Source organism: Roseateles saccharophilus, from assembly GCF_031458095.1.
GTDB lineage: Bacteria > Pseudomonadota > Gammaproteobacteria > Burkholderiales > Burkholderiaceae_C > Pelomonas > Pelomonas saccharophila_A.
Map to the genome: position 1 here is coordinate 391,198 of NZ_JAVDXU010000003.1, position 228,483 is coordinate 619,680.

General features: G+C 68.2%; 195 protein-coding genes, 3 tRNA genes and 1 pseudogene (2 of these 199 cut by a window edge). 109 read left to right on the forward strand and 90 right to left on the reverse strand.

All coding sequences use genetic code 11. The annotated features are described in order from the left end of the window. Window positions 1–294, forward strand: the 3' portion of a protein-coding gene (locus J2X20_RS20810; RefSeq protein ID WP_310268857.1) for a GH36-type glycosyl hydrolase domain-containing protein. Its footprint begins 2,037 nt before the window's first position; 294 of the gene's 2,331 nt are visible here — the last part of the coding sequence; its start codon lies off the left edge, out of view; its stop codon occupies window positions 292–294. On the opposite strand, the gene gntR is transcribed toward J2X20_RS20810, so the two are convergent. After that, window positions 286–1,332, reverse strand: coding sequence for an HTH-type transcriptional regulator GntR (gene gntR / locus J2X20_RS20815; RefSeq protein WP_310268861.1), 1,047 nt, complete (start codon window positions 1,330–1,332; stop codon window positions 286–288). The genes J2X20_RS20810 and gntR overlap by 9 nt on opposite strands. 254 nt (window positions 1,333–1,586) lie before the next feature. On the opposite strand from gntR, the gene J2X20_RS20820 reads away from it, so the two are divergent. Genes J2X20_RS20820 through J2X20_RS20830 form a run of 3 tightly spaced genes read left to right on the forward strand, consistent with a single transcriptional unit; the run spans window position 1,587 to window position 6,297 of the window. Beyond that, complete coding sequence (locus tag J2X20_RS20820) at window positions 1,587–4,517, forward strand: TonB-dependent receptor plug domain-containing protein (protein ID WP_310268864.1); 2,931 nt, start codon at window positions 1,587–1,589, stop codon at window positions 4,515–4,517. 41 nt (window positions 4,518–4,558) lie between these two features. Beyond that, complete coding sequence (locus J2X20_RS20825; RefSeq protein WP_310268867.1) at window positions 4,559–5,470, forward strand: YihY/virulence factor BrkB family protein; 912 nt, start codon at window positions 4,559–4,561, stop codon at window positions 5,468–5,470. Beyond that, a complete protein-coding gene (locus J2X20_RS20830) occupies window positions 5,467–6,297 on the forward strand; it encodes an alpha/beta hydrolase (RefSeq protein ID WP_310268869.1) in 831 nt (276 codons plus the stop codon). Before J2X20_RS20825 ends, J2X20_RS20830 begins: the two co-directional genes overlap by 4 nt. Here J2X20_RS20830 and J2X20_RS20835 read toward each other — a convergent pair. From J2X20_RS20835 to J2X20_RS20845, 3 genes are read right to left on the reverse strand one after another with little or no spacing between them, the layout of a single operon-like run. Continuing rightward, window positions 6,275–6,910 carry an LON peptidase substrate-binding domain-containing protein gene (locus J2X20_RS20835; protein WP_310268873.1) on the reverse strand — a complete coding sequence of 212 codons (636 nt, stop codon included), beginning with the start codon at window positions 6,908–6,910 and terminating at the stop codon, window positions 6,275–6,277. The two genes, J2X20_RS20830 and J2X20_RS20835, sit on opposite strands and share 23 nt — an antisense overlap. Window positions 6,911–6,912: 2 nt before the next feature. Further along, a complete protein-coding gene (locus J2X20_RS20840; protein ID WP_409034180.1) occupies window positions 6,913–7,845 on the reverse strand; it encodes a patatin-like phospholipase family protein in 933 nt (310 codons plus the stop codon). 41 nt (window positions 7,846–7,886) lie between these two features. Further along, window positions 7,887–8,312, reverse strand: coding sequence for an Lrp/AsnC family transcriptional regulator (locus J2X20_RS20845; protein WP_310268874.1), 426 nt, complete (start codon window positions 8,310–8,312; stop codon window positions 7,887–7,889). 123 nt (window positions 8,313–8,435) lie between these two features. Here J2X20_RS20845 and J2X20_RS20850 point away from each other — a divergent pair, with 123 nt between their 5' ends. After that, window positions 8,436–9,473 (forward strand): ornithine cyclodeaminase, encoded by a 1,038-nt coding sequence (locus J2X20_RS20850; protein WP_310268877.1) that lies wholly within the window; start codon window positions 8,436–8,438, stop codon window positions 9,471–9,473. A gap of 15 nt (window positions 9,474–9,488) precedes the next feature. On the opposite strand, the gene J2X20_RS20855 is transcribed toward J2X20_RS20850, so the two are convergent. The 6 genes from J2X20_RS20855 to J2X20_RS20880 form a co-directional block, all read right to left on the reverse strand. Further along, a complete protein-coding gene (locus J2X20_RS20855; protein ID WP_310268880.1) occupies window positions 9,489–10,949 on the reverse strand; it encodes a hypothetical protein in 1,461 nt (486 codons plus the stop codon). Next, window positions 10,946–11,368 (reverse strand): ExbD/TolR family protein, encoded by a 423-nt coding sequence (locus tag J2X20_RS20860; RefSeq protein WP_310268882.1) that lies wholly within the window; start codon window positions 11,366–11,368, stop codon window positions 10,946–10,948. The genes J2X20_RS20855 and J2X20_RS20860 overlap by 4 nt, the downstream gene beginning before the upstream one ends. Further along, window positions 11,358–12,083, reverse strand: a complete 726-nt coding sequence (locus J2X20_RS20865; protein WP_310268885.1) for a MotA/TolQ/ExbB proton channel family protein — start codon at window positions 12,081–12,083, stop codon at window positions 11,358–11,360. The genes J2X20_RS20860 and J2X20_RS20865 overlap by 11 nt, the downstream gene beginning before the upstream one ends. Further along, window positions 12,080–12,787 carry a hypothetical protein gene (locus tag J2X20_RS20870; protein ID WP_310268888.1) on the reverse strand — a complete coding sequence of 236 codons (708 nt, stop codon included), beginning with the start codon at window positions 12,785–12,787 and terminating at the stop codon, window positions 12,080–12,082. Before J2X20_RS20870 ends, J2X20_RS20865 begins: the two co-directional genes overlap by 4 nt. Before the next feature lie 354 nt (window positions 12,788–13,141). Further along, window positions 13,142–16,066, reverse strand: a complete 2,925-nt coding sequence (locus tag J2X20_RS20875; protein ID WP_310268891.1) for a M16 family metallopeptidase — start codon at window positions 16,064–16,066, stop codon at window positions 13,142–13,144. 137 nt (window positions 16,067–16,203) lie between these two features. Next, window positions 16,204–19,152 carry an HD domain-containing phosphohydrolase gene (locus J2X20_RS20880; protein WP_310268894.1) on the reverse strand — a complete coding sequence of 983 codons (2,949 nt, stop codon included), beginning with the start codon at window positions 19,150–19,152 and terminating at the stop codon, window positions 16,204–16,206. 240 nt (window positions 19,153–19,392) lie between these two features. On the opposite strand from J2X20_RS20880, the gene J2X20_RS20885 reads away from it, so the two are divergent. The 11 genes from J2X20_RS20885 (at window position 19,393) to J2X20_RS20935 (ending at window position 29,335) form a co-directional block, all read left to right on the forward strand. Next, on the forward strand, window positions 19,393–19,968 hold the full coding sequence (locus J2X20_RS20885) for an outer membrane beta-barrel protein (RefSeq protein ID WP_310268898.1): 576 nt from the start codon (window positions 19,393–19,395) through the stop codon (window positions 19,966–19,968). A gap of 57 nt (window positions 19,969–20,025) precedes the next feature. After that, window positions 20,026–20,949 carry a DNA-binding protein YbiB gene (gene ybiB, locus J2X20_RS20890; protein ID WP_310268900.1) on the forward strand — a complete coding sequence of 308 codons (924 nt, stop codon included), beginning with the start codon at window positions 20,026–20,028 and terminating at the stop codon, window positions 20,947–20,949. Between the two features lie 115 nt (window positions 20,950–21,064). Next, window positions 21,065–21,832: a sulfite exporter TauE/SafE family protein gene (locus J2X20_RS20895; protein ID WP_310269989.1), complete on the forward strand. Its 768-nt coding sequence runs from the start codon at window positions 21,065–21,067 to the stop codon at window positions 21,830–21,832. 2 nt (window positions 21,833–21,834) lie between these two features. Continuing rightward, window positions 21,835–23,550, forward strand: coding sequence for a nitrite/sulfite reductase (locus J2X20_RS20900; RefSeq protein WP_310268903.1), 1,716 nt, complete (start codon window positions 21,835–21,837; stop codon window positions 23,548–23,550). A 6-nt stretch (window positions 23,551–23,556) separates the two neighbouring features. Then, entirely contained in the window at window positions 23,557–24,051 is a 495-nt protein-coding gene (locus J2X20_RS20905; protein WP_310268906.1) for a DUF934 domain-containing protein, read from the forward strand. Next, on the forward strand, window positions 24,048–24,806 hold the full coding sequence (locus tag J2X20_RS20910; RefSeq protein WP_409034181.1) for a phosphoadenylyl-sulfate reductase: 759 nt from the start codon (window positions 24,048–24,050) through the stop codon (window positions 24,804–24,806). The genes J2X20_RS20905 and J2X20_RS20910 overlap by 4 nt, the downstream gene beginning before the upstream one ends. Continuing rightward, window positions 24,803–25,768 carry a sulfate adenylyltransferase subunit CysD gene (gene cysD, locus J2X20_RS20915; RefSeq protein WP_310268909.1) on the forward strand — a complete coding sequence of 322 codons (966 nt, stop codon included), beginning with the start codon at window positions 24,803–24,805 and terminating at the stop codon, window positions 25,766–25,768. Before J2X20_RS20910 ends, cysD begins: the two co-directional genes overlap by 4 nt. Beyond that, window positions 25,768–27,057, forward strand: a complete 1,290-nt coding sequence (locus J2X20_RS20920; RefSeq protein WP_310268912.1) for a sulfate adenylyltransferase subunit 1 — start codon at window positions 25,768–25,770, stop codon at window positions 27,055–27,057. The genes cysD and J2X20_RS20920 overlap by 1 nt, the downstream gene beginning before the upstream one ends. A gap of 76 nt (window positions 27,058–27,133) precedes the next feature. Further along, a complete protein-coding gene (cobA, locus tag J2X20_RS20925; RefSeq protein WP_310268915.1) occupies window positions 27,134–27,910 on the forward strand; it encodes a uroporphyrinogen-III C-methyltransferase in 777 nt (258 codons plus the stop codon). Then, window positions 27,907–28,230: a ferredoxin FdxA gene (gene fdxA, locus J2X20_RS20930; protein ID WP_310268918.1), complete on the forward strand. Its 324-nt coding sequence runs from the start codon at window positions 27,907–27,909 to the stop codon at window positions 28,228–28,230. The genes cobA and fdxA overlap by 4 nt, the downstream gene beginning before the upstream one ends. A gap of 16 nt (window positions 28,231–28,246) precedes the next feature. After that, entirely contained in the window at window positions 28,247–29,335 is a 1,089-nt protein-coding gene (locus J2X20_RS20935; protein ID WP_310268920.1) for an NAD(P)/FAD-dependent oxidoreductase, read from the forward strand. Between the two features lie 10 nt (window positions 29,336–29,345). On the opposite strand, the gene J2X20_RS20940 is transcribed toward J2X20_RS20935, so the two are convergent. Further along, on the reverse strand, window positions 29,346–29,711 hold the full coding sequence (locus J2X20_RS20940) for a DUF2845 domain-containing protein (RefSeq protein WP_310268922.1): 366 nt from the start codon (window positions 29,709–29,711) through the stop codon (window positions 29,346–29,348). A 345-nt stretch (window positions 29,712–30,056) separates the two neighbouring features. On the opposite strand from J2X20_RS20940, the gene J2X20_RS20945 reads away from it, so the two are divergent. The 5 genes and pseudogenes from J2X20_RS20945 to J2X20_RS20965 form a co-directional block, all read left to right on the forward strand. Further along, the gene (locus tag J2X20_RS20945) at window positions 30,057–32,180 is read left to right on the forward strand and encodes a TonB-dependent siderophore receptor (RefSeq protein WP_310268925.1); all 2,124 of its coding nucleotides are present in this window, start codon (window positions 30,057–30,059) and stop codon (window positions 32,178–32,180) included. Between the two features lie 36 nt (window positions 32,181–32,216). After that, window positions 32,217–32,292 (forward strand) — tRNA-Asn (locus J2X20_RS20950). Window positions 32,293–32,358: 66 nt separating this feature from the next. Then, a tRNA-Asn gene (locus J2X20_RS20955) sits at window positions 32,359–32,434 on the forward strand. Between the two features lie 59 nt (window positions 32,435–32,493). Then, entirely contained in the window at window positions 32,494–32,838 is a 345-nt protein-coding gene (locus tag J2X20_RS20960; RefSeq protein ID WP_310268929.1) for a zinc ribbon domain-containing protein YjdM, read from the forward strand. A gap of 150 nt (window positions 32,839–32,988) precedes the next feature. Continuing rightward, window positions 32,989–33,221 (forward strand): annotated as a pseudogene (locus J2X20_RS20965) (transposase); the annotation flags it as partial. A 123-nt stretch (window positions 33,222–33,344) separates the two neighbouring features. Here J2X20_RS20965 and J2X20_RS20970 read toward each other — a convergent pair. Then, complete coding sequence (locus tag J2X20_RS20970; protein ID WP_310268932.1) at window positions 33,345–33,794, reverse strand: universal stress protein; 450 nt, start codon at window positions 33,792–33,794, stop codon at window positions 33,345–33,347. 130 nt (window positions 33,795–33,924) lie between these two features. Here J2X20_RS20970 and J2X20_RS20975 point away from each other — a divergent pair, with 130 nt between their 5' ends. From J2X20_RS20975 to J2X20_RS20985, 3 genes are all read left to right on the forward strand, one after another. After that, on the forward strand, window positions 33,925–34,413 hold the full coding sequence (locus tag J2X20_RS20975) for a hypothetical protein (protein WP_310268935.1): 489 nt from the start codon (window positions 33,925–33,927) through the stop codon (window positions 34,411–34,413). A 347-nt stretch (window positions 34,414–34,760) separates the two neighbouring features. Then, window positions 34,761–35,297 (forward strand): PEP-CTERM sorting domain-containing protein, encoded by a 537-nt coding sequence (locus J2X20_RS20980; protein ID WP_310268938.1) that lies wholly within the window; start codon window positions 34,761–34,763, stop codon window positions 35,295–35,297. A 2-nt stretch (window positions 35,298–35,299) separates the two neighbouring features. After that, entirely contained in the window at window positions 35,300–36,019 is a 720-nt protein-coding gene (locus J2X20_RS20985; protein WP_310268941.1) for a hypothetical protein, read from the forward strand. A gap of 7 nt (window positions 36,020–36,026) precedes the next feature. Here the strand turns inward: J2X20_RS20985 and J2X20_RS20990 are convergent, their stop codons facing one another. Next, on the reverse strand, window positions 36,027–39,251 hold the full coding sequence (locus tag J2X20_RS20990) for a di-heme oxidoredictase family protein (RefSeq protein ID WP_310268944.1): 3,225 nt from the start codon (window positions 39,249–39,251) through the stop codon (window positions 36,027–36,029). Between the two features lie 157 nt (window positions 39,252–39,408). On the opposite strand from J2X20_RS20990, the gene pdxR reads away from it, so the two are divergent. Then, window positions 39,409–40,866 carry a MocR-like pyridoxine biosynthesis transcription factor PdxR gene (gene pdxR, locus J2X20_RS20995; protein ID WP_310268947.1) on the forward strand — a complete coding sequence of 486 codons (1,458 nt, stop codon included), beginning with the start codon at window positions 39,409–39,411 and terminating at the stop codon, window positions 40,864–40,866. A gap of 64 nt (window positions 40,867–40,930) precedes the next feature. After that, entirely contained in the window at window positions 40,931–42,328 is a 1,398-nt protein-coding gene (locus J2X20_RS21000; RefSeq protein ID WP_310268950.1) for a B12-binding domain-containing radical SAM protein, read from the forward strand. On the opposite strand, the gene J2X20_RS21005 is transcribed toward J2X20_RS21000, so the two are convergent. Continuing rightward, window positions 42,318–43,331: a phosphoenolpyruvate carboxykinase (ATP) gene (locus J2X20_RS21005; RefSeq protein WP_310268952.1), complete on the reverse strand. Its 1,014-nt coding sequence runs from the start codon at window positions 43,329–43,331 to the stop codon at window positions 42,318–42,320. The two genes, J2X20_RS21000 and J2X20_RS21005, sit on opposite strands and share 11 nt — an antisense overlap. A gap of 5 nt (window positions 43,332–43,336) precedes the next feature. Here J2X20_RS21005 and J2X20_RS21010 point away from each other — a divergent pair, with 5 nt between their 5' ends. Beyond that, a complete protein-coding gene (locus tag J2X20_RS21010; protein WP_310268957.1) occupies window positions 43,337–44,590 on the forward strand; it encodes a nucleotidyltransferase family protein in 1,254 nt (417 codons plus the stop codon). Here J2X20_RS21010 and J2X20_RS21015 read toward each other — a convergent pair. Further along, window positions 44,566–45,657: a glycosyltransferase family 4 protein gene (locus J2X20_RS21015; RefSeq protein WP_310268961.1), complete on the reverse strand. Its 1,092-nt coding sequence runs from the start codon at window positions 45,655–45,657 to the stop codon at window positions 44,566–44,568. The genes J2X20_RS21010 and J2X20_RS21015 overlap by 25 nt on opposite strands. A gap of 14 nt (window positions 45,658–45,671) precedes the next feature. On the opposite strand from J2X20_RS21015, the gene J2X20_RS21020 reads away from it, so the two are divergent. Beyond that, window positions 45,672–46,484 (forward strand): class I SAM-dependent methyltransferase, encoded by an 813-nt coding sequence (locus J2X20_RS21020; RefSeq protein WP_310268964.1) that lies wholly within the window; start codon window positions 45,672–45,674, stop codon window positions 46,482–46,484. Here the strand turns inward: J2X20_RS21020 and J2X20_RS21025 are convergent. The 13 genes from J2X20_RS21025 to J2X20_RS21085 all read right to left on the reverse strand — a co-directional run bounded on the left by J2X20_RS21025 (window position 46,448) and on the right by J2X20_RS21085 (window position 60,487). Next, window positions 46,448–47,857, reverse strand: a complete 1,410-nt coding sequence (locus tag J2X20_RS21025; protein WP_310268967.1) for an oligosaccharide flippase family protein — start codon at window positions 47,855–47,857, stop codon at window positions 46,448–46,450. The genes J2X20_RS21020 and J2X20_RS21025 overlap by 37 nt on opposite strands. Beyond that, complete coding sequence (locus tag J2X20_RS21030) at window positions 47,854–48,972, reverse strand: glycosyltransferase family 4 protein (RefSeq protein ID WP_310268969.1); 1,119 nt, start codon at window positions 48,970–48,972, stop codon at window positions 47,854–47,856. Before J2X20_RS21030 ends, J2X20_RS21025 begins: the two co-directional genes overlap by 4 nt. Before the next feature lie 3 nt (window positions 48,973–48,975). After that, entirely contained in the window at window positions 48,976–50,457 is a 1,482-nt protein-coding gene (locus tag J2X20_RS21035) for a B12-binding domain-containing radical SAM protein (protein ID WP_310268972.1), read from the reverse strand. Continuing rightward, window positions 50,454–51,563, reverse strand: a complete 1,110-nt coding sequence (locus J2X20_RS21040) for an amidohydrolase family protein (RefSeq protein WP_310268975.1) — start codon at window positions 51,561–51,563, stop codon at window positions 50,454–50,456. The genes J2X20_RS21035 and J2X20_RS21040 overlap by 4 nt, the downstream gene beginning before the upstream one ends. Next, entirely contained in the window at window positions 51,560–52,225 is a 666-nt protein-coding gene (locus J2X20_RS21045) for a class I SAM-dependent methyltransferase (RefSeq protein ID WP_310268978.1), read from the reverse strand. Before J2X20_RS21045 ends, J2X20_RS21040 begins: the two co-directional genes overlap by 4 nt. Next, entirely contained in the window at window positions 52,222–53,217 is a 996-nt protein-coding gene (locus J2X20_RS21050) for a radical SAM protein (protein WP_310268981.1), read from the reverse strand. Before J2X20_RS21050 ends, J2X20_RS21045 begins: the two co-directional genes overlap by 4 nt. Further along, window positions 53,204–54,250, reverse strand: a complete 1,047-nt coding sequence (locus J2X20_RS21055; protein WP_310268983.1) for a hypothetical protein — start codon at window positions 54,248–54,250, stop codon at window positions 53,204–53,206. The genes J2X20_RS21050 and J2X20_RS21055 overlap by 14 nt, the downstream gene beginning before the upstream one ends. 182 nt (window positions 54,251–54,432) lie before the next feature. Further along, on the reverse strand, window positions 54,433–54,882 hold the full coding sequence (locus J2X20_RS21060; RefSeq protein ID WP_310268986.1) for a hypothetical protein: 450 nt from the start codon (window positions 54,880–54,882) through the stop codon (window positions 54,433–54,435). A gap of 145 nt (window positions 54,883–55,027) precedes the next feature. After that, a complete protein-coding gene (locus tag J2X20_RS21065; RefSeq protein WP_310268989.1) occupies window positions 55,028–55,735 on the reverse strand; it encodes a TorF family putative porin in 708 nt (235 codons plus the stop codon). Then, the gene (locus J2X20_RS21070; protein WP_310268991.1) at window positions 55,735–56,937 is read right to left on the reverse strand and encodes a S8 family peptidase; all 1,203 of its coding nucleotides are present in this window, start codon (window positions 56,935–56,937) and stop codon (window positions 55,735–55,737) included. The genes J2X20_RS21065 and J2X20_RS21070 overlap by 1 nt, the downstream gene beginning before the upstream one ends. Next, window positions 56,934–57,545: a zf-HC2 domain-containing protein gene (locus tag J2X20_RS21075; RefSeq protein WP_310268994.1), complete on the reverse strand. Its 612-nt coding sequence runs from the start codon at window positions 57,543–57,545 to the stop codon at window positions 56,934–56,936. Before J2X20_RS21075 ends, J2X20_RS21070 begins: the two co-directional genes overlap by 4 nt. Next, the gene (locus J2X20_RS21080) at window positions 57,545–58,183 is read right to left on the reverse strand and encodes an RNA polymerase sigma factor (RefSeq protein WP_310268998.1); all 639 of its coding nucleotides are present in this window, start codon (window positions 58,181–58,183) and stop codon (window positions 57,545–57,547) included. Before J2X20_RS21080 ends, J2X20_RS21075 begins: the two co-directional genes overlap by 1 nt. Window positions 58,184–58,279: 96 nt before the next feature. Then, a complete protein-coding gene (locus J2X20_RS21085; protein ID WP_310269000.1) occupies window positions 58,280–60,487 on the reverse strand; it encodes a phospholipase C/P1 nuclease family protein in 2,208 nt (735 codons plus the stop codon). A gap of 85 nt (window positions 60,488–60,572) precedes the next feature. On the opposite strand from J2X20_RS21085, the gene J2X20_RS21090 reads away from it, so the two are divergent. The 5 genes from J2X20_RS21090 (at window position 60,573) to J2X20_RS21110 (ending at window position 65,547) form a co-directional block, all read left to right on the forward strand. Next, window positions 60,573–61,751, forward strand: a complete 1,179-nt coding sequence (locus tag J2X20_RS21090) for an MlaE family ABC transporter permease (RefSeq protein ID WP_310269003.1) — start codon at window positions 60,573–60,575, stop codon at window positions 61,749–61,751. A 162-nt stretch (window positions 61,752–61,913) separates the two neighbouring features. Further along, complete coding sequence (locus J2X20_RS21095; protein WP_310269006.1) at window positions 61,914–62,759, forward strand: ABC transporter ATP-binding protein; 846 nt, start codon at window positions 61,914–61,916, stop codon at window positions 62,757–62,759. Window positions 62,760–62,924: 165 nt separating this feature from the next. Then, complete coding sequence (locus J2X20_RS21100; protein ID WP_310269008.1) at window positions 62,925–63,881, forward strand: MlaD family protein; 957 nt, start codon at window positions 62,925–62,927, stop codon at window positions 63,879–63,881. A gap of 188 nt (window positions 63,882–64,069) precedes the next feature. Then, the gene (locus tag J2X20_RS21105) at window positions 64,070–64,651 is read left to right on the forward strand and encodes an ABC-type transport auxiliary lipoprotein family protein (RefSeq protein ID WP_310269011.1); all 582 of its coding nucleotides are present in this window, start codon (window positions 64,070–64,072) and stop codon (window positions 64,649–64,651) included. 125 nt (window positions 64,652–64,776) lie between these two features. After that, window positions 64,777–65,547, forward strand: a complete 771-nt coding sequence (locus J2X20_RS21110; RefSeq protein WP_310269013.1) for a response regulator transcription factor — start codon at window positions 64,777–64,779, stop codon at window positions 65,545–65,547. 20 nt (window positions 65,548–65,567) lie between these two features. On the opposite strand, the gene J2X20_RS21115 is transcribed toward J2X20_RS21110, so the two are convergent. The 5 genes from J2X20_RS21115 to J2X20_RS21135 all read right to left on the reverse strand — a co-directional run bounded on the left by J2X20_RS21115 (window position 65,568) and on the right by J2X20_RS21135 (window position 71,441). Then, window positions 65,568–66,659: a zinc metalloprotease gene (locus J2X20_RS21115; RefSeq protein ID WP_310269014.1), complete on the reverse strand. Its 1,092-nt coding sequence runs from the start codon at window positions 66,657–66,659 to the stop codon at window positions 65,568–65,570. Between the two features lie 99 nt (window positions 66,660–66,758). Next, window positions 66,759–67,151: a RidA family protein gene (locus J2X20_RS21120; RefSeq protein ID WP_310269017.1), complete on the reverse strand. Its 393-nt coding sequence runs from the start codon at window positions 67,149–67,151 to the stop codon at window positions 66,759–66,761. Further along, window positions 67,148–69,109 (reverse strand): amidohydrolase family protein, encoded by a 1,962-nt coding sequence (locus tag J2X20_RS21125; protein ID WP_310269019.1) that lies wholly within the window; start codon window positions 69,107–69,109, stop codon window positions 67,148–67,150. The genes J2X20_RS21120 and J2X20_RS21125 overlap by 4 nt, the downstream gene beginning before the upstream one ends. Beyond that, window positions 69,106–70,167 (reverse strand): dipeptidase, encoded by a 1,062-nt coding sequence (locus J2X20_RS21130; RefSeq protein ID WP_310269021.1) that lies wholly within the window; start codon window positions 70,165–70,167, stop codon window positions 69,106–69,108. The genes J2X20_RS21125 and J2X20_RS21130 overlap by 4 nt, the downstream gene beginning before the upstream one ends. Beyond that, complete coding sequence (locus tag J2X20_RS21135; protein WP_310269025.1) at window positions 70,164–71,441, reverse strand: MFS transporter; 1,278 nt, start codon at window positions 71,439–71,441, stop codon at window positions 70,164–70,166. Before J2X20_RS21135 ends, J2X20_RS21130 begins: the two co-directional genes overlap by 4 nt. A 51-nt stretch (window positions 71,442–71,492) precedes the next feature. Between J2X20_RS21135 and J2X20_RS21140 the strand changes: the two genes are divergently transcribed. After that, window positions 71,493–72,131, forward strand: coding sequence for a TetR/AcrR family transcriptional regulator (locus tag J2X20_RS21140; protein WP_310269028.1), 639 nt, complete (start codon window positions 71,493–71,495; stop codon window positions 72,129–72,131). A gap of 4 nt (window positions 72,132–72,135) precedes the next feature. On the opposite strand, the gene J2X20_RS21145 is transcribed toward J2X20_RS21140, so the two are convergent. Next, window positions 72,136–73,926: an aspartyl protease family protein gene (locus J2X20_RS21145; protein WP_310269031.1), complete on the reverse strand. Its 1,791-nt coding sequence runs from the start codon at window positions 73,924–73,926 to the stop codon at window positions 72,136–72,138. Window positions 73,927–74,145: 219 nt separating this feature from the next. Between J2X20_RS21145 and J2X20_RS21150 the strand changes: the two genes are divergently transcribed. From J2X20_RS21150 to J2X20_RS21175, 6 genes are read left to right on the forward strand one after another with little or no spacing between them, the layout of a single operon-like run. Further along, window positions 74,146–75,102 (forward strand): sugar kinase, encoded by a 957-nt coding sequence (locus J2X20_RS21150; protein ID WP_310269034.1) that lies wholly within the window; start codon window positions 74,146–74,148, stop codon window positions 75,100–75,102. Then, on the forward strand, window positions 75,102–76,418 hold the full coding sequence (locus J2X20_RS21155) for a pectate lyase family protein (RefSeq protein ID WP_310269037.1): 1,317 nt from the start codon (window positions 75,102–75,104) through the stop codon (window positions 76,416–76,418). The genes J2X20_RS21150 and J2X20_RS21155 overlap by 1 nt, the downstream gene beginning before the upstream one ends. After that, window positions 76,415–78,016: a family 43 glycosylhydrolase gene (locus J2X20_RS21160; protein WP_310269041.1), complete on the forward strand. Its 1,602-nt coding sequence runs from the start codon at window positions 76,415–76,417 to the stop codon at window positions 78,014–78,016. Before J2X20_RS21155 ends, J2X20_RS21160 begins: the two co-directional genes overlap by 4 nt. A 9-nt stretch (window positions 78,017–78,025) precedes the next feature. Further along, on the forward strand, window positions 78,026–78,982 hold the full coding sequence (locus tag J2X20_RS21165) for a TRAP transporter substrate-binding protein (RefSeq protein ID WP_310269043.1): 957 nt from the start codon (window positions 78,026–78,028) through the stop codon (window positions 78,980–78,982). After that, window positions 78,979–79,473 (forward strand): TRAP transporter small permease, encoded by a 495-nt coding sequence (locus J2X20_RS21170; RefSeq protein ID WP_310269046.1) that lies wholly within the window; start codon window positions 78,979–78,981, stop codon window positions 79,471–79,473. Before J2X20_RS21165 ends, J2X20_RS21170 begins: the two co-directional genes overlap by 4 nt. Window positions 79,474–79,498: 25 nt before the next feature. After that, a complete protein-coding gene (locus J2X20_RS21175; protein WP_310269996.1) occupies window positions 79,499–80,779 on the forward strand; it encodes a TRAP transporter large permease in 1,281 nt (426 codons plus the stop codon). Here J2X20_RS21175 and J2X20_RS21180 read toward each other — a convergent pair. Next, window positions 80,776–81,540: a substrate-binding periplasmic protein gene (locus tag J2X20_RS21180; RefSeq protein ID WP_310269049.1), complete on the reverse strand. Its 765-nt coding sequence runs from the start codon at window positions 81,538–81,540 to the stop codon at window positions 80,776–80,778. The two genes, J2X20_RS21175 and J2X20_RS21180, sit on opposite strands and share 4 nt — an antisense overlap. 74 nt (window positions 81,541–81,614) lie before the next feature. Here J2X20_RS21180 and J2X20_RS21185 point away from each other — a divergent pair, with 74 nt between their 5' ends. The 8 genes from J2X20_RS21185 to J2X20_RS21220 all read left to right on the forward strand — a co-directional run bounded on the left by J2X20_RS21185 (window position 81,615) and on the right by J2X20_RS21220 (window position 85,826). Then, complete coding sequence (locus J2X20_RS21185) at window positions 81,615–82,709, forward strand: dienelactone hydrolase family protein (protein ID WP_310269052.1); 1,095 nt, start codon at window positions 81,615–81,617, stop codon at window positions 82,707–82,709. A gap of 82 nt (window positions 82,710–82,791) precedes the next feature. Further along, window positions 82,792–83,151 (forward strand): hypothetical protein, encoded by a 360-nt coding sequence (locus tag J2X20_RS21190; protein ID WP_310269055.1) that lies wholly within the window; start codon window positions 82,792–82,794, stop codon window positions 83,149–83,151. A gap of 17 nt (window positions 83,152–83,168) precedes the next feature. Beyond that, window positions 83,169–83,627, forward strand: a complete 459-nt coding sequence (locus J2X20_RS21195) for an AAC(3)-I family aminoglycoside N-acetyltransferase (protein WP_310269058.1) — start codon at window positions 83,169–83,171, stop codon at window positions 83,625–83,627. A gap of 13 nt (window positions 83,628–83,640) precedes the next feature. Further along, on the forward strand, window positions 83,641–83,958 hold the full coding sequence (locus J2X20_RS21200) for a hypothetical protein (RefSeq protein WP_310269061.1): 318 nt from the start codon (window positions 83,641–83,643) through the stop codon (window positions 83,956–83,958). A gap of 132 nt (window positions 83,959–84,090) precedes the next feature. Then, on the forward strand, window positions 84,091–84,405 hold the full coding sequence (locus J2X20_RS21205) for a hypothetical protein (protein ID WP_310269063.1): 315 nt from the start codon (window positions 84,091–84,093) through the stop codon (window positions 84,403–84,405). 19 nt (window positions 84,406–84,424) lie between these two features. Further along, a complete protein-coding gene (locus J2X20_RS21210) occupies window positions 84,425–84,826 on the forward strand; it encodes a DUF3592 domain-containing protein (RefSeq protein ID WP_310269067.1) in 402 nt (133 codons plus the stop codon). 5 nt (window positions 84,827–84,831) lie between these two features. Next, window positions 84,832–85,152, forward strand: coding sequence for a divalent-cation tolerance protein CutA (gene cutA, locus J2X20_RS21215; protein WP_310269069.1), 321 nt, complete (start codon window positions 84,832–84,834; stop codon window positions 85,150–85,152). Then, window positions 85,149–85,826 (forward strand): penicillin-insensitive murein endopeptidase, encoded by a 678-nt coding sequence (locus tag J2X20_RS21220; protein WP_310269072.1) that lies wholly within the window; start codon window positions 85,149–85,151, stop codon window positions 85,824–85,826. The genes cutA and J2X20_RS21220 overlap by 4 nt, the downstream gene beginning before the upstream one ends. Before the next feature lies 1 nt (window position 85,827). Here the strand turns inward: J2X20_RS21220 and J2X20_RS21225 are convergent, their stop codons facing one another. The 8 genes from J2X20_RS21225 to J2X20_RS21260 form a co-directional block, all read right to left on the reverse strand. Further along, window positions 85,828–86,289, reverse strand: coding sequence for a hypothetical protein (locus J2X20_RS21225; RefSeq protein WP_310269074.1), 462 nt, complete (start codon window positions 86,287–86,289; stop codon window positions 85,828–85,830). A gap of 34 nt (window positions 86,290–86,323) precedes the next feature. After that, window positions 86,324–87,073, reverse strand: a complete 750-nt coding sequence (locus J2X20_RS21230; protein WP_310269077.1) for a rhamnogalacturonan acetylesterase — start codon at window positions 87,071–87,073, stop codon at window positions 86,324–86,326. Next, complete coding sequence (locus tag J2X20_RS21235; RefSeq protein ID WP_310269079.1) at window positions 87,070–88,362, reverse strand: pectate lyase family protein; 1,293 nt, start codon at window positions 88,360–88,362, stop codon at window positions 87,070–87,072. Before J2X20_RS21235 ends, J2X20_RS21230 begins: the two co-directional genes overlap by 4 nt. A 2-nt stretch (window positions 88,363–88,364) precedes the next feature. Further along, entirely contained in the window at window positions 88,365–91,247 is a 2,883-nt protein-coding gene (locus tag J2X20_RS21240) for a TonB-dependent receptor domain-containing protein (protein WP_310269082.1), read from the reverse strand. A gap of 33 nt (window positions 91,248–91,280) precedes the next feature. Next, the gene (locus tag J2X20_RS21245; protein WP_310269085.1) at window positions 91,281–94,091 is read right to left on the reverse strand and encodes a pectate lyase family protein; all 2,811 of its coding nucleotides are present in this window, start codon (window positions 94,089–94,091) and stop codon (window positions 91,281–91,283) included. After that, complete coding sequence (locus J2X20_RS21250) at window positions 94,088–94,654, reverse strand: PEP-CTERM sorting domain-containing protein (RefSeq protein ID WP_310269088.1); 567 nt, start codon at window positions 94,652–94,654, stop codon at window positions 94,088–94,090. Before J2X20_RS21250 ends, J2X20_RS21245 begins: the two co-directional genes overlap by 4 nt. 141 nt (window positions 94,655–94,795) lie before the next feature. Then, entirely contained in the window at window positions 94,796–97,732 is a 2,937-nt protein-coding gene (locus tag J2X20_RS21255; protein WP_310269090.1) for a TonB-dependent receptor, read from the reverse strand. Between the two features lie 153 nt (window positions 97,733–97,885). After that, a complete protein-coding gene (locus J2X20_RS21260) occupies window positions 97,886–98,218 on the reverse strand; it encodes a cupin domain-containing protein (protein WP_310269093.1) in 333 nt (110 codons plus the stop codon). 202 nt (window positions 98,219–98,420) lie between these two features. Here J2X20_RS21260 and kduD point away from each other — a divergent pair, with 202 nt between their 5' ends. The 10 genes from kduD (at window position 98,421) to J2X20_RS21310 (ending at window position 109,106) form a co-directional block, all read left to right on the forward strand. Beyond that, on the forward strand, window positions 98,421–99,182 hold the full coding sequence (kduD, locus tag J2X20_RS21265; RefSeq protein ID WP_310269097.1) for a 2-dehydro-3-deoxy-D-gluconate 5-dehydrogenase KduD: 762 nt from the start codon (window positions 98,421–98,423) through the stop codon (window positions 99,180–99,182). Window positions 99,183–99,242: 60 nt separating this feature from the next. Next, a complete protein-coding gene (locus J2X20_RS21270) occupies window positions 99,243–100,403 on the forward strand; it encodes an oligogalacturonate lyase family protein (protein WP_310269100.1) in 1,161 nt (386 codons plus the stop codon). Continuing rightward, window positions 100,400–101,482, forward strand: coding sequence for a pectinesterase family protein (locus tag J2X20_RS21275; RefSeq protein ID WP_310269102.1), 1,083 nt, complete (start codon window positions 100,400–100,402; stop codon window positions 101,480–101,482). The genes J2X20_RS21270 and J2X20_RS21275 overlap by 4 nt, the downstream gene beginning before the upstream one ends. After that, on the forward strand, window positions 101,479–102,750 hold the full coding sequence (locus tag J2X20_RS21280) for a pectate lyase family protein (RefSeq protein WP_310269105.1): 1,272 nt from the start codon (window positions 101,479–101,481) through the stop codon (window positions 102,748–102,750). The genes J2X20_RS21275 and J2X20_RS21280 overlap by 4 nt, the downstream gene beginning before the upstream one ends. A 44-nt stretch (window positions 102,751–102,794) precedes the next feature. After that, entirely contained in the window at window positions 102,795–103,595 is an 801-nt protein-coding gene (gene kdgR, locus J2X20_RS21285) for a DNA-binding transcriptional regulator KdgR (protein ID WP_310269107.1), read from the forward strand. Window positions 103,596–103,696: 101 nt separating this feature from the next. Beyond that, entirely contained in the window at window positions 103,697–104,716 is a 1,020-nt protein-coding gene (locus J2X20_RS21290) for an NADP-dependent oxidoreductase (RefSeq protein ID WP_310269110.1), read from the forward strand. Next, window positions 104,716–105,165, forward strand: a complete 450-nt coding sequence (locus J2X20_RS21295; RefSeq protein ID WP_310269113.1) for a GNAT family N-acetyltransferase — start codon at window positions 104,716–104,718, stop codon at window positions 105,163–105,165. The genes J2X20_RS21290 and J2X20_RS21295 overlap by 1 nt, the downstream gene beginning before the upstream one ends. Continuing rightward, window positions 105,165–106,052, forward strand: coding sequence for an SDR family oxidoreductase (locus J2X20_RS21300; RefSeq protein ID WP_310269116.1), 888 nt, complete (start codon window positions 105,165–105,167; stop codon window positions 106,050–106,052). The genes J2X20_RS21295 and J2X20_RS21300 overlap by 1 nt, the downstream gene beginning before the upstream one ends. A gap of 245 nt (window positions 106,053–106,297) precedes the next feature. Next, window positions 106,298–107,806, forward strand: a complete 1,509-nt coding sequence (locus tag J2X20_RS21305) for an MFS transporter (RefSeq protein WP_310269119.1) — start codon at window positions 106,298–106,300, stop codon at window positions 107,804–107,806. A gap of 40 nt (window positions 107,807–107,846) precedes the next feature. Beyond that, entirely contained in the window at window positions 107,847–109,106 is a 1,260-nt protein-coding gene (locus tag J2X20_RS21310; protein ID WP_310269122.1) for a TIGR03862 family flavoprotein, read from the forward strand. On the opposite strand, the gene J2X20_RS21315 is transcribed toward J2X20_RS21310, so the two are convergent. Continuing rightward, the gene (locus J2X20_RS21315; protein WP_310269125.1) at window positions 109,086–109,841 is read right to left on the reverse strand and encodes an SDR family NAD(P)-dependent oxidoreductase; all 756 of its coding nucleotides are present in this window, start codon (window positions 109,839–109,841) and stop codon (window positions 109,086–109,088) included. The two genes, J2X20_RS21310 and J2X20_RS21315, sit on opposite strands and share 21 nt — an antisense overlap. A gap of 133 nt (window positions 109,842–109,974) precedes the next feature. Between J2X20_RS21315 and J2X20_RS21320 the strand changes: the two genes are divergently transcribed. Beyond that, on the forward strand, window positions 109,975–110,862 hold the full coding sequence (locus J2X20_RS21320; protein ID WP_310269128.1) for an AraC family transcriptional regulator: 888 nt from the start codon (window positions 109,975–109,977) through the stop codon (window positions 110,860–110,862). Here J2X20_RS21320 and J2X20_RS21325 read toward each other — a convergent pair. Next, window positions 110,843–112,021, reverse strand: a complete 1,179-nt coding sequence (locus J2X20_RS21325) for a hypothetical protein (RefSeq protein ID WP_310269131.1) — start codon at window positions 112,019–112,021, stop codon at window positions 110,843–110,845. The genes J2X20_RS21320 and J2X20_RS21325 overlap by 20 nt on opposite strands. After that, window positions 112,018–112,872, reverse strand: a complete 855-nt coding sequence (locus J2X20_RS21330; protein ID WP_310269134.1) for a hypothetical protein — start codon at window positions 112,870–112,872, stop codon at window positions 112,018–112,020. The genes J2X20_RS21325 and J2X20_RS21330 overlap by 4 nt, the downstream gene beginning before the upstream one ends. Window positions 112,873–113,010: 138 nt before the next feature. Between J2X20_RS21330 and J2X20_RS21335 the strand changes: the two genes are divergently transcribed. The 3 genes from J2X20_RS21335 (at window position 113,011) to J2X20_RS21345 (ending at window position 119,015) form a co-directional block, all read left to right on the forward strand. Then, window positions 113,011–115,407, forward strand: coding sequence for a Tex family protein (locus tag J2X20_RS21335; protein WP_409034182.1), 2,397 nt, complete (start codon window positions 113,011–113,013; stop codon window positions 115,405–115,407). A 184-nt stretch (window positions 115,408–115,591) separates the two neighbouring features. Beyond that, window positions 115,592–117,862, forward strand: coding sequence for a TonB-dependent receptor plug domain-containing protein (locus J2X20_RS21340; protein WP_310269140.1), 2,271 nt, complete (start codon window positions 115,592–115,594; stop codon window positions 117,860–117,862). Window positions 117,863–117,926: 64 nt separating this feature from the next. Beyond that, window positions 117,927–119,015 (forward strand): patatin-like phospholipase family protein, encoded by a 1,089-nt coding sequence (locus J2X20_RS21345; RefSeq protein ID WP_310269143.1) that lies wholly within the window; start codon window positions 117,927–117,929, stop codon window positions 119,013–119,015. On the opposite strand, the gene J2X20_RS21350 is transcribed toward J2X20_RS21345, so the two are convergent. Continuing rightward, on the reverse strand, window positions 119,012–119,929 hold the full coding sequence (locus J2X20_RS21350) for a PEP-CTERM sorting domain-containing protein (RefSeq protein WP_310269148.1): 918 nt from the start codon (window positions 119,927–119,929) through the stop codon (window positions 119,012–119,014). The genes J2X20_RS21345 and J2X20_RS21350 overlap by 4 nt on opposite strands. 264 nt (window positions 119,930–120,193) lie before the next feature. Here J2X20_RS21350 and thrS point away from each other — a divergent pair, with 264 nt between their 5' ends. From thrS to J2X20_RS21405, 11 genes are all read left to right on the forward strand, one after another. Continuing rightward, window positions 120,194–122,101, forward strand: coding sequence for a threonine--tRNA ligase (gene thrS / locus J2X20_RS21355; protein WP_310269151.1), 1,908 nt, complete (start codon window positions 120,194–120,196; stop codon window positions 122,099–122,101). 68 nt (window positions 122,102–122,169) lie between these two features. Continuing rightward, window positions 122,170–122,715, forward strand: coding sequence for a translation initiation factor IF-3 (gene infC / locus J2X20_RS21360; protein ID WP_310269999.1), 546 nt, complete (start codon window positions 122,170–122,172; stop codon window positions 122,713–122,715). A gap of 119 nt (window positions 122,716–122,834) precedes the next feature. Beyond that, a complete protein-coding gene (rpmI, locus tag J2X20_RS21365; protein ID WP_025564002.1) occupies window positions 122,835–123,038 on the forward strand; it encodes a 50S ribosomal protein L35 in 204 nt (67 codons plus the stop codon). A 26-nt stretch (window positions 123,039–123,064) separates the two neighbouring features. Further along, a complete protein-coding gene (gene rplT, locus J2X20_RS21370; protein ID WP_025564000.1) occupies window positions 123,065–123,421 on the forward strand; it encodes a 50S ribosomal protein L20 in 357 nt (118 codons plus the stop codon). A gap of 87 nt (window positions 123,422–123,508) precedes the next feature. Beyond that, window positions 123,509–124,552 carry a phenylalanine--tRNA ligase subunit alpha gene (pheS, locus tag J2X20_RS21375; RefSeq protein WP_310269165.1) on the forward strand — a complete coding sequence of 348 codons (1,044 nt, stop codon included), beginning with the start codon at window positions 123,509–123,511 and terminating at the stop codon, window positions 124,550–124,552. Between the two features lie 13 nt (window positions 124,553–124,565). Continuing rightward, a complete protein-coding gene (pheT, locus tag J2X20_RS21380; RefSeq protein ID WP_310269168.1) occupies window positions 124,566–126,992 on the forward strand; it encodes a phenylalanine--tRNA ligase subunit beta in 2,427 nt (808 codons plus the stop codon). Between the two features lie 23 nt (window positions 126,993–127,015). After that, complete coding sequence (locus J2X20_RS21385) at window positions 127,016–127,387, forward strand: integration host factor subunit alpha (RefSeq protein ID WP_310269171.1); 372 nt, start codon at window positions 127,016–127,018, stop codon at window positions 127,385–127,387. Window positions 127,388–127,422: 35 nt separating this feature from the next. After that, the gene (locus J2X20_RS21390; protein ID WP_310269174.1) at window positions 127,423–127,947 is read left to right on the forward strand and encodes a MerR family transcriptional regulator; all 525 of its coding nucleotides are present in this window, start codon (window positions 127,423–127,425) and stop codon (window positions 127,945–127,947) included. Between the two features lie 68 nt (window positions 127,948–128,015). Continuing rightward, window positions 128,016–128,092 (forward strand) — tRNA-Pro (locus J2X20_RS21395). Window positions 128,093–128,755: 663 nt separating this feature from the next. Next, entirely contained in the window at window positions 128,756–129,091 is a 336-nt protein-coding gene (locus J2X20_RS21400; protein WP_310269176.1) for a helix-turn-helix domain-containing protein, read from the forward strand. Continuing rightward, the gene (locus tag J2X20_RS21405; RefSeq protein WP_310269178.1) at window positions 129,088–130,428 is read left to right on the forward strand and encodes a HipA domain-containing protein; all 1,341 of its coding nucleotides are present in this window, start codon (window positions 129,088–129,090) and stop codon (window positions 130,426–130,428) included. The genes J2X20_RS21400 and J2X20_RS21405 overlap by 4 nt, the downstream gene beginning before the upstream one ends. A gap of 375 nt (window positions 130,429–130,803) precedes the next feature. On the opposite strand, the gene J2X20_RS21410 is transcribed toward J2X20_RS21405, so the two are convergent. Continuing rightward, window positions 130,804–132,273, reverse strand: coding sequence for a sensor histidine kinase (locus tag J2X20_RS21410; RefSeq protein WP_310269180.1), 1,470 nt, complete (start codon window positions 132,271–132,273; stop codon window positions 130,804–130,806). Further along, window positions 132,266–132,946 (reverse strand): response regulator transcription factor, encoded by a 681-nt coding sequence (locus tag J2X20_RS21415; protein ID WP_310269183.1) that lies wholly within the window; start codon window positions 132,944–132,946, stop codon window positions 132,266–132,268. The genes J2X20_RS21410 and J2X20_RS21415 overlap by 8 nt, the downstream gene beginning before the upstream one ends. Before the next feature lie 126 nt (window positions 132,947–133,072). Between J2X20_RS21415 and J2X20_RS21420 the strand changes: the two genes are divergently transcribed. The 4 genes from J2X20_RS21420 (at window position 133,073) to J2X20_RS21435 (ending at window position 137,264) form a co-directional block, all read left to right on the forward strand. Continuing rightward, complete coding sequence (locus J2X20_RS21420) at window positions 133,073–134,092, forward strand: porin (RefSeq protein ID WP_310269187.1); 1,020 nt, start codon at window positions 133,073–133,075, stop codon at window positions 134,090–134,092. Between the two features lie 28 nt (window positions 134,093–134,120). Next, complete coding sequence (locus J2X20_RS21425) at window positions 134,121–135,083, forward strand: Bug family tripartite tricarboxylate transporter substrate binding protein (RefSeq protein ID WP_310269190.1); 963 nt, start codon at window positions 134,121–134,123, stop codon at window positions 135,081–135,083. A gap of 167 nt (window positions 135,084–135,250) precedes the next feature. Continuing rightward, on the forward strand, window positions 135,251–135,760 hold the full coding sequence (locus J2X20_RS21430) for a tripartite tricarboxylate transporter TctB family protein (protein ID WP_310269193.1): 510 nt from the start codon (window positions 135,251–135,253) through the stop codon (window positions 135,758–135,760). Between the two features lie 16 nt (window positions 135,761–135,776). After that, window positions 135,777–137,264 carry a tripartite tricarboxylate transporter permease gene (locus tag J2X20_RS21435; protein WP_310270001.1) on the forward strand — a complete coding sequence of 496 codons (1,488 nt, stop codon included), beginning with the start codon at window positions 135,777–135,779 and terminating at the stop codon, window positions 137,262–137,264. 5 nt (window positions 137,265–137,269) lie between these two features. Here the strand turns inward: J2X20_RS21435 and J2X20_RS21440 are convergent, their stop codons facing one another. The 14 genes from J2X20_RS21440 to J2X20_RS21505 all read right to left on the reverse strand — a co-directional run bounded on the left by J2X20_RS21440 (window position 137,270) and on the right by J2X20_RS21505 (window position 152,685). Next, window positions 137,270–139,372: a hypothetical protein gene (locus J2X20_RS21440; protein WP_310269196.1), complete on the reverse strand. Its 2,103-nt coding sequence runs from the start codon at window positions 139,370–139,372 to the stop codon at window positions 137,270–137,272. Beyond that, window positions 139,369–139,740, reverse strand: a complete 372-nt coding sequence (locus tag J2X20_RS21445; RefSeq protein WP_310269199.1) for a hypothetical protein — start codon at window positions 139,738–139,740, stop codon at window positions 139,369–139,371. Before J2X20_RS21445 ends, J2X20_RS21440 begins: the two co-directional genes overlap by 4 nt. 57 nt (window positions 139,741–139,797) lie before the next feature. Next, window positions 139,798–142,122 (reverse strand): DEAD/DEAH box helicase, encoded by a 2,325-nt coding sequence (locus J2X20_RS21450; RefSeq protein WP_310269202.1) that lies wholly within the window; start codon window positions 142,120–142,122, stop codon window positions 139,798–139,800. A 101-nt stretch (window positions 142,123–142,223) separates the two neighbouring features. Beyond that, the gene (locus J2X20_RS21455) at window positions 142,224–142,859 is read right to left on the reverse strand and encodes a PEP-CTERM sorting domain-containing protein (RefSeq protein ID WP_310269205.1); all 636 of its coding nucleotides are present in this window, start codon (window positions 142,857–142,859) and stop codon (window positions 142,224–142,226) included. A 221-nt stretch (window positions 142,860–143,080) separates the two neighbouring features. Beyond that, on the reverse strand, window positions 143,081–143,722 hold the full coding sequence (locus J2X20_RS21460) for an RpiB/LacA/LacB family sugar-phosphate isomerase (protein ID WP_310269207.1): 642 nt from the start codon (window positions 143,720–143,722) through the stop codon (window positions 143,081–143,083). Between the two features lie 250 nt (window positions 143,723–143,972). Further along, window positions 143,973–144,410: a PaaI family thioesterase gene (locus tag J2X20_RS21465; protein ID WP_310269209.1), complete on the reverse strand. Its 438-nt coding sequence runs from the start codon at window positions 144,408–144,410 to the stop codon at window positions 143,973–143,975. A gap of 7 nt (window positions 144,411–144,417) precedes the next feature. Further along, complete coding sequence (locus J2X20_RS21470; RefSeq protein WP_310269217.1) at window positions 144,418–145,209, reverse strand: SDR family oxidoreductase; 792 nt, start codon at window positions 145,207–145,209, stop codon at window positions 144,418–144,420. Window positions 145,210–145,273: 64 nt separating this feature from the next. Then, on the reverse strand, window positions 145,274–147,070 hold the full coding sequence (locus J2X20_RS21475) for an acyl-CoA dehydrogenase (RefSeq protein ID WP_310269220.1): 1,797 nt from the start codon (window positions 147,068–147,070) through the stop codon (window positions 145,274–145,276). A 3-nt stretch (window positions 147,071–147,073) separates the two neighbouring features. Next, on the reverse strand, window positions 147,074–147,913 hold the full coding sequence (locus J2X20_RS21480; RefSeq protein WP_310269223.1) for a hypothetical protein: 840 nt from the start codon (window positions 147,911–147,913) through the stop codon (window positions 147,074–147,076). Between the two features lie 61 nt (window positions 147,914–147,974). Beyond that, complete coding sequence (locus J2X20_RS21485; protein ID WP_310269226.1) at window positions 147,975–148,400, reverse strand: PaaI family thioesterase; 426 nt, start codon at window positions 148,398–148,400, stop codon at window positions 147,975–147,977. A 2-nt stretch (window positions 148,401–148,402) separates the two neighbouring features. Continuing rightward, complete coding sequence (locus J2X20_RS21490; protein WP_310269229.1) at window positions 148,403–148,825, reverse strand: PaaI family thioesterase; 423 nt, start codon at window positions 148,823–148,825, stop codon at window positions 148,403–148,405. Further along, window positions 148,822–149,997: an acetyl-CoA C-acyltransferase gene (locus tag J2X20_RS21495; RefSeq protein WP_310269232.1), complete on the reverse strand. Its 1,176-nt coding sequence runs from the start codon at window positions 149,995–149,997 to the stop codon at window positions 148,822–148,824. Before J2X20_RS21495 ends, J2X20_RS21490 begins: the two co-directional genes overlap by 4 nt. Before the next feature lie 89 nt (window positions 149,998–150,086). Continuing rightward, complete coding sequence (locus tag J2X20_RS21500; RefSeq protein WP_310269234.1) at window positions 150,087–152,180, reverse strand: 3-hydroxyacyl-CoA dehydrogenase NAD-binding domain-containing protein; 2,094 nt, start codon at window positions 152,178–152,180, stop codon at window positions 150,087–150,089. 127 nt (window positions 152,181–152,307) lie between these two features. After that, on the reverse strand, window positions 152,308–152,685 hold the full coding sequence (locus J2X20_RS21505; RefSeq protein ID WP_310269237.1) for a hypothetical protein: 378 nt from the start codon (window positions 152,683–152,685) through the stop codon (window positions 152,308–152,310). A 145-nt stretch (window positions 152,686–152,830) separates the two neighbouring features. Here J2X20_RS21505 and J2X20_RS21510 point away from each other — a divergent pair, with 145 nt between their 5' ends. Then, window positions 152,831–155,161, forward strand: a complete 2,331-nt coding sequence (locus J2X20_RS21510) for a hypothetical protein (RefSeq protein ID WP_310269239.1) — start codon at window positions 152,831–152,833, stop codon at window positions 155,159–155,161. A gap of 34 nt (window positions 155,162–155,195) precedes the next feature. Further along, entirely contained in the window at window positions 155,196–155,585 is a 390-nt protein-coding gene (locus J2X20_RS21515; protein WP_310269242.1) for a VanZ family protein, read from the forward strand. Here the strand turns inward: J2X20_RS21515 and J2X20_RS21520 are convergent. From J2X20_RS21520 to J2X20_RS21530, 3 genes are all read right to left on the reverse strand, one after another. After that, on the reverse strand, window positions 155,557–156,867 hold the full coding sequence (locus J2X20_RS21520) for a TRAP transporter large permease (RefSeq protein WP_310269244.1): 1,311 nt from the start codon (window positions 156,865–156,867) through the stop codon (window positions 155,557–155,559). The two genes, J2X20_RS21515 and J2X20_RS21520, sit on opposite strands and share 29 nt — an antisense overlap. A 379-nt stretch (window positions 156,868–157,246) precedes the next feature. Further along, entirely contained in the window at window positions 157,247–157,711 is a 465-nt protein-coding gene (locus tag J2X20_RS21525; RefSeq protein ID WP_310269247.1) for a TRAP transporter small permease, read from the reverse strand. Next, the gene (locus tag J2X20_RS21530) at window positions 157,708–158,727 is read right to left on the reverse strand and encodes a TRAP transporter substrate-binding protein (protein WP_310269250.1); all 1,020 of its coding nucleotides are present in this window, start codon (window positions 158,725–158,727) and stop codon (window positions 157,708–157,710) included. The genes J2X20_RS21525 and J2X20_RS21530 overlap by 4 nt, the downstream gene beginning before the upstream one ends. A gap of 142 nt (window positions 158,728–158,869) precedes the next feature. On the opposite strand from J2X20_RS21530, the gene egtB reads away from it, so the two are divergent. The 3 genes from egtB to J2X20_RS21545 all read left to right on the forward strand — a co-directional run bounded on the left by egtB (window position 158,870) and on the right by J2X20_RS21545 (window position 161,822). Beyond that, window positions 158,870–160,012 carry an ergothioneine biosynthesis protein EgtB gene (gene egtB / locus J2X20_RS21535; RefSeq protein ID WP_310269253.1) on the forward strand — a complete coding sequence of 381 codons (1,143 nt, stop codon included), beginning with the start codon at window positions 158,870–158,872 and terminating at the stop codon, window positions 160,010–160,012. Continuing rightward, entirely contained in the window at window positions 160,009–160,980 is a 972-nt protein-coding gene (egtD, locus tag J2X20_RS21540) for an L-histidine N(alpha)-methyltransferase (RefSeq protein ID WP_310269256.1), read from the forward strand. Before egtB ends, egtD begins: the two co-directional genes overlap by 4 nt. Before the next feature lie 251 nt (window positions 160,981–161,231). Further along, window positions 161,232–161,822, forward strand: coding sequence for a PEP-CTERM sorting domain-containing protein (locus J2X20_RS21545; RefSeq protein ID WP_310269258.1), 591 nt, complete (start codon window positions 161,232–161,234; stop codon window positions 161,820–161,822). Between the two features lie 146 nt (window positions 161,823–161,968). Here the strand turns inward: J2X20_RS21545 and urtE are convergent, their stop codons facing one another. The 8 genes from urtE to J2X20_RS21585 form a co-directional block, all read right to left on the reverse strand. Next, complete coding sequence (gene urtE, locus J2X20_RS21550) at window positions 161,969–162,673, reverse strand: urea ABC transporter ATP-binding subunit UrtE (protein ID WP_310269260.1); 705 nt, start codon at window positions 162,671–162,673, stop codon at window positions 161,969–161,971. Next, a complete protein-coding gene (gene urtD, locus J2X20_RS21555; protein WP_310269264.1) occupies window positions 162,663–163,496 on the reverse strand; it encodes an urea ABC transporter ATP-binding protein UrtD in 834 nt (277 codons plus the stop codon). The genes urtE and urtD overlap by 11 nt, the downstream gene beginning before the upstream one ends. Then, a complete protein-coding gene (urtC, locus tag J2X20_RS21560; RefSeq protein ID WP_310269266.1) occupies window positions 163,493–164,539 on the reverse strand; it encodes an urea ABC transporter permease subunit UrtC in 1,047 nt (348 codons plus the stop codon). The genes urtD and urtC overlap by 4 nt, the downstream gene beginning before the upstream one ends. After that, entirely contained in the window at window positions 164,536–166,077 is a 1,542-nt protein-coding gene (gene urtB, locus J2X20_RS21565; protein WP_310269269.1) for an urea ABC transporter permease subunit UrtB, read from the reverse strand. Before urtB ends, urtC begins: the two co-directional genes overlap by 4 nt. A gap of 121 nt (window positions 166,078–166,198) precedes the next feature. After that, window positions 166,199–167,452 (reverse strand): urea ABC transporter substrate-binding protein, encoded by a 1,254-nt coding sequence (gene urtA / locus J2X20_RS21570; RefSeq protein ID WP_310269272.1) that lies wholly within the window; start codon window positions 167,450–167,452, stop codon window positions 166,199–166,201. 221 nt (window positions 167,453–167,673) lie between these two features. Next, window positions 167,674–168,423, reverse strand: a complete 750-nt coding sequence (locus tag J2X20_RS21575; RefSeq protein WP_310269275.1) for a LytR/AlgR family response regulator transcription factor — start codon at window positions 168,421–168,423, stop codon at window positions 167,674–167,676. 76 nt (window positions 168,424–168,499) lie between these two features. Then, on the reverse strand, window positions 168,500–169,522 hold the full coding sequence (locus J2X20_RS21580) for a sensor histidine kinase (protein ID WP_310269278.1): 1,023 nt from the start codon (window positions 169,520–169,522) through the stop codon (window positions 168,500–168,502). Window positions 169,523–169,774: 252 nt separating this feature from the next. Continuing rightward, on the reverse strand, window positions 169,775–170,362 hold the full coding sequence (locus J2X20_RS21585) for a hypothetical protein (RefSeq protein ID WP_310269281.1): 588 nt from the start codon (window positions 170,360–170,362) through the stop codon (window positions 169,775–169,777). A gap of 135 nt (window positions 170,363–170,497) precedes the next feature. On the opposite strand from J2X20_RS21585, the gene J2X20_RS21590 reads away from it, so the two are divergent. From J2X20_RS21590 to J2X20_RS21625, 8 genes are all read left to right on the forward strand, one after another. Further along, window positions 170,498–171,199, forward strand: coding sequence for an ABC transporter ATP-binding protein (locus J2X20_RS21590; RefSeq protein WP_310269283.1), 702 nt, complete (start codon window positions 170,498–170,500; stop codon window positions 171,197–171,199). Then, complete coding sequence (locus J2X20_RS21595) at window positions 171,192–173,528, forward strand: ABC transporter permease (RefSeq protein WP_310269286.1); 2,337 nt, start codon at window positions 171,192–171,194, stop codon at window positions 173,526–173,528. Before J2X20_RS21590 ends, J2X20_RS21595 begins: the two co-directional genes overlap by 8 nt. A 143-nt stretch (window positions 173,529–173,671) precedes the next feature. Further along, window positions 173,672–174,973 (forward strand): ABC transporter substrate-binding protein, encoded by a 1,302-nt coding sequence (locus J2X20_RS21600; RefSeq protein ID WP_310269289.1) that lies wholly within the window; start codon window positions 173,672–173,674, stop codon window positions 174,971–174,973. Next, complete coding sequence (locus tag J2X20_RS21605; protein ID WP_310269292.1) at window positions 174,970–175,689, forward strand: response regulator; 720 nt, start codon at window positions 174,970–174,972, stop codon at window positions 175,687–175,689. The genes J2X20_RS21600 and J2X20_RS21605 overlap by 4 nt, the downstream gene beginning before the upstream one ends. Further along, entirely contained in the window at window positions 175,679–177,193 is a 1,515-nt protein-coding gene (locus tag J2X20_RS21610; RefSeq protein ID WP_310269295.1) for an ATP-binding protein, read from the forward strand. The genes J2X20_RS21605 and J2X20_RS21610 overlap by 11 nt, the downstream gene beginning before the upstream one ends. Before the next feature lie 2 nt (window positions 177,194–177,195). Further along, window positions 177,196–178,668: a tryptophan halogenase family protein gene (locus J2X20_RS21615; RefSeq protein WP_310269298.1), complete on the forward strand. Its 1,473-nt coding sequence runs from the start codon at window positions 177,196–177,198 to the stop codon at window positions 178,666–178,668. A gap of 79 nt (window positions 178,669–178,747) precedes the next feature. After that, a complete protein-coding gene (locus J2X20_RS21620; RefSeq protein ID WP_310269301.1) occupies window positions 178,748–180,340 on the forward strand; it encodes a tetratricopeptide repeat-containing sulfotransferase family protein in 1,593 nt (530 codons plus the stop codon). A 97-nt stretch (window positions 180,341–180,437) separates the two neighbouring features. Next, window positions 180,438–182,624, forward strand: a complete 2,187-nt coding sequence (locus tag J2X20_RS21625) for a carboxy terminal-processing peptidase (protein WP_409034183.1) — start codon at window positions 180,438–180,440, stop codon at window positions 182,622–182,624. Window positions 182,625–182,641: 17 nt separating this feature from the next. Here J2X20_RS21625 and J2X20_RS21630 read toward each other — a convergent pair whose 3' ends face one another. The 7 genes from J2X20_RS21630 to J2X20_RS21660 all read right to left on the reverse strand — a co-directional run bounded on the left by J2X20_RS21630 (window position 182,642) and on the right by J2X20_RS21660 (window position 192,106). Continuing rightward, window positions 182,642–183,961, reverse strand: a complete 1,320-nt coding sequence (locus tag J2X20_RS21630) for a sugar MFS transporter (protein WP_310269308.1) — start codon at window positions 183,959–183,961, stop codon at window positions 182,642–182,644. Between the two features lie 74 nt (window positions 183,962–184,035). Then, a complete protein-coding gene (locus J2X20_RS21635; protein ID WP_310269310.1) occupies window positions 184,036–186,621 on the reverse strand; it encodes a TonB-dependent receptor in 2,586 nt (861 codons plus the stop codon). Between the two features lie 223 nt (window positions 186,622–186,844). Further along, window positions 186,845–188,074, reverse strand: a complete 1,230-nt coding sequence (fahA, locus tag J2X20_RS21640) for a fumarylacetoacetase (protein ID WP_310269312.1) — start codon at window positions 188,072–188,074, stop codon at window positions 186,845–186,847. Further along, window positions 188,071–189,363 (reverse strand): homogentisate 1,2-dioxygenase, encoded by a 1,293-nt coding sequence (hmgA, locus tag J2X20_RS21645; protein ID WP_310269315.1) that lies wholly within the window; start codon window positions 189,361–189,363, stop codon window positions 188,071–188,073. The genes fahA and hmgA overlap by 4 nt, the downstream gene beginning before the upstream one ends. Then, window positions 189,356–189,556, reverse strand: a complete 201-nt coding sequence (locus J2X20_RS21650) for a DUF2783 domain-containing protein (RefSeq protein ID WP_310269317.1) — start codon at window positions 189,554–189,556, stop codon at window positions 189,356–189,358. The genes hmgA and J2X20_RS21650 overlap by 8 nt, the downstream gene beginning before the upstream one ends. Continuing rightward, on the reverse strand, window positions 189,553–191,133 hold the full coding sequence (locus J2X20_RS21655) for an FAD-dependent oxidoreductase (protein ID WP_310269319.1): 1,581 nt from the start codon (window positions 191,131–191,133) through the stop codon (window positions 189,553–189,555). The genes J2X20_RS21650 and J2X20_RS21655 overlap by 4 nt, the downstream gene beginning before the upstream one ends. A 4-nt stretch (window positions 191,134–191,137) precedes the next feature. Further along, entirely contained in the window at window positions 191,138–192,106 is a 969-nt protein-coding gene (locus J2X20_RS21660; RefSeq protein ID WP_310269322.1) for an MBL fold metallo-hydrolase, read from the reverse strand. Between the two features lie 71 nt (window positions 192,107–192,177). On the opposite strand from J2X20_RS21660, the gene J2X20_RS21665 reads away from it, so the two are divergent. From J2X20_RS21665 to J2X20_RS21675, 3 genes are all read left to right on the forward strand, one after another. Continuing rightward, window positions 192,178–192,894, forward strand: coding sequence for an IclR family transcriptional regulator (locus J2X20_RS21665; RefSeq protein ID WP_310269325.1), 717 nt, complete (start codon window positions 192,178–192,180; stop codon window positions 192,892–192,894). Window positions 192,895–193,373: 479 nt separating this feature from the next. Next, complete coding sequence (locus tag J2X20_RS21670; protein WP_310269328.1) at window positions 193,374–196,070, forward strand: TonB-dependent receptor; 2,697 nt, start codon at window positions 193,374–193,376, stop codon at window positions 196,068–196,070. A 226-nt stretch (window positions 196,071–196,296) separates the two neighbouring features. Further along, the gene (locus tag J2X20_RS21675; protein ID WP_310269331.1) at window positions 196,297–197,001 is read left to right on the forward strand and encodes an aspartyl/asparaginyl beta-hydroxylase domain-containing protein; all 705 of its coding nucleotides are present in this window, start codon (window positions 196,297–196,299) and stop codon (window positions 196,999–197,001) included. On the opposite strand, the gene J2X20_RS21680 is transcribed toward J2X20_RS21675, so the two are convergent. Next, complete coding sequence (locus J2X20_RS21680) at window positions 196,998–197,867, reverse strand: DMT family transporter (protein WP_310270004.1); 870 nt, start codon at window positions 197,865–197,867, stop codon at window positions 196,998–197,000. The two genes, J2X20_RS21675 and J2X20_RS21680, sit on opposite strands and share 4 nt — an antisense overlap. Window positions 197,868–198,002: 135 nt before the next feature. Between J2X20_RS21680 and J2X20_RS21685 the strand changes: the two genes are divergently transcribed. Then, entirely contained in the window at window positions 198,003–198,869 is an 867-nt protein-coding gene (locus J2X20_RS21685; protein ID WP_409034190.1) for a LysR family transcriptional regulator, read from the forward strand. Here the strand turns inward: J2X20_RS21685 and J2X20_RS21690 are convergent. From J2X20_RS21690 to J2X20_RS21700, 3 genes are all read right to left on the reverse strand, one after another. Then, window positions 198,853–200,061, reverse strand: coding sequence for a glycoside hydrolase family 27 protein (locus J2X20_RS21690; RefSeq protein ID WP_310269337.1), 1,209 nt, complete (start codon window positions 200,059–200,061; stop codon window positions 198,853–198,855). The two genes, J2X20_RS21685 and J2X20_RS21690, sit on opposite strands and share 17 nt — an antisense overlap. A gap of 172 nt (window positions 200,062–200,233) precedes the next feature. Then, window positions 200,234–201,709, reverse strand: a complete 1,476-nt coding sequence (locus J2X20_RS21695) for an MFS transporter (protein ID WP_310269340.1) — start codon at window positions 201,707–201,709, stop codon at window positions 200,234–200,236. 92 nt (window positions 201,710–201,801) lie between these two features. Then, window positions 201,802–202,845, reverse strand: a complete 1,044-nt coding sequence (locus J2X20_RS21700) for a LacI family DNA-binding transcriptional regulator (protein WP_310269343.1) — start codon at window positions 202,843–202,845, stop codon at window positions 201,802–201,804. Between the two features lie 161 nt (window positions 202,846–203,006). Here J2X20_RS21700 and J2X20_RS21705 point away from each other — a divergent pair, with 161 nt between their 5' ends. The 5 genes from J2X20_RS21705 (at window position 203,007) to J2X20_RS21725 (ending at window position 209,516) form a co-directional block, all read left to right on the forward strand. After that, complete coding sequence (locus J2X20_RS21705; RefSeq protein WP_310269346.1) at window positions 203,007–203,930, forward strand: PfkB family carbohydrate kinase; 924 nt, start codon at window positions 203,007–203,009, stop codon at window positions 203,928–203,930. Window positions 203,931–203,939: 9 nt separating this feature from the next. Continuing rightward, complete coding sequence (locus J2X20_RS21710; RefSeq protein ID WP_310269349.1) at window positions 203,940–205,331, forward strand: GH1 family beta-glucosidase; 1,392 nt, start codon at window positions 203,940–203,942, stop codon at window positions 205,329–205,331. 4 nt (window positions 205,332–205,335) lie between these two features. Continuing rightward, entirely contained in the window at window positions 205,336–206,823 is a 1,488-nt protein-coding gene (locus J2X20_RS21715; RefSeq protein WP_310269353.1) for a tryptophan halogenase family protein, read from the forward strand. Between the two features lie 30 nt (window positions 206,824–206,853). Beyond that, on the forward strand, window positions 206,854–208,389 hold the full coding sequence (locus J2X20_RS21720; protein WP_310269355.1) for a tryptophan halogenase family protein: 1,536 nt from the start codon (window positions 206,854–206,856) through the stop codon (window positions 208,387–208,389). Between the two features lie 233 nt (window positions 208,390–208,622). Continuing rightward, the gene (locus J2X20_RS21725) at window positions 208,623–209,516 is read left to right on the forward strand and encodes a zinc metalloprotease (RefSeq protein ID WP_310269358.1); all 894 of its coding nucleotides are present in this window, start codon (window positions 208,623–208,625) and stop codon (window positions 209,514–209,516) included. A gap of 20 nt (window positions 209,517–209,536) precedes the next feature. Here J2X20_RS21725 and J2X20_RS21730 read toward each other — a convergent pair whose 3' ends face one another. Further along, window positions 209,537–210,052, reverse strand: coding sequence for a hypothetical protein (locus J2X20_RS21730; RefSeq protein ID WP_310269361.1), 516 nt, complete (start codon window positions 210,050–210,052; stop codon window positions 209,537–209,539). A 205-nt stretch (window positions 210,053–210,257) separates the two neighbouring features. On the opposite strand from J2X20_RS21730, the gene J2X20_RS21735 reads away from it, so the two are divergent. Then, window positions 210,258–210,638 (forward strand): YXWGXW repeat-containing protein, encoded by a 381-nt coding sequence (locus J2X20_RS21735; RefSeq protein WP_310269364.1) that lies wholly within the window; start codon window positions 210,258–210,260, stop codon window positions 210,636–210,638. A gap of 75 nt (window positions 210,639–210,713) precedes the next feature. Here the strand turns inward: J2X20_RS21735 and J2X20_RS21740 are convergent, their stop codons facing one another. Beyond that, window positions 210,714–213,794, reverse strand: a complete 3,081-nt coding sequence (locus tag J2X20_RS21740; RefSeq protein ID WP_310269367.1) for a TonB-dependent receptor — start codon at window positions 213,792–213,794, stop codon at window positions 210,714–210,716. Window positions 213,795–213,954: 160 nt separating this feature from the next. Beyond that, a complete protein-coding gene (locus tag J2X20_RS21745) occupies window positions 213,955–216,435 on the reverse strand; it encodes a glycoside hydrolase family 2 protein (RefSeq protein ID WP_310269370.1) in 2,481 nt (826 codons plus the stop codon). Between the two features lie 201 nt (window positions 216,436–216,636). Between J2X20_RS21745 and J2X20_RS21750 the strand changes: the two genes are divergently transcribed. The 7 genes from J2X20_RS21750 to J2X20_RS21780 are packed head-to-tail and all read left to right on the forward strand — an operon-like array spanning window position 216,637 to window position 225,141. Then, window positions 216,637–217,851: an extracellular solute-binding protein gene (locus tag J2X20_RS21750; RefSeq protein WP_310269372.1), complete on the forward strand. Its 1,215-nt coding sequence runs from the start codon at window positions 216,637–216,639 to the stop codon at window positions 217,849–217,851. Then, window positions 217,848–218,732, forward strand: coding sequence for a carbohydrate ABC transporter permease (locus J2X20_RS21755; RefSeq protein WP_310269375.1), 885 nt, complete (start codon window positions 217,848–217,850; stop codon window positions 218,730–218,732). The genes J2X20_RS21750 and J2X20_RS21755 overlap by 4 nt, the downstream gene beginning before the upstream one ends. Beyond that, window positions 218,729–219,610, forward strand: coding sequence for a carbohydrate ABC transporter permease (locus J2X20_RS21760; RefSeq protein WP_310269377.1), 882 nt, complete (start codon window positions 218,729–218,731; stop codon window positions 219,608–219,610). Before J2X20_RS21755 ends, J2X20_RS21760 begins: the two co-directional genes overlap by 4 nt. A 43-nt stretch (window positions 219,611–219,653) precedes the next feature. Beyond that, on the forward strand, window positions 219,654–221,759 hold the full coding sequence (locus tag J2X20_RS21765) for a GDSL-type esterase/lipase family protein (protein WP_310269380.1): 2,106 nt from the start codon (window positions 219,654–219,656) through the stop codon (window positions 221,757–221,759). After that, window positions 221,756–222,973, forward strand: a complete 1,218-nt coding sequence (locus J2X20_RS21770; protein ID WP_310269384.1) for an AGE family epimerase/isomerase — start codon at window positions 221,756–221,758, stop codon at window positions 222,971–222,973. The genes J2X20_RS21765 and J2X20_RS21770 overlap by 4 nt, the downstream gene beginning before the upstream one ends. Window positions 222,974–222,977: 4 nt before the next feature. Next, a complete protein-coding gene (locus J2X20_RS21775; protein ID WP_310269386.1) occupies window positions 222,978–224,099 on the forward strand; it encodes a glycoside hydrolase family 5 protein in 1,122 nt (373 codons plus the stop codon). A gap of 13 nt (window positions 224,100–224,112) precedes the next feature. Beyond that, complete coding sequence (locus tag J2X20_RS21780) at window positions 224,113–225,141, forward strand: glycoside hydrolase family 5 protein (RefSeq protein ID WP_310269389.1); 1,029 nt, start codon at window positions 224,113–224,115, stop codon at window positions 225,139–225,141. On the opposite strand, the gene J2X20_RS21785 is transcribed toward J2X20_RS21780, so the two are convergent. Then, window positions 225,110–226,111, reverse strand: a complete 1,002-nt coding sequence (locus J2X20_RS21785; RefSeq protein ID WP_310269392.1) for a saccharopine dehydrogenase NADP-binding domain-containing protein — start codon at window positions 226,109–226,111, stop codon at window positions 225,110–225,112. The genes J2X20_RS21780 and J2X20_RS21785 overlap by 32 nt on opposite strands. Before the next feature lie 95 nt (window positions 226,112–226,206). Here J2X20_RS21785 and J2X20_RS21790 point away from each other — a divergent pair, with 95 nt between their 5' ends. Both J2X20_RS21790 and J2X20_RS21795 read left to right on the forward strand, forming a co-directional pair. Continuing rightward, window positions 226,207–226,797, forward strand: a complete 591-nt coding sequence (locus J2X20_RS21790; protein WP_310269394.1) for a TetR/AcrR family transcriptional regulator — start codon at window positions 226,207–226,209, stop codon at window positions 226,795–226,797. A 109-nt stretch (window positions 226,798–226,906) separates the two neighbouring features. Then, window positions 226,907–227,707 (forward strand): class II glutamine amidotransferase, encoded by an 801-nt coding sequence (locus tag J2X20_RS21795; RefSeq protein ID WP_310269397.1) that lies wholly within the window; start codon window positions 226,907–226,909, stop codon window positions 227,705–227,707. Here J2X20_RS21795 and pgm read toward each other — a convergent pair. Beyond that, window positions 227,693–228,483, reverse strand: the final stretch of a protein-coding gene (gene pgm / locus J2X20_RS21800) for a phosphoglucomutase (alpha-D-glucose-1,6-bisphosphate-dependent) (RefSeq protein ID WP_310269400.1). Its footprint extends 865 nt past the window's final position; the window shows 791 of its 1,656 coding nt (coding positions 866–1,656); its start codon lies beyond the right edge, outside the window — the gene reads right to left on this strand; its stop codon occupies window positions 227,693–227,695. The two genes, J2X20_RS21795 and pgm, sit on opposite strands and share 15 nt — an antisense overlap.

Genomic DNA, 228,483 nt, shown 5'->3' on the forward strand with positions numbered 1-228,483 from the left:
GGCCGTTCCAGCCAGCTCTTCAACACCGGCACGGCGGCCTGGGCCTATCGCTGCGTCATCGAAGGACTGTGCGGCCTGCGTGGCGATGCCCTGGGACTGCGGGTCAAGCCGCAGCTGCCTTCGGGCTGGAACGAGTTGAACGCCGAGCGCGAGTTCCGCGGCGCGCGCTTTCTGCTGCAGGTGCGCCGCACCGGCCAGCACCGCGTGCTGCTGGACGACCAGCCCTTGCGCGATGGCCTGGTGCGCGACATCCAACCCGGCCGCGACTATCGCCTGGATGTCGAGCTAGCTTGAGGCCCGCTTCAGGATCTGGAAGCCCAGGTCCAGATGCGGCTGCTCCACCGCCTGGCCGCGCATCAGCGCCATCAGCATCTGCGCCGCCTGCGCGCCGATCTCGACGCGCGGCGTGGCCACGGTGGTCAGCGGCGGCAGCATCTGGTCGCTGCCCGGCAGGTTGTTGAAGCCCACCACGGCCACACGTTCGGGCACGGCCACACCCAGGCGCAGCGCGGCCAGCAGCGCGCCCTGGGCCAGGTCGTCGTTGCAGAAGAAGATGGCGTCGGTGTCGGGCGCCTCGCTCAGCGTCTGCTCCAGCAGCACGCCGCCCAGGGCCATGGACGAAGGCTCGGGGCTCAGCAGCTTGCGCACGCTGCCGGCGAGGCCTGCCTGCTGCATGGCTGCCTCGTAGCCCTCGCCGCGCTGCAGCGTGCGTGGGTCGAGCTGGGCGGCCACATAGGCCACGCGCCGCCGGCCACTGTCCAGCAGATGCTGGGTGATGGCCCGGCCAGCCTCGCGCTGCGAGAAGCCGACGCTGTAGCTGCCCGGCTCCGAGGCCAGCTCCATCACATGCACGCAGGGCACGCCACTGCCGTGGATGAGGGCCGCCGCCGCCGGGCTGCGATCCAGGCCCGTGACGATGAGGCCGGCCGGCCGATGCGCCAGGAAGCTGCGCAGCACGGCCTCTTCTTCGGCCGGGTCGTAGTGGGTGACACCGATCAGCGTCTGGTAGCCGGCCAGCATCAGCTGGCGCTGCAGTGCGTCCAGCAACTCGACGAACAGCGTGTTGCTGAGCTTGGGGATGAGCACGGCCACATGCGAGCTGCGCGCCGAAGCCAGGGCGCGTGCGGCCGGGTCGGGCACATAGCCCAAGGCCGTCGCCGCCGCCTGCACGCGTTCGCACAACTCCGCCGCCACGGCGCGCTCACCGCGGAGCGCGCGCGACACGGTGATGGGGCTGACGCCGGCCTCGCGGGCCACGTCCGCCAGCGTCACACGGCCGGTGGCGCGCGAGCGCCGGGAGGGTTCGTCGGAGTTCGGCTTGGACGCGGGCATGGCTACATGTTATCCCCCATATCAGGCCCGCCCTTCGGCATCTAGGATAGCGCAATCCACCCATGAAACACCGGCCAGATCGGCAGGTGCTTGCGGCGGTGGATGACCGTTGTCTCACGGACCTGGGGGGAGCCCAACTCCCCCCTTTTTTGGTCGAATGGGACAGCGCTATCCGAATTTCCGCATCGCCACCGGCCATGACCAGAGCCGACTCAAGACAAGCAGCGGATCACGCTGCAACACAGGAGACCTTCATGCACAGCCCGACCCTGATCCATCGCGCCGCCCTCGCCGCCTGCGCCAGCCTGGCCCTGTCGGCCCAGGCACAGACGGCGCCCGACACACCCCCGGCCAGCGAAGGCCAGGAGGCCTCCAACGTTCTCAGCCCCGTCGTCGTGACCGGCTCGCGCATCAACGCCAAGGGCTTCACCCAGCCGACACCGACGACGCGCATCGACGCCGTCGACATGGAGAAGGCCGCCAAGCCCAATCTGTTCAACGCCCTGGCCGAGCTGCCGGCCCTGCAGGGCAGCACCGGCCGCACCACCAGCACCAACAGCACCAGCAGCGGCATCCAGGGCCTGAGCTCGCTGAGCCTGCGCGGCCTCACACCCATCCGCACGCTGACGCTGATCGACGGCCAGCGCGTCATCGGCGCCAACGTGACCGGCGTGACCGATGTCAGCCAGTTCCCGCAGTTGCTGATCAAGCAGGTCGACGTCGTCACCGGCGGTGCCTCGGCTTCCTATGGCTCGGACGCCGTCGGCGGCGTGGTGAACTTCGTCACCGACAAGCGCTTCACGGGCTTCAAGGCCAATGTCGAGGCCGGCCAGACCAACTACAAGGACGATAAGAACGCCACGCTGCAGGCCGCCTGGGGCCGCGGCTTCCTGGATGACCGCGCGCACTTGAGCGCCAGCGTCGAATACAGCCGCGAGGACGGCGTGCCCTCGCCGCGCTTCGGCGGCGCCGGCGCCAATGGCCGGACCTGGTTCAAGAACCCGGCCTTCCAGGTGCGCCCCATTGGCCAGACCGGCGACGGCAAGCCGCAGTACAGCTTCATCGAGAACGCCCAGCAGTTCCAGTACGCCAAGTACGGCCTCATCACCAACGGCCCGCTGCAGGGCACGGCCTTCGGCAAGGACGGCGTGCCCTTCAAGTTCAACTACGGCTCCAACGGCGTGCCCACGGGCACCGGTGCCGTGACCGGCTGCGTGACGCCCTTCTGCGTCGGCGGCGACCTCAGTGGCACCGTCGGTGGCGGCACGACGCTGGGCATGAACATGACGCGCCAGGTGGCCTATACGCGCGGCAGCTTCGAGCTCAATCCCGACCACGAAATCTTCTTCACCTTCAACTACGGCAAGGTGGATTCGCGCTTCACGCCCAACCCCGGCGCGGCCAAGAACGACAACCTGACCATCCAGTGCGACAACCCCTTCGTGCCGGCCTCCATCCAGGCGCTGTGCGCGGCCAACAACATCACCAGCTTCAAGTTCGGCACGGCCAACGCCGAGTTTCCCAAGGACATCGAGGTGAATCCGGTGCGCACGCAGGCGCGCCTGGTCGTGGGCGCCAACGGCAAGTTCGACGCCTTCGGCACGCCCTGGACCTATGACGCCTATGCCCAGCATGGCCAGAACACCATCGACATCCGCGTCGCCAACATGTCGTTGAACCCACGCTACAACGCCGCCATCGATGCCATCCGCGGGCCGGGCGGAACCATCATCTGCCGCAACCCGGCCGCCGTCGCCGCGGGCTGCGTGCCGCTGAACGTCCTTGGCGATGTGCCGGCCGATCCGGCCGCCATGGCCTATATCGAGCCCGCCAACGGTCCCCACCAGCATTCGCGCCAGCGCCAGACGGTGGCCAGCTTCGCCGTCAACGGTGAACCCTTCTCGCTGTGGGCCGGCCCGGTGGCCGTCGCCTTCGGCGCCGAGGCGCGCAAGGAGCAGTACTACGTCACCGGCGACCCCTATGGCAACGGCGTCTCCGCCACCAGCCCCAACACGCCCGAGTACCCGGCCGACCCGCTGCTGAACACCGCCATCGGCAACAACTGGTATGCCGGCAACTATCACAACGCCGAGGGCAGCTATACCGTCAAGGAAGGCTTCCTCGAGCTCAATGTGCCGCTGTTCAAGTCGCGGGACATGGGCGAAGCCAACTTCAACATCGCCGGCCGCCACACGCGCTACAGCACCTCGGGTGGCGTCAACGCCTGGAAGGTCGGCTCGACCTGGAAGACCGGCATCGACGGCCTGCGCCTGCGCGCGGTCACCTCGCAGGACGTGCGCGCGCCCAACCTCAGCGAACTCTTCGCCGCCCCACTGGTCGTCAACAACACCGTCAACTACCAGGGCACGACGCTGACCGTCCAGCAGCGCACCATAGGCAACACCAGGCTGCGCCCAGAGATCGCGCGCAACACCACCTTCGGCATCGTGCTGGCCCAGCCCAAATGGGCACCGGGCTTCAGCGCCTCCGTCGACTACTTCGACATCAAGGTCAACGACGTCATCTCCTCGCTGAACGCGCAGCAGGAGGTGGACCTCTGCGTGGCCGGCAACCAGGAGATCTGCGCTGCGATGGACCTCGCCAGCGCCACCAAGTTCGTCACGCTGCAGGCCTTCAACCTCGCCTCCATGCGCAACAAGGGTTTCGACATGGAGGGCGTCTACCGCTTCGATCTCGGCATGGGCCTGCCGGGCAAGATCACGCTGCGGGCCCTGGCCACGCACACGCGCAGCTTCGTGACCAACTCCGGCGTCGTCGGCACCATCCCGAGCGAGGCCGCCGGCGTCAACCTCGGGAACACGCCGAAGTGGAAGGGCCAGTTCTCGCAGGCCTGGGACAGCGACACCGCCAACTTCACCCTCTCGCAGCGCTGGATCAGCAAGGGCGTCTACAGCAACGAATACATCGAGTGCCAGACCAACTGCCCAGTCTCGACCGTCGTGCACCCGACCATCCTGAACAACCAGATGAAAGGCGCCTTCTACTGGGACATCGGCGGCTCCTACAAGGTGTCCAAGAACCTGTCGCTCTACTTCAAGATCGACAACCTGACCGACGTCGACCCGGTCGCCGCGCCGCAGACCGGCACGGGCTACGGCATCAACCCCTTCCTGTACGACGTGCTGGGGCGACAGTACCGGGTGGGTGCCCGCATGGCGTTCTAGTCCTACACCTCGGCTCAGCGCCTGCCGCGAGACTTCGCGACATGCGCTGGCTTGATCAGATCCGACCGCTGGGCCGCGTGCTGCAGCTGACCTTCGACGGCTTCCTCGCCGACCGGGGCCCGCGCATGGGTGCGGCCCTGGCCTACTACACGCTGTTCTCGCTGGCACCGCTACTGCTGATCGTCGTGTCGGTGGCCGGCCTGGTCTGGGGCGGCGAGGCGGTTCGCGGCGAGCTTTTCGACCAGCTCGCCGAGCTGCTGGGCAGCTCAGCGGCGTCCACCGTCGAGAGCATGCTGAAGACCGTCTCCTGGCCGGTCGGCGGCTGGCTCAGCACCGTTGTCGGCCTCGCGCTGATGCTGATCGGCGCGACGACGATGTTTGCCGAATTGCAGGACGCGCTCGACACCATCTGGCGCGTGCCGGCCCGACCCATGCAGGGCTGGCTGAACTGGCTGCGGGCGCGCCTGTTGAGCTTCGGCCTCATCTTCGGCCTGAGCTTTCTTTTGCTGGTATCGCTGCTGCTGGACGCCATGATGTCGGCCGCCCAGACCTGGTGGCAGCCCTGGTTCGGTGACTGGCTGCGCGTCGCGGCGGTGGCCAACACGGTGTTCAGCCAGGGCCTGGTGGTGGCCGTGTTCGCGCTGATCTTCAAGTGGATGCCACGCGTGCATGTGGCCTGGCGCGACGTGCTGCTCGGCGCCTTCGTCACGGCCGGCCTGTTCGCGCTGGGCCGTTATGGCATAGGCGCCTATCTGCAGCGCAGCGGCGTCGTGTCGGGCTTTGGCGCAGCGGCCTCGGTGGTGGCCCTGCTGGTGTGGGTGTATTTCTCGGCCCAGATCCTGCTGATCGGAGCCGAGTTCACTTGGGCCTACGCAAGAGTGTTGGGCTCGCGACGGGAATCGGCAGCCGCTGGGGCAAACTTGCGCACCGAATCCCAGCCCGCGACGCGATGACCACGACCACCACCGACGACGGCCTCAAGCTCCACCTCCGCCACTGGCCCACCACCGCCGCTCCCGCGCGCGGCCAGCTGCTCATCTGCCACGGCCTGGGCGAGCACATCGAGCGCTATGCCCATGTCGCCGCGGCGCTGAACGCCGCCGGCTGGGACGTGCACGGCTGGGACCATCGCGGCCACGGCCACAGCGAAGGCCCCAAGGGCGACATCCCCGAGCATGACGCGCTGCTGCGCGACACGGCCCGCGTCATCGACGCTGTGCGCCTGCCGAACACCCGCTTCGTGCTGCTGGGCCACAGCATGGGCGGCCTGATCGCAGCCCGCTTTGCCGCCGAGGCTTTGACGGGCAAGCCCGCCGCCTGGAGCCGGCCGTTGGACGGCCTGGTGCTGTCCTCGCCCGCGCTCGACCCGGGCCTGTCCGGCTTGCAGAAACTGCTGCTGGCCGTTGCCGGTTCTCTCTTCCCGGGCCTGGCCGTCAGCAACGGCCTCAAGCCCGAATGGATCTGCCGCGACACGGCCGTCGTGAAGGCGTATGCGACGGACCCGCTGGTGCACGACCGCATCACCGCACGGCTGACGCGCTTCATCGTCGATGGCGGCGCCCGCGCCATCGGTGACGCGCCGCGCTGGAAGCTGCGCACGCTGCTGATGTGGGCCGGCGCCGACCGCTGCGTCTCACCACGCGGCAGCGAGGCCTTTGCGGCCGCCGCCCCCGCCCATGTCGTCGCGACCCAGCCCTGGCCGGGCTTCTTCCATGAGATCTTCAACGAGCCCGAGAAGGCCGAGGTGTTGAAGACGCTTACCGATTGGCTGAACGCGTGAGCGCATCAAGCCGGTCCACAACCAGCTCCAGCCTCAGCAGCGGGTTGTCCATCGCCATCAGCCGCTGGCGCTCAGGCAGCGGCATGGGCAGCAATTCGGCCCAGCGGTTGGCCAGCCAGCCAGCGTCTTCCCATCGGTAGGGCGGCTGGATGGGCAGGTCCTGGGCCTGGCCTTTGGCCGTCCAACCGGCCAATAGCTCCTGCAGCTGACACGCGCACAGGCTCAGGTCCTCGGGCACGGCTACCGTCGCATCGTCGCCGAGCAATTCCAGCTGTCCGACCCACAGGCCATGGCTCAGGCAGCGCCGCTCCCGCACGCGGAAGCGCTGTGCACCCAGCGTGCGGATCTGGATCAGCCCCGGCTGATCGCGCTCGAAATGCGTGATGCGCGCCAGCGCGCCGACGTCGTGGAAGGCTTCGGCCTTGAAGCCCTCGCCTTCGCGCCGCCTGACCTCGTCACCCTGGCTCAGCGTGACGACGCCGAAGGGCAGGCCCTGGGCGTGGCAGCGCTGCACCATGTCGAGATAGCGCGGCTCGAAAATGCGCAGCGGCAGATGCCCGTCGGGGAACAGCACCGAGCGCAGCGGGAACAGCGGCGTTTCGGTGGCGTCCATGGCTAGCGGGTCTTTTCGGCGATGCGTTGGCGCAGGATGGGCAGGATGGCCTGCGCCGCCTCGCGGCCGGCCTGTACCGCACGGCGCCGTGCCGTGAAGTCGGCGCTGCCGACGCCATCGAGTTTGGGCCGGATGACGACGTCCGCCTCCCTCAGCTCGAACATATTGATGCTGCGCCCCATGATGGAGAAGGTCTGCATCAGCATGCGGAAGGCGTCGCCGGGCGGGTCCTTCTCGGGCGGCGACGTGATGTCCACGGCGACGACGAGGGTGGCGCCCATCTCCTTGGCAAAGCGCACCGGCACCGGCGACACCAGGCCGCCGTCGACGAACTCGCGCTGGCCGATGCGCACCGGCTGGAACACGGCCGGCACGGCGCTGGAAGCGCGCACCGCCGTGCCGGTGTCGCCGCTGCGGAACAGGATGGAGGAGCCGTCGGACAGGTCGGTGGCGACGATGCCCAGCGGCAGGCTCATCTGCTCGATGTTCTTGCCGCCGGTCTTGTCGCGGATGAAGCGGGCCAGGGCCTCGCCGCGGATCAGGCCGCGCAGCGGGAAGGACCAGTCGGTGATGGCGCCTTCGTCCATGGTGTCGGACAGGGCTTGCATCTCCTTGCCGTTCTTGCCCGAGGCATAGAGGGCCGCGACCAGGCTGCCGGCCGAGGTGCCGGCGACGAGGTCGACCTTGATGCCGTTCTCCTCGAACACCTGGATGACGCCGATATGGGCAAAGCCGCGCGCGGCACCGCCGCCCAGGGCCAGGCCGATGCGTGGCGGCCTGGGGGCCGGCTTGATGATGGGCGGCTGGGGATCGGGTGGCGGCGGCGTGGTGATGACGACCGGGGGCTGGGGCGGCTGGGTGGGCAGCACGGAACAGCCGGCCAGGATCGTGACCAGAGCAGCGAGCCCGGCGCGGCGAAGAAGCACAGGAGTCATGTCGATAGCGGAGAAGCGCGGCGCACGATAACCGAGGCCGATCAAGCCAGCTTGTAGCTTTGCAGATGGATGGAGGTCTCGGTGCCGGCGATACCCTTGATGAGGCGCACCCGCTCCAGCACGTCGGCCAGCTCCTGCAGGCTGGAACTGCGGATCTCGGCCAGCAGGTCCCAGCGGCCATTGGTGTCGAACAGGCCGGTGATGCCGGGCTCGCCCAACAGCATGGACACCACCTCCCGCGTGCGGTTGCCATCCACGGTGATGCTCATCCAGGCCGTGATCTCGTCGGGCACCGAGTCAGGCCGTAGCCTCACGGTGTAGCCCGTGATGACGCCGCTGTCCTCCAACCGCGCGATGCGGTTGGCGACGGTGCCGCGCGAGACCTTAAGCTTGGCCGCCAGGGTGGCGACGCTGGCACGGGCATCGGTGCGCAGCAGGGCGAGGAGTTGTTGGTCGAGAGCGTCCATTTGATCAAAATGTCAATTTCCAGTGCCATTTTGCCAAATTGGCATGCATTACTGAGCAGGAGTTGCGCTTCTGTTTGGCAGGCCGCCTCGGAAGAATCGCTTCAACGACTTTCGGAGACCTTCATGACCACCGTCCTCACCACCCAAGACGTCGCTCGAATCGTGCAGCGCGTCGGACTTCCCGATTTACTTCGCCGCCTCGTCGCCAACCTCGAATCCGACTATCTGCGCTGGGCCGAATTCGACAAGACCCCCCGCGTCGCCGCCCACTCGCCCGACGGCGTCATCGAGCTGATGCCCATCGCCGACGCCAGCCTCTACAGCTTCAAATACGTCAACGGCCACCCCAAAAACCATCGCTTCGGTCTGCCGACCGTGATGGCTTTCGGCGTGCTCGCCGACGTCGCCACAGGCGCCCCCGCCCTGCTCTCCGAGCTGACGCTGACCACCGCGATGCGCACCGCCGCCACCTCCGTCATGGTGGCCAAGCGCCTGGCCCGCCCCGACAGCCGCGTCATGGCCCTGATCGGCAACGGCGCCCAGAGCGAGTTCCAGGCCCTGGCCTTCCACCATCTGCTCGGCATCCGCGAGCTGCGCCTGTACGACATCGATCCCGCTGCGACGGCCAAGCTGGTGCGCCATCTGAGCCGCACGCCGGGCCTGACGCTGACCGTCTGCGCCTCCACCGCCGAGGCCGTCAAGGGCGCCGACATCGTCACCACCGTCACCGCCGACAAGACCAACGCCACCATCCTGACGCCGGACATGATCGAGCCGGGGATGCACATCAACGGCGTCGGCGGCGACTGCCCCGGCAAGACCGAACTGCACCGCGGTGTGCTGGAGATGGCCCGCGTCATCTGCGAGTTCGAGCCGCAGTCGCGCATAGAAGGCGACATGCAGCAGATGCCGGCCGACTTCCCCGTCACCGAGTTCTGGCGTGTGCTGGCGGGCGAAGCCGCAGGCCGGGAGTCGCGCGAACAGGTCACGGTGTTCGATTCCGTGGGCTTTGCGCTGGAGGACTTCTCCGCCCTGCGCCTGCTGCACGACATGGCACGGCAACTGGGCCTGGGCGCACCGCTGGACCTGATCCCGCAGATGGCTGATCCCAAGGACCTGTTCGGCGAGTTGCACCTCAGCGGTCAGTTGCAGGCCGCGTGAGGTCGAGCGTCGGGTCTAGCGTGTCAGCACCATCGACAGGAACGCCCCGTTGGGGCCGTTGGACAATTTGAAGAACAGCTTGTTGCGGCCCTTGTTGAAGTGCAGGACGCGCCTGCCTTCGGTGCGGTTGTAGTCGCGCAGATAGCCCTGGTCCCGGTTGAAGATGGCGTCGAAGTAGGACTGCTTGTTGACGTTGCCGCCCTTCCACACCAGACGGTCATTCAGGTAGACCTGCACATCATCGTCGGCGCCTATCCACGCGGTCAGGTCGCAGTCCTGGTCGACGGATACCTCGGTGTAGCCGTAGTAGACCGAATCGGGGACCGAATCCGGGGGCACCAGCGGATAGCTCTGCGCGGTCACATAGCGCCACCGGAGCACGCGCTGGTCCTTGCCGTAGTACACCGCGTCCAGCAGCACGGCCTTCTCGGGTGGGTACGCGGGGTTGTCGAAGAGTCCCGCCTCATGCCGGCCGGCGAAGGGGCCGATGAGGTACCAGCTGTTCAAGTAGACGCGATTGGCGTACTCGCCGCCCGCGCCGAACATGCGGCCGTGGCCGCGCACCAGGCTCGATGCATCGAGCGCCGGGATCTGCGCATTGCCGTGGTCGAAGAAATCGGAACCGGTGTACCTTCTCGACTTCGTCGTCTGTTCGACGGTCCTGCCGACGAATTCGGCGATCTCGGCGCGCGCCGTCTCCGACTTGCGGCTTCCGGCAGGCGTTGCCGCCGGGCCGTTGCCAGTGCCGTCCTCGCCGGAACCCTTCTTGCCCGCTTCGACCTGCACGCCGTTTTGCTTGGCCTCCAGGCGCTTCAGCCGCTTGGCCAGCGTGGCGCGGGCCTTGGCCTCGAGTTCGGCGACTTCGCCTGCAGCTGTCTCGGCGGTGACCGGCGCCGACGCGCCTGACGCTTCGGCGCCGGGCGGCGCCGGTCGCTTCTGCACCTCAGCGACTTCGCCGGGCCGCGACGCCGCGTTGCCGCCGGCCTCTGGCTCTGTGGGCTGCCGTGGCACGGATGACGCCGCCTCGTCGGCCGGCAGCGCCTTGGGCGGGCCCGTCAGCTTCGCAAGCTCCTCGGCCTGGATTTCCTTGTCGAGCGTCTCGATCTTCCGAGCCAATTCACGGGCTCGCGCCAGCGCTTCCTCCGGCGTCTGCGGGGGCGGCTCAGCGGCAGGGCCCGGCCCGGGCGGACTCTCGTCGCGGCCTGCCGATTTCTCGAGCAGCTCCTTGATGGTCTGCAGGTCCTGCAGGCGCTTGGCCGTGCCGGCCTCGTGGGTGGCACGCAGGCTGGACGCCACCTCGACCGCGTCGGACGCCCCCTGGCTCAGCGCCAACTGGTAGCTGCCGAAGCCATACAGCAGCGCCAACAACGCCGCATGCAGGGCCACCGACAGCGACAGGTAGGGCCGGCGCGCGAGTTGCCTGCCCGCGGCCGCGATCAGCCACAGCAGCGGAGAGCGGTGCAATTCCGCCGTCATTGCCGGGTGTGCATCGAGATCTTGGTGAAGCCCTCGAACTGGCACAGGTCGAGCACGTGCACGATGTCCTGGTAGCGCGCCATCTCGTCGCCGTCGATGCGGATGGGGCGGCCGGGGTTGCCCGCCGACTCCTGCTTGAGGCGGTCGTGCAGGCCCTGCACCGACACGGCGCTGCCGTCCACGTAGAGCTTGCCGCGCTTGTCGACGCTGATCGTCAGCGGTGGCGCGCCCGCGCCCACGCGGTCCAGGCTCATCTGCGCCTGCGGCAGCGTGACCGGCAGCTCCTTCTGCGGCTTCTCGCCCTCGGGCTGCTTGAACGAGGTCGCCACCATGAAGAACATCAGCAGGAAGAAGATGCAGTCGATCAGCGCGATCAGGCCGATCTCGGGCGCTTCATCTTCGCCCAGGTCAATGCGCATGCTGCACCACCCTCAGCACCGGCGCCTCCGGCTGAGGCAGGAAGCGCTGGTTGATCAGCGCATTGACCTGCTGTTCCAGCGCCAGGCCCAAAGTCGCCAGGCGGTGCTTGAAATAGTGGTGCATGCCCAGGGCTGGCAGGGCCACCGTCAAGCCGGCCGCGGTATTCACCAGCGCCTTGGAGATGCCACCCGCCAGCAGGGCCGGATTGCCCATGCCCTCGGCGTAGGCGATCACATGGAATGAGTCGATCATGCCCAGCACCGTGCCCAGCAGGCCGACGATGGGCGCCACGGTGGCCACGATGGCCAGCGCATAGGCCTTCTGCTGGTGCTTGCGCAGCTCCATCGACGCGATGTCGCCAGCGGCGCCGCTGACGACGGCATAGGGCTGCTGACGATGGGCGACGAGGAAGGCGATCACACGCGCCAGCGCGCTGCGGTCATCGGCCAGCATCTGCTCGATCTCGTCGAAACGATGGGCCGCCCACAGCGGCTGGATGCGCTCGGCCAGGTCGCCCGGCACCACGGCGCGGGCGCGCAGGTGGATCAGGCGCTCGATGGTCACGGCCAGGAAGAGGATGGACAGCCCGAGCGTGACCAGCAGTGCCGCGCCGCCCTCGGCCAGTTGCTCGGCCAGGTTGATTTCGACGGCGAAGGCCAGGCCGGGAAGGCTGATGGCGCCGAGTGAGAAAGCGATTCGTTTCATGAGGTTCATGGCTTGCCGTCCTTGCGCTTGCGCCGCCAGGTCTCGACGATCTGCCGCGCCAGGGCGTTCGCCTCGGCTTGTTCGGCGGTGCTCAGCGCGGGCGCGGAGGCGGGCTGGGCGAAGGGCTGCATGGCCTTTTCGATGATGTCCGCGACGCCCGGGTAGCGCTCGTCCATGATGGTCTTCCAGGCGGTGTGGTAGGCGTCGCGCTGCATCGGCGTGACGCCCAGGCCGCTCGCACTTTCCCCACTCGCCAGGCGCAGATGCTGCAGCGCGAGGGTGTCGCCGGCCAGCGCCGCATTGCGGACATCGGCCTGCAGTTTGGCGACGAGGGCCGGGTCGGGCTTCTGCTTTTCGAGGGGACTCTGCAGCGCGGACAGGTACTCGGTGGCCGCGCCTTCGGCGCCTCCCGCATGAGCGCGCTGGAACAGCTCCAGGCGCCGGCTCATGGTGGCTGGGTCGAAGACCTGGCAACGCCGGGCCTGGCCCTCGGCAAACTTGATCGCCTGGTTGACGCCGCCCTGGTTGTCCATCGCCTTCCTGACCGCTTCGGGCACCTGGTCCGGCCGGTCGCGCAGGGCATACATGGCCTCGGCGGAACCCGCCGTCATCCAGCACTCCTGCAGTGTGCGGGCTGCCTCCAGAGCCTCCTCGGGCGTACCGCCGTTGAGCCCGACCTGCACCTTGCGCAGCGCCTCGGCGGGGGATCGCAATTTTTCCAGCGCCGCCGCAGCCGCTTCCGAAGCCCGCTGCTGTATCCAAGTCGGCACAGCGGGCGCCGACGACGCCGACGACGCCGATGACACCGTGTAGGCCGCGGCCACCGAGGCGGGGCTCCCGGTCTCGCTGGCCGCGCCCGCGGGTCCGCTGGCCGGCGCCTGCACGGCCGCCGGGGCCGGTGCCTCGGCAGAGGGTGGGCGCCTGGAAAGCCAAACCCCTGCGCCAACCACCGCGACCGCCGCGGCGGCCAGCAGGATGCGCCCCGCGCTGCCCGGCTGCGATTGCCGTTGTTCCGCCATGCCTTCGTCTCCCTGTTGAACCCGTCGTGCGGGCTTTTTTTTGCCGCCTTATTTCGCGTTCGTCGGCGCAGCCGCCGGTCCGCCCGCTTCGGCAGCCCGCGCCCCCACCTCGATGGGTGCGCGTGCCGCGATGCGGTCGCGGAAGAAGGCCTGCACCTGCTCGGCCGTCACGGCCTCCAGGTTGGCCGTCTCGCGCTGCATCATGGTCTTCATGCGCGGCTCGACGAGGATGCGCTGCAGCCAGTAGGCCCAGTGGCCGTTGTATTCGGGCGCCTTGCGGCTTTGCTCGACCATGGGCTGCTTGGCGCGCAGCAGTTCATCGGCACTGACCGGCTCGGCAGCCAATGCCTTGAGCTGGGCGCGCAGCACCTCGCGGAAGGCCTCGAACTTCTCGGGCGGCGTCTCGATCTGGGCGAAGAAACTGCCCTGACCCGCCACATCGAGGCTGCCGCCACCGCCGGCGCTGGGCGCGTAGGTGATGCCCAGCTTCTCCCGCACGACGTCGACCAGCCGCGTCTGCAGCAGCGTGGCGGCCACGCGGCCGGTGTTGGACAGCGCCACGTCGGTCCACTGGTCCGGCATGGGCCAGTGCCAGCCCAGCATGCCCTGGTCGGCGCGGCCCTTGTGCAGCGCCACGTGGGCCGCGCCGCCATCGGCCGGCGGCGTGGCCTTCAGCGGCACCGCCGGCAGGCGCGGGCGTGCCGGCCCGGCGCCGAAGGTGGCTTGCACGGCGGCGATGGCCGCCTCCTCGCTCACATCGCCGATGACGACCACGTCGGGCGCGCCGGCGAAGGCCGGGCGCAGGATGGCCGCCGCATCGTCGGCCTTGGCCGCCAGCAGCTCGGCCGCCGTGGGCACGCCGCCCAGCCGAGACTCGCCGTTGTTCATCACCTTGGACAGCTCTCGGGCATAGACGATGCCAGGCAAGGTTTCGAACTGGTTGGCCATCATCGGCGCCACGCCGGCCAGCTTCTCGCCCATCTCCGGACGGAAGCCCGGGTCGCGCACGAAGGCGGCCAGCAGTTGCAGCTGGGGCTTGAGGTCGGCCGGGCGGGTTTCGCCCACCAGCAGGATGCGCCGGCTGTCCAGTTGCAGGGTCAAGCCTGCCAGCACGCCGCTGCTCTGCTGCCACTGCGCCACTTCCGCCAGCGAGAGCCGGCCGGTGCCGCCCAGCGGGAACATGTTCAGGGTCCAACTGGCGGGCACCAGCTCGGGCTTGAGCCCGGCCATGCCCTGGCCCACCAGCACCTGCACGATGACCTTGTCCTTCTCCTGCGCGGTAGGCTTGATGACGAGGCGGCTGCCGTTGGCAAAGGCCAGCGTGGTGCTGCCCAGTTCGGCGTCGGTCGTCTTGCTGACGATGGCGCTGGCGGCGCCGAAGTCGGCGTAGGGCCAGGTCACCGCCACCGCTGCGGCCTGCGCCTCCAGCGGCCGGCTCAGGGCCTGGGCCAGCTTCGCCGAAAGCATCGGCGCACCGGCCGCGCCGGCCTTGGCGCTGCGGAAGATGAGGGGCTGGCCGCTGAAGTCACGGCGCAGCACGGCGGTCAGTTCCTCGGGCTTGACGGACGCCAGCATCGGCTCTGCCTCTGCCATCGCCTGCTCGGCGCTCTGGTAAATACCCTCGTAGTGGACGGCATTGATCAGCCCGTCCGCAATGGCTGCGCTCTGGCGCGTGGGCGCCTGGGCCACCATGGCCTGCAACGAGCTGCGAATCAGCGGCAGCAGGCGCTGCAGATCGGCCGGCTGCACGCCCTGGGCCTGCAACTGGCGCAGCTCGGTGGTGGCCGCGTCCAGGGCGTCGGCCCATTTCTCCGGCGGCGCCATCACGTTCAGCTGGGCCTGGCCCGTCACCTTGTAGAGGCGCGGCAGCTTCATGCCGAAGGCACCGAGGAAGGGGCTGCCCGGCTTGAGCGCCCGGTCGGCCAGGCGCACGTTGAGCACGCCGGCGGCCAGTTGCTGCACCAGCACGTCGCGGCTGAGAGCCAGCGTCGGCGGACGCATGTCGGGCGGCGTCGGCCAGGTCAGCGAGAGCTTGTCGGGCGCGCCGTCCGCGATGAACTCGGCGGCAGGCTGCGTCGGCTTGACGGCGCCGAGGTCCAGCGCATCCGGCTTGCCGGCAGCCTTCCAGTCGGCAAAACGCTCGCGGATCTGCTTCTCCACCGCATCGACGTCGATGTTGCCGACGACGATCAGCGTGGCGTTGTCGGGCCGGTAGTTGGCCTGGTAGTAGCGGCGCAGCTTGTCGACCGTGGTGGCCTGGACGGTGTCGATACGGCCGATGGGCAGGCGCTGGGCCACGCGGGTGCCCGCCAGCGTCAGCGACTGCTCGGCGACGAAGGCACGCATCCCAGGCACGTCACGCGTGCGCTCCTCGGACAGCACGACGCCCTTTTCCTGCTCGATGAGCTGGGCGTCGAGCTTGAGATGCTCACCGATCTCGCGGAACAGCATCAGGCCGGTGTCGAGCGCGGCGGCGTCGGCCTTGGGGAAGTTGAAGTGGTAGACCGTCTGATCGAAATCGGTGAAGGCGTTGGTGTCCGCGCCGAAGCTCAGACCCTGGCGCTGCAGCATGTGCACCACCTCGCCGTCCGCCACCTTGGCGCTGCCACGGAAAGCCATGTGCTCCAGGAAATGGGCCAGGCCCTGCTCGCCGTCGCGCTCCTGCAGCGAGCCGGCACCAATGCGCATGCGCATGGCGACGCCGTCCTTGGGCGTCTCGTTGTGCTGGAGGGCATAGCGCAGGCCATTGGGCAGGCGGCCGAAGCGCGCCGCCGGGTCGGGCGCGCGCTGAACCTGCTCGTGCCCCCAGAGCGGGCCCGCGACGGCCGGGACCGATGCCTGCGCCTGCTGCGCCCGGGCCGCAGGCGCCAGAAACAGGCCACTGGCGCTGAGCGAAAGGGCAGCGGCCAGGGCGGTGGCGCGCCAGGCTGGCAGGCGCGCGCGGCGGCCCGACGAGGCAGGAGAGAGGGGCATGGAGATGGCCTGGGCGAGCAGGCTGAGGTGCGCTGAGAGCAGCGCGGGAGCCGGATTGGTAATACCAATTTACCAAAACAAACACCCCCTCTCGCCAGGGCACTATAGGCGACCTCGGTGAAGATTCACAAAAGAGGTCAGACCAACTTCGGTGATCGGTAGACGCCGACGTCGCTGACGTCAATCAGTGCCGGCTTCATGAAACGCTGGGCATAGGCCGTGCAGACGCCTGAGCGCAGGAAGAGGTCGAACAGTTCGGGGTCGAGATGCCCCTCGCCCGCCATGCGCCGCATCAGCCCCAAGGCCTCCGACAGGCGCTTGCCGGGCTTGTAGGGCCGGTCGTCGGCCGTCAGCGCCTCGAAGACATCGGCAACGGCCATCATGCGGGCCTGCGGGCTCATCTGCTCGCCGGTGAGGCCGCGCGGATAGCCCTTGCCGTCCATGCGCTCGTGGTGGCCGCCGGCGATCTCCGGCACGTCCTGCAGATGCTTGGGGAAGGGCAGCTCGTGCAGCATCTTCAGCGTCTGCACGATGTGGTCGTTGATCTTGTAGCGTTCCTCCTCCGTCAGCGTGCCGCGTGAGATCGCGAGGTTGTGCAGTTCGCCGCGGTGGTAGAGGTGTTCGGGCTGCTTGAGCTTGAAGCCCCAGCGGTTGTCGCCGCTCAGCTGCTCGTCGGTGGGCCGCGCCAGGATGTGCTCGGGCCGGTCCTGCAGCAGGCGCTCAGGCGCGGGCAGCGGCGGGCGCGGCTTGGGCTGGCGGCGCAACTCCTCGATGGACAGGCCCAGACTGTCGTCCAGCGTGCGTGACCAGCGCTTCTCGCCGATGCGCCGCAGCCGCGCGACGGCTTCGGGGTCCAGCGTCTCGCCGCCCACGTTGCTCGTCGCGACAAAAGCGTAATCGGCGTCCAGTTCGGCCTGGGTCGCGGCGGCCGCGGCACGCGCGCGCTGCGCACCCGCCGCGCCCAGCTCCGCCTCCAGCTTCTCGATCAACACGTCGCGCTTGAGCACCTCGAAGCGGGTGCGGATCTCGTGGATGCGGTTGTAGATGGTCTCCAGCTTGGTGGCCTTGTCGACGACATATTCCGGCGTCGTCACCTTGCCGCAGTCGTGCAGCCAGGCGGCGATGTGCAGGGCCTCCCACTCGTCGGCATCCATACTGAAGCTGGCGTAAGGCCCGTCCTTCGCGTCGCAGGCAGCCTGGGCCAGCATCTTGGTCAGCTCGGGCACGCGCTGGCAGTGGCCGCCGGTGTAGGGGCTCTTGGCATCGATGGCGCCGGCCACGAGCTGGATGAAGCTCTCCAGCAGTTCCTTGCGCGCGCGCAGCAGCAGCTGGTTGTCGATGGCGACGGCCGCCGTGCCCGACAGCGCGCTGACAAAGGCCACGCGGGCCGCGCCCAGGGGCTCGGCCGGCCCGTCAGCCGCGCGCGGGAAGGTCAGCGTCAGCGTGCCTATGGTCTCGTGCGCGCTGTTTTTCAGCGGCATGGACAGCAGACGCATGCGTGAGGCGCCCAGGGCCGCGAACAAACGCTCGTAGGCCGCCAGGTGGGCCGGGTCGCTCCAGCTCAGGTCCAGCTCGACCGGCGCGTTCGAGCGCAGCGCATGCACCGGTGCGGCGACGCTGTCGGGCGCATTCACCTGCCAGGTCAGCCCGCGGCGCGAGGTCGTCTCGCCGCGCACACGCGAGGCCGCCGGCTCCAGCGTCTGGCCGTCGGCCGACAGCAGATGCACCGAACCGCCGCTGGCGCCCGCCACGGCGATGGTCTCGCGCAGGATGAGATCCAGCAGGGTGTCGAAATCGCGCTCGGCGCTCAGCGCATCGCTGATGTCGAGGAAGCGGCGCAGCGAATGCTTCATCGATGTCATCGCGATAGCCAGGCGGTCGACCTCGCGGATCAGGCTGCGCTTGGGATCGGGGCCGTCGAACTCGAAACGCTCGATGGCCTCGGCCTGACGGGCCAGATTGCGCAAGGGGCGCGACACCCGGTCGGCCAACAGGTGAACCAGAGGCAGCAGCAGCAACATCAGCGCCAGCGAGATGTAGAAGCTGTGGCGGCGGCTCTCGAGCTGGAAGGCCTGCAGCTCCTCGCGCGGCGCAGCCATCAGCAGCACCAACGGTGCGCCGGCTTCCACGGCGCCCTGCAGCGGCAAGGCATGGCTGACCCATTCGCGGCCGTCAATGGACTGCACCGGCGTGAGATGACCTTCGCCATCGCGCCGCTGCCAGAGCTCGCGCATCAGCGGCGACGCCGCGTCGCCGACGCGCGGCAGGCCTTGGCCCTCCTTCAGCGTTGCCGGCCCCTTCTCGCGACGCGCCTCGGCCAGCATCTCGCCCTGCTGGGTAGCGATGAGCAGCTCGGCCGAGCGGCTGATCTGCGGCTTGGTCAGCATGTCGCCCAGGGCCTTGAGGCTGACGTCGGCGCCGACGATGGCGCCGCCATGGGCCTGGGCCAGGGTCACGCCGGGCTCGCCCGTCGTGAAGAAGCGATAGGGCGCCGACTGCACCAGCTTGCCCTCGCCGGCCTGGCTGGCCAGCGCGAACCAGGGCCGGGTGCGGGGGTCGAAGTCGTACTCGGGGCGGTCGCGCTGCTGCACTTCGCGCAGGGCTGCGTCGTAGAAGCGGTAGCTGCCACGCGGCGCCGAACCGCCGTCGCGGTTCACGCTCTGCAAGCCGAAGACGGCCTCCACCGGCGCGTCCATGCGCTTGCGCGTGCCGGCGTCATCCAGGCGACGCAGCAGCACGAAGGAGCCAGCGGCCGAGCCGGCATAGACGGCCGACACCGAGGCATTGACGCGCAGGGCCGCCGCCATCTCCGGCAAGGCGGCCAGGCGCTCGGCCTCCGTACTCGCGCGGCCCAGGCCGCCGGTCGCCAGCAGGGCCACGCTGACACGCGCGGGCCTCAGCTCGGTCTCGACGGCCGCCGCCGCCTCGCGGCCGATGCGCTTGGCCGCGGCGCCCGCCTGCTGAAGCATCAGCGCGTCGCTGCGCGAACGCTCGTGCAGCAGCAGCACGCCATACACCAGGGCCACCAGGCCCACCATCAGGAAGCTCAGCGTGATGTAAAGCGTCTTGGGCTTGATGTGCGGCATGAGACCCGGCTGGCAGCTGCGTTGCACCAGTATCACCGTCCGGCGAGGAACTTGCCCGGTGTTACGGCACGGCGCGGGCGGTGCGTGGCAGTCCGTCGCCCATGGGTGTCCCAGTCCTACATGTGGGGTTTTTCAAGGCGCTGAGGATGCCTGCAGCGACGACCGCGTCGCGTATCGCCGCAGCCGCCCCACCCGGCGCCTGCGCTCCGATGAATGAAGTTAGGAAGAAAGCAGTACCCCATGAAAAAGATCGCACTCAGTCTTGCCGTTCTCGCCCTGGCCGCTGGCGCCCAGGCCCAAACCACCCGCTCCGGCAGCAATGCCGAGCACAACTACGGCCTGCTGTCCCTAGGCCAAGGCCATCTGAATGCCGACTGCAGCGGCATCCAGACCTGCGACAGGAATGCCGCTGGCGGCAAGGCCATGTTCGGCCACGCCTTCGGCAATGGCTTCGCCGTCGAAGGCGGCTACACCAATTTCGGCAAGTTCCGCGCGTCGCAGGGTGCCGTGGGTCTGAGCGGCCGGCCCGAGGCCCTGTCGCTGAGCGGTGCCTACACCGCCCATCTGAGCCCCGACTGGGGCCTGGTCGGCCGCCTGGGTGTGGCGCGCGTGCGCACCAAGGTCAATGCCGAGGTCGGCACACTGACGGGCTCCAGCAGCGAGAGCCGGACCCAGCCCATCGCCGGCCTGGGCGTCAACTACGCGCTGACGCCATCGACCCGCGTCGAGCTCGGCGTTGACGCGACGCGGGCCCAGATCCAGGGCGAACGCCAGAATGTGCGCCTGGTGTCGCTGGGCGCCCGCATGGCGTTCTGACCCCGCCTTGCCACATCGAGGAGGGCCACCGCGGGTGGCCCTTCCTACACTGGCGGCATGAACTACGCCCCGCTGATCAAGGAACTGGGCCGTGGCGCCCGCGGCGCCCGCGACCTGAGCCGCGAGCAGGCCGAAGCGCTCTTCGGCGAGATGCTCGACGGCCAGGTGCCCGACATGGAACTGGGCGCGATGCTGATCGCGCTGCGCGTGAAGGGCGAGAGCGCCGCCGAGGTGGCCGGTTTCCTGGCCGCCATGCAGGCCCGCACGGCCTCGCTGGCCGCACCTGCAGGCCCGCGCACCGTGCTGCTGCCCAGCTTCAACGGCGCCCGCAAGCAGGCCAATCTGATGCCCCTGGTGGCCCTGCTGCTGGCCCGCGAGGGGGTGCCGGTGCTGATCTTCGGTCGGCATGATTTCGACAGCCGCCACAGCCCCTTCGAGCTGCTGGACGCCCTCAGCCTGCCGGCCAGCCCCACGCTGGCCGACGCCCAGGCGCGGCTGGCGCGCGACAGACTGGCCGTCCTGCCTTTGCAGATGCTCAACCCTGGCTTGAACAGTCTGATGGCCTTGCGCCCCCGCCTGGGCGTGCGCAACAGCTCCCACAGCCTGGCCAAGTTGCTCGACCCCTTCCCCGCAGGCCGCGGGGTGCGGGTCGTGGCCGTCACGCACCCTGAGTATCTGGACAGCATGGGCGCCGCCCTGCCCGGCCTGACGGCAGGCGGCGGCCGGGCCATGCTGATGCGCGCCAGCGAGGGCGAGGCCTATGCCCATCTGCGCCGCAAGGCCCATCTGATCGGCTTCCAGGACGGCCAGACCGCTCCCCTGCACCCGGCGGACACGGCCGACCTGGACTGGCCGCTGTCCCCGGCCTGCGCGCCGGCCGAAAACGCGGCCCTCATCCGCGCCATGCTGGCTGGCACCGAAATGGTGCCACCTCGCATCGCCGAGCAGGTCGCCGCACTGCGGCTTCTGGCCACAAACTGAGGTTGCTTATTCAACTTGGGCATATAGCCCCAAGAAGAATGTAGTTCTGCGGCACTGCAACATTCCCTAGAGTCGCGCCCTCGGGTGGCATGGGGCCGCCCCTGGAGAGCGTGTGCTGGACGGAATTGCGATTGCGAGCGGATTGGGCGTCGGCCTCATCGTCGGGATTACCGGCGTGGGCGGCGGCTCGCTGATGACGCCACTGCTGCTGTCCGTCTTCAAGCTGAACCCGGCCGTGGCCATCGGTACCGACCTGTGGTTTGCGTCGCTGACCAAGATGAGCGGCTCGGTGGCCCACGCCCGCCACGGCCATGTGAACTGGGCCATCGTGCGCCGCATGCTGATGGGCTCCATCCCGGCCTCCATCGCCACCATCGCGCTGATGCACCTGACCGGCGTCACCAAAGGCTGGGCCTCGGCGCTGACCTTCTCACTGGGCATCGCCCTGCTGCTGACGGCCGTCGTCGTCGCCTTCAAGCAGAGCTGGCAGCCGCTGGGCCTCAAGCTGGAGCGCTGGATTCCCGAAGCCCGCAAGCCGACGCTGATGGTGGCCTTGGGCCTGCTGCTGGGCGTGCTGGTGTCGCTGTCCTCCATTGGCGCCGGCGCCATTGGCGCGACGCTGATCCTGCTGATCTACCCCCGCATGAAGGCCCGCGACATCGTGGGCACCGACATTGCCCATGCCGTTCCGTTGACGCTCGTGGCCGGCATCGGCCACGCCAGCCTCGGCAATGTGAACTGGGAATTGCTCGTGTCCCTGCTCATTGGCTCTTTACCCGGCATCTGGCTGGGCGCCCAATTGACCCGCCGCCTGCCCGACGGCGTTGTCCGCAGCCTGCTCTGCGTCTCTCTTCTGATGGCCGGCTGGAAGGTCATCCACTAACCATGTATCGCTACACCGACTTCGACCGCCGCTTCGTCCACGCCCGCGCTGCCCAGTACCGCGACCAGCTCGAACGCCACCTCGCAGGCCAACTCAGCACCGACGACTTCCGCGCCCTGCGCCTGCAAAACGGCTGGTACATCCAGCGCCACGCGCCCATGCTGCGTGTGGCCGTGCCCTACGGCGAGCTGTCGTCACGCCAGCTGCGCCAACTGGCCAGGATCGCCCGCGACTACGACCGCCAGCCCGACGGCCCCTTTGCCGGCCAGGGCGGCTACGGCCACTTCACGACGCGCCAGAACCTGCAATACAACTGGATCCCGCTGGTCGACAGCGCCACGGTCATGGAGCTGCTGGCCGAGGTCGACATGCACGGCATCCAGACCAGCGGCAACTGCATCCGCAACATCACCAGCGATGCCTTTGTCGGCATCGCGCCGGACGACATCGTCGATGCCCGCCCCTACTGCGAGATCCTGCGCCAGTGGAGCACCCTGCATCCCGAGTTCGCCCACCTGCCGCGCAAGTTCAAGATCGCCGTCAGCGGCGCCAAGGAAGACCGCGCGGCCATCGGCTGGCATGACATCGGCCTGCAGCTGAAGAAGAACGCGGCCGGCGAGGTCGGCTTCCAGGTCTTCGTCGGTGGCGGCATGGGCCGCACGCCCATCCCCGGTGTCGAGATCAACGCCTTCGTGCCCTGGCAGCAGATCCTCGTCTACATCGAGGCCATCGTGCGCTGCTACAACCTCGCCGGCCGCCGCGACAACCTCTACAAGGCGCGCATCAAGATCCTCGTCAAGGCCGAGGGCCAGAAGTTCTTCGACGCCGTCAACGAGGAGTTCGCCCGCATCCTGGCCGACGACCCGGCCGGCCACGAGCAGATCATTCCCCAGGCCGAGCTGGACCGCGTGGCGGCCTGCTTCGTCGACCCCGAGGGCGTGACGCCCGTCGCCGAGCCCGTGCTGGACACCAGCGACCCCGCCTTCGCGCGCTGGCTGCAACGCAATGTCGACGGCCACCGCGTCGCCGGCTACCGCGCCGTGACGCTGAGCCTCAAGCGCGTCGGCATTGCCCCCGGCGACACCAGCGCCGACGTGATGGACACCGCCGCCGCCCTGGCCGACCGCTTCAGCCATGGCGAGCTGCGCGTGAGCCACCGCCAGAACCTGGTGCTGCCCTGGGTCAAGGCCGCCGACCTGCCCGAGCTCTTCCAGGCCGCCCGTGCCGCCGGCTTCGCCACGCCCAATGCCCGCCTGCTGACCGACCAGATCGCCTGCCCCGGCGGCGACTTCTGCGCCCTGGCCAATGCCCGCTCCCTGCCACTGGCCGCCGAGATCGCCGAGCGCTACCAGGACCAGGACGAGCTCGAGGACCTCGGCGAGATCGACCTGCACATCAGCGGCTGCATCAACTCCTGCGGCCACCACCACAGTGGCCACATCGGCATCCTCGGCGTCGACAAGGACGGTGCCGAGTGGTACCAGCTGACCCTGGGTGGCAGCGACGGCACGGTGCTGTCGGGCAAGACGGTCGCCGGCAAGGTCATAGGCCCGAGCTTTGCGGCCGACGAGATCGCCGACGCCATCGACGCTGTCATCGACACCTTCAAGCGCGAACGACAGGCAGGCGAGCATTTCGTCGACGCCGTCAAGCGCCTGGGCCTCGATCCCTTCAAGACTGCCGCGAATGCCGTTCGCACCTCCACCGCGAAGGCCTGATCCGACATGAAGTTCATCAACGCCGCCACCTGCACCTGGCATCACGCCGTCGGCGAAGACGGCCCCAAGCCCGATCCCGATCCGGCGCCCAACCGCCTGCTGACGCTGGAGCAATGGCACGCCGTCAAGGATCACTGGCCGCAAGACCTCAAGGTCGCCATCGAGTTCCCCAACGATGTCGACATCCGCGAGCTGGCGCCCGACCTGCACCGCATCGCCCTGGTCGTGCTGGAGTTCCCCAAGTGGACCGACGGCCGTGCCTACAGCCAGGCCCACCTGCTGCGCATCCGCCTGAAGTTCAAGGGCGCCATCCGCGCCCGTGGCGAGGTGCTGGTGGACATGATGCAGCTGCTGGCCCGCACCGGCTTTGATGAGGTCATCCTGCGCGGCGACCAGTCCCCCGCCTTCGCCCAGAAGGCCCTGGACTTGTTCGAACCGGTGGGCTTCTACCAAGGGGACGTGGCCGAGACGCGGCCGTGGTTCCTCAGGAGCGCAGCGTGAGCGATGAAGTCAGCGCCCTGCCCTGGGCCGCCGCGCCCGCGGTCGGCAATGCCGTCGGCCTGTACGCCAAGTGGACGCCGGCTCTGGACGCCAAGATCGAGGCTGCGCTGCAACGCCTGCGCGAGGCCAGCATCGAGCATGGCGACGGCCTGGTGCAGAGCAGCAGTCTCGGGGTGGAAGACATGGTCATCACCGACCTCATCGCCCGCACCGGCCTGCCCATCGCCATCTCGACGCTGGACACCGGCAAGTTGCATCCCGAGACGCTGGGCCTGCTGCCCAGGATCAAGGAGCGCTATGGCTTCGAGGTCGAGGTCTTCAAGCCCGTGGCCGACGCCGTCATCCAGTTCGTCCGCAAAGAGGGCGAGGAGGCGATGTACAAGAGCATCGAGCTGCGCAAGGCCTGCTGCGGCCTGCGCAAGATGGAGCCCCTGGGCCGCATGCTGAAGGGCCGTTCGGCCTGGATCACCGGCCTGCGCCGTGAGCAGAGCGGCGCCCGCGGCGACGTGGCCTTCGAGGAAGACGACGGCAATGGCCGTCGCAAGATCAGCCCCCTCGCCGACTGGACCTGGGCCGAGGTCTGGGCCTATGTAGAAAAATACGCGGTTCCGTACAACCCGCTGCATGACCAGTTCATGCCCTCGATCGGCTGCGCGCCCTGCACGCGCGCCATCGCGGTCGGTGAAGACTTCAGAGCCGGCCGCTGGTGGTGGGAAGACTCCACCAAGGAATGCGGCCTGCACGCCAAATCATGAATGCTGCTGTGAAACCCGAACAACTCATCGCCGACGTCGACCACGCCCATCTGGATGCGCTGGAAGAGGAAGCCATCTTCATCCTGCGCGAGGTCGCGGCCAGCTTCGAGCGCCCTGCCCTGCTGTTCTCCGGCGGCAAGGACAGCTGCGTCGTGCTGCGCCTGGCCGAGAAGGCCTTCAAGATGAAGAACGCGGCCCACCCGAGTGGCTACTCGGGCCAGCTGCCCTTCCCGCTGGTGCACATCGACACCGGCCACAACTTCCCCGAGGTCATCACCTTCCGTGACCAGCGCGTCGCCGACATGGGTGAGCGCCTCGTCGTCGGCCACCTCGAAGACTCCATGGCCAAGGGCACCATCCGCCTCGCCCACCCGCTGGAAAGCCGCAACGGCCACCAGACGGTGACGCTGCTGGAGACCATCGAGGAGCACAAGTTCGACGCCCTCATCGGCGGCGCCCGCCGCGACGAGGAGAAGGCGCGCGCCAAGGAGCGCATCTTCAGCCACCGCGATTCCTTCGGCCAATGGCAGCCCAAGGAGCAGCGCCCCGAGCTGTGGACGCTGTTCAACACCCGCATCCGCCCGGGCGAGCATTTCCGCTGCTTCCCCATCAGCAATTGGACCGAGCTGGACGTCTGGCTCTACATCGCCCGCGAGAACATCCCGCTGCCGCAGATGTACTACGCCCATGAGCGCCAGGTCATCCGCCGCAAGGGCCTGCTGGTGCCGCTGACCGAGGTGACGCCGCCGGAAGCAGGCGAAACCGTCGAGACCGCCACCGTGCGCTTCCGCACCGTGGGCGACATGACCTGCACCTGCCCGGTCGAGAGCCCCGCCGCCAATGCGAGCGAGGTCGTGGCCGAGACGCTGACCGTCACCGTCAGCGAGCGCGGCGCCACCCGCATGGACGACCGCACCAGTGAAGCTTCCATGGAGAAGCGCAAGAAGGAAGGGTATTTCTGATGAAGGCGCTGCGATTCCTCACGGCGGGCTCCGTGGACGACGGCAAGTCCACGCTGATCGGCCGCCTGCTGTTCGACGGCCAGGCCATCCTCGCCGACCAGCTCGACACGCTGGAGCGACGCGCTGCCGGCCGCCCCATCGACCTGAGCCTGCTGACCGACGGCCTCGAAGCCGAGCGAGAGCAAGGCATCACCATCGACGTGGCCTACCGCTACTTCGCCACCAAGACGCGCAAGTTCATCATTGCCGACGCCCCTGGCCATGAGCAGTACACGCGCAACATGGTCACGGCCGCCGCGGGCAGCGATGCCGCCGTCGTGCTGGTGGACATCACCAAGCTGGACCTGACCCAGGACGAAGTGGTGCTGCTGCCGCAGACGCGCCGCCACTCCCTGCTGGCCCAGCTGCTGCGCGTGCCCAGCATCGTCTTCGCCATCAACAAGATCGACGCGCTGGAAGATGCCGGCGCGGGCTTTGCCAAGGTCAAGGCGGCTCTGGACAAGTTCGCTGCCGCCGCCGGCCTCAACGTGGCCGCCACCGTGCCGGTGAGCGCCCTGCGCGGCGACAACGTCACCCAGCCGCTGGACGCGCCCTGGTGGAACGGCGAGAGCCTGCTGCAGGTGCTGGAGCGCCTGCCCACGCTGAGCGAGCGCGCCGACGCGCCGCTGAGCCTGCCCGTGCAATACGTGCAGAAGGACGCCTACCAATCCAAGGGCACCGGCGTGCAGCCGCGCGTGCTGTGGGGCCGCATCGCCCATGGCGCCGTGAAGGCCGGCGACACCATCGAGGTGCTGCCGTCGAAGCAAAGCGCCGTTGTCGTGGAAGTGCGGCTGGCCGGCGAGACCGTGCCCAGCGCCGAAGCCGGCGACTCGGCTGGCCTGGTGCTGGACCGCCAACTGGACGTCAGCCGCGGCGACTGGATCGTCACGCCCGGCTCGGCAGCGTCGACCAAGACCTTCCCGGCCACGCTGGCCTGGCTGGACACCGAAGCCGCCAAGCCCGGCCGCAAATACTGGGTGCGCCACGGCAACCGCTGGGTGCAGGCGCGCATCTCGGCCATCGACTCGGTGCTGGACATCAACACCCTGCAGCCGCAGGACGCCCACGAGCTGCCGGTCAACACGATTGGCCGCGTGCAGATGGAAGTGCAGCACGAGCTGCCCGTCGAGCCCTTCGTGGACAACCGCGTCGGCGGTGCGCTGATCGTCGTCGACCCCGCCAGCCACCGCACCAGCGGCGCCCTGCTGGTGGACGTGCAAGCCGCCGCGCCGGCGGAAGAGGCCTGGTGATGAGCGCCGCGCCGGGCCGCCCCAAGCAAGCTCGCTCCCGCTTGGCGGGACAGCACGAAGTGCGAAGGGTGCAGTCATGACTGGCCGTGTGATCTTCGTCAGCGCCGGCCCCGGCGCCGCCGACCTGATCACGCTGCGCGGCGCGCGGGCGCTGTCGCATGCCGACGTCGTTCTGGCCGATGCGCTGGCCGACCCGGCCCTGCGCGAGCTGGCGCCGCATGCCCGCTGGATCTCGGTCGGCAAGCGCGGCTTCGAGCATTCGGCCAAGCAGACCGAGATCAATGCGCTGCTCGTCAAGGCGGCGCAGGAACATGCCCTCGTCGTGCGCCTCAAGGGCGGTGACGCCAGCGTCTTCGGTCGCCTGGAGGAAGAGCTGATCGCGCTGGCCGAGGCCGGCATCGCCAGCGAAGTCGTCCCCGGCGTCACCGCGGCCCTGGCCGCTGCCGCACAGGCCCAACGTCCGCTGACCCGCCGTGGCCGTGGCCGCAGTGTGTCGCTGACCACGGCCATGACCGAGGCTGGCGAACTGCACGCCGCCCGCTCGGCCGACACCGAAGTCTTCTACATGGCCGGCCGACAGCTGGCCGCGCTGTCTCGCCAACTGCTGGCTGCCGGCTGGGCTGCCGACACGCCCACTTTGGTCGTCAGCCGCGCCGGTTGCGCCGATGCCATCACCAGCGAGCACGCGCTCGCAGATCTTCCCCGTGCCGCCCTGCTGCACCGCGGCCGTCCCACCGTCGTCACCGTGGGGACAGGCGCTTCGCCCGTCCGGGCTCAGGATCAAAACCCGGGCGCCACTAAAATCATCGTTTCGCCCGAAGAGGCGCCCCTTACCTTTCAGAGCTGCCCATGACCCACGTCGTCACCGAAGCCTGCATCCGCTGCAAATACACCGACTGCGTCGACGTCTGCCCGGTGGACTGCTTCCGCGAAGGCCCGAACTTCCTGACCATCGACCCCGATGAGTGCATCGATTGTGCCGTGTGCATCCCCGAATGCCCGGTCAACGCCATCATGCCGGAGGAAGATGTGCCGGGCGATCAGATCCACATGATCAAGATCAACGCCGACCTCGCCAAGGGCTGGCCCAGCATCACCAAGCGCAAGCCCGCGCTGCCGGACGCCGATGAGTGGAAAGACAAGACGGGCAAGCTGCCCGAACTGATCCGCTGAGCTTTCTTCTCTCCACATGCAGGCAGCCGTACAGATCAGGCCCGACGCCATCCACACCGACGCCGTCATCGTCGGTGCCGGGCCGGTCGGCCTCTTCCAGGTCTTCGAGCTCGGCCTGCTGGAGATCAAGGTCCACATCATCGACAGCCTGGCCTACCCCGGTGGCCAGTGCATCGAGCTCTATCCCGACAAGCCCATCTACGACATCCCGGCCGTGCCCGTATGCACCGGCAAGGAGCTGACCGACAACCTGCTCAAGCAGATCGAGCCCTTCGGCGCGACCTTCCACCTGGGCCAGGAAGTCACCGTCGTGCAGAAGCTCGATGAAGGCGGCTTCATCGTCGAGACCAGCAAGGACACGCAATTCGTCACCAAGACGGTCTTCATCGCCGGCGGTGTGGGCTCATTCCAGCCACGCACGCTGAAGGTTGAAGGCGTCGAGCCCTACGAGGGCACCCAGGTCCACTACCGTGTTAAGGCACCCAACCAGTTCGCCGGCAAGAACCTGCTCATCATCGGCGGCGGCGACTCGGCCCTGGACTGGGCGCTGAACTTCTGCGCCGGCCACAAGGACGGCAACCCGCACAAGGCCGAGAGCGTCATCCTCGTGCACCGCAGGGATGGGTTCAGGGCGGCTCCCGCGAGCGTGGCCAAGATGCACGAGCTCTGCGACGCCCACGAGATGCAGTTCATCGTCGGGCAGACCGTGGGCATCACCGAAGCCGACGGCCAGCTCACCGGGTTGAAGATCGCCGGCAACGACGGCATCACCCGCGTCGTGCCCTGCGACCAGGTGCTGGCCTTCTTCGGCCTCAGCCCCAAGCTCGGCCCCATTGCCGAATGGGGCCTGGCGCTGGAGCGCAAGCAGGTCGTCGTCGACACCGAGAAGTTCGAGACCAGCGTGCCGGGCATCTTCGCCGTCGGCGACGTCAACACCTATCCGGGCAAGAAGAAGCTCATCCTCTCCGGCTTCCACGAGACCGCGCTGGCGGCCTTCGGCGCGGCGCCGTATGTGTTCCCGGACAAGCGCGTGCATCTGCAGTACACGACAACCAGCCCGAAGCTGCACAAGGTGCTGGGCGTGGAGTCGCCGGTGTTCGACTGAGCGCCCGGACCTAGCGGCTCGCGGACAGCCCTTGCTGGCCGTAGCGGATGGAAATGATCCGGCCCTCGCGAATCCGCACCACCGCCATCAGATTTCCAGGCCCGCGGTCGTACAACCATTCTTCCGTCACCACGCACACGGTTTGATAAGAGGGATAGCCGTATTGCGCAGGCACCGGCTGAACCATCCGAGCGCAGTAGGAGTCCGAGACCGTCGGCTGCCCGCATGCACGGATCAGCCACACCTTGGCATCGCCTTCCTGGATGCTGGTGTCGTTGCATCGCAGGGGATCGGCGTGAACGGCGCTACCAGCGCCCAACAGTGCGGCCAGCACTGAGGCCTTGAGGCTCAAGCGCGGTTTGTGATTCACAGCCATGGCGTCCTCCTTTGGCGGCGGTAGCGCCCCGCCCGCACATTGGGAGCCAAACGCGGCAGAGCCGCACGCGTTGACAGGCCAAATCACGAGTGGGCGCTACACTTGCGGCCCGTCGACCGCTGTGGCCGTCGACGTTTCGCTAGGGGTGTTGATGGCCTGCTGCCATCGACTGAGACAGTCCCTTTGAACCTGACTGGAAGCGCAGCAATGCGCTTCAGAGTCCCCAATAGGGGATTCGAGGTAATCCTCGCGCAGGGAAGCAGCCGGAATCGCGGCCCCTCATTGCACGTCTCCAGGGGCCTGACGTCTTCAGTGTTTGCCGACCTGCCATCGCTTTGCATTCCGATGGCACGACTCCTTTCTCTTTCCTCCATCGCAGCCGCCACCGCGCTGCTTGCCTCCCACTTCGCCTCGGCCCAGACCCTGCCCCAGGTCAGCGTCAGCGGCAAGGCCACCGAAGCCGTGCCCAGCCTGTCCGGCTTCAGCGACCCGCCGGCCAGGCTGCCGATGCAGGCGCTGAGCCTGTCGGCCGAAAGGCTGGAGGAACTGGGCATCACCCAGCTCTCGGGCATCACCAAGCTCGACGCCTCCATCTCCGACGCCTACAACGCCGTCGGCTACTGGTCGCAGCTCAAGATCCGCGGCTTCGACCTGGACAACCGCTTCAACCTGCGCCGCGACGGCCTGCCCATCAGCGGCGAAACGGCGCTGTCGCTGGTCAACAAGTCGGGCATCGAGGTGCTGAAAGGCAGTTCGGGCATGCAGGCCGGCACCAGCTCGCCGGCCGGCATCGTCAACTTCGTCGTCAAGCGCCCGCTGGCCGAGGACGGCACGGCGCTGATGTTGGAAGCCATCCAGGGTGGCACCGTGCAGGCCAGCCTCGACCATTCGCAACGCTTCGGCGCCAACCGTGAGTTCGGCCTGCGGGTCAACCTCGCTGCCGCCCACCTGGCCCCTGAGCTGCGCAGCAGCAAGGGTCGCTCCCACACCCTGGCCGTCGCCACCGACTGGCGCCTCAGCGCCGACACCCTCGTCGAGGCCGAGGTCGAGTTCAACCGCCAGAGCCAGCCCAGCCAGCAGGGCTTCAGCCTGCTCGGCGACCGCCTGCCCGACCCCAAGAGCGTCGACCCCAACCTGAACCTGAACAACCAGCCCTGGAGCCAGCCCGTCGTCTTCGACAACACGCACGCCTCGCTGCGCGTGCAGCAGAAGCTCTCCGGCGAATGGCGCGCCCAGGCTGCCCTGGGCATCCAGCGCCTGCGCACCGATGACCGCCTGGCCTATGCCTATGGCTGCAGCGCCGCCAATGGCGACTACTACGCCGACCGCTTCTGCCCCGACGGCAACTACGACCTCTACGACTTCCGCAGCGAGAACGAGCACCGCGACACAACGTCGCTGGACGTCTTCGCCAGCGGCCCGGTGCAGCTCGCCGGCTTGCGCCATGACCTCACCATCGGTGGACTGACGAGCCAGTTCAAGAGCCGCTTCCAGCGCCAGGCCTACAACTACGCCGGCACGGGCAATATCGACGGCAGCGCCGTCACCACGGCCCAGCCCGACCTGACCGACGAGAACACCAACCGCGACGAGCGCAGCAACGAGCTCTATCTGCGCGACCGCGTGGACCTTGGCGCCGGCACGCAAGCCTGGCTGGGGCTGCGCCACACCCGCCTGCACCGCGAGAGCGTGCGCACGGACGGCTCGCGTGCCACCGACTATTCGCAAAGCGTCACGACGCCGTGGATCGCCCTCAGCCACGCCATAGCCAGCGACTGGTTGGTCTACGCGAGCTGGGGCCAGGGTGTTGAAAGCGAAGTCACGCCCAACCGCGCCCGCTACCTCAACGCCGGCCAGGCCCTGCCCGCGCTGAAAAGCCGCCAGACCGAGATCGGCCTGAAGACAGGCACCCAACGCGTCGAAGGCTCGCTGACCGCCTTCGACATCCGCCGCCCGCTGTGGCGCGACATCGGCAGCTGCGACGTCAACCTGAGCTGCGAGCACCGCGCCGACGGCTACGCCCGCCACCGCGGCATCGAGGCCAGTGCCGACCTGAAGTGGGGCGGTGGTGGCCTGTTCGCCAGCGCCATGAGGCTGCAGGCCCGCCGCGAGGGCAGCGTCGACGCCAGCCTCAATGGCAAGCAGCCGCCCAATGTGCCGCAGACGACGCTGAAGGCTCATGTGCGCCAGGACCTGCTGCCCGGCCTGCAGGCCCAGCTCGGCATCCGCCATGAGGGCAGCCGCTTCGCGACGCCCGACAACAGCATCGCCGTGCCCGCGTGGACGGTGGCGGATGCCGGCCTGCGCTATCTGCGGGGCGTGGGCAATCAGACCTGGATCTGGCGCGCCGGCGTGGACAACCTGACCAACCGCCGCGCCTGGCGCGAGTCGCCCTGGCAGTACGAACACAGCTACCTCTATCCCCTCGCGCCGCGGACTTTCCGCACGAGTCTCGAGGTCCGGCTCTGAGGCCCCTGAAAAAACTGCTATAGTCACGGGCTCTGTTCCTCGATAGCTCAGTCGGTAGAGCGCCGGACTGTTAATCCGTAGGTCCCTGGTTCGAGCCCAGGTCGGGGAGCCACAGAATCAAGTCGCAAGACTCAAGACGCACGCTGCAACCGCTTGGCGTGTCGACATACCAAACCATTCCTCGATAGCTCAGTCGGTAGAGCGCCGGACTGTTAATCCGTAGGTCCCTGGTTCGAGCCCAGGTCGGGGAGCCAAATCAAGCCTCATTCGCGCAAGCGGGTGGGGCTTTTTCTTGCCCAGCCGAGATTCGTCAATGAGCGCCCTGCCCGCCTGCCCCAAGTGCCAGTCTGCCTACTCCTACGAGGACGGCACGCAGTTCGTCTGCCCGGAGTGCGGCCATGAATGGGCCCCGGCCCAAGCTCCCGATGCCGCGGCCGAAGAGGCTCGTGTGATTCGCGACGCCGTGGGCAATGTTCTGCAGGACGGAGACACAGTGACCGTCATCAAGGATCTGAAGATCAAGGGCTCGTCGCTGGTGGTCAAGGTCGGCACCAAGGTCAAGAACATCCGCCTGACCGATGGCGACCACGATATCGACTGCAAGATCGACGGCATTGGCGCCATGGGCCTGAAGTCGGAGTTCGTGAAGAAGGCGTGATCAACCGTCTGCGTTGATCGACATCCGGACTAATGGATGCGCCATACACCTGTCGATCCGTAGGTCCCTGGTTCGAGCCCAGGTCGGGGAGCCATTTCAGAAGCCCTGCATGCCCAAGCGTGCGGGGCTTCTTTCTTTGCGGCTCGCAGCGGCGGCTACTCGTCGCTGTGGGCGGCCATCGAGCCCATCGCACCCAAGATTGGCTGCGTGCCGCAAACGCTGAACGAATGGGTCAAGCGCGCGGAGGTGGATGCCGGCGTGCGAGAGGGCATGACGGCCAGCGCGGCTCAGCGCGTGAAGGATCTCGAACGGGAAGTGCGTGAGCTGCGCAAGGCCAATGAGATTCTGAAGCTGGCCAGCGCGTTTTTTGCCCGGGCGGAGCGCTGACCTGCCCCCTAGAACCCGTACCAATCGGTCAGAGCCGTCGCGAACTTCCGGCCACGCTTTGAGGCGAGTCACAGCCTGTAAGGCTTCCTTCTTTCTGCTCACAAAGCAGCGAGGGCAGCTTACTCCGGCACGGCGCGCCACACGAGCACGGGCACGTCGGTATGAGCCAGAACCCGCTGAGTCTCGCTACCCAAGATGAGGCCTGTCAGACCGCGCCGACCGTGCGAGGCCATCACGATCAAATCGCATTGCCGCAGCTTCGCCGCACGGCATATGGCGTCATGAGGGTGATCGCTTCGCTCGACCAGCGTCTCGCAGGGCACCTTCGCTTCGCTCGCGGTGTCACGAATGAAAGCGAGGTACTTCTCTGCGTGGCTCTGGACATCCAGCGCAAACTGATCTTGCGATTCCGAGAGTTCAGCTGCGCGATAGCTGAGCAGATGGAATTCGGGCGCGGCGTAGATGCCCGTGACCCTTGCGCCGACCTGCTGCGCCAATTCGATGCCACGGAACACGGCGCGTTCGGAAAACTGCGACCCGTCCGTGGGAAGCAGGATGTGCTTGAACATGATGTGCCTCCATCCAAAGGCCGGGCCTCAAGACGAGCACACAAGCAAGTACTGCCTGCTCAGACAATCCGACCGGACCCGGTTCACGGGCGGGTCGCTGGGATTTCATACTACGCCGTAGGCACGGGCGATGGAAGGCCTCCTCGCCGCCGACACACGAGGCGCTGACGAGTCGGTCGAACGTCGTTTTCCGCAACTCGACCAGGACGTTGGCAAGTTTGGATGCCAGTTCCTCACAGGCGCCCATGTCGAAGTGCCTTGGCCGCCGAAGCTGCGACAGCTTGCTGCGCTGCAACCCTCGCCCGTTGCAGGCGAAGACGATGCTGTTGCCGCAATCTCGGTCGCCGACGACGCCGCCAGCCGATTTGCACTGAGGCGCGCCGTATTCCAAACCAATAGTTCCGAGCCAGAGGTCATTGAGCTAACCGGAAAGTCGGCCATGGTGTCAACGGCGAGCTGTAGCTTGGATCTCGACGCACCAAGGCTTCGCCAATCCTCCAAATGCATCTCACGCCTGCTGCACTTAGACGTGCGTATTTCGGCGAACGTGACCGGTCATTTCGGTCATCGTGACCGACGCCACGGAGCCGTGTCGGCGAGGTCGTTTCGGTCCACATGAGGAATGAGATCTATGCCATCGACGCCGTCGTCGGCTTCATGACCCAAGGCTACCTATGCCCATGTTCAGTGGTGCATCGACTTGACCCGCGAGCCGCTCGCCGGCGCACTGGACTCTTAACAGCCCCGCGCCCCTCCCCAAACCCGGTCAGATTGACTCGATCGCCTCCCTTTTTTGATTCGGCCTCCGCCATGGCGGCAAAGTACGCCGGAAGTATGAAGCCCGCCTTGGCTCGCGCTCTGGTCGAGGGTCAAATCATCATCGGGCGCCTCCATGCCTTAGGGATGGCAAGCGCCTCGCCGCTGCCGTCAAGTCCAGTCTTCGCCACCGCTGCTAACTGGACAGTCATGCGCCGAACTCTTCACGCCGCACTGATCAGTGCCATGTTGGCCTGCTGTCCACCGAGCTTGGCCGGCCTGCTGGGCAAGGACATGGTCTTCGAGTGCCTGGAATGCACGCCCTCGACGTCGGATCATTTCGTCGCGGTCGCCGGCCCGCGCGACTATCTGCTCAGCTTCGATGAATACGTCTGGAACGAAGTCGACGTGGAGGACTCGTCCATCACCATCCTGTGGCTGATGGGCGGCTATACGCGTTCGCCGCTGTTCTTCCGGCTGACCTGGTCGCCGCAGCAATACCGCCTGGCCCACGCCTCCATCGCGGCAGGCTCCTCCATCGAACCCGGCTATTCATGGGGCCCGGGCGAACTCGTCGTCGGCGTCGGCGGCTGGGATTTCGTGCAAGGCGACCATGTCACCTTCAACCTGGTGGCGAGCCCCGTGCCGGAGCCGGCAACCGGGCTGCTCGCCGCCCTCGGAACCATCCTGCTGTGGCGCCGCGCCCGTCGCGACAGCCCCCCACAACCACGTCCCACGAGGAGATGAGCATGCGCGAATTCGCCCCTCTTGCGCTGGCCGCAGCCCTGCTGTGCTGCAGCCCGCTGGCCCTCGCTGCGCCCTGCGACGGTTCAAGCGACCCGTGCACCATCGATCTCGGCCGTGCAAGCGCAAGCTTTGCCAGCGGCGCAGCCTCGTACTTCGCCGAAGCGGTGGTGGTGAATGGCTCCGACATGTCGCTCGGCGCCAACCCCCAACTGCTGTCGGCCACTCAGATCACCCACGGGGCCACCAGCGACAGTTTCGTCGTCAACCCGCAGCTCTATGCCTATGTCGGCGGCAGTGGCATCCAGGGGCTGCACGAGGCCAGCGCGACACTGCAGTTCACCGGTCTGTCCTTCACGGCAGACCCGGGTTATCAGATCACCAGCGTGCAGGCCATCGTCAAGGGGAGCTTCTCCCTCGTCGGCAATGCCTATGGCGGCATTGGTGTCCCGGGAGCCGTGCAATGGACGGTCGCGCCCAACTTCACGTCCACCTGGTCCGTCGATCCCGCATCGGCCGACGTGGTCCTGGGCTTCACCGCAGCGGCCAGTTATCTCGAAGGCGAGGAAGGCACGGCCGCGAGCTATGGCGCGGCCAGCGCCAGCATCGACAGCCTGGAGTTCGTCGTCAACGTGGCGCCGGTGCCCGAGCCGCATCCGGCCGCCCTGTTGGCCCTGGGCGGCGCCCTGCTGCTTTTGCTGAAGGGACGCCGCCGCGGCATCTAGCACTGCATCACAGCGACTTCAGGAACGCCAGCACCGCCTCCCTGTCCGCCTTGCTCATCGCCTCGAAGCGCTGCCTCGACTTCTCCCCTTCCCCGCCGTGCCACAGGATGGCCTCGGTCAGGTTGCGGGCGCGGCCGTCGTGCAGATAGCCGACCTTGGCCGCATTGCCCATGACCTTGTCGGTGTAGCCGATGCCCCAGAGCGGCGCGGTGCGCCACAGGCCGCCCTTGGCCTGGCCTTCGACGTAGTTGTCGGCCAGACCCGTGCCCATGTCGTGCAGCAGCAGGTCGCTGTAGGGCCTGATGGTCTGGTTGCGCAGTTCGGCCAGCAGGTGGCCCGGGCCGGTCTTCAGCGTCGCCGCGTGGCAGGCGGTGCAGCGGGCCTGCTCGAACAAGCGGCTGCCGGCCGTGACCTGCAGCGGGTCGACACGGTGCTCATCCAGCGGCGCCACACCCTTGGGGAAGCCGCTGGCCAGGCTGCGCTGCGCCGGCACGGCCAGCAGGGCCAAATAACGCGAAACCTGCTGCAGATCGGCCTCCGAGATGCCCGGCTCGGCCTTGCCTGCCGCGCAGGCGGTCGGGCCGTTGTTGCAGGAACGGCTCGGGTAGACCGGCGAGGTGACGGCCATGTCCTGCAGCAGGGCTGCGGCGGCCTGGTGACGCAGCGACACCTTGGACGCCTTCCAGCCGAAGCGGCCCAGGCGCACCGCGCCGGTCTCGGGGTCGAAGACGTAGTTGGGTACGCCCTTGACGCCATCCGCGTCCGGCGTAGCGCGTGCCAGGGCGAGGATGTCAGCCTCGGGAATGGCCTCCAGCAGGCCGGTGCCGATCATGGGCTGGGCCGCACGCAGCGAGAACACCGCGGGCACGGGGCCGTCGAAGGCGAGCTGCGGCTTGCGCAACTCCACCGCCGTGCCATCGGCGAGCTTGACGGTCTTGGTCTCGAAGCCGGCCACGCGCACACCATTGCCCCAGTCCTGCGGCACACCGGTAGCGGATTGCGCATTCATCTGGATGGAGGTGCCATAGCGCGAATGCGGCAGTTGCTGGCCATTGGCGTCCAGCATGGCGGCGCGCACCGACATCATGTCCAGCCGCTGGTTGACGGCCAGGGGCGCGGGGCTGCGGCCATTGTTGGTGTGGCAGGCGATGCAGGCCGACTGGTTGAAGCGCGTGCCCTGCAGGCCGACGGCCGCCTGATAGCGGTCGTTGCCGGGCTCGTTGTGGTCGCCGGTCGTGAAGTTGGTGTGCACCAGGCGGCGGCCCTCGACGAAGCGCTGCACGTTCTGCATGCCGGCATGGTTGTGCGGCTGCTGGAACATGAAGAGGCCGTTGTCGGAGTAGTTGTACGACACCGAGCCGTCGCCACCCGACAGCGTCGCCACCGGCAGCGGCGCGTTCATCAGCCGAGGCTGCACGCCATAGGACGGCCGCAGGCCCACGCCGACCACATAGGTCCACTCGCCGGCGTAGTAGCGGATGCCGCCGTTGTCGCCGATCGCCTGCATGGCCTGGGTCGTCGAGAAGAAGGACGGCGAGACCTCGATGACGTCGCCGACCACCAGCGGCCGCGCCGGCACGTTCCTGCCGTTGGGGAGGCCGTCGGCACCGATATCCCCATGGCCGGGATACTCCTTGACCGTCAGGCTGCAGCCGTTGTTCAGCACATTGGCGTTCAGCAGCCTGCCGTTGGGCGGGTAGGCCACCGGCGGGCAGAGGGCGATGTTGGGGTCGGCCAGCTGGCCGGGGTTCATCCAGCCGTAGCCGGTGACGCCAACGCGGTCGAAGGCGCGGAACCAGGCCACGCCGCCGGGCAGCTGCGGCTGAGTGAAGTACTGGTTGACGCGCAGCGTCGGCTTGGTGACGCCGGCCACGCGGCTGTTGTCGACGACTTCAAAGCCCCAGGTGCGGTTCTTGAAGTACTGAGGCACGAAGGTCAGGAAGTTGCCCGGGCCCTTGTCGACCGGGTTGCCCAGCGCATCGACCGTCTCGTTGGGGCCATAGCCGATCTCGTTCCAGTCCTCGCCGCGCTCACGGCCATGGCGGGCCAGGCCGCGCACGCCAAAGCGCGTGACCAGCGTGCCGTCGGGCAGCGTGAACTGCAGCGACTCCAGCGGTTCGGCACTGCTCGGCAGCGGCACCAGGCCCGTGCCGCTGGCCGGGAATTTGAAGGCCGAGGTGGCGACGTCGGCGATGGTGTTGTCACTGCCCGGCGACTTGAACTCGACCTCGAACAGCGAATAGCCGTAGGTCGTTGCCCGCGCGACGCCCTGCAGGCGGATGAAGCGCGCATTGGCGTTGAGGTTGAAGAACTCCTCGGTGCCGCCGCGGCCGTTGCCGACATTGCGCAGTTCGGTCCAGGTCTGGCCGTCATCCGACACGCGCAGCGAGTAGGCCTTGCCGTAGGCGTTCTCCCAGACCAGCTTCATATAGCCAACCGCTGTCTTGGCGCCGAAGTCGAACTGGATCCAGGCGCCGTCTTCAAACGTGCTGGCCCAGCGTGTGCCGGGCTTGCCGTCGATGGCCTGCAGGGCGTTGTTGCCGGCGTTCTCCACGGCCGACGAGGTGGCGGTGACGGGCCTGACGGCCACGCCGGGTTGGCTCAGGTCAATGGGGCCGGGCGCCGGAGCGGGCGCGGGGCTGGGTGCCGGGGCCGGTGAAGGTGCCGGCGCGGGCGCCACACCCGAGAAGGCCTGGATCTCGAAGATGGAATAGCCATAGCCCGAAGAACGCTGGATGCCCTTCATGCGCAGATAGCGCCCCTGGCCATTCAGGCCGGTCCAGTCCTCGCTGCCGCCCTGGCTGTTGGGCACGGACTTGATCGTCGTCCAGTTGCTGCCGTCAGCGGACACCTGCAGCTCGTACTGGTTGGCATGGGCCCGCTCCCAGTCGATATGCACGCGGCTGATGCTCACCGTGCGGCCGTAGTCCAGCACCAGGAACTGGTCGTCGCTGAAGCCGCTGCTCCAACGCGAGTTGTCGTCATGGTCGATGGCCTTGGCCGGACCGAGATCGGCGCGCTCCGACGAACTCGCCGTCACGCTGACGGGCGTCAGCGCCGCCTCCGACTCGCCGGCGGCTGCGGCCATGGCGCGCGCCGTCGGGCCGGCCTCGCTGCTCTGTGCCGATGGCTGGGCCGGATCGCCAGAACCGCCCCCGCAGGCCGACACCAGCAGGCTGACCGCAAACGGCAGGCCGAGGCTTGAAAGATTGCGTAAACCGTGTGGCTTCATTTGTCCCTCTCGATCGTGTTTGAGATGACCCGCCTAAGATGACATCGTCGTCATCCGCGGCCGAGCGGCCCGTTGAATGACGCGCATGCTGCCCACCCCCTAGTCCGCAGTCGCGGGCCAATTCAGCTGTCACAGACCAAACCAATTCGAGACCCGCTTGCGCCGCGCTGCCGAACATTCGCTGGCCCTTGGCCCCCGCCCTGTCGGCGTCTCGCTGCAGCAATGGCTGCATGCCGCCCTTTGCGAAGCGATGCGGGACGGCCGCCTGCCAGCGGGCAGCCGGCTGCCCACCAGCCGCAGCCTGGCCCGGGACCACGGCGTCTCGCGATCCACCGTCACAGCCGTCTTTGAGCGACTTCTTGCTGACGGTTACATCTCAGCCCATGTGGGCCGCGGCAGCTTTGTCGCACCCCAGGTGCCGCCGGCGTCCGCTCCTGAAGCAGCTGCGCAAGCCCTGGCTCCTGCGCTGTCACGGCGCGGCCGCCAGATGAGCGAGGCCGGGGCCGGCGTCAGGAGCCGCAACGGCCCCCTGCCCCGCACCTTCGAGGCCGACCGCGTCGATACCGGTCTCTTTCCCTCAGCGCTCTGGACCCGGCTTGCCGCCAAGCGCCTGCGCTGGTCCGAGGGCCGCATCGCCCAGGGGGTCGAATGGCAAGGACTGGCACCGCTGCGCGAACTGCTGGCCCAGCAACTGGCCCTGTCTCGTGGCATCCGCTGCGAGGCCGACCAGGTCGTCATCGTGCCCGGCACCCGCCAGGCTCTGGACCTGCTGGCCCGGCTGCTGCTGAACCCCGGCGAGGACGCCTGGGTGGAAGACCCTGGCTCGCCTGCCGTGCAGGCCCTGCTGACGGCGGCCGGCGCGCGCGTCGTGCCCGTGCCGGTGGACGACCAGGGCCTGGACGTCGACGCGGCCCTCGGCGCTGCGCCGCGCGCCCGCCTGGCCTACACGACCTGCGCCGCGCAGATGCCGCTGGGCCACGCCATGTCGGCCTCGCGTCGCGCGGCCCTGCTGGCCTGGGCGCGCACCGCCTGCGCCTATGTCATCGACGAGGACCGCGACGCCGATTTCGTCTTCGACGGCAGCGGCGCCAGCGCCCTCAAGGCCGAGGACGACGGCGACTGCGTCATCCACCTCGGCAGCCTGGCCTTCAGCATGGCGCCCTGCCTGCGCCTGGCCTACCTCGTGCTGCCGCGCCGTCTCGTCGAGCCGGTCTGCAGGACACTGGCCCTGACCCAGTCCCAGCCCTCGCTGCTGGACCAGGCCGTGCTGCATGACTTCATCGCCGACGGCCACTGGGCCCGCCATCTGCGCGAGCTGCGCCTGGTCTACGGCGCCCGCGCCGACGCGCTGCGCCATGGCCTGGACAAGCATTTCGGCCGCTGGCTGCAGTTCACGCCTTCGCGCCGCGGCCTGAACCTGACCGCCTGGCTGCCCGCCTCCGCCCGGGACGCCGAACTGGCCAGGCGCGCCGCGGCGGCCGGCGTCGTCGTCACGCCGCTGACGGCCTATCGCCTGCAGCACCCCGCGCCGGCCGGCCTGCGCCTGGGCTTCGCGGCATTCACCGAAGCCAGCATCCGCAGCGGCGTCCACAAGCTCGCGCAAGCCCTCCCCTAGTTCTCGTTTGAACCTGCCGGCCTCAGGCCGGCACCCACGCCGAACTCCAACTCAAGGAGAAGGCGTGCTCTCCATCCTGGTCGGCCATAGTTTCTTCCTGCGCTTCGACGCCAAGCAGTTCGACCGCGCCAAGCCCTATCCCCCGCTCGCGACCCTGCAGGTCGCCGAACTGCTGCGCCGCCAGGGCCATGAGGTCGCCCTCTTCGACGCCATGCTGGCCGCCGGCACCCAGGACTTCGATCGCCAGCTCGCCGCCGTACAGCCGCGCGTCGTGCTGCTCTACGAGGACAACTACAACTATCTGAGCAAGATGTGCCTGGCCAAGATGCGCGAGGCCGCCTGCACCATGGTGGGGAGCGCCCGCCGCGCCGGCGCCCGCGTCATCGTGGCCGGCTCCGACGCCAGCGATGCGCCCGACATCTATCTGCGCGCCGGCGCCGACGTCGCACTGCGCGGCGAAGGCCTGGACGTGCTGCCCGCGCTATTGCGCCGACTGGAAGCTCAACCCGATCTGCCTGGCAACGGGCTCCTCACCGCCCTGGAACAACCCGTCACCTTGCAACGCCACGAAGCCGCCGAGCTGGAAGCGCCCGCCGCCTGGGACCTCGTCGACATCGAGCGCTACCGTTCGACCTGGACCGCCGCCCACGGCTATTTCAGCCTGAACATGGCAGCGTCCAAGGGCTGCTCCTTCCGCTGCAACTGGTGCGCCAAGCCCATCTGGGGCCAGCGCTACCAACAGCGCTCGGCCACCGCCGTCGCCACCGAGATGGCCGAGCTCAAGGCCCGCTTCGCGCCCGGGCATGTCTGGTTCGCCGACGACATCTTCGGCTTTCGCTCCGACTGGGTGCAGCGCTTCGCCGCCGAGTTGGACCGCCTGGGCGGCGGCATCCCCTTCTCCATCCAGACCCGTGCCGACCTGATGACCGAAGCCATGGCCCGCGCGCTGGCCGACGCGGGCTGCCGCGAGGCCTGGATCGGCGCCGAGAGCGGCAGCCAGCAGGTGCTGGACGCGATGAACAAGGGCACGACGGTGGCCGAGATCCACCAGGCCAGAGAGCGCCTGCAAGCCGTGGGCGTGCGCGTCGGCTTCTTCATCCAGCTCGGCTATCTTGGCGAGGGCCTGGACGAACTGCTGCAGACCCGCCGGCTCATCGAGGAGGCACGGCCCGACGACATCGGCGTCAGCGTTTCCTACCCACTGCCGGGCACGCGCTTTCACGAACAGGTCAAGGCGCAGCTCGGCGCCAAGACCCATTGGGACGACAGCGCCGACCTGGCCATGATGTTCCGCGGCAGCTTCGGCAGCGAGGTCTATCGCGCCGTCCGCGACCTGCTGCATGCCCAGGTCGACCTCGGCCGCCTGGACGCACCGAGCCGCCGCCGCGCGGGTGACGAAATCCAGCGGCGCTGGGCCCGGTTGATCGCCGAGCTCAGCCCCGCCGCCGCCGTCACGCCATGAGCAGCCGCTTCAAGGCCAGAGCCCCGACGCGCGGATGGCTGCCACGCCGCAGCTCCCAGCCATGAAGCCGCGCGCAGCCTCCGGCAAAGGTCGCCCACCCCGGCTGGCCGGCGGCATAAGGCTGGCTCAGGTGCAGGCGCTCGGCGAGTTCGGCAGCGCTCAGTGGCTTCAGCAATGCCTCGTCGGCCGCGGCCTCGGGCGCGGCGAACACCAGGTGCTTCAGCTGCAGCGGTTGCGCAGCCAGCGGCGCCCAGCCGTCGCGCAGATCCAGCTCATGCTTCTCGACGCCGCTGCGCCGACGGATCACCGGCGAGGCCTCGATGCGCGTGCGCAGCGCAGCATCGTCCACCCACTGCCCCACATCGAAGCGCAGGTGCAGGAAGTTGGCGATGCCACTCACCTTCAGGGTTTGCGGATCGACGAAGCTGGCGTCCTCGGTCAGGAAGTCCAGGCCCTGGGCCAGGGCCTGCAAAGCCAGCGTCGACTTGCCCGCGCCGCTGGCGCCGACCAACAGCGCGCCCACCCCGTTCAGCCCGACGCAACCCGCATGCAAGGCCAGCAGGCCGCGGGTGCGTGCGGCCAGCGTGAAGACGGCGAACTCGATCAGCTCATAGCGCAGGTGGTAGGGATGGGCCAGCAGCCCATGCGAAACCTGCACCAGTGCGCGGCCGGCCGCCATGTTGACCAAGGCCAGGTGCTGCGCATCCATGGCCACGCCGAGCAGGCCAGCGCCGCCCAGCATGCGCGGCTCGGGCGGCTCGCCCGTGAAGCCTGTCCCGCCTTCCGTCAGACGAAGCTCCACCTGCAGCGCCAAGCCGTCCGGTGCCGGCGCCGGCAGGCCGGCATAGGCCGAGTCCACCAAGGCCAGCAGCGCGGCGCTGTCGCTGCGGAACTCGATGTCGGCGCCAAGCAGGCGGTAGCGGCGGCTCAGCGCCAGCGGCGCGCGCTCGCCAAAGGGATCGGCAATCTGCCGGGAGTCGGGTTGCCAGGTCGTGGAGGTCATCGGTGATGCGAAGTGTGAAGGATGCTGGTGGCCTGCCGCCCGCCCCGCAGGTGCAGGCGGCGCTGCGTTGTACGACGGACAGGCTGGCCGCCGAGCTGGCGGCGCCCGGGCACGGTGCGCCGGAGTGGAGCGATTTCGAATGGCGCGCGGCGATGGCCGTGGCCGTCATGCATGGCGTGTCGGCCCTGCTCGCGGGCCGGCTGCGCTGGCAGGGGCCGCCGGCTTGGGCAGCCTTCTTGACCGAGCAGGCCGAGCAGGGCCGGCTGCGCGAGCAGCGCGTGCGCGACCTGCTCGCACGCCTGGATGCCGAAGCCCGCCGGACCGGCCTGCCGCTGCTGGCGATGAAGGGCTCCGCGCTGCTGCAGCTGGGCCTCTATGCGCCGGGCGAACGGCCGATGAGCGATGTGGACCTGCTGGCCCACCCGGCCGACGCCGCTGCGGCCGACCGGCTCATCCTGTCCAGCGGCTATCGGCTGGATGTCATCCAGCACCGCCACCGCGCCTACGAGCCGCTGGACCAGCCCGCCGATCGCGCATTTGGCGAGCACGAAGCCAATCCGATCAAGATCGAACTGCACGACGCCGTGCGCGAGGCGCTGCCGCTGCACGAGGTCGACATCACGGCCTCGCTGCTGCAGCCGGCAGCCCGCCCCGGCCTGAATCCCTACCCCAGTCCTGCTGCACTGATGCGCCACTTGCTGCTGCATGCCGCCGGCAACGTCTGCAACCGCTGCGTGCGCCTGATCCAGCTGCACGACATCACCAGGCTGGCAACGCGGCTGGACGCCTCTCAGTGGGACGAAGCCCTGGCGCCCGCCTCCGATGGTCGCGCCGCCTGGTGGGCCGTACCGCCGCTGCGGCTGGTTCAAACCCTCTTTCCGGGCTGCCTGCCCGAGGTGGCCAACGCGGCACTGGCGCGCGCCACTGCGGCTTGCCCGCCCTGGCTGCGCCTCGCCGGCTTCGACCTGGTCGAGACCTCGCTGTCGCGCCTCGCCATCCCCATGCTGCCGGGCATCGTCTGGTCGCGCCGGCCGGCCGAAGCCCTCGGCTTTGCGTGGCAGCGCCTGCGTCCCGGCCGGGAGGGCCGCCTTCTCACCGCGGAGGTGCTGAGCCGCCAGCACTACCTGGCCGACTCGGCATGGTCCTACCGGCCACGCTGGCTGAAGGCGCTGCGCTTCCTGCTCGGCGCGCCGCCGCGGGTCCAGACCTTGTACTCCCTGCATCGAGCCCTCGCCTACCGGTCCAGCAGTTCGGCATAGAGCCGTTCGAAATGACGATGGCAATGATCCGCATCCTCCGCCACCGCACGGCGCTGGGCTTCGTGCGCGAGGCTCAGGCGCAAGGCCTCGTCGCCAGCGACGCGTGCGATCACTGCGGCCAGTCCCGACGCATCGCCTGGCGGCGCGACCAGGGCGGCCTGCGGCGCCCATTCGGCGAGATGGCCCACCGCCGTGCCGACGCTGGGCAAGCCCAGGATGGCGGCTTCCAGCACGGCCAGCGGCCCGGCCTCATGGCGCGAGCTGATGACATGGACATGCGCACCGACCAGCAGCGGCGGCAGTTCGGCCTGGGTCTTGAAGCCGTGAAAGTGCACGCGGGCTGCGACGCCGAGCTGCGTGGCCAGGGCCTGCATGGCGCCGCCCAGCGTGTCCTCGCCAATCAGGTCCAGCCGGACGTCAGGCAGCAAGACCAGCGCTCGCAGCAGGCAGGCTTGATCCTTCACGCGGTTCAAGCTGGCCACCTGCACGAGGCGCAGGGGCTCGCCGGCCTTGCGGGGGCGCGGTGCCCGTGCAGGCCAGACGCCCAGGTCCACGCCGAGCGGCAGGCGGCGGGCGCCGTGACCGAGTTGGGCGAGCTGGTCGAGGACGGGCCGGCTGGCCGCTGTCAGCGCATCGGCGCCGCGCAGCACCCAGGCCTCGCGCAGCCGGCCGCGCCAGCCCCGGCGGCCTCCGTAGCCGATGTCGTGCAGGGCCACGAGTTCGCCGCCGGCCACATGCACCGCGCTGCGCAGGCCCAGCCACCTGGCCGCCACGACGGCCGTCGCGCCGCAACTGCCCGACCAGATGGCCTGCACCAGGTCGAAACGGCCACGGCCATGCTCCCGCACGATGGCCCGCACCGCCCGCGGCATGGCGGCACGGCCGCCGATGTTGTGCACGCGCGCACCGCACAGCCACCACTCGCCGGGCTCGGCCTCCTGCCCGAGCGCAAACACATGGACCTCATGCCGCGCAGCCAGGCGCTTGAGCAAGGCCAGCAGGGCCGGCACCACCTTGACCTCGCCCGAACGGTCCACGCCGCCGGGCACGACGACCGCGATCTTCAAGCCACACCCTCATGATGAACACACAAACCCGCCTGCTCGATACGCAAGAGGCCTTCGACAGCGTCGCCGCCGACTACGACGGCCCGCGCGGCAACAACATCGCCATCCAGGCCATGCGCGACGAGATGTGGCGCTGGCTGGACGCCAGCTTTGCGCCTGGCAGCCGCCTCATCGACCTGGGCTGCGGCACCGGCCTGGATGCCGTGCACCTGGCCGCACAAGGCCACCGCGTGACGGCGACGGACTGGTCCGAGCGCATGGTGGAGCGCACCCGCGACCGCGCCCGCGACGCCGGCCTGGATGTCGATGTGCGCGCCATCGGCGCCCATGAGCTGCAACGCCTCGAGGGCGACGCCGCCTTCGACGGCGCCTACTCCAACCTTGGCCCCTTGAACTGCGTGCCCGACCTGGGCGCCGTCGCAACCCAATGCGCGCGGCTGATCAAGCCCGGCGGCCATCTCGTCTTCACCGTCATCGGCCGCTATTGCCCCTGGGAGATCGCCCACTATGTGCGCCAGCGCCGCTGGGCCCGGGCCGGCATCCGCTTTGCGCTCGACACCGTCGCCGTGGGCATGAACGGCCGCACCATCTGGACGCGCTACTACACCCCCGCCGAGTTCTTCGCGCCCTTCGCCGAACATTTCGAGCTGGAGGTGCAGCGCGGCCTGTGCGTCTTCGTGCCACCGCCCTATCTGACCTGGCTGGCCGAGCGCCATCCGCGCTGGCACGACAGGCTGTGGGCCCTGGACCGGCGCGTGGCCGGCTGGCCGCTGGTCAATCGCTTGGGCGATCATTTCCTGCTCGTCATGCGCCGACGCATGAGCTGACCGAGCTCGTCGAGCAGCGGGTGGTGGCTCCAGCGCAGCGCCGCCAGCCCGGCCAGTGGCGCCAGCGTCCAGGGCACGACCAACACGGCCAGGGCCGCCAGCGCGCTGCCACCGACCGCGCCGAGCAGTTCACGCGGCCGCAGGCCGAGGCACCGCGCAGCGATGCCGAGTTGCACCGGCAGCGCCACCGCCGCCGCCAAGCACAGGGCCCAGGCGAAAGACGCCAGGCTGCCGTCGAACATCGCTGCGCCGAAGCCGATACGCGCCACCAGGCTCACCGCCGTCGGCCAGGCCGCCAGCTCGGGCCGGCCGACGGCCGCCAGCGCGGCACCGAACTGCGTGAAGGCCAGGGCCAGCGCCGCGACGAGGGCGAGTGGCAGCACGGCTGGCGTGCAGTCCAGCCAGGCCGGGCCGTAGAGCAGCCGCACCACAGGCTCGCGATAGACCACGGTCAATGCCAGCAGTGGCCAGCCCAGGCCGGTCAGCAGCGCCGTCGCGCGGCACAGCACCGGCGCCAGCGCCTGCCCACGCGCATGGCGGCCGGCCAGCACCGGCAGCACGCCGAAGTTCAGGGCCTGGCCGGCGACGACCTGCAGCAGGTTGACCGTGGCCTGGGCACGGCCGAGCAGACCGAGCTGATGCGGTGCGGACAGCCGCCCAAGGAGCAGGTCCGGCAACGACGCATGCAGGCCGGCCAGGCCGCTCGCGACTAACGACGCGGCGCCAAAGCGCAGCACCTCGCCCCAGCCCTGCCACGCCGGTCGCCAAGGCAGAGCGGTCGGGCGCCAGCCGGCATAGGCCAGGCCGCAGGCCACGGTCGCCGCGACCTGGGCCCAGGCCAGGCCCAGCGCGCCGGCTCCCTTGGCAGAAAGGGCCAGAGCCACAACGGCCTGACTGGCGACGCCCAGCCACGACACCTTGGCGATGCGCGCCGCCGCCAGCTCGCGCAGCTGCAGGGCCGCCATCACGCTGCCAAAGGCCGAAACCGGCAGCCCGAGGGCCAGCACGCGCAACAGCGGCGCCAGGTCCGGCTGGCCCAGCAGTTCCGCCAGCGGTCCAGCCCCCAGCAGCAGGGCCGACAGGGCCGCCAACGTCGTGCAGGCGAGCAGTCCCAGGCAGGCCGAGAAGCGCTGCGGCGTCAGCGCCGGCTCGCGCTGCAGATAGGCCGAGACGCCGAAGTCGCGCAGCAGCTGGGCGATGCCGAACACGGCCGTCGCCATCGCGAACAGGCCGAGGTCGGCGGGCTGCAGCAAACGCGCCAGCGCCAGCCCGAGCAGGAAGCGCATGGCCGTCTCACCGCTGGATGCCGCCAGATTGCCAAGGAAGGCGCGCCGGACATCGGTGCGCGCCAGGGGCAGCGGCAGCGTCGTCATGAGTCCAGCGCGTCCGTGTAGGCAGCCGCGAGACTGCGGCTCAGCGCCGCGGGGGAGCAATGCGCGTCGAAGCGCGCCCGCACGGCCGCGCGGCGCTCGGCGGCGGAAGTGCGGGCCAGGGCCACCAGCGCCTGGGCCAGGGCGGCTGCATCCCCGGTCGGCCACAGCTGCGCGGCCTGCGTCGCGGGAAGGGCCCCGAGCAGGCTGCGGAATGAAGGAATGTCGGTCACGACGGGCGCGAGACCGCAAGCCAGGGCCTCGATGGCGCTGTAGCCCGAGCCCTCGCGATGGCTGCCCTGCACGAAGGCATCGGCAGCCGACATCAGCATCTCGATGCGTGCATGGGGGACAGCCCCGAGCAGTTCCACGCGGCCCGCCAGCAGCGGGTCGCGCAGCCGCTCGCGCACCGCATCGTAGAGCGGCGCCTTGCCGTAGCACATCCACAGCTTCAGGCCGGGCAATCGGGGGGCGGCGAGGGCGATGCCGTCGAGCACCGTCAGCGGGTCCTTGTTTGCGTCGAGATGGGCGACCCAGAGCAGGCAGGGGTCGCCCGCCAATCCTGTGGCGCGCCGCGCCTCGTCACGATCGCGCGGCTGGAAGTCGCAGCTCGACTCGGGCACCTCGTAGATGCGCGTGCGTGCGGTGACGAGCCCGCGCCGCACGAAGGGCAAGGCCTGCTCGCGGGCATGGAACATCAGCCCGCGCGCCCGCGCAAAGGCGCGCCGCCAGCGCAACCAGGCCAGCGGCCGGGCGGGCGGCCGATCGGCATGATCCTGCAGCAGCAGCGGTACCTGGGGCGCCACGCTCGTCAACCAACGGACCTCGCGCGCAAAGCCCAGGCCCTGCAGATGCATCACCTCGGGCTGCAGCCTGCCGAGCAGCTCGGCCAGACCCGCCGAGGGCCGGCCATCACCGGCATCGAAAGGCAGGAAGTGGTAGTCCACGCCGTCCCGCCTGATGAAGTCCCGCACCGCGCAGCACTGCACGACGGCGACGCGCGCACCGGCCTCGGCGGCGGCGCGGGCGCAATGGCCCAGCGTCGGCCAGTCCCTCAGCAATTGCGCGGCCGGCCGGCCGAGCGGGTCGAGGTAGGGGTTGAGCTGGGCCACGCGCATGGCTCAGAGCGCGTTCAGCTGTGGGTCCCACAGCTTCACGGCGCGCTCCAGCCAGCGCAGCTCACGTGGCTGGTCATAACGCGCCAATCGGTAGCGCCAGGCCGAGGCGGCGCGCAGGGCCGCCCTCTGCCAGCCGGGCGCGCGGATGTCGGTCAGCGTCGGGAAGCGGCAGCCCAGCACGGTGCGGAAGTCGCGGATGCGCTCGCGCAGCGCCGGGCTGAGCCAGGGCGCGTCCTTGTGGCACCAGTAGTCCACCCATTCCTTCTGCGCCCAGGCATCGGCGCTGTCGGGGAAGGTGAAGCCCTTGGGCAGGGCCGGGTCGCGCGGTGTCCAGCGCCCATCGCCCAGCCGCCGCGGCGGCAGCGGCGTGTGGATGTGCAGCATGATCTCGGCGGCCGGGTGCAGGCGCTTGACCTGGCGGATGAAGTCGAAGGTCCGCTCCGTCTCGCCTTCGGGGTCCTGCGGCGGCGCCAGCATGAAGGACAGCTCGGGCACGACGCCGTTGGCACGGCAGGTCTCGACGACGGCCAGGGTCTGGTCGGAGCGCGTGCCCTTGCGCATGTCGCGCAGCAGGCTGTCATTGGGCGACTCCGCGCCGATGTAGGCCATGCGCAGGCGGCTGCGCCGCACCAGGGCCCAGGACGAAGCCGACAGGCCCTGCAGGGCATCGGCACGGGCATAGCACCACCAGGGCATCTGCAGCCGCGCCAGCACTTCGAGCAGGGGCTGCATGTCGACCTCGCGGTCAAAGAAGTTGTGGTCGTAGAACTGCACCGAGTCCGCGCCGAAGCGGGCCTGCAGGCCGCGCAGGTCGCGCTCAAGCCTTTCGGCCTCGGGCAGCGCCGTCTTGCCGCGGAACATGGCCGCGACGCCGCAGAAGCTGCAGCGGTAGCGGCAACCCAGGGCGGCCTGGTAGCCCGTCGTGCGCCGGCCCAGATAGGTGGGGCCGAGATAGCGCTGCGGGTCGTCGACCTCGTCGTAGCTGACGTCCATCTGCAGCGGCGCCGTCGAGAAGGCGCGGTCGGCGTTGTGCACCACTTCCCCGCCTTCGGGACGCCAGGACAGGCCGGCCACCTGGTCCAGAGGCTTGTCTTCGGTCAACGCGTCCAGCAGCTCCACCAGGCCCTGCTCGCCCTGCCCTCGCAAGGCGTAGTCCACGCAGTCGCTGTTCAGCGCCGCATCCGTGCACAGGGTCGGGAAATAGCCGCCCCAGACGATGGGCAGCCCGGGCGCCGCGGCGCGGATGGCGCGCGACACGGCCAGCGCCGCTGGCAGCTGCGGCCCGCCCATGACGGACAGGCCGACGGCCGCATAGCCGCCCTCACGCACCGCGGCCGCCGCCGTCTCCGGCAGATGGCGGTCCAGATTGCCGTCGAGGATGCGCGTCTCGTAACGGCCCTTCAGCGCGGCGGCCAGGTGCATGACGGCCAGCGGGAAGCGCGCATTGGAGGTGATGCGCGGGTTGATCAGCAGCAGGCGCTTCATGCGAGAGCCTCCTCAAGCAGCAGTTCCAGGCCGGGCTCGGGCAGGAGGAGATGCGGCGCGAGGGCCTTGGGGCGGCCGTCCACGCGCACCGGCACGAGGCCGAGCGCTTCGCCGAGGTCGGCGTCGGCGTACAGCGGCCGACCGGCAACGACGACGAGGCGCAGGTCGGCACGCGTGGCGCGTGACAGCGGCAGGCCGGGTGGCAACGCGATCAGGTCGGCGCGCAGGCCCGGCTCCAGCCGGCCGCGGTCGTGCAAACCGAGCAGGCGAGCGGCATCTGCCGTGACCCAGGTTTCCAGGCGCTCTTCGCTCCAACCGGTCAGCTCGCGCACCAGGGCCAGCTCGGCCAGCAGGTCACGTCCGCCGCTGATGCGCGAATCGCTGCCGAGCACCAGCAGGCCTCGCGCGAGCAGCCAATCGGGGTCCAGGGTGCGGCCGAACAGATGCAGATTGGAGCCGGGGCACCAGACGACGCCGGCGCCGGCATGCACGAGGCGGCGCTGCTGCGCGGCAGTCAGGCCCAGGCCGTGCACGAGCAGCGTGCCGGGAGCGATGCAGCCCAGGGCTTCGAGCCGGTCGAACTCCAGCGCCGCCGCGTTGTCCGTGCCCTCGGCTGCATGAATGATCCAGGAACGGCCGGCGGGCGTCGCCTCGAACGAAGCGCGCACCGCCTCTTCGCCATCCAGGGCCAGCGAGTGGGACCAGCCGCCCGATTCCGGCACGTCGACCGGAAAGTCCGCCTCGTCCAGCACAGGGTTGCGCGGATCGTGGTGGAGCACCGTCGTCACGCCACTGAGCAGGTTCTTCAGCCCGCCGGCCAGCAGACGCTTGGCGCGCGGCCGGGACCGGTGCGCGAGCAGCTCAGGGTCTGTGGACAGGCGCGGCGTGATGTCGGCAATCCATTCGCCGGCATTGCGATAGCGGTCTCGGAACTTCAGGCGCGGCAGCGCGCCGTTGAGATGCAGATGGTCGTGGGCATTGATGAGGCCGGGCAGCAGGCGGGCGCCGCTGAGGTCGATACGCTGGCCGTCGGACGTGGCAGCGATGCGATCGCCATCGGTGCTCAGGCTCATGCCATCGGCCGCATTGACGAAGCGCCAACTCATGGCTTCACCAGCTTCAAGGCCAGGACAATGGCCAGGCCGCCCCAGCGGGCATAGAAGGCCTCGGAGCCGGTGAAGGCTTCGCGCAGCTCCTGGCCGACGCGCACCTCGCGCTGCGCCTCCAGCACCAGACCAGCCCGCCAGGCGGCCGCCAGGTGGGCGTCCGGGTCGTGCAGGGCATGCAGCAGCTCGTGGCGCTGGCCGCTGGCGTCATTGAAGCTGCGCGTCATGCCGGCACGGGCGGCATCGGGATGGAAATCGGAATAGACCAGGGCACCGCCCGGCGCCAGCACCCGGGCCGCCTCGGCCATCCAGGCGTCCAGACTGGGCGCGTGGCCGACGGCCAGGCCGCTGACGATGAGGTCGAAGCTGGCCGAAGCGAAGGGGAGTTGCTCCATGTCGGCCCGCACGCGATGGGTCAGCGGCGCGCGCGCCAGCATGCCGGCGGACAGGTCGCTGCCGACGACCAAGGCCGCGCCGCGCTGCTGCAGCAGCAAGCCATAGCGCCCGCTGCCGCAGGCCAGGTCCAGCGCCCGCCGGCCCGCCACCTCGGGCAGCAGACCCAGCACCGCGGCCTGCTCGGCACGCATCAGCGGGTTGTGCGGCAGCGGCGGATAGCTCTCGGCCCAGAGGTCGTAGGCGGCAACATTGGCGAGGGTGCTCATGAGGCGAACCACTTGGAGCAGACGCAATGCGCGCACTCGGGCCGCTGGCCGGCGCGGATGCTGGTGCGCAGGCGGCGCATGGACGGCGCGTTGAGCGCGTCGCCCAACCCGGCATCGTCCAGCCTGGCATTGCCGGCGATGAAGAAGCAGGGCCGCAAGCCGCCATCGGCCTCGATGACGGCCGAGTGCTCGGGCGCGTTGCAGCGCACCGGCGGTGGCGCGGCGAGGCCAAGACGGGCGCGGTAATGCGCCTCGATGCGGCGCAGCTTGGCGGGCGATTCGGCGATGAAGCCGCTGGCAAAGTCCGCTGCATCCAGCGCGTCCAGGCTGCTGGACAGCACCGGCAGGTCTTCGGCCCGCAGCGCCACGCCATCGACAGGCTCGCCGTGGCGGCCAAAGGCCTCGGCATGGCTGACATCGGCGGCGAGGAAGGAGATGCCCGCCACGCCGAGCTTGTGCGCCAGCGCGACGAGATCGGCCAGCTCACCCACATTGCCGCGCTGCACCGTCACGCGCAGGCTCACGTCCAGGCCTTCGCGCACCGCGGCGCGGATGCCGGCGCAGACGGCCTCGAAGGCGTCCAGCCCGCGGATGGCGGCATAGCTGGCCGCCGTGCTGCCGTCCAGCGACACCGTGACCTGCTCGAACAGGCACGCCACCTCCGCCGCATGCTTGGCCAGGGCCAGGCCAGCCGTCAGCAGCCAGAGCTTGTGCCCCTGGCTGCGCAGCAGAGCCGCGATCTCGGCCCACTGCGGATGCAGCAGCGGCTCGCCGCCGGAGACCAGCACGGTCTGCGTGCCCAGCTCCAGCAGGCCGGGCAGCAGGCGCTGCACAGTCGCCATGTCGATGTCGCGCTGGCCATGCCGCCAGTAGTCGCAGCTGACGCAGCGCGAATTGCAGCGCTCGGTCAGGTAGAGCGTCGCCAGCGGCAGCCGCGTGAGGGCGGGCGCCAGCGCAAGGGGCCGCTCGACGGTGACGCTAGAACAGTCCATGCAGCTCGACAAAGCTCTGCCGCCGGTTGTCGATGGTGTTCTGCGGGATGCCGCCGAACTTGCGGTAGCCCGCGCGCAACTGCACGAAGGCGAAGGGCGTGTACTCGTAGACCAGGCTGTAGCGCACCTTGTTGTCGTGGGCCACGCGGCGGTCGGGGTCGAGGTATTCGCTGGTCAGCTTCAGGTTGTGGCCCTGCTGCACCAGCCAGTTGGCCTCCAGCAGCGTCGCGTATTGCCGGCGCTTGCCCTCGGGGTAGCCGGCATCGCTGACCATGTCGAACTCGGCCAGCCAGGCCACCGGTCCCGTCGTCGTGCCGGCGAAGAGGCCCCAGGCCTGGCGGTTGCCCGCCGTCGACTTGACCTGGGCCGCCGCCGCACCGACACGGCCCCAGGGCTGCATCCAGATGGCCTGGGCAGTGGTCTGGTGGCCGGTCGTGCCGCCCTTGTTGCCGGGGCCATTGCTGCGCACCAGCTGCAGAGACCATTCGTCGCTCTCATGCCCCAGCTCCAGGCCCTTGTCGGGCACCGTCATGCTGACGCCGCTCAACTGCCGCACGAAGGCCAGGCTGTCCTGCAGCCGCCAGCCGAAGGGCAGATAGAACTGGCCGGCCTTGGCATACCAGGAGAGGCCCGGCGTCGACAGCCGCACATAGGCCTCCTGACGCTCGGACTTGCCCGGCGCGACCTGCTGGTCGAGGTAGGCGCCGAGATAGTCCTTGATCAGCTGCACGTCGGCATACAGCCGCGTCTGCTCGTTGCCGCCGACGCTGCGCGTGGGCTGGCCCGACACCGAGGTGCGCGTCGTCGCGGTGCGCAGGTCGCCGCCCAGGCGCAGGCGGTCATCGAACAGCGAACCATTCCAGCCCTGCAAGGCTTCGGGCAGGGCATTGGCCGGAATGACGTTCTGCGCGAAGGTATTGCCCACGGCGTTGCGCAGGCCGCCCCCGGTGGGGTTCACATGGCAGGCCACGCATTTCAATCCGGCACGGATGGCGAGATAGGGTTCGGCCTGCGCCATCGACATCAGGGCCATCAAAGCCAGGCCCAGCCACCATCGCAACAAGCCTGCCGGATTTGCGGTGCGCTGTGTGGCGGGCCGAGCGCCGGGCCGCTCCCTAGCCGGCCCGCTCGGGCGATGTGCTTGCGGCTCGATGCCACAAGCATCGTCGTCCCCGCGGGGGACCGGCCAAGGTACTCCTTGGACGAGGGGCGCCATCATTTCTGCGCTCCGTTGTCGATCCACTGGCGGATCAGATTGATGGTCGCGGCATCAAGATAGGGCCCACCGAAGGGCATGCGCGCGCCGACCGATTGGTGGCCTTCGAGCTTGTGAATCAGATAGCTGTTGGCCGCATCACCCGGCGCCACGCGCTTGAGCGCCGGCACCTCGGCGCTGGCCACGCCGACCAGCATGGTGAAGCTGTTGGCCGCGTCCAGCCTGAGGCCCTGCGGCGCCGCACCGCCCGCATGGCAGGCCGTGCAGATGGGCGTGAAGACATGGGACTGGATGGAGCTGAAGCTGGCCGTCATCGGCCCGCTGGGGTCATCGCCCTCGCCGAGTGGCCGGCCGTTGGCGTCCAGGCCCGCGCCACTACCACCTCCACAGCCCGCGACCAGGGCGGCCGTGGTGGCCAGCGCCGCCCCAAGCAATTTCGACAATCTCATCAAGCTCTCCTGCAACTCACTGCGCCGTGAGTGCCGGCCCGCCGCGGGAGGGTTCAAGAGAAGCTAGGGAGGGCCTGCAAACGCTACGGCAATGGGCCGCGTTGTGGCGGGACTTCGCGACCCCTTGCCGTAGCGTTTGCAGGCCCTAGAACGCAACGGTGAGGCTGAGCACCGCCGTGCGACGCCGCGTGGCATCGATCCAGATGTAGGGCCCACCGCGTCCAGCTGCAATCCAGGCCAGTTGAAGCTCGCTGCTCTGGCCCAGCTGCCAGGAAGCGCCCAGGCGCAGGTCCGCTCGGGTGTCGCTGCGCGGCTCGACATAGGACAAGGCCTGGCCCCCAAAGCCATGCAGCAGGCCGACATGGCCCAGCGCCGCGACGCCCGACGCGAGCGGCCAGCGGCCGTTGAACTCGACGTAGAGGCTGCGCTGGCCGACGCCGTAGTAGTCGGGCGAGACATAGGCGCGCAGGCTCCAGCGCTCGCCCAGCAGGCCGACATAGGCCTCCTGGTAGTCATAGCGGGATACGTTCTCGAAGGCGTGGGCGGCCACGCCCGCCTCGGCGTCCAGGCCCGGCGACAGCTCGAAGACGCGGCCGCCATAGACCTGCAGGGCCGCGCCGCGCCGCTGCGCAAAGCGCGCCTGCGCCAGCTGGGCACCGGCATACCAGCCGGCCGTACCGTCCCAAGCCAGGCCGAGCTGGGCGCTCGGCCGGTTGCGGCTGTAGGACATGCCACGCTCGCGTGCGTCCGTCTGCAGCGACAGCGTGCCACCGACATCGGCCCAGGCTCCGCCCGCGCAGGCCAGCAGCGTGGCGACCAGCGTCGTCAATCGAGCCAGGGGCGCGGGGGGCATCAGTCCGGAGTTTGCCCCAGCGTCTTGCAACCTGGACCGCGCGTGCCGGCATGGCGGGCCAGCGTTGCGCAGCTGTCGATACGCCCTTGACTTTCCGTGACCAGGGCCGTCTTCAGGGCCAGGGTGCCACGTGGGCCGTCGAGCTCGCGCACCAGGGCCAGCAGGCCGGCGGCATGTGCGGCCGCGAAGGACGACCCCGACACCAGCGACCAGCCGCCGCCCACCGCCGTGCTGGGCACGTCACGCCCGGGCGCAATGACGACGCCAGCCGGCAGCGGCGGCGCGCTGCCGACGACGAGCACGCCCGGATGGTTGGCCGGGAAGGGCCCGTTCTCGCCGGGCATGGCCGCAACCACGGCGGCGCCCCGCGCCTGGGCCTGGTCGATGAGCAGGGCCAGCAGGCGGTCGTCCGGGCCACCCAGGCTCATGTTGATGATGTGGGCACCCTGCTGGATGGCCGCATACAAGGCCTTGGCCAGGCCCAGGCTGGTGCACAGCGTCTGCGTGCCTGCCGCCTGCCAGCAGGCGCGCAGGGCCAGCAGCTTGGCCTGGGGAGCGACGCCGGCAATGCCAAGGCCGTTGTCCGCCCGCGCCGCGATGATGCCGGCCACGGCCGTGCCATGGCCCTCGGCGGGCGGCGCCTTGTCGTCGACAAAGTTCTCGTTGCTGGCCAGTTGGCCGACGAGATCGGGATGGCTGGCCTCCACGCCGCTGTCGACCACCGCCACGCGCACGCCCTTGCCGGTGGCGAGCTGGTGCAGTTCGGCCAGATGCCACTGGCGCGCCGCCGGCTGGGCCTGGTAGAGGGGCTCCTGCTGGCTGCCCTGGGCTCGATACAGGCTGACGGGCTGGGCCCAGGCGACGCGCCTGTCCTCGGCCACGGCCTCGGCCACCTTGGCCGGGCTGCGCGTGTCGCCTTCGGGCAGTCGCATGACGAAGCAGTCCACGCCGGCCAGGGGCATGGCCCATTCACTGCGCATCTCCAGGCCATGGGCCTGGGCCAGGGACTGGGCGACCTGCTGGCGCGACTGCCGGCCCACGCCCTCGCCATAGGTGCCGGCATAGCTGCCGTCGGGCCGGTAATGGGCCTTGGGCAGTTGCAGCATGACGAGGACCTGGCGCTGGGCCTCCTCGGCCTGGGCGAAGGCCGCCGTGCTGACGCAGCACAGCAGCAACGCGAACAGGCGCAACAGCAATCTCATCGCGCCGGCCCGGGTTGCAGCGGCTCGGCCAGGGCGACGATGGGCGCGGTGCGCAGCTCGGCCAGGCCACGCGCGTCGACGCGCAGCAGCCAGGCGCCGGTCTCGGTCGGCCCGGCGACGACGCCGGCGCCTTGGGCCTGCAGCAATTCGCGCACCGCCTGCTCGGTGGTGCCCGGCTTGAACATGACCAGGGCGTCCGCAACCACCGGCGCCGTGCCGGCAGCCGACAGGCCCTCGTAGGCCGGCTCGGCCTGGCGATCGTGCAGCCACAGGCCCAGCAGCAGGGCGCAGGCTGCCCCTTGCAGGCCCAGGGCCCAGGGCATCCAGCGCGGGGCCGTGGCCTTGGGGCGGCGAGCCGGCTGCATCAGCGTGTGCATCCTGGCCAGGCCGGCTTCGACGTCGCCGCCCTGCGGCGGCGTGCCGGCCACGCTGAGCAGGGTCTGCATCGGCTGTTCGGCGGCCAGCTCGTTGCGGCAGGCCTGGCAGCTCAGCAGATGTTGCTGCACCTGCTGCATCTCGCCCTCATCCAGCTGCCCACGGGCATACCAGGGCAGCAGAGCCTGCACGGCGGCATGCTCGTCATGTTCCATCGGGATCACCACACTCATCATTCTTCTCCTTGCCCCTGCCCGGCGAGGTCGTCGAGCAGGAGGCGCAGCCGGCGCCGCGCATAGAACATCCGCGTCTTCACGGTCTCGGCCGGGCAACCGACGACGTCGGCGATCTCGGCATAGGCCATGTCATGGAAATAGCACAGCTCCACGACGGCGCGGTGCTCGGGCGACAGCTCGGCCATGGCCTGTCGAAGCCGCCCCCGCAACTGGGCCAGCCCCAGCTGCTGCTCCGGCCCCGGCCCCGGGTCGGAGGCTTCTTCCACCTCATCAGCGTCCACCGGCAGGTCCTGGCGGCTCAGGGCCTTCAGCGCCTTGCGGTAGGCGATGCCGAAGATCCAGGTGGACAGCTTGCTGCGCCCGTCAAAGCCCTCGGCGCGCTGCCAGACCACCATCATGGTGTCGTTCAGCGCCTCCTCGATGGCCTCGCCGTGGCGCATCAGATGCGACAGGAAACGCCACAGCCGGGGGTGGTAGAGGCGGTAGAGGGCGTCGAATTCGGCCCGCTGGCCGCGCTTGATGCCCTCCAGCAGAGCCAGCTCCAGGGCCTCGGCGGCCGGCCCACGGCCCGAGCTCGCCGGCGCCACCTTGGCGTCATCGCGCTTTTGTCTGCTGATGCTGGGCCACTTCAACATGCTTGCCTGCGGGGTTCCATTGCGCATGAGTCCCGGCGGGGCGCCCGGAGGTTCAAAGCGATGGTAGCCAGCCCCCTGGCTTCCCCGGGGAATCCGTCACGCCAGGCTGGCCAATGTCATTTCGCGCAGCCAGCGGGATTCGGCAAAACCCTTGGTGTCATAGAGCTTTTTCAGCCGCGCGGGCGGCACGGGCTGGCGGCAGGCGGCCAGGGTGAAGCCCTGCTCCCCCTTGCCCTCCTTCCAGGCCGACTGCCAGACCGTGGCCAGCGTGAGGGCGCCGTCGGCCATGCGGTTCAGGGTGCGCTCGCCAAGAGCCGACCACATGGCCGCCGCCTGGCCACGGCCGTGCACGCGCTCGAAGACCTCCAGGATCTCCGCTGGCGGCAGCTCGGTGATGGTGCGCCGCATCAGCTGGACGATGGCGTCGGCCGCCGCCATCGGGCCCTTGAACAACGGCCGGTGGGGGGCATCGGCCACACGCTGCTTCACGCCGGCCACCACCTCCTCGGCGGCCTGGTTCAGCATGTCGTCCTCGTAGACGGCATGGACCTTGTCGTCGTCGGGGTCGTCCGACTCGCCATGGTGGAGATGGGAGATGTGCAGGGGCTGGCAGGCGTCGCCGATGTAATGGGCCAGCACGCCGGCGGCGCAGACATAGGCGTCCAGCTGCCTGGCCGCCACGGCCTGGACCATGACCTTGTAGAGCTCGGCGACGCGGAAGGGCAAAGCGCCGCGGTACTGCGGTTTGCGGTCGGGATCGATGCTGCTGTAGAACTGGTCCCAGACCTGGGGGTCGCGCGTGGCCGGAGCCTGCAGCCAGAGCTGCATCAGGGTCTTGCCGGCGAAGGGGCCGCTGCCCGTCTCGTCCATGTCGGCGAAATGGTTGGCCTTGTCCTTGCCGCGGCTGCGGCGCCACACCAGATCCGGCACGTCGGCCAGGGCGATGAACTGGCTCGTCTGCGTGGCGCCGGGCAGGTTGCCGGCGACGATGTCCTCGTCGCTGACACCAATGGCCCCTGCATTGGCCTTGAAGACGGCCTTGGCCTTGCTCGTCTGCAGCGCGAAGCAGGCCGCGAAGCCGATGTTGTAGTGGCCGACCTTGCCCCAGTAGCGGCTCTGGCCGCTGCGCCAGTCCTCGACGAGTTCGACGTTCAGGGCCTTGCACAGCGAGCTGAAGCCGGTGGCCAGCGCGAACTCGGTGGCGCGGCTGGAATTCAGGGCGCCGAAGCCGTGGCCGCCCCATTGCACGGCCAGGGGGCGGAACGCTGTGGGCGGCGGCAGGCCGGCGTCCTTGACGCCGCGGTCGGCCATCTCGTCCCAGAACCAGGTGACGCCCGAGTCGCCCGGCCGCGTCTGCACGGTGTCGCCGGCGCGGCGTGGGCCGATGAGGAATTCCGCCAGGGAGTCGATGCCGCCCATGCTGGCGTGGCGGTAGAACAGGCCATGCACGCAGCCTTCGGTGCGCATGCCGCCGGGCAGCACGGTGAACAGCGGGCAGCCGATCAGGTTGAGGCTCATCTTGTCTGAGCTCAGGTCGATGACGGGGCCGAAGCCGCCGACGCCCAGGTACTGGGAGTTGGTGGCGCCGATGTCGTCGAGCTTGACCAGGGCTGCATCCAGCGTCAGCCGCGCATCGCGGCCGGCGAAGCCGGGGTAGATGTCGGCCAGCGGCAGCGCATCGACACCATGGGCCGTGATGTGGCCGATGCCGACCTTCTTGCCGCGCGGCAGCGCGAACACCGGGGCGCCGGGCTCAGTGCCCGAGGTCAGGTGGCGGCTGACCAGGGCGAAGGCGCAGGCGCCGTCTTCGACGATGGCCGAGGCCACGCCCATGCGGGTCGCGCCCTGGTCGGCCACGTGGACCTGGAAGTTGGGGCCGAAGCGGTCGGCCGCATACAGGGCCGTGTCGGCCGGCGGCAGGTTGGACACGCGGCGCTGCACGAGGACGGGACAGGTGCGCACCTGGCGGCCATCGGGCAGATAGAGCACCGGCGGCACGGCCAGCTCGGGGTGGCGCGACAGGGTCGTGCGATCCAGCCACTCGCTGACGAAGACCAGCACGCAGGGCCAGGACCAGGGCCGGAAGTCGCTGTTGGCCAGCGTGCGGGCGCCGAGCTCCTTACCGGTCTGCTCGGCATGCTCGTCCGCGTAATTGGGGTCGGTGAGCCGGATACGGTAGCGGCCAATGGCCGTGCCGATGACGGTCGGCAGGTTGGCGATGTGGACGTGGTACTGATCTCGCGCCTCGAGCAGGTCGCGCACGCTGAGGGTGCGCGGGTCGGCGCGGCGGATGAAACGGTCCATGGAGTCTCCGGATTCGACTTCAGGACGCTATCAAGCTCCAGAACACATCGCATCATCAAGCCCTGGGAGGCGCTATCGTTGCGCCATGAGCGAAGCCGGCGCCCTGCCCCTGGACAACCCGCCCGCGACCTGGGTCGGTGAAACCACCGACGCCGAACCCCAGCTGCAGTCGGGCGGCGGCGCGGTGGGACTCACCCGCGAGTGGCATGTCAGCGGCGACTGGACGGTGCTGGCCCTGCGCGAACGCTACGAGGAGTTCCGCCAGCGCGTGGCCACCGCGATGAAGGAAACGCCCGACGCGCTGTGGGACCTGCGCGCCCTGGGCCGCCTGGACACGGCCGGCGCGCTGACGCTGTGGCAGGGCTGGGGCCTGAAGCCGCCGCCGCGCCTGCTGTGGCTGCCCGAGCATGTGACGCTGTTCTCGCAGTTCATGCAGCCCGGCGCCCTGCCCCGGCGCAAGCGCAGCCTCAAGCCCGGCCTGGACCTGGCCAACCTGAAGCTGCTGGCCTTCGCCCACCATGCCGTCGACCTGGTCGCCCTCGTCGGTCGCCTGCTGCTGGACGGGCTGCAGATGCTGCGCCACCCCTCGCTGATCGGCTGGCGCGAGATCTCGGCCAATGTCTATCGCACCGGCGCCCAGGCCCTGCCCATCACGGCCCTGGTCGGCTTTCTCGTCGGCCTGACCCTGTCCTACCTGATCTCCAAGCAGCTCAAGACCTACGGCGCCGACATCTTCGTCATCAACATCCTGGGTCTGGCGGTGCTGCGCGAGCTGGGGCCGCTGCTGGCGGCCATCATCGTGGCCGGCCGCTCCGGCTCGGCCATGACGGCGCAGATCGGCGTCATGCGCGTGACCCAGGAGCTGGATGCGCTGTCCGTCATGGGCATCTCGCACACGGTGCGCCTGGTGGCACCCAAGGTGCTGGCCCTGGCCATCTCGCTGCCGCTGGTGGCGCTGTGGACCAGCGGCATGATGATGCTGGGCGGCATGGCGGCCGCCAGCGCCCAGCTCAAGCTCGATCCCATGCAGTTCGTGCACACCCTGCCCAGCGTCGTCGAGCCGGTCAATCTGTGGCTGGGCTGGGCCAAGTCGGTCCTGTTCGGCGGCCTCATCGCCCTGCTGGCCTGCCATTTCGGGCTGCGCGTCAAGCCCAACACCGAGAGCCTGGGCCAGAGCGTCACGCAGTCGGTCGTCACGGCCATCACCCTGGTCATCGTCGTCGATGCGATCTTTGCGGTGCTGTTCTCCAACGTCGGCGTCTGACGTGAAGCCCCTCGCCCAACGAGTACCTTGGTCGGTCCCCCGAGGGGACGGCGATGCTTGTCGGGTCGACCGACAAGCACATCGCCCAACGCGGGCCGGCTCGGGAGCGGCCCAGCGCTCGGCCCGCAAATATCCGGCATTCGAACCACGGCGGAGCAACTGATGGATCGCGCTGAACCCATCATCGAAGTCGACAACGTGACGACGGCCTATGGCGGCCATGTCATCCACCGCAACCTGAGCCTGACCGTGCACCGCGGCGAGGTCGTCGCACTGATCGGCGGCTCGGGCTCGGGCAAGACGACGCTGCTGCGCCTGCTGCTCGGCCTGGAAGTGCCCCAGGCCGGCACGGTGAAGATCTTCGGCCACCCGCTCGGGCGCTGCGCGGTGCGCGACCTGGAGCGGGTGCGCTACCGCTGGGGCGTGCTCTTCCAGGCCGGCGCGCTGTTCTCGGCGCTGAGCGTGTTCGACAACATCGCCCTGCCGCTGCGCGAGCTCAAAAGCGTGCCGCCCGACCTCGTCAAGCCGCTGGTCATGCTCAAGCTGGCCCAGGTGGGCCTCAAGCCCGAGGACGCACTGAAGCGCCCGGCCGAACTGTCGGGGGGCATGGTCAAGCGCGTCTCGCTGGCGCGCGCCCTCATCCTCGACCCGCAACTGCTCTTCCTCGACGAGCCCACGGCCGGCCTGGACCCGGACAGCGCCAAGCAATTCGTCAAGCTGCTGCGGCGCCTGCGCCAGGAGCTGGGCCTGACCGTCGTCATGGTCACGCATGACGTGGACACCCTGTTCGCCGTCGTCGACCGCGTCGCCGTGCTCGCCGACCAGCACATCATCGCCAGCGGCCCGCTGTCCGAAGTCGCGCGCCTGCCGCATCACTTCGTACGCAACTTCTTCCTTGGCCATGTCGAGCGCTGCGCCGAGGAGGATGTGAGGCGCTTCCGCCTGAGCCTGGACGACACCAGCGACGAGGGCGGCATCCCCGCCGTCCTCCGAGAAGAAGTGGCATGACGCCCCTCGCCCAGTCTCGCCACGCTGAACGCCGGCGCGCCCGGTCGGTCCCCCTAGGGGACGGCGATGCGTGCGGCCTTGAACCGCACGCACATCGCCAGCGCGGGCCGGCTAGGGAGCGGCCCGGCGCTCGGCCCGCAGGGTACAACTGACGCTTCTACATCCATGGAAAACAAAGCCCACGCCCTCGTCGCCGGCCTCTTTCTGCTGCTGCTCGGCCTCGGCCTGGCGGCCAGCGTCGCCTGGTTCCAGGGCGACCGCACCGAGCGCGTCAAGTACACCGTCGTCGCCCGCGGCGGCGTGCCAGGCCTGAACCTGAAGGCGCCGGTCAAGCTGCGCGGCGTCGAGGTGGGCTATGTCGAGAGCATTGGCTTCGACCCGGCCGACCCGCGCCAGATCCTGGTCGGCATCGCCGTCGATGCCGCGGCGCCGGTATCCACCGCCACCTATGCCCAGCTCGGCCTGCAGGGCGTTACCGGCCTGTCCTTTGTTGGCCTGGAGGAAGGTGATGCCAAGGGCACACTGCAACGCGCGGCCGCCGGAGCCCGCTTCGCGCTGCGGCCCACGCTGCTGGACCGCCTGGCCGAAAGCGGCCCCGGCCTCGTCGCCGGCTTTGCCGAGACGGCCACGCGGCTGAACGCCCTGCTCAGCGAAGACAACCGGGCCCAGCTCGGCAAGACCCTGGCCGAACTGCAGCAGGCCGCCGCCGACACCAGCAAGCTGATGGCATCCCTGCAGCCCAGTGCCCGCGAACTGCCCGGCCTGCTGAAGGATGCCGACGCGACGGCACGCCGCGCCCAGGCCGCCCTGACCCGCATCGAAGCGCTGGCGGCTGATGGCCAATTGCTGGCCCAGGACCTCAAGGCCCGCGCCGCGGCCCTGGACGAGCTGCAGGCCGCCGCCGTGCAGGTGCAGGCGACCAGCCGCAATCTCGAACTCGCCCTGGTCGGCGAGACCTCGCCGCGCACCCGCCCCGTCCTGGCCGACGTCTCGGCCGCCAGCCGCAGCATCGAGCGCGCCGCCGACGCCCTCGGCGAACAGCCGCAGAGCCTGATCTTCGGCCGCGGCGCCCAGCCGCCCGGCCCTGGCGAGGCAGGCTTCGCGGAACGCATCAAGAAATGAACCCCTCGCCCACCCTCGCGCCGCTGAACGCGGGCGAGTCCGGTCGGTCCCCCGAGGGGACGGCGATGCTTGCGGCGTCGAGCCGCAAGCACATCGCCAGCGCGGGCCGGCTAGGGAGCGGCCCGGCGCTCGGCCCGCAAGCTGGGTGCACTACGGCCACCACCGTCCAAGAATGAGCCACTGACGCCATGAGAACCACAGCCTTCCTGCTCACCGCCACGGTCGCACTGAGCGCCTGCTCGCTGGCGCCCACGGTGCCGCCCAAGGCCATCTATGACCTCGGCCCCGCGCCAGCCGCAACGAGCACGGGCGGCGCCCTGGCCTGGCGCATCGCCGACGTCACCGCCCCGCCGCAACTGTCCGGCGAAGGCATCGCCTACCGCCTGGCCTTCCAGCAGGCCCAGCGCCTGGAGCACTACCGCGACAGTCTCTGGGCCGCGCCGCCGGCCGCCCTGCTGACGCAAAGGCTGCGCGAGCAGCTCGCCGGTGCGCCCGGCTGCGCCGGCAAGCCCGCAGCCCTGCTGACCGTCAACCTCGACGAGTTCGAGCAGGTCTTCTCCAGCCCGGCCAGCAGCCAGGTCGTGCTGCGCCTGCATGCCACGCTGTGGCCGGCCGGCACGGCCAACACGCCTTTGCAGCAGCATTGGCGCCTCGAACGTCCCGCGGCCTCGCCCGATGCCCCCGGGGCCGTGCGTGCCCTGGCCCAGACGGTGGACGACTGGCTGCCGCAGCTGGCCGCTTGGCTGACCTCCGGCGCCTGTCAACGCTGACACCTCCGGCCACGAAGGCCGGATGGGGGGCTCTCATGACCAAAGGCAGAGACGGCCGCCCAGCCCATCATCGGCGCCATGGAAGTCCTCTCAGGCCGGCGCTACGCCGCGCGCCGCTGACCGTCATGCGCACCCTCGTTGTCGCCCCGTCCGGCAGCCCCGCTTGCGCATTGGCACAGCGCCTCATCGATGCGGCAGCGCTGAAGGTGCTGGATCACGCCCACACGGCGACCGAGGCCCTGGCGATGGCGCGGGCCCTGCAGCCCGAGCTGATGCTGCTGGACCCCGGCCTCAAGCCCCTGGGCGCGGCGGAACTGGCCGCATCCCTGCACGATCCCGCGCCCCAGCTCGTCTGGCTTACGCATGAGGTCGTGCGGCGCTGTGTGGCGGCCGAAGGCCCGCAGCGCGTCAACGACGCGCTGAAGCGCCTGCCGCGGCGCCGCCTGGGTGTGGAGGTGCGCCGACTCATCGTGCTGGAGCAGGGACGCTTCACGACGCTGGACGTCGCCGACATCCGCTGGCTGGAGCTGCCCGACGCGCGTCATCCTGCCGTGCTGCTGCATGGCTTCAACGAGAGCCATGTGTTGCACCGGCGCCTGGGCGGTCTGCTGGACGACCTGCCGCCCGGCGGCATGCTGCGCTGCCAGAACCGCGTCGCGGTCGCGCCGCTGCATGTGCTGGAGGCCCTGCCCCACGACAAGAGCCGCGCGACGCTGCTGCTGGACAACGGCACCCGCCTGGCCTGCGGCCCCCAGTTCTGGCCCGCACTGGAGGCCTCCTTGCGGGAACTGGACACGCCGATGGCATCGGCCGACCGGCCGCCTACCCCAAGCCGCTGGAGTGCGCCCTGGCGCCTGGACGGCCCGCCGGGGCCGGACGACGGTGCCGCCAGCTGAAGCCCGGCTGGCAAACCCGCTCAGCTGACCATCAGCGACGTGATGCCGGTCTGACCCGGGTTGTACAGGCGCAGGCGCACGTGATAGCGGCGCCCGGCGAAGAGCTTGTAGGCGATCTGCGCATTGCGATCCTCGCCGCTGTCGTCGTCGGAGGCCAGGAAACGGGCCACGCCGTTGACCTCTTCGAACAGGCCCATCAGGGTGTCGGTGGCACCCGTGGTGGCGATGGTGTATTTGCGGGACTCGGTGGGCTTGAAGAGGTAGTTGACCTGCTGCCCCGCCGCCAGGGACACGGACACCGACTTGAAAGGCTCGAGCGTGGGCGGCTGCGCTGCCAGTGGCGGGTACCACTTCAGCACCCATTCCTTGTCGGCCTTGGACAGCTTGCCCGGCGGCACCAGGCCGTTGACGTCGTACTGCTCGGGCTCGTCGATGAGGCCGGGTTCGAACTCGTACTCCATGATGGAATCGGGATCCCAGGACGAGCCCTGCACCTGGCTGGGGTCGAGCTTCTCGAGGATGTTGCGGAAGGTCGTCGCGCGCGTCCAGCTGTTGGGCGGCTTGCCCAGTGAGGTGTAGACGGCCTCCTCATGCCATTTGATGCCGGCGAAGGGGTTCTGGTGCTCGTGCTCCATGCCCAGCACATGGCCGAGTTCATGCAGGGCCGTGCCGCGACCATAGGGTGTCGTCAGGTCCCAGCCGTAGATGGTGGTGGGCTCATTGGCGGGTATATGCAGCACATCGCGGCCGACGGCGGAGGCCGAGCTGCCGTCGGGCTCGGAATAGCCGATGCGCACCTCGGCCTCGCTCATCTGCGTGACCTCCTGGAACACCAGGCCTATGCCCACGGCCTTCCATTCGGCGAAGGCGGCGCGCACCGCGTCGGCCTGCTTCTTGGACACCGCGAAATGGCCGGTCTTGAAGAAGCAGTAGTGCAGCACCGTGCCGTTCAGCCACTTGCCCTGGGAGTTCAATATGGCACGGGCGCGGCGCGGGTCGTTGGCGACGACGGCCGGCAGGCTGGGCTTGATGCGCGGCGGCGTGCTGCACAGCGGCTTGGGGGTGGGCCTTGCGGCCGGCTTGGACTTGTTTGCCTTTGGCTTGCTTGCCATGGATGCCTCCACCGAGCGTTGCTGCCCATCGCAGCATGCACAGCATGTACCGGACGGCGCCCGGGACCAATAGCTGACTTGAGGATGCCCCCTAGGTCATCAGGCCGGGTCCGCAGCGATGCATTCGATTTCGACACGCGCGCCCAACGCCAGTCCATTGCAGCCCAGGGCGCTGCGCGCCGGCAGCGGTGCCGCGCCGAAGAAGTCGCGATAGACCTCGTTGAAGGCCGGCCAGTCGGCCATGTCGGCCAGCATGACGGTACAGCGCACCAGATGCTGCAGGTCCAGCCCCTGGCCGCGCAGCACCGTGCGGATGTTCTCCAGCGTCTGCCGCGCCTCGGCCTGCAGGCCCCCTTCGACGAGCTTGAGCTGGCCGGGCACATTGCCGAGCTGGCCCGAGAGATAGAGCATGGGGCCGACGCGTACGCCTTCGGGAAAAGGCACGGTAGCGGGTACGACCTGACCGCTGTTGAAACGTTGGATCTTGTTCATCGTGAAGTCATTCCCATCGCCTGTTCGAGAGCGGCGGGCTCATAGACCTGGCCGCCCTTGATGGTGCGGTGGACGCGGCGGATGTCGCTCATGTCCTTGAGCGGGTCGCCATCGACCAGGATCATGTCGGCCAGCTTGCCGGCGGCGATCGTGCCGCGGTCCTTCTCGACGCCCAGCACGCGCGCCGGCACCAGCGTCGCGATGCGCAGCACCTCGGCGTTGGGAATGCCGGCCTGGGCATAGAGCTCCAGCTCGCGGTGCAGGCTGTAGCCGGCGAAACCGTCGCTGCCCGGCATGATCGTCACGCCGCCCTCGTGCAGCTTCTTCAGCATGCGCAGCAGGCCCGGCAGGGCCTGGGCGTAGACGGCCTCCTTGCCCGGCGGCACGGCCACAGCGCCCGACAACTGGCGGCGTTTTACCACCGTCGGAAAGCGCTCCACCACCGGCCGCAGCGCCGGCGCGGCGCGCGCGGGCTCCCCGGAGAACAGGCCTTCCAGCACGACCAGGGTGGGATCGAGGACGGTCTGGTGCTGGCGCAGGAAGGTGACGAAATCCGCGAAGCGCCCGTCGTTGAAATCGAACTGCGCGAGGCGATCGGCCAGCACTGTGTAGCGGTCGCGCGTGCGCGTGTCCTTCACGTCGGGGAAGAAGTTCAGCAGGATGAAGTTCAGGTGCTGGATCTCATCGGCCCCGGCCTCGACGAAGGCGCGCGCATGGGTGAAGGCCGGCACATGGCCGCTGACGCGCAGGCCGCGCTCGTGGGCGCGATCGGCCACGGCCGCGACCAGGGCCGGGCTGAAGGACGAGTAGATCTTGACCTGGGCATAGCCGTGGTCGGCATACCAGTCCACCGCGGCACGGGCCTTGTCGGCCGTGTCGACCCTGACATCGGTGGGGCCGGCCAAGGGCCCGATGCCTTCGATGATGCCGGCGAGCAGCACGCGTGGTCCCAGCTCGGTGCCGGCGTCAAAGCGGTGCACCCGCGCGAGCATGGGCAGGTTGTCGTTGGCCATGTCGCGCGCGCTGGTCACGCCGGCGATGAGGTCGAAGACACCATCGACATTGCTGAAATGCTGGTGCACATCCCACAGCCCCGGCATCAGGAAGCGCCCATTGGCGGCAATCACTTCGGCACCGGCCGGCACCTCGAGGTCAGCATCGGGCTCGACGCGCACGATGCGCTCGCCGCGCACCAGCACGCTCATGCCGGCACGCACGCCCAGGCTGACGGGAGCGAACAACCGCGCGCCACGGATCAGCAGCGCGCCCTGGGGCTTGTGGCTGTGCTGCAGGGCAAGGCGCGCATGCCAGGCCTGGTCGGCGGCCTGCTGGGCACGCTGCAGCTCCGCTAGCGCCGGCAGCAGCGACGCTTGCAGCACCTCGAACCAGTCGTCGATGACGCCGGCGGTATCGCCCTTGTCGTCGAGCCAGACGGGCACCGGCGTGAACTCGATGCCGCTGATGCGATACAGCGTCAGCTTGCGGCCGGATGCGTCGACATCGGCCCCGCCCTCCAGCCGGGCTTCGCCGGCCGGCAGCAGTGGGAGGCGCCGCCCGGGCGCCTTCAGCAGCGCGCGGGCCAGCACGCCCATGAACTCGGGCGGCGGGTTGGCCGGCAGGTAGAAGCCGGCCGCCTTGGTTTCGCCCTGCTCGATGCGGTTCCTCCAGCGCGCCAGGCCCTGGACGTCGCGCCCGAAGCGCTCGCTGAATTCGACCTTCCAGTAGTCGTTGCCCTTGGCTTCGTAGCTGACGGGCAGCCCGCTCGCGTCGAGGCGCCAATGCGCCTGGATGACATCGCCGCGGCCGCGGTCGTTGAAGCGGTAGTCGGCCGCCGTGACACCGGGCTCGGGCTGGGACAGCGTCTGCGCGCCGGCCGCATTGCCATGGATCTGGACCTGGTCCTCGCGCGCCTGCGCGGCACCCGCCAGCAGGGTCAGGATGAGCAACAGCCGTTTCATTGCCAGGCCTCCTGCATCAGGCGGTGGAAGTTGCCGCCCAGGATCTTGGCGATGCGCGTCGCCGGGTGGCCGCGCGCAGCCAGCAGCTCGGCCAGCTCGATGAACTGCATCGGCCCGCAGAGGTCGGGCAGGAAGAGACTCACGTCCGGCGTCTCGCCCGGCGCCCCTATGCCCAGGCTGCGGCGCAGCTCGGTCTCGGCGGCCAGCATGGCGCGATAGGCGTCCATGTCGTCGATGGCCGTCGTGCCGCCGTCGGTCCCGAGGCCGACATGGTCTTCACCGCAGACATCGATGGCGTGCTCCAGGTGGTTGACGAGGTCGGACGCCATGGGCTGGCCGGCCAGGCGCAGATAGGGCATGAAGTACAGGCCGACGACGCCGCCCCGCTCGGCCAGCAGGCGCAACTCGGCATCGCTCTTGTTGCGCGGATGGTCGGCCACGGCGCGGCAGCCGGTATGGGTGATGGCCAGCGGCCGGCGCGCGACGCGCAGCGCGTCCAGGCAGGTCTGCTCGCTGCTGTGGCTGAGGTCCACCAGCACGCCCTCATGCTGCAGCCGCTCGACGATCTCGGCGCCGAAGCCGCTCAGGCCGGTGTCGTCCGCCACCGTCGCGCCGCAGCCGACGGCGTTGCGGCCGTTGTAGGTCAGCTGGATGACGCGCACGCCGAGATTCGCGAACAGCGTGACGCGGTCGCTGCTCGTGCCCAGCATCTCGGTGTTCTGGAAGCCGTAGATGACGCCGATCTGGCGCGCCGCACGCGCGGCGTCGATGTCGGCGGCGGTATGGACCTTGCGCAGCGCCGTGGGATGGGTGCGGATGAAGGCGTCCCAGCCGGCGATGTCGGCCACCGTCGCCTCGAAGGGCTCGGCACTGCCGGCCACATGGCCCAGGGTGATGTTGACGGCCGTGAGGCCGGCAGCGCGGGCATCGTCCAGCGAGCGGCCGTCGACGTTCTGGCCCGTGCTGGTATAGGCCATGGCGCTGCGGTCACCGGCGCTGGGCTGGATGCGGATATTGGGGTTGTCGAGGACGCCCAGGGCGTTGATGACGAGGTTCATGGGGACGGCTTCTTGATCTGGAGCAGGGGCAGCAGCAGCAGGCAGCTCAGGCCGACCAGGGCATCCAGGCCCAGCGTGGCGGCATAACCCCAATGCTGGACGGCATGACCCTGCCAGACGACGCTGTAGGTGATGGAGAGATTGGTCAACGCCATATAGGCTGCGAATTGCGTGGCCGCGACGGCCGGCTGGGTGATGCCGATGAAGACGGCCACGCGGGCGCCGTAGATGAAGCCGAACAGCAGTTGGTAGACGACGACGGCCGCCATGAAGGCCGTGACCAGGGCCGCTGGCGCGGCCTGGCCCGGCGCCCAGCCCTGGCGCTGCAGTTCCCACATCAGATACAGGCCCGGCAGGCTCAGCAGTGCCACATAGCTGGCCAGGGCGCGGCGCAGGTTGATGCGGTCGGACAGCCAGCCGCCCGCGATGCAGGTGAGGGCCGTGGCCGCCTGCGAGGCCGTGGCCAGCCAGCCGATCTGCTCGTTGGACAGGCCCAGGTCGACGGCCAGGTTGGACTGCAGCCCACGCGCCAGGGCCATGGCCGAGATGGGCAGGATGGCGAACAGCAGGCCGACCACGGCCAGGCGCGATCCGAGCAGGGCCTGCAGGGCCTGGCGCAGGAAGACGAGGACTTCATGGCCCGCCGCAGCCAGTTCGGCCGAAGGCCCGGCCGATGGGGCCTGCTCGCGCATGGGCCACACGACGCCGCCCATGACGGCCGCGATGATCGCGGCCAGCACGACGATGCCGGCGTCGAACCCGATCCGGCCGACCAGCAGCAGCGCGCCACCGCCACCCATCAGCACGCCCAGGGACTGGCCGGCGAACATCATGCCGCTGGCGAAGGCGCGTTCGTCCTCGTGCAGTGTCGTCACCGCCAGCGCGTCGACGGCCACGTCCTGCACGGCGCCACAAAGGTTGTGCACGATCAGCAGGGCCGTGAAGAAACCGAGCTGGGTGGCGAGGTCCAGGCCCGCCAGCGGCAGCAGGGTCACGATCATCAGGCCCTGGGCGCCGAGGATCCAGCCGCGCCGCGGACCCAGGCGCCTGGAGGCGATCAGGTCGATGAAGGGGCCATAGGCCCATTTGAAGGCCCAGGGCAGCAGCACCAGGCCGAGGAAGCCGCCGATCTCGGCCGTCCCCACGCCCTGGCGGCGCAGCTGGGTGGCGACCGTCGTCATCGCGAAGCCTATGGGCAGGCCCTCGGTCAGGTACATCAGGAAGAAGGCGGCAATGCGCCCCTTGCGGGATGCCAGCAGATTCGGCAGTCGCATCGCCTCAGCCTCCTTCGCGTTGTCGCCGGACGATTCTAGAATATTGTTCTAATGAGCAAGCCCCGTGGTTCCACCAGCCGCCTCGACAAGCTCCTCGAGCTCGCGTCGCCGGGCGAACGCGGCGCCAGCCGGCGCGCCGTGCTGGCCCACGCCCTGCCCTGCTTCAATGCCCGCGGCATCGAGGCTGCCACCATCGAGGAGCTGCGCCAGCGCAGCGGCCAGAGCGTGGGCACGATCTACCACCACTTCGGCAACAAGGAGGGGGTGGCGGCGGCCCTGTTCTTCGCCGGCTTCGACGACCAGAGCCGCGCGATTGCCGAGCGCACGCTCGCAGCCCCCGACGCCCATGCCGTCGTCGTCGAACTGGTGGCCGCCTATGTGGGCTGGGTGACGGCCCTGCCCGAACTGGCCGCCTATCTCTTCATGGCGCGCGAGACCATCGCCCAGGGGCTGCATGGCGAGGCCTTGCGCGAGCGGCTCGAGGCGCGCTACGGCCCCATCGACTCGCGCCTGGCCGAAGGCGTGCGCACCGGCCTTATCACCGAGCTGCCCTCCGAGCTGATCCCGGCCCTCGTGCTGGGCGGCGCGGAGTCCTATTGCCGCGCCTGGCTGGCCGGGCGGCGCCGGGCCAGACCCACGGCCTATGCCGGGCTGCTGGCCGAGGCGGCCTGGCGCGGCATCGCGGCCTGAGCCTTCAGGAGGCCGGGGCCGGCGGCCTGGGGGCGTCGTCGGCGACCGGGAAGCCCGCCGCCCTGACGGCGGCATCGATGTCTTCCCTGAGCTTGCGCGCCGCCGCCAGGTCGCGCCGAGCGGCTTCCGCGTTGCCCAGGCGCTGCTGGGCCAGTCCGCGGCCGTAGTGCGAGAAGGCCAGGGGCTTGATCTCCAGGGCGGCGTCGAAGGCCTTGAGGGCGGCGGCCGCGTCGTTCAGGCGCAGCTGGGTCCAGCCCAGGCTGTCACGGAAGGCGGCCTCGCCGCGGTCGCGGCTGACGGCCTCCTTGCAGTCGTCCAGGGCCAGCTTCAGGTCGAGATTCAGGCGGGCGCGCAGCCAGCAGCGGCTGTTGAGGACCTGGGCCATGTGCGCGTCGCTGCGATGCGTGGGCACCCACAGGGCCCATTGGCGCAGCGCGTCGGTGGGAAGTTCCAGCTGCACATAGGTCTCGGCCATGCCCTGCCGCAGATGCGAGGACGGCGGCAGGGCCGTGTCCAGCACCAGCAGGTCCACGAGGGCGCCGGTGCGGTCGCCCGCGGCCATGCGCACCGAGGCGCGGATGGCCAGCGCTTCATGCAGGCCGGGCTGCAGGCGCAGGGCCTCGTCGAGGTCCTGCCGCGCCTTGCCAAACTGCTTCATCGCCGCGTGCACCCGCGCCCTGGCAAAGAAGTTGGTGCCGGACTGGGGCGCCAGCTCGCAGGCCCGGTTCAGGTCGGCCAGGGCCTGGGCCAGTTCGCCGCGCGCCGCCGACGCCTCGCCGCGCCGGGCCAGGGACTCGGCGTCGTCGGGAGCGATGTCCTCGGGCCGCGCCGCATAGCGCTGGTCGTACTGGCCGGGCGCGCTGCGCGCGAACACCGGCCCGCCGTTCCAGGTGGCATAGAGCTTGCGCTGCAGGCGCGAGACATAGATGCGGTGGGACAGGAAGTAGTCCAGGCCGATCAGCATGTCCTCGTCGTCGACGCCGGCGTCATCCACGCCCAGTTCGTTGTTGCCGATCTTCTCGCCGCCCAGTTCGAAAGAAGCGATCACGCCGGTCCAGGAACGCACGCGACCCACGCCGGCGCCACCGACACGGCCGACTTCGACCAGATCCTTCTCCTTCACACCGGCACGCTTGGCCGCGCGCAGCTTCAGCGAGGTGCGCGGCGCGCCGGTGTCCAGAAGCGCCCGCACCTCCAGGTCGTTGATGCGGGGCCTGACGCGGATGGCCGTGTCCTGGCCATGCGAACCAAAGTCCATAGCCGCTTCGATGACGGGCGCGTCGCCCGCCCAGTAGGCAAAGTTGGTCTTGTCGCAGTCGCCCTTGGGGAACATCAGGCGCACGACGCCATGGGCCAGGTCGTATTCAGCGTCGGCCATGGACAGGAAGTTGCGCCCCAGGATGCCCTGGATGCCCGAGCCCAGCTCGTTGCCGCCGACGATGAACTCGACATTGCTGAGTTCGGTGCGCTGGAAGATCACCTTCTCGACGCGCGCCACCCGGGCCTCGATGGCGCCGGTATAGCCATAGATGCGCATGCCGTCGGGCAGGCTCTTCAGCCTCAGATTGAGCTGGGCCGCCACCGAGGGGGTCAGGAAGCTGTAGAAGGCACCGCTGTCGATCAGCATGGACACCTCGGTGCCATTCAGGTTCAGCGTGCCGACGGGGCGCTGGTTGACGATGCGGACCGCGATCTCCAGCTTGCTGAGCTTGCATTGCGCCCAGGCCGGCGGCGCCGCGGACAGCGCGGCGGCTACCAAGGCCAGCGTGGCCAACGCACGACTTGTTGTCTTCATCGGTTCTCCCTGGCTTCTTGTCTTGGCATGCACTCCGGCACGCGGCGGCACTCTAAGCCAGCCCGGCAGGACGAGAACCGCGGACTCCCCCGAATGCCGGGGTGGCCCGCCGCCTGGCCAGGGCGCAACGCTCGGCACCGGGATCGGCCGGGGTAAACCATGTGATGAAAATGAACCGCATAAGATATCTTTATTGAACCGCTGTTTCATTTTCTATCCGTGAACACCTTTTCCTCGGCGGCCTCCCGGCCGGTGTCCATTGCCGCCCTGGGCGAATGCATGCTGGAGCTGCAGGGCCAGGCCTTCGGCGCCCTGCGTCAGAGCTTTGGCGGCGACACGCTGAACACTGCCGTCTACCTGTCCCGCTGCGGCGGCCCGGGCCTGCGCGTGCACTACGCGACCGCCCTGGGTGACGACTCCCTGAGCACCGGCCTGCTGGAGCGCTGGGCCGCCGAAGGGCTGCAGACCGGCCTGGTGCAGCGCCTGGCCGGGCGGCTGCCTGGCCTGTATCTGATCGAGCTCGACGAGGGCGGCGAGCGGCGCTTTCACTACTGGCGCGGCCAGGCGGCGGCCCGGTCCTACTTCGACGGCGCAGCGACGGCGCTGGAGGAACAGGCCGATGCGCTGGATGCGCTCTACCTGTCGGGCATCAGCCTGGCCATCCTGCCGCCGGCCGGCCGCGAGCGCGCGCTGGCGCTGATGACGCGCATGCGCGCCGCCGGCAAGCTGGTCGCCTTCGACAACAACTACCGCCCGCGGCTGTGGGACTCGGTGGCCGATGCACGCTACTGGTACCAACGCGCCTTCGCCGCCGCCACCGTCGCCCTCATCACGGCCGACGACCACCAGGCCCTGCAGGGCCTGAGCGATCTGGATGCTGCCGTGACCGCGGCCCAGGCCCTGCCGGTGGCCGAGATCGCCATCAAGCGCGGCGCCCTGCCCGCCCGCGTCGGCCTCAACCATGTCTGGCAGGACGTGCTGACCGAGACCGTGGCCCGCGTCGTCGACACGACGGCGGCCGGCGACTCCTTCGCCGCCGGCTATCTGAGCCAGCGCCTGCATGGCGCGGGACCGGCCGAAAGCGCCGCCTTCGGCAACCGGCTGGCGGCCCGCGTCATCCAGCACCCCGGCGCGCTGATCCCGCGCGAGGCCATGCAAGACCTGATGGGAAGTTGATGCGAATCGTCCTGACCCTGGCCCTCGCGGCCGGGCTCTGCCATGCGCAGAGCAGCACCGCCCCCCTGCATCCCGCCACCTATGTCCACGCCGGCTGGGCGCAGACCACCGGCGGCCAGGGCGGCAAGGTCCTGCGCGTGACCACGCTGGCCAGCGACGGCCCGGGCAGCCTGAAGGCGGCCCTGGACACGCCGGGCCCGCGCATCGTCGTCTTCGAGGTGGGCGGCGTCATCGACCTGGGCGGCAAGAGCTGGAAGCTGCGCGAAGGCAGGATCACCATCGCCGGCCAGACCGCGCCCGACCCCGGCATCACCCTGGTCAAGGGCGAGCTGGAAGTGTTTGCCAAGGACGTCATCCTGCAGCACATCAGCATCCGCCCCGGCGCCTACGGGCGGGCCAAGCGCAGCGGCAACGACCACGACGGTTTCTCGACCGCCGACGGCGCCGAGCGTGTCATCGTCGACCACTGCTCCTTCTCCTGGGCCACGGACGAGAACCTCTCCGTCGGTGGCCGGCGCTTCGAGGGCGCCACGCCCGACGACTGGCGCGCCCACACCTCCCACGCCATCACCTACAGCCACAACCTCATCTACGAGGGGCTGAATGAAGCCGTGCACATCAAGGGCGAGCACAGCAAGGGCTCGCTGATCCACGACAACGCCACGCAGATCCTGCTGCTGGGCAATGTCTACGCCTCCAACCGCGAGCGCAATGCGCTGTTCAAGGGCGGGGTCTGGGGCGCCATGGTCAACAACCTGATCTACAACCCCGGCTGGCGTGCCGTGCACTACAACCTCATCGCCCACGAATGGGTGGGCCGGCCCTACCAAGTCGGCAAGGTCACGCTGGCCGGCAACGTCTACCGTGCCGGCCCCGGCACCGAGCGCAACCTGCCTCTGTTCACGCTGGGCGGCGTCGGCGATGTGCAGCTCTACGAGCAGGACAACCTGGCCGTCGATCGCCAGGGCCAGCCGCTGCCGATGACGGGCCGCTACACGACGAGTGCCGAGATCATTCCGGTGCGTCAGCCCTATCTGCCGGCGGGCCTGAACTGGCTGCCGCCGCGCGAACTGGAGAAGCTGCTGCCCCTTTACGTCGGCTCGCGGCCCTGGGCGCGCGACCCGCTGGACTTCAAGCAGCTGTCCGACATCGCCGAGGACCGCGGCCAGCTCATCGACGACGAGACCCAGAACAATCCCGCGGGCCTGCCCCAGCGCAAGCCGACGCAGCGCGCCTTCGTCGAAGCGGACTGGAACCTCGCCGACATGAGCCCGAAGGCGGGCTGGCAATCGCTGTTCACGCAGGTCTCGAAGTGAGCCTGGACCGCCGCGGCTTGCTTGCGCTGTTGGCGGTTCCACCGACCTGGGGAGCGGTCGACTGCAGCGATGCGCCGGGCCAGCCCTATCTGCCGCCTTGCCAGCCTTGGCCCCAGGGCATCGAAGGCCAGCGCAAGGCCGACATGGCCGATGGCCGCTATCTCAATCCCGTGCTGGCCGGCGACCGCCCCGATCCCTCGGTGCTGAAGGACGGCGATGACTACTACCTGACCCACAGCAGTTTCGAGGCCGTGCCGGGCCTGTTGATCTGGCATTCGCGCGACCTCGTCAACTGGCAGCCCGTCACCAACGCCCTGCATGAAGCCGTGGGCAGCGTCTGGGCGCCCGACCTGTGCAAGCACGGCGGCCGCTACTACCTCTATCTGCCGGTCAAGGCCCAGCCCAACGACATCCTCGTCAGTTGGGCCGACCGCATCGAAGGGCCCTGGTCCAGGCCGGTGGCGCTGGGCCTGCCCAGGCATATCGACCCCACCCATGTCGCCGACGAGAAGGGGCAGCGCTGGCTCTTCCTCAGCGGCGGCGACCGCGTGCGCTTGAGCGACGACGGCTTGAAGCTCGCCGGCCCCATCGAGCATGTCTACGACCCCTGGCGCTATCCCGAGGACTGGGACGTCGAGAGCTTCTCGCCCGAGGGCCCCAAGATACTGCGCCACGGTGGCTGGTGGCATATGTTGCTGGCCGTCGGCGGCACGGCCGGGCCGCCGACCGGCCACATGGTCATCGCCGCGCGCAGCCGCACGCTGGATGGCCCCTGGGAACAGGCGCCGCACAACCCGCTGATGCGCACCCGCTCACCGCGCGAACGTTGGTGGTCGCGCGGGCATGGCAGCCTGGTGCAAGGGCCGGCGGGCGACTGGTGGATGCTCTATCACGGCTACGAGAACAGCTTTCACACTCTGGGCCGGCAGATGCTGCTGGCGCCGGCGCGCTTCAGCGCCGACGGCTGGTTCCACGTCGATGCCGACGATGGCGTTCCCCTGCCCAAGCCTCAAGGTGGGCAGGCCTTGCCGCATGGGCTGCCACTGTCCGACGACTTTGCCGGCAACGCGCTGCAAGCCCATTGGCAATTTCTCAGCGGCACTGGCCAGGCCTCGCGTGCCCGCGTGGCGGACGGCAAGCTGCATCTGCGCGCCGCCGGCAGCAAAGGCCCCGGCGACAGCCCGCCGCTGGGCTTCATCCAAGGCGACCCGGCTTTCGAGGTCGAGTTCGACCTGGACTTCGACGAAGGCGTGCAGGCCGGCGTCGTGATGTTCTACAGCCCACGCCTGTATGCCGGCATGGGTGCCAACGCGAAAAACTTCCAGCTGCACCGCTACGGCCAGGACATCCGCGCCATCCCCAAGCCCAGCAGCATCGCAAGGCACATGCAGCTGAAGCTGCGCTGCGTGCGCCATGTGCTGACCTTGTTCAGCCGCGCCGATGCCAGCCAGCCCTGGAGCAAGTTCCCGGTGCAGATGGACGTGAGCGGCTACCACCACAACACCGCGGGCGGCTTCGCCAGCCTGCGGCCGGCCATCTACGCCGCCGGCAACGGCGAAGCGCGCTTGTCCAAGCTGCGTTATCGCGCCCTCGACTAGGAGACACCGATGAAGAAGACCCTCACCCTGCTCGCCGCGCTGGCCTGCACCGGCGCCTGGGCGCTGGAACTGAAATCCGCCGACGTGCACAACAGCGACGACTACCCGACCGTCGTCGCCGTCAAGCACCTGGGCCAGCTGCTGGCCAAGAGCAGTGGCGGCGCGCTGACGGTCAAGGTCTTCAACAAGGGCGCCCTGGGCAGCGAGAAGGAAACCATCGACCAGGTCAAGCTCGGCGCGCTGGCGATGACGCGCGTCAACCTCGCGCCGCTGACGGCCATGTGCCCCAAAACCCTGGTGCCCTCCCTGCCCTTCCTGTTCCGCGACACCGCCCATATGCGCAAGGCCTTCGACGGCCCGGCGGGCGAGGAGATCCTCAAGGCCTGCGAGCACCAGGGCATGGTGGGCCTGGCCCTGTACGACTCCGGCGCGCGCTCGGTCTATGCGCGCAAGCCCATCAAGACCCTGGCGGACATGAAGGGGCTCAAGATCCGCGTGCAGCAGACCGACCTCTGGGTGGCCGCCATGACGGCCCTGGGCGCCAACCCCTCGCCCATGCCCATCGGCGAGGTCTACACGGGGCTCAAGACCGGCCTCATCGACGCGGCCGAGAACAATGTGCCGAGCTACGAGGGCTTCCGCCATTTCGAGGCGGCCAAGTTCTACAGCCGCACCGAGCACTCGATGACGCCCGAGGGGCTGTTCATCAGCAAGCGCATCTGGGACAAGCTGACACCCGACCAGCGCAAGCAGTTGCGCGAAGCCGCCAAGGCCTCGGTCGCCGTCGAGCGCGAACGCTGGGATGCGCAGGAGGCCAAGGCCCTGGCCGCCGTGAAGGCCGCCGGCAGCGAGATCGTCGAACCCGACCGCGAGGCCTTCCGCAAGGCCGTGCAGCCGGTCATCGCCAGGTTCGTCAGCACGCCCGAACTGCAGGCGCTGGTCAAGATGATCAACGACATCAAATGAGCGCATACACCAAGCTCTGCGCGGCGCTGTCGCGCTGGTCGCTGCGCGCGGCCGTGCTCGGCCTCGTCGTCCTCGTCGTCTGCGTGCAGTGGCAGGTCGTGGGCCGCTATCTGCTCAACGACTCGCCGACCTGGACGGAGCCCTTCGCCCTGCTGCTGGTGCTCTACATCACGGCGCTGGCCGTGGCGGTGGGCGTGCGCGACGCCGGCCACCTCGGCATGGAGTCCCTGGTGGTGCTGCTGCCCAAGGCCGCGCAGCGCGTGGCCGAAGCCCTGATCCACGTCTGCGTCATCGCCTTCGCCGTGCTGATGGCCGTGGCCGGCTGGGAATGGCTGACGCTGAAATGGGACGAGCCCAAGCCCATGCTGGGCGTGCCCGAGGGCATGGACTTCCTGCCCCTGGTCATCTCCGGCGTCCTCATCATGCTGTTCTGCATCGAGCACCTGATCGCGCTGTGGCGTGGCCAGAGCGTCGAAGAAGCGGGGGTCTGAGGTGGAAGGACTCGAACTCTGGATCATGTGCGGCAGCTTCGTGCTGCTGCTGCTGCTGGGCGTGCCGGTGGCCTTTGCCATCGGCCTGTCCTCCGTCGCCACGGCCTTCGCGGCCGACCTGCCCATGGCCATTGTCTTCCAGAAGATGGTGGGCGGCATGCAGGTCTTCTCCTTCCTGGCCATTCCCTTCTTCATCTTCGCCGGCGAGCTGATGCTGCATGGCGGCATCGCCGAGCGCATCGTCAACTTCGCCAACCGGCTGGTGGGCCATGTGCGCGGCGGCCTGGGAATGAGCAATGTGCTGGGCTGCACGCTGTTCGGCGGCGTGGCCGGCTCGCCGCTGGCGGACGTGTCGGCCATGGGCTCGGTGATGATCCCGCTGATGAAGCGTGAGGGCTATGACGCCGACTACGCGGTCAATGTGACGACGCATGCGGCCCTGGTCGGCGCGCTGATGCCGACCTCGCACAACCTCATCATCTATGTGCTGGCCACGGCCGGCATCGCGGCGGTCAGCGTCTTCAACCTCATCCTGGCCTGCCTGATCCCGGCGGTGCTGCTGACGCTGTCCAATCTCGTCGCGGCCTACGGCGTGGCGCGCAAGCGCGGCTATCCCACGCATGGCGCCTTCCCCGGCTGGCCCGCCGTCTTCGCGGCCTTCATGGCGGCGCTGCCGGGGCTGTTCGTCATCGTCATCATCCTGGGCGGCATCCTCAGCGGTGTGTTCACGGCCACCGAGTCGGCCGCCACGGCCGTCTGCTGGGCCCTGATCGTCACCGGCATCGTCTACCGCTCGCTGTCCTGGCGCGGCTTCCTGGAGGCCTGCGCCAAGGCCTGCAAGACCACCGGCGTCGTGCTGCTGCTGATCGGCATCTCGGCCGCCTTCGGCTACTTCATGGCCCTGTACGAGGTGCCGCAGAAGACCGGCGTATGGCTGGAACAGATGAGCGGCAACCAGGCCTGGCTGATCTTCCTGTGGGTCAATGTGCTGCTGTTCGTGCTCGGCACCTTCCTGGACATGGCGGCCACCATCCTGATCTGCACGCCCATCTTCCTGCCCATCTGCATGAAGGCCGGCATGGACCCGACCCAGTTCGGCGTCGTCATGCTGCTGAACTGCGCCCTGGGCCTGAACACGCCACCGGTGGGCAGCACCCAGTTCGTCGGCTGCGCCATCGGCGGCGTCAGCGTCGGCCAGGTGATGCGCTCCATCGCGCCCTTCTACGGCGCCCTGCTCGTGACGCTGCTGGCGGCCACCTACGTCCCGGCGCTGTCGATGGCGCTGCCGAAATGGGTGGGTGGCTAGAGGCCCGGATAGCGGGCCAGCACCTGGCCCCATTCGGCTTGGTGGCGGGCCCGCTGGAGGCCTTGGTTGAGCCTTGCCAGCAAGTCGGGCCTGGCCTCCAGCACCCGCTTGGACACCAGCAGGTGCACGGGGCTGACGGCCAGCTCCAGCACCACCTCCAGGGCCTGGCCGGGTTCGCGCGCGGCCCGCAGCAGCAGGGTCGCCGGATCGTCGATGACGTAGTCCACCCGGTGGCCGCGCAGGGCCGACAAGGTCAGGTCGTTGGCATACAGCGGCTGCAGCAGGCGCTGCAGTTCCGGGTCCTCGAGTTCGCGCCGCACCGCCACCGGAAAAGCCACGCCGCGGATGAAGCCGATCTTGACCGGCCGCCCCTTCAGCTCTGCCAAGCGATGCAAGGGCGCCGTACCCGCCAGCCCCAACAGGGCCACCCGTTCGTTCCGATAGGGCTGCGTGAACTCGGCAAAGCTCAGGCGTTCCGGGGTCGGGGTCGCCGACGGGATGAGGTCCAGCTCACCCTGGGCCGCGTCCGCCATCTGCCGCGCCCAGGGCCGGCGCAGCCATTGCAGGCGCTCGCCCGCGGCCACCGCCAGCAGTTCCAGCAATTCCACGTCCAGGCCCTGGGGGCTGCCGCTGGGGCCGGGGCGCTGGAAAGGCGGGTAGTCGCTCCAGCCTATGCGCAGCGGCAGCTTGCCGTCGTCACCCCAGGCCCAGGCACCGGCCAAGGCCAGGGGCAGCAAGCAGGCATCACGGCGGCGCAGCATTTTACTCGCGATTTTTCAGGGTGGCGCCTCCCGACTCTGGCACAGCGCCAGGGCCTTGGGGCTCCAGTCAGACCATGAGGGCAACCGTCCGTCGCCGCCTGCTCGCCGGTCTGGCGCTATGGCCGCTGCTCGGTCGCGCCGCTGGACTGGACGACACGCTGGCCCGCGCGCAGCAAGCCTGGCGCCCTCGCCTGGCCTGGCGGCCCGACGCCGGCTGGCGCCGCGAGGCCCTGGACAGGGCGCGGCGGCACATCCTGCTGCCCGGCGACGACGGCAGCGGCTTCGCGACCGAGGTGCTCGCCGAAGAGGACCGCGGCAGCCACACCGCCCTGTCGCTGACGCTGCGCGGCGCCCTCGGCGACCGCGTGCCGGCCCTCTATCTGCGGCCCCGCGGCGCCGGTCCGCATCCGGCCATCGTGCTGCTGCACGACCACGGCGCGCGCTTCGACATCGGCAAGGAGAAGCTGATCCGTCCGCTCCAGCCCAGCCCCTCCGCCGAGGCCTGGGTGCAGCGCTATTTCGGCGGCCAGTTCGTTGGCGACACCCTGGCGGAAGCAGGCTTTGCCGTACTGGCCATCGACGCCCTCGGCTGGGGCGAACGCAGCCGCCCCGGCCTGGCCCGCGACGACCAGCAGGCCCTGGCCAACCACCTGATGCAGCTCGGCCACAGCTGGGCTGGCCTGATTGCCAGCGACGACCTGCGCTCACACCGCTGGCTGCGCGAGCGGCCGGATGTGGACGCGAAACGCGTGGCCGTGCTGGGCTTCTCCATGGGCGCCTTGCGCGCCTGGCAACTGGCTGCCGTCTGCGACGAGGTCTCGGCCTGCGTCGCCGCGCATTGGATGTGCACACGCGAAGGCCTGCTGCGGCCGGGCGAGCACACGCTGGTGGGGCAATCGGCCTTCAGCATGGTGCATCCGGGCCTGGCGGCGGAGCTGGATCACCCCGACGTGGCGGCCCTGATCGCACCGCGGCCGCTGCTGCTGTTCGGCTCGCCGGACGACCGCCTCTTCCCCTGGGAAGCCGTGCAGGCCGCCTGGACAAACCTCGCACGCGCCTGGGCGCCACGGCGCGCAGCCTTCAGCACCCTCGCCACCGAGGGCGGCCATCGCTTCGACGCGCCCCAACAGGCGGCCGCGCTGGCCTGGCTGCAGCGGCAGGGCCGCTGAACGGCGGCCGGCGTCGCTGGCATAGTCGATGCAACCCACGTCGGACGGGCGCCGCATGCGCCAGCAAGCTTTTCATCACGCCATGCCACAGAACAACGAAGGACTGCGCCGCGCCTCCTGGTGGATAGGCGGCGCATCCGTCGTGCTGCCCGGCCTCTTCATGATCTACGTTGTCACCGACTACATGGAGTGGGCGAAGCACCCGCGCGGTGAGCTCGGCTTCATGGTTTACCTGGTGAAGGCCGGCCTGGCCATCGCCGGCAGCGCGCTGCTGTCGATGCTGGCCCTGTGGCTCAACGGCCTGCACCTGCAACGCAACCGTCCCGCCACGCCTCGGCGCTACGCCGAGCTCGCGCTGATTGCCAGCCCGGCCATGCTGGGCTGCCTGACATTGCTGGTGACGCTGCTGCCGGCGGTGTTGTTACCCCTCTTCCGGCATTGAACCATCGCCCATACCCCGTGCCCCGCGTCCTCGGTGCCGACGACAGCGCGAGCCTGCGCGCCATGCTGGCCCTGTTTGCCGAAGCCTTCGATGACCCGCAGGCCTACCTCGCGCGGCAGCCCGACGACGGCTACCTGGGCCGCCTGCTCACGAGCGAGGGCTTCATCGCCATTGGCGCCTTCGACGGCACAGCCCTCGTCGGCGGCCTCGCGGCCTATGTGCTGCCCAAGTTTGAGCAGGCGCGCAGCGAGATCTACATCTACGACCTCGCCGTCCATGCGGCACACCGGCGCCAGGGTGTGGCCACAGCCATGATCGGGGAGCTCCAGCGGCTCGCTGCGCTGCGTGGCGCCTACGTCATCTATGTCCAGGCCGACCATGGCGACGACGCAGCCATCGCGCTGTACACCAAGCTGGGCGTTCGCGAGGACGTCCTGCATTTCGACATCCCGCCACGAGACGGAAAGCCTGAGTAGGTCCAGGACGCATATGCCCATCAGGCCCCTGCCAGTCCTTCTCGCGGTCGCCATCCTGTCAGCAGGCTGCAGCCCGTCCCAGCGCTTCGAGGACAACGAGCAGCTGGCGAACTACATCGCCGCGCTGGTGCCGCCCTCGTCGTCGCTGGAGCAAGCCCGCGCCAGCCTCGCCCAGCACGGCTTCGACTGCCTGAACGACAAGGCGGGCGAGGGGATCTGCCGCCGCCAACTCTCCAGCTTCCCGTGCAAACAGGTCCAACTTGCCTTCCTGCCAGCGACGGGCGGTGCCGTGGGCAAAGTCAGGACCCGGCTGGATCACATCTGCCCATGAGCTTGGCCGCCCAGGCGAGGCCTTTGTCCGCACAAGCTTGAGGATGAAGCCCGAACATGTCGTTTGCCGCCATGGCATTTCGCCCACGGCAAAGTCACACTCCAACTACCCGCGCGTCTGACTGCCATCACCATGAACGAATTGCTCGCCGCCTACCGCTACACGACCAACAACTACGCCCAGATCGAGAAGAGCAAGCGCTGCGGCTGCTGCAATTGCGTGCAGATCTTCAAGCCCGATGCCATCGTCGGCTGGACCGGCCTGACGGTGCAGAACATGGACGACCCCAAGGCCATCAACGAACAGACCGCCATGTGCCCGCACTGTGGCTCTGAGGCGGTGATCGGGGATGGCTGCGGTTTCCTGATCACGCCCGACTTCCTGTCGCGCATGAACGAGGCCTGGTTCCAGCGGACGATGATCCACAGGCCGGCGGCGAAGAAGTGAAGGCGTCGCGCCGGCAGCCATGGCCGTGACCCTGGTCATCCTCGCCTTCGGCCTGTTTGCGCTCGGCCTGACCACGGCCGGCCTTGCGACTGGCGCCAGGCAAGTTGTGTTTCTGACGCAGGCTTATCGGGTTCAAGGCACAGTCGTCAAGGAATGGCGCTATCGGATCTATGGCCGGTGGCAGCGCTACTACCGGGTCGAGTTCCAGCTGCGCAACGGCCAGCGCGCCGAGCTGCGGGGCTCAGGCGCGTGCGCATTGGGCGAGGCCGTGCCCGTGATGGTCAGGGAGCGCTCGGGGCATGATCCCAAGGCGCAGATCGCCACCTGGTCCCAGTTGTGGTTGCCATCTATCCTGCTGCTGGCCACGGGATCCATCGCCACCCTCACGCTGATCTCCATAATGGGAATCCTGTGGCGCTGACCGGCATGGACCTGCTGGCCGTCTTCACCACCGTCTCCAGCCAGGAGCAGGCCGACGTGCTGGCCCGCGCTGCCGTCGAGCAGCAACTTGCCGCCTGCGTGCAGACCGAGACCATACGCAGCACCTATCGCTGGCAGGGTGCCGTCGAGTGCGAGGCCGAGGTGCGGCTGATGTTCAAGACCACACGGCAGCACTACGCCGCGCTGGAAAGCCTGCTGCGCGAGCAGCACCCCTACGAACTGCCAGCCATCTTTGCCTTGCCCGTCATCGCCGGCACGGCCGAGTACGCGGCCTGGGTGCTGGGCTCGCTCGCAGACCCAACGTGACGCGCGCGCGGCTGTTGATCGTGGCGTTGAGCATCGCCGCGCCCGCCGCGGCAAGCGAGTGCTTCGGCACGGTCAGCAAGGGTCGCCTCGAAGCCGGCGTGGCCCTGCCCACCCATGGCCCCAACTTCTCGCCCTACAGCCGCCTCGGCGTCACGCTGGGCCGCACGCATGTGCATGCCAAGGTCGCCGACATCGTCACTGACGCCTATGCCGCGCTGGCTTTGCGCACACCCGAGGTCCATTACGTCTACGGCGAGACAGGCTGGCCGTCGGGTGGGCGCTTGCGGCCGCATCGCTCCCACCAGAACGGGCTGTCGGTGGACTTCTTCGTGCCGGTGCGCAACGCCGCCGGCCGCTCCGTGCCGATACCGACCGAAGTGGGCGACAAGTGGGGCTATGACATTGAATTCGATGCCCAGGGCCGCTGGGGCGAGTACCGCATCGACTTCCCTGCGTTGGCTGAGCATCTGTACGAATTGCATCGCGCCGCTGCCGCTCGGGACCTGGGCATCACCCAGGTCATCCTCGACCACCCCTTCCTGCCCCACCTGTTCGCGACGCCGCGCGGGGCATGGCTGCAGCAGCATCTGCATTTCATGAAGGCCAAACCCTGGGTGCGGCACGACGAGCACTACCACGTGGACTTTGCGGTGCGCTGCAAGCCGATGCCTTGATTCAGTGCCTTTCAAGCCATTTGCCGACAAGAAAACCTATGCCCCCGAGCAGAACAAAGAAACCGACGATGGCATTGCGGAAGAACTTCTGCCGCTTGAGTTCACCGGCGATCAACACCTTCGATGCGGCTTCCATTTCAGCCTGGAGCTGGATGTCGTCGGGATGCTGGTAGGTCGTTCCGGCGTCATAGGTTTCCCCCTCGTCGCCGCGAACCCTCGCGTCCAGCCGTTTGGCCAGCGCCAGCATCGCATCGATGCACCCTTCGTCCGGATTCTTGGTCCAGAGCTCGCCTTCCTGGTACCAGAGGCAGAAGCTGGTGTCGGCGGCTGCAAAGGTGAATGTGGGTGGCGTGTCGCTGTAGCTCCAGCCATCAAGTGCCGCTGCAGCGGCACTCGCCTCTTCCAGGGAGATGGGAATTTGCTTGCCTTGGCTTGAGCGCAGGAGGGTGACGTGATAGCCCATCGAGGCATCCTATGCCAGCCCGCCAGCGCGGCGCTCAGGACCCCAGCGTCTTCGCCGTCACCAGCTCCGGCCTGAGCTTGATCAACCCCTCCATCACCTGCCCCGAAAACAGCTCTGCGCCCTTGGGGCCAAGATGGGTGCGGTCAAAGCGTGGCGGCGCCTCGGCCAGCGTGTCGGCTGCGGGCTGGCCCATGGCGGCAACAGCGGCATGGCTGATGGCGTTCAGGTCGAGGACCTGAACGCCCTGGTCGGCGCCCACCTTGATGATGGCCTCGGCCCAAGGGCGCAGGTCGTTGGTCAGTTCGCCCTCCTTGAAGGTCCGGCGCGTCAACGGCGTGATGAGCACGACCTCGGCGCCGGCCGCCTTCACTTCCTTCACATAGCCCGTCATGTTGGGACCGAATTCGGTGGCGAGGTCGGTCGAGCGGCCGGGCTTGCCGGGCTGGTCGTTGTGGCCGAACTGGATCAGCACCAGGGTCTTCTGCTTGCTGGTGCCTTCATTGAGCAAGGTCATGACCGTGGCCCACAGGCCCTCGGCGCGGAAGCTCATGCTGGAACGGCCGCCGCGCGCGAGGTTGATGCAGGCGACCTGTTGGAAGCGCGCACACAGCGCATTGCCATAACCGCTGCGCGGCGCCATCGTCGAGTCGCCGACGAGGATGAGGCGCGGGCCGGTGGCGACGTTGGCGGTGGTCTCACCACGCGGGGCGGAGGCGGCAGGCGTCTGGGCGATGGTGCTGCCGCTCAGCAGCAGGGCAGAAAAAAGCAGGGAAGGCAGTTTCATGGTTTTGCGGCAACAGGCCAACCGGCCTTGGGACTCATGTCGTCGAGGTTCCAGTCCTCGGGCTTGAACGCGCGCTGGGTCGGCGCATGGCGCGGGTAGCCGAGGGCATTCTCGACTTCGGAGTCGATCAGCCTGCCCTTGCCATTCGCCATGTCGGCCAGCAACTTCGCATCCAGCGGATCACGCGCCCAGGGCCGAGCGCCAACCAGCGCCGGTAGATCGCGCGCCAGGTCGGCAGCCGACCGGATGGCCAGGCCGGCGGGCAGTTCGGGCTTGGCCATGACGATGAGCTTGCCCGTCGTCTGCGCGTTGTTGCCCAGCAGCGGCACGGGGCGGCCTTGCGCGTCGTGCGCCAGGTTGTCGTTCATGTGCAGTTCCAAATCGCCCTGGCCCAGCATGGTGAAGAAGGCCGTGCCGGCCACCGTGCTCGGGCCATGGCGCATGGCATTGCCCACCAGCGTGAGACGACCGACCTGCCAGGGCTGGCCCGTCCACTCGTTGGCCAGCAGGTTGTAGTGCACGCCGCGGTCGCCGGGGTTGAAGATGTAGTTGTTGACCATGGCCCCCTGCGCACCGCCCTTGAACAAGGCATTGCGCTGCCGGTTGGACGCATAGACGTTGGCGTAGATCAGCACGCCGCTGGTGTTGTCGTGGATCAGGCTGCCCTTGCTGTGCTCGCCCTTCTCGTGCACCGAGTTGCCCAGCCCCTCGTAGATCAGGTTGTGGGCGTAAGTGATGCGGTGGGAGGTGCCCTTGCGCCAGTCTTCAGGCGTCTTGCCCTCGAAGCGCGGGCCGCTGGCCGACAGGTTCTCGTCGGTGGCCCAGGAGAAGCTGCAATGGTCGACGATGACGTCGTGCGCCCCACCCAGCGTCGAGATGCCGTCCTGGTCACCGCCGCCCTTCTTGGGCCGGCCGAACTCGCCGGGCCTGAAGCTCAGGTGCTGGATGACGACGTCGTGGGTGGCGATGGTCGTCTCGGCCTTGATGACGCTGACGCCGGGGTCGGGCGCCGTCTGGCCGGCCAGCGTCAGGAAGGGCTCCTTGATCTTGAGCGGCTGGCCGCCCATGTCGATGACGCCGCCGACCTCGAAGACGACGATGCGCGGGCCCGTCGCCTCGATGGCCTCCTTCAGGCTGCCGGGTCCGGAGGCCGCCAGCGTCGTGACCTTGAGGATGCGGCCGCCACGGCCGCCCTCGGTGGCCGTCCAGCCCTTGTAGGCAATGCCCGTGGCCTGGACCGGTCCGACGGCCAGCAGGGCCGCCATCATCAACAAGCGAAAGCTGCGCATGTTCAGAACGTGTAATCCGCCGTGACCTTCCAGGCCCGGCCCAACACATCCGCCAGGCTGGTGACATAGCCCGTGTAGATGGTGTTGGACGTGACCGGCGGATTGGCGTTGGTGAAGTTGTTGACCGCGAGGCTGAGCTTGAGGCCCTTGAAGCCCGAGTAGGCGAGGCTGGCGCCGTACTGGCTGTAGGGGCTGACACGGTTCACCGTGGAGCCGGCACGCGGCGTGATGTCGGTCAGGCCGGTGTTGTAGCGCACCGAGACCAGCCCCGACCACGGGCCATTGCGCAGGCCGACGGAAGCCGTGTGCTTCCAGCGCGGGTTGATCTGCGGCATGCCGGCCAGGCCCGAGTTGACACCCGCGCCGCCGTAGCGGGCGTCGTTGGTGATGATGCCGACATTGCTCAGCACCTCGCCGCCCTTCTCGGCCGTGAAGCGGTAGCTCTCGTAATAGGTGCCGTCCAGCAGGAAGCTGGCCTGGCCGACGGGCGTGTTCACACGGTAGGCGAGAGACAGGTCCAGACCGCGGATGCTGGTGTCACCGCGGTTGGCCTGGCTGGCGATGATGTAGTCGATGGTGCCGTCGGCCTTGCGGATGATGTTGGTCGCGTACTTGGCCGGCTGCTGCTGCACCTCGGCGATGGCCACGGCGCCCAGCATGTCGGTGAGCTTGATGCCCCAGTAGTCGGCCGTCATCAACAGGCCCTTGGTGGGCTCCAGCGCCAGGCCCAGGGTCCAGCCCTTGGACTTTTCGGGCTTGAGGAAGCTGTTGTCCGGCGACTTGGTCCAGTAGCTCATGGTCTGGTTGCAGACCTGGTCGCGCGTGTAGCCGTTGACCGGGTTGCCGGTGTTGGCCACGGTCGGCGTGGCACTCGGGCACAGCACCGGGTCGTCCATGGTTTGGGTACGAACCTCCGGCGTCGGGTTCTGGATGTCCATGATGGAGGGCGCCCGGAAGCCCGTGTTGGCCGAGGCGCGCAGCACCAGCTCGTCCAGGGCCTGGTAGCGGGCCGACAGCTTGGGGTTGACCGTCGTCGTCTTGAGGTCGCTGTAGCTGTCGGAGCGCACCGCGGCGTTCAGGCTCAGCCGCCTGGTCACGGGCGCATCGACCTCGATGACGGCCGACTTGATGTCGCGCTTCAGGTCGCGCGCCACGCCCACCGGCGTCTCGCCGACGAGGTCGTGCTTGGTGACGTTGCCGAAGGCGTCGATGAGGTATTTGCCGTTGGCGTCCTTGGTCACATAGTCCAGCGGCGCGGGCGACACCTTGGCCGAGTCGCGGCGCACTTCGCCCGTCACGGCCAGCATCAGCGGGCCGCCGGGGAGATCCATCAGCGAGCGCGTCAGCGTCGCGTCCACGCTCTGGTTGTAGGCGCGGTTGACGCGGTAGCTGTAGTCGCTGGCCTCGATGCTCTTCAGGTACTCGAGGCCTTCGGCGTCCTGCAGGCCGAAGGGATTCAGGATGCCCTTGGTGAAGCCTTCCTGGGCCTTGGAATAGAGGATGTAGCCGCCGCCGGCACGGGTGTCGCGCAGCGAGCGCCCGTAGTTCAGGCCGACCCGGTAGTCGAAACCGGCCACCGTGCCCTCGGCCGCCAGCACCAGGCGGTCATTGGTCTGCTCGTCGTTGCGGTAGGCCGAACCCAGTTCGGCCGGGCCCCAGACGAAAAAGATCGTCCGGTTGTTCATGTTCAGGTCGGTGACGGTGCCGGGCGTCTTGCTCGCGTCGAGGAACATCGTCGGCGAATTGGCGCCGGTGTTGCTGCCCACGACCTTGACGGCCGGCGTGATGCCCTTGCCGGGGTAGAACCTGCTCGTGGCCGGCATGCTGTAGGTGGTGGCCGGAGCCGTCGCGCCGGGCACCTGCATGCCGCGGTACTTCTGCACGTTGAACTTGCTGTGCAGCCCTTCCAGCGTCAGCGTGTGGTCGTTGTTGAGCTTCCAGCTCAGCTTGCCGAAAACATTGGTGATCTCGCTGCCGTCGGTGATGGCGTCGTAGAAGTTGGGGTTGCGGTAGCAGCCAGCGTTCGAATAAGTGGGCGGCGTCGCGACACTGCCGGCGCCGAGAGTCGGCAGCGAATATGGCGCGGCGCAGCCGGTTGCAAAGGCCGGGTTGTAGTTGGAGTTGGCGCCGGTCGCGAATCCGAAGTTGGCCGTCGGGCTGGGGTTCTTGTTGTCGGGCACCAGGCCCAGGCCCATGGCCGACAGCACCGAGTAGTCATACAGCTCGGGCCGGTCGATCTTGAACAGGGCCGATTTGCGCTGGTGGTCCAGCGACAGATAGGCGTTCCAGCCATCGGCATTCAGGTCGCCCACGCCAACGATGGCGCCAATCGCCTTGGTCTCGCCGCCACCGGAATGCTCAGGCTGGTTCCACTCCGCCTTGACGCGCGCGCCCTTGAAGCTGTTGAAGGTCCAGAAGTTCTGCACGCCGCCGATGGCGTCGGAACCGTAGATGGACGAGGCGCCGTCGCGCAGTGTCTCCGCGCGGTCCAGGGCCATGCGCGGGATGACGTTGACGGAGACGTACTGGTCCTGCAGCGGCTCGTTGGCCATGCGGCGGCCGTTCAGCAGCGTCAGCGTGCGCATGGGGCCGAGGCCGCGCAGATTGAGCATGGGGCCCGCCGCGCCGCTGTTGGTGCCCAGGGACAGGGACTGCGGCATCTCCAGCACCAGGTCCTTCAACTCGGTGTGGCCGCGCGCCTCCAGCTCCTCTGACTTGACGACGGACACCGGCAGGGCCGTCTCGCCGGCCAGGCGCTTGATGGAGGAGCCGGTGATCTGGATGCGCTCCAGCGACGCTGGCGCATCACCGGTCTGGGCGTGGGCCATGGCGCACAGCGACAGCACGGCACTGGCGCACAGGGTCAGGCGGGGGGTCTTCTTCATGGGGGTCTCCGTGGTTCTTCTTTGTTGATGGGCTCAGGGCGCAGGCACCCAGCCGCCGGGCGCGCCGGTGGCGATGGTCGAGTTCTGGAAGACCTCGGCGCGCGTCGTCAGGCCGGCGGCCGAACCGAGGGGCTTGGCCAGCACGACATTGGTCGGCACGTTGGCGACCTTGACCGAGGCCAGGCCCAGGCGTGCGCTGACATCCAGCGGCGCGCCGCTCAGGTCCATGCTGCCGAACTCGCGCCAGCCCACCGTGTCGGTCGTGCCGCCGTCGGCGGTGCCGGTCCAGGACGGCGGATTGCTGCCGCAACTGCCGGTGCCGACGCCGGTCTTGCTCGTGCCCGTGCCCACGCACCAGCCGACGGGCAGGATGTGCGCGCCCATCCTCGTGTTCACGAAGGCGATGTGGTCGACATAGGTCGTCGCCGTCGTGCCGCCGCTGCGGGCGAGATAGGCCTGACTCACGCTTGCGTCGGCGGTGAGCCGGCTGTTCAGGAAGACGAAGCCCTTGTCGCCGGCCGTGGCGCGGGACTGCAGGATGAAGCCGGCCGAGCTGCTGGCCGTGTCGGCCACCGAGCGGATCTCGCAATCCTCGAACAGGCTGGCCATCACGCTGCCCCAGATGAAGTCGACGTTGCCGGCGACCAGGGACTGGTAAATCCAGTTGTAGCCCTTGAGCTGCAGGGTGTCCTGCTGGCTCAGGAAGTTCATCTGCTTGGCCACGAAGCGCGCCGCCGCGGCCGTCGTGCTGGTGTTGAAGTAGACGGCCTCGGCCTGGTTGTCCCAGCTGGTGCTGCGGACATGCGGGTTCCGCAGCGTGAAGTTCTGCAGCGTCAGCAGGTCGGAGGTCTCGACCAGCCAGGCCGCGCGGCCGCCGCCGAGGACGCGATGGCCGACCGTCTTGCCCGAAGTGCTCAGGGCCGTGCCGGCCGAAGCGCTGCTCGCGCCGCTGCCCGAGTTCAGCGACTCGAAGTTGACGTCGCCCACCACGACACCGTCGCGGCTCTCGCCGACGATGCTCAGGTTGGACACCTTGCGCAGGATGTTGAGCTCGGGATAGCTGCCGTTGGCCAGGTGGATGGTTTTGGGTGTCGCGACCGTGTTGCAGCCATTGGCAGCCGGGCTGTTGGTCGAGCAGTTCTTCATGACCCAGTTCAGCGCGCCCTGCAGGGTGCGGAAATCGGCCGTGGTGCCGCTGTCGTCGACGTTGACGTTCGTGAAGCTCGCGGGCGCCGCGCGGGTCGTGAACTTCCAGCCGTCGGCCTTGGCGATGCCGGCAAAGGCGGCGCCCTTGATCGTGCCGGACAGCACCGAGGCATCCATGGTCACGTAATAGCTGGTGCCGAAGTCCAGCTTGTTGCTGTGCAGCTTGACCGCGGCCGTGCTGTTGTTGACGCTGACGGGCCGGTACCAGACATAGCGCGCGAAAGTGGCGCCATCGGGCATGGCGCCCAGGCCCAGCGCATCGATCTCGAGGTTGGTGCGGGCGAGCACCACCTGCGTGTCGCTGGCGGATGGCGCCGTGCTGAGGTCGATGCTGTCCACCAGCACGTCGTCACTGGTTCGGTAGACATTGATCTTGCCCGCGCTGCCGATGGTGGGCGGCGCATCGAAGGACAGCGACAGCCGCGTGTCGGTGTGGACGTTGCTCTCATTGGCCGCCGGGACCTTGGTGCCGCCGACCTCACTGACATTGCCGCTGCCGCTGATCTGCGTCGAGATCTTCCAGGCGCCGGCCAGGGCCAGGTTGTTGGCCTTGACGAGGGCCGCGGGCCGCGGCTTGTAGGCATAGCCCGGCGTGAAGGCCGTGCCCGGGGCCACGCTGCAGGCGCCCAGAGGGGCGCCATTCAGCGTCGAGCCGCTGTCCTGGAAAACGCCGCTGTGATCGGAGCTCGGATAGGTGACGACGCTGTCGCAGCCCGCCGCGCCATCGATGGCGAAGACATTGGCGTGCGACAGGATGTTGGCCTGCTTGCCCACGCCGACGCTGTAGCTGTGGGCGTAGGGGCTGGCGGTCTTGCTGCCGACGAAGTAGTTGTTGAAGACATGAACCTGGCCGAAGCGCACCCGCGGCACGCGCTGCACCACGCCGTTGAAGACGTTGTTGGCGATGGTGATGCGCAGCTTGCCCGCATCACTCGTCAGGCTGTCCGAGCCACCGATCAGCATGGCCTTGTCGTGCTGGGTGACGAGGTTGTAGGAGATGGTGATGAGGTCGGCGCCCTTGGTGACGTCGATGGCGCCGTCATGGCATTGCTTGGTCTTGCCGTTCTCGATGGGGAGGGTGTCGTCGGTGACCGGCGCGTCGGTGATGGTGTTGCGGTCGATCCAGACCTGGGTCGCCGTGACGATGCCGATGGCGTCGTATTGCGAATTCCAGTTGCCCAGGGCGCCGTCGTTCGGGTCCCAGATGGGGCCGACGTCGCAGGGCGCGACGAGATGGAGGTTGCGCACGATGACCTGGCTGACGCTGGTGATGTCTATCCAGGCGTTGACGAAGCCGGCGCCGGGACCTTCGCCGATCAGGGTGGTGTTGCTCGTCAGGCGCACGCGCGCCCTCACCTTCTGGTCAGCCGTGTTTGCGAAGGGCGTACCCTCGGTCATGTCGATGGTGCCGGCCACCTTGATGATCTTGGCCGCGTTGCCGGCATTGGCCAGCGCGTTCAGCAGCTCGGCACGGTTGTGCACGGTGTAGATGTGCTCGGGTGTGGCGGCGCTGCCGCCGACGGTGCCGGCGCCCCAGCCGTCGGTGGGCGCGGTCTGCAGCGCCGCATCGACGGCGTGGGCGGGCAGGCTCAGGGCCAGCAGTGCGGCCAGGCCGCCCAGTTGCTTGAGGAGCTTCATGCGCGAGCCCTCCTGCGCAAGGCCAGCAGGCCCAGGCCCGCCCCGGCGAGCGCGAGGCTGGTGGGCTCGGGCACGGCATTGACGCTCAGCTGCGTCGTGAAGCTGCCGAACTCGCTCGTGAAGCTGAGGTTGTTCAGCGTCAGGCTGATGGTATTCGGCCCGGTGAGTTGCGCGCTGATGCTGCCGCCGTTGACGCCGCTCAGGTCCAGCAGGGCGAAGCTGGCAATGGGCAGGCCGATGCCGGCGAAGCTGAAACTGAAGCTGTAGCTGCCGGCCAGGCCGGTGGCGCCGCTGTTGTTCCAGACCTGCACCTGGCCGTCGCTGAAGAAGTCGATGGCCACGAGAGCGTCGCCGCTCAGGAATTCGAGGTCGGACGGGGCGAGTGCCGTCGTGTTGCTGCCCGGTTCGTCGGCGAAGCCATGGTCCAGGCCGAGCAGCGTCGTGCTGGCGCCGCTGACCTGTCCGGTGATGACGGTGGCCGCCGGCAGGGTGTAGGCCGCCTGGGCGGAAGTCGCGGCCAGCCATGCGGCGGCTGCGACCGCGAGGGTCCTGTAGGTCTTCATGTTTGTCTCCGGGGTTGAGGTCTGGCCCGCCTCGGGAGCGGCCGACACTTCTTCGGGATCAGGAGACCTGCAGGGTCCCGCCAGCAAGGAAGGGCACAGACGACAGGTCCGTGCCCTGTGCGGATCTAGGCGATGGGCGCCTTAGAACTTGTAGCGGCCACCGACGATGAACTCGCGGCCGGTGTAGTTGTTGACGACGACGTTGTTCATCGCACGGGAGATGAACTGGTCGTTGGCCTGGTTGGTCAGGTTGGTGGCCTCGAAGGTCAGCTGCAGCTGCTTGTTGAGCTGGTAGCCCATCGACAGGTCGACGTTGAAGGTCTTGTTCTTGCCCGCCACGTCCTGGTTGTTGCCGGCCGGGATGGTGGTCAGGAAGGCCGAGCGCGCCGAGGTCGACACGCGGCCGCTGAAGGTGCCGTCGTCGTAGTAGAAGGACAGGTTCCAGGAGCGCGGCGACAGGTTGACCAGGTCTTCCGTGACGGTGGCCGCGCCGACGGCGGCGGAGATCACATAGTCCATCTTGGACTTGACCTGGGTGTAGTTGGCCAGCACGCCAAAGTTCTTGCCCCAGCCCGGCAGGAAGCTGAAGGGCTGCTGCACATTGATCTCGAAGCCGGTGAGCTTGCCGCCCGGGCTGTTGACCGGCGCGCTGACCAGGAAGATCTCGTCGCCGGTGAAGTTGCTGGGCAGCAGCGACATCGGCAGGCCGGTGTCCTTGTAGGGCACGTTGCGGCCGACGGTCAGCACATAGCTCTTGATGTCCTTCTGGAACACGCCCAGGCCGATGAAGCCGTTCTTGGAGTGGTACCACTCGCCGCTGAGGTCGAAGGTGGTGGCGCGGAAGGGGTCCAGGGCCGGGTTGCCGCCGGTATAGCTCAGCGAGCCCGTCGTGGACAGGGTGCCGCCGGGGTTGAGGTTCTGCAGCGGCGGGCGTGACATGACCTTGGCGGCGGCGGCGCGCAGGATGATGTCCTTGGTCAGGTTCAGCGAGACATTGGCCGAGGGCAGCCAGTCCGTGTACTGCTTGGTGGCGGTGACGAGACTGCCACCGCCGGTAGCCAGGTAGCCGCTGGCCTCGATGGCCGTCTTCACATAGCGGGTGCCGAGGTTGCCGCGCACGGCCATGCCGCCCAGGCGGGTCTCGAAGTCGGCCATGAACCACGTGCCGGTATCAGTCTCGCTGATGGCGCGGTTGCCGCCGCGGGCGCTGCCGTTGGTGATGGAGGTCAGCGTGTAGTCGCCGGGCCCGCCCGCTGGGCCGCTCTTCAGGCAGTTGCAGTAGATGTCATAGGCCTTGGCGATGGCGTCCAGGTTGGGGATGACCCAGGACGTGATGGAGCCCGCCGGCAGGTTCTGGCCCTTGCCGAAGCCCGTCAGCGTGGTCGTCAGGCTGGCCGGGTCGACGCCGGCCGGCAGCGTGTTCATGGTCTCGACGGTGCGGCGGATGTCGTAGCTGGTGAACTTGAACTGCTTGTAGCTGGCACCGCCCTTGAGCGTCAGCACGTCGGGGATGATTTCCCAGGCGAGGTCGGCGGTCAGCACGTCCTGGCGGTTGGTCACGCCGTTGGGGCGGATGCGGATCTCGCTGGGCGTGAAGTTGGTGATGCTGGTCGAGCCGACCGGAACACCGTAGATCTTCAGGGCGCCGTTGGGGTCAGCCGGATTCAGGTTGCCGTAGCCCAGCAGCGGGGCGCGGTCGTCGCCGCGGGCGTCGAAGACATAGCCATTGACGTTGGGGGCATCCAGCGTGGTCGTCGTCTGGATGGGATTGCGGAAGCGCGAGGTGGCCCGGCCGCCGCGCACCGTCAGCTTGAGGGTGTCGGTGATGTCCTGCTCCACCGTCAGCGAGGGCTGGCTGAACTCGGTGCTGAGCTTGTCGAAGCGCGACTCGGCGCGCACGTCGACGCCATTGAACTTGCCGTAGACCATCTGGCCGCTGGGCGCGAACTGGGCCTCCAGCACGCTGGTCTGCTGCTTGCCGCCGGCCGACAGCGCGCGGCTGAAGGAGATGGCTTCCAGGAAGTCTTCCTGGCGGGTTGCATCCAGCTTGCTGTAGAGCATGTCGAAGGTCAGCAGCATGCTTTCCGCGGGGCGCACCTGGATGGAGCCGGTCAAGCCCAACCGTTCCTGGTCATGCGTGAGGCGGCCGTAGCGCGGCAGGCGTGGGTGGAAGTTGGTGGCCTTGCTGGCTTCGTTGTAGGCGGCCAGGTTCTCGGGTGTGTTGGGCAGGCGGGCCACGCCTTGGGCGGCGGGGCCGCAGGTGGTGGCGGTGGACCCGGTGGGCAGGTTGGCCGTCACGCCCTGGGGCGGGCACCAGCCGCTGAAGGCATTGCCGCTGGAGGGACCGTTGTCCCAGCGCACAGTGCTGAAGCCTTCTTCGTAGACCTTGCGCTTGGAATAGGCGCCCGACAGCAGCACGCCGATCCTCTTGTCGGCAAAGGTGTTGGAGATCAGGAAGGACGCCTTGGGCGTGGCCTTGCCGGACAGATCGTTGTAGGTGCCCTTGACGGAGACGGCGGCCGCGAACTTGTTCAGGTCAAAGGGGCGGGCCGTCTGCAGGTCGATGGTGGCGCCCAATGACCCTTCGTCGACGTCGGCCGAGCTGCTCTTGCGCACGGTCAACGAGCTGAAGAGGTCGGCGGCGAAGACGTTGAAGTCGAAGGCGCGGGTGCGATTGGCGCCGCCGGAGCTGTCGGTGCCGCCGGTGGTGGCCAGGGCCTCGATGCCGTTGATGCGGGTGCGGGCGAAGTCGCCGCCCAGGCCGCGCACGGTGATGTTGCGGCCTTCGCCGGCGTCGCGGTCAATCACCACGCCGGGGATGCGCTGCAGGGACTCGGCGAGGTTGGTGTCCGGGAACTTGCCCATGTCCTCGGCCTTGATGACATCGACGATGCCCTTGTCCTGGCGCTTGGCGTTCAGCGCGCTTTCCAGCGAGGCGCGGATGCCGGTGACGGTGACGGTCTCGAGCTGCTGGGACGCGGCAGGCGCGGTCTGGGCCCACACGGGGGCGGCCATGAAGGCGACGGCCAGGGCCACCGGACTCAGGGCCAAGCGGTGGGACGGACGGAATGCGGGCATGGATGTCTCCTGGTGCTGGGCCGCCTGTTGCGCATGCCAGCGCTGGCGGCTCTCGGGTTGTTCACGGGGCCTATCGGCCCGGGCGCACGCAGGGCACCCTTTGGTCTTTGGAGCCAGCGTCGCTGCAGTGCGAGCGCCGGCCGTGGGCAGCGACTACAGGTAGTCGTCGCGGCGAGGGGAAAACTGGTCGAGCAGGGTGGCGCCGTCATCCAGCGCAACGACGCCATGCAGGGTCAGGCGGGGCGCCACGAAGGCGTCGCCCGGCTTGAGGACGCATTTCTTGCCACCGACTTCGCACTCGAAACGACCCGAGATCACATAGGCAATCTGGTCATGGGCGTCATGGGCGTGAGGGGTGCCGATGGCACCCTTGTCGAACTGCACCAGCACCGACATCAGCTCCGGCGTGTGGCCCACGATCTTGCGGCGAATGCCGTCGCCCAGCTCGTGCCAGGGGGTGTCGTCATTGAGGAAGAAAGTGCTCATGGTGCTGCGTATTTGTCCGGCTTGTGGACGATGATAGGTGGAAGATGCAAAAATCGGAACATCGGTTCACTAATTAGAAACCATGATTCCGCAACACTTGCAGCCTGCCTAAAGTCGCGGCATCGGCAAAAGTGGAACTGCGTTTCAACAAACTGAACCACCTTGGCCACGACCCCTCTGCGCTGATCGGACGCAACGACTTATGGTGCTCAACAACTTCAACCTGGCCGGCAAGACGGCCATCGTCACCGGCTGCAACACCGGCCTGGGTCAGGGCATGGCACTGGCGCTGGCGCAGGCGGGGGCCGACATCGTCGGCGTCAACGTCTCCGAGCCCGACGAGACACAGGCCGGCGTCGAGGCTCTGGGCCGGCGCTTCCTGGACCTGCGCGCCAACCTCGGTGATGTCAGCTGCATCCCCGACCTGGTGGCCCAGGCCAAGGCGCTGAACGGCGCGGTCCACATCCTCGTCAACAACGCCGGCATCATTCGCCGCGAGGACGCCATCAAGTTCTCCGAGGCCGACTGGGACGACGTGATGGACCTGAACCTGAAGTCGGTGTTCTTCCTGTCCCAGGCCGTGGCCAAGGCCTTCATGGCCCAGGGCACGGGCGGCAAGATCATCAACATCGCGTCCATGCTGAGCTTCCAGGGCGGCATCCGCGTGCCTTCCTACACCGCCAGCAAGAGCGGCGTCATGGGCATCACCCGCCTGATGGCCAACGAGTGGGCTTCGCACGGCATCAATGTGAACGCCATCGCCCCGGGCTATATGGCCACCAACAACACCGCCCAGCTGCGCGCCGACGAGCAGCGCAACAGCGCCATCCTCGACCGCATCCCGGCCGGCCGCTGGGGCAAGCCCGAGGACTTGGCTGGACCGGTGGTGTTCCTGGCTTCGCCGGCTTCTGACTACGTCAACGGCTACACCATCGCAGTCGACGGCGGCTGGTTGGCACGCTGATCCCGCGAGGGCCCCGCAGGCGATCGCCGCGGGGTTCCAGAATGCGCTGCAGAGGACGCCATGAAAGCCACCGAACGCAAGTTTGAATTCCTCACCCGCGAGGATCCCGACACCGGGGCGCGCGTGACGCGGCTGACGCCGCCCGATGTCACCTGCCACCGCAACTACTTCTATCAGAAGTGCTTCACCAATGACGGCCGCCAGCTGATCTTCGGCGGCGAGTTCGGTCCCCATCCAAGCCCGAACTGGAACTACCACCTGCTCGACCTGGACACGCAGACCGCCATCCAGCTCACCGATGGCGCGGGCGAGAACACCTTCGGCGGCTTCCTGAGCCCCGACGACCGGCACCTCTACTTCGTGCGTGACAAGCGCCAGTTCATCCGCCTGGAGCTCGCCACGCTGCGAGAGGAAGTCCTCTACATCGTGCCCGAAGACTGGGTGGGCTACGGCACCTGGGTCAGCAACAGCGCCTGCACCAAGATCGTGGGCATCGAGATCGCCGCCGCCGACTGGTTCCCGCTGAACACCTGGCAGAAGTTCAACGAGATGTTCCACAAGCGGCCGCTGTGCAGGCTCTTCAGCGTGGACCTCACCACAGGCAAGCGCACCGTCATCCTCGAGCAACGAGGCTGGCTGGGCCATCCGCAGTACCGCCCCTTCGACGACAACACCGTCGCCTATTGCCATGAAGGCCCGCACGACCTCATCGACGCGCGCATGTGGTTCATCAACGAAGACGGCACGAACCGCCGCTGCGGCAAGGAGCACCTGGACGGCGAAAGCTGTACGCACGAGTTCTGGGTGCCGGACGGCAGCGCCATGATCTACGTCAGCTACAACGAGAAGTCACCCGAGCGCTGGATCTACAGCCTGGACCCCGTCACGCTGGAGAACAGGCTGCTCACCGCGATGCCGCAATGCTCCCACTTGATGAGCAACCACGACGGCACCCTCATCGTCGGCGATGGCTGCGGCAAGGCCAGCAGCGGCGACAACGAGATGCTGGTGGGCGACCCCTATCTTCACCTGTTCGACCTGAAGGCCGGCACGACGCGCGCCATCGCCCGCCACGACAGCGGCTGGGACGTCTACAAGGACGACCGCCAGGTCACCCACCCGCATCCCAGCTTCACACCGGACAACAAGCAGGTGCTGTTCAGCTGCGACAAGGAGCGCGCCAGCGGCGTGGAGCCGGCCCTCTACCTGGCCGACCTGTGAAGTCCGCGCTGGCACTGCTGCTGGTGGCCAGCCTGAGCCAGGCCCAGGAGCGCCCCCAGCTGGCGCCGCAACAGGCGGCCCAGCACACGACGGCGGCCTATCTCGGCGACTGGAAACCGGCACCGCTGGCCGACCTGGCCGCCAGCCCGCCGGACCTTGTCGTCAGGGCCGGCGAGTCGGTGCAGGCGGCCATCGACAAGGTGCCCGCTGAAGGCGCCAAGCGCTGGGTCATCCAGATCCAGCCCGGCACCTACCGCGGGCCGCTGTGCATCAAGGACAAGGCGCCCATCGCCTTGATCGGCGCGGCGTTGGACGCGAGCGCCGTCGTGCTGGTGGACAACCGCTTCTCCGGCAAGCCCAAGGGCGAGAACGAGGCCGCCCACCCCTGCTGGCCCGAGCTCGGCAAGACCACCATCGGCACCAGCGGCAGCACCAGCGTGCTCGTGCAGAGCAACGACGTGCAGCTCATCTCGCTGACCATCGCCAACGATGCGATGGACGGCGTGCGCCGCGGCGAGGCCTACCCGCCGGGCGTCGGCGAAAGCGGCGGCGCGCAAGCCGTGGCGCTGACCCTCACTGGCGACCGCATCCAACTCGACAACGTGCGCCTGCTCGGCCACCAGGACACCCTCTACGTCAAGCGTTCAGCGCCCGAAAAGCCGGCCCGCCAGCTGATCCGCCACAGCCTGATTGCGGGCGATGTGGACTTCATCTTCGGCAACGCGACCCTGGTCATCGAGCACTCCACCGTCCTCACGCGAGCCAATCGCCGCACGCCCGGCCACGGCGGCATCATCCTTGCGCCCAGCACGGCGCCTGATGTGAACCAGGGCTTCCTCGTCACGCACAGCCGCCTCGTCGGCGAGCCCGGCATCGCGCCCGGCGCCACGTCCCTCGGCCGCGCCTGGGATGCCGGCGTGAAGGCCGGTACCTGGGTCGCCGGCTCCAGCCCCAACGGCATGGCGGTCGTGCGCGACAGCGAGATCGGCGCCCATGTCGGTCCCTGGAACGCCAGCACCTCGCGCCGGCCTTTCGACGCGGCCACGAACCGCCTCAGCGAATTCAACAACCGACCATGACACTCCACCGCCGCCAACTCCTCGCCCTCGCCGGCCTCTCTGCCGGACTCTCCGCACTCGGCGGCTGCGCCACCCCCTCGCCTGCGATCGTCGAGTCGGCCCAGGGCTGGGCCGGTGTCGGCAACACCACGGGCGGCGCGAAGGCTATTCCCCAGCACATCTTCGACGTCCACGACCGCGCCGGCCTGAACGTCGCGCTGCGCCTGGGCGACAAGCCCAAGATCATCCGCATCCATGCCTTCATCGACCTCTGCCCCGGCGGTGTCGAGGCCTTCCGCGACCCCGAGTTCAGCTTCGACGCCTTCGATCACGCCTACGACCCCGCCACCTGGGGCCGCGACGACCCCAAAGGCCCGCTGGAAGACGCCCGCAAGCGCTCAGCACAGCGCCAGGCCGCCGTGTCCATCGTGCGCCTGCCGTCCAACACGACACTGCTGGGTGCGGCGCCCGGCGCCGGCTTTCAGCACGGCATGGTGCTGCTGGACAAGGTCAGCAACATCGTCATCCGCGACCTGCGCTTCTCCGACGCCTACGACCACTTTCCCGGCTGGGAGCCGCGCGACAACGTACATGGCGAGTGGAACTCCGAATACGACGCGCTGTCGCTGCGCGGCGCCGAGCGCGTCTGGGTGGACCATTGCCTCTTCGACGACGGCAAGCATCCCGACAAGCTGGAGCCCATCCGCCTGGGCCAGCGCGTGCAGCACCACGACGGCCTGCTGGACATCACCAACGGCAGCGACCTCGTCACCGTGTCCTGGTGCCGCTTCCAGGCCCATGACAAAACCATGCTGATCGGCAACAGCGACAGCTTGACGTCCGACACCGGCAAGCTGCGCGTGACCCTGCACCACAACCACTTCCATGCCTGCAAGGAACGCTCACCGCGGGTGCGCTATGGCCGAGTGCATGTGGTGGGCAACCTCTTCACCGCCGACCGCGCCGAAGAATTCGGCTATTCCCTGGGCGTCGGCGTGCAGTCGCACCTCTTCAGCGAGCACAACCGCTGGGAGCTGCCGGCCGAGATCGGCGCCGATCGCCTGATCCGCCGCTGGAAGGGCACGGCGTTTGTCGACACCGGCAGCCGGCTCAATGGCCGGCCGGTCGACATCCTGGCCGCCTGGCGGGCCAGCCACCCGGGCGAAACCCTGTCGCCGGACGTCGGCTGGCGCCCCGATGAGGCCTATGACGCCGCCGCCCTGCGTCCGCAACAACCCGATCAACTGGCTGAGCAAATCCGCGCCGGCGCCGGGCCACGCCGAGCCTGAGTCAGAATCCAGCCTTGAAACACGCACCCGAAAGAATCGAAACGATGGATGAAGACATTGGTGATTCGAAGCAGCCCGAGTCGGTTGCCGCGGTGCTCAAGGTGTTCGCCATCCTGAACGCCCTGGGTGAGCGCAGTGACATCGGGATCACCGACCTCTCGGTGCGCCTGGCCATGCCCAAGGCGACGGTCTACCGCTTCCTGCAGACCATGAAGGGCCTGGGCTATGTGCGCCAGGAGGCCGACAGCGAGCGCTATGGCCTGGCCATGCGCATGTTCGAGCTCGGCTCCAAGGCCCTGCCCTCGCCCGAGCTGGTCGACCTGGCCAAGCACCATATGCAGATGCTGGCCGATGCCACCGGCGAGACCGTCCACCTGGGTAGCCTCATCGACAGCGAGATCATCTACATCCACAAGGTCGACTCGCGCCACATGCTGGGCATGTACTCGCGCATCGGCCGCCGCGCGCCGCTGCATTGCACCGCGATCGGCAAGGTGCTGATGGCCTGGGAGCACCCCGAGCGCCGCGACCGCATCCTGGACGGCGCCGAGTTCAAGCGCTTTCGCGACAAGACCATCGTCACCCGCCCCGCCTTCCTGGCCGAGCTGGAGCAGGTCAAGAAGCAGGGCTTCGGCGAGGACCGCGAGGAATTCGACGACCACATCCGCTGCCTGGGCGTGCCCATCTTCGACCGCCTGGGCCAGCCCATCGCCGGCATGAGCGTGTCCTTCCCGACCTTCCGCTTCGACGTCGAGAAGGCGCCCGAGGTCGTCAAGATGCTGCAGACCGCCAGCCGCGACATCTCGGAAAAGCTGGGTTGCACCCACTACCCGATCCCGGCCTGAGGAGGCCTCTCTAGAACCGCTGGAGCGCCTGTCGCCCCAGGGACGCGGGGGCATTTCGCGTGATGCTTCAATGGCGGCTGTTGTGTGAACCGACAGCCCCCATGAGCCCAATCAATCGCCAGATCGTCCTCGCCACCCGCCCCAAGGGCGAGGTCACGCCCGACAACTTCCGCCTCGTCGAGGTCGCTCTCGCCCCGCTGTCCGAGGGCCAGGTGCGCGTGCGCAACCATTACCTGAGCCTGGACCCCTACATGCGCGGCCGCATGAACGACAGCAAGAGCTACGCCGCGTCCCAGCCGCTGGACGAGGTCATGATCGGCGGCACGGTCGGCGAAGTCGTCGAGTCGAAGAACGCCAATTTCGCTGTCGGCGACAAGGTCGTCGGCATGGGCGGCTGGCAGGAATACCAGACCGTCGACGCCACCCAGCGCGGCGTGCTCAGCAAGGTCGACACCACCCACATCCCGCTGTCCGCCTACCTGGGTTCGGTCGGCATGCCCGGCGTGACGGCCTGGTATGGCCTGATGAAGATCATCCAGGTGAAGGCCGGCGAGACTGTCGTGGTCAGCGCCGCCAGCGGTGCCGTCGGCAGCGTGGTGGGTCAGCTCGCCAAGGCGCGCGGCGCTCGCGCGGTCGGCCTGGCCGGTGGCGCCGACAAATGCCGTTATGTCGTCGAGGAACTGGGCTTTGACGCTTGCATCGACTACAAGCAGCACGCCGACCTGAAGTCGCTATCCGGCGCGCTGAAGGCCGAGTGCCCGAATGGCATCGACGGCTATTTCGAGAACGTCGGCGGCATGATCCTGGACGCTGTGCTGCTGCGCGCCAACGCCTTCAGCCGCATCGCCATGTGCGGCATGATTTCCGGCTACAACGGCGAGCCCATCCCGCTCCAGTATCCCCAGCTCATCCTGACCAACCGCATGAAGGTCGAGGGCTTCATCGTGTCCGAGCACATGGAAGTCTGGCCCGAGGCGCTGAAGGAGCTGGGCGGCATGGTCGCCACCGGCAAGCTCAAGTTCCGCGAGTCCGTGTCTGAGGGCATCGCCAGCGCCCCCGAGGCCTTCATGGGCCTGCTCAAGGGCAAGAACTTCGGCAAGCAGCTCGTCAAGCTGATCTGATGCGCTGGACTTGTGTCCCGTTCAAGGAGCTGACGATCGAGCAGCTCTACGACGTGCTGGCCCTGCGTTCCGAGGTCTTTGTCGTGGAGCAGAACTGCGTCTTCCTCGACATCGACGGCCTGGACCGTCAGACCTGGCATCTGCTGGGCCATGGCGATGATGGGCGGCTCAACGCCTATCTGCGCCTGATCCCGCCGGGGCTGAAGGCGCCCGACGCGCTGATCGGCCGCGTCGTCACCTCGCCCGCCGCCCGCGGTGGCGGCACAGGGCGCTTGTTGATGGCCGAGGCCCTCGCCCACTGCGAGCGCCTGTGGCCCAGGCATTCGATCACGCTGCACGCCCAGGCCCACCTGGAGCGCTTCTACGGCAGCTTTGGTTTCTCGCCCGTTGGCGAGCAATACATGGAAGACGGCATCCCTCACATCGAGATGCGCAAGGAGACCACGTAATGAGCAAACAAACCGCAGTCATCACCGGCGCCGGCTCAGGCTTTGGCCTGGAGACCGCCCGCCTCGCCGCCGCGCGCGGCATGAACCTCGTCCTCGTCGACGTGCAGGCCGATGCGCTGGACAAGGCCGCCTCGGAGTTCAAGGACGTCGAGGTGCTGGCCCGCGTCGTCGACGTGGCCAAGGCCGATCAGATGGAAGCGCTGGCTGCCGCCGTGCAGCAGCGCTTTGGCGCCCCCCACTTCGTCTTCAACAACGCCGGTGTCGGGTCGGGCGGCCTGATCTGGGAGAGCTCCTTAAGCGACTGGGAATGGGTCATGGGCGTCAACGTGATGGGCGTCGTGCATGGCGTGCGCCTGTTCACGCCCATGATGCTGGCCGCCGCCAAGGCCGACCCGGCCTACTCAGGCCATATCGTCAACACCGCCTCCATGGCCGGCATGCTGAACCCGCCGAACATGGGCGTCTACAACGTGTCCAAGCACGCGGTCGTGTCGCTGTCCGAGACCCTCTACCAGGACCTGTCCCTGGTGACCGACCAGGTCCACGCCTCGGTGCTCTGCCCCTTCTTCGTCCCCACCGGCATCAGCCAGAGCCACCGCAACCGCCCCAGCGAGTTCGCCGCGGCCAAGCCGACCAAGAGCCAGATGATTTCCCAGGCCCAGTCCGACAAGGCGGTGTCCTCGGGCAAGCTGACGGCGGCCGACGTGGCGGCCATGGTCTTCGACGCCATCGACCACAACAAGTTCTACATCTTCAGCCACCCGCAGGCCCTGGCCGGCGTGCAGACGCGGCTGGAAGACGTCATGCTGCTGCGCAACCCGACCGACGCCTTTGTCGACAAGCCGGAGATCGGCGCCGCGCTGCGGGCCAAGCTGCGCGCCGATTGAGCCCCCTCGGCGGGGCCTGACCCGCGCGTCGGCCTCGCCGTATGCCTGCGCGCGACGCGCTGACATACCACTGCACCAACCCCAAGCCCTGCCGGCCTTAGCCCGCAGGGCCGCAGCGCATGGGAGAGCGAGAGCCCAGGGTTGACGGCAGGTCCCAAAGCATCCGGAAATGGGATACTCGCCACACGGAACGACAGGCCACAAAAAATGAAACTGTCTTCCACTTCACAGAGAGACAGCCCGTCATGACCCGAACGATCTCGATCAGACACACGCTGAGCTATGGCAGCGCCAATCTGCTGGGCAGCGGCGCCCTGGCCATCGCGGCGGCATGGCTGCTCTATTTCTACACGACCTTCTGCGGCCTGACGGTCGTCGAGGCAGCCACGATCTTCTCGGTGGCCAGCATCCTGGATGCCATCAGCAACCCGGTGATGGGGTATATCAGCGACAACTTCTACAACACGCGTTTGGGCCGCAAGTTCGGGCGCCGACGCTTTTTCATTCTGGTCGGCATTCCTGCGGTGCTGCTGTATCCGCTGATGTGGATCGAGGGTTTCGGGTTCTGGTACTACCTGGGCATGTATGCCCTGTTCGAATTGGTCTACACCATGATCATGGTTCCCTATGAAACCCTGGCCACGGAAATGACCACGGATTTTGCCGTCCGCTCCAAACTCACCGGTTCCAAGGCCATGTTCGGCAAGGGCGCCAACTTCCTGGCCGCCTTCATCCCGGCCCAGCTGTTCCTGGTGTACAGCAAGGAGTCGGCCACGCCCTTCCTGCTGACCGGCATCATCTATGCCCTCATCATGTGTGCCGCCATGACGGCCCTCTACCTCTCCTCCTGGGAGCGGCCCGTCAGCGAGGTCGTGCAGGAGCGCGCCGGCAGCCTGGGCAAAGCCCTCAAGAAGCTCGCCGTGGACATGCGGTCCACCTTTCATCTGAAGATCTTCCGCAAACACCTCGGCATGTATCTGCTGGGGTTTGGAGCGGAATGGCTGTTCGCCTCGATATTCACCTATTTCATCGTCTTCTGCATGGGGCAGGACAAATCCGTGGTCGGCTACCTGAACAGTTTCAGCTCGGTGATGCAGCTGATATCGACCCTGCTGTTCATCGGCCTGTGCATCAAATTCGGTTTCGCGCGCCCCTACCGTATTGCGCTGCTCGTCGTCTGCGGCAGTGTGCTGGCCTATACCGCACTGTTCTACCTGGGCTGGTCCAAGGAAACCACGGCCATCGCCCTCTTCGCCATCACGGCCGTGTTCGGCCTGGGCACCGGCGGCGTCTACTACATCCCATGGACGGTCTACACCTTCCTGGCCGACGTCGACGAGGTGCTGACCGGCCGGCGGCGTGAAGGCATCTATGCCGGCGCCATGACCTTCGCCGGCAAGATCACCCGCTCGGCCATCGTCTTCGCCATGGGCTGGACCCTGGGCCAGTTCGGCTTCCTGTCCGGCCAGGCCAGCCAGCCGGACATCGCGGTCAACGCCATCATCGGCATCTTCACCCTGGGCGTGATCGGTCTGGGCCTGGGAGGCGTCTACTACACCACCCAGATGAAGCTCGACCGCAAAAACCACGCCGTGCTGCTGCAGGAAATCGCCCGCATCAAGGCCGGCGGCCGCATCGCCGACGCTCCGCCAGAGGCCCGCGCTGTGGCCGAGGAACTGACCGGCTGGACCTACGAGCAGTGCTGGGGCAACAACGACCTGATGCCGGGGGAAGCGAAACCGGCCACAGCCTGAGGGCGGCCTCCAGGTCCGGGCCCGGTTCCTAGAATCGGGCATGCAACCCCAAGAAGTTCTCACGGCCGATATCGCCGTCATCGGCGGCGGCCCCGCCGGCCTGATGGCGGCCGAAGTGTTGGCCGCGGCCGGCCAAGCCGTCACCGTCTTCGACGCCAAGCCCAGCGTCGGCCGCAAATTCCTGCTGGCCGGCAAGGGCGGCCTCAACCTGACCCACTCCGAACCCTTCGAGCCCTTTGTCGGCCGCTTCGGCGCGCGCGCTGCCCAGATAGCACCGCTGCTGCGCGGCTTCGACGCCGATGCACTGCGCACCTGGGCGGCCGAGCTGGGCGTGCAGACCTTTGTCGGCACCTCGGGCCGCGTCTTTCCCACCGACCTCAAGGCGGCGCCGCTGCTGCGCGCCTGGCTGCACCGGCTGCGTGCGGCGGGCGTGAAGTTCGCCATGCGTCACCGCTGGACGGGTTGGACCACGGACGGCGCGCTACGCTTCGAGACACCCGACGGCGAACGCCTGGTCACGCCGGCGGCGACGCTGCTGGCTCTTGGCGGCGCGTCCTGGCCCCAGCTCGGCTCGGATGGCGCTTGGGCGCCGTGGCTGGCCGACCGTGGCGTCGACATCGCCCCGCTGCAGCCCGCCAACTGCGGCTTCGACGTCGGCCCGACGGCGGCTCACACGAGTGGCGCCGGCTGGAGCGCGCGCTTTGCCAGCGAGTTCGCCGGCCAGCCGGTCAAGCCGGTGGCCCTCGAGACCGAAGGCTTTGCCAGCCGCCCCGGCGAGTTCGTCATCACCGCCACCGGCATCGAAGGCTCCCTCGTCTACGCCGCAAGCAGCTCGCTGCGTGACCAGATCACGCGCGACGGCCAGGCGACGCTGCATCTGGACCTGCTGCCTCAGCTGACACCCGAACGCGTGCTCGCCGAGGTCAAGCATCCGCGCGGCAGCCGTTCGCTGTCCTCGCATCTGAAGAGCCGCCTGCACCTGAGCCCGCTGAAGATGGGCCTGCTGCACGAGCTGCTGACGCGCGCGCAGATGCTGGACGCCGCCACGCTGGCCGCGGCCCTCAAGCGCCTGCCGCTGACCTTGCATGCCGCCCGCCCGGTGGCCGAGGCCATCAGCACCGCCGGCGGCGTCCGCTTCGAGGCCCTGAACGACGGCCTGATGCTGCAACGCCTGCCCGGCGTTTTCGTCGCCGGCGAGATGCTGGACTGGGAGGCCCCGACCGGCGGCTATCTGCTGACGGCCAGCATGGCCAGTGGCCGTGCCGCGGCCCAGGGCCTGCTAGATCGCCTGGCCGCCTGAGACCTCGATGCGCTGGGCATTGACCCAGCGGTTGTCCGGTGACAGGAGGCTGGCCACCATAGGCCCGATGTCATCCGGCACACCGGCGCGGCCGAGGGCTGTCATGCCGGCGAAGCGCTGGTTGACCTCGGGGTTGTCGCGCACCGCGCCGCCGCCGAAGTCGGTCTCGATCGCCCCTGGCGCCACGGTATTGACGGCAATGCCGCGCGCGCCCAGCTCCTTGGCGAGGTAGACCGTCAGCACCTCCACCGCGCCCTTCACCGCCGCGTAGGCCGCATAGCCGGGGAAGGACATGCGCGTCAGGCCCGAGGACAGGTTGACGATGCGTCCGCCGTCGGCCAGCAACGGCAGCAGGGCCTGGGTCAGGAAGAGCACCCCCTTCAAGTGCACGTTGACGAGGCCGTCGAACTGCGCCTCGGTGGTGTCGGCGATCAACGCGTAGTCGCCATGGCCGGCGTTGTTGACGAGGTGGTCGAAGCTGTCGCGCGCCCAGGTGTCGCGCAGCGCGGCGCGCAGCTGCTTAGCAAATGCCGGGAAGCTGGCGACATCGCCCACATCGAGTCGTAGCGCGACAGCCTGGCGGCCGAGGGCGCGGATCTCCGCAACCAGGGCCTCGGCCGCATCGGCCCGGCTCTGGTAGGTCAGGATGACATCGCCGCCGCGGCGGGCAATGGCGAGGGCGGTGTTGCGGCCGAGGCCGCGGCTGGCGCCGGTGATGAGGCTGAGCATGGTCATGGGAAGGCTCCGGTTGAAACAGGCCTTCATGCTCCATTCAGGCGCCCGGCTGCGGTTGCCGGATGCTCGCCATCCCTTGCCTGATCCTGCTCCGCTTCACACCAGCGCGCGCGAGGCTGTAGGCTGGCACCCCATGAAAGACTTGCTCGATGCTGTCTGTCGCCATGCCGAGGCTCACGCCGACGCCGATGGCATCGCCCGCACGCCCATCCCGGGCCTGACCACCGTGCGTGCCACGGCGCCCAGCGGCCTGGTCTATGCCATTTCGCGCCCGCTGGTCGCCCTGGTCGTGCAGGGCCGCAAGCAGGTCACGCAGGGCCGCCAGGTGCTGGACATGGCACCCGGCGAGTCGCTGCTGATCACGGCCGACGTGCCCACGGTCAGCCAGATCACGCGCGCGACGCTGGCCTCACCCTACTACTCGCTGGTGCTGGAGCTGGACACCGCCGCCGTCGCCGCACTGGCCGGCGAGATGCAGGCCGCCACGGCGGGCAAGCTGGCGCCGGTGCGCGTCGTGCCGACGGACGCCGAGGTGGCCGATGCCGGCCTGCGGCTGCTGCGCCTGCTGGAGCGCCCCCAGGCGCTTCCCCTGCTGCAGGCCTCGCTGCTGCGCGAGATGCACTACTGGTTGCTGGCCGGCCGACATGGCGAGGCCATCCGCGCCCTGGGCGGGCCGGGCGGCCAGGCCGCACGCATCGCCCGCGTCGTGGCCCTGCTGCGCGCGGAGTTCGCCAGGCCCTGGGCGGTGGAGCAACTGGCCGAGGTGGCGGGCCTCAGCGCCTCGGCCTTTCACCGGCGCTTTCGCGAGGCGACGTCGCTGTCGCCGCTGCAGTTCCAGAAGAATCTGCGCCTCATCGAGGCCCGGCGGCTGATGCTGGCCGATGGCGTGAGCGCCAGCAGCGCCGCCTTCGCCGTCGGCTATGAAAGCGTGCCGCAATTCACCCGCGAATACGGCCGGCTGTTCGGCCAGCCGCCGGCGCGTGACGTGGCGGCGGCCCGCCTCAGCGCCCGGGCGGCTTGAGCTGGGCTTCCAGCTGGCTGACATCCTTGCCCAGTTCGGCCAGATAGCGGTCGCGCTCCTCACTCGTCCATTCGGCGTCTGAGAACGCCCTGAGCGCATAGCTGCCGCTCCAGTAAACGACGCCCTCGCGCCGGGCCAGCATGGCGCGGTCCGGGAAGCGGTCTTCCATCAGCAGAAAGCCCTGCAGATCGCGCAGCTTCAGCGGCATGGCCGGCGCGCCGTCGCGCAGCAGCTTGCCAAAGACACGCAGCCGCGCGGTCTGCGCACCGACGCCCAACTCCTCGTTGAAGCTGACCAGGGCGAAGGGCTGCCCCTTGGCATCGTCGACGCGGGCATTGACGACATAACGACCCGTCTGCTTGACATTGATCCCGACAAGGAAGTCCAGCGAGCCGTCGGCGACGCGTTCGCTGATGGCCCCCCATTCGGCCGGCACCAGGGGCTGGTAGACGACATCGAAGTTGACAACGCCTTGGCGCCCGTCCTGGCTCAGGATGGCCTGCAGGCGCAGCGTGCCGGCGAAGTCGGCAAAGGCCGTGCGCGAGGGCTGGAACTGCGCGCTGTAGACGCCCTCGCTGCCCGTGAAGTCCAGCGCCAGTTGCGGCCGGCCGGCGGCCTGGCGCGGGTCGGGCAGGTCAAAGGCGACGGCGCGCGTGATCAGCAGCGGCAGCGTCCTACCCGCCTCGTCCTGGGCGCTGACGCTGATCTTGACGATCTCGTCGCCACTCATGAAGACGCGGTCCTGCGTCGTCAGGATGCGCACGCCCGGCACCGCGCCTTTGCTGCCGGGAAAGCGCAGCGGCAGGCTCTCGCGGATGGGCGCAAAGGGGTGGATCTGGTCGGGGTGCTGGTCAATCGGCCGCGACTCGTGCGGGTAGCGGGTCTGCTCGCGATAGGTGGCCAGCGTCAGCTTGGCGCGCTCCAGCCGCTGCACGAGCTGGTCGCGCTGGGCCATGCGCTCGCGCAGCGCGGCGTCCGTGAAGGGCGAGCCCTCGGGGCGCGACGCCCCCACCGACGCCGCCGGCGTGGGCAGCGCGAGATGGTTGCGCGCCGGTACGGCGGCCTGGGCCTCGGGCACGGCCGCGGTACGCGGCCAGGCCCACCAGGCGATCAGGCCGGCCAGCACGGCGCCCGCCAGCCAGAGCCCGCGACGCTTCACTTGGCGTAATTGACCATGTCGGTGCGCACCAGGCCCACCGTGCCCTGCCAATTGCCGTTGGTGTAGTGGTTGTAAGCCTCGGCGTCGTCACGGAAGACGACCGTGTGGTTGCTCCACTTGGCCGCACCGCCTTCGGCCGCTGCCGTGCCCAGCGTCAGGTCGTTGCAGAACCAGTCGCTGGGGTTGCAATAGCTGCCGCCGCCGCTGCCCGAGATGCCGCCGGCCGAGTGATAGGCGACGGCCTCGTCATCCTGACCCGGCAGCACGCCCGAATACAGCGTGCCCTTGGCGCCGGCCCACAGATAGAAGATCTTGCTGCGGGTGTTGTTGTGGTCGTACATGGCACGGGCCGTGCCGGTCTTGAGGTCGCTCACCAGCGGCTCGCTCAAGGCCCAGTCACCGGCGTTGGCCAACTCGCTGCCGCCCGCGGCGCCGGCGGCCACGTCCACCCATTTGATGTTCCAGCCGGTCTGGGTCGTGCCGTCGCTGTTGGCGCAGGAACCGTCGCTGCCCGGCGTCGCGTTCTTCTTGTAGCGCGAGGTGCCGCCATACATGGCCAGCGTGTAGCCGATCTGCAGGTTGCCGGCGCTGTGCACGGCGATGTAGCACCAGTTGGTGCCGGTGCAGAAGCAGTCCAGCGCGTTGCGGACGAGGTAGTTCTTGTCCGAGACATGGCTGTAGCCGTCCCAGTTGACGGCCTTCTTGTTGACGCCGGCGGCCGTGCCGGCCGGCCCCCAGTAGGTGAAGTCGGCGTAGTTGCCGGCCACGCCGCCGCCGGTGCGGCCATTGATCCACAGCGAGTAATTCGTCGCAAACGCCGCGCCGGCCATCAAGGCCACACCGATCGCCATCAGAAACCGGCGAGAAAGCATCTTCCGCATCTTGTCTCCTGTTTGGTATGGGTACTGGGTACTGCGCCGGCGACTGTAGGGAGGGGCCAGGTCTGGCAAACCCTCGGTAACCCGCAGAAACCGCGCCAGCCGTTGCAGATGGGAGTTACAGGAAAACCCATATGGGAAAATCGAAGGCTTTTCGCCGTATTTCCAGAGCCCGTTTTGGACACCAAGCTGATCGTTTCCCAGATTGCCGCCGAACTGAAGGTCAGGCCCGCCCAGGTGCAGGCCGCCGTCGAGCTGCTGGATGGCGGGGCCACCGTGCCCTTCATCGCCCGCTACCGCAAGGAGGCCACCGACGGCCTCGACGACATCCAGCTGCGCGAGCTGGATGCCCGCCTGGCTTACTTGCGCGAGCTGGCCGAGCGCCGCGAGGCCGTGCTGAAGAGCATTGCCGAGCAGGGCAAGCTGACGCCCGAACTGGAGGCCGCCATCCATGCCGCGCCGACCAAGCAGGAGCTGGAAGACCTCTACCTGCCCTACAAGCCCAAGCGCCGCACCAAGGGCATGATCGCCCGCGAGGCCGGCCTGGAGCCGCTGGCCGACCAGCTGTTCGCCAACCCGGCTCTCGTCCCGATGGATGAAGCGGCGAAGTTCATCAACGCCGAGGGCGGCTTTGCCGATGCCTTCGCCGTGCTGGACGGCGTGCGTGACCTGCTCAGCGAGCGCTGGGCCGAGGATGCCGTGCTGGTGGGCAAGCTGCGCGAGTGGCTGTGGGAAGACGGCCTGTTCCAGTCCAAGCTGATGGACGGCAAGAGCCCCGACACGCCGGACAACGCCAAGTTCCGCGACTACTTCGACTACGCCGAGCCCATCCGCACCGTGCCCTCGCACCGCGCCCTGGCCGTCTTCCGCGGCCGCACCCAGGAGCTGCTGGACGCCAAGCTGGTGCTGGACGAAGAACCGGTGGCCGGCAAGCCCGGCCTGGCCGAAGGCCGCATCGCCTCCCACCTCGGCTGGCGCCACGCCAACCGCCCGGCCGACGAGCTGATCCGCAAGACCGTCGCCTGGACCTGGAAGGTCAAGCTGAGCCTGAGCCTGGAGCGCGACCTGTTCGCCCGCCTGCGCGAGGCGGCTGAAGCCACCGCCATCAAGGTCTTTGCCGAGAACCTGCGTGACCTGCTGCTGGCCGCGCCGGCCGGCAAGCGCGTCGTCATGGGGCTGGACCCGGGCATCCGCACGGGCGTCAAGGTCGCCGTGGTCAGCGACACCGGCCGCGTGCTGGACACCTCCACCGTCTACCCCCATGAGCCGCGCCGCGACTGGGATGGTTCTCTGCACACGCTGGCCAAGCTCTGCGCCACGCATGGCGTCAACCTGATCGCCATCGGCAACGGCACCGCCAGCCGCGAGACCGACAAGCTGGCCGGCGAGCTGATCAAGAAGCTGCAGGCCCTGGACGCCAGCGTGAAGATCGAGCGCGTCGTCGTCAGCGAGGCCGGCGCCTCGGTCTACTCGGCCTCCGAGTTCGCGTCCAGGGAGCTGCCCGACCTCGACGTGTCGCTGCGCGGCGCCGTGTCGATTGCCCGCCGCCTGCAGGACCCGCTGGCCGAGCTGGTCAAGATCGATCCCAAGAGCATTGGCGTCGGCCAGTACCAGCACGATGTCAACCAGAGCGAGATGGCCCGCGCCCTGGACGCCGTCGTCGAGGACTGCGTCAACAAGGTGGGCGTGGACCTGAACACCGCCTCCCAGGCCCTGCTGGCCCGCGTCTCCGGCCTGTCCGCCTCGGTCGCCAGCAGCATCGTGCGCTGGCGCGACGCGAATGGCGCCTTCAGGAACCGCCAGCAGCTGCTGGACGTGAGCGGCCTGGGCCCCAAGACCTTCGAGCAGTCGGCGGGTTTCCTGCGCATCCGCGGCGGCGACAACCCGCTGGATTTCAGCGGCGTCCACCCGGAGACCTATCCGCTGGTCGAGAAGGCATTGACGCTGCTGAAGCGACCGGCCGCCGAAGTCGTCGGCCGCAGCGAAGTGCTGCGCTCCCTCAAGCCCGAGCTGCTGGCCGATGAGAAGTTCGGCCTCATCACCGTCAAGGACGTGCTGGCCGAACTGGAAAAGCCCGGCCGCGACCCCCGCCCGGACTTCAAGGTGGCGCGCTTCAACGACGGCGTCGAGGACGTCAAGGATTTGCAGCCCGGCATGCTGCTGGAGGGCACGGTCAGCAACGTCGCGCAGTTCGGCGCCTTTGTCGACCTGGGCGTGCACCAGGACGGGCTGATCCACGTCAGCCAGCTGTCCAACAAATTCGTCAACGACGCCCGCGAAGTGGTCAAGACCGGCGACATCGTCAAGGTCAAGGTGCTGGAGGTTGACCTGGCCCGCCAGCGCATTTCCCTCACGATGAAGCTGGACGCCCAGGCGCCACGTGGTCCCAAGCAGGACAACAGCTATCGCCCCGCCGCCCGCAACGAGCGCCCCAGCGGTGGAGCACGCGACTCGCAGCCCAGCGGCGGCAACGCCATGGCCGCAGCTTTCGCCAAGCTCAAGCGCTGAAGCTCGCCCTGGCACAGGCGCCTGCAGCCTGACCTTCGTCATTGAAACAAAGCTTTGCCATCATCGCGGCCCGCACCACGGGCCGTCGATTGACGCCCCCAAACCTGCAACTGGTCGCAGCAGCACTGCGCCTAGACAGCGCTGCCGCTATGGTGCGCGCCGCATCGAACCCTCGGAGTCCGTCTTGAAAACCCCCGCCCTCGCCTTGCTGCTTCTGCTCAGCCCTGCCCTGGTCCTGGCCCAGCAGGAAGTCGATCGCGCTTCCACCTCGCCCACGCCGAGTGGCAACAACCAGCTCGAGCGCGTGTCCGTGACGCGCCAGCAGACCGACACCGACCTGCGCCGCCGCGAGCCCGTGGCCAAGCAGCTCTACGGCCGCGAAGAACTGGACAAATACGGCGACACCCAGCTGTCCGACGTGCTCAAGCGCCTGCCCGGCATCAATGTCTCGGGCGGCCAGCTGCGCATGCGCGGCCTGGGCGGCGCCTACACCCAGATCCTCGTCAACGGCGAGCCGGCGCCCCCGGGATTCAGCCTGGACAACCTCAACCCGGCCCAGGTCGAGCGCCTGGAAGTGACCAAGGCGCCGACGGCTGACCAGAGCGCCCAGGCCATTGCCGGCACGCTGAACATCATCCTGAAGGACGCCCCGCGCGTCGTGCAGAAGGATCTGCGCCTGGGTGTGGCCTATGCCAGCGAGAAGCCTGTCATCAACGCCGGCTTCACCTATGGCGACCGGGCCCTGGGCGGCGTGGGTTTCGTCATTCCCATCTCGGTCTACCACTGGAACTTCGTCAACGAGACCGACAGCGAACGGCTGCGCGATGGCGGCCTGACGCGACTGAGCAGTTCGGGCTGGGACCGTGCCCATGGCCGCGGCTTCAATGTATCGCCGCGCCTGAACTGGAAGCTCGGCGACGACGAGACGCTGACCGTGCAAGGCTTCTTCGTGCAGAACCGCTTCCGCAACGAAGGCGAGAACACGACGCAGGAACTGTTCTTCGACCCCGTCAAGAGCATTCGGCCGGTCAGCGTGCTCGACACGACGCGCAACCGGGGCACGTTCTCCGCCAACCGCGTCAACGTTCAATACAACAACCGCTTCGGCGAAGACCGCCGTATCGAGCTGCGGGCCGGCACCGGCAGCGGCGGCGCCGACTTCAACTTCAACTTCTTCGGCCGCAACGCGGCAGGCGTGCCCGTCATCGAACGCATCACGACGGGCGACAACCGCAACCGCAACACGACGTTATCGGGCAAATACAGCCAGTACGCCGGTGAAGCGCACACGGTCACGGTCGGCAGCGAGATCGAGCGTCGTACCCGCGACGAAGTCCGCAGCACCATCGAACGCGATCCGGTCACCCTGGTGGCCAAGGACCTGCTGCCCGGTGTTGAAGGCCAGCCCTTCAACGCGACCATCACCCGTACGGCTTTCTACGGCCAGGACGAGTGGGAGATCAACAAGCAGTGGTCGGCCTACTTCGGCGTGCGCCATGAGCAGATCAAGACCGTCAGTGAAGGCGTGGGAAGCGAGTTCAACAGCACCAGCAAGGTGACGACGCCCTTGCTGCACCTGAACTTCAAGCCGGATCCGAAAGGCCGTGACATGGTCCGCGCCAGCCTGACGCGCAGCTACAAAGCGGCCGACGTGCAGCAGCTGATCGCGCGCCCCACCATCAATACGGACTACCCGGCCACGTCTCTCGACGCGAACCAGCCGGGCGGGCCGCGGGTCGCGGTCGAGAACACCCAGTCAGCGCCTGACCGCGTCGGCAACCCCAACCTCAAGCCGGAGCTGGCAACGGGCCTGGACATCGCCTGGGAAAGCTACCTGCCCGCGGGCGGCATGGTGTCGGTCGGGGTGTTCCACCGCCGCATCACCGGTCTCGTGCGCAATTCGCTCGTCAAGGAAAACAGCGTCTTCTGGGCGGAGAAGGCTCGCTGGGTCGCCCGGCCGATCAACCTGAGCAAGGCGACGACGCAAGGGCTGGAGCTGGAGGTCAAGGGGCGCGCCGGCGAGCTGTTCCCCAGCTTGTTCGAACCGACGACGGCGCTGAGCCTGCGCGCATCGCTGAACCTGTACCGCTCCACCGTCAACGACATCGTCGGGCCGAACAACCGCCTGGAAGGCCAGCAGCCCTGGCAGTTCAATTTCGGCGCGGACTACCGCATGAAGAGCTTGCCGATCAGCATGGGCTTCAGCGCCCAGATCGCGCCCAAATTCGACGTGCAGCAGACCAATCTGCAAAGCCAGGAGACGCTGGCCGCCCGTTCGCTGGATGCATTCGCGATGATGCAGGTCAGCAAGCAGGACAACGTCCGCGTCAGCGTGAACGGCCTGTTTCAGCCCAAGCAAGGGTCTTACGTGACCTACACCGGTCTGCCCGACTTCGCGCTGAATGAGCGCAAGCCCGTCGCTTGGTGGGCCTTGAACTGGGAACACAAGTTCTGATGACGCTCCATGCCGTCCCGACCGTGTCATCGTGCACGGCCGGTCTCGGCTATCTTCTGCGGCAATGACTTCCGCGGCACTTCAAATCTTTGCCGGCCCGGCCGCCCGGGCGCGCCTGGCCGAGCGCGGCCTGCGCGCCGAGGACGTCGGCCTGATGCCGGCCGCCGCCGGTGGCCCCAAGGGGTTGATCCTCAACGGCCTGGATCGCTTCGTCTTCGGCGACTGGCTGCCGCAAAGCCGCCAGACCGTGCACCTCGTCGGCGCCAGCATCGGCGCCTGGCGCATGGCCACGGCCGCCCTCGCCCACCGCGACGTGGCCGACGCCTTCAACACCATGGCCGAGGCCTATGTGACCCAGGAGTACGACGTGCTGCCGGGCGAGAAGCGGCCGCGGCCCGAAGGCGTCAGCAAGCGCTTCGGCGAAATCCTGGGTGAGATCTTCCAGGGCCGCGAATCTGAGGTGCTGGCCCATCCGCGGCTGCGCCTGCACGTCGTCACCTCACGCGGCCGCGCTGGCCTGCTGGCGCGCGAAGGCAAGCTGCGCACGCCGCTGGGCTATCTGGGTGCCTTCGCGGCCAATGCCGTATCGCGGCCGCTGCTGGGCCGCTTCCTGGAGCGTGTCGTCTTCTCGGACCCACGCGACCGCCTGCCGCTGAAGCTCAGCGACTTCACCAGCCGCGAGGTGCATCTGTCGCGCGCCAACTTGCGCGGCGCCTTGCTGGCCAGTTGCTCCATCCCCTTCTGGCTGCAGGCCCAGCACGACCTGCCCGGCGCGCCGCGCGGCGCCTACTGGGATGGCGGCATCACCGACTACCACCTGCATCTGGACTACCGGGCGCTGCAGCAGGCTCAGTCGCCGCTGGTGCTGTATCCGCATTTCCAGCGCCAGGTCGTGCCCGGCTGGCTGGACAAGGCCCTCAAGCACCGCCACCGCTCGACCGAGTTTCTCGACAACGTCGTGCTGCTCTGCCCGTCACCGGAATTCATCGCCCAGTTGCCCGGCGCCAAGCTGCCGGACCGCAATGACTTCATGGTCCTGGAGGCCGGCGAGCGCCGCCGCCGCTGGCGCATCGCCGTGAGTGAAAGCCAGCGCCTGGCTGATGAGTTCGCCGCGCTGGTGCAGCGCGCCTCGCTGCAGGCCCTGCCGCTCTAAGCGCGCCGACGCAGCATCACCACGCCCAGGCCGGCCAGCATCAACAGCCAGGCACTGGGCTCGGGAACAGCCGACACCGCCCAGTTCAGGCCCGAGGCTGAACTGATGCTGAAGCCCGGCACGTTCTGGCCGCCCAGCATCAGGCTGGCGCCGTCGAGATAGCTGGTGAAACTCGAACCGGCGTTGGCCATCCAGCCCGGAAAGCCCCCGGAGCTGCGCTGGCCGGCATCCACGTTGGTATAGATTCCCACGTCCATGCTCTTGCCGACGACGACGGGCAGACTGAAGATGATGACCTCGTTGATGGCCAGACTGGAGTCCGGCGCCGAGCCCACGCCCCAGGCGCCGACCTGGCGGTCCGTGCTCCACAGATGGTTGGAGCTGCCGTCGTCATAGCCCGCATTGGCCGCGCTGAGCATCTGGTGGTTGATATAGGGCACGACCATGAATCCCGTTCCCCCCGCCTCTGCCGTGGCCCACATCGTGCCGACCACGGCAACACGCAACAGCAGATAGCCGGATTCGCCCGCATGGCCGGCCGCGTTCACCGACAGGCTGTCGGAATAGCCGCCCGTGACGCCGCCATGGGCGAACCAGGTCTCCGCGGGCGAGTGGTTCTCGGCGCTCATCTGCACCCAGCCCATGCGGGCGGCGCCCGCGGAGCTGTTGCTGATCTGGACACCACTGGAGCTGGCGCTGTCCGACACCGTACCGCTGGTGAAGTAGTGCGTCTTGCAAACGCCGCCGGCGAACTGGCTGCTGATGTCGTCCCCAGCCCAGAAGCCACCACCCCCGCCAATGGGGGAGGCGCAGACATTCAGGAAGCCGCCCGGCGGCACGACGTCCAACTGGCGCGGCGCGGCTTGAACGCTGGCCGACAACAGGGCACAAAGGGCAATGGCGGCAAGGCGCATGGCGGGACTCCGGCTCGTGACAGTGCGGCGCAGGCTACGCCTCCCCCTCCTTCGGTAGAAGACTGCAAGCTAGGGGCAGGTAGAATTCCCCTTCCCTCCCCTCACAAGAGCGAGAAAGGCACCCTGGTTATGACACCGCGAACTACGACCACCTTCACCGGTACCTAGTCGGCCGCGGCTCGTCACGCCAGTCCTTTTCGGACTTCACCAATCAAGCGCGGCAAGTGGCCGCGCTTTTTTGTTTGTCGCTCTCGGAGCACACCCATGATCTCGATTCAACTCCCCGACGGCTCGCGCCGTGAATTCCCGGCCCCGCTGTCGGTCGGTGATGTCGCCGCAAGCATCGGTGCCGGCCTCGCCAAGGCCGCCCTTGGCGGCAAGGTCGACGGCAAGGTCGTCGACCTGTCCCACGTCATCGACCACGACGTCCAGCTGTCCATCGTGACGGACAAGGACGAAGACGGCCTGGACATGATCCGCCACTCGACGGCCCACCTGCTGGCCTATGCCGTCAAGGAGCTCTACCCCGACGCCCAGGTCACCATCGGTCCGGTCATCGAGAACGGCTTCTATTACGACTTCTCCTACAAGCGCCCCTTCACGCCTGAGGACCTCGCCGCCATCGAAGCCAAGATGACGGAGCTGGCCAAGAAGGACGAGAAGGTCGTGCGACGCGTGCTGCCACGCGACGAGGCCGTGGCCCACTTCAAGGCCATGGGCGAGGCCTACAAGGCCGAGATCATCGGCAGCATCCCGGCCGACCAGGACGTGTCGCTGTATGCCGAGGGCAAGTTCGAGGACCTCTGCCGCGGCCCCCACGTGCCGTCCACGGGCAAGCTCAAGCACTTCAAGCTGATGAAGGTGGCCGGCGCCTACTGGCGCGGCGACCACCGCAACGAGATGCTGCAGCGCGTCTACGGCACGGCCTGGGCGACCAAGGACGACCTGCAGAAGTACCTGACGATGCTGGAGGAGGCCGAGAAGCGCGACCACCGCAAGCTCGGCAAGGAACTGGACCTGTTCCACATCGACGAGCACGCCCCCGGCGTGGTCTTCTGGCACCCCAAGGGCTGGACGATCTGGCAGGAGGTGGAGCAGTACATGCGCCGCGTCTACCGTGACAACGGCTACCAGGAGGTCAAGGGCCCGCAGCTGCTGGACAAGACGCTGTGGGAGGCCACGGGCCACTGGGACAAGTACCGCGACAACATGTTCACGACGGAATCGGAAAAGCGCGACTACGCGCTCAAGCCGATGAACTGCCCCGGCCACATCCTGATCTTCAAGCACGGCGTCAAGAGCTACCGCGACCTGCCGCTGCGCTTCGGCGAGTTCGGCCAGTGCCACCGCAACGAGCCCACGGGCGGCCTGCACGGCATCATGCGCGTGCGCGGCTTCACGCAGGACGACGGCCACATCTTCTGTACGGAAGACCAGATCCTGCCCGAGTGCGTCGCCTACACGGCCCTGCTGCAGAAGGTCTACCAGGACTTCGGTTTCACGGACATCATCTACAAGGTTGCGACGCGCCCGGACGCCCGCATCGGCTCCGACGAGGTCTGGGACAAGGCCGAGCACGCGCTGATGGAAAGCCTGCGCGCCTCCGGCGTGGACTTCATCATCGCCCCGGGCGATGGCGCCTTCTACGGCCCCAAGATCGAGTACACGCTGAAGGACGCCCTGGGCCGCCAGTGGCAGTGCGGCACGATGCAGGTCGATTTCTCGATGCCGGGTCGCCTGGGCGCGGAATTCGTCGACGAGGATGGGCTGCATAAAAACCCAGTCATGCTGCACCGCGCCATCGTCGGCAGCCTGGAGCGTTTCATCGGCATCCTGATCGAGCAGCACGCCGGCGCCCTGCCCGTCTGGCTGGCCCCGACGCAGGTCGTGGTGGCCAACATCACGGACTCTCAGGCCGATTACGTGTCTGAAATTGTGAAATCGCTGCAAAAACAAGGGCTTAGGGCCTCAGCCGATTTGCGCAACGAGAAGATCACCTATAAAATCCGCCAGCATTCCATGCAAAAGCTGCCGTACATCCTTGTCGTGGGTGACAAGGAAAAGGCGAATGGCAGCGTTGCGGTCCGCGCCCGTGGCAACCAAGACCTCGGCGTGATGCCCCTGCAGGACTTCCTCGATAGGATCTCCGCAGACATCACCAACAAGGTCTGACAGCCACCCGGGCGCGATTTGTTTTTGTTGGGGCCCCATCGCCTGGGGCCCGCTGAAAGGTCTACACCATCGCTACGTTTGCTGACCGTCGTGCGATTCCGGAGCGCAAGCACCGGTTGAACCGCGAAATCATGGCTCCCGAAGTCCGCCTGAACGGCCCCGAGAATGAACCCATCGGCGTCGTCAGCATCCAGGAAGCCCTGCGCATGGCGGGCGAGCTGGATGTGGACCTGGTCGAGATCTCTGCCACCGCCAATCCGCCGGTCTGCCGGCTGATGGACTACGGCAAGTTCAAGTACCAGGAGCAAAAGCGCGCCGCCGAAGCCAAGGCCAAGCAGAAGATCATCGAAATCAAGGAAGTCAAATTCCGTCCGGGCACGGACGAAGGCGACTACCAGATCAAGATGCGCAATCTGCGCCGCTTCATCGCCGAAGACGGCGACAAGGGCAAGGTGACGCTGCGCTACCGGGGCCGTGAGATCACCCACCAGGACATCGGCATGCGCCTCCTGGAGCGGATCCGCGACGAACTGGCCGATGTGGCAGTGGTCGAGAACATGCCGAAGCTCGAAGGTCGGCAGATGATCATGGTCCTGGCGCCGAAAAAGCGCTGAGATCGACAGAGTTCAACCGGTGGGTTTGGTCGCCCGCCGGTTCACAAGTCTCCTGAGGCCAACAAGTGTGTCGGGCTCTCCGGCACCGCCCCAGGGACATACTTAAAAGGAGCATTCACATGCCCAAGATGAAGACCAAGAGCAGCGCGAAAAAGCGTTTTCGCGTTCGTCCGGGTGGCACCGTCAAGCGCGGTCAGGCGTTCAAGCGCCACATCCTGACCAAGAAGACCACGAAGAACAAGCGTCACCTGCGCGGCGCTGTGAACGTGCACGAAACCAACATGGGTCACATCGCTCAGATGCTGCCCTTTGCTGGTCTGTAATCCACTAAAGACTCAAGGAGAAACACATGCCTCGCGTCAAACGTGGTGTCACCGCTCGTGCCCGTCACAAGAAGGTCCTGGCTCTGGCCAAGGGCTTCCGCGGTCGTCGTAAGAACGTCTTCCGCATCGCCAAGCAGGCGGTGATGAAGGCGGGCCAATACGCCTACCGTGACCGCCGCACCAAGAAGCGCGTCTTCCGTCAGCTCTGGATTGCCCGTATCAACGCTGCATCGCGTGGTCTGGGTCTGTCCTACAGCAAGTTCGTGGCGGGTCTGAAGAAGGCCCAGATCGAGATCGACCGCAAGGTCCTCGCCGATCTGGCCGTGAACGACCCGGCTGGTTTTGCCAGCATCTTCGCCAAGGTGAAGGCCGCGCTCGCCTGATTGCGACCCATCCCGGCTCACGTCGGGATACGCAAACTTTCAGGGCCGGCCCCACTGGGTCGGCCCTTTTTCATTCCGAATTCCCGAATGTCTGATCTCGACGCTCTTCTTGAAGCGGCACGCGGCGACTTTGCCGCCGCGCCCACGCCGGCCGAACTCGAAAACGCCAAGGCCCGCTTCCTCGGCAAGTCCGGTCGCGTGACCGAACTGATGAAGGGCCTGGGCGCCCTCAGCATCGAGGAAAAGAAGACCCGCGGCGCCGAGATCAACCAGACCAAGGTGGCCATCGAAGCCGCCCTGACCGCCCGCCGCGACGCCCTGGCCGCCGCCGAACTCGAGAAGCAGCTCAAGGCCGAGGCCCTGGACGTCACCCTGCCCGGTCGCAGCCGCGGCACCGGTGGCCTGCACCCCATCACGCGCGCCATGGAGCGCATCGAGGCCATCTTCGCCTCCATGGGCTTCGACGTCGCCGACGGCCCCGAGATCGAGACCGACTGGTACAGCTTCTCGGCCCTGAACAACCCCGAGAACCACCCCGCCCGCTCCATGCAGGACACGTTCTACGTCGACATGAAGGACGAGAACGGTGCCTGGCTGAATCTGCGCCCGCACACCAGCCCGATGCAGATCCGCTACGCCCAGGCCCATGCCAAGCGCTATGCCGGGCAGGACACCATGCCCGAGATCCGCGTCATCGCGCCGGGCCGCACCTACCGCGTCGACAGCGACGCCACCCACTCGCCGATGTTCCATCAGGTCGAAGGCCTGTGGGTGGGCGAGAACATCTCGTTCAAGGACCTGAAGGCGGTCTACCTGAACTTCATCACCGCCTTCTTCGAGACCGATCAGCTGCAGCTGCGCTTCCGCCCCAGCTACTTCCCCTTCACCGAGCCCAGCGCCGAGATCGACATCATGTTCGAGAGCGGCCCGCTGAAGGGCCGCTGGCTGGAGGTGTCGGGCTCCGGCCAGGTGCACCCGCAGGTGATCCGCAACATGGGCCTGGACCCCGAGCGCTACATCGGCTTCGCCTTCGGCTCCGGCATCGACCGCCTGGCGATGCTGCGCTATGGCGTCAACGACCTGCGCGCCTTCTTCGACGGCGACCTCCGCTTCCTCGCCCAGTTCAAGTAATCCGACGACCGATATGCAATTCCCCGAGTCCTGGCTGCGCGAGTTCTGCAATCCGCCGCTCAACACCACGCAGCTCGCCGAGCTGCTGACCATGTCCGGCATGGAAGTCGAAGAGCTGCGCCCCGTGGCGCCGCCCTTCCACGGCATCGTCGTCGCCGAAATCCTCGAAGCCGAGCAGCACCCCAATGCCGACAAGCTGCGCGTCTGCAAGGTCAACGCTGGCGGCGAGCCGCTGCAGATCGTCTGCGGCGCACCCAACGCCCGCGTCGGCATCAAGGTGCCGCTGGCCACCGTCGGCGCCGAGCTGCCGCCCGGTGAAGACGGCAAGCCCTTCAAGATCGGCGTCGGCAAGCTGCGCGGTGTCGAGAGCTTCGGCATGCTGTGCTCGGCTCGCGAGCTCAAGCTCAGCGAAGACCATGGCGGCCTGCTGGAACTGGCTTCTGATGCCGTCATCGGCGAAGACATCCGCAAGCACCTCAAGCTCGACGACACGCTGTTCACGCTGAAGCTGACGCCCAATCTCGGCCATGGCCTGAGCGTGTTCGGCGTCGCGCGTGAAGTGGCCGCGCTGACCGGCGCGCCGCTGCTGAAGGCCGAGTTCCCGGCCGTCAAGCCGACGCTGGATGACAAGCTGCCCGTGCGCATCGAGGCCACTGACCTGTGCGGCCGCTTCTCCGGCCGCATCGTCAAGGGCATCGACACGAAGGCCAGGACGCCCGACTGGATGGTGCAGCGCTTGGAGCGTTGCGGTCAGCGCTCGGTGACGGCCCTGGTCGACATCTCGAACTACGTGATGTTCGAGTACGGCCGCCCGTCGCACATCTTCGACCTCGACAAGATCAGCGGCGAGCTGGTGGTGCGCTGGGGCAAGGCCGGCGAGCAGTTGAAGCTCTTGAACGGCAACACCATCACGGTCGACGACAAGGTCGGCGTCATTTCGGATGCGCGCGAGGTCGAATCCCTCGCCGGCATCATGGGCGGCGACCACACCGCTGTGTCCGACGACACGCGCAACGTCTATGTCGAAGCCGCCTTCTGGTGGCCCGAAGCCGTCATGGGCCGCGGCCGCCGCTACAACTTCTCGACCGACGCCGGCCACCGCTTCGAGCGCGGCGTCGATGCGTCGCAGACCGTCGAGCACATCGAGCGCATCACCCAGCTCATCATCGACATCTGCGGCACGGATGAAACGCGCGTCGGCCCGATGGACGACCAGGCGCCCAACATACCGGTGCGCAAGCCCGTGGCCCTGCGCGTCGCCCGCGCGGCCAAGGTCATCGGCATGCCGCTGACGCAAGCGCAATGCGAAGGCGTGTTCACGCGCCTGGGCCTGCCCTTCACGAGTGCTGACGGCGTGATCACGGTGACTCCGCCGAGCTGGCGCTTCGACATCCTCATCGAGGAAGACCTCATCGAGGAAGTCATCCGCGTGTTGGGCTATCCCACGCTGCCGTCCACGGCGCCGCTGGCCCCCATCGTCGGCCGCACGCGTTCGGAGAGCCGCCAGGCCACGCATGCGCTGCGCCGCGCCGTCGCCGCGCGCGACTACTTCGAGACCATCAATTTCAGCTTTGTCGAAGAACGCTGGGAGCGCGAGCTGGCCGGCGAGACGAATCCCATCAAGCTGCTGAACCCCATCGCCGCGCCGCTGGCCGTCATGCGCACCAGCCTGATCGGCAGCCTGGTGCAGGTGCTGCGCCACAACCAGGCCCGCCGCGCGACGCGCGTGCGCGTGTTCGAGCTGGGCCGCGTGTTCAAGCGCGACGCCAGCGTGGCCAATGGCCCCTTGACCGTGGCCGGCATCGAACAGCCGCTGCGCCTGGGCGGCTTGGCCTGGGGCCCTGCCGACCAGCAGCAATGGAGCCAGCGCGACCGCGCCGTCGACTTCTTCGACGTCAAGGGCGACCTGGAAGCCCTGTTCGCGCCGCAGACGCTGGCGTTTGAAGCGGCCGAGCACCCCGCCCTGCACCCAGGCCGCAGTGCCCGCGTGAGCCTGAACGGCGCCGTCATCGGTGTCGTTGGTGAACTTCACCCGCGCTGGCGCCAGGGCTATGAGATCACCGGCAGCGCGCCCGTCGTCTTCGAGCTGGATCTCGACGCCGCCCTGACCCGCACGCTGCCGCAAGGCCAGCCCCTGCCGCGCCAGCAAGCCGTGCAGCGCGACCTGGCCCTGGTGGTCAAGGACAGCACGCCGCACGACGCGCTGATGGCCACCATCACGACCGCCGGTGGCGCCCTGCTGCGCTCGGCCCGACTCTTCGACGTCTTCAAGCCCGCGGCCGGGACCAACACCGATCTGCAGGCCGATGAACGGTCCCTGGCCGTGCGTCTGGAACTGCTCGATGACGAAGCCACGCTGACCGATGAGCGCATCGACGCGGCCGTGGCCGCCATCGTGGCGGCCACCAGCAGCCAACTCGGCGCCCGCCTGCGCGGCTGACCCCAGCAACAGGAACACGACGAATGGACGCGAACGACGCCAAGAAATCCGAAGCCGCTGCGGTCCTCATCGGCAGCCTGGAAACGCCGACGCTGACCAAGGCCGAGCTGGCCGAACTGCTGTTCGACAAGCTCGGCCTGAACAAGCGCGAATCCAAGGACATGGTCGAAGCCTTCTTCGACATCCTGCACGACAGCCTGGTCAAGGGCCAGGACGTCAAGCTCTCGGGCTTCGGCAACTTCAACATCCGCCGCAAGGCGCCGCGCCCGGGCCGCAATCCGCGCACGGGGGAATCCATTCCCATCAAGGCGCGCAACGTCGTGACTTTTCACGCCTCCCACAAACTCAAGGGGGTCGTGCAAGGGGATGCGCCCGCCGGGGAAGACTTCGAGTAGAGTCTGCCTTCCCCTCGCGAACTTGTTGATTTGCAATGGAAAAGGCGCTTCCCGCCATCCCCGCCAAACGCTACTTCACCATTGGTGAGGTCAGTGAGCTGTGCGGCGTGAAGCCCTATGTGCTGCGCTACTGGGAGCAGGAGTTCACCCAGCTCAAGCCCATGAAGCGGCGCGGCAACCGCCGCTACTACCAGCACCATGAAGTGCTGCTGATCCGCCGCATCCGTGACCTGCTCTATGACCAGGGCTTCACCATCAGCGGTGCGCGCAACCAGCTCAGCGAAGGCCTGCCGCCCACCGGCGCCCAGAATTTCCGCGACGAAGCCGAAGCCGCCATGGCGATGGACGCCCTGGACAGCGAACTCGAGGGCGATGACGAACTCGACGTCGCCGTCGAACTGGCCCATGTGCCCACCGCCCGGCACGCGGCCTCGCATGCCCAGCCTTTGAAGGCCGCCGAAGCCTCGATTACGCTGCCCGTGCTGGCCATCGAGAACATCACCTCCCTGGAGCAGGTGCGCGCCGAGTTGCTGGCGATCAGAGCCACGCTTCTCGGCTGACAAAGCGAGAAAATCCAGCCTCGCAGCGCCGGAGGCTTGTATTCCTGGGTTATACTGATTGGCTCAGTCGGGGCGTAGCGCAGCCTGGTAGCGCACTTGCATGGGGTGCAAGGGGTCGCGAGTTCGAATCCCGCCGTCCCGACCATTTTTATTGAAGTAGATCAACGGCTTAGCAGCTTCGGCAGCTAAGCCGTTTGTCCTTCTGGTGGCTGATTTCGGCTCCAGGGGTACACCGGCGCCGGGCTTGCAGGTTGTGAGTGCCTGACCCGGGGCGCGAGCAGGGGATGCGGACGTTTTCTTGGACTACCTGGAGGTAGTTCATGTATTCATACGAGGACCGGCTTCGAGCCGTGCAGCTGTACGTCAAGCTGGGCAAGCGCATCGGCTTGACCATTCGGCAGCTGGGATATCCGACGAAAAGCGCGCCTTAGGCAGTGGGTTGAGAGCTACAAGGAGGCGCTCTGCGGCCTTCTGGCTGTCCTGCTGTCCTGCTTAGTCCGCCTTCGCCACGGTTGTCTGCAGGTGGCTAGCGAACGTCTACCACCCTTCGGAAGCACGTCAAGCGCACGCCTCTCCTGGAGGAAAATGACTAATTCAGTAGTCACTCTTAAGGCCCCGACGCATTTTGAGAGAAATGACTAGTACAGTAGGCGTTTCTGCTCTTCTTAAGATGAGTCAGTCGATGTGGCTACTGCAGTAGGCACTTCATACCCAGATCGGCGTTTTTTAAAAAATTGACTATCCTGGTAGGCATTTTCTTGATTTTTACGATTCAAATAACTAAAGTGACTACTGGAGTAGTCACTGCATGAAGTACACGATTCGATCACCGGAGGATCTGGGACTCCTGCTCCGCGCAGCGCGCAGGAGCGCCAAGGTTCGCCTGGACGATCTGTCTCACACGGTCGACGTCAGCAAGCAGACCACGGTCAACGTCGAAAAGGGCAAGCCCACCGTGCAGCTCGGCACAGTCATCCGCCTGCTCAATGAAGTGGGGCTCACATTGACGGTTGATCTGCCAGAGTCGGCATTGCCTGCCCTCAACAAAGCCCAGCAGGAAGCCAGAGATCGAGCAAGGTCGACCTCGGGTGCCGACGAGTCGACGACGACCTCCGTGCTTCGATTTCTTGACCAAGACCGATGACCGTGCGCAGCCTGCTGGTCTATGTAGACCGGACACTTGTCGGGACCCTCAGCGAAGAAAACAACCTCTGGGTCTTCGAGTACGCCCCGGAGTGGGTTGGCATGGAGCGCAGCTTCGACCTTTCGCCAGCGCTCCCTCGTCACACCCTGCGCCATGAAGACGGCGGCACGCTCCGCCCCGTTCAGTGGTACTTCGACAATCTCCTTCCCGAAGAGCTTCTGCGGCAGGCGATCGCCAAGGAAGCAGGCATCAAGGACTACGAAGACGCGTTCGCTCTGCTGGAGTACCTTGGCGCGGAGTCGGCAGGATCCCTAACCCTTCTTCCAGATGGCATTGCGCCTCCTGAAAAAAGCGAGCTGATCGAACTCTCCGACGAGATGCTCAGCCACCGGATCCAATCCCTGCCAAAGCAGACGCTCTCAAAGAGCGCGCCCAAACGCATGTCCTTGGCCGGAGCACAACACAAGCTGCTTGTGGTGCTCAAGAAGGACGCCCTCTACGAGCCCGTGGGAGCCACACCCTCGACCTACATCCTCAAGCCTGACCATCCTGAAGCGGGGACGTATCCAGCCTCGGTCTTCAACGAGTACTTCACGATGCGCCTGGCGGATGCTGCAGGGCTACAGGTTCCGAAGGTGGCCATGCGGTACGTGCCTGAGCCGGTCTATCTCATCGAACGCTTTGACCGCGAGGTCAAGTGGCCACGAGGCAAGTCAGATCCCCTAGCACCTCCTGATGTCCGAAGGCTTCACGTCATCGATGCATGCCAGCTGCTAAACAAGGCAAGGACCTTCAAGCACTCAGGCGCCACGCTTGAAGCGCTCGTGCAGATCGTCGAAGCCACCACCGTCAAGATTCAGACTCGCGCCAAGCTGTTCAGATGGCTCGTGTTCAACATCTTGGTGGGCAACGACGACTGCCATCTGAAGAACTTGTCGTTTCACGTGCATCACGACGCCATCGAGCTCGCGCCGCACTATGACCTCTTGTCGACGGGGGCCTACCACACCAAGGCGTTCGCAGATGAGAACGGCAAATGGAACCAGGTCCCGATGGCCTTCCCCCTGCCCGGAGCCAAGACCTTCGGCGACGTGACTCAGGAGGCTGTCCTGGCTGCCGCCGACGTTCTCGGCGTACCTAGAACCATTGCACAGCGCATCGTGATGCAGGTGACGGACCGCGTTGACAAGACGTTCGAAAAAATCTTGGCCGAGCACGAGGAGCTTGCAAAGAAAGCGCCGGCCAGCCGAGCCGCAAACATCGCCATCGAGAGTCGGCTATTGCGCGTGGTCCACCACATCACGCTGCGCGACATGATCGACCGCCTGACTCATTGAGGGGAAAGCGAAGTCCATCAAGCAGACCGCACCGGCTGCTCATGACTTCCAGTGCCCACCTCGCCTCGAACCAGCGTCCTGGTTGACCACAAGAAAGCCGTCGCCGCTGAGTGGCCGGGGCCGCGTCGGGGCTCCCATAGACAGGTTGAACCGCCCCGCGTTCTGCGGAGGCCCGTGGGTTTAAGTTAGACGGTCGCGGCCTGACCAGCGCGTCGTCGATGGTAGCTGTGCATGAGGTGCATGCCTCTTGCCGCGTGGCTGTGGGCGGACCTGCCGGTGACTTGGCATCCTTCGGATTCGCGGATCCGACTTCTCGGGTCACGTCAGCCGATGTGGTCAGGGAACTCAAGGCAAGCATGCAGGGCTGCCAAGGAGTCAGTTCTTCACGGAACTGACCCCTTGGCTTTTGGCGCCGCGCGGCGAGTCCACGAGGGGCAGCCGCACGCGAGCGTCCAGGCCCGACACACGCCCTTCCACCAGCCGGTTGGCCAGTTCGATCTGCCCGCCCAGCGAATGCACCAGGGCCTGGCAGATGGCCAAGCCCAGGCCAGAGCCCTGGCCGGAATCGCCGGCTGCGAAAGGCAGAAAAAGCCGCTCCTGCTGCTGCGGCGTCAGCCCCGGGCCGCCGTCGGCAATCAGCAGGCATGCGCGGCCTTCCTCGGCTGACAGCTCAATCGCCAGCCGTCCGCCCGCCGGTGTGTGCTGGATGGCGTTGTGAAGCAGATTGCGCGTCAGCTCGCGCAGGGCCCATTCATGGCTGTTGACGGCGGCGGGCTCGGTGCGGATGTCGAAGTCCAGGCCCTGTTTGGCGATCAACGGCGCCAGGTCCAGGGCCACGGCGCGGGTGATCTCGGCCCAGTCCTGGGTCGGCATGGCCTCGCCCGGCTGGCGCATCTGCTCGGCCCGGGCCAGGGCCAGCATCTGGTTGGCCAGCTGGGTGGCGCGGCTCACCGTCGTGTCGATCTCGGCCAGGGCCTGCAGGGGTTCGACGTCGCCCTGGCGCGCCGACTGCACCTGCACCTTCAGCACGGCCAGTGGCGTGCGCAGCTGGTGCGAGGCATCGCGCACAAAACGCTTCTGGTGCTCCAGCAAACGGGCCTGGCGGGCCAGGGCCTCGTTGGTGGCGACGATCAACGGAGTCAGCTCGACGGGCAGGCCAGGCGCCTGCAGCGGGCTGAGGTCATCGGCATCGCGGGCGCGCAGCGCGGCGCTGAGTTCGCGCACCGGCCGCGTCGCACGCTGCACCACGGTCCAGACGACGATGGCGATGACAGCCAGCAGCGCGGCCTGGCGCCACAGCGTGTGCAGCAGCACCTGGCGGGCCAGGCCGTGGCGCAGGTCCAGGGTCTCGGCAACCTGGATGGTGGCCAGGCCCATGCCGGTCTGGCCAGATACAGGCTGCAGCAGCACTGCCACGCGCACCGGCTCGCCACGGAAGCTGTCGTCGTAGAAGTCCACCAGGGCCGGGTAGGCGCTCTGATCGGGCAGCTTGCCGCTCCAGTTGGGCAGGTCCTCGTAGCCCGACACCATCTCGCCCTGGAAGCCGCGCACCTTGAAGTAGAGGCGGCTGCGGCTGTCGGTCTCGAAGGCCTCCAGGGCCGCATAGGGCACCGGCGCCACCAGCCGCGCCTGCTCGCCGCTGCCGTCCACGCCCAGCAGCTCGCCGATGGCCTTGGCCGAGGCCAGCAGCGTGCGGTCATAGGCCGTGTCGACGGCGCGCAGCGCGTCGCGATACAGGCTCATCGTGTTGATGGCCACCACCAGGCCCACCGGCAGCAGGATGCCCCACAGCAGCCGGGCGCGCATGGACAGACGCGCCAGGCGATGAAGCCTGATTTCAGTCATCAGCCTGCAGCAGATAGCCCAGCCCGCGCAGCGTCACCAGCTTGGCGCCGGTGGCCACGAGCCGCTTGCGCAGCCGGTAGGCCACCACCTCGATGGCATCGGGCTGGGCGTCGGTCGCATCGGCAAACACCAGTTCGAAGAGCTTGTCCTTGGCCACGGCCTGGCCTGGGCGCACGAGCAGGGCGCGCAGCAACGCGGCCTCGCGTGGCGCCAGGTCCAGAGGCTGGCCCTGGTGGTAGACCGCACCGCTCTGGGCATCGGCGCGCAGGCCGCAGAAGCTCGGCGCCTCGCCGCTCCTCACCTCGCTGGCCTGGCCCTGGCGCCGCACCAGGGCCCGGATGCGGGCCTCAAGCTCGTCGAGATCAAAGGGCTTGGGCAGATAGTCGTCGGCGCCGGTGTTGAGGCCCAGGATGCGGTCGCCCAGGGTGCCGCGTGCCGTGACGATGATGACGGGCGTCGTCAGCCCCTCGCCGCGCGCCTGGGCCAGCACCTCGAGGCCGTCCTGGCCGGGCATGGACAGGTCCAGCAACACCACATCCGGCACGCTGGCCCGCCAGCGGCTCAGGGCCTTGGCGCCGTCGTCGCAGATGACGACCCTGAAGCCGCGGCGCTCGAAGGAGCGCTGCAGCGTGGTCTGCATCGCGGCGTTGTCCTCGATCACCAGCAGCTTCATGGGCCGGCAGGCTAGCACCCGCCCCGCCCACCACCCGAGCTGAGGTTTACCCCGACGCGCTGGACAGCGGATTGACAGCCTCGCTTTCAAGCATGGAGGCTCCCATAAACACAACGGAGACAAAGGATGAAGGTCCAACTGAAGGCGCTCGCCTGCGCTGCCATCGCCTGCACCGCGACCCTGGCCGCGGCCCAGCAATCCAGCGTGACCATCTTCGGCGTGCTGGACGTCGGCATGCAGCGCATCAAGAACGGCAGCAAGTCGCTGAACCTGGAGAGCATCGATGGCCTGCAGACCAGCCGCATCGGCTTTCGCGGCCAGGAAAATCTCGGCAACGGCCTGAGCGCCAGCTTTCACCTCGAGGGCGCCATCGGCCCCGACGTCGGTGCGGGCGGCGACTGGCGGCGTCGCGCCACGGTCAGCCTGGCGAGCAAGGACGCCGGCGAGTTGCGCCTGGGCCGCGACTACACGCCGACCTTCTGGAACATCAGCAAGTTCAACGCCTTCGGCACCAATGGCGTCGGCGCGGCCAGCAATCTGGTCTACGGCTTCGACGGCGCATCGGGCACGGCCAAGACCGTCATTCGCTCGGACAACTCCATCGGCTACTTCCTGCCCGAGGGACTGGGAGGCGTCTATGGCCAGGCCATGGTGGCGGCCGGCGAAGGCTCGACGGGCCGCTATGTCGGCGCGCGCATCGGCTATGCCGGCGCCGGCCTGGACGTGGCCCTGGGCGTGTCGAGCACGGACAACACCCTGGCCGGAGACAAGTTCAAGGTCATCAACCTCGGCGGCAGCTACAGCATCGGGCCGCTGAAGCTGCTGGGTCTGTACCACGTCAGCAAGCAGACGACTCGCGAGCAGAAGAACTATGTCTTCGGTGCCCACTATGCCGTCGGCTCCGGCATCATCCGCGCCAGCTACGTCAATGCCCATTCACGTAACAGCGCCAATGGTGAGGACTACACCGGTAAGCTCATCGCCCTGGGCTATGTGCATAACCTGTCCAAGCGTACGTCGCTGTACGCAACGGCCTCGCAGGTGGACAACAGCAAGACCGGCCGCTTCCTGATTCCCGGCGGCTCGGCCATCATCGCGGGGCAGGATTCCAGCGGCCTCGAGGCCGGCATCTATCACTCGTTCTGAGCCCGAAGAGACAACAACGGAGACATCCATGCGTCGCGATACCTTCCTGAAGTCCCTGGCGGCCCTGGCCGCAGCCGGCGCATGGCCGCTGTCGGCCAACGCCGCGGGCGTGCCCATCAAGATGATGATCCCGGCCAATCCCGGCGGCGGCTGGGACACCACCGGCCGCGCCTTCGGCAAGGCCCTGCAGGACGCGGGCCTGGCGGCCTCCGTGCAGTACGAGAACAAGGGCGGCGCGGCCGGTGCCCTGGGCCTGGCCCAATTCGTCAACGCCAGCAAGGGCGACCCGCACGCCCTGATGGTCATGGGCGCCGTCATGCTGGGCGGCATCATCACCGGCAAGCCGCCGGTCAATCTGTCCCAGGCGACGCCCGTTGCGCGGCTGATCAGCGAATACAACGTCTTCGTCGTCCATGCGGCCTCGCCGCTGAAGACGATGAAGGACGTCATCGAGCAGCTCAAGAAAGACCCCGGCAGCGTCAAGTGGGGCGGCGGCTCGCGCGGCGCCACCGAGCACATCGCCGCGGCCCTGATCGCCCGCGATGTCGGCGTCGATGCGTCCAAGATCAACTACGTGCCCTTCCGCGGCGGCGGCGAGGCGGTGGCCGCCATCCTGGGCGGCAATGTGACCGTCGGCGGCAGCGGCTTCAGCGAGTTCCAGCCCTATCTGGAAAGCGGCAAGATGCGCGCCCTCGCCGTCACGTCCCCGCAGCGCATCAAGGGCGTCGACGCGCCGACGCTGAAGGAGCTCGGCATCAACGTCGAGATCGGCAACTGGCGCGGCCTGTATGCGCCACCCGGCATCAGCGCCGAGCAGCGCAAGGCCCTGACCGACATGGTCGTGCAGGCCACCAAGAGCAAGAGCTGGGCGGAGTCCATCGAGAAGAATGCCTGGACACCCGCCCTGATGGCCGGCCCCGAGTTCGACGCCTTTGTGGACCGCGAGTTCGCGACACTGCGCGCCATCATGGTCAAGTCCGGAATGATCTGAGGCCCCTCGCCCAGTCTTGCTCCGGCTGAACGCCGGCAAGCCTGGTCGGTTCCCCGAGGGGACGGCGATGCTTGCCGGATTGACCGGCAAGCACATCGCCCAAGGCGGGCCGGCTAGGGAGCGGTCCGGCGCTCGGCGCGCAATACTCAAGTGACAAAGCGATCATCATGAGCAACAACCCTTCCATGACCGGCCAGACCCTCGTGGGCGTCGGCGCCCTCATCATCGGCGCCGTGATGGCCTATGGCGCCACCTTCATCTCCTCGGAGGCCGGCTATGCCGGCGTCGGTCCCAACGCCCTGCCCTGGCTGGTGTCGGTGGTACTGATGATCTGCGGCGCCTGGCTGGTCTGGGAGGCACGCAGCGGCGGCTATCGCGAGATGGAGGCGCCCTCGGGCGCCGAGCGCGCCGACTGGCATGCCGCGGCCTGGGTGGTCGGCGGCGTCATTGCCAATGCCAGCCTGATCACGACCCTGGGCTTCATCCTGTCCTGCGCGCTGTGCTTCGCATTGGCTGTGCGCGGCCTGCGCATCTCGGAGGGCAAGGCGGGCGGCGCACTGAAGGCCAGCCTGCTCGACCTCGTCACCGGCATCTGCATCGCCGCACCGGTGTTCTGGCTCTTCACCAAGCTGCTGGCCATCAACCTGCCCGGGTTGACGAGCAGCGGCTGGCTGTGAGGAGGACGCCACCATGATGGATCTCTGGAACCAACTGCTCGGCGGCTTCGCCACCGCCGGCACGCCCATCAACCTGCTGTGGGCCTTCCTCGGCTGCGTCATCGGCACAGCCATCGGCGTCCTGCCCGGCCTCGGCCCGGCGGTGACCGTGGCCATGCTGCTGCCCATCACGACGCAGGTCGAGCCGACGGCTTCGATGATCTTCTTCGCCGGCATCTACTACGGTGCGATGTACGGCGGCTCCACCACCTCCATCCTGCTCAACACCCCCGGCGAGACCGGCACCATGGTGACGGCGCTGGAGGGCTTCAAGATGGCCAAGAACGGCCGCGCTGGTGCAGCCCTGGCCACGGCCGCCATTGGCTCCTTCGTGGCCGGCACCATCGCGACCGTGCTGGTCACGCTGTTCGCGCCGCTGGTGGCGGACTTTGCCGTCACCCTCGGCCCGCCGGAGTACTTCCTGCTGATGCTGCTGGCCTTCACGACGGTCAGCGCCGTGCTGGGCAAGAGCACGCTGCGCGGCATGACGTCGCTCTTCATCGGCCTGGCCCTCGGCCTGATCGGCCTGGACCAGATCACAGCCCAGGTGCGCTACACCGGCGGCGTGCCGGAGTTCATGGACGGCATCGAGACGGTCCTCGTCGCCGTCGGCCTGTTCGCCGTCGGCGAGACCCTGTACCTGGCGCTCTACGAAGGCCGCAGCACCACCGACCTCAACAAGATGGGCAGCGTGCACATGACGCGCCAGGAATGGCGGCGCTCCTGGCCGGCCTGGCTGCGCGGCACGGCCATCGGCTTCCCCTTCGGCACCATCCCTGCGGGCGGCTCTGAGATCCCGACCTTCCTCAGCTATGCCACCGAGCGCAAGCTCAGTGACCACAAGGAGGAGTTCGGCACCACAGGCGCCATCGAAGGCGTGGCCGGCCCCGAGGCGGCCAACAACGCGGCCGTCACGGCCACGCTGGTGCCGCTGCTCACGCTCGGCATCCCGACCTCGGTCACCGCTGCCATCCTGCTCAGCGCGCTGCAGAACTACGGCATCCAGGCCGGCCCGCAGCTGTTCACGACGTCCTCGACCCTGGTGTGGGCGCTGATCGCGTCGCTGTACATCGGCAACGTGATGCTGCTGGTGCTGAACCTGCCGCTGGTGGGTCTGTGGGTCAAGCTGCTGAAGATCCCGCGGCCGCAGCTCTACGCGGGCATCCTGATCTTCGCCACCGTCGGCGTCTACGGCATGCGCCAGAGCGCCTTTGACCTCTTCCTGATGCTCGCCCTGGGGCTGATGGGCGTCGTCATGCGGCGCTTCGACTTCCCCACCGCGCCCGTCGTGGTCGGCATGATCCTCGGCCCCCTGGCCGAAGCCCAGGGGCGCAATGCGCTGTCCATCGGCAGCGGGCACTGGAGCGTCTTCATCGAGAGGCCGCTGTCGGTGGTCCTGCTCGCGCTGCTGATCGCCGTGCTGGTGCTGCCGCGCGCCTGGCGCTGGATAGCCGCGCGGCGCTGAGCGGATCAGAACGGATCCTTGAACTGCATCGTCAGGAAGAAGGCGCCGCGCGCCTCGCCGGCCTGGCGGCGCAGATTGGCCATATAGCCCAGGCTGAGGTCGACGCTGTCCACCAGCGTCACGCGCAGCCCCGTGCCCAGGGCCAGGCGGTTGCGCGGGCCACTCAGGCGCGGGCCGAGATTCACGGCGTCCAGCATCAGCAGCGGGCTGACGGCGATGGCGTTGATCTCGTCCATCAGCGTGTCGACGATATGGCGCACCGGTTCGATCTCGCGGCGCGCGTCCCGCTCGGCCAGCTTGGGGTCGGCCGCCGCGAACCAGCGCACCAGTTGCGCGACGGCGGCACGCAGCGCGGCGCCCTGCTGCGTGATCTGCAGGCTGCGTGGACCCGCATTGAAGCCGTCCACGCAAAGTGCCACCACCTGTCCCAGGGTGTTGGCGGTGTCTTCGCCCGGCAGCAGCTCCGTGAACAGGCCGAGCTGGCTGAGGCTGGACTCCTGCAGCACCTGGCCGACCTCGTCCTGGGCCTGGGCCAGTTGCCCCTTGCAGGCAGCGAAAGCGTCGCTGCCTGCCGGCGGCTGCGCGGCCACCACGGCGCTGTCCAGCGCGGCCAGGATCTGCTGCACCTTGGGCAGCTCGGCGATAGCCTGCCTATAGGTCGGCAGCATGGTGCGGTTGTCCGCCGCGAGGCCGCCGACGGCGGAATCCAGCTGGCCGTTCAGCGCCTCGCGAACCTGGGCATTGCCATAGGCCTCGGCCGGTACCAGGGGCAGGTTGAAGACCGGCAGCGCCGCTGTCACGCTCAGTGCCGAGAAGCGCCGATAGCCCGGGCTGGCCGGGCTGCCGGCCAGGGCATTGGTGGCCAGGCTGCGCAGCAGCGGTGCCGCGCGGATCTGCCATTCCTCGCCGCCGCTGAACAGCTGCTCGCGCCCGCCGGCGAAGAAGCGCGCGCCATGCGGCACCAGGCCCTGTTCGCGCAGATGACCCAGGGTCAGGCGCGTCTCCAAGGACAGGCTGCGATGGTCGGCCACCGGCCAGCGGCCTTCGTGCGCGATGTCGACGATCTGCTTGACCCAGTCCAGGCCCGCGCCACCGCTGCCGGCGCCGAACTCGACCGCATAACTCGCCGCCCAACTCTGCCGCGCCAACCGCGCCGTGGTGCCGGCCATCAGCTTGAGCGACTGATAGCGCTGGTCGGCCAGCAGGCCCGCGGCGGGGTCGTCCTGACCGCGGCTGCGATGCTGGCCGGCGTCGAAAGCCGCCCCCAGGCGAAGGGCCAGCGCCGAGCTGCCCAGGGCATGGGTCTGGGCCAAGGCCTGGGCCTCGAGATTGCTCTGCCCCAGCCTCGACACGGACTTGGCGGGCACCGACTGGTCGGCATAGCCCAGGCGCCAGGCGATATGGGCCCAGAAGCCGTCGACGCGGTCGCGCGCACCCTCCAGCGCCAGGGCCAGGTCGCGCAAGCGGTCGCTGGCATAGGCATCGATGGCGACGGAGCGCCAGTAGGCGTCGGCACCCGCGCCGCGGCGGTTGTAGAGGGCCGCCGCGCCGGCGCCGGCGCCCTCCCCCGGGCGGTAGCCCAGGCGCGGCTGCAGGCGCATGCCCTGGCGCAGGGCCTCCTGCCCGGACTGGCCTTCCGGCGCCGCCGTCTCGCGCTGGCGCGACTCCCAGGTGGGCGCCACCGACATGGAAGCCTTGATGGCATAGACGAAGAACACCAGCTCGAGCCCCTGCGGCGTGCAGCCGACCATCACCGGCAGCACGCGGCCGCCGACGCGGGCTTCGACATCCAGGTTCGCAAAGGGCAGAGCCGCGATCTGGTTCCACACCGCCGTGACCTGGCTGGCGCTGTAGGGCTGGCCGCGCAGCCGTTCGGCCAGTGCCCTCGCCCGCTCCAGGTCGGCGCTTATCCAGGGCAGGAAGTCCAGCGGCGTCCTCACATCCACGGCATGGATGGGCATGCCGCCGAAGGCCCCGTTGGCCGGGCAGGCGTTGCCGGCCACGACGACCGCATCCGGCCTGGCCTGCGGGCCGGCGATTGCGATGGCGGGCGCCAGCAGCACCAGCAGGGCCAGCGCCCAGTGCACGCCCCGGGGCGAAGGTCTCACCTCTTCAGCAGGGTGCGCTGGATGACGGCGTCAGCCGGCGGGCCGCCGGGCTGCTGGCTCGCGAGGGCGGCGTTGGAGGCCGGACCGGCCAGGAAGGCCGCTTGCGTGGCGGTCAGGCCATTGGTGGCGGTGGCGGCGGCCTTGCTGTGCAGCTCCTTGTCCACGACCACGTCCAGGCTGACGCGGGCGTCGCCATAGGCAACAGCCTTGTCGTCGCGGCGGAACAGCTGGAAGTGGATGGTCCAGGTCGGCAGGCCGTTGTCGTCGCTGACCTTCTCCAGCCCGAACACGATGCGGCGCAGATCGTCCTTGGTGTTCACGACGAGGTCGACCTTGATGTTGGTGATGATGTGTTCGCGGGTGGTCATGGCGGGCTCCGGTCGAGATTGGGCTCAGCAGGAGTAGGCCGTCGGCCTGCTCCGCGGTCATCCGCAGGAATGGGGACGGTCGGCGGACGGCGGCGCCTTCGGGCCCGGCTCGTCCTCCTCCAGCGGCGCCAGCAGCAGCTTCAGCTCGGTCGCGCTGAATTTGCTCAGGGCCGCGCCGTCGTCGCTGCCGAGCAGCCCATCGGCCAGCGCCTTCTTGCGCGCCTGCAACTCCAGCATGCGCTCCTCGATGCTGCCCTGGGCGACGAGCTGGTAGACGAAGACGGGCTGATCCTGGCCGATGCGATGGGCCCGCGCGCTGGCCTGGGCCTGCACGGCCGGGTTCCACCAGGGGTCGACGTGGATGACGGTGTCGGCGGCCGTCAGGTTCAGGCCGACGCCCCCGGCCTTGAGGCTGGCCAGCAGGATGGGCTCCTCGCGGGCCTGGAAGCGGCGCACGACCTCGCCGCGCTGGGAAGCCGGCGTCTCGCCGGTCAGGCGCAGATGCGGCAGCTTCAAGGCGCCCAGTTCCGCGGCGATCAGGTCCAGCATCTCGGTGAACTGCGAGAACACCAGCAGGCGCCGGCCCTGGGCGACGAAATCCGGCAGGTGCTCGCGCAGCCATTCGAGCTTGGCACGTTCGATGTGGGGCGCCATCTCCACGCCCTTCAGCAGACGCGGATCGCAGCAGACCTGGCGCAGCTTCAGCATGGCATCCAGCACGCTGATGAGGCTGGTCGCGTTGAAGCCATCGCGGGCCAGGATGCGTCTCACCATGTGGTCGGCCGCGACGCGCACGCTCTCGTAGAGCTGCTTCTGCTGGCCCACGAGCGTGACGCGCTTGACCAGTTCGGTCAGCGGTGGCAGTTCGGTTGCCACTTCGGTCTTGAGCCGGCGCAGGATGAAGGGCCGCACGCGGGCCGCGAGCAGCCGGGCGCGCGGACCGTCGCGGTTGATCTCGATAGGCTTGCGCCAATGGCGGGCGAAGTTGCGCGAGTCGCCGAGGAAGCCGGGCATCAGCAGGTCAAACAGCGACCACAGCTCGCCGAGGTGGTTCTCCAGCGGCGTGCCGGTCAGGGCCAGGCGGTGGCGGGTGTTCAGGCGGCGCAGCGCGCGGGCGGCGCGGGCCTGGGCGTTCTTGACGGCCTGGGCCTCGTCGAGGATGAGCAGATGCCAGGGCTGGGCCGACAAGATGCGCAGGTCGCGCCAGACCAGGTTGTAGGTGCTCAGCACGACATCGGCCTGCGCGAGCTGGGCGGCCTCGCGGTCTGCGCCATGCCAGGTCATCAGCCGGAGCCCCGGTGCGATGCGTGCGGCCTCCTGCTGCCAGTTGAAGAGCAGCGAGGTCGGCACGATGACGAGGGCGGGCCGGTCCAGGCGCCCAGTCTGCTTCTCGGCCCAGATATGGGCCAGGGCCTGCGCCGTCTTGCCCAGGCCCATGTCGTCGGCCAGGATGCCGGCGAGCTGTTGCTCGCGCAGGTATTGCAGCCAGGCCAGGCCCTGCAGCTGGTAGGGCCGCAACTGCAGGCCCAGGCCCGGCGGCTGGGCCAGCGTCATGGGCGCGCCGGCCGCCAGCAGCCGCTGGCCGAGCGCCTTCAGGCCGGCGTCACCGTGGATCTGCCAGCGCCCCCGCCCCTCCTCTTCGATGCAGCGGATGCGGTCGGCGTCCCACTCATTGAGCTTGAGGGGCTTGCCCTTCTCCAGCTCCATCGGCTTGAGCAGGTCCAGCAGGGCCAGCATGATGGCCTTCAGCGGCGCGGCAACGGCGTGATAGCGGCGGCCGCCGGGCGCGCGCAGGGAGACGATGGCGTCGTCCTCGATGGCGGCGATGGCCACCGCGTCCAGCCAGCGCTTGTCCTTGCGCAGCAGATTGGCCATCAGCGGCGCGAGGTCGAGGCGCTGGCCATCCACCTCCATGCCGAGGCTGACCAGCCAGGCACCGGTGCGGCGCTCCAGGCCCAGTCCTTCGACACGGCGGCTGGGCTTGGGCGCTTCTGGGGCTTCTTCTTCCGTCAGGCCGAGCTGCCAGCCGCTGACGAACTGGCTGTGGTGGGCAAAGCCCGGCTCGGTCGTGACCTGCCAGCCCAGGGCCTGCAGCTCGGGCACTTTCTCGGCGTGGAAGTCGCCGAAGAACTCTTCCTGGACCAGGGTCCACAGCGAGCTGCCGAGCGGCTGCGGCGCACCGCGCCATTGCAGCAGCGCGGGGTCCAGCGGGATCAGGCCGCGCGTGCGCAGCCCCTGCTCGGCGTTGGCGTCCGGCGTGGCCAGCATCGCCACCGTCACCTGCTCGCCGCGCGGGCCGAGCGGGCCACGCGGCCGCAGGCCGAGCAGGCCATCGCCGCGTGTCAGCGTGCGCAGCGTGAGATGGGGAGGTGGAACAGGCATCCCGACAGTCTCGCAGCCTGCGAGACCGCCTCCATCAAACAAAAAGGGGCGGCCTCAGCCACCCCTTGGTTCATGACCGTCCTGGACGGCCTGGAAGACGATCAGGCCTTGCGGCGGCGCGCAGCACCCGCGGCCAGCAGGCCCAAGCCCACCAGGGCCAGCGAGACGGGCTCCGGCACGGTGCCGCCCGGGTTACCGACTTCCAGCGTGTGGGTGATGATGTAGCTGCCGCTCAGGCGCAGGAAGTAGATGTCGTCCTGAACACGCGAAATGCCGCGGAAGGCACCTTGGTTGGTGCCGCTGGTGGTGATGGGCGCCAGGGCGCTCAGGTCATAGCTCTCGAGCACCGTGACGCCGTCGGCGGCCAGCGCCTCGATCGTCGGTGCGCTGCCGCTGTTCGGCGCGTAGTTCATGAAGCCGCCGACGAGGCCGTAGGCACCGCCCAGGCTGGCGGTGATGGAACCGCTGCCGTTGTTGGTGGCGACCCAGGACCAGTTCCAGTTGCCATTGCCCAGCAGGCCGTAGTTGGCATTGCCATAGGTCGCCTGCGGGGCACCGGTCCAGGTGATGCCGTCGAGCACGACGGGGCCGGGGTTGCCGAAGCCGTTGTTGCCGGTGGCCGTGAAGGTGGTGGTGACACCGGTGCCGGGGTCCGTCGTCACGAGGGCCGCCAGCGCGCTTTGAGCACCGATCAGGGACAAACCGAGCGCCAGGACGGCGGATGCAAACTTGGACATGGGAGTTCCCGTTGTTGGACACGTCGCAGGATTTGCGACTGACAAACTAGGGAGCAGGTCCTGTGCCAATACAGAAAATCTCTTGTGCAGCAATCACTTATGCGCACAAGCTGGAGGTGTTTGTCACCGGATTGTCAAAACCGTCGACAGTTGCTCCAGAAGGGCAGCGACCATTCTTCGCCGGCGAAGCCACCAGAGCGCCTCCGGCGGCTTGTCCTTCATCAGGCAGCCAGAACACCCTTGATGTGGCCGGCGATGGCGTCGTCCTGGCAGTTCGTGAAGAACAGCTCCTGGAACTTCTCGCCCGATACGGCGGCCTTGAGCAGGTCCTGGTCGACGCTCTTCAGCACCGTCAGCATGTCCTTGCAGGAGGCGGCCTTCAGGTCCTTCAGGATGCCGCGGTTCTTGGCCATGATGGCGGCGCGTTCCTTGGGGTAGCCGGCGCCGCGCTCGTTCTCGAGCAGCTTGCGGTAGCAGTCCTGCAGGTTCAGCTCGGCAGCCCAGCCAAAGCCCTTGGCATAGGGCATGGACATGCAGTTGCCGTCGTTGATCTGGCCGAACAGGAAGGCGTCGGTCGGGTCGATGACCAGGCCGCAGAACACGCCGGGCATGCTGTTGCAGGCCAGCATGGAGCCCATGCCGGTGCCGCAGCCGGTGACGACGAAGTCGGCGGCCTTGGAGTTCAGCAGGATGCCGGCCAGCAGGCCGTTCATCACATAGGTCAGCGAAGCCTTGTCCTCAGGCGTGTACATGCCGTAGTGGTGGACGCTGTGGCCCAGCGGCTCGGCGACGGTCTTGAGGGCGTTGTGGACGATCTCGGACTTGGCGGCCTGGCTGTTCTCGATGATGAGGGCGATCTTCATGGCGGGTGGCTTTCGGGCGGAATGAGGGCGCAGGCGGCCAAGGACCGCCCGGTGCAAGGGCTTGGTCGCTCGGGCCAGAGGGGCCTCGAGCGCGGGCCGTCATGCCAGGTGATCGGATGCGGACGGCATGGTCCGCGTCCACCTGGCCAACCGCGCACCCCGGGGCGGGATGCAGACGCTGGCGCTATTGTGCCAAATACTGGAACGACGTTTCAGAAAACACACTCAATCCCGAGAGCGTTCTGGGGATTCAGTCGCCCTCGCCGCCCAGTGGCTTGAGCTGCCGCCCTGCCGGCAAGGCCCGCAGGTATTTGAAGGTGCCGGTGGCATGGGCGCAGAGCTTGTCGTCCGCACCGTAAACCGCGCCCTCGCAGAAGGCCATGGTCGTCGAGCGGTGCAGCAGCCTGCCCACCGCCCGCAGCTCACCCTCGCCGGGGCGCATGAAGCTGGTCTTCATCTCCACCGTGACGACGCCGGGCCCGAGGTCCGGCAGGTGCCGGTTCACGCTGCGGGCCGCATGCGCCATGGCCACATCCAGCAGCGTCATCACGACGCCGCCATGGGCCACGCGCCAGGAGTTCAGGTGCTGCTCGCTGATCGTCAGCCTCAGCTCGGCTTCGCCGTCGCCGACGCTGTGCAGCTGGAAGCCGAGCTGCTGGACGAAGGGGATGTGGACCGGGAACTCCATCTGTGCATCATCCCCCGTGAATCGCCGACACGCCGCCGTCGACGGCGAGGATCTGGCCGGTGATGTGCTTGCCGGCCTTGGACGCGAACAGCAGGGCCGCGCCCTTGAGGTCGTCGTCGTCGCCGATGCGGTTCAGCGGCGCGTGGGCGGCCATCTTGTCCTCGCCGATGGTAGCCAGCAGGCCCTTGGTCATCTTGCTCGGGAAGAAGCCCGGTGCCAGCGCATTGACGGTGATGCCGTACTGGCCCCACTCGCCGGCCAGCGCGCGCGTGAAGTTCACGGCCGCGCCCTTGCTGGTGTTGTAGGCGATGGTCTTCATGACGGCCGAGTTGCCGCCCAGGCCGGCGATGGAGGCCACGTTGATGATGCGGCCCGACTTGCGCGGGATCATGCTGGCCTTGGCCACCGCCTGCGCGAAGACGAAGAGGCTGCGGATGTTGAGGTCCATGACCTTGTCCCAGGCCTCGATGGGATGCTCCTCGGCGGGCGCGCCCCAGCTGGCGCCGGCGTTGTTGACCAGGATGTCGATCTTGCCCAGGCGCTCCATGGTCTCGGCGACGACGCGCTGGGCGTCCTCTTCCTTGGCCGCGTCGGCCGCCACCCAGCGGGTGTCGATGCCGCGTGCCTGCAGATGGGCGGCGGCCTCTTCCAGGTCGGCCGCCTTGCGCGAGGTCAGCATGATCTTGGCGCCGGCTTCGCCGAGGGCCTCGGCGATCTGCAGGCCCAGGCCGCGCGAGCCGCCGGTGACGAGGGCCACCTGGCCGCTGAGGTCGAAAAGGTCTTGGACTTTGGTGCTCATGGGTCTCTCCTATACGGTTGGGGTCAGAGCACTCGCTGTGCGAGCGGTCTGACCCGCAAGGTCATCAAAAATATTCAGGCTTCATCTCGCGGCACAGCGGCTCGCGGCGTGCGACGACGTCGAGCCAGGCGCCGATCTTGGGCAGCTCGTAGGCAAAGAAATAGCGGCCGGCGGCGCGCTTGCCGTGGGCAAAGTCGCTGTCGCCGGTCACGGCCAGCATCACGTCCAGCCAGATCCAGGCCAGCACGGTGTGGCCGAAGGCCTGCAGATAGGGCGTGGCATTGGCCAGGGCTTCCTCGGGCTCGCCGGTGCTCCAGGCCTTCTTGGTGGCGCCACCGACCTGGGCGAGGGCCGCGGCCAGCTGGTTGGCCAGCGGCGCCCATTCGGTCTGCATGGCGCGCTCGATGGTGGCCTGGATGCGTGTGGCCAAGGCCGCCAGCGACGCCCCGCCCTGCTGCACGACCTTGCGACCCAGCAGGTCCAGGGCCTGGATGCCGTGCGTGCCCTCATGGATCATGTTCAGGCGCTGGTCGCGCCAGTACTGCTCGACCGGGAAGTCGCGCGTATAGCCATAGCCGCCCAGCACCTGGATGGCCAGGGAGTTGGACTCCAGGCACCACTCGCTGGGCCAGCTCTTGGCGATGGGGATGAGCACGTCCAGCAGGGCTTGCGCCTCGGCCTTGGCGTCGCCGGTGTTGAGCTCGTCGACCAGGCGGGCGCAATACAGCTCGAAGGCCAGGCCGCCCTCCACATAGCTCTTCTGCGCCAGCAGCATGCGGCGCACATCGGCGTGTTCGATGATGGGCCGCTGCGGGCTGGCGGCATCCTTGCCGGCGGCCGTCATCGGCCGGCCCTGCGGGCGCTGCTTGGCGTATTCCAGACTGGCCTCATAGCCGGCATAGCCCAGCATGACGGCGCCCAGGCCGACGCCGATGCGCATCTCGTTCATCATGAAGAACATGCAGCGCAGGCCCTCGCCGGGCTTGCCGACCAGATAGCCCACGGCACCCGCCTTGCCATCGGGCTTGTGACGGCCTTCGCCGAAATTCAGCAGACAGTTGGTCGTGCCGCGATGGCCCAGCTTGTGGTTGAGCCCGGCCAGCGCGATGTCGTTGCGTTCGCCGGTCAGCTGGCCGTTCTCGCCCACCATCTGCTTGGGCACGATGAAGAGGGAGATGCCTTTGGTGCCGGGAATCAGCTTGCCATCCGGCCCCGGGATCTTGGCCAGCACCAGGTGGACGATGTTCTCGCGCAGCTCATGCTCGCCGCCCGAGATCCACATCTTGTTGCCGCGCAGGCGGTAGCGGGGGCCGAGAGGGTCGTCCTGGTTTTCAAGCTCGGCGCGCGTGACCACATCGGACAGCGACGAACCGGCCTGGGGCTCCGACAGACACATGGTGCCGAACCACTGGCCGGCCAGCAGGGTCTTGGCGAACACCTCGCGCTGGCGCTCGCTGCCATGCTCCATCAGCAGATTGGCATTGCAAGTCGTCAGCACGACATAGGAGCCGGCGTGGACATTGGCCTTGCTGACGAAGGTGTTGGCGGCCGTCTCGACCAGGCAGGGCAGCTGCATGCCGCCCACGTCGTAGTCATGGGTCGCGGCCAGCATGCCGGACTCCACCAGCGCATCGACTGCCTCCAAGGTCGCCGCCGGCAGGTGCACGCGCTCCCCATCGAAGCGCGGCTCCTCGGTGTCCATCAGGCGGTAGTGGGGCGCGAACTTCTCGCGGGCGATGCGCTCGCAGGTGTCGAGCACCGCGCCGAAGGTCTCGCGCGAATGGTCGGCAAAGCGCTCGCGGGCCGTCAGGTCGGCGGCGTGCAGCCAGTCGTAGAGCAGGAAGTCCAGGGTTTCACGCATGCGTCATCGCCTTTGCTCGGTGATGGAGAAGTTCAGGCGCCAGCCGGGGTCCATGCCCTCGGGGCGGGGATAGCGCGCCAGGGCCTCTCGGCCCAGGCGCTCGATGCGGGGCGCCATGGCGCGCAGTTCCTCGCGGGAGCGCGCCCGCGCAGTGTCGGGTTGGGACCAGGACTCGGCGCGCTGGAAGCCCGGCGCGGAGCCACGGATGGCGCCGGCGCCGACACCGGCGTCCATGCCTTCCTGCGCCAGCTGGTCGCTGGCGACCAGCCACTGGCCGCTGGCCGGCGCGAAGACGACCGGCAGGCCGTCGCCGACGATGGACGCCGTGACGAATTCAGCGCCGAGCGTCGCCAGTACGCCGATGACATGCACGCAGGCATTGAGCCGCTCCGGACGCCAGCCGGCGACGGCCGCGCCGAAGCGGTCGGGATCCTGGCGCGCGTCGCCCGCGACATCGCATTCACGCGGGATGGGCAGACCGGCACGCAGGCCCCACCACATCGCCAAACCCTTGTCGGGGCCGGCGGCTGGGGAGGCATAGAGGGCGGCCAGCCGGGCCGGCGCGCCCGGCTGCTCCTGCGCACGCATGTAGAAGCGCGCGGCGCGCTCGACGCTGGGCTTGAGGCAGAGCCCCTGCTCGAACATGGAGCCGGCCAGCAGCAGCACCTGGGGCGAAGGCTGGGCCAGGGCGGCATTGAGCGTCTTGGCTGCGACGGCGCAGTCGCCACTCTCCAAGGCCTTGACGACGGCGGCCGCGTCCGGGACCGGTGCGGTCTGGGCAGTGGCCGCACCGGCCAGCAGGGTCAGCGCAAACGAGAAAGCGGCGGTGGCAAAAGATTTCATTGCGGAAGCTCCGGAGGTCAGTTCAACGTCCGGACTGTGCCAGCGTCACTTCGCGTAACCATCAGCCCTGCCTCGCCGCGGTCACGGCCATGGTGCCGCTGGCCTTGGCGACGAGCCTGCGCTCGCCCCCCTGCACCGCGTACACCTCGGCCTCGGTGAATGAAACCTGTCGGCCGGGCTTGATGACCCAGGCCTCGCATTCCAGCCGCTCGCCGCTGGCGCCGCGCAGCAGGCTGGTCTTGAATTCCGCCGTCAGCACCCAGTGGCCGTCGGCCGCCATCGTTTGTGCTGCGGCACCCATCGAATGGTCGGCCAGCGCCGCGACAACGCCGGCATGCACGACGCCCGTGTGCTGACAATGGCGCTTGGCCACCACCAACTGCGTGCTCACGCGACCCGGCTCGACAGCCGTCGGCTCCACGCCCAGGTCGACCATGAAGGGCGCCGAACGGAAGAAGCCGCGCAGCGTGTCGAGGTCGACCTGCATGTTCAGGCGTCCTGCTGGAGCTTGACGATGGTGCCCTGGGCCACGGCGCAGAGCTTCTCGACGCCGCCCTGGACCGCGAACACATCGCAGCGGCAGACAGCCTGGGAGCGGCCGGCATTGACCGCCTCGGCGCGCGCAATCAGCAAATCGCCAACCGCAGGGCGCAGGTAGTTGATCTTGTATTCGCTCGTCAGTGCGTCCGACGCCAGGGCCGTGCCGCCTGCAAAGGTCAGCGCGTTGTCGGCCAGATAGCTCAACACGCCGCCATGCGCGAAGCCGTGCTGCTGCAGCAGCTCAGGTCTAAGCGCCAGCCGCAGCTCGACGCGGCCCGGCGCCACGGCGCCGATCTCCACGCCGAGCAGGCGGCTGAAGGGCTGCGCGGCGAGGATTTCCGCGCCGCGCTTGACGAAGGCCTCAGGCGTCACAGGACCTCGAACACGCCCGCGGCACCCATGCCGCCGCCGATGCACATGGTCACGCAGACGCGCTTGGCACCACGGCGCTTGCCTTCGATGAGGGCATGGCCGGTCAGGCGCTGGCCCGACACGCCATAGGGGTGGCCGACCGCAATGGCGCCACCGTTGACGTTGAGCTTGTCCATCGGGATGCCCAGCGTGTCGGCGCAATACAGCACCTGCACGGCGAAGGCTTCATTCAGCTCCCACAGGTCGATGTCGGCCACCGTCAGGCCCAGCTTCTTCAGCACCTTGGGAACGGCGAACACGGGGCCGATGCCCATCTCGTCGGGCTCGCAGCCGGCGACCGCGAAGCCGAGGAAGCGGCCCAGCGGCTTGAGGTTGTGCGCGGAGGCGTACTGCTCGCTGACCAGGGCGCAGGCGCCGGCGCCGTCGCTGAACTGGCTGGCATTGCCGGCCGTCACCAGCCCGCCGGGCACCGCCGAGCGCAGGTCCTTGATGCCTTCATAGGTCGTGCCCTCGCGCAGGCCTTCGTCGGCGCTGACGGTCACTTCCTTGCTCATCAGGCCCATGACCTTGTCGGCCACGCCCATGGTGGTCGTCACCGAGATCATTTCGGCGTTGAACAGGCCGGCGGCCTGGGCGGCGCAGGCCTTCTGCTGGCTGCCCGCGCCGTAATGGTCCATGCGCTCGCGCGAGATGTTGTAGCGCTTGGCCACGTTCTCGGCGGTCTGCAGCATGTTCCAGTAGATCTCGGGCTTGAGCTTCAGCAGGGCCGGGTCGCTCAGCATGTGCTTGTTCATTTCCTGCTGCACGCAGGAGATGCTTTCCACGCCGCCGGCGATGTAGACGTCGCCCTCGCCCGCGATGATGCGCTGGGCGGCCATGGCGATGGTCTGCAGGCCGCTGGAGCAGAAGCGGTTGATGGTGACGCCGCTCACCGTGACCGGCAGACCGGCCTTCAGCGCGATCTGGCGCGCGATGTTGGCGCCGGTGGCGCCTTCGGGGTTGGCGCAGCCCATCAGCACGTCCTCGATGGCGCCGGCTTCGATACCGGCGCGCTCGACGGCGGCCTTGACGGCGTGGCCGCCCAGCGTCGCGCCATGGGTCATGTTGAAGGCGCCCTTCCAGCTCTTGGTCAGCGGGGTGCGGGCGGTGGAGACGATCAGTGCGTTGCTCATGTCAGTCCTAATCAGTTGGTGCCAGAGCTACTCGCTTCGCTCGTTCGGTCAGGCACACAAGACACTTAGATTTCGTGTGGCCGTGGCGATCAGGTGAAGGACTTGCCTTCAGCAACCAATCGGGCCAACAGCGGCGCCGGCGTCCAGAACGCACCGTCGTCCATCGGGTTCTTCGCAAAGCGCTTCATCGCCTGCACGACGTTGAAGAGGCCCAGGGTGTCGGCGTAGCACATCGGGCCACCGCGCCAGATCGGGAAGCCGTAGCCGGTCAGGTAGACCATGTCGACATCGGACGCGCGCTGGGCGATGCCTTCTTCCAGCAGGTGGGCGGCCTCGTTGACCAGGGCGAACACCAGGCGGTGCACGATCTCCTCGTCGCTGATGTCGCGCTTCTTGGCGCCAATGGCTTCGCGGTGCTTGGCCAGCATCTCCTCGACGACCGGCGACGGGATGGCATCGCGCTTGCCGGGTTGGTAGTCGTACCAGCCGGCACCGGTCTTCTGGCCAAAGCGGCCCAGCTCGCACAGGCGGTCGGCGCTGGCCGAGTACTTCATGTTGGCGCGCTCGACGGCGCGGCGCTTGCGAATGGCCCAGCCAATGTCGTTGCCGGCCAGGTCGCCCATGCGGAAGGGGCCCATGGCGAAGCCGAACTTCTCGACGGCCTTGTCGACCTGCTGCGGCGAGCAGCCTTCATCCAGCAGGAAGCCGGCCTGGCGGCTGTACTGCTCGATCATGCGGTTGCCGATGAAGCCGTCGCAGACGCCCGAGACGACGGCCGTCTTCTTGATCTTCTTGCCAACGGCCATGACCGTGGCGAGCACGTCCTTGGCCGTTTCCTTGCCACGCACGACTTCCAGCAGCTTCATGACGTTGGCCGGGCTGAAGAAGTGCATGCCCACCACGTCCTGCGGGCGCTTGGTGAAGGACGCAATCTTGTCGACGTCCAGCGTCGAGGTGTTGGAGGCCAGGATGGCGCCGGGCTTGGCGACGGCGTCCAGCTGCTTGAAGACAGCCTCCTTGACGCCGATCTCCTCAAACACCGCTTCGATGATGAGGTCGCAGTCTTTGAGGTCGTCGTAGCTCAGCGTGGTGCTCAAGAGCGTCATGCGCTGGGCATATTTGTCTTCCTTGAGCTTGCCCTTCTTGACCTGGGCCTCATAGTTCTTCTTGATGGTCGCGACACCGCGGTCCAGGGCTTCCTGCTTGGTCTCCAGGATGGTGACCGGCAGGCCCGCGTTCAGGAAGTTCATCGAGATGCCGCCGCCCATGGTGCCGGCGCCGATGACGCCCACCTTGGCGATGGTGCGCAGCGGCGTGTCCTCGGGCACGTCGGAGATCTTGCTGGCGACGCGCTCGGCGAAGAACAGATGGCGCAGGGCCTTGGACTCGGGCGTCAGCATCAAGGCGGCGAAGCCCTCGCGCTCAGCGCGCATGCCGTCGTCGAACTTCAGGTTGACGGCGCCGGCCACGGCTTCCAGGCAGCGCAGCGGCGCCGGGAAGTTCTTGCTCATGCCGCCCACCATGTTGCGGGCGAACTGGAAATAGGCCTCGGCATTCGGGTGGCGAGCCTTCAGCTCACGCACCTTGGGCAAGGGGCGCTTCTCGGAGACCTCTTCGGCGAACTTGACGGCCGCGTCCACCACGTCGGCATCGACGATCTTGTCGAACAGCTTCTGGCCCGGGACCATGGCCAGCATCTGGGCCTCGACCGGCTCACCGCTGACGATCATGTTCAGTGCGGGCTCCACGCCGAGTGCGCGCGGCAGGCGCTGCGTGCCGCCAGCGCCGGGCAGCAGGCCCAGCTTCACTTCAGGCAGGGCCACCTTGGTGCCGCTCTGCGCGACGCGGTAGTGGCAGCCCAGGGCCAGCTCCAGGCCACCGCCCATGCAGACGCTGTGGATGGCGGCAACGACAGGCTTGCTGCAGTTCTCGACGACCGAGATCAGGCTGAGCAGATTGGGTTCGGCCAGGGCCTTGGGCGAACCGAACTCCTTGATGTCGGCACCACCGGAGAAGGCCTTGCCGGCGCCGGTGATGACCAGGCTGGTGACGGCCGGGTCGGCTTCGGCGCGCTCGACACCGGCGGCGACCGCAGACCGGGTGGCAAAACCCAGACCGTTGACCGGCGGGTTGTCGAGGGTGATCACGGCGACGCTGCCGCGGACTTCGTAATGGGCTGTCATGGGCACGACCTCGGTTGATGGGCCATGCCGCGTCTCCAGCAGACGGCCCAGAATAGAACGACCGTTCGATTCTAGGCAGCGGTCTCGCCGCCGTCTTGTCCCGGCAGTGACAAGACCGCTCGGGCCCCTAGTACTGGGACTTCGGGAGCACCACGGTGTCCTTGAAAGGCTTGGGCTCCTCGGCCGGCGCGGCCGGCTGCAGCTTGGCCTCGACATAGCGGCGCGTGGCCTCGGCGGCGTCGATGGGTGCGGGGGGCGGAGGGGCCGGGCGAGGCGCAGGCCGCACGGCCAGGCGCAGCTCATGGCATTCGCGCTGCAACTGTTCGACCTGCTTGCGCGCCTGGGTCAGCTGCTGGGCGCCCAATTGGCGCGACTGCTCGACATGCACCACACGTTCGTGCTCGCGCTTGAGCCTCTTGGCCACCCAGGCATACACGGCCCCACCCCCCAGCGCTGCCCCCAGCGCGAAACCGCCCAGCAAAGGCAGCAGTTGACCGTTGTCCATGTTTTGATCCTCCCTCGACACCGTTGTCCGTCGGCACTGTATGCCTGCCGGCCCTCGCCTGGCTGCCCGGCGAGGGTTTTTCACGAGGCGCCGTGGCCCCTGACCCGTCTTGGACGCATCACAGCCCGCGGCTAGAGTCCGGGCCATGCTGATTCCGGTCGTCTACCCGCCCCACGAGCCCAAGCCGCCGCCGACGTTCTCCCCGCCGCCGCCCCCGCCTGGTTCCCCCGAGCCCAGCCCGCCCCCGCCCCCTGAGCAGCCACCTGCACCGCCCGCGCCTGAAGGCGGCGACGTGCCGCGCATGCTCTATCTGCTGCGCGCCCTCGGCCTGTGCGCCTTTCCGGTCGGCATCGTCATCGCTGGCGTCGTCGTGCTGCTGGGCCTGGAGCAGGCTCGCGAGACCCTGCTGTCGCTGGAAGTCGGCAGCCTGCAGACGGCCCTCCTCGTGTTCGCCTTCGGCCTGTGGCTGCTGATGGCCTGGTATGTCAGCCGCCTGCTGCTGGACCGCCGCTTCAAGCCCGACACCCTGGGCGAATGCACCCATGCCGGCTTTGCCGAGCGCCTGCGCCGCTGGCTGCCGCGCGGCCTCGTCCTTGGCGGCGGCCTGCCCATCACGACCTTCTTCCTGATGCAGGCACGCGAACGCCTCATCGGCGTCGGCCTGCTGGCCATGACGCTGGGCCTCTATCTCTTCGTCTGGAAGCGCCGCGCCTGGCTGCTCAGGCTCGGCAGCGACTCGTGGCTGGCGCGCATCCTGGCCCTGAACGGCCGGCGCGAAGCCATCGCGCAGATGGAGCGCGAGGACCGCATGAGCACGCCATCGCGCGTCCTCATCGTGCTGGTGCTGCTGCTGCAATGGGCCCTCTTCGCCGCCCTGGTGGCCTGGCCCGAAGCGACGGCGCGTGCCATCGGTTCGCCGGCCCTGGTGCTGCTCGCCATGGGCAGCTGGATCGTCTTCGGCGGCGTGCTGCTGACCTATGCGCCCAAGGCCTTGATCCGCATGCCGCTGACCGTGCTTCCGCTGCTGCTCTTCATCGCCTTCGCACCGCTGAACGACAACCACCGCGTGGCCGACCCCGAGCGCAGCGCGGCCAGCGCCATCGCGCCGCGCCAGCCCGCGGACGCCTGGCTGCAGACCTGGCTGCGCACCGTCGGCGCGGACGGCAAGCGCCCCCTCGTCCTCGTCGCCGTGGCCGGTGGCGCCTCGCGTGCGGCCTACTGGGGCAGCGCCTCGATGGCGCGCCTGCAGGATCTGGGCGAGCAACAGGGCGTCAACTTCGCCGACTCGGTCTTCGCCATCAGCGGCACCTCGGGCGGGGCCCTGGGCGCGGCCAGCTTTGTCGCTGCCGTGGACGCACGCCGCCAGGCCATGGACGCCGCCAACTGCACGCCCTGGAAGCTGGTGCGCGATTTCACCGGCCGCGACCACCTCGCCACGCCGGTGGGCGACATGCTCTACCCCGACCTGGTGCAGCGCTTCCTGCCGGTGGCCATCGCCGGCGTCGACCGGTCGCTCGGCCTGGAGAAGGTCTGGGCGCACGACTGGCCCAAGAGCCTGGCCACGCAATGCCCGCTGCGTCCGACCGCCCACCCCAATCCGTGGTCCGCGCCCATGACGGCCCTGCATGCCCGCTCCACCGACGCCGAGTGGCTGCCTCTGCTGGCCCTGAACACGACCGCCCTGTCGCGTGGCCAGCGCGTCTACCAGTCCGACTTCCTGCTGCCCAGCGGCGACGGCATCGACCTGCTCGACCCCTCCATCGGCCTGGATGTCGACCGCATGACGCTGGCCCAGGCCGTGCACAACAGCGCCCGCTTCCCCTATATCAGCCCGGCCGGGGCCGTCGTCTTCAAGGAGGCGCACAAGGACGCCGAGAACAGCGATGTCGGCCGCGTCTGGGATCGCCTGGGCGACGGCGGCTATGTGGAAGCCAGCGCAACCCTGCTGCTGTCCGACCTGCTGCGCGACCTCGAGGCCAGCGGCCGGCTCAAGCTCTGCAAGCCCGAGGACGACTGCGCCCGCCAGGGCATCCTGGACCGCTCGCGGCTGCGCCTGCTGCTGCTCGCCAACACGCCGGCCCTGGTCGACGACTGGCTGTGCCGCGACGCGCCCACCGCCGCCGACGCCCAACCGCTGAACGGCCGCCGCTACCGTGCGACGCATATGGGCCTGAACGAAGTCGTCGCGCCCGGCCAGGGCATCCTGAACAGCAACAACGCCCGCGGCCGGGACTCGGCGGTCGAGCTCATCAAGCGCGTCGGCGGCTGTGGCCAGGTGGCCGAGCTGCGCCTGCCCGCCGTGCCGGGCCAGCGCCAGCCCTCGATGAACTGGATGCTGAACTCGACATCGCGCGAGCTGATCGACGCGGCTCTGCTGGAAAAGCTCAACCCGGCCGACCCGGCGGTTGGCGCGGCCCAGGCTCAGCTCGTCGCCCACCTGCGCCAAGCCAAGGGCTGGATGCTGCAGATGAAATGAAGGCGCCGGCGGGCGCGCCACAATGCCGCCCGCCATGCCCCGCTTCATCCTCAATCTCTGCACCGCCCCCGAGCGCCGCGCCCTGTGGCGCGCGCTGCTCGCCGTCCTGCTCATCGCCATCACCTGGCTGGCCTTGAGCCCCGCACCGCCCAAGACCGTCACGACCGGCTGGGACAAGTCCAACCACGCCCTCGCCTTTGCCTCGCTGGCCTTCAGCAGCGTCTGGGCGGTCTGGCAGCAGCCGCGCCAATGGGGTTGGCTGGTGGCCGCCCTGGTCGGCTACGGCATTGGCATCGAGATCGCGCAGAGCTTTCTGCCGCCGCGCGAGGCCGACTGGCATGACGTGGTGGCCGACAGCGTCGGCATCGCCCTCGGCCTGATCACCGCCTGGCCCATCACAGCCAGCGCAGCACGCCCACGGTGACGGCGGGTACGAAGAGAAGCAGCAGCAGCCTCAGCACATCGCTGGCCAGGAAGGGCATGACGCCCTTGTAGGTCTCGTTCATGGGCACCTCACGCGCCATGCCGTTGACGACATAGACATTCAGCCCCACCGGCGGCGCCAGCATGCCTATGCCCACCGTCATCAGCACCAGGATGCCGAACCAGATGGCCTTGGGCTCGGCCGCCAGGCCCCACAGGTCCAGGCCCATGATGGTCGGGAAGATGACGGGGATGGTCAGCAGCAGCATGGACAGCTCGTCCATCACGCAACCGAGGATGACGTAGAAGGCCAGCACGCCGGCCACGATGGCCAGCGGCGGCACCGGCAGGCCGCCCACCCATTGCGCCAGATGCGTCGGCATCTGCGTCAAGGCCAGGGCCGAGTTCATCATGTCGGCGCCGAGGAAGATCATGAAGACCATGGCCGTCGTCTCGGCCGTGCCGAGCAGCGCGCGCTTGAGCCCCTCGCCGCGCAGTTCGCCCGACAGCAGGCCGCTGGTCAGCGTCGCCAGCGCGCCGACCGACGCGCCCTCGGTAGGGCTGAACCAGCCGCCGTAGATGCCGCCGAAGACGACGACAAAGATGGCCAGCAGCGGCCACACGCCCAGCAGCGCCCGCCAGCGCTCGCCCCAGCCGTGGCGCGGCCCCGGCACGGCCAGATGGGGTCGCAGCCGGCAGGTGATGGCGATGACGGCGAGATAACCCGCTGTCGCAATCAGACCCGGAATGAAGGCCGCGGCGAAAAGCTTGGCGATGTTCTGTTCGGTCAGGATGGCGTAGACGATCAGCGGCACCGAGGGCGGGATCAGGATGCCCAATGTTCCTCCGGTGGCGAGCACCGCTGTGGACAACCGGCCGTGATAGCCCGCCGCCTTCATCTCGCCGTAGGCCACCTGGGTGATGGTGGCGCAGGTGGCCACCGACGAGCCGCAGACCGAACCGAAGGCCGCCGACGCGAGGATGGCCGCAAAGGCCAGGCCGCCGCGCCAATGGCCGACCCAGGCCGACGCGGCGCGGAACAACGCCTTGGACAAGCCGCCCTGCGTGGCGAACTGGCCCATCAGCAGGAAGAGCGGGATGACGGAGAGTTCGTAGACCGTCAGGCGGGCGACGGCCGAACCCTTGATGAGATTCAGCAGGGCCGCGTCATTGCTCATCCAGGCATAGCCCAGGGCACCGGGAATGAACATGGCCGCCGCGATGGGCACGCGCAGGGCCATCAGCGCGAGCATGAGGCCGAAGATAAGCAGGCCGGCGGTCATCGGTTCCCGATCTCGGCGGTTTCAAAGGGGGAATCCCAAACAGCCGAACAGCCAGGTGCCACGCGCGTCACTCTGCCGGTCGCGGCTGTTCCTTCACTCCCCCTTTGAGTCCCGCCGAGGAGCGTACGGCCTTGAGGCCGCGTGCGCCAGCACGCTTCAAGCTCTGACTCCGCGCAACTGTTTGACCACAGCGGCCCTCGGGCCGCGGCGGGAGTTTTGCGCGGGGCCTCAAGGACGGCGCACCGCAGGGAACCCCTCGCTTTGCGAGGGGCGGGCGGTTCGGGGGCGACTTTTTGCCTACGTTTTGGACGCCCAAAAAGTAGGTCGCCCGCCGGGGCGAACTCCCGGCTGGGCCTCACCAACAACAAACAGCAGCCCATCAAGCATCCCCTCGCCTGACGGCCTGCGCGACGGCAATGACCGCCGTCAACGCCAACCCCGGCGCCAGGATGGCGTAGGCCCACCACATCGGCAGTCCCAGGATCATGGTCTGCTCACCGGCCTCGTCGACAGCCAGCGCGCCCATACCGGTGCGCCAGGCCAGCAAGCCCAGCATGACGGCCAGCAGCAGCGCGCCGAAGCGGTCCAGGGCGCCATTGACGCGCTCGGGCGCGGCCTGGGTGAAGAAGTCCACGATGATGTTGCCGCGCCTCAACTGGCACCAGGGCAGGCACAGCGCGATGGCCAGGGCAATGCCGATCTGGCTCAGCTCGATGTCGCCCTGCACGGGATGCGCGAACAGGTTGCGGCCGATGACGCTCCACAGCGTCATGGCCGCGACGAGCAAGGCGCACAAGCCGCCCATCAGCGCGAAGGCCGCCGCCAGCTTCTCAAGCCATTTCACTTCTTGTACTTGGCCAGCAGGGCTTGCGCCTCGGCCAGCATCTGCTTGCCGGGCAGGCCGCGCTTGTCCATGTCGGCGGCCCAGTCGTCATACAGCGGGTGGCTGGCCTTGATCCAGTTGTCCACCTCGGCGGCCGGCACCGTGTAGAAGACGTTGCCGCGGTCCACGGCCGGCTTGCGCCCCGGGGCCTGGCTGGCATCCCAGGTGCGGCCGGCGGCCTGAGACAGCGCGGCGCCTGAGTTCTTGTCGATGACGGCCTTCAGGTCGGCCGGCAGGCTGTCGTACTTCGCCGGATTCATCGCCAGCACGAAGACGGCGCTGTACAGGGCCGGCCGGCTCGGGTCGGTCTCGGTATGGAACTTGACCATCTCGTGCAGCTTGACCGACGGGATGACCTCCCAGGGCAGGGCAAAGCCGTCGATGGTGCCCTTGCTGACGGCGTCGGCCACGGCCGGCAGCGGCATGCCGACGGGCGAGGCGCCGAGGGACGCCAGCAGCTTGTTGGTCTGGCGCGTCGGCGCACGCAGCTTCAGGCCCTTGAAGTCGGCCAGGGTCTTGATCTGCTTGTCGCGGGTGTGCAGATAGCCCTCGTCATGCGTGGCGAACATCAGCGGCTTGACGGCGGCGAACTCCTTGACGGCGTACTTGCCGTAGAAGTCCCAGGCGGCGCGCGAGGCGGCCTCGGCCGAGTTGGTCATGAAGGGCAACTCGAAGACCTCCATGATGGGGAAGCGCCCGGCCGTGTAGCCCGGCAGTGTGAAGGCGATGTCGACGACGCCGTCCTTGACCTGGTCGATGAGCTGGGCCGGCGTGCCGCCGAGCTGCATGGCCGGGTAGACCTGGCATCTGAGGCGGTTGCCCGAGTCGGCCGCGATCTTGTCGCACCAGGGCGCCAGGATCTGCGTCGGCGGCATCGCGCCGGGCGGCCAGAAATGATGCACCTTCAGCGTGATGGGCTCGTTGGCCCGCACCGCGGTGGCGGCCAGCAGGGCGGCGATGAAAACGGCAGCTTTCATGCCCGGTCTCCTTGTTGTGTGGCGGCATCCTAGGGGAAGTGGCCAGCCCGGTTGATCGGCTTGCACCCTAGGGGGACTGTCCTACAGCCAAAGTCCCTGCACTGACATACCGTTGGCAGCAGTTTGCGATACGGTGACACCCATGTTGACCGAGCTGCTCCGCGCCACCCGTGCCCATTCGCTCGCCCTGGCCTCGCCCCTGTCGGACGAGGACGCCCAGTTGCAGTCCATGCCCGATGCCAGCCCTGCCAAATGGCATCTGGCCCACACCACCTGGTTCTTCGAGACCCTGGTGCTGGCGCCCCATCTGCCGGACTACTGCGTCTTCGACGAGCGCTGGCCGCGGCTCTTCAACTCCTATTACGAAAGCCTTGGCCCTCGCCACGCGCGCCCGCAGCGCGGCCTGCTGAGCCGGCCTTCGCTCACCGAGGTCAAGGCCTATCGCGGCCATGTCGACGCCGCCCTGGCCGATCTGCTGGCTTTCGCGCCCGAGCCGGCGCGCGGCCTCATCGAGCTCGGCTGTCATCACGAGCAGCAGCACCAGGAGCTGCTGCTGACCGACATCCTGCACGCCTTCTCCTGCAACCCGCTGCTGCCCGCCTACGACCCATCCGCACCGGCCCGCGCCGTGGCGCCCGAGCAGGCCTGGTTGAGGCATGCGGGCGGCATCGTCGACATCGGACACGACGGCGACGGCTTTGCCTTCGACAACGAGGGCCCGCGCCACCAGGCCCTCGTCGCTCCCTTCGAGATCAGCAACCGCCTCGTGACCTGCGGCGAGTACGCCGACTTCATCGCCTCCGGTGGCTACCGCGAGCCGCTTTTGTGGCTGTCCGACGGCTGGGCCGCCGTGCAGGCCCAAGGCTGGCAGCGGCCCGTCTACTGGCAGGAGGACGGCAGCGTCTTCAGCCTGCACGGCGTGCAGCCGCTGGACCCGGATGCCCCCGTCCAGCAGCTCAGCTTCTACGAGGCCTGCGCCTTTGCCGAATGGGCCGGCGCCCGCCTGCCCACCGAATTCGAGTGGGAGGCGGCATGCGGTTTGCCGGGCTTCGCGAACGCCACCGACCAGGCCTGGCAATGGACACGCTCCAGCTATGCGCCCTACCCCGGCTTCAAGCCGGCGGCAGGCGCGGTCGGTGAATACAACGGCAAGTTCATGGTGGGGCAGCAGGTGCTGCGCGGCGGCAGCCTTGCGACCCCGCCCGGCCATGCACGACCGAGTTACCGCAATTTTTTCCCGCCGGCCGCGCGCTGGCAGTTCAGTGGAGTGAGGCTCGCAAGATGAAACCAGGAATCGAATGGCGCCGGCCCCGCGCTTCGGCAGACAGCGAACAATTCGCAGCCGACCTGCACGCCGCCCTGAGCCGCGCGCCCAAGGCCATCTCGCCCAAATACTTCTACGACGAAGCGGGCTCCAGGCTCTTCGAGCAGATCTGCGAGCTGCCCGAGTACTACCCGACGCGCACCGAGCTCGCGCTGCTGCGGGCCCACGCCCGCGACATGGCCACGCAATTCGGTCCCCAGGTGCAGCTCATCGAGTACGGCGCCGGCGCCCTGCGCAAGGTGCGGCTGCTGCTGGACGCCATGCCGCGCGACAGCGTCGAGTTCGTGCCCGTCGACATCTCGGGCCCCCATCTGCTGGCCGCCTGCGACGGCCTGGCGGGCGACTATCCCGGCCTCGCCATCCAGCCCCTGGTGGCCGATTTCACGCGGCCACACACGCTGCCGCCCTGCGCCGAGGGCAGCCGCCGCGTCGGCTTCTTCCCCGGCTCCAGCATCGGCAATTTCACGCCCAGCGAGGCCGATGCCTTCCTGCGCCTGGCGGCCAGCGAGCTGGCCGGTGGCGGGCTGCTGATCGGCATTGATCTCGAGAAGGATCACGACGTGCTGCACGCGGCCTACAACGACGCCGCCGGCGTGACGGCTGCCTTCAACATGAACCTGCTGGACCGCGCCCGCCAGGAGCTCGGTGCCGAGTTCCCGCCGGACGGCTTCGAGCACCTGGCCTTCTACAACCCGGCCTACCGCCGCATCGAAATGCATCTGCGTGCCACGCGGCCGCTGGAGCTGCAGCTGGGCGGCGAGACCTATGCCTTCCACGAGGGCGAGACCCTGCACACCGAGCATTCGCACAAATACACCGTGTCGGGCTTCCAGGCGCTGGCCCAGCGCGCCGGCTTCAAGCCGGGCAAGGTGTGGACAGATGAGAACGGGTGGTTTGCGGTGTTGTGGCTGGAGGCGCAGGACGGGTGAGCCGCGCTGCATGATGTGAGATCACCACAGCGCGCGCACAGGGCGCGCGCTTCTTTTACCAGAGGATAGAGCGGACCTCAGACCGCCAGCACGCCCGTCACGGGGGAGCGGAGCGATCCCCGTCAGCATCGATCGACGAAGCTGCTCTTGCCGCGGCGTGTCCCCTGAAATAGTAGTTAGGCCCCGCCTCCCGAGGCGTAGCATCGGCTTGAGCAAGACGTGCTCTGTCCAACGTCGATCAGGAGAAGCCCATGTTGAAGCTTGCCAAAGCTGCCGTGCTCGGGATCGCAATCGTTGCACTTCAACCCTGCGTTTCGCTCGCAGCGCCTATTTCGTACGTGTATACCGGAACAGGTTCAGGCACCTTGTCGGGAACAGCTTTCACCAACGCTGCCTTTACCATCACCGCCATCTCTGACACCGACAACGTCATACCTGTTCAGGGGGGCGATCCGAGATACATAACTCACCTTCAGACCAGCATTGCGATTGCTGGCCTGGGTACTTTCTCCGTTACGACACCCTCGTCCACGTGGGTAGCATCACGCTGTTGCGGAGGGTTGGGAGAGCCGTTGGGGCCAAATTGGATCAGCTTTGACATGCCAGAGTTTGGCAGCGCCGGAAACACCCTCGTCACCAACTTCGGGCCCGTCACCGACCCCGACCCCATCCACACTGAGCAGTTCATCAACGTGTCCACCAGTGGTGGTGTGCTTTCGATGCCTACGGTCGGCTCCGTGACGTTCCAAGCGATCACCGCAGTGCCTGAGCCAGCCACCTTGCTGCTTTTGGCAATGGGAATGACCGTTGTAGTCACCAGGGCTGCGAGGCGGCCTCTTTGACGTGAGGATGGCGCTTGCCCGGGCGCTCGGTAGGTTGGATTGAGCGCTGCGATCTCCGACTACACAAACCGATCTGTGTCGAGGTTGACAACTTCACTCCAAGCTCCTCGAAAGGCGCCTGTACGCCTCAATCGCTCGGCGAAGGCTCAGATCGCCAACCGCTCCCTCACCCCTTCCGCCGCCATGTCGGCCCCGCGCCCCCGCATGACGATCTCGCCCCGCTGCATCAGCAGATACTGGTCCGCCAGCTCCGCCGCAAAGTCATAGAACTGCTCCACCAGCACCACCGACAGCCCCTTGTCGTGGGCCAGATGCTTGATGACGCGGCCGATGTCCTGGATGACGTTGGGTTGGATGCCTTCGGTCGGCTCGTCCAGCAGCAGCACCTTCGGTCCCGGCGCCAGCGCGCGGGCGATGGCGAGTTGCTGTTGCTGGCCGCCTGACAGGTCGCCGCCGCGGCGGCCGCGCATCTTGTCGAGCACGGGGAAGAGCTCGAACAACTCCTTGGGCAGCGGCGTTCCGGCCGGCTGGCTGGACAGGCCCATCTGCAGGTTCTCCATGACCGACAGGCGCCCGAAGATCTCGCGGCCCTGCGGCACATAGCCCAGGCCCGCGCGCACGCGCTGGTGGGTGCGCAGCTTGTTGATGTTCTCGCCGGCCAGCGTGATGCTGCCGGAGGTGATGGGCACGACGCCCATCAGGCTCTTCAGCAGCGTCGTCTTGCCGACGCCGTTGCGGCCCAGCACGACGGTGATCTCGCCGGGCTTCAGCTCGAAGCTAAGGCCGCGCAGGATGTTGGAGCCGCCGTAGTGCTGCTGCAGGTTCTCGACCTTCAGAGTTTCATCGGCCAAGGTACACCTCGATCACCTTCTCATCCGATTGAACGGCGGCCATCGTGCCTTCGGCCAAAGTCTGGCCTTCGTGCAGTACCGTGACCGTGCGATGCGCACCGGCAAGCGTGGCGACAAAGCTCATGTCGTGCTCGACGACGACGAGCGAATGCTTGCCTTCCAGGCTCAGGAAGAGTTCGGCCGTGCGCTCGGTCTCCTCGTCGGTCATGCCGGCCACGGGTTCGTCCAGCAGCAGCAGCTTGGGGTCCTGGGCCAGCAGCATGCCGATCTCCAGCCACTGCTTCTGGCCATGGCTCAGCAAGCCGGCGACGCGCTCACGCTCCGGGGCCAGGTGAACCGTCTTCAGCAGTTCGTCGAGCCGGTCGCGCTGTTCGCCACTGAGCTTGGCTCGCATTGCGAAGCGCGCGCTGCGGTTGCCGGCCAACGCCAGCTCCAGGTTCTCGGCCACTGTCAGCGCCTCGAACACCGTCGGCTTCTGGAACTTGCGGCCGATGCCCGCGCGGGCGATCTGCTGCTCGCTCATCAGGCGCAGGTTGAGGTTGCTGCCGAAGAAGATGCGACCGCTGTCGGGCCGCGTCTTGCCGGTGAGACAGTCCATCGTCGTCGTCTTGCCGGCGCCGTTGGGTCCGATGACGCAGCGCAGCTCGCCGACGCCCACCGTGAACGACAAACCACCCAGCGCCTGGAAGCCGTCGAAGGCGACCTTGAGGTCCTCGACATAGAGGGCCACCCCCTGGTTGAAGATGGGCTCGCCGGCCGTGGCGATGCGGGTCAACGCGCGCGAGCGCGCTTCCGACCCGGCTTCGAGAAGTTCCGGTGTCATTTCTTGAACCTCCGCGCCAGGCCCATCAAGCCTTGCGGCAGGAACAGCGTCACTGCGATGAAGAGGCCGCCGAGGATGTAGAGCCAGCCCTCGGGCCACCAGGCCGTGAAGACGGACTTGGTGCCATTGACGAAGAAGGCGCCCAGTACCGGTCCGATCAGCGTGCCGCGACCACCCACCGCCGCCCAGATGGCCATCTCGATGCTGGCTGCCGGGCTCATCTCGCCGGGGTTGATGATGCCGACCTGGGGCACATAGAGGATGCCGGCCAGGGCGCACATCAGCGCCGAGATGACGTAGGCGCTGAGCTTGAAGGCGACCGGGTCGTAGCCCAGGAAGCGCACGCGGCCCTCGGCGTCGCGGATGGCCTGCAGGATGCGGCCCCAGCGGCTCTGCGTGAGTGCCCTTGCAATCAGGTAGCAGGCGATCAGCGCGACACCGCTGGCGACGCACAGACCGACCTTCATGCCCGGCGTGTTCAGCGGTATGCCCGCGATTCGCTTGAAGTCGGTAAAGCCGTTGTTGCCGCCAAAGCCCGTCTCGTTGCGGAAGAACAGCAGCATGGCCGCCACCGTCAGGGCCTGCGTGATGATGGAGAAGTAGACGCCCTGGATGCGCGAGCGGAAGGCGAACCAGCCGAACACCGCGGCCAACAGGCCGGGCACCGCCAGCGCCAGGAAGATCTGCCCGACCAGGGAGTCGCTGAGCACCCAGTGCCAGGGCAGCTCCTTCCAGTTCAGGAAGACCATGAAGTCCGGCAGGTCAGCCTGGTACTGGCCCTCGCGGCCGATCTGGCGCATCAGATACATGCCCATGCCGTAGCCGCCCAACGCGAAGAACAGCCCGTGGCCCAGCGACAGGATGCCGCCGAAGCCCCAGATCAGATCCAGCGCCAGCGCGCAGATGGCAAAGCACAGGAATTTGCCGAGCAGGCCGACATAGAACTCGCTGAGGTGCAGCGCATGGCCGGGTGGGAAGGCGAGGTGCAGCAAGGGCACCAGCAGCAGCACCAGGGCCACCGCGATGAGCAAAGTCTTCTTCATTCGACCGACCTGCCCTTCAACGCGAACAGGCCCTGCGGCTTCTTCTGGATGACCAGCACCAGCAGCATCAGCAAAGCGATCTTGGCCAGCACCGCCCCTTGCCAGCCTTCCAGCAGCTTGGACAGCACGCCCAGGCCCAGGCCGGCATAGACGGTGCCGGCGAGCTGGCCCACGCCGCCCAGCACGACGACCATGAAGGCGTCGACGATATAGCTCTGGCCGAGGTCAGGGCCGACATTGCCGATCTGGCTCAGCGCGCAGCCCGCCAGGCCCGCGATGCCCGAACCCAGCGCGAAGGCCAGGGTGTCGACCTTGGCCGTGTTGACGCCCACGCAGGCCGCCATGCGGCGGTTCTGAGTGACGCCGCGCACCATCAAGCCAAGGCGCGTCTTGGCCAGCAGCGTGGCCATGCCGACGAGCACCAGGGCCGCGAAGCCGAGGATGGCCAGGCGGTTGTAGGGCAGGGTCAGGTTGGGCAGCAAGGCCCAACCGCCCGACAGCCAGGTGGGGTTCTCCACGGCCACGTTCTGCGCGCCGAACAGCGTGCGCACGGCCTGCATCAGCACCAGCGAGATGCCCCAGGTTGCCAGCAGGGTTTCCAGCGGCCGGCCATAGAGCCAGCGGATGACGGTGCGCTCCATGGCCGCACCGACCAGGGCCGCCGCGAGGAAGCTGGCCGGCAGCGCGATCCACAGGTAGTAGTCGAAGGCGCCAGGCGCCCAGGCCCTGAAGCCCTGCTGCACGCAGTAGGTGGCATAGGCGCCCACCATCAGCAGCTCGCCATGGGCCATGTTGATGACGCCCATCAGCCCATAGGTGATGGCCAGGCCCAGGGCCACCAGCAGCAGCACCGATCCCAGGCTGAGGCCGGAGAACAGCAGCTGGGCGCGCTCGCCCCAGGCGAGGCGGGAGGCGATGGCATCGATGGTCGACTGCATCGCGGCCTTGGCGCCGGGGTCGGTCTCGGCCGCCAGCTTTTCCAGCAGCAGGGCACGCGTCGCGGGGTCGGCGCTGCCCGCCAGCTCCGTCGCCGCGGCACGGCGCTGGCCGGGGTCGGTGGCCGACAGCTTGGCACCGGCCACCAGCGCACCCAGGTTGGCGCGCAGCTCGGCATCGGTCTCTGCTGCCAGCGCCCTTTCCAGCAGCGGCAGCTTGGACGCATCCGCGTCGTCACGCAGCGTCGCCAGCGCCTTGGCGCGAGTCGCACGGTCCTGCGACAGCAGGTCCAGCCCCGCCAGCGCCGCATCGATCTCGCGGCGCATGCGGTTGTTCAGCACCGGCTCCTCGGCATCGGCCGGCGCCGTCACTCCTTCGGCGATGACCAGGGCCTGCCCGGCCTTCACCCGCACACGGCCATCCTGCAAGGCACGCAGGAAAGGCCCGAGCGAGGCATCACCCGCAGCCAGCGCCTGCTGCAGCGCGGCGACGCGGTCGTCGCCCTCACCCGCCGCGATGCGCGATGCCAGCTCGGGCGGCAAGGCCCAAGCCGACAGCGCGCCCAGCGCGAGCAGCCATCCAAGAACAAGTCGTTTGATCATGAAGATCCAAGCGAGCGAAACCCGTGATGCGCCAGGTCCGCGCACCATTGCAGTGGCTGCCATGGGTCACCGCCCATGGCAGCGTTCCGTCCGGCCGCAGCCTTCGCTGCGGCGCGGCCGATCACTTCGTGGGTTCGTCCTTCTTGCCCTTGTTCTCGGGGATGTAGGGACTCCACGGCTGGGCCTTGACCGGGCCGGGCGTCTTCCACACCACGTTGAACTGGCCGTCCGCCTTCACTTCGCCGATGAAGACCGACTTGTGCAGGTGGTGGTTCTTCTCATCCATCTTGGACGTGATGCCCGACGGCGCCGTGAAGGTCTGGCCGGCCATGGCGGCGATGACCTTGTCGGTATCGGTGCTCTTGGCCTTGGTGACGGCCTGGGCCCACATATTGATGCCGATGTAGGTGGCTTCCATCGGGTCGTTGGTCAGCGGCTTGTCCTTGTGGCCGGCGATGCCCTTGGCCTTGGCGTAGTCGCTCCACTTCTTGATGAAGGCGTCGTTGGCCGGCGCCTTGATGGACATGAAGTAGTTCCAGGCGGCCAGGTGGCCCTGCAGCGGCTTGGTGTCCACGCCGCGCAGCTCTTCCTCACCCACGGAGAAGGCCACCACCGGCACGTCGGTCGCCTTCAGGCCCTGGTTGCCGAGTTCCTTGTAGAAGGGCACGTTGGAGTCGCCGTTGATGGTCGAGATGACGGCGGTCTTCTTGCCCTCGGCAGCGAACTTCTTGATCTTGGCGATGATGGACTGATAGTCCGCGTGGCCGAAGGGGGTGTAGTCCTCCATGATGTCGGCCTCGGGGATGCCCTTGCTCTTCAGGAAGGCGCGCAGGATCTTGTTGGTGGTGCGGGGGTAGACGTAGTCGGTGCCCAGCAGCACGAAGCGCTTGGCGCCGCCGCCGTCCTTGCTCATCAGGTATTCCACGGCGGGGATGGCCTGCTGGTTGGGCGCGGCACCCGTGTAGAAGACGTTCTTGCTGAGTTCCTCACCTTCGTACTGCACCGGGTAGAAGAGCAGCGAATTGGTCTGCTCGAAGACCGGCAGCACCGACTTGCGGCTGACCGACGTCCAGCAGCCGAACACGACGGCGACCTTGTCCTGCGAGATGAGCTGCTTGGCCTTCTCGGCGAACAGCGGCCAGTTGGAGGCCGGGTCAACCACCACCGGCTCCAGCTTCTTGCCGAGCAGACCGCCCTTGGCATTGATCTCGTCGATGGCCATCAGCACCGTGTCCTTGAGCACGGTCTCCGAAATGGCCATGGTGCCCGACAGCGAGTGCAGCACGCCGACCTTGATGGTGTCGGCGGCAAAGGCGGCGGGAGTGGCGAACAGGCTGGCGGCAGCGGCCAGCGCTAGGGCAGAACGGCGAAGCATCGGAAGTCCTCCGGGTTGTGATGAGGGGGTCGAGTAGCCGGAAGGCAAGAGCGCAAGCCTCGTGCCAGCTCCGTGCACTTCGTCACACCCGCAAGGGCCCCGGCGGTCGCACGCTTACGGCCCATGACAGCCCTGCCACGGTGCGTTTTGCACCGTTGGTGTACTGCAGCATTCGGCCGCCGCACGAAAACGGGCCGGCCGCGCCCCGGCCTGGGTCCTGGCTAGCCGGCCAGGCCGCGCATGACCTGGGACCGGCTGCGGCTGACCAGCAGCGCCCGTCCGTCCTTCAGCTCGGCGCTGAGCTGGCCGTTGGCCAGGCGCCGGAAGCGCGCCACCGCATCCAGGTTGACGATGCAGCCGCGGTGGATGCGCACCCAGCGCTCGGCCTCCAGCCTCTCCTCCAGCCGCGCCAGGGCCAGATGCAGCAGATGCTGGGCGCCGCCGGTGTGCACCGCAACATAGTCACCCAAGGCCTCGAAATGGCTGACTTCACTGACGGCCACCGGCACGATGGCCGCGCCGCTGCGCACGAACAGGCGCGTCAGCGGTCCCCGCCCCAGCAGCTCGGCCAGGCGCTCCAGCGCCGGCGGGACGGGTTCGCCCAGGGCCGCGCGCACGCGCTCCAGCGTCGCGTTCAGCCGCTCCGCACCAAAGGGCTTGAGGAGGTAGTCCAGGGCACCCAGCTCGAAGGCGGTGATCGCATGCTCGGCATGGGCCGTCGTGAAGATGACCAGGGGCGGCGTGCCGGACTCGGCCAGGCGGCGCAGCACCTCGGTGCCCGTCAGGCCGGGCATCTGGATGTCGAGGAAGACCAGTTCGGGCTTGAGCCGCCGGATCTCGGCCAGGGCCGCCGGGCCATCCGCCGCCTCGCCCACGCAATGCAGCCAGGGCAGGCCGCGCAGCAGGTGACGCAGGCCGGCGCGGGCGACGGGCTCGTCGTCGGCGATCAGGGCGGTGACGACGGCGCTCATGGGCGCACCCTTCGGCCTGCGGCCTGTCCCGCCAAGCGGGAGCGAGCTTGCTTGGGGCGGCCCGGCGCTGCGCTCATCATTCGTCTTCCGGAGATTTCAAAGGCAGGCGCAGCTCGGCCCGCAGGCCGTGGCCCGGCGTCGTCTTAACGTTCAGCGAGGCCCCGCTGCCGTAGAGCCAGCCCAGGCGCTCTCGCAAGCGACGCAGGCCGGTGCCGCCGGTCTCCAACGCGGCCGGCTCGGCGCCCATGCCGTCGTCCTCGACGACCACCAGCAACTCCTGAGCCTCGGCGCGCGACCCGATGCGAATCGTCGTCGCCTCAACGCGCGGTGCGGCGCCGTGCCGCACGGCGTTCTCCACCAGCGTCTGCAAGGCGAAGCTGGGCACCAACTCCTCCTGCGTGCCGGGCCCGAACTCGGCATCGATGCGCAGTCGCTCGCCAAAACGGATGGCCTCGATGTCCAGGTAGAGCTGCACGACCTTCCACTCCTCGCGCAGCGTGACCTGCTCGCGGGGGTTGTCGAAGCTGGCTCGCAGCAATGCCGCCAGCTGCTCGGCGGCCCGCGTGGCGCGCTCTGGGTCCAGAGGAATCAGCTGCACCACGGTGTGCAGCGCATTGAACAGGAAGTGGGGGTGCAACTGGGCCCGCAGCGCCGCCAGCTGGCTGCGCGCCTGCAAGGCCTCCAGCTCGGCATTGCGGGCGGCGGCGCGCTGGGCATAGGCGACGCCGGCGATCATCACGTAGAACCAGATCCCGGTGACGAGATAAGCCGACAGGCCCGGGCCGATGACGATGACGGCATGGCCGACCCGCAGGCTCTCGACGAGGCTGTTGGACCCCACCCAGGCCACTGCATAGAGCGCTGCGCCCACCGCATGCTTGGCGATGAAGGCGAGCCGCATCGGATGCGGCCAGGGCAGACGCGCGGTGGCTCGATGCACGACCAGGCCGAGCACGGCCGCGGTCGCCATCAGCCGCAGCGAGTAATGCAGGGCCTCGTGAATGCCGGCGCCATGCACCGTCATCATCAGCACCGCAAACAGCGCGGCCACCGGCAGCCAGCCGATCAGCCATTGCACCCAGATCCAGGCTCGCCCCATTGATATCTTTCAAATCAACCTGTCATCCCACGATCGCCGCGCAGCGGCACACGAACCCTGCGGGTCGAGCGCCGGGCCGCCCCTAGCCGGCCCGCCTGAGGCGATGCTTGCGGTTCAATGCCGCAAGCATCGCCGTCCCCTCGGGGGCTGAGGCCGGACATGGTGAGTCCTGAGGACTCGCCATGCCCGCCGAAGCGCTGCGGACTCCCGCCGCAGCGTGGTCCCGGCCAAGGTACTCCTTGGACGAGGGGCTCAGCGGAGCGCCTTCCGCGATATGCGCTTGGCGACGATGGTCAGCGTCCCCTCCTCCCAGCTCGCTCCATTGTCATAGGAACGGTCCTGGCGCATCTTGAAGCGCTCGGCCGAGATCTCCATGAAGCGGGTGCGCGTCAGCATGGGCTTGCCGTCGTTGGTCTGGCCGCTGCCTTCCAGGCGCATCTCGCCGTCCTGCCAGGCACCGCTGCTGCTGCCGAAGCGGGTGCGGTAGACATCCAGACCACTGATCAGCCAGCGCTTGGACTTGGCGTCGAAGATGCGCTGGGCATAGCTCAGCGACATCGGGTTGCCCGAGGCATCCAGGATGCGCAGTTCGTCGTCCAGGCCATAGCCGTCGAAGGCCTTCCAGGCCTTCCAGCTGCCCACCAGCTTGGGCGCGCCGTGAATCATGGCGGCCAGGCCGTTGACCTTGGGCGCAACCTCCAGCTCCCATTGGCCGACGAGGAAATCGAACTGCGCGGCCTCAGCCGGCACGGCAGTGGCACCCGTGGGCGCTGCGCCGCCATGCTGGGCGTGAGCGATGCCGGACAAGGCAAGGGCAAGGGACAGGACAAGGGCTTTCATGGCGTCTCCAGTTGAGAAGGAATGCCGTCAGCATCGCGATGCGCGCGGCCCCTGGCGAGGGGCGATTCGTCGAGTGGCAGAACCGTGCCGTCGAACGGCGCGCCAGCGGGCGGGGCGCTTCCTACATTGGCCGCCATGGACACCCACACCCCACTCATCCGCCTGCGCGGCGTCGGCAAGAGCTACCCCGCCGCGGGCGGCGATTTCCATGCGCTGACCGATCTCGACCTCGACATCCCTGCCGGCGAATTCGTCGCCGTCGTCGGCCCCTCGGGCAGCGGCAAGTCGACGCTGCTCAACCTGCTCGCCGGCATCGACCGCGCCGGCAGTGGCGAGCTGACCGTCGCCGGCCAGGACCTGCGCGCACTCCCCGAGCGTGCCCTGTCGCGCTGGCGCGGCCAGGCCGTCGGCGTGGTCTTCCAGTTCTTCCAGCTGCTGCCGACGCTGACAGCGCTGGAGAACGTCATGCTGCCGATGGACTTCTGCGACCGCTGGCCGGCCGCCGAGCGGCCCGAGCGTGCGCGAGCCCTGCTCGAACGCCTGGGCGTGGCCGACCAGGCCGACAAATTCCCGGTGGCCCTGTCGGGTGGCCAGCAGCAGCGGGTGGCGCTGGCGCGGGCTCTGGCGAACGCGCCGGCCCTGGTGCTCGCCGACGAGCCCACCGGCAACCTCGACTCGGCCAATGCCGAGGCGCTGCTGACGCTGCTGGCCGAGCTGGCGCGCGAACAGGGCGTCACCATCGTCATGGTCACGCATGAGGCCGCGGCCCTGGGCCAGGTGCAGCGCAGCCTGCGCCTGCGCGACGGCCGCCTCGTCGAGGACCGCCGCCATGCTTAGAGCGTTGAAGACCTGGCGTGACCTCTGGCAGCACCGCGCACGCAGCGTCCTGGTCGTGCTGGCCGTGGCCCTGGGCTTGATGGCCGCAGGCACCATCCTGAACGCCTGGGCCCTGGTCGAACGCGCCACCGACCTCGGCTACCGCACCAGCCTGCCGGTCTCGGCCACACTGGTGCTGGACCGGGCCGACGCGCACGCATTGACCATCGCCAAGGCCCAACCCGACATCGCTGCCGCGCGGCTGAGGCGCAGCGTGATGGCAGCCGTGCAGGCCAATGGCCGCTCGCGCAATGCCGTCGTCATGGCGCTCGACGACTTCCAGCGTGCCGACATCGGCCGGCTGCAGCTCGACACGTCACCTTTGGAAGACGGCCTGTGGATCGAGCGCTCCTCGCTGGACTTCTCCGGCGCCAGCGTCGGCGAGCCCGTCTCTCTCAAGCTGGCCGGCGGGCAGACCCAGTCGGTCGACCTCCGCGGCCTGGTGCGCGACGTCAGCCAGGCGCCGGGCTGGATGGAGAACCTCGTCTACCTCTACGGCAGCGAAGCCGCACTGACGCGCCTCGGCGCGCCGCCCGGCTTCAACGAGCTGCAGGTCCGCGTGCGCGACGAGCACCCGACGCGCGCCGAGGTCCGCCGCAGCGTCGACGCCTTGAAGGACAAGCTCAGCGCCGCCGGCTACACGGTCAGGAACGTTGACGTCCCCGAACCCGGCCAGCACATCCATGCCGCGCAGATGGACTCGCTGCTGATGACTCAAGGCGCCTTCGGCCTGCTGGCCCTGCTGGCCTGCGGCTTCCTCGTCGTCAATCTCGTCAGCGCCATGCTGGCCGGGCAGACCCGAGAGATCGCCGTCATGAAGGTGCTGGGCGGATCGCCGCGGCAGATCGGCGCGATGGTGCTGGCGCAGGCCGGTGCGCTGGGCCTGCTGGCATCGGCCATCGCCCTGCCCGCGGCGCTGTGGCTGGGTCGCCTCTACGGCGGGCTGAAGGCCGAGCTGCTGAACTTCCCTCTCGACGGCATCGCCACGCCGGTCTGGGCAGTCGCGCTGCAACTCGCCGTTGGCCTGGCCTTGCCGCTGGCCGCCGCCGCCCTGCCGGTGCGCGCTGCCCTGAGCCGACCCGTGGGCGAGGCCCTGCGCGACATCGGCATCACTCGCGAGGGCCAGGCCCTGAGCCTGCAGCGCGGCGCCTTCGCGGCGCGCCTCGTGCCGCTGCTGGGCGGCTGGGCGCGACCGCTGCTGCTGTCGGTGGGCAACGCCTTTCGGCGCCGCCAGCGCATGCTGCTGACCGTGCTGGCCCTGGCCATCGGTGGCGCGGTGTATCTCGGCGCGGCCAATCTGCGCAGCGCCGTGCGCGGCTCGGTGGACGATCTCTTCGTGGCGCAGCGCTACCAGGTGCAGATCCGGGTCGGCGCTCCCACGCCGGCGGCCAAGCTGGAAGCGCTGGCCGCCGATGTGCCCGGTGTCGCCGCAGCCGAGGCCTGGCGCGGCCTGCGTACCCAGCTCGGCAGCGAGCCTCTGACCCTGCTCGGTGTTTCCGGTCGCCTGCTGTCGCCGCGCCTGATTGAAGGCCGATGGTTCGGTGTTGATGGCGAACTCGTCGTCAGCCGCCTGCTGCAACGGCAGCAACCCGCCCTCACCGTCGGCAGCAAACATCGCATCGCCGACCACGACTGGACCATCGTCGGCCTCGTCGACGCGGGCCCTCAGGCCATGGCCTACACCTCGCGCGCCACGCTGGACGTGCTCGCCGGCAACGACCTCGCCACCAGCCTGGTGCTGAGGCTGGACCGCCCCGGCTCGCCCATCGCCCTGCTCGACGCCGTGCAACAGCTGCGCGAGGCTTTCAGCGAAGCCGGCATCGCCATCGCCGCGAGCCAGTCCCAGGCCGAGAACCGCCGCGTCGTCGAGGACCATCTGCTGATGGTGGTCGACTTCCTCGGCGCCATGGGCATCGTCATGATCGCCGTCGGCGCCATGGGCCTGGCTTCGACGATGGGCTTGGCCGTGCTGGAGCGCCGCCGCGAGATCGGCGTACTGCGGGCCATCGGCGCGCGCAACGGGGCCATCCTGGCCTTGATCCAGGTCGAGGGCCTGACCCTGGTGGCGCTGGCCTGGCTGGCATCCTTACCCCTGGCCCTGCCCCTCAGCGCCCTGCTCGAAGCCGCCTTCGGCCGCATCATGTTCAGCGTGCCGTGGCGGCTGGTGCCGAGCGTGGCGACTGCATTGGGCTGGCTGGGATTGATGGCCTTGATCTCGCTCATCGCCTGCGCCCTGCCCGCGCGTCGTGCGCTGCGGATTCCCGCCGCGCAAGCCCTGGCTTACAACTGAGAGTCACGGTAAGCCCCAATCGCCTTTTGCAACGGGGAACCAGACAATCTCCGCCTCCCGGCAGGTGGCGGTTGTCCTTGAGTCACACAACATTACAGAAGTCGTACACAACGCAAGGTTGGCGCCGCCGGGCCGCCCGCAAGATGCGCCGCATGCTGGCGTTGGCGGTGTTGCCCTGGAGTTGCGCGGCCATGGCGGCCGGCCCTGCTGCGATCACGCCTGCAACCGAAGGCACGGGTGAGCTCAATGTGCTGCACTGGTGGACGTCCGCCAGCGAACGCGCCGCAGCCAACCATGTCGCCGCGCGCATGGCCGAGAACGGCCTGAAGTGGGTGGACGGCGCCGTGGCCGGCGGCGGGGGCGGCCCGGCCATCAAGGTGCTCAACGAGCGCATCCTGCGCCGCATGGCGCCCAAGGTGGCCCAGCTCAACGGCGCGTCCATGAACGAGTGGGCCGACATGGGCCTGCTGCTGGAGCTCGACAGCGTGGCGGCCAAGCGCAACTGGTCCAAGGTCATGTTCCCCCAGGTCATGGCCCAGGTGACGGTGCGCGGCCATATCGTCGCGGCGCCGCTGGGCATCCAGCGCATCAACAACCTCTATCTGAACAAGGCGCTGTTCAAGCGCTTGGGGCTGGAGCTGCCCAACGACTGGGACGGCCTGGAACGCGCCGCCATCAAGCTGCGCGCCGCCGGCATCACGCCGGTGGCCTTCAGCGACGAACCCTGGCAGGTCGCCACCATCTTCGAGGCCATGCTGCTCAGCGAGGCCGGGCCGGCCCTCTACCGACGCATGCTGGAGCAACGCGACCTCAGCGCCTTCGACGACCCGGCGCTGGAGCGTGCGCTGAAGCGCCTGCGCAACTGGCGCAATCTCGCCCTGCCCGCCAGCGGTGTCGCGCCGGGCGAACGGCCCTGGACCGATGTCGTCGCCGACTTCGCCAACGAGCGCGCCGCCATGATGATCATGGGCGACTGGGCCCGCGGCGAGCTCGGCGCCATGGGGCTGGAAGGCGAGCGCGATTTCAGCTGCAAGGCCGTTCCCGGCACGGCGCAGGCCCATCTCTACAGCATCGACACCCTGGCCATGCTGGCCGGCAACGGCGGCAGCCAGGCCGACCAGGAAAAGATGGCCGAGCTGCTCGGCAGCGCCACGCTGCAGTTGGGCTACAACCGCATCAAGGGCTCCATCCCCGTGCGCCGCGACGTGCCGGTGGACGAGCTGGACCCCTGTGCGCAAGCGTCCTTCCACCTCTTCGCCAACCCCAACACGCCGCGCGTGCCCAGCCTCGTGCACCGCATGGCCTTTGGCGAGGTCGGCAAGAACGCCATCATCGAAACCGTCCACCGCTTTGCGCTGGACCCGAGCCAGACGCCCGCCGCCGCCCAGCGCAAGCTGCAGGGCCTGCTGCGCGCGCTCGCGCCGAAGACGAAAGCCTCTCCATGACGCCCCGCAAGATATTGATCGTCGACGACGATCAAAAAATCCGCAGCCTGCTCAAGACCTATCTCGAGAAGAACCAGTACGAGGTGCTGCTGGCCCACGACGGCGCCAGCTTCATGGCCGAGTTCGAACGCCACCGCGACGAGATCAGCCTGTGCATCCTCGACGTGATGCTGCCCGACACCGAAGGCTTCACGCTGTGCCAGTCGGTGCGCCGCCGCTCCGAGGTGCCGGTCATCATGCTGACGGCCAGCGCCGACGAGACCGACCGCATCGTCGGCCTGGAGCTGGGCGCCGACGACTACCTCGGCAAGCCCTTCAACCCGCGCGAGCTGCTGGCCCGTATCAAGGCCATCACGCGCCGCACCGGCCAGGAGAAGGCCAAGGAGCCGCGCTACTACGCCTTCAACGGCTTCACGCTGGACCTGCTGGAACGCAGCCTCATCGACCCGGATGGAACGGCCACGGCCCTGTCGGGCATGGACTTCCAGCTGCTCAAGCTGCTGGTCGAACATCCGGGCGAGGTGCTGGACCGAAGCCGCCTGGCCGAGGTCACGCGCGGTCGCGACCTCGGGCCGCTGGACCGGTCTCTCGACGTGCAGGTCAGCCGCCTGCGCCAGCGCCTGCAGGACGATGGCAAGCAGCCGGCGCTGATCAAGACGGTGCGCGGCTCGGGCTATGTGTTCGCGACGACCGTGACGCCGCGGCATGCTCTCTGAAGTGACCGAAGACGTGGGTCGGCCTGCGCGATTGCGCAGCTGGCCCCGACGTTTCGGCAGCTTCCTGTTTGACAGCCTGCAGGGCCGCTTCGTGCTGGCTATGCTGGGCGGCCTGGCCCTGGTGCAATTGGCCGTCAACCTGGTCTGGTACAGCCAGATCGAGCAACGCGTGCGGCGCCAGACCGAGCTGGCGGCCCACCACGTGGCCAGCGGCGCCATGGGTGCGGTGCGAGCCCTGCGCGAGCTGCCCGCCGCCTATCGGCCCCTGCTCATCGAGCAGCTGCGCACCATGGGCGGCACGCGCTTCCTGGTCTTCTTCAACAACGCCGCCGTCGCGGTGACGCCGCTGGCCGGCCAGCCCATGGCACGCATGCTGGAGCAGCAAGTCACGCAGGAACTCAGCGCGCAATTGCCCAAGGGCACGCCGGTGCGCGTGGTGCTGGCCTCGCCGATCGGCCTGGCCGTGTCGCCCGGCGGCGCGCTGCTGAGCGATCTGCCTGAAAGCTGGGTGGAGCCCTCGTTGATCGCCGCCGAGCGGCCCGCGCCCTTCCTTGTCATCCAGGCCGAGACCGAGCCGGGCCAGTGGCTCTACCTGAGCAGCACCCTGCCCGACCCCTATTTCCTGGAGCAGCTGGAGTTCTTCACCTGGCAGCGCCTGACGCCGCAACTGCTGGCCCTGGGCCTGGCCGTGCTGTTGACGCTGATCGCCGTGCGCACCATCACGCGGCCGCTGGCGGGCTTAAGCCAGGCGGCGGCCCGCGTGGGCCGGCGTGTGGCGCCCAAGCCGCTGCGCGTCAGCGGCACGCAGGAGGTACGCCAGGCCATCGAGGCCTTCAACGACATGCAGGAGCGCATCCGCCGCTATATCGGCGACCGCGAGCGGCTGTTCGCGTCCATCTCCCATGACTTGAGAACACCGATCACGCGGCTGCGGCTGCGCAGCGAGCTGCTCGATGACACCGCCGTCCAGGACGAATTCCATGAGGACCTGGACGAACTGGACATGATGGTGAAAACCGCTCTGCAGATCGTCAAGGACACCGACATCCACGAGAACCGCGCACCGCTGCGCATCGACCTCGTGCTGCAGAAGATGGTGCGAGACGCGCGCATGGGCGGGCACAAGGTCGAGCTGCAGAGCCAGGCGCTGACCGTCTTCGGCAAGCCCCTGGCCCTGAAGCGCGCCATCGGCAATCTGCTGGACAACGCGATGTACTACGGCGAGGCGCAGCAGCAGCCGGTGGAGATCAGCATCGCGCCCGACGAGGCGGGCATGGTGTTCGTGACCGTGCGCGACCATGGGCCCGGCGTGCCCGAGGCGGCATTGGCACGGCTGGGGCAGCCCTATACGCGCCTGGACCACGGCGCTGCCATGCGCAAGGAAGGCCTGGGCCTGGGCCTGTCCATCGTGCGCGAGATCGTCGCCGACCATGGCGGTTCGGTGCGCTTTCGCAATCACCCCGAAGGCGGCTTCGAAGTCAGCCTCTCCCTACCCGCGGCTTGAGCATGCACGCCCCGAAACACATCGCCATCGTTGGCGGCGGCACGGCGGGCTGGATGACGGCCAATCTGCTGCGTCATCGTTGGGCCAGGCTCGGTGTCGACGTCACGCTGATCGAGTCGGCCGACATCGGCACCATCGGCGTCGGCGAGGGCTCGACGCCCTTTCTGCGCCATTTCTTCCGCACCCTGGGTATCGCCGAGCGCGACTGGATGCCGGCCTGCGATGCGACCTACAAGGCCGGCATCCGCTTCCCGGGCTGGAGCGAGGTGGCGGGCTACGAGAGCTATGTTCACCCCTTCTTCAACGAGGCGGACCGCGAGCTGGGCAACCAGTTCTTCACCAACGCCTGCCTGCGCCGGCGTGGCCAGGCAGCGGACGCGAACCCTCAGGACTTCTTCCTCGCCGCCGAGCTGGCGCGGCAACGCCGCGCGCCGCACGGGCCGGGGATGGACTACGCCTATCACTTCGACGCCGGCCGACTCGGAGCCTTCTTGCGCACGCATGCAATCGGCCTGGGTGTGCGTCATGTCGTCGACACCGTGGCGCGCGTCGAACAGCACGAGAACGGCGACATCGCGGCCGTGCATCTGAAGACCGGCGCACGTGTCGCGGCCGACGTCTTTGTCGATTGCAGCGGCTTCAAGGGCCTGCTCATCACCGAGACCCTGGGCGAACCCTTTCATGCCTACCGCGACAACCTCTTCAACGACCGCGCCATCGCCATGCCGACGCCGCTGCTCGATGGCGAGGACATCCCGCCGGAGACCGTCTCCACGGCCCTGCGCCACGGCTGGGCCTGGCGCATTCCGTTGACGACGCGCTACGGCAATGGCTATGTCTACAGCGCCGACTTCGTCAGCGACGACGCGGCCGAGCGGGAGCTGCGTGAGCATCTGGGCCCTGCGGCCGAAGGCGTGGAGGCGCGCCGCCTGCGCATGCGCGTGGGCCGCGTCAAGCAGCATTGGCGCCAGAACTGCGTCGCCGTCGGCCTGTCGCAAGGTTTCATCGAGCCGCTGGAGGCCACGGCGCTGATGCTGATCCAGCTCAGCGTCGAACGGTTCATTGCCGACCTCGAGAGCGATGGCTTCGGCCGCGCGCGGCAGGCGGCCTACAACGAGCGCGTCAACGCGATGTTCGAGGGCGTGCGCGACTATGTCGTCGCCCACTACCAGCTCAACACGCGCCGCGACACCGACTACTGGCGGGCCAACCGCGCCAACCGCAAGATCTCCGACCGACTCGCCAGCCTGCTCGAGGTCTGGGACCGCGGCGGCGATTTCGAGGCCGAGTTGGAGCGCCACGGTGCCGGGCTGATGTATCTGCGCCCGTCCTGGTATTGCCTGTTGGCCGGCATGGGCCGCTTCCCGGCCGAACTGCGTGCTGCGCCTCAGGCCATCACGGCGTCCCAGGCCCGAGACCGGCTGAAGCAGCTGGCGCGGGCATTCGGCTCACACCGTGGTCATCTGACAGCTTGATTGACAAGCCGCGGGGCGCCGAGCCCGCCGCGCGCGGCCGCACAATTCGCCGCATGATGCCCCTACCCGTCCCCCATCAATGAACCGCCCCGCGTCGAGCAATCCGCTGCACGGGCTGAAGCCAGCCGAGGTGCAGCAGCTGCGCCGCGCCACGCAGGCGCTGGAGGCGGGCGACCGCATGTACGCGGAGCTGCTGCTGCTCGATCTGGCGCGCAGCGCGCCGGAGCACCCGGAGGTCTTGCAACTGCGCGCGGTCTGCCGCGCCGGCAACGACGACTGGGAAGGCGCAATCCAGGACCTCGCGCGCGCGCTCGCGCAGCGGCCCGAGGACTTCGACCTCCGCGCGCAGCTCGCGGCCGCGCAGGAGCACGCGCACGACCACGCTGCGGTGATCGCGACGCTGCGCGAAGGCGAGGCGCACGCGACGACATCGGCCGACTGGCTGGGGCTGTCTTTCGAGCACGACAACGCCGGCGAGCCGGCGGCGGCGTACGGCGCCGTGCAGCGCGCCGTCGCGCTCGACCCGGCGGCGCCGCTCGCCCGGCTGCAGCGCGCACGCTGCGCGACAGCCCTTGGCCATGGCGATGTCGCGGCCGCGGATTGCCGGTACCTGATCGCGCGCGGTGAGCTGGTCGCGCACGCGTGGTGGACGCTGGCCGACCTGAAACTCGTGCCGCTGACCACCGAAGAGCTGGCTCAGCTCGAGGCGCAGGCCGCCGCGCCGCCGGCGACGATGCCGGCGGAGGAACGGCTGCTCCTGCGCTTTGCCCTCGGCGCCGGGCTGGAGAGCGCGGGCCGGCACGCCGATGCGTTCCGGGTCCTGTGCGCGGCGAACGATGCGGCGCGCGCGGCGCGGCCGTGGGACGCCGCGGCGTTCGCGCGCCACGTCGACGCGATCCAGGCCGCGTTCGCCGCCGCGCCGCCCCCGCCGCAGGACGGGCCGGGGCGCGAGGTCATCTTCCTCGTCGGACTGCCGCGGTCGGGGACGACGTTGGTCGAGCAGATCCTCGCGAGCCACTCGCAGGTCGAAGGCGCGAGCGAGCTGCCCTACCTGCCGCAGCTGCTCGACGCCGAATCTCGGCGGCGCGGCAAGCCGTTCCCGAACTGGGTCGCCGATGCCAGCGACGCTGACTGGCGGCGGCTCGGCGACGCCTATTTGCGGGCGAGCGCGCGCTGGCGTGCGGCCAAGCCGATCGCCACCGACAAGCTGCCCGAGAACTGGCTCTATGCCGGCGCCGTGCTGCGTATGCTGCCCGGTGCTCGCATCGTCGACTGCCGCCGCGACCCGGTGGAGACCGCGTGGTCCTGCTACAAGCAGCTCTTCGGGCCGGGCATGGTGCACTTCACGTACAGCTTCGACGGGCTCGCGGCGTACTGGCGCGCCTACGACGTGCTCGCCCGCTTCTGGGCCGAGCGCCACCCGGGCCGCTTCATCGTGCAGCGATACGAGGACCTCGTCGCCGACCCGCAAGCAGGCATCCACGCGCTGCTCGCCGCCTGCGGCCTCGACTTCGAGCCGGCCTGCCTGCGCTTTCACGAGACGCCGCGTGCGATCCGCACGCCGAGCTCGCTGCAGGTGCGCCAGCCGATGCGCGCCGCGTCGACACCGGCGCAGCGCTACGGCCCGCTGCTCGACCCGCTGCGCGATCGTTTCGCCGCGACGGGGGGGTGATAGTCCCGGCCGCCGCCGACGACGTCTCAGCGCCCTCGCGCGTGGCATGGCACCATCCAGGCCTGCCCATGTTCATGGGCCGTTCAACTGTGGTGGAGTGAGATTGGGACAGAAGCTGATTGGATTCGTGCTGGCCGTGGCGGCTGCACTGCAGGGTGCCCGAGCGGACACCGAGCTTGCGTACCCGCCGCTGCTGAAGCCGGCGGTGCAGGAGGCCAAGGCGGCTCGCCTGGCTGCGGACCTACTGTCGCGCTACCACTACAAGGCCGTCCCGCTCGACGACGCCTTGTCGGGCAAGGTGTTCGACCAGTATCTGAAGTCGCTCGATCCGGAGAAGCTGTACTTCCTGCAGTCCGACATCGACCGCCTGGCTGTCGACCGCAACCGGCTCGACGATGCCATCCTGACCGAGGACTTGCGCGCGCCGTTCGCGATCTTCAACCTGTACGAGCGCCGGGCGGTCGAGCGGATGGCTTTTGCCCGCAGCCTGCTGGCCAAGGGCTTCGACTTCGAGCGCAACGAGACGCTGATGATCGACCGCAAGGACCAACCCTGGCCCGCGACCGAAGCCGACTCGCTCGAGCTCTGGCGCAAGCGCGTCAAGAATGACTGGTTGCGGCTCAAGCTGGCCGGCCAGGACGACGCGGCCATCAGGAAAGTGCTCGACAAGCGCTATGACAACGCCGCCAGGCGCCTGGGCAAGATCTCCAGCGCCGACGCCTTTCAGGCCTTCATGAACGCCTACACGACGGCGATCGAGCCCCATACCAACTACCTGGGGCCACGCGCCGCGGAGAACTTCGACATCGCGATGCGCCTGTCCCTGGTGGGCATAGGCGCCGTTCTGACCGAGATCGACGGCTACATCACCATCCGGGAACTGGTGGCCGGCGGGCCTGCGAGCGTGTCGGGGCAGCTGAAGGTGGGCGACCGTATCGTGGGCGTCGGGCAAGGCGCGGCGGGCCCGATGGAGGATGTCGTCGGCTGGCGCCTGGACGACACGGTGGCATTGATTCGCGGCACGATGGCCTCGACGGTGCGGCTGGACGTCCTGCCTGCCGACGGCGGGCCCGATGCATCCATCAAGACCGTGGTCCTGGTCCGCAACACCATCACGGTGCAGGACAGCGCGGCCAAGGCCAAGGTCTATTCGGTGACGACCGGTGAGGGCAAACGTCTCGTCGGCGTGATCACCTTGCCTTCCTTCTACGAGGACGTCGCCGCCATGCAAAAGGGCGACAAGGATTACCGCAGCGCGGCACGCGACGTGGCCAGGCTGCTGCTGGACCTGAAAGCCCAGAAGGTGGAGGCCGTGTTGATGGACCTGCGCAACAACGGCGGAGGCTCGCTGCGCGAAGCGGTGGAGCTGACGGGCCTGTTCCTTGGCAAGGTGCCGGTGGTCCAGACGCGCGATGCCAAGGGCGACATCACGGTGGCGAAGAACGTCGATACCGGCTTGGCGTGGAGTGGACCGCTAGGGGTGTTGATCAACCGGGGTTCGGCTTCGGCGTCCGAAATCTTCGCAGCGGCGGTTCAAGACTACGGTCGCGGCCTGGTCATCGGCGAGCCCAGCTTCGGCAAGGGCACGGTCCAGACCGTCGCCAGCCTCGACCGGATCGCCAGGAATGCCACACCGGTGTTTGGCGACCTGAAGATGACCGTCGCGCAGTTCTTCCGGGTGAACGGCGGCACGACGCAACTGCGGGGCGTGACGCCGGACATCCGCTACCCGGCCAGCGGCGACGAGGCCCAGTTCGGTGAGTCGAGCTACGGCAACGCCCTGCCGTGGACGCGCATCAAGGCCGCCGACTACGCGAGCGTGGGCGACATCAGCACACAGCTGCCGCGCCTGCTCGCGTGGCACGAGAGCCGCGTCCGGCGCGACCGTGACTATCAGGGCCTGCTGGAGGACGTTGCCAAGGCACAGGACCTGCGCAAGAACAATGTCATTTCCCTCAATGAAGGGGTGCGGCGCAAGGAGCGCGCCGCGCAAGAGAAGCGCCTGGCCGCCATGCTGGGCGGTGCTGAAACGGGCACGACCCCAGGCACGGAAAGCGCGTTGGCCGACGACGGCCTGCAGTTCAACGAACGCAAGCTCGACAAGGATCTCGCCGCGAGAAAGACCCGGGACGCCGTCAACGACGTCCTCCTGAACGAGGCCGTCAACATCCTGTCCGACAGCGTGGCGTTGAGGGAAGGCAAGTCTCAGATGTCTGCCAGCGCTTCAGCCACCCGTCCGGTGGTGGTCAAGGCCCTGCTGGGCAAAGGTTCATCGGACCAATAGGCTGGGTCCGACAAGCTTCACCAACGCCTCAGACGGCTTCCGAACAGCGCGTAGAACAGGATCAGTGCATACCAGGGCAGCATGACCCAATAGCCGCTTTGCGGCGTCCACACGTCGGCGAAGTGGCCATAGAGCATGGGGATCAGCGCGCCGCCGGCAATGCCCATGATGAGCAGGGCCGAGCCGGCCGCCGTGTACTTGCCCAGGCCTTCCAGCGCCAGCGGCCAGATGGACGGCCAGACCAGGGCGTTGGACAGGCCCAGAAGGGCCAGGAAGAACACCGTGTTGGGCACGGCAGGCACGCCGACCCAGCCGAGCAAGGCCTGCGAAATGCCGGACTCCGTGGACGAGGACAGTGCCACGCCGAGCACGAAGGCGATGCCGCTGACCGCCGAGAAGACCAGGGCCGCGCGCTGCGACATCCAGCGCGGGATCAGGGCCACGCCGAGCAGATAGCCCAGCACCATGAAGCCCATGGTGTACGACGTGAGCACGCCATAGTGGGCCACGCCGAGCTGGCGGCCATACAGGCCGATGGTGTCGCCGGCGATGACCTCGACGCCGACATAGCCGAACAAGGCGATGGCGCCCAGCACCACCTGGGGATGCTGGAACACGCCCCAGCGCTTGACCTCGCCGGACGGTGCATCGGCCGCTTCCAGTTCGGGCTCGCGCAGCGACGAGAAGTGGATCAAGGCCATGAAGGCAACCAGGCCGGCGGCCATCACCGCATAGGGGAAGACCAGACGCTGCGACAACTCATTGCGCAGCGCTTCGCGGCCGGCCGCATCCAGGGCGGCAAGCGCCGACTCCGAAAAACGCTCCATGCCCGACAGGATCAGGGCCGTGAACACCAGGGGCACGACGATGCCGGCGCCCTTGTTGAACAGGCCCATGATGGAGATGCGCATGGCCGCGCTTTCGCGCGGGCCGATGCAGACGATGTAGGGGTTGATGGCCGTCTGCATCAAGGTCATGCCGCTGGCCAGCGTGAAGAGGGCCAGCAGGAAGACCGGGTACAGGCCCGACTTCGCCGCCGGGATGAAGCACAGCGCGCCCAGCGCCATGACGCCCAAGCCGGCCGTCATGCCGTTCTTGTAGCCGATGCGCGCCAGCATGGCCGCTGAAGGCAGGGCCATCACCGTATAGGCGATGTAGAAGGCAAAGGCCACCCACAACGCCTGGAAGTTGTTCAGCTCGCAGACGATCTTCAGGAAGGGGATCAGCGAGCCGTTCAGCCAGGTGACGAAGCCGAGGATGAAGAACATCAGCCCGATGAAGAGCATGGGCAGCAGCACGCCCTGGCCTGCCGTGGGTGTGAGGGTTTTGGTGTGCATGTGAGAAGGCGTCAGGCAAGGGCTGGCAGCGGTGTGTGTACACCGCCGCCACGAACCACAATAGAGGTCGAACCTTAGAACTTGGCTCGGATGCCCAGGCTGTAGCGAGCGCCGTTCTCGTACACGCCCACCGGGATGCCGTCGACCGTGTTGGACTTGATGACCTCGTTGTTGAGGTTCACCGCGCTGGCGTAGACGGCGATCTTCTTCGTCACGTCCCAGCTGGCCGAGGCGTCCCACTGGCCATAGGCGCTGTTGACGACCTGGCCACCCATCTCCACGTTGCCATAGCTCTTGGAACGGTAGTTGTAGGACAGGCGCAGGCTGATGGGGCCTTGCTCGTAGTAGCCGCTGAAGTTGAACTGATCACGCGAGTTGCCCAGCACCTTCAGGCGCGGCTGGCCGGCCACGGCGCCAGCCTTGGCGTCGGTGAAGGTGTAGTTCACGACGGTGCCGAAGCCGCTGTTGCCGAAGGGCTGCTGCCACTGCAGTTCGAAGCCCTTGATGTCGGCGCCGTTGTCGGCGTTGTAGGGGCGCTCCACCGTCAGCGTCTCGCTGCCCACCTGCTCGGACTTGGAGGCCTTGTAGGTGAAGGTGTCGAGCTTCTTGATGAAGAAGGTGCCCGAGATCAACGCCGCGTCGGCGTAGTACCACTCGGCACCGATCTCGGCCTGGTTGGCATGCACCGGCTTCAACATCGGATTGCCCGCATAGCCCTTGGACAGCACGGTGCCGTCGCGGCGCAGGCCGGGGCTGAGCAGGTCGAAGGTCTGGCGGGCCATGGCGCGCGACACCGAGCCGCGCAGGACAAGCTGCTTGCTGAGGTCGTAGACGACGTTCAGGCTGGGCAGGGCATCGGTGTAGTTGTTGCCGACGCTGGTGGGCGAGAAGCCGCCACTCGCATTGCCGAGGTAGCCATCGGAAGTCTGCTGGGTGCGCACGAAGCGCAGGCCGAAGTCGCCGCGCAGCTGGCCCACGGCGTAGTCGGCCTTGGCATACAGCGCCGTGATCTTCTCGTGGATCTTGTAGTTCTCGTTGAGCACGTCCTTGTACGTCATGGCCTTGTCGTACATCGGGATGGCCTTGCTGGCGACGAGGCCGTCGTCGAACCAGGCGTACTGCGTCAGCGCGTCCGCGGTGGCGGCCTGCTGGCTCAGCAGCGGCGACGGACCGGTGGACAGGTCGGCCAGGCTGAAGGACTGCCAGCCGTTGGAGCCCGGACCGGCCGTGCCTTGGGTGCGGAAGTTCTGCAGCGTGTTGTCGCGCAGCTTGACGCCCAGCTTCACCGACTTGATGGCACCGCCGTCGAGGTCGAAGCTCACGTCACCCTGGGCGTAGTTCTCCTTGGCCTCCATGCGGCGGATGCGGTCGTCGCCGGCCTTCAGCGTCAGGGCCTTGGGGTCCAGCGGGCTGATGTCGAGGTATTTCACGCCGTAGTGGTCCGGGCCCAGCGAGATGGTCGTGCGCGTATCGCCCTCCATCCAGAAGTGGCGGTCATGCGAGCTGCCGCCCGAGCTGTTGGTCGTGCCCACCTGGCCGTGCAGCGTCCAGCTGCCGCCCTGGTAGTTGCCGTCGAGATCCGCCACGCGGGACTTGATATAGCTCTCGCGGTAGATGGGTTCGAAGGACACACCCGTCTTCGGGCCGACCGTGCCGCCGACCAGGGCCTTGCCGCCGTCGCTGACGGTGATGAACTTCGGGTCGACGACGCTGATGACGCCGCCCACCGCCAGGCCGCCGGCCTGCCAGAGGTAGTTCTGGTTGTTGTTGTTCATCTTCATGTCCGAATCCATCAGGTTCAGGACGATGTCGGTGGCCGGGTTGGGCTGGAACTGCAGCGCCAGGTTGGTGGTCGTGCGCTCGCGCTCCTGGCGGAAGATGGCCGAGCCGCCACCCCAGGAGGCATAGGCGTTGGTGACGGCGCCGTTCTGGTCCTTGACGTCGTACTTGCCGTCGGAGAACTGCTCCAGGCCGTCGCGGCGCATATGGCGCTTCTGGCTGCTGATGGCCAGCAGCACGCCGAAGGTCTTGTCGTCGCTCTTCCAGTTCAGCAGGCCCGAGACCTGCGGGTCGGTCTTGCCGGGCAGCTTGCTGTACATGGCCTCGGCGGAGGCCTGCAGCGTCAGCTGATCCTTGAAGGCCAGGGGCTTGCGGGTCTTGACGATGACGAGGCCGCCGATGCTGCCTTCGTCCAGGTCGGCCGACGGGCTCTTGAACACGTCCAGGCTGCCGACGATCTCGGAGGGCAGCACGTCGTAGTTGAAGCTGCGGGTCTGCGGCTCGTTGAGCCACCATTCCGACGACGCCACGGCCTGGCCGTTGAGCTGCGTCATGTTGAGGTTCTTGTCGGTGCCGCGCACGAAGATGGCCTTGCCTTCGCCCCAGATGCGGTCCACCGAGATGCCGGGCACGCGCTGCAGGGAGTCGGCCACGTTCTTGTCGGGGAACTTGCCCACGTCCTCGGCGCTGATGGAGTCGACGATGTTCTGCGACTCGCGCTTCTCGGCCAGGTTCTTCTTCAGCGTCGCCCGCACGCCGCGGATCTCGACGGTTTCGAGCTGGTTCGTGTCCTGTGCGAAGGCCGGCGCGAGTGCGGCGCCCCCCAGCGCGAGGCCGATGAGTTGGGGCAAGAGGTTCTGCTTGAGGTGAGGCTTGGCCACGTAGGTGCTCCTGGGCAACGAGTTCTGTTGGACAACAAGGGGCCTCGCCCGTCGGCGGGCGTGCCGGCGGGTGGGGCGGGTCTCAGAAGGCCAGGGCTGCGTTGTCTCTTGTCGTCAGACCTTGGCCAGTGCCGGCAATCTAGCGGCGGCACTGGCGCCCGGAGCAGGTCGTTGCGCTTTGTTGGACTTCATTGCGCCGACGTTACGTTGGCGCAAGACAGAGTCAGCTCGCAGGGGTGATGACGCCGTCGCAAGCCCCGAATCCGATGCGCCGGAATCCGGGTTTCTCCGCAAAGGCGCGCAGGCCGAGCTGGTCGCCGTCGAGGACGAAGGTTCTCGTTTCGCCGTTGGGCAAGGTGATGGGCTGCTTGCCGCCACCGGTCAGTTCCAGCAGCGAGCCGGCCTCTTCCGGTGCCGGGCCGCTGATGGTGCCCGTGCCGAGCAGATCGCCGGGCTGCAGATTGCAGCCATTGCTGGCGTGGTGGGTCAGCATCTGGGCCAGCGACCAGTAGGCGTGGCGCAGGTTGGAGCGCGATAGGCGTGTCGGCTCGCTCATCGCCGGCGTCTTGAACCAGACCTCCAGGTCGATGTCATAGCTGGCGTTGGCGCGGTGGGCCGGCGAGTCCAGATAAGGCAGCGGCTGAGGGTCGCCTTCGGGCCGCGTGAACGGAATGCGGAAGGGCTCCAGCGCTTCCATCGTCACGATCCACGGCGAGATGGTGGTGCCGAAGTTCTTGGCCAGGAAGGGGCCGAGGGGCTGGTACTCCCAGGGCTGGATGTCGCGGGCCGACCAGTCGTTGAGCAGCGTCAGGCCGAAGGCGTGCTCGTCGGCCTCGTCTAGACGGAAGGGCTCGCCCAAGGCGTTGCCAGGGCCGACGAAGAGACCCAGCTCCAGTTCGCAGTCGACCCGCGCGCTCGCCTTGAAGACCGGCACTTCGGCGTCCGGCGGCTTGACCTGGCCCTTGGGGCGGCGCAGCGGCGTGCCGCTGACGACGATGGAAGAGCTGCGGCCGTGATAGCCGATGGGCACCCATTGGTAGTTGGGCAGCAGCGGGTTGTCCGGGCGGAACAGCTTGCCGATGGCGCGGGCGTGGTGGATGCCGGTGTAGAAGTCGGTGTAGTCGCCGATGCGGCAGGGCAGCGTGTATTCGGCCTGGGCCTGCGGCACCAGCTCGACCTCGGGCGCGCCGGCCTTCAGCGTGTCGAAGAGGCGATGGCGCAAGGCCAGGCGCTCGGAGCTCGGGCGGCCCATCAGCGCGTTCAGGTCGGTGATGCCCCAGCCGGTCAGGTCCAGGATCTGGTCGCCGATGCCGACGCCGACGCGCCAGGGTTCGAGCGTGCCGGCACGGCGGAAGGAGCAGAAGGGCAGGTTCTGCAGCGGGAAGTCGGTTTCGGGCGAGTTGGCCGAGGCGACCCAGGAAAGGGCGGTGGCGTCGTGGGTGTGGTCGATCATGGGTTGAACTCTTCTTTCAGGCCTTGCCAGCAGTTGGCGTAGGTCGTCTCCAGCGGCGCGTCCTTCAACGCCCACGCCGTGGGCTTGAGCGGCCAGCGCGTCTCGAACATGAAGGCCAGTGTGGCGTCCAGCTTGTGCGGCTTCAAGTCGGCGTTGCTGGCCTTGTCGAAGGCCTCGGTGTCAGGGCCATGGGGCACATAGCTGTTGTGCAGGCTGGCGCCGCCGGGCTTGAAGCCCTCGGGCTTGGCGTCGTACTGGCCCAGCACCAGGCCCATGAATTCGCTCATCACGTTGCGGTGGTACCAGGGCGGGCGGAAAGTGTCCTCGGCCACCATCCAGCGCGGCGGGAAGATGACGAAGTCGACATTGGCCCAGCCGGGCGTGTCGCTGGGGCTGGTCAGCACCGTGAAGATGCTGGGGTCAGGGTGGTCGAAGCTGACGGTGTTGATCGTCATGAAGCGCGACGTGTCCCAGCGGTAGGGCACCAGGTTGCCGTGCCAGGCGACGACGTTGAAAGGGCTGTGTGCCTGCTTGGCGCGCCACAGCTTGCCGCCATAGCGCTTGACGATCTCGTACTCGCCGTCTTCCACCTCATGCCAGGCCACGGGCGCCTCGAAATCGCGCGGATTGGCCAGGCCGTTGCTGCCGATGGGGCCGAGCTCGGGCAGGCGGAAGGCCGCGCCATGGTTCTCGCAGACATAGCCGCGCGCCGGCACGTCCAGCGGGTCGATCTTGAAGGCCATGCCGCGCGGCAGCAGGGCAACGAAGCCGGGCGCCACCACCAGGCGGCCGAGCTCCGTCGTCACGAGCAGGCGACCTTGTTGCGGCACCAGCAGCATCTCGGCGTCGGCGTTCACGAGGGCGCGGCGACCCATGGCGCGCGTCGCGACGTAGGCGAGTGCGGCCATGCCACCGACGCCCGCCTCTCCATTGACCGCGTAGCTGCGCAGACCGTCGACGAAGTCGCCGTCGTCGTGCAGGGGCGTCGCCCCCCAGCGCAGCGGGTCGGGCGAAGCGCATTCGCCTTGCGCCGCACCGCTCTTCCAATGCGCGTGCGGCAACGCCTCGTAGCCGCCGACGACGACCGACGGCCGGCGACGGTACAACCAGGTGCGATGGTTGTCGGCCCGAGGCGCGGTGAACGCGCTGCCGGACAGCAGCTCGGCATAGAGGCCGTGCGGCGCCTTCTGCGGGCTGTTGCGGCCAATGGGGAGCGCGCCGGGGTGGGCTTCGCTGCTGTGCTGGTTGCCGAAGCCGGTGAGGTATCTGATGGAGGTCAGCTCAGTCATGGTGTTCGTGGGCGAGGGCGAAGGCCTGTCTCAGCACCTCACGATCGCCAATGTGGTTGCACAGGATCAGGGTCAGGCGCGCCAGCCAGTCGGCCGCCTGCTCGTCGCTCAGGCCGGCCTGGGCGGCGATGAGTTCGGCGTAGAAAGCGTCAGCCTCACGCCCGAAATTTGGGGTCAGGTTCAATTTGTTCATTGCGTCCTCCCGAGAGCGCGGGCCAGCGCCGAGCCCACCGCGTCGGCATCGAAGCGATGCCAGCGCGCGGCGACGACAGCATCGGGACGGATCAGGACGACGCTGCCTGGACGGGCGCCATAGCGCGTGGCCGCGATGCCCTCGCCCGCCAGCGTGATGACGTGCAGGCCGGGCGGCTCCACCGACCAGCCGAAAGCCAGCAGCACAAAGCCGGCGCCGAACTGCTCGCTGAGCCAGCCGCCGCCATCCAGCGGCGCATCCGGCGCCGGGCAGCCGGGCGCCGGGCCGCCCGTCCAGGCCTCGGCGTCCAAGGTGCTGAGCGGCGAGTCGACATGCTCGGTCGGCGTGGACAGCCGCCCGCTGTTGACCAGGGGCTTGGCGAAATCGGTGCACGCGGCGAGGTCCAGCGCCGCCTTGCGCAGCCGCAGGCTGAGCGCACTCTTGGGGCTGATGAAGTCGGTCGCCCGCGTCGAGTGGCCGATGTTGTCGTCCGCGGCCTCGAGGCGCTCGAATTCATAGGAGTCCAGCAGCACCTCGCCCCCCTCCCCCTTCAAGACAGCCGCCAGCTTCCAGCCCAGGTTGTCGGCATCCTGCACGCCACTGTTGGCGCCACGCGCGCCGAAGGGCGAGACCTGGTGGGCTGCGTCCCCGGCCAGCAGCACGCGCCCGACGCGAAAGCGCTCCGCACGCCGGCAGCAGAACTGGTAGATAGACGACCAGGCCAGTTCGAAGCCATCGGTACCCAGCATGGCGGCCACGCGCGACTTGATGCGCTCGGGGTCGCGTTCGGCCTCGATGTTGGCGTCACGGCCGAGCTGGAAATCGATGCGCCACAGGCCGTCGGCCTGGGCATGCAGCAGCACGGACTGGCCGCGGTGGAAGGGCGGATCGAACCAGAACCAGCGCTCCGGCTTCGCGGGATCGAGCCCACGCGGCCGCGCGCCCGGCGCCAGGCGCACGTCGGCGATCAGGAAACGGTCCTCAAAGACCTGGCCCTGAAAGCTCAAGGACAGCAGCGTGCGTGTGGGGCTGCGCGCGCCATCGCAGGCGACCACCCAATCCGCTCGCATGTCGAACAAGCCGTCCGGCGTGCGCACGTTCAGCGTGACGCCCCCTTCATCCTGCTCCAGGCCGATCAACTCATGCCTGCCGCGCAATTCGATGCGCGGATCGAGCTGCGCGGCGCGAACCAGCCGCGCCTCGACCTGGTCCTGCTGCAGGTTGACCATGGCCGGCATCTTGTGATGCGCCTCGGGCAGCAGGTCGAAGGCATAAGCCTCGCGCTCGCCGTGGAAGACACGGCCGCGCTGCCAGCGCACGCCTTCGCGCGCCACGGCCTCGCCGACGCCGAGGCGGTCGAAGACCTCCAGCGTCTTCTTGGCCCAGCAGACGGCGCGCGAGCCCTCGCCGATGCGGTCGCTGTCGTCGATGACGACGACGGGCACGTCACGCCTGGCCAGGTCCAGCGCCAACGTCAGCCCCACCGGGCCGGCACCGACGATGACGACGGGGCGGCGCTGCGGCTGGCCGGAGCGTTGCTCCAGCGTCTGGTGATAGGGGTAGCGCGGCAGGTCCACGGGGTCAGGCTCCCTCGAGCGCCTTCCACATCTCGACGTCGCGCTCGGCAGTCCAGATACGGGGGTGCGAAGTGCCGCCGGCCTCGTCATAGGCCCGCGTCACGTCGAAGGGCATGCAGTGGTCGAAGATGACCCAGTGGCCGTACTTGGGACGCAGCGCGGCCATGGTGCGCTGGTAGACGGCCTTGAGTTCCTCACCGGCCTTCACGCCGGATTGCACCGCGGCATACAGCTCGCTGACAAAGGCGCGCGTGCCGTCCAGCCCCGCGGCCACTTGTTCAGCGCCCTTCAATGCAGGACCACGGCCGGGCACGAGGGCCGCGGCGTTCAGCTTGGCGATGGCCGCCAGCGTCGCCGGCCAGTCCTCGAAATGGGCATCGCCGCAATAGGGTGTCGCATCGAACTCGACCAGATCGCCGCTGAACAGCACCTTCTCTTCAGGCAACCAGGCCACCGTGTCGCCCGCCGTGTGGCCGCGGCCGGGTGAGAACATCTCGACCTTGACGCCGCCCAGATCCAGCGTGAGGCGCCCCGAGAAGGTCAGCGTCGGCCAAGTCAGTCCCGGTGGCACCGACTCGACGTTGCGGAACAGACGCGGGAAGCGGCCGATCTCGCTGGCCTTGTCCTGCTCGCCGCGCTCCTTGATCAAGGCCAGCGTCGCTTCGCTGGCGATGACCTGCTCCAGGCCCTCGGCCTTGAAGGCCGACGCGCCCAGCACCCGCACCGCGTGATAGTGGCTGAGCAGCACGTACTTGATGGGCACGGCGCTCACCTCGCGGATGCGGCGGATCACATCGGCCGCCATGACCGGCGTGGCCTGGGTGTCGATCACCATGGCCGCGTCGCGGCCGATGACGATGCCGGTGTTGGGGTCGCCTTCGGCCGTGTAGGCCCAGGCGTGCTCGGACAGGCGCTCGAAGCTGACCTGCTTTTCTTCCAGGTCGGCTTGCGAGGCAAAGGCTTTGACAGTCATCGGCGGGTCTCCAGCGGCAGGCCTGAAATTTTGCCTATTCCAAATCAATTCAGCAATATAGAATTTTTGACATGAAGGAAGCGCGCGGCATCCAGAGCATCGAAGTTGGCGGCCAGTTGCTGCTGGCCCTGGCCCACCATGGCCGGCCGATGGCGCTGAAGGACCTCGCCCGCGAGGCCGGCATGACGCCGGCCAAGGCTCACCCCTATCTGGTGAGCTTCATCAAGCTGGGTCTGGTCGAGCAGGACGGCGGCAGCGGCCCCTATGGCCTCGGCCCACTGGCCCTGCAGCTCGGCCTCATCAGCCTGCAGCAGTACGACCCCGTGCGCCTGGCCACGCCCGTCATCGAGGAATTGGCCGTGCAGCTCGGCCACACGGTGGCCATCGCCGTCTGGGGCACGCATGGGCCCACCATCGTGCGCGTGGCCGAGGGGCCGACGCCGGTGCACATCAGCATGCGCCATGGCACGGTGATGAGCCTGGCCGGCACGGCCTCGGGCCGGCTGTTCGCGACCTGGCGCACCGAGGAGGCAAGGGCCTTGGGCGCGCCGCTGCCCGACGCCACCCTCCTGGCCGCAGTGCGCCAGGATGGGCTGGCGACCTCACGGGATGGCGTCGTGGCTGGCGTCAGCGCCGCCGCGGCGCCGGTCTTCGACGCTTCCGGGCGGCTGGTGATGGCACTGACGGCCATCGGTCCCAGCGCCAGCTTCGATACCACCCTGGACGGCAGCTTGATCGGAGCGCTGCGCGCAGCCGCCACCCTGCTGTCGCGCCGCATGGGCGGCTGAGCCCCCGGGCGCACCCGACAGCTTGGCGACAGCAAGCTTTGCGAAAACGCTTGCAAACTTATTTCGCGACCCAGGAACATTGGTTCTCAAACTGCAACCAAGTTTCCGAAGTTGTGATTCAAAATCATATAGCCAAAAGTCATATATGATTGAAATCATATGGAGTGACTCATATAACCCATCGGCGGCTTCCGCAGCATGATGGAAGGTGAAGATGGTTTGCTGGCGGGAAAACTGCAGCATTCCAACCACACATACGCGGGCTTGGGGGCGCCAAAAAATCCCATTGAGATCAATGACTTGCAGTCGTTCTTTGGGTGACACGCCCCGCGTCTCCGGGAACCCTAGGGGTTTTCCCAAGCCAGGCTGAATTTGACGCGCTCCGAAAATTCGCATCAGCCACCGCCCGACCGGGCGAGTTGTTATTTGGCTGAGCCGTTTGGCAGCACACCCGCTAGCCATTCTTTTCTGGAGCAGAGATGCATAAGCAAACCAAAATCGCCGCCGCGGTCCTGTTGACCGTCGGCGGTTTCAGCGCTTGGGCCCAACAGGCCGAGCCGCAACAGATCGAGCGCGTCACCGTTACCGGTTCCGCGATCAAGCGCATCGACGCGGAATCGTCCGTGCCGGTCACCGTCATCAAGATGTCTGATCTGCGCAATTCCGGCGTGACGTCGGTCGAGCAGATCATGTCCAGCCTGACGGCCGTGCAATCCTCGGTCAACGCGGCCCAGTCCATCGGTTCCGGCAGCGGCGGCGCCTCCTTCGCCGACCTGCGCGGCATCGGCCAGGACAAGACCCTGGTGCTGCTGAACGGTGAGCGCATCGCCAACAACGCGGTCGACGGCTCGGCCCCTGACCTGAACATGATTCCCTTCGCTGCGATCGATCGCATCGAAGTGCTGCGCGACGGTGCCTCCGCCCTGTACGGCACGGACGCCATCGGCGGCGTGATCAACTTCATCACGAAGAAGACCTACAACGGCGGCAATATCACGTTGGGCTACGACTCGCCCAAGCACAAGGGCGGCAAGGCCAAGAGCGCCAACGTCGGCGTCGGTTTCGGTGACCTGGCCACCCAAAACTTCAACGTGCTGGCCTTCGTCAGCGTGAAGAAGGAAGACCCCATCGCCGGCAACGAGCGCGACTTCAACAAGCGCATCGTCGGCGGCCTGTCCAACAGCACCGACCCCGCCAACTACACCCAGGACTTCAGCGCCCTGTACAACCCGGCAGCCCCGACCTGCTCGGGCACGGCGCTGATCCCGGTGAACGGTGGCACGCAGTGCAAGATCGTCACGCCCAACTTCGTCGACTTCGCTCCCAAGTCGGACACGGCCTCCGGCATGCTCAAGGGCACGCTGCGCGTCAATGACGCGCTGGAACTGGGCGCCGAAGCCTTCGTGGCCCGCAACCGGGTCACGACGCGCATCGCCCCCGTGCCCTACGGCGGCTACTACATGAACCCGACCATGCCCAATGGTCAGAAGAACCCCTACTTCCCGACGGCCCACATCGACCCGAACTTCGATGACGGTACGGCGGGCACGCACCCCTTCAATCCTTCCGCTGCCTTCGCCAATCCGGTGGCCGTGCAGCCGGGCTTTGCCTACGTCTTCTGGCGCGACTTCCCCAACGGCTCGCGCGCCCAGATGAACGAGAACAAGCAAAGCCGCATCATGCTGACGGCCGACGGCAATGCCTGGAACTGGGACTACTCGTTCAAGGCCTCGTTCAACAAGAACACCGTCGACCAGAACCTGACCGGTGGCTACGGTGACGGCGACATGATCGGTGAAGGCCTGCTCGAAGGCGTCATCAACCCCTTCGGCGCCCAGAGCGCCGCCGGCACCGCCCTGCTGGAAAAGGCCGCGCTGAACGGCAAGCTGCAGACTGCGACCGGCAAGGTCCAGATCTACAAGGGCACGGCCAGCCGCGAACTGGGTGACTGGGTGGGCGCTGGCCGCCCGGCCCAGATCGCCATCGGCGGCGAGTACCGCCGCGAGGACTTCGATTCGCACCCGATCAAGGAATTCGCCCAGCTCGTCTCGGCCTCCACCGGCGTCGATCCGGATGCCACCGCCAAGGGCAAGCGCAATGTCTACGCGGCCTACGGCGAACTCAACGTGCCGATCACCAAGGCCCTGGAGCTGACTGGCTCGCTGCGCTACGACAAGTACAGCGACTTCGGCAACAGCACCAATCCCAAGCTGTCCTTCCGCTTCCAGCCCAGCAAGGAAATTCTGCTCCGCGGCTCGGCCTCGACGGGCTTCCGCGCACCGACGCTGTTCGAGCTCTACAGCTCGACGTCGTTCACCAACACGGCCGGCAACTTCAACAACCCGATCAACTGCCCGGGCGGCACACCCATCCCCGGCGCATCGCAAGCCAACTGCAATGGCCAGTTCCAGGTCCAGAACGGCGGCAACCCCTTCCTGAAGCCGGAGAAGTCGAAGGGCTATACCCTGGGCGCCGTGTTCGAACCGATGGCCGACCTGAGCCTTGGCATCGACCTGTGGGCGATCAAGATCAAGAACGCCATCTCCGTGCTGCCGCAGTCCACGCTGTTCCAGAACTACACCCAGTTCCAGCAGTACTTCCACTTCTCCCAGCCCGGCAACCTGCTGTCCATCACCAGCAACTGCCCGGGCCCGAAGTGCGGTTATGTTGAGCAGCTGAACCAGAACCTGGGCGGCACCAACACCAACGGTATCGACCTGAGCGCCCAGTACCGCCTCAAGTCCGCCGTCGGCCAGTTCGACTTCGCGCTTAACAGCACCTTCGTCAACAAGTACGAGTACCAGGACTACCCGTCGGGCCCCTGGAACCAGAACGTCGGCGTCTACTCCGGTGCCGGCCCGATCTTCAAGTGGACGCACAACCTGACGGCGAACTGGGCTTACAACAGCTTCGCCATCGGCACCGCCGTGCACTACAAGTCGGGCTATGTCGACTTCACCCCGACCAACCGCGTCTCGGCCTTCACGACGACCGACCTGTACGGCAGCTGGTCGCCCATCAAGGGCGCGTCCCTGGTGCTGGGTGTTCGCAACCTGTTCGATCGCGATCCGCCGTTCACCAACCAGGCCGACCTGTTCCAGTCCGGCGGTTGGGATTCGCGCTACGCCAACGCAGCGGGCCGCACCTACTACGTGCGCGGCACCTACTCGTTCTAAGCGATCCGTCGCAACACCAAGGGGCCCTTCGGGGCCCTTTTTTCATTGTTCAACGCGAGTCATGCGGGTCACATTCTTGCAATTGGTTTCGGCGTTAGCGCATCGGGTCTGAAAAAGTGCGGCCGCTGTCACATGGCCGCATGCGGCATGGGGTCAAGCCCGACACGCCACGCACGCAAAGGCGATGTCGGAAGAATTCATGTCATCAGCCTTACCCCGTCAACCGATGGACTACCACGCCCCCAAGCGCGCGGTGAACAACCTGCTGCTTCACTACGCCGGCCACGAGCAACGACCCGTCTTCTTCGACATCGACGCCGCCTACCCCGAGCTGCGCGCCCTTGAGCGAGCCTTCCCGCGCATCCAGGCCGAGTGCGATGCGCTGCTGGCCGACCATGTGGCCATGCCGCGCTACCACGACGTGAACCGTCCAGCCACCGAGATCTCGGCGGCGACGGCCGGCGACTGGAAGGTCTTCATGCTGGAGCTGCTCGGCCACAAGCCCGAGGCCAACCGCGCGCGCTGCCCGGCCACCTGCGCGGCCCTGGCCCAGGTGCCCGGCGTGCTGCAGGCCTTCTTCTCGGTGCTGGACCCGGGCAAATCCATTCCCGAGCATGACGGCCCCTATGTGGGGTATCTGCGCTACCACCTCGGCATCCGTGTGCCGCACGTGAACCCGCCCCACATCCGCGTCGCCGGCCAGCCCTACACCTGGAAGGAAGGTGAAGGCGTCATGTTCGACGACTCCTGGCCCCATGCCGTCATCAACCACGCCACCGAGCCGCGCGTCGTCCTCATTGTCGACGTGCCCCGCCCCCTGCCGCTGTTGCCACGGCTGGTGAACAACTTCGTGCTGTGGGGCCTGGCGGCACCGCTGTATGGCAAGAAGGTGGTGCAGAAGGCCGACCGCTACAGCGGCGACCTGCTCTAGCGCCGGCCGGCCAGGGCGATGCCGGCCAGCACCAGCAGACTGCCCGCGGCAAAGCTCGGCGCCAGCACCTCACCCAGCAGCCAGACGCCCAGCAGGACGCCGAACAGCGGCGTCAGGAAGGTGAACACGCCCAGGCGTGAGGCCAGGTAGCGGCGCAGCAGCCAGAACCAGGTCAGGAAGCTCGCAAACGACACGACCAGGCCCTGGAAGCCGAGATGCGCCCAGACGGCCGCCGTGGGTTCGAAGCGCCATTGCCCCGTCAGCCAGGCGGTGGGCAGCAACAGCACGACAGCACCGAGCAATTGGTAGAACAGCGTCTCCGTGGCCGGCGCAGTGGCCAGCCGGGTGCAGCGGATGGTGACGGTGGTCGCCCCCATGGCCAGGCCCGCCAGCACTGCCAGCAGATCGCCCAGCCACGCCATGCCGGTGCGGGCTCCGCCGCCATCGAAAAGCGCCAGCGCAATACCGCCAAAGGCCAGGCCAATGCCCGCCCAGCGGCGGCAGTCCAGACGCTCCGCCGGCAGCCGCCAATGCAAGCCCACGGCGGTGAACAGCGGGGATGTGTAGAGAAAGACAGCGACATGGGAGGCCTGCGTCAGCTGCAACGCGACGGCCACCAGCAGGAATTCCAGGCCGAACAGCGTTCCCGCCGCGGCCCCGGCCGCCCGGCGGCGGCGGTCGAGCATTTCGCCACGCCAGCACATCAACCCGGCCAGCAGCGCCAGCGCCATGGCCGAGCGCAAGGCCACCATCAGCATGGGGCTGGCCTGGTCGGACACGGCCTTCAGCGACACCTGCTGCAGGCCCCAGAGAAAGCACAGCAACAGCATCAGGCCGCCGGCGCGGACATCCAGCGGCCCCGACATGCCGGCGGATGGCCGGCTCGCTGCGGCAACGGGGAAATCGACGACGGAGGGACTGGTGGGGTACTTCATGGCGGCCAATGTGCCGCCCACGCATTAATCCGAAAAGCGGATAATTCGAAGCCAACACATCCGTTTATCGAAACCGTGCGCGACCTGCAGATCGACTGGCTGAAGTGCTTCGTCGCCACGGTCGACGCCGGCTCGCTGTCCGCCGCCGCCGCGGAGATTCACCGCTCGCAATCAGCCGTCAGCATGCAGCTCAAGAAGCTGGAGTCGGCCGTCGGCCACCGGCTGCTCAAGCGCGACGCACGCCAGCTCGAGCTCACACACGAAGGCCAGACCCTGCTGGGCTATGCGCGGCGCATGCTGGACTTGCAGGCCGAGGCCCAATCGGCGCTGAGCGAGGACGACATCTCCGGCCTCATCCGCGTGGGCGTGCCGGACGACTACGCGAGCAAATACCTGACGCCGGCCCTCAAGCGCTTCGCGCCGCGGCATGGCGGCGTCGAGATCCAGCTGGATTGCGAGCAGTCAACCTCGCTGATCCCGCGCGTGGCGCGCGGTGATCTCGACCTGGCCCTGGTCTCGCGCGACCACTCACGGCGCGGCACCCTGCTCTTCCACGAGCCCATGGTCTGGGTCGGCTCGCCGCAGTTCGAGGTCTGGCGTCGTGACCCTCTTCCCATCGCCGTCTATGAGGAGGCGAGCCTGGGCCGGCGCAGCGCCATCAACTCGCTGGCCCTGCAGGGGCGCCCCTACAAGATCGTCTACAACAGCTCCAACCTCGCCGGGCAGATCGCCGCCGTCGAAAGCGGCATCGCCGTGGCCGTGCTGACCCAATGCAGCGTGCCGCCGCATCTGCAGCTGCTGGGCACCGAGCAGGGCCTGGGGCCGCTGGAGCCCATGGAAGTGGCCGTCTACCGCAGCCAGGCGTCCAAGGGCAACAAGGCCGTGGACAGCCTGCAGCGGCTGCTGGTGCAGACGCTCAGGGCGAGGGGGTGATTCGCACCATCAAGACGCCGTGAGGCCGAACGCGGCCACCGAACTCACCGGCAACACCGCGGGTCCTCCTGCCTGACCACAAGTCCTGGACTTCGGCCTTGAGCCTGGCCGGCAGATCCAGCTGCTCCCACGTGACCTTCATGTCAGCCGCAGCCTCGCCGCGGTTGAACAGCACCGCCGCGCGGTCGCCGCCGGCCAGCGTGCGCACCCAGACCTCCTGCTCACCCTGGCGCCAGATGCGCCGACCCTGGCGACCCAGCGGGTCCTGGTCGACCTTGATAACGTCGGCATTGATCAGGATGCGTCTGGTGTCGGCATCCATTTTGGCCATGTCGTTGCCGGCAATCAGCGGCGCAGCCAGCATGGCCCAGATGGAGAAGTGACTCTCGTACTCCGTCGTCGTCATGCCGCCGTTGCCGACTTCCAGCATGTCGGGGTCGTTCCAGCCATTGGGCGCCGCATCGGTCCACAGCTCGGCATTCATGTCGATGATGTCCAGCAGCCCGTGGGACCATTCCTTCTTGCCCTTCCAGGCATCCCAGATGTCGCCCGTCGTACGCCACAGATGGCCGATGGGGTGCGCCCAGCGGCCGGGCTGGCTCGAGCCCCACTCGCAGATGGACAGGACGATGTCGCGGCCCGACTCGCGCAGGGCCTTGGCCATGATGGTGTACGCGGCCTCGGGGCTGCGCGGACCGGTGTAGCACCAGTCGTACTTCAGCCAGTCCACGCCCCACTTCGCATACTGGCGCGCATCCTGGAACTCATGCCCGGCGCTGCCGGGACGGCCGCCGCAGGTCAGCGCGCCGGCATCGGAGTAGAGGCCGAACTTCAGCCCCTTGCCGTGCACGTAGTCGGCCAGGGCCTTCATGCCCGACGGGAAGCGATCCGGGTCGGGCTGGATGTTGCCGTCGGCGTCGCGACTCTTCTGCCAGCAGTCGTCGATCACGATATAGGCATAGCCCGCGGCCTTCATGCCCGACGCCACCATGGCGTCGGCCTGCTGGCGGATCAGTTGCTCCGACACATTGCAGGCGAACTTGTTCCAGGAGTTCCAGCCCATCGGCGGCGTGGGCGCCAGATTGGGCTTGGGGGCGTCGAGCTTGAGCGTTTCGTGCGGCGCGGCGAAAGCACCGAGAGAAAGGCAGGCAGAGGCCGCCAGCAGCGCATGGCGCAGCCAGGTTGAGTTCATGAACAACTCCGCGAGAAGATGGCTGTGTTTGGCTTTTGGGCCGAGCGCTGGGCCGCTCCCGAGCCGGCCCGTTGGGCGATGTGCATGCGGGTCAATCCGGCATGCACCGCCGTCCCCTCGGGGGACCGACCAGGCTTGCCCGCGTTCAGCCGGGCAAGACTGGGCGAGGGGCTCATACAGCCCCGCGGCGCGCTTCCAGCTCGGCACGGATCTCGTGCATGCGCTGCTCGGTCAGGAAGTAGCGCGACACGACATAGAGGGCGACGAGCAGGCCGCAAATGGGGATGCCCGACAGAAAGATGCGGATCAGCAGCAGCGCGTCCTCGCCCTGCACCGGCAGCTTGGCGTCGAAGCCCGTGAACATCAGCACCCAGCCCGAGGCGCCGTTGCCCAGAGCCAGGCCGACCTTGGAAATCCATGACTGGCAGGCCGCGAACGAGCCTTCGCGGCGCTGGCCGCTGGAGAGTTCATCATGGTCGATGATGTCGGCCAGCGCCGAGCCGTAGATGGTCCAGAAGCCGGCGCCGACGAAGGCCACGCCACCGCTGGCGAAGAGCTGCAGCCAGGGCAGCTGCGGGTTGTAGAAGAACCAGTCGCCGATGAAGGCGACGATGCCCAGCACCAGCACCGTCAACAGCGCGTTGCGCTTGCCCCAGTGCCGCGCCACCCAGCCGGCGAAGACGATGCCCACCAGGCCGCAGATCAGGCCGGCCATGCCCATCATGGAGTTCCACTTGGTCGCCTCGACGACGTTGCCGCCGCAGACGTAGTAGACCGTCGCGTAATAGCCCAGCAGGCCCACCATGGACGTGGCCATGTTGTAGGCCAGCATGGTGCCCAGCATCTGGCGGAAGGGCCGGTTCTTCAGCGTGCGGTAGAGGGTGTCCTTGAAGGGCACGCGCTGCTGGGCCTGGGCGACGACCTTGGCGTAATAGCGCTCGCGCGTCAGCAGGAAGATGGCGACGGACACCACCACCATGATGGCGCCGAGGATGCTGGTGTAGACCTGGGCGCCGAGCAGGATGTCGGGCTTGCCGCTGGCGTCATTGAAGAAGGCCAGCGTCGTGAACTGCGCGGCGACGAACATGGCCAGCTCGGGAAGCTTCTGGATGGCGTTCTTCACCGACATCACTCGGGTGCGCTCGTGATAGTCGGGCGTCATCTCCGCGCCCAGGCTGTTCCAGGGCATGTTGAAGCAGCTCATGACCGGCACGTAGAGGCAGGTCGAGACCAGCATGAAGACGAAGTACTCGCTGTCGCTCCAGCCACGGCCCACCGCGAACATCAGCGGCAGGCCGATGCCCGCCAGCACACCGCCGACGAGGATGTAGGGGCGGCGCCGCCCCCAACGCGTGCGCGTGTTGTCGGACATCCAGCCGAACAGCGCGTCGGAGACGGCGTCGACCGCGATCTTCAGGAAGATGACCGTCGAGATCAGCCCCGGCGCAACACCGAGGAAGACGTTGAAGACATGGAAGGCCAGCGACTGGTAGAGCCAGTGGCCCCACATGTCGAGGAAGGAGCCGAGGCCGAAGCCGATCTTCTGCGCGGTCGGCACGCGGTCACCGGCCACGGGGGCGGGCGCCGCCGCGGGGGCGCTCGGGTGGGGCATGGCAGGCACAACGGCCCCATCGGCATTGGCAAGCACGTCTGTCTCCTCGGCCGCCTGGGTTGGCGACACTTTTTAGTAAACAGACTGATTTTATTTGTTCAACCGCCCAACAAAAGGCGGTGAAACACCTAGGCCGCCTGGCGCCTGCCCTTGCGCGCGCTCGGCATCGCGGCAACCGCCGCCGGCGCCACCATCGAGCTTTCACGCACCACCAGCTCCACCGGCAGCGCGGCGTCATTGGGCGCGATATCGCCTTCGATGAGGGCGCGGGCAGCAACGTTGCCCAGCGCCTCCTTGTCCATCTTCACGGTGGACAGCGGCGGCTTGTTGCGCGCGGCCTCCTCGATGTCGTCGTAGCCGATGAAGCGGATGTCCTCGGGCACGCGCAGGCCCTGCTCCAGGCAGACCTCGATGGCGAACATGGCCGTCGAGTCGTTGTAGGCGAAGACGGCGTCCGGCGGCTCGGGCAGGGCCAGCAGGCGGGCCATCGCATCGCGGCCGGCGTCGCGGTATTCCAGTGCCGGGTCCAGCGTGACCTCGTAGTCCGGGTCGAACAGGCGCCCGGCCTCGAACAGCGCGCGGCGGAAGCCCTTGGCGCGCAGCGAGGTCGAGTAATGCGCCAGCGGGCCGAAGATGGCGGCGATGCGCTGGGAGTTGCCTTCGAGCAGGTGGCGCGTTGCCAGCCAAGCGCCGAGCTGGTTGTCGTCGTTGACGCAGCGCACGCCCGGGTAGAAGTGATCCACCAGCACCAGCGGCAGCTCGCAGCGGCGGATGGCCTCCATGGCCTCGGGGTCGAAATAGCCGGCCCCCAGCAGCGCATCAGCCTCGTGGCGGCGCACCTGGCCGGCCACGTCGTCGCCGGCCAGCACCGACATGATGCTCAGCGGCACGCCGGCCTCGCGGCAGGCCGTCTCGGCGCCGTGCAGCACATAGGAATAAAAGGGGTTGTTGGCCAGCGAGCCGATGCTGCGGCTGTAAAGGAAGAGCATGCGGCGCGGCTTGCCGGTGCGCAGCTTGCCGACGTCATAGCCCATCTGCTGGGCCACGCCCAGCACCTGGGCGCGGGTCTGCTCCGACAACCCGGGCTGGCCCTTCAACGCCCGCGACACCGTCCCGATGGACACGCCCGCGGCCTCGGCCAATTCGCGAATCGTCACTCCCTTGTCGGCCATACGCCTGAGCTCCCGCTGTTGTTTAGCACCCCGTGCCGACGGCGATTGTGTCACCGCCCTCCCGCACTCCCCACTGGGCGCTGCGCCCGGCTGCGACCCCGGGGCAAAACCTAGGTTGGAGATTGTTCACTAAACATTTCTTGTTGCATAGAATATTTCGCATGCCCACCTCCCCCGTCGCCGTTCTGGGCGAAGCCCTTGTCGATGAATTCCATGATGGCCCGGTCGCGGGTGGGGCGCCCTTCAACGTCGCCCGCTCGCTGGCGGCGCTCGGCGCCCCGGCCCTGTTCATCAGCCGCATAGGTGCTGACGACGACAACGGCCGCTTGGTGCTCGACAGCGCGCGCCGCTACGGCCTGGACAGCACGGGCGTACAGCGCGACCTGCGGCGCGCCACCGGCCGCGTCAGCGTGCACGAGGGTGCAGGTGGACATCACTTCGAGATCCATGGCGACGCCGCCTGGGACCATATCGACGCCGAGGCGGCCCGTCCGCATCTGGCCTTGGCCAGGCCGGCGTGGATGTACTTCGGCAGCCTCGCCCAACGCCAGCCGGCTTCACGCGCGGCGCTGCGCGTCATGCTCAAGCCCTTCCGCGGCACGTGCTTTCTCGACCTGAACCTGCGTGCCGGCAGCGAGACCCGGCTGCTGGCCGCCGAGTCGCTGATGCTGGCCGATTGGGTCAAGGTCAACGACGAGGAACTGGGCCAGCTGGCCGGCTGGTTCGACGCCACCGCGCCCGACGACGCGGGCCGCGCGGCCGCTGTGATGGCGCGCTTTGCCTTGCAACGCCTGGTGCTGACCTGCGGCGCCAGCGGCTGGCGCTTCTACGCGCCGGGCGGCGTGCTGCTGGCCCAAGGCGCCGGCGTCGTCCAGCCGCGCATGGTGGACACCGTCGGCGCCGGCGATGCCTTCACTGCCCTGCTGCTCGCCGGTCAGGCCCTGAAGCGCGACCTGCCCGCCACGCTGGCCCTGGCCAATCGCTACGCCTCCTTCATCTGCGGTGTGCGCGGCCCGCTGCCCGCCGACCCCATCGCCCTGCAACCCTGGCGCACCGCCCTGCATGCGCTGCCGACTTCCGCCTGATTGCCCCACATGGACCTGACCCCGCCCCCGACTTCCCTGGCCGACCTCGTTGCACCGCCCGCCGGCTCGGCCATGCGCCGCCGCGACTTCATCTTCGGCGCCGGCACTTCGTCCTATCAGATCGAGGGCGCCGCCCACGAGGATGGCCGTCTCGAATCGATCTGGGACCGCTTCTGCGCCACGCCCGGCAAGGTGCTGCGCGGCGAGAACGGCGCCGTGGCCTGCGACCACTATCACCGGCTGAACCAGGACCTGGACGTCCTGAAGCGCCTGGGGCTGGACGCCTACCGCTTCTCCATCGCCTGGCCGCGCGTGATGGACGCGGCCGGCCGGCCCAACCCCAAGGGCATTGACTTCTACAAGCGCCTGCTCGACGGCCTGGGCCAGCGCGGCATCCGCGCCTTCGTCACGCTGTACCACTGGGACCTGCCGCAGCACCTCGAGGACAAGGGCGGCTGGCTCAACCGCGAGACGGCGTATCGCTTCGCCGACTATGCCGACCTGATGAGCCGCGAACTGGCCGGCCATGGCGACGTGGCCGCCTGGACGACCCACAACGAGCCCTGGTGCTCGGCGTACCTCGGCTACGGTGACGGCCACCACGCCCCCGGCCTCGCCAACCCGCGCTGGGCGGCCCAGGCCATGCACCATCTGCTGCTGGGCCACGGCCTGACCCTGCCGGCCCTGCGCGCCAACGCACCACAAGCCCTGCACGGCATCGTCGCCAACTGCGCGCCGGGCTATGCCGACAGCGACACGCCCGCGGACCGCGACGCCGCTCATCTGTTCGAGACCTACCAGAACCGCTGGGTGCTGGACCCCCTGCTCAAGGGCGAATACCCGGCCGACCTGTGGCGCTACTGGAAGGGCTGCGAGCCCCTGGTGCTGGCCGGCGACATGGACATCATCCGCCGCCCCATCGACTACCTCGGCATCAACTACTACAGCCGCGCCGTGCTGCGCTCCAAGGGCCCCGACACCATCGACTGGGTGCGCCACCCCGACGTCGAGCGCACGACCATGGACTGGGAGGTCTACCCGCAAGGCCTGCAGGACCTCTTCGAGGCCTTCAAGCGCGACTACGCCAACCTGCCGCCCCTCTACATCACCGAAAACGGCATGTCGAGCCACGACAAGGTCAACGGCGCCGGCGCGGTCGACGATCTGCAACGCCAGGCCTACATCAAGGCTCATTTCGCGGCATGCTCGCGGGCCATGGACAAGGGCGTGGACGTGCGTGGCTATTTCATCTGGTCGCTGATGGACAACTTCGAATGGGCCTTCGGCTACGAGCGGCGCTTCGGCCTCGTGCATGTGGACTTCGAGACCCAGCAACGCACCTTGAAGCGCAGCGCCCTGGCCTATGCCGACTTCTTGAGGGAGCGCGCCGCGGCGCCCTGATGCGATGAACGGCATCCGGCGCATCGTCATCCTCGGCGGCGGCTCCGCCGGCTGGATGTCGGCCGCAGCATTCGCGACAGGGCTGCGCGGCGTCGCCATCGAACTGGTCGAGTCCGAGGAGATCGGCATCATCGGCGTCGGCGAGGCCACCTTTCCATCGATACGCCAGTTCAACGACATCCTCGGCATCGATGAGGCCGACTTTCTCGCCGCCACGCGCGGCAGCTACAAGCTCGGCATCCAGTTCCGCGACTGGAAGCAGCGCGGCGAGCACTACTTCCACACCTTTGGCGACTTCGGCCACCTCGACGGCCCGATGGCGCTGTGGGGTCAGCTGCGCCGGCTACAGGTCGCCCCGCAGACGCCGCTGGGCGAGTTCTGCCTGCCCACCGTCATGGCCAGCCAGGGGCGCTTCTGCCGGCCGGCGGATGGCGATCAAGGCCTGGCTTCGCGCTACACCTATGCCTATCACTTCGACGCGACCCTCTACGCGGCCTTCCTGCGCCGCCTGGCCGAAGGCCGCGGCGCGCGGCGCACCGAGGGCCGCGTCGTCGGCGTCGAGCGCCACGAGGACGGCCGCGTGCGTGCGCTACGCCTTGCCGACGGTCGCGAGGTCGAGGGCGATCTCTTCATCGATTGCTCGGGCCTGGCGTCGCTGCTGATCGGCCAGACGCTGGAGCAGCGCTTCGTCGACTACAGCCACTGGCTGCCGGTGGACCGCGCCTGGGCCGTGCCCACCGAGCGCGCGCCGGGCGGCCTCGCCCCCTTCACACGCTCGACGGCGCTGGAAGCCGGCTGGGCCTGGCGCATCCCGCTGCAGGACCGCACCGGCAACGGCCATGTGTTCAGCAGCCGCTATATCGACGAGGGCCGTGCCCGAGAACAGCTGCTGGCCCAGCTCGATGCACCACCGCTGGCCGAGCCGCGGTTGCTGCGCTTTCGTACCGGCCACCGCGAGCGCTTTTGGGTCAAGAACGTCGTCGCCATCGGCCTGGCCGCGGGCTTCCTGGAGCCGCTGGAGTCCACCGCCATCTTCATGGTGCACAACGCACTGGGCCGCCTCATCCCGCTGCTCGGCGAGGCCGATCATGCCGAAGGCGCGGTCGGTTTCAACGTGCAGCAGCTGCGCCAGTTCCAGCGCATCCGCGACTTCATCATCCTGCACTACGCCTTGAGCGAGCGCCGCGACAGCGAGTTCTGGCGCGCGCTGACCAGCATGGCCCTGCCCGAGTCGCTGGACTACAAGCTGCATGCCTGGCGCGAGACCGGCACCCTGCATGTCTACGACAACGAGGCCTTCGACACGACCAGCTGGCTGGCCATTCATGCCGGCATGGGCCATTGGCCCAGGCGCCGCAGCCCCTGGCTGGATGAGATGCCGGCCGAGCTCGCGGGCCGCTATCTGGCCGAGCGCCATCAGGCCATCGCGGCGCTGGCGACGCACATGCCCGAACACGACAGCTATCTGCGCAGCCGCATGCAAGCTCTCTAGACTCGCACGACACTAGAACGGGGACATCGGATGGAGAACTGGGCCAAGCCGCTGCGGCGGGTGGTGATCGTCGGCGGCGGTGCCGCGGGCTGGATGTCGGCGGGGGCGCTGAGCGCGGTACTCAAGCCGCCCTACGAGATCCGCCTCGTCGAGTCCGACGAGATCGGCATCATCGGCGTCGGCGAGGCCACCATCCCGCCCATCCGCATGTTCAACGGCCTGGCCAAGATCGACGAGGCCGAATTCCTGAAGGCGACGCAGGGCACCTTCAAGCTCGGCATCGAGTTCGTCAACTGGGGCCGGCAAGGCGAGCGCTACTTCCACGGCTTCGGCGGCGTCGGCCGCGAGGCGCTGTGGCCGGTGGACTTCTCGCAGTACTGGCTGCGGCTGCGCGCCCTGGGCCGCGCTCTGCCGCTGGACGCCTACGTCATCTCCAACATGGCGGCCAAGGCCAACCGCTTCATGCTGCCGCGGCCCGACATGAAGGGTTCGCCGCTCGAGGCCCTGGGCTATGCCTATCACTTCGACGCCGGGCTCTACGCCAGGCATCTGCGCAAGCTCAGCGAGGCACGCGGTGTGCGCCGCACCGAGGGCAAGGTCGTGCGCGTCCTGCTCAACGAGGAGGCCGGCCCCACCGAAGGCCATGTGCGTGCCGTGCAGATGGAAAGCGGCGAACTGGTGGAGGGCGACCTCTTCCTCGACTGCTCGGGCTTCTACGGCCTGCTGATCGACAAGGCACTGCACACCGGCTACGAGGACTGGAGCCACTGGCTGCCCTGCGACCGCGCCGTGGCCGTGCCCAGCGAGAGCACGGCCCCGCTGCTGCCCTACACGCGCTCGACCGCCCACCGCGCCGGCTGGCAATGGCGAATCCCGCTGCAGCACCGCGTCGGCAACGGCCATGTCTATTCGAGTGCTCACGTCAGCGATGACGAAGCGGCCGGCACCCTGCTGAAGCACCTCGACGGCAAGCCGCTCGCCGACCCGCGCATCATCAAGTTCCGCACTGGCATGCGCGAGCAAGCGTGGCGGCGCAATGTCGTCGCCATCGGCATGTCGGCCGGCTTTGTCGAGCCGCTCGAGTCGACCGCCCTGCACCTGATCCAGATGGGTGTGGCCAAGCTCATCGAGGCTTTCCCGCATGCCGGCTTCGATGCGGTGGAGATCGCCGAATACAACCGTCAGAGCCGCGAGCGCTACGAGTATGTGCGCGACTTCATCGTGCTGCACTACCACCTGAACCAGCGCGACGACAGCGAGTTCTGGCAGGCCTGCGCGGCCATGGCCATTCCGGAAAAACTGCGCTGGCGCATGGACCTGTATGCCTCCAGCGGGCGGCTGGCCGACGTGAACGGCGACCTGTTCCGCGAGCCGAGCTGGCTGGAAGTGATGGAAGGGCAGAACCTGCGCCCCAGGGGCTGGCTGGCCCTGGCAGAGCTGCAGGGCGTGGAGGAGACGGCGGCCTACTTCAAGGGCGTGTCCGAAACCATCGCAGCGTGCGTCGCCGTGTTGCCCGAGCATGCGGAGTTCGTGCGGCGCTACTGCAGCAGCCCGGGTAGCCGCTGAGCCGGAGTGGCTTGCACCCGCCCTCCTGCCGGCACCCCGCTGAAGAGCCCCTGCAACCGTGGGGGGGTGTGGCGCCCAGCCGCCTGGAGTACCGGGATACGCCATTGACAGCGTCCAGGCCCGATGAGCCCAATAGATGCTCGCCCGACCCGGGCACTCAACCGCTGAGGAGTGAACCCATGAAGTCCCAACTATTCGCAGCGCTCGCCGCCTCCGCGCTGACGCTGGCAAGCATGGCCGCCGTCGCCGAACCGCCCCAGGATTCGCCCTTCGTCATCGAGGGACGGTCGTTCACCAGCAAGAAGGCCTTCATCGACGCCGGCCTGCGCTGCGGCGCACGCGAAGTTGACGAAGACGAGGCCGCCGACATCGACGACGTCGTGAAGCGCCATGTGGCCGCCAAGCGCGCCTCGGCAAGGCTTGGCGATCTCGTCTCCGCCGCCGCGCAGGCTGCGACGATCCCTGTCTACTGGCATGTGATCAACAACGGCACGGGCATTGCCAACGGCAATATCCCCGACAGCCAGATCACGAGCCAGATCAATGTGCTCAATGCCGCGTATGGGTCTTACGGCTTCAGTTTCGTCCTCATGGGCACGGACAGAACGACCAACAGCAGCTGGTACGCCGCCGGGCCGGGCACGACGGCCGAGTCGCAGATGAAGACCGCGCTGCGCCAAGGCTCGGCAAGCGATCTCAACATCTACAGCAACAACATGGGAAATGGCCTGCTCGGCTGGGCCACCTTCCCGTCCGACTACGCCAGGAATCCGAAGTCGGACGGCGTCGTGATCCTCTACTCGTCGCTCCCCGGCGGTACCGCGGCGCCCTACAACCTTGGTGACACGGCCACTCATGAAGTCGGTCACTGGGTGGGGCTGTATCACACCTTCCAGGGCGGCTGCGCCAACAACGCCAACAAGGGCGACGGTGTCGCGGACACGCCGGCAGAGAAATCTCCGGCCTACGGCTGCCCGACCGGACGCGACTCCTGCACCAGGATCGCCGGCCTGGACCCGATCACCAACTTCATGGACTACAGCGACGACGCCTGCATGACGAGCTTCACACCCGGACAGGGCACGCGCATGCAGGCGATGTGGTCCACCTATCGCGCGGGCAAGTAAGAACGGCCTGACCGTCCACGTCACTGCCGCGGCTGCGGCGGCTGCCAGTCGATGAGCGGCTGGCTGCCGTCGCTGCAGACCCATGCCGCGGCACGCATGCCGGGCCGCAGCTTGCCGGGCGCGGACTCGATGCGCGCCCAGTCGGCCGGCGTGAACGGCGCGCGCTCGATGAGGAAGCGCGGGCTCGGATCATTGCTGCCGGGGTGGCGGAGTTGCACCGACTCGACGGTCGCCCAGTCGGTGCGGATGCGCAGCGTCGTGACGCCGACCTCGCGCCGGTAGGAGATGACGACACCACTGAAGAGGGTGAGCTTGTCGCGCGGGCAGCTGGCGTCTTTGGGCGGCGCCACCCTGCGGCCCGTCTCGGCATCGGCCTGCGCGGCCATGCGTTCTGAATGAGATTTGCCGCGCTGGCGATCGGCTGCGACGACGCGTTCGACCGCCTCGGCATCCAGCGTCATGCCCGACGCGGCATTGCCCAGTGCGCCCAACAGGGGCAAGCCGACCTGGGCAAGCACTTTTGTGAAGGCATTCATGGCGGTGCGTCTAAGAAACGGTCAGGTTCAGGTGAACCGACTGTCTTGCGATGGCGTGGCATCGCGTCCTTGAAGTACCAGCAGCGTAGCAGCAGGACAGAGGTCCGCTTCCTGCCGGAAGCCGCCGACATGCTGACAGGGTGTCTTCCGATCAGCCGTAGAAAGGCGCCGGCGTTGAATGAAGGTCTCAATCCTGGAGACGCTCATGCGCAAACCGACCCTTCTTGCTTCGTGCCTCGCCGCAAGCTTCGCGTTCGGCGCGGCGACCCTGCCTTCGACCACCCTGGCGCAGACGGCGGTGTGGATTCGGACGGCACCGCCGCCGCCGCGGCACGAGGTGGTTCCGGCGCCACGCCGCGGCTACGTCTGGGTGTCCGGCTACTGGGGCTGGAACGGCCATCGCCACGTCTGGCATCGAGGCGGATGGGTGAAGGAACGCCACGGCTATTCCTACAACCAGCCCACCTGGGTCGAGCGCGATGGCCGCTGGGAGTTCAGGCGCGGTGCCTGGGCGCGCGGCGACGCCGACCATGACGGCGTGCCGAACGGGGCCGACCGGCGCCCGAACAATCCCAATCGCTACTGAGCCGTAAAGCAGCAAAGGGCACCGCCAGCGGTGCCCTTTGCTTGGTTTCAAGCCGGGTCACCCCGGCCCTTGTCCTCAGAAGCTGTACTGCGCACTGAGGCGATAGCCGCGGCCCGACGTGAAGTAGTTGTGGCCGATCATGCCGATGTGCTGCTGCATGATCTGCTTGTAGGTCTTGTTCGTCAGGTTGGTGGCATCCAGGCCCAGGGACAGATCGTTGCCGATCTTCACGTGCAGGCCGGCATCGAGCTGGCCATAGCTGTCCGCCCACAGTGGCAGGCCCACCGGCAGGTTGTGCTGGCCGTAGGTGGCACTGGCCGGGTTGGTGTCCAGCGCATTGGTCTGGTTGGGGCCGGTGTTGTCGGAGTTCAGCGCCACGCCGTAGAGATATTTGCCGCGCCAGTTGTAGGCCAGGCGGGCAGAGATCGGTCCACGGTCGTAGAGCAGCGCAATGTTGAAGGTGTTCTTCGACAGGTTGTCCAGCGGCATGTCGCCGAAGGAGCGGCCATCCGTGTCACAGCCGTTGATGTACAGATTCAGGTTGTCCTGACCCGCGCCCGGCGAGCAATAGCCCGTGTAGACGGCGTTGTAGCGCTTCACCTTGCTGTCCACGAAGGTGTAGTTCGCCTGCAGGCCCAGGCCCTGCAGCAGCGAGGGCAGCCCCTCGAAGTACTGCTGATAGGCGAACTCCAGACCGCGCGCATAGCCCTTGGCGCCGTTGACCGGACCGTTCAGCACGAAGGTGACCGGCTTGCCGTTGGCATCGTTGACCGTGCGGTTGAAGGCCTGGTTGACGATGATGTCCTTCAGGTTCTTGTTGAAGGCTGCCATCGTGATCGAACCGTTCTTGGCGAAGTACCACTCGGCCGTCAGGTCCTCCTGGTCGGAGCGGATCGGCTTCAGTTCGGGGTTGCCGCTGGCCGTGCCGGTCAGGTTGACCTTCTTGACGTTGGGCGGGACGCTTTGCGCATCCACCTCGATGGTCTGCGACATCGACAGATAGCCCTGCATCTGGCTGAACTGCGGGCGGGCCAGGGCCTTGGATGCAGCAAAGCGGAACTGCAGGGATCCATCCGCCGTGGCCTTGAACCTCAGGTTCAGGCTGGGCAGGTAGTCCGTGAAGCTCTGGTTGAAGTTCTGCTCCTTGGCGAACGGCGTCAGCTGGGGTACGGCCAGGCCGACCGCACCGGCCGGCGCGGCCTGCGTGGTCAGGATGGTGTAGCCGTCGGCACTGTTCTTGGTGTGCACCACGCGCAGACCGACGTTGCCGTCGATGGGCGCACCGACCTCATCGAAGGAGAAGCGCAACTGCCCATAGCCCGCGGTCGTCGTTTCGGCCTGGGTATTGCGGCCGGCCGGATCGGTGCCGAATGACGTGGGGTGCCAGGCACCGCCGCCCTGGATGCTGTTGGCCTGCTGCGGGCAGCCCGCGCCATCCCAGCCCGGCTTGAAGTTCGTGCACTCGTTCAGATAGAGCTGGTGCAGCTTGTTGTAGCTGTTGGGCCAGTCGAAGGCCACCGAGGCGGCCGGGAAATACAGCGCCGGCAGGTTGGCCTTGCCGCCTCCCATGAAGTCGCCATAGGTGTTCTTGTAGACGGGGATGTCCGGCGCCTTGGTGATGTAGGCCAGGTCGCCGATGTTCCAGCCCAGCTGCCAGGCGTGGGTGATGGTCGCCCAGTTGTAGCTCGGGTTGCTGTTGACGGTCTCGGCATCGCGCTTGGCGATGCGCACGCCGAAGCGCAGGTCGTTGAGGATCTTGTTGTCGTGGAAGACCCAGCGCGCATCGCCCTTCCAGGCCTTCTGCGTGCCTTTGCCCTTGTCCAGGTGGTCCATCATCATGGCCCAGTAGTACTTGCTGGGGTCGTTGAGGATGGCCATGTCGCTCTGGTCAAACACCAGGCGGGGCATGGAGCCGGTGTAGTCCACCGTCTCCTTGGGCAGGGACACGGCAGTGCCCACCGTCGAGTCGAAGTTGTTGGTCTTGGAGCGGATGTACTGGAAGTCCGAGGTCAGCGTCAGCTGGTCGTTGACCTTGCCGGCGATCTTCCAGGCCAGTTCGTCGGTCTGCGAATTGCGCTTGGAGTAACGCGTCTGGTTCTCCACCTCGAGGCCGTCGTAGGCGCCATTGCCCAGCGCCTTGCCGGTCAGCACGCCCTTGGTCATCACGCCGTTGGCGTCGTAGGTGCCGTCCAGCACGGTCACGTTGTAGGGGTCGACCTGGGCGCTGACGTTGTTCTCGTTCCAGTTGAACTTGAACTTGGAGCGGAAGAAGGTCAGCGAGGACTCGACGTCGTTCTTCTTCCACTGCAGCGCGCCGTAGATGCCGTCGCGGGTGCGGTCGTAGAACTGCTGCTTCCAGGACATGTCGCGCGAGTACCAGTGCGTCTCGGTCGGCGTGGCCTTGTAGAAGGGGTCCAGCACCAGGCCGTCGGTGCGGTTGGAGCTCAGCGAATGCGCCAGGTCGATCAGCGCGCCGAACTTGCCCGCATCGGTATTCCAGGTGTTGGACAGCAGGCCCGAGATGCTGGGCTTGTTCTTCTTGGCCAGGCTGTTGCGCGAGACGTCAACCGAGATCGAGCCCTTGAAGCCGGGGAAGTCGAAAGGCAGGGCCGTGCGCAGGTTCACCAGACCACCGATGGCGCCTTCGATCTGCTCGGCCGACGGGTTCTTGTAGACGTCCACACCGGCCATCAGCTCGGGCGGTACGTCCTCGAAGCCCAGGGTGCGGCCCTGGTTGGCACTGAAGGTCTCGCGGCCGTTCAGCGTCGAGCTCACATAGGTCAGCCCGCGGATGTTGACGCCCGAGCCTTCGACCGAGAAGTGCACCGGGTCGTTGGAGGCCGCCACGCGCGACATGGTGGCGCCGACGATGCGCTGCAGCACCTCGGACACCGAGCGGTCCGGCAGCTTGCCGATTTCATCGGCGACCACCGAATCGACGATTTCGTCCGACTCCTGCTTGAGCTTCTGCGCCGACGCCAGGGCGGCCCGACGCCCCGAAACGACCACGGTCTCCAGCGCCTGAGGCGCCTTCTCGGCGGCTGGCGTTGCAGCCGCGGCAGGAGCGGGCGTGTTCTGCGCCAGCGCGGGCGTGGCTGCCCAGACCAGCGCCTGCACGGCGGCGACGGACAGCGTTGTCCTCTTGAAATGTCTCATCCTCTTTGCTCCTCTTTGGTGGGAAACATCCAGCCCTCGCGGGCTTCGTGTCAGTCCTGTCGGTTTCTATGCCGCAGGTGTTTGGTAACGCTAACAATATTCACGCAGCCCCCATATCGGGACTACTAGGGATAGGGGATACACGCATGCTGCCGCGCATTCAGCCCTCCTTTCTCAGCAGCTGGATCTGCTGCGCCGGAAGCTCCAGTCCGATCAAATCCAGCGCATTTGGTAGCGCTATCCTCGAAGCAATCCGACGCTCGCTTCCAGGCACCAGATCGATGAAGTTGTCGGCCAGGCCCGGCTGCTGCAGCCACAGGCCCTTGACCGGTCGATCGGCACGCAGGCGCAGGGTCTGGCCTTCGGCCTCGATGACCAAGCGGGCGCCCGCGAGGCGGTAGAACTTGAAGGGCTCGGTCCAGGCGCAGTCGCGCGCCAGCTCACGGCCGTCCTGCGGATCGAGGGCGCTCAACTCGGCGACGACGGGCTCGTCGAAGGCGGGCAGCGGCTGGGTCGTCTCGACGCTGGTCGAGGCTGGAACCGCTTGCAAGACGCGCGCGCTGACCAGCTGCCGCCCGTCCATCGCGAAGACGCGCAGTTGCAGCGCCAGCTCGCAGGTCTCGGCCTGGCCATTCATGATGGCCAAGCGCGCCGCACCGGCCTCCAGCCGCACGGCGACTGCAAGCGGTGCCAAAGCGCGGCGCACCGCATGCCAGGCGGGCTTGACGGTGCCGGAAGAGTCGATGAGGGCCCAGCTCGTCACCGGCCAGCAGTCGTTGAGCTGCCAGACCAGGGCGCCGCCCACGGCCCGCGCGCCGGGCCTTTGCCAGCTGCGGCGGAAGTCCTGGTAGGCCACGCGCATGGCCTCGGCCTGTACGAACTGCGTCGCGTAGACGTGGTCCGCCAGCGTGGGCCCGACACGCAGGTTGTCGGCCAGGTAGACGGACAGGCGCCTATGCCCGTCCGGCCCCGCCGCCGATCCGGCCTTGTTGTGCCACTGCACCGTGCGGCTCTCGGGGAAGCGCTCGGCCGCGGGCAGCACCGATTCGAACAAGGCCAGCGAGGGATGCGACTGCATGCCGAACTCGCTGACAAAGCGCGCCTGCACGTCGCCATAGCGCTGGTAGGGCAGCATCTGCTGGTGCCAGACCTCCCAGCTGTGGCGGTCGCCCACGGTCACGTCGGAGGACTTGGCGCCGTCGCCAGGGCTGAAGGGGCTACCCGGCCAGTAAGGCGTGGCGGGGTCCAGCGCCTCGCAGACCTCGGGCAGCAGGCCTTCGTAGATGGCCCGCGCCTCGAAGCGCTCGGCAGGCACGCCGGGACCGGCCAGGCCGACGGACTCGGCCAGCATGTAGTCCTCGTTGTTGCCGCACCAGAGGGCCATGCAGGCGTGGTGGCGCAGGCGCTTCACCTGGCTTTCGGCTTCGGCGCGCACGCTGGCCAGGAAGTCGGCGTTGGCCGGGTAGAGGCCGCAGGCAAACATGAAGTCCTGCCAGACCAGCAGGCCTAGCTCGTCGCAGGCTTCGTAGAAGGCTTCGTCTTCGTAGATGCCGCCGCCCCAGACGCGCAGCATGTTCATGTTGGCGTCCGCCGCCTGGGCCACGCGCTCGCGATAGCGCGCCGGCGTGATGCGTTCGAGCAGGTTGTCGTCGGGAATCCAGTTGGCGCCGCCGGCGAAGAAGTCCTGGCCATTGACCTCGAAATGGAAGCTGCTGCCGGCCTCGCCCTCGACGCTCGCCTGCACCAGGCGCAGGGTGCGCAGCCCGATGCGGCGGCTGTCCTCGGCCACGACGCGCTCGCCATCCAGCAGGCGCGCCACCAGCGTGTACAGCGGCTGCTCGCCCAGGCCGCGCGGCCACCACAACTGGGCCTCGCTGACATTCAGCGTCGCGCGCGCCGCATCGGCTGGCACCGACTGCAAGGCCACGCTGCGGCCCTCGGTGTCGAGCAGCTCGAAGGCGCAGCGCAGGCCGCTGCCGCCGGTGGCCCGCGCCGACACCTGCAGCGCCGCGCGCCGGCCGGCCACGTCGACCTCGCTGCGGCAATGCAGATCGTCGATGCGCGCCGACCAGCTGTGCCGGCGCACCGCACGCCAGGGGCCGCTGACGAGAAGCTCCGGACCCCAGTCCCAGCCAAAGTGGTACTGGGCCTTGCGGGCATGCAGGCGGGCGCTGTCGCCATTCCATAACTGACGCTTGCCGTGCACGGCCTCCACCTCGCGGGCACGGGCCAAAGCAGGCTCGAAGCACAGCAGCAATTCGTTGCGGCCCGGCTGCAGGCGGCGGCGCACGTCGACGCGATGCGGCACGAACATGTTGTCGGACTCCAGCAGCCGCTCGCCGTTGAGCCAGGCGCGGCACCAGGTGTCCAGGCCTTCGAAGACCAGGTCCTCATGGTCGGCCAGCTCGCCGGCCTCGAAGGCCAGGCGCCAGGCCCAGCGGCGCTCGCCCACCCAGCGCACCTCGGCCTCGTTCATGCCGTAGAAGGGATCGGGAATGCGGCCGGCCGCCAGCAGGGCGCCATGGGCCGTGCCGGGTACGGCTGCGGGCAGCCAGGCCTCGTCCGGCAGCGCTGTCAGCGCGCGCGCATCGGCGCCTGCGGGCGCCTCGGCGAGCTGCCAGCCCTCATGAAGATCGATCAAGCGTTCGGAGATCACTGCGCTCTGGGTCCTCGTGCCGCCCTACGGCGACCGCTAAACATCAATTTGTTGCGCATTTTGTTTCTCTGTCAAACGTTAAGCGATCAGGGATAGCACCGACGATTTGCTGGTAGACAACGCTGTTTTTGCGATTCCGAACTGCGGATAATCATTTCGTTTACTAAACACTTTCCACCGACCGCAGTGATCTCCGCCACGCCCTTTGCCAAGCTCGGCCTCGCGCTCTGCCTTGCCGCCCTCTGCGGCCAGGCGCTGGCGGGCCGCCTGGTCATCTGGATGGTGGGAGACGACAAGACGCCCCAGGTCATGCAACCGGCCGTCGAGGCCTTTCGCGCCAGCCATCCCGACGTGCACGTCGAGGTGCGCGATGTGCCCTGGGCCGATGCCATGACCAAGTACTCGGCCGCCCTGGCCAGCCGGCGCGGGCCGGACCTGGTGACGGGCAGCACCTCCTACGCGATTGCCCTGGGCGCCAAGGGCGCGCTGGTCGACCTGGCCCAGGCGGCGCCCGACCTCGCCGCGGAACTGCAGCGGCAGGCCAACCCGGGCGCCTTACGCGCCATCCGCCGCGCCGATGGCCGACTCTATGGCGCCCCCTTCGACATGCATGTGCAGCTGCAGTACTACCGCAGCGACCTGCTGCGCGAGGCGCCTGCGGACTGGGAGGGCTTCATCGCCGCGGCGCGCCAGCAGCGCTTTGCCCAGCAATGGGGCAACACCAGCTGGCTGGGCTTCTACCCCTATCTGCGCCAGGCCGGCGGCACGGTCTATGACGCCAACTGCGCACACGCCGTCATCGACGGCCCCGAGGCGGTGCGCGCGCTGAGCTATTACGCACGTCTTTACCGCGAGCTGCGGGCCCCCACCGACGGCTGGCCCGATGCCGACGGCGGCCTGGAAAGCGGCGCTTACGGCCTGATGCAGTCCGGCACCTGGCTGCTGTCGCGCATGGACATGGTTCACAAGGGCCTGGTGGGCAAGTGGGCGGCCGCACCACTGCCCGCAGGCCCCACCGGCAAACGCACCGCGGTGCTGGGCGGCACGGTGCTGGCCATCACCCGCTTCTCGCCCAACCGCGCGCTGGCCCTGGACTTCATGCGCACCGTCTACCGGCCCGAGGTCACGCGCCGCATGGCCGAGGCGGCCCTGGCCTATGGCGGCATGTGGCTGCCCTCGGGGCGGCAGGACCAGATCGCCGGCTTGCCACTGCCCCATCGCGAGGCCCTGCTCACCCAGCTCGCCGACGCCGAAGGCCCACCGCCCTGCCCGGCCTGGATCAGGCAGGACTACATCGTCACCCGCGCCGTGCAGCGCGTCGTGCTGGCCGGTGCCGACCCGCAGGCCGAGCTGAGCCGCGCGGCGGCCGTCATGAACCGCGCGCTGGAGGCCCAGCGATGAAGACGATCTGGCGCCGCCATGGACGAGACATGCTGCTCGTCGCCCCCTTCTTCGCGCTGTTCGGCCTGTTCGGCGTCTGGCCCGTGCTGCGCTCGGCCTGGCTGAGCTTCACGGACTACCACGCCACCGACGACCCCCACTTCATCGGCCTGCGCAACTACGCCGAGCTGGCCGCCGACGAGCGCTTCTGGACGGCCCTGGCCAACACCGCGGCCTATATGGCCTCGGTGTCCTTCATCGCCGTGCTGCTCGGCCTGGTGCTGGCCCTGAACTTCGGCAGCAACTCGCGCCTGCACCAGTGGGTGCGCGTGGCCTTCTTCCTGCCGGCCGTGGCCGGTGGTGTCGGCGCCATCTCCGCTTGGAAATGGCTGGCCAACTCCGAGGCCTACGGGCTGTTCAACAGCCTGCGCGCGGCTCTCGGCCTGGATCCCGCACGCTTCCTCGGCGACCCGCAGTGGACGCTGCCGGTGCTGGTGCTGGTGGGCGTGTGGTCGGTGCTGGGCTACAACCTCGTCATCTTCGTCGCCGGCCTGCGTGCCATTCCCGAAGAGCTCTACCAGGCGGCGCGCCTGGACGGTGCCTCGCGCTGGCAGCAGCTGCTGCACATCACCCTGCCGAATCTGCGGCCCACCCTGGTCTATGTGACGGTGACCGGCATGATCGCCAGCTTCCAGGTCTTCTACGAGCCCTATCTGCTCTACGGCGCGGTCGACACCCTGGGTGGCCCGCTGGACTCGGCGCTGATGCTGGTCACCTACCTCTTCGACCGCGGCTTTCGCCAGCTCGACCTGGGCCTGGCCTCCGCCGCCGCCTGGGTGTTGACGACGCTGCTGTTCGGCCTGACCTGGCTGAACCTCAAGCTGATCGGGCGTGAACGATGAGGTGGCTCGTCAACCTGCTGCGCCTGCCGCTGTGGCTGCTGGTGCCCGCCATGCTGCTGCCCTATTACTGGATGGCGATCGGCGCCTTCAAGAGCGTGGCCGAGCTGCTGCGCCAACCGCCCACGCTGTGGCCACAGCTCGCCACGGGTCGCAATTTCTTCAACCCCGACTGGGCCGGCACCACAGCCGATCCCGACAAGCTGGCCGGCATCCTGCAGGTCCAGGTCGAGGGCCACGGCTTTCTGCGCTTCTATGCCAACAGCCTGCTGGTCACCGTCGTCGTCACGGTCGCCAGCCTGCTGGCCGCGTCCCTGGTCGCCTTCGTGCTGACCAAGAAGCCCTTCCCCGGCAGCCGCTGGCTGTTCCGCGCCCTGCTGCTGTCGATGATGCTGCCCTGGGAGGTCACCATCGTCCCCAACTTCGTGACGGTGGCCCAGCTGGGCTGGATCAACAGCTATGCCGCCCTGCTGGTGCCCGGCCTGGCCAAGGCCTTTGTCGTCTTCTACTTCCGCCAGGCCATGTTGGGCGTGCCCGACGAGCTGATCAGTGCCGCGACGCTGGACGGCGCCGGCACGCTGCGCATCTGGTGGAGCGTGGTTTTACCCCTGCTGCGGCCGGCGCTGGCCGCCATCGCCATTCCCGTCGCGGTGGGCGAATGGAACAACTTCCTGTGGCCCCTGCTCGTCGTCAACGACGCGGCCACGCTGACCCTGCCTCTGCAGCTCGGCAAGATGGCCGGCGACCTGAGCTTCAACCCGCAATCGGCAGCCGTGCTGATGGCCGGCTCGCTGCTCGCTTCGCTGCCGGCCGTCGTCCTCTTCCTGATCTTCCAGAAGCAGTTCGTCGCCGGACTGCAGGCGGGCGCCACCAAGGGTTGATATGAATTCGTTGACGAAAGGATGGATGTTGGCTTTGTCTTTGATGCTGCCGACCTTGGGACATGCCGATGCACGGCTGCAGGACGTCATGAAGCGCATTGCCGCCGGCGAGAGCATCACGCTTGCAACGATAGGCGGCTCCATCACCACCGGCTATGCGGCCCATCCGCCGCGCGAAAGGGGTTGGGCCGCCCTGCTGGCCAGATCGCTCGGGCCCAAGGTCAAGCTGGTCAACGCCGGCGTCAGCGGCACCGATTCGGCCGCCGGCGTGCAGCGCCTGGACAAGCAGGTGCTCGACGCTGCGCCCGACCTCGTCATCGTCGAGTTCGGCGTCAACGACCAGTGGCTGGACCCGTCCGTGCGCGCCAGCAGCTACGAGGCCATCCTGCGCAAGCTGCTCAGCGCCAGGAAGCCGCCCGCCGTCGTCGTGCTTGGGCTGACCCAGCAAGGCAACCAGGCGCGCGACGCGGTCGACCTCCAGTTGAAGCTGGCGGCCCATTACGGCCTCACGTCGCTGGACTTCGGCCGCTGGATGCAGGCCCGCGTCGATGCCGGTCAGGACCGCTGGGCGGCCCTCTACGACGAGCCCGTTCATCCCAATGCCACCGGCCATCAGCGCATCGCCCTCGCGCTGGCCGAGACGCTGCGCAGCGCCGCCGCAGGACCGACAACGCCCCTGCCCGCACCGCTGTTCGGCCGCGCCCACGAGTTCACGCGCCTGCTGATGGGCGAGACCCTCAAGCCCTACCAGTCGCACGGCTTCGAGCGCGGCGGCGAAGTCCATCCCGAATGGACCGGCCAGCAGCCCGGCTGGGTCAGCAAGGCCGATGACGCCGAGACCAGCTTCCTGGTCTATGGCAGCGAGATTGCCGTCTTCCACGGCGAGAGCGAGCATTACCGCAATCTCGAAGCCCGTGTCGACGACGGCCCCTGGGTCACGCTGCGCGGCCAGGTGCCCGAACGCAAGGGCTATCTCGGCTGGCATTACAGCGTCGTCGGCCGCGACATCGAAACCACCGCCCACCTGCTGCAGGTGCGCGTCAAGCGCGACGAGTGGGCGGGCAGCGGCCGACCCGCGAGCTTCCTGGCCGTCATGTCAGCGGGCCTCTACCCGGCAGCATTGCGCACCAGCGACTTTGCGCGCGAGGCCCTGCCGACAAGACTCATCGCTCCCGACGACGCGAAACTTCGTTGGGTCGGCCGCATCGCCGACAGCGGCGGCGGCAAGCTGCTGGCCTGGAGCGGCAGCGAGCTGCGCGCCCGTTTCACCGGCACCCAGCTCGGGCTGAGCTTCAAGTCCGCGCACTGGGGCAGCAGTCACTTCACCATCGAGATCGACGGCCAGCGCCACTGGCTGGCCGCACCGGGCAATGCAGCGTCGGACTGGAAGCTGCGCGAACCGCTGCCGCCCGGCGAGCACACGCTGCGCCTCGTCAAGCGCACCGAGGCACCGATGGCCGAGACCGTCTTCCTCGGCCTACGCCTGGCCGAAGGCGGACGGCTGCTGGACCCGCCACCCGCCAGGCCGCTGAAGCTGGAGTTCTACGGCGATTCCATCACCGCCGGTGCCTGCAATGGCGACATCGCCGAAGACCAGTACGAGGACCTCTACCCCCACGACGGCACGCGGGCCTACGGCGCGGTGACGGCCGAACGCCTGGGCGCTGACTATGTCGGCATCGCCGTCAGCGGCATCGGCGTCACGGCCACCTGGGGCGAACTGTTGATGCCCCAGATCTGGAACCGCTACGCGCCGCGCCTGGATGCCGCCGTCGCGCCACCCGACCCGCGCACCCCCGACGTCGTGCTGCTCAACCTCGGCCAGAACGACCACGGCTTCCCGGCCTCCAAGGGCCAGTCCATCGCGGCGGACTTCGGCGATCGCTATCTGACCTTTGTGCGCCAGCTGCGCGGCCGCTACCCCAAGGCCAGGCTGGTGCTGCTGATGGGCGGCATGTCGGCCCCGCGCGAGCAGCCTGCCATCCCGCATGCCGTGCAGCGCGCCGTGCAGACGCTGCGCGCCGAAGGCGACACCCAGGTCTGGTCCTACCGCTTCGAGGCCTTCGCCTGGGCCCATCCACGCATCGACGTCCACGCCCTGATGGCTGACGAGCTGACCCGCTTCCTGCAAACCGAGGTGCTGAAATGATTCCAGCCGTTCCCGACATGCGCCGGCCCGAGGCGCTGTGGGCCCATATGCGCCATACCCTGGCCTTCTACGCGCCGCGCGTGAAGGATGCCAGCGGAGGCTGCTTCCAGTTCTTCAAGGACGACGGCACGGTCTATGACCGCCACACCCGTCACCTGGTCAGCAGCACGCGCTTCGTCTTCAACCACGCTCTGGCCTGGCGCTGGTTCGGTGGATCGATGGACGAGGTGGCGCATGCGCTGGCCTTCGTCAACCAGGCCCATGCCCAGCCGCAAGGGGGCTACGCCTGGGTGCTCGATTGGCAAGACGGCCATGCCACCGTCATCGACGGCACCAACCATTGCTACGGCCTGGCCTTCGTGCTGCTGGCCAACTCGCATGCGGCCGAGGCCGGCGTGCCAGGTGCGCTTGAAGGCATCGCCGCGACCTTCGACCTGATGGAGGGGCGCTTCTGGGAACCGCCTCACGGCCTCTATGCCGACGAAGCGACGCCGGACTGGCAGGTCGGCGCCTACCGCGGCCAGAACGCCAATATGCATGCCTGCGAAGCCATGCTGGCCGCCCATGCCGCGACCGGCGAGGCCCGCTACCTCGACCGTGCGCTGACGCTGGCCACCTCCATCGCCCAGCGCCAGGCGGCCCTGGCCGGCGGCCTGGTCTGGGAGCACTACCGGACCGACTGGATGCCCGATTGGGACTACAACCGCGACGACAAGACCAACATCTTCCGGCCCTGGGGCTTCCAGACCGGCCACCTCACCGAATGGGCCAAGCTGCTGCTGATGCTGGAGCGGCGCCTCGGATCCGCCGCGCCCGACTGGCTGCTTCCCACGGCCCGGCACTTCTTCGACACCGCCATGCGCCATGGCTGGGACAAAGCCCACGGCGGCCTGGTCTACGGTTTCGCCCCTGGCGGCGAGGTCTGCGACGGCGACAAATACTTCTGGGTCCAGGCCGAAAGCCTGGCCGCCGCCGCCTGGCTGGCCGTGCGCACCGGCGACGAAGCCTATTGGACCTGGTACGACCGGCTCTGGGCCTATGCCTGGCAGCACTTCGTCGACCACGAGCACGGCGCCTGGTATCGCATCCTGGCGCCCGACAACCGCAAGCTCACCGACGAGAAGAGTCCCGCCGGCAAGACCGATTACCACACCATGGGCGCCTGCCAGGACGTACTGGCCGCCCTCGGCGTGCAACCACCGGCCCGGGCCTGACGCCATGGGCCGCCTCGCCACTGCCCTGCTGATCGCTCTGCTTGCCGCCTGTGGAGGCGGTGGCGGCGGTGCCGCTGCCGACCCGGCGCCCACGCCAACCGTCGACCCCTGGGCTGCCTACCCCACGACACCGGCCGGCCCCCTGCCCGGCGCCTCGGCCCAGGCACGTGCCGCCGCGGCGGCCCTGGGCGGTGGCATCAACTTCGGCAATATGCTGGAAGCGCCCAGCGAAGGCGCCTGGGGGCTGAAGGTCGAGGACGAATTCATCAACCTCTTCGGCCCAGGCGCCGGCTACAGCAACGCCGTGCGCCTGCCGGTGCGCTGGAGCAACCACGCCAGCCTGGATGCCGCGGCCAGCATCGACGCCGCCTTCATGAGCCGGGTCGAGGGCATCGTCAACAAGCTGCTCGCGCGCGGCGTCACCGTGGTGCTGAACATGCACCATTACCACCAGCTCGACGGCGATGCGGTCGAGACCGGCGAGGCCAGCGTCGCCGCCGACGTGGTGCAGCTGCGCTTCCTGGCCATGTGGCGCCAGATCGCCGAGCGCTTCGCGAACGCGGGACCGGGCCTGGTGTTCGAGCTCTACAACGAGCCGCACAGCAAGCTCGAGGCCGACTGGAACACCCTGGCCTCGCGCGCCCTGCGCGTGGTGCGCGCCAGCAACCCCAATCGCGTGGTCATGATCGGGCCGGTGCAGTGGAACAGCCCCTATGCGCTGTCCAGGCTGCAACTGCCGGCCGACGCCAATCTGCTGCTGACCGTCCACCACTACGAGCCCTTCAGCTTCACCCACCAGGGTGCCGAATGGATCAGCCCCACGCCACCCGTGGGCGTGGACTGCTGCGACGCAGCCCAGCTGGCCAAGATACGCGAAGGTTTCGACCTCGCCGCCAACGAGGGCAAGCGCCTGGGCTACCCCGTCGTCGTCGGCGAGTTCGGCGCCTACAGCCGCGCCGCGCAGGCGGCCCGCGTGCGCTATCTCAAAGCCATGCGCGCCGAAATGGCTTCTCGCCAACTGCCCTGGATGTACTGGGAACTGGCTGCGGGCTTCGGCCTGTACGACCCGCAAGCCCATGCCTGGCGGACCGATCTGGTCCAGGCCCTGTACGGCTCCACGCCCTGATGAAAGAAACCCGATGCGACTCCTCCTGACCACCTGCCTGCTCGCGGCCTTCACGCAGGGCGCTTGCGCAGCCGACCCCCTGGCCTGGCGAGGCATCAGCCTGTCCAGCGCCGAATGGGGCGAGAAGAACTTCCCCGGCCTCTACGGCAAGGACTTCGTCTACCCGACGGTGGCCAGCACGGCCTACTACCAGGCCAAGGGCATGAACCTGATGCGCATCGCCTTCCGTTGGGAGCGGTTGCAACCGAGCTTGAATGGCGAGTTCGACGCGGCCGAGCTGGCCCGCCTGCGCGACTTCGTCGACGGCACGACGGCGCGCGGCCTGCATGTGCTGCTGGACCCGCACAACTACGCGGCCTACAAGGAGGTCCACGTCGGCAAGCCCGAGGTGCCCATCGCCGCCTTCGCCGACTTCTGGCGTCGCCTCGCCCTGCAGTTCAAGGACAACCCCAAGGTCCAGTTCGGGCTCGTCAACGAGCCGCGCAATATGCCGACCGAGACCTGGGGCCAGGCCGCCCAGGCCGCCGTCAATGCCATCCGCAAGACCGGCGCCACCAACCTCATCACCCTGCCCGGCAACGGCTACACCGGCGCCTGGAGCTGGTTCGAGAAGACCTGGTACGGCACGCCCAATGCCGAGGTCATGGGCCGGGTGAACGACCCGTTGGACCGCATGGTGTTCGAGGTACACCAGTACTTCGACAAGGACGGTTCGGGCACGAATGCCGAATGCGTCGGCCCCGACATCGGCGTCGAGCGGCTCAAGCGCTTCACGGCCTGGCTGAAGGCCAACAAGCGCCGCGCCATCCTGGGCGAGCTGGGCGGCGGCGCCAATGCCGTCTGCGAGCAGGCCGTGACCGGCGCGCTGCAGCATCTGCAGGCCAATGCCGACGTCTGGGACGGCTGGCTGTGGTGGGCGGGTGGCCCGACCTGGGGCGACTATTTCCTGTCGCTGGAGCCCGGCGCCGACGGCAAGGACAAGCCGCAGATGCGCTGGCTGGCGCCCTTCCTCAGTCCCACTGCACCGCCAGCACGTCCTTGAGCGAGAGCAGGAAATCCTTGGCGTCGAAGGCCTCGCCCAAGGCCAGCGCACCGCTGCGATCGAAGGATGGCTGCAGCATGCGCTCGGCCGCTTCCACCACCAGCGGTGCCGACACCGCATAGATGTCCTGGCCACGCGCCACGGCTTTTCTCGCGGTCGCCCCCTCGCCGGCCTGCACGACCATCTCGAAGCGCTGCGCGGAGCGCCCCTGCGCATCGCTGGCCTGGGGCGGTGGCGTGGTGGTGTCACGGATCTCCTGCAGTGAGGACAGCGTCAGCCACGAGCGCAGGTTCTGCACGCGCAGATGGCGGGCGATGGTGATGACCTCGCTGAAGGGCAGCTCGACCATGGCCTGCTCCCCATGCACGGCACTGAATGCCCAGTCGCGCTGGGCCGCGGGCGTCGGCATGCGCGCGATCTGGCCGCCTTGCAAAACCACACGGGGCACCTGGTTGCGCTCGCCAGTCTTGCGCGTGCCCTCGGTGGGCCACCAATGGTCCAGTGCGATGGCGATGTTCAGTTCGGACACGGAGCCGTCCGTCGCCAGCGCAGTTGCCAGCAGGTCGGCCAGCCCGCCGTAGAAGCCGGCCGCCGGAATGATGGCCACGCCGGCCTCGCGGGCGCGGCCATCGAAGTTCTCGAAGACGGCCTCGGCGCTGGCCTGCTCGGCCGTCACGTCGATATAGCCGCAACCGGCGCGCAGGGCCGCGGCGATGACGGCCGCGGCCGTGTCCAGGAATGGACCGGCGCAGTTGATGACGACGCCGCAGCCCTGCAGCGCTGCGTCCAGCGCGCCCACGTCGTCAATGGACGCCACCCTGGCCTCCACGCCAGCCGGCAGGCGCGACGCGTCCCGCCCGATGGCGACCACCCGCAGGCCGCGCCTGAGCGCCTCGTTGACGACGAATCGCCCGGTATGCCCGCCCGCGCCGTAAACCGCCACGGCCTTGCTGCTCAATTCCTTGGTCATGATCATCCTTTGAAAAACGAGACAGACCTGTCTGTTCTTTGAACGATACAGAATGGTCTGTATCGTGTCAACACCTTCCCGACCCGCCGTCCGACATGCCTGCCGACACCGCTTCAGAATCCCCCAACGTGCGCGAGCGCCTGCTGGGCGTCGCCTCCGAGCTCTTCTACAAGAACGGCGTGCGCGCCGTCGGCATCGACCTGGTCATCGACCAGGCCGGCGTGGCCAAGAGCAGCCTGTACCGCCACTTCCGCACCAAGGACGACCTCATCGTCGCCTTCCTGGAACGCGAGGACCTGGACTTCTGGGCCACCTGGGATGGCGTCGCGGCGGAGCACGGCGACGACCCCGCCGCCGAGCTGGCGGCGCAGATGCGCTGGATCGGGGCGCGCCTGGGACGCGACAACTACCGCGGCTGCCCGCAGATCAATGTGGCTGCCGAGTTCGCCGAGCACGACCATCCTGCGCGCCGGGTGGCACGCGCCCACATGCAGGCGCTGCGTTCCCGCCTGACGGCCCTCGCCCTGCGGCTGGATGTGGGGCAGCCCGAAGCGCTGGCAGCCCAGTTGGCGGTCCTCGTCAACGGCGCTTTCGTCAGCGCCGAACTGCTTGCCCCGGACGAGGCGACACCCGTGCTCCTGGCCGCCCAGGCTGCGCTGGTGGCCGCCGCCCGCCGCCCACCGTGACGCGCTTCACAGGGCATATGCATCTGACGAAAGCTTTGTTGGGCTTTCTGTCATCCACCCTCAGACTGGCGGCGTTGCAACCAGCACCGACAGCTTCCGCCCCCGTCCGATGTGTGAGCTTTTCGCCCTCAACAGCCGCCAGCCGGCCGCCGCGACCTTCTCCCTGAGCGGCTTTGCCGCCCGCGGCGGGCGCACCGCAGACCATGTCGACGGCTGGGGCGTGGCCTTCCACGACGGCGAGCGCTGCGAGGTCACGGTGGAGGACAGCCCGGCCGCCGAGTCCGAGCTGGCGCGTCATCTGGGTCACCATCCGGTGCGCGCCCGCAACATCCTGGCCCATATCCGCAAGGCCACCCAGGGCGCCCGCACGCTGGAGAACTGCCACCCCTTCCGCCGCGACTGGGCCGGCCGCACCTGGGTCTTCGCCCACAACGGCGATCTGAAGGACTTCCATCCCAGCCTGGACGGCAGCTTCACGCCGGCCGGCCAGACCGACAGCGAGCGCGCCTTCTGCTGGCTGATGCAGCGCCTGCAGCAGCGCTTTGGCGCCGAGCTGCCCGACTGGCCCGAGCTGGCCGAGACGCTGACGCCCTGGATCCACGCGATCGCCGAGCATGGCCGCTTCAATCTGCTGCTGACCGACGGCCGCGCCATGCTGGCCCACGCCTCCACCAAGCTGCACTGGCTGCAGCGCCGCCCGCCCTTCGGCCATGTCTCGCTGCGCGACGGCGATCTCAGCGTGGACCTGGCCACCGTCAACAACCCGGCCGATCGCATGGCCCTGGTCTCCACCGAGCCGCTGACCCATGGCGAGGCTTGGGCAGCTTTTGCACCCGGCGAGGTGCGGGTGTTCCAGGACGGCGACTGCGTCTTTTTGAGCGAAGGCGTGGCCGAACTAGCCGCCGCTTAAGGCGGTATCCACCAGGCTTCGCGCTTCCTGCAGCAGCTGCTGCAGATGCGCCTCATCCCGCCAGCTCTCGGCATAGACCTTGTAGATGTCCTCGGTGCCCGAGGGGCGCGCGGCGAACCAGCCGCCAGCCGTGACGACCTTGAGCCCACCGATGGGCGCGCCATTGCCCGGTGCCCGGGTCAGCACGGCGGTGACCTCGTCGCCGGCCAGCGTCCTGGCCGTCACGCTCTCAGCCGACAGGCCCGCCAGGCGTTGCTTCTGCTCCCGCGTGGCCGGGCCATCGACACGGTCTGCAAAGGGCCGGCCCAGGGTCTCGGTGAGCACCTCGTAGCAGATGCCGGGGTCGCGCCCGGTGCGCGCCGTGATCTCCGCAGCCAGCAGCGCGGCGGTGATGCCGTCCTTGTCCGTCGTCCACACCCGGCCGTCGCGGCGCAGGAAGGAAGCTCCGGCGCTCTCCTCGCAGCCCAGGCCGAGACTGCCATCCAGCAACCCCGACGAGAACCACTTGAAGCCGACCGGCGCATCGAAGAGCCGGCGGCCCAGACGCTCGGCGACGCGCTCGATCAGCGCCGTCGTGACGACGGTCTTGCCCATGGCGGCGTCCTCGCGCCAGCCGGGGCGATGGCGGAACAGATAGTCCACCGCGACGCTGAGGTAGTGGTTGGGCGGCATCAGGCCGGCGCTGCGCGTGACGATGCCGTGGCGGTCGTGGTCGGTGTCGCAGGCAAAGGCGATGTCGAAGCGATCGCGCAACTGGGTCAGGCGTTGCATGGCCC

Bases quoted from the DNA above. Each gene is read 5' to 3' on its own strand.
- J2X20_RS21435 (WP_310270001.1), top strand. From the start codon at position 135,777: ATGGATCTCTGGAACCAACTGCTCGGCGGCTTCGCCACCGCCGGCACG.
- J2X20_RS21200 (WP_310269061.1), top strand. From the start codon at position 83,641: ATGCCCATCAGGCCCCTGCCAGTCCTTCTCGCGGTCGCCATCCTGTCA.
- thrS (WP_310269151.1), top strand. From the start codon at position 120,194: ATGATCTCGATTCAACTCCCCGACGGCTCGCGCCGTGAATTCCCGGCC.
- J2X20_RS20940 (WP_310268922.1), bottom strand. From the start codon at position 29,711: ATGGCTGTGAATCACAAACCGCGCTTGAGCCTCAAGGCCTCAGTGCTG.
- J2X20_RS21530 (WP_310269250.1), bottom strand. From the start codon at position 158,727: ATGAAAGCTGCCGTTTTCATCGCCGCCCTGCTGGCCGCCACCGCGGTG.
- J2X20_RS21190 (WP_310269055.1), top strand. From the start codon at position 82,792: ATGCCACAGAACAACGAAGGACTGCGCCGCGCCTCCTGGTGGATAGGC.
- J2X20_RS21075 (WP_310268994.1), bottom strand. From the start codon at position 57,545: ATGAGTGTGGTGATCCCGATGGAACATGACGAGCATGCCGCCGTGCAG.
- J2X20_RS21545 (WP_310269258.1), top strand. From the start codon at position 161,232: ATGTTGAAGCTTGCCAAAGCTGCCGTGCTCGGGATCGCAATCGTTGCA.
- J2X20_RS21485 (WP_310269226.1), bottom strand. From the start codon at position 148,400: ATGCAGGTCGACCTCGACACGCTGCGCGGCTTCTTCCGTTCGGCGCCC.
- J2X20_RS21100 (WP_310269008.1), top strand. From the start codon at position 62,925: ATGGAAAACAAAGCCCACGCCCTCGTCGCCGGCCTCTTTCTGCTGCTG.
- J2X20_RS21030 (WP_310268969.1), bottom strand. From the start codon at position 48,972: ATGCGCGTGGCCCAGCTCAACCCCTACCTCGACCCGCTCGGCCGGCCG.
- pheT (WP_310269168.1), top strand. From the start codon at position 124,566: ATGCAATTCCCCGAGTCCTGGCTGCGCGAGTTCTGCAATCCGCCGCTC.
- J2X20_RS21470 (WP_310269217.1), bottom strand. From the start codon at position 145,209: ATGAGCACCAAAGTCCAAGACCTTTTCGACCTCAGCGGCCAGGTGGCC.
- J2X20_RS21090 (WP_310269003.1), top strand. From the start codon at position 60,573: ATGAGCGAAGCCGGCGCCCTGCCCCTGGACAACCCGCCCGCGACCTGG.
- J2X20_RS21125 (WP_310269019.1), bottom strand. From the start codon at position 69,109: ATGAAACGGCTGTTGCTCATCCTGACCCTGCTGGCGGGTGCCGCGCAG.
- J2X20_RS20920 (WP_310268912.1), top strand. From the start codon at position 25,768: ATGAAGGCGCTGCGATTCCTCACGGCGGGCTCCGTGGACGACGGCAAG.
- J2X20_RS21775 (WP_310269386.1), top strand. From the start codon at position 222,978: ATGGGCCGCCTCGCCACTGCCCTGCTGATCGCTCTGCTTGCCGCCTGT.
- J2X20_RS21445 (WP_310269199.1), bottom strand. From the start codon at position 139,740: ATGACCACCCGCGAACACATCATCACCAACATCAAGGTCGACCTCGTC.
- J2X20_RS21620 (WP_310269301.1), top strand. From the start codon at position 178,748: ATGAACCGCCCCGCGTCGAGCAATCCGCTGCACGGGCTGAAGCCAGCC.
- J2X20_RS21710 (WP_310269349.1), top strand. From the start codon at position 203,940: ATGGACCTGACCCCGCCCCCGACTTCCCTGGCCGACCTCGTTGCACCG.
- J2X20_RS21045 (WP_310268978.1), bottom strand. From the start codon at position 52,225: ATGAGCACCCTCGCCAATGTTGCCGCCTACGACCTCTGGGCCGAGAGC.
- J2X20_RS20945 (WP_310268925.1), top strand. From the start codon at position 30,057: ATGGCACGACTCCTTTCTCTTTCCTCCATCGCAGCCGCCACCGCGCTG.
- egtD (WP_310269256.1), top strand. From the start codon at position 160,009: ATGAAACCAGGAATCGAATGGCGCCGGCCCCGCGCTTCGGCAGACAGC.
- J2X20_RS21575 (WP_310269275.1), bottom strand. From the start codon at position 168,423: ATGAGCGCCGTCGTCACCGCCCTGATCGCCGACGACGAGCCCGTCGCC.
- J2X20_RS21615 (WP_310269298.1), top strand. From the start codon at position 177,196: ATGCACGCCCCGAAACACATCGCCATCGTTGGCGGCGGCACGGCGGGC.
- J2X20_RS21185 (WP_310269052.1), top strand. From the start codon at position 81,615: ATGAGGGCAACCGTCCGTCGCCGCCTGCTCGCCGGTCTGGCGCTATGG.
- J2X20_RS21665 (WP_310269325.1), top strand. From the start codon at position 192,178: ATGAAGGAAGCGCGCGGCATCCAGAGCATCGAAGTTGGCGGCCAGTTG.
- J2X20_RS21350 (WP_310269148.1), bottom strand. From the start codon at position 119,929: ATGCGCCTTGCCGCCATTGCCCTTTGTGCCCTGTTGTCGGCCAGCGTT.
- J2X20_RS21730 (WP_310269361.1), bottom strand. From the start codon at position 210,052: ATGAATGCCTTCACAAAAGTGCTTGCCCAGGTCGGCTTGCCCCTGTTG.
- J2X20_RS21295 (WP_310269113.1), top strand. From the start codon at position 104,716: ATGCGCTGGACTTGTGTCCCGTTCAAGGAGCTGACGATCGAGCAGCTC.
- J2X20_RS21405 (WP_310269178.1), top strand. From the start codon at position 129,088: ATGACCGTGCGCAGCCTGCTGGTCTATGTAGACCGGACACTTGTCGGG.
- J2X20_RS21480 (WP_310269223.1), bottom strand. From the start codon at position 147,913: ATGAAATCTTTTGCCACCGCCGCTTTCTCGTTTGCGCTGACCCTGCTG.
- pheS (WP_310269165.1), top strand. From the start codon at position 123,509: ATGTCTGATCTCGACGCTCTTCTTGAAGCGGCACGCGGCGACTTTGCC.
- urtC (WP_310269266.1), bottom strand. From the start codon at position 164,539: ATGAAGAAGACTTTGCTCATCGCGGTGGCCCTGGTGCTGCTGCTGGTG.
- J2X20_RS21225 (WP_310269074.1), bottom strand. From the start codon at position 86,289: ATGGGCTATCACGTCACCCTCCTGCGCTCAAGCCAAGGCAAGCAAATT.
- J2X20_RS21255 (WP_310269090.1), bottom strand. From the start codon at position 97,732: ATGCCCGCATTCCGTCCGTCCCACCGCTTGGCCCTGAGTCCGGTGGCC.
- urtB (WP_310269269.1), bottom strand. From the start codon at position 166,077: ATGATCAAACGACTTGTTCTTGGATGGCTGCTCGCGCTGGGCGCGCTG.
- J2X20_RS21765 (WP_310269380.1), top strand. From the start codon at position 219,654: ATGCTGCCGACCTTGGGACATGCCGATGCACGGCTGCAGGACGTCATG.
- J2X20_RS21590 (WP_310269283.1), top strand. From the start codon at position 170,498: ATGGACACCCACACCCCACTCATCCGCCTGCGCGGCGTCGGCAAGAGC.
- J2X20_RS21740 (WP_310269367.1), bottom strand. From the start codon at position 213,794: ATGAGACATTTCAAGAGGACAACGCTGTCCGTCGCCGCCGTGCAGGCG.
- J2X20_RS21790 (WP_310269394.1), top strand. From the start codon at position 226,207: ATGCCTGCCGACACCGCTTCAGAATCCCCCAACGTGCGCGAGCGCCTG.
- J2X20_RS21120 (WP_310269017.1), bottom strand. From the start codon at position 67,151: ATGAACAAGATCCAACGTTTCAACAGCGGTCAGGTCGTACCCGCTACC.
- J2X20_RS21240 (WP_310269082.1), bottom strand. From the start codon at position 91,247: ATGAAGAAGACCCCCCGCCTGACCCTGTGCGCCAGTGCCGTGCTGTCG.
- J2X20_RS21795 (WP_310269397.1), top strand. From the start codon at position 226,907: ATGTGTGAGCTTTTCGCCCTCAACAGCCGCCAGCCGGCCGCCGCGACC.
- J2X20_RS20860 (WP_310268882.1), bottom strand. From the start codon at position 11,368: ATGCGCATTGACCTGGGCGAAGATGAAGCGCCCGAGATCGGCCTGATC.
- J2X20_RS21330 (WP_310269134.1), bottom strand. From the start codon at position 112,872: ATGGCGATCGGTGTGGCCTTGATGGCCGGCGCGGCGTTTGCGACGAAT.
- J2X20_RS21270 (WP_310269100.1), top strand. From the start codon at position 99,243: ATGAAAGCCACCGAACGCAAGTTTGAATTCCTCACCCGCGAGGATCCC.
- J2X20_RS21585 (WP_310269281.1), bottom strand. From the start codon at position 170,362: ATGAAAGCCCTTGTCCTGTCCCTTGCCCTTGCCTTGTCCGGCATCGCT.
- J2X20_RS20980 (WP_310268938.1), top strand. From the start codon at position 34,761: ATGCGCCGAACTCTTCACGCCGCACTGATCAGTGCCATGTTGGCCTGC.
- J2X20_RS21755 (WP_310269375.1), top strand. From the start codon at position 217,848: ATGAAGACGATCTGGCGCCGCCATGGACGAGACATGCTGCTCGTCGCC.
- J2X20_RS21245 (WP_310269085.1), bottom strand. From the start codon at position 94,091: ATGAAGCTCCTCAAGCAACTGGGCGGCCTGGCCGCACTGCTGGCCCTG.
- kduD (WP_310269097.1), top strand. From the start codon at position 98,421: ATGGTGCTCAACAACTTCAACCTGGCCGGCAAGACGGCCATCGTCACC.
- J2X20_RS21430 (WP_310269193.1), top strand. From the start codon at position 135,251: ATGAGCAACAACCCTTCCATGACCGGCCAGACCCTCGTGGGCGTCGGC.
- urtA (WP_310269272.1), bottom strand. From the start codon at position 167,452: ATGCTTCGCCGTTCTGCCCTAGCGCTGGCCGCTGCCGCCAGCCTGTTC.
- J2X20_RS21280 (WP_310269105.1), top strand. From the start codon at position 101,479: ATGACACTCCACCGCCGCCAACTCCTCGCCCTCGCCGGCCTCTCTGCC.
- J2X20_RS21020 (WP_310268964.1), top strand. From the start codon at position 45,672: ATGAACACACAAACCCGCCTGCTCGATACGCAAGAGGCCTTCGACAGC.
- J2X20_RS21145 (WP_310269031.1), bottom strand. From the start codon at position 73,926: ATGAAGACAACAAGTCGTGCGTTGGCCACGCTGGCCTTGGTAGCCGCC.
- J2X20_RS21675 (WP_310269331.1), top strand. From the start codon at position 196,297: ATGGACTACCACGCCCCCAAGCGCGCGGTGAACAACCTGCTGCTTCAC.
- J2X20_RS21135 (WP_310269025.1), bottom strand. From the start codon at position 71,441: ATGCGACTGCCGAATCTGCTGGCATCCCGCAAGGGGCGCATTGCCGCC.
- J2X20_RS20900 (WP_310268903.1), top strand. From the start codon at position 21,835: ATGTATCGCTACACCGACTTCGACCGCCGCTTCGTCCACGCCCGCGCT.
- J2X20_RS21345 (WP_310269143.1), top strand. From the start codon at position 117,927: ATGACTTCCGCGGCACTTCAAATCTTTGCCGGCCCGGCCGCCCGGGCG.
- J2X20_RS21780 (WP_310269389.1), top strand. From the start codon at position 224,113: ATGCGACTCCTCCTGACCACCTGCCTGCTCGCGGCCTTCACGCAGGGC.
- J2X20_RS20990 (WP_310268944.1), bottom strand. From the start codon at position 39,251: ATGAAGCCACACGGTTTACGCAATCTTTCAAGCCTCGGCCTGCCGTTT.
- rpmI (WP_025564002.1), top strand. From the start codon at position 122,835: ATGCCCAAGATGAAGACCAAGAGCAGCGCGAAAAAGCGTTTTCGCGTT.
- J2X20_RS20960 (WP_310268929.1), top strand. From the start codon at position 32,494: ATGAGCGCCCTGCCCGCCTGCCCCAAGTGCCAGTCTGCCTACTCCTAC.
- J2X20_RS21390 (WP_310269174.1), top strand. From the start codon at position 127,423: ATGGAAAAGGCGCTTCCCGCCATCCCCGCCAAACGCTACTTCACCATT.
- J2X20_RS21010 (WP_310268957.1), top strand. From the start codon at position 43,337: ATGCGAAGTGTGAAGGATGCTGGTGGCCTGCCGCCCGCCCCGCAGGTG.
- J2X20_RS21520 (WP_310269244.1), bottom strand. From the start codon at position 156,867: ATGACCGCCGGCCTGCTTATCTTCGGCCTCATGCTCGCGCTGATGGCC.
- J2X20_RS21040 (WP_310268975.1), bottom strand. From the start codon at position 51,563: ATGAGTTGGCGCTTCGTCAATGCGGCCGATGGCATGAGCCTGAGCACC.
- J2X20_RS21230 (WP_310269077.1), bottom strand. From the start codon at position 87,073: ATGAAACTGCCTTCCCTGCTTTTTTCTGCCCTGCTGCTGAGCGGCAGC.
- J2X20_RS20985 (WP_310268941.1), top strand. From the start codon at position 35,300: ATGCGCGAATTCGCCCCTCTTGCGCTGGCCGCAGCCCTGCTGTGCTGC.
- J2X20_RS21705 (WP_310269346.1), top strand. From the start codon at position 203,007: ATGCCCACCTCCCCCGTCGCCGTTCTGGGCGAAGCCCTTGTCGATGAA.
- J2X20_RS20865 (WP_310268885.1), bottom strand. From the start codon at position 12,083: ATGAACCTCATGAAACGAATCGCTTTCTCACTCGGCGCCATCAGCCTT.
- J2X20_RS21320 (WP_310269128.1), top strand. From the start codon at position 109,975: ATGAAAGACTTGCTCGATGCTGTCTGTCGCCATGCCGAGGCTCACGCC.
- J2X20_RS21425 (WP_310269190.1), top strand. From the start codon at position 134,121: ATGCGTCGCGATACCTTCCTGAAGTCCCTGGCGGCCCTGGCCGCAGCC.
- J2X20_RS21500 (WP_310269234.1), bottom strand. From the start codon at position 152,180: ATGACAGCCCATTACGAAGTCCGCGGCAGCGTCGCCGTGATCACCCTC.
- J2X20_RS21410 (WP_310269180.1), bottom strand. From the start codon at position 132,273: ATGACTGAAATCAGGCTTCATCGCCTGGCGCGTCTGTCCATGCGCGCC.
- J2X20_RS21505 (WP_310269237.1), bottom strand. From the start codon at position 152,685: ATGGACAACGGTCAACTGCTGCCTTTGCTGGGCGGTTTCGCGCTGGGG.
- J2X20_RS21415 (WP_310269183.1), bottom strand. From the start codon at position 132,946: ATGAAGCTGCTGGTGATCGAGGACAACGCCGCGATGCAGACCACGCTG.
- J2X20_RS21595 (WP_310269286.1), top strand. From the start codon at position 171,192: ATGCTTAGAGCGTTGAAGACCTGGCGTGACCTCTGGCAGCACCGCGCA.
- J2X20_RS20935 (WP_310268920.1), top strand. From the start codon at position 28,247: ATGCAGGCAGCCGTACAGATCAGGCCCGACGCCATCCACACCGACGCC.
- J2X20_RS21105 (WP_310269011.1), top strand. From the start codon at position 64,070: ATGAGAACCACAGCCTTCCTGCTCACCGCCACGGTCGCACTGAGCGCC.
- J2X20_RS20830 (WP_310268869.1), top strand. From the start codon at position 5,467: ATGACCACGACCACCACCGACGACGGCCTCAAGCTCCACCTCCGCCAC.
- J2X20_RS21310 (WP_310269122.1), top strand. From the start codon at position 107,847: ATGCAACCCCAAGAAGTTCTCACGGCCGATATCGCCGTCATCGGCGGC.
- J2X20_RS21760 (WP_310269377.1), top strand. From the start codon at position 218,729: ATGAGGTGGCTCGTCAACCTGCTGCGCCTGCCGCTGTGGCTGCTGGTG.
- J2X20_RS21165 (WP_310269043.1), top strand. From the start codon at position 78,026: ATGAAGAAGACCCTCACCCTGCTCGCCGCGCTGGCCTGCACCGGCGCC.
- J2X20_RS21385 (WP_310269171.1), top strand. From the start codon at position 127,016: ATGGACGCGAACGACGCCAAGAAATCCGAAGCCGCTGCGGTCCTCATC.
- J2X20_RS20840 (WP_409034180.1), bottom strand. From the start codon at position 7,845: ATGACTCCTGTGCTTCTTCGCCGCGCCGGGCTCGCTGCTCTGGTCACG.
- J2X20_RS21650 (WP_310269317.1), bottom strand. From the start codon at position 189,556: ATGAACAAATTGAACCTGACCCCAAATTTCGGGCGTGAGGCTGACGCT.
- J2X20_RS20835 (WP_310268873.1), bottom strand. From the start codon at position 6,910: ATGGACGCCACCGAAACGCCGCTGTTCCCGCTGCGCTCGGTGCTGTTC.
- J2X20_RS21450 (WP_310269202.1), bottom strand. From the start codon at position 142,122: ATGCCTGTTCCACCTCCCCATCTCACGCTGCGCACGCTGACACGCGGC.
- J2X20_RS21785 (WP_310269392.1), bottom strand. From the start codon at position 226,111: ATGACCAAGGAATTGAGCAGCAAGGCCGTGGCGGTTTACGGCGCGGGC.
- J2X20_RS21680 (WP_310270004.1), bottom strand. From the start codon at position 197,867: ATGTCGGGGCCGCTGGATGTCCGCGCCGGCGGCCTGATGCTGTTGCTG.
- J2X20_RS20875 (WP_310268891.1), bottom strand. From the start codon at position 16,066: ATGCCCCTCTCTCCTGCCTCGTCGGGCCGCCGCGCGCGCCTGCCAGCC.
- J2X20_RS21770 (WP_310269384.1), top strand. From the start codon at position 221,756: ATGATTCCAGCCGTTCCCGACATGCGCCGGCCCGAGGCGCTGTGGGCC.
- J2X20_RS21055 (WP_310268983.1), bottom strand. From the start codon at position 54,250: ATGGCCCTGATGTCGATGGCGCAGGCCGAACCCTATCTCGCCATCCGT.
- ybiB (WP_310268900.1), top strand. From the start codon at position 20,026: ATGAACTACGCCCCGCTGATCAAGGAACTGGGCCGTGGCGCCCGCGGC.
- J2X20_RS21155 (WP_310269037.1), top strand. From the start codon at position 75,102: ATGCGAATCGTCCTGACCCTGGCCCTCGCGGCCGGGCTCTGCCATGCG.
- J2X20_RS21690 (WP_310269337.1), bottom strand. From the start codon at position 200,061: ATGAACTCAACCTGGCTGCGCCATGCGCTGCTGGCGGCCTCTGCCTGC.
- J2X20_RS21005 (WP_310268952.1), bottom strand. From the start codon at position 43,331: ATGACCTCCACGACCTGGCAACCCGACTCCCGGCAGATTGCCGATCCC.
- J2X20_RS21725 (WP_310269358.1), top strand. From the start codon at position 208,623: ATGGCCGCCGTCGCCGAACCGCCCCAGGATTCGCCCTTCGTCATCGAG.
- J2X20_RS20970 (WP_310268932.1), bottom strand. From the start codon at position 33,794: ATGTTCAAGCACATCCTGCTTCCCACGGACGGGTCGCAGTTTTCCGAA.
- J2X20_RS20825 (WP_310268867.1), top strand. From the start codon at position 4,559: ATGCGCTGGCTTGATCAGATCCGACCGCTGGGCCGCGTGCTGCAGCTG.
- J2X20_RS21315 (WP_310269125.1), bottom strand. From the start codon at position 109,841: ATGACCATGCTCAGCCTCATCACCGGCGCCAGCCGCGGCCTCGGCCGC.
- J2X20_RS21070 (WP_310268991.1), bottom strand. From the start codon at position 56,937: ATGAGATTGCTGTTGCGCCTGTTCGCGTTGCTGCTGTGCTGCGTCAGC.
- egtB (WP_310269253.1), top strand. From the start codon at position 158,870: ATGTTGACCGAGCTGCTCCGCGCCACCCGTGCCCATTCGCTCGCCCTG.
- J2X20_RS21170 (WP_310269046.1), top strand. From the start codon at position 78,979: ATGAGCGCATACACCAAGCTCTGCGCGGCGCTGTCGCGCTGGTCGCTG.
- J2X20_RS21235 (WP_310269079.1), bottom strand. From the start codon at position 88,362: ATGCGCAGCTTTCGCTTGTTGATGATGGCGGCCCTGCTGGCCGTCGGA.
- J2X20_RS21400 (WP_310269176.1), top strand. From the start codon at position 128,756: ATGAAGTACACGATTCGATCACCGGAGGATCTGGGACTCCTGCTCCGC.
- J2X20_RS21140 (WP_310269028.1), top strand. From the start codon at position 71,493: ATGAGCAAGCCCCGTGGTTCCACCAGCCGCCTCGACAAGCTCCTCGAG.
- J2X20_RS21175 (WP_310269996.1), top strand. From the start codon at position 79,499: ATGTGCGGCAGCTTCGTGCTGCTGCTGCTGCTGGGCGTGCCGGTGGCC.
- J2X20_RS21455 (WP_310269205.1), bottom strand. From the start codon at position 142,859: ATGTCCAAGTTTGCATCCGCCGTCCTGGCGCTCGGTTTGTCCCTGATC.
- J2X20_RS21600 (WP_310269289.1), top strand. From the start codon at position 173,672: ATGCGCCGCATGCTGGCGTTGGCGGTGTTGCCCTGGAGTTGCGCGGCC.
- fahA (WP_310269312.1), bottom strand. From the start codon at position 188,074: ATGATCGACCACACCCACGACGCCACCGCCCTTTCCTGGGTCGCCTCG.
- rplT (WP_025564000.1), top strand. From the start codon at position 123,065: ATGCCTCGCGTCAAACGTGGTGTCACCGCTCGTGCCCGTCACAAGAAG.
- J2X20_RS21110 (WP_310269013.1), top strand. From the start codon at position 64,777: ATGCGCACCCTCGTTGTCGCCCCGTCCGGCAGCCCCGCTTGCGCATTG.
- J2X20_RS20885 (WP_310268898.1), top strand. From the start codon at position 19,393: ATGAAAAAGATCGCACTCAGTCTTGCCGTTCTCGCCCTGGCCGCTGGC.
- J2X20_RS21510 (WP_310269239.1), top strand. From the start codon at position 152,831: ATGCTGATTCCGGTCGTCTACCCGCCCCACGAGCCCAAGCCGCCGCCG.
- J2X20_RS21130 (WP_310269021.1), bottom strand. From the start codon at position 70,167: ATGAACCTCGTCATCAACGCCCTGGGCGTCCTCGACAACCCCAATATC.
- J2X20_RS21700 (WP_310269343.1), bottom strand. From the start codon at position 202,845: ATGGCCGACAAGGGAGTGACGATTCGCGAATTGGCCGAGGCCGCGGGC.
- J2X20_RS21460 (WP_310269207.1), bottom strand. From the start codon at position 143,722: ATGAAGATCGCCCTCATCATCGAGAACAGCCAGGCCGCCAAGTCCGAG.
- J2X20_RS21420 (WP_310269187.1), top strand. From the start codon at position 133,073: ATGAAGGTCCAACTGAAGGCGCTCGCCTGCGCTGCCATCGCCTGCACC.
- J2X20_RS21115 (WP_310269014.1), bottom strand. From the start codon at position 66,659: ATGGCAAGCAAGCCAAAGGCAAACAAGTCCAAGCCGGCCGCAAGGCCC.
- J2X20_RS21180 (WP_310269049.1), bottom strand. From the start codon at position 81,540: ATGCTGCGCCGCCGTGATGCCTGCTTGCTGCCCCTGGCCTTGGCCGGT.
- J2X20_RS20975 (WP_310268935.1), top strand. From the start codon at position 33,925: ATGGAAGGCCTCCTCGCCGCCGACACACGAGGCGCTGACGAGTCGGTC.
- J2X20_RS21630 (WP_310269308.1), bottom strand. From the start codon at position 183,961: ATGCACACCAAAACCCTCACACCCACGGCAGGCCAGGGCGTGCTGCTG.
- J2X20_RS21050 (WP_310268981.1), bottom strand. From the start codon at position 53,217: ATGGACTGTTCTAGCGTCACCGTCGAGCGGCCCCTTGCGCTGGCGCCC.
- J2X20_RS20850 (WP_310268877.1), top strand. From the start codon at position 8,436: ATGACCACCGTCCTCACCACCCAAGACGTCGCTCGAATCGTGCAGCGC.
- J2X20_RS21610 (WP_310269295.1), top strand. From the start codon at position 175,679: ATGCTCTCTGAAGTGACCGAAGACGTGGGTCGGCCTGCGCGATTGCGC.
- urtD (WP_310269264.1), bottom strand. From the start codon at position 163,496: ATGACACCGGAACTTCTCGAAGCCGGGTCGGAAGCGCGCTCGCGCGCG.
- J2X20_RS21210 (WP_310269067.1), top strand. From the start codon at position 84,425: ATGGCCGTGACCCTGGTCATCCTCGCCTTCGGCCTGTTTGCGCTCGGC.
- J2X20_RS21495 (WP_310269232.1), bottom strand. From the start codon at position 149,997: ATGAGCAACGCACTGATCGTCTCCACCGCCCGCACCCCGCTGACCAAG.
- J2X20_RS21465 (WP_310269209.1), bottom strand. From the start codon at position 144,410: ATGGAGTTCCCGGTCCACATCCCCTTCGTCCAGCAGCTCGGCTTCCAG.
- hmgA (WP_310269315.1), bottom strand. From the start codon at position 189,363: ATGACTGAGCTGACCTCCATCAGATACCTCACCGGCTTCGGCAACCAG.
- J2X20_RS20855 (WP_310268880.1), bottom strand. From the start codon at position 10,949: ATGACGGCGGAATTGCACCGCTCTCCGCTGCTGTGGCTGATCGCGGCC.
- J2X20_RS21080 (WP_310268998.1), bottom strand. From the start codon at position 58,183: ATGTTGAAGTGGCCCAGCATCAGCAGACAAAAGCGCGATGACGCCAAG.
- J2X20_RS21060 (WP_310268986.1), bottom strand. From the start codon at position 54,882: ATGAGATTGTCGAAATTGCTTGGGGCGGCGCTGGCCACCACGGCCGCC.
- J2X20_RS21260 (WP_310269093.1), bottom strand. From the start codon at position 98,218: ATGAGCACTTTCTTCCTCAATGACGACACCCCCTGGCACGAGCTGGGC.
- J2X20_RS21250 (WP_310269088.1), bottom strand. From the start codon at position 94,654: ATGAAGACCTACAGGACCCTCGCGGTCGCAGCCGCCGCATGGCTGGCC.
- cutA (WP_310269069.1), top strand. From the start codon at position 84,832: ATGGACCTGCTGGCCGTCTTCACCACCGTCTCCAGCCAGGAGCAGGCC.
- J2X20_RS20905 (WP_310268906.1), top strand. From the start codon at position 23,557: ATGAAGTTCATCAACGCCGCCACCTGCACCTGGCATCACGCCGTCGGC.
- J2X20_RS21715 (WP_310269353.1), top strand. From the start codon at position 205,336: ATGAACGGCATCCGGCGCATCGTCATCCTCGGCGGCGGCTCCGCCGGC.
- J2X20_RS21670 (WP_310269328.1), top strand. From the start codon at position 193,374: ATGCATAAGCAAACCAAAATCGCCGCCGCGGTCCTGTTGACCGTCGGC.
- J2X20_RS21605 (WP_310269292.1), top strand. From the start codon at position 174,970: ATGACGCCCCGCAAGATATTGATCGTCGACGACGATCAAAAAATCCGC.
- J2X20_RS21305 (WP_310269119.1), top strand. From the start codon at position 106,298: ATGACCCGAACGATCTCGATCAGACACACGCTGAGCTATGGCAGCGCC.
- cysD (WP_310268909.1), top strand. From the start codon at position 24,803: ATGAATGCTGCTGTGAAACCCGAACAACTCATCGCCGACGTCGACCAC.
- J2X20_RS21290 (WP_310269110.1), top strand. From the start codon at position 103,697: ATGAGCCCAATCAATCGCCAGATCGTCCTCGCCACCCGCCCCAAGGGC.
- J2X20_RS21025 (WP_310268967.1), bottom strand. From the start codon at position 47,857: ATGACGACGCTGCCGCTGCCCCTGGCGCGCACCGATGTCCGGCGCGCC.
- J2X20_RS21065 (WP_310268989.1), bottom strand. From the start codon at position 55,735: ATGCCCCCCGCGCCCCTGGCTCGATTGACGACGCTGGTCGCCACGCTG.
- gntR (WP_310268861.1), bottom strand. From the start codon at position 1,332: ATGCCCGCGTCCAAGCCGAACTCCGACGAACCCTCCCGGCGCTCGCGC.
- J2X20_RS21205 (WP_310269063.1), top strand. From the start codon at position 84,091: ATGAACGAATTGCTCGCCGCCTACCGCTACACGACCAACAACTACGCC.
- cobA (WP_310268915.1), top strand. From the start codon at position 27,134: ATGACTGGCCGTGTGATCTTCGTCAGCGCCGGCCCCGGCGCCGCCGAC.
- J2X20_RS21300 (WP_310269116.1), top strand. From the start codon at position 105,165: ATGAGCAAACAAACCGCAGTCATCACCGGCGCCGGCTCAGGCTTTGGC.
- J2X20_RS21035 (WP_310268972.1), bottom strand. From the start codon at position 50,457: ATGAAGCGCCTGCTGCTGATCAACCCGCGCATCACCTCCAATGCGCGC.
- J2X20_RS20845 (WP_310268874.1), bottom strand. From the start codon at position 8,312: ATGGACGCTCTCGACCAACAACTCCTCGCCCTGCTGCGCACCGATGCC.
- J2X20_RS20880 (WP_310268894.1), bottom strand. From the start codon at position 19,152: ATGCCGCACATCAAGCCCAAGACGCTTTACATCACGCTGAGCTTCCTG.
- J2X20_RS20820 (WP_310268864.1), top strand. From the start codon at position 1,587: ATGCACAGCCCGACCCTGATCCATCGCGCCGCCCTCGCCGCCTGCGCC.
- J2X20_RS21335 (WP_409034182.1), top strand. From the start codon at position 113,011: ATGGGAGTTACAGGAAAACCCATATGGGAAAATCGAAGGCTTTTCGCC.
- J2X20_RS21720 (WP_310269355.1), top strand. From the start codon at position 206,854: ATGGAGAACTGGGCCAAGCCGCTGCGGCGGGTGGTGATCGTCGGCGGC.
- J2X20_RS21095 (WP_310269006.1), top strand. From the start codon at position 61,914: ATGGATCGCGCTGAACCCATCATCGAAGTCGACAACGTGACGACGGCC.
- J2X20_RS21735 (WP_310269364.1), top strand. From the start codon at position 210,258: ATGCGCAAACCGACCCTTCTTGCTTCGTGCCTCGCCGCAAGCTTCGCG.
- J2X20_RS21475 (WP_310269220.1), bottom strand. From the start codon at position 147,070: ATGCGTGAAACCCTGGACTTCCTGCTCTACGACTGGCTGCACGCCGCC.
- J2X20_RS21580 (WP_310269278.1), bottom strand. From the start codon at position 169,522: ATGGGGCGAGCCTGGATCTGGGTGCAATGGCTGATCGGCTGGCTGCCG.
- J2X20_RS21515 (WP_310269242.1), top strand. From the start codon at position 155,196: ATGCCCCGCTTCATCCTCAATCTCTGCACCGCCCCCGAGCGCCGCGCC.
- J2X20_RS21660 (WP_310269322.1), bottom strand. From the start codon at position 192,106: ATGACTGTCAAAGCCTTTGCCTCGCAAGCCGACCTGGAAGAAAAGCAG.
- J2X20_RS21085 (WP_310269000.1), bottom strand. From the start codon at position 60,487: ATGGACCGTTTCATCCGCCGCGCCGACCCGCGCACCCTCAGCGTGCGC.
- fdxA (WP_310268918.1), top strand. From the start codon at position 27,907: ATGACCCACGTCGTCACCGAAGCCTGCATCCGCTGCAAATACACCGAC.
- kdgR (WP_310269107.1), top strand. From the start codon at position 102,795: ATGGATGAAGACATTGGTGATTCGAAGCAGCCCGAGTCGGTTGCCGCG.